This window comes from Zwartia hollandica, assembly GCF_019923725.1.
GTDB lineage: Bacteria > Pseudomonadota > Gammaproteobacteria > Burkholderiales > Burkholderiaceae_B > Zwartia > Zwartia hollandica.
In genome coordinates this window covers 625,696-854,872 of record NZ_JAHXRI010000006.1, presented here as the reverse complement: position 1 = coordinate 854,872, position 229,177 = coordinate 625,696, and the positions used below count along the sequence as shown (strand labels likewise).

227 protein-coding genes, 3 tRNA genes, 1 pseudogene and 1 riboswitch are annotated in these 229,177 nt (G+C 51.9%); of the genes and pseudogenes, 113 read left to right on the top strand and 118 right to left on the bottom strand.

The annotated features are described in order from the left end of the window. Window positions 1–20 precede the first annotated feature (20 nt). A complete protein-coding gene (hydA, locus tag KZZ10_RS07465) occupies window positions 21–1,475 on the bottom strand; it encodes a dihydropyrimidinase (RefSeq protein WP_259660855.1) in 1,455 nt (484 codons plus the stop codon). A gap of 39 nt (window positions 1,476–1,514) precedes the next feature. On the opposite strand from hydA, the gene KZZ10_RS07460 reads away from it, so the two are divergent. The 11 genes from KZZ10_RS07460 (at window position 1,515) to KZZ10_RS07410 (ending at window position 11,938) form a co-directional block, all read left to right on the top strand. Further along, window positions 1,515–3,227 carry an AMP-binding protein gene (locus tag KZZ10_RS07460; RefSeq protein ID WP_259660854.1) on the top strand — a complete coding sequence of 571 codons (1,713 nt, stop codon included), beginning with the start codon at window positions 1,515–1,517 and terminating at the stop codon, window positions 3,225–3,227. Window positions 3,228–3,349: 122 nt separating this feature from the next. Then, window positions 3,350–3,997, top strand: a complete 648-nt coding sequence (locus KZZ10_RS07455) for an isochorismatase family protein (RefSeq protein ID WP_259660853.1) — start codon at window positions 3,350–3,352, stop codon at window positions 3,995–3,997. Next, window positions 3,990–4,670: an RraA family protein gene (locus KZZ10_RS07450; protein ID WP_259660852.1), complete on the top strand. Its 681-nt coding sequence runs from the start codon at window positions 3,990–3,992 to the stop codon at window positions 4,668–4,670. Before KZZ10_RS07455 ends, KZZ10_RS07450 begins: the two co-directional genes overlap by 8 nt. Then, complete coding sequence (locus tag KZZ10_RS07445; RefSeq protein WP_259660851.1) at window positions 4,667–6,076, top strand: amidase; 1,410 nt, start codon at window positions 4,667–4,669, stop codon at window positions 6,074–6,076. Before KZZ10_RS07450 ends, KZZ10_RS07445 begins: the two co-directional genes overlap by 4 nt. Further along, complete coding sequence (locus tag KZZ10_RS07440) at window positions 6,073–6,291, top strand: hypothetical protein (RefSeq protein WP_259660850.1); 219 nt, start codon at window positions 6,073–6,075, stop codon at window positions 6,289–6,291. Before KZZ10_RS07445 ends, KZZ10_RS07440 begins: the two co-directional genes overlap by 4 nt. Before the next feature lie 16 nt (window positions 6,292–6,307). Then, window positions 6,308–7,183 (top strand): beta-keto acid cleavage family enzyme, encoded by an 876-nt coding sequence (locus KZZ10_RS07435; RefSeq protein ID WP_259660849.1) that lies wholly within the window; start codon window positions 6,308–6,310, stop codon window positions 7,181–7,183. A gap of 31 nt (window positions 7,184–7,214) precedes the next feature. Next, complete coding sequence (locus KZZ10_RS07430; protein WP_259660848.1) at window positions 7,215–8,561, top strand: amidase; 1,347 nt, start codon at window positions 7,215–7,217, stop codon at window positions 8,559–8,561. 121 nt (window positions 8,562–8,682) lie between these two features. Continuing rightward, window positions 8,683–9,768, top strand: coding sequence for a TRAP transporter substrate-binding protein (locus KZZ10_RS07425; protein ID WP_259660847.1), 1,086 nt, complete (start codon window positions 8,683–8,685; stop codon window positions 9,766–9,768). Then, window positions 9,765–10,328, top strand: a complete 564-nt coding sequence (locus KZZ10_RS07420; protein WP_259660846.1) for a TRAP transporter small permease — start codon at window positions 9,765–9,767, stop codon at window positions 10,326–10,328. The genes KZZ10_RS07425 and KZZ10_RS07420 overlap by 4 nt, the downstream gene beginning before the upstream one ends. Then, window positions 10,325–11,620 carry a TRAP transporter large permease gene (locus KZZ10_RS07415; RefSeq protein WP_259660845.1) on the top strand — a complete coding sequence of 432 codons (1,296 nt, stop codon included), beginning with the start codon at window positions 10,325–10,327 and terminating at the stop codon, window positions 11,618–11,620. Before KZZ10_RS07420 ends, KZZ10_RS07415 begins: the two co-directional genes overlap by 4 nt. 27 nt (window positions 11,621–11,647) lie before the next feature. After that, window positions 11,648–11,938, top strand: coding sequence for a DUF1330 domain-containing protein (locus tag KZZ10_RS07410; RefSeq protein ID WP_259660844.1), 291 nt, complete (start codon window positions 11,648–11,650; stop codon window positions 11,936–11,938). 8 nt (window positions 11,939–11,946) lie between these two features. On the opposite strand, the gene KZZ10_RS07405 is transcribed toward KZZ10_RS07410, so the two are convergent. Genes KZZ10_RS07405 through KZZ10_RS07385 form a run of 5 tightly spaced genes read right to left on the bottom strand, consistent with a single transcriptional unit; the run spans window position 11,947 to window position 18,076 of the window. Next, on the bottom strand, window positions 11,947–13,509 hold the full coding sequence (locus KZZ10_RS07405) for a DHA2 family efflux MFS transporter permease subunit (RefSeq protein ID WP_259660843.1): 1,563 nt from the start codon (window positions 13,507–13,509) through the stop codon (window positions 11,947–11,949). A 15-nt stretch (window positions 13,510–13,524) separates the two neighbouring features. Then, window positions 13,525–14,664: an HlyD family secretion protein gene (locus tag KZZ10_RS07400; protein WP_259660842.1), complete on the bottom strand. Its 1,140-nt coding sequence runs from the start codon at window positions 14,662–14,664 to the stop codon at window positions 13,525–13,527. 10 nt (window positions 14,665–14,674) lie between these two features. Then, on the bottom strand, window positions 14,675–16,147 hold the full coding sequence (locus KZZ10_RS07395) for an efflux transporter outer membrane subunit (protein ID WP_259660841.1): 1,473 nt from the start codon (window positions 16,145–16,147) through the stop codon (window positions 14,675–14,677). 19 nt (window positions 16,148–16,166) lie between these two features. Then, window positions 16,167–16,847 carry an alpha/beta fold hydrolase gene (locus tag KZZ10_RS07390; RefSeq protein ID WP_259660840.1) on the bottom strand — a complete coding sequence of 227 codons (681 nt, stop codon included), beginning with the start codon at window positions 16,845–16,847 and terminating at the stop codon, window positions 16,167–16,169. An 11-nt stretch (window positions 16,848–16,858) separates the two neighbouring features. Next, window positions 16,859–18,076 carry a pyridoxal phosphate-dependent decarboxylase family protein gene (locus KZZ10_RS07385; RefSeq protein ID WP_259660839.1) on the bottom strand — a complete coding sequence of 406 codons (1,218 nt, stop codon included), beginning with the start codon at window positions 18,074–18,076 and terminating at the stop codon, window positions 16,859–16,861. 218 nt (window positions 18,077–18,294) lie between these two features. Here KZZ10_RS07385 and KZZ10_RS07380 point away from each other — a divergent pair, with 218 nt between their 5' ends. The 7 genes from KZZ10_RS07380 (at window position 18,295) to KZZ10_RS07350 (ending at window position 25,471) form a co-directional block, all read left to right on the top strand. Then, the gene (locus KZZ10_RS07380; protein ID WP_259660838.1) at window positions 18,295–19,260 is read left to right on the top strand and encodes an amidohydrolase family protein; all 966 of its coding nucleotides are present in this window, start codon (window positions 18,295–18,297) and stop codon (window positions 19,258–19,260) included. 204 nt (window positions 19,261–19,464) lie between these two features. After that, window positions 19,465–19,893 (top strand): rubrerythrin family protein, encoded by a 429-nt coding sequence (locus KZZ10_RS07375; protein WP_259660837.1) that lies wholly within the window; start codon window positions 19,465–19,467, stop codon window positions 19,891–19,893. Window positions 19,894–20,001: 108 nt separating this feature from the next. Continuing rightward, window positions 20,002–21,339, top strand: a complete 1,338-nt coding sequence (locus KZZ10_RS07370; RefSeq protein ID WP_259660836.1) for a (Fe-S)-binding protein — start codon at window positions 20,002–20,004, stop codon at window positions 21,337–21,339. 29 nt (window positions 21,340–21,368) lie between these two features. Continuing rightward, complete coding sequence (locus tag KZZ10_RS07365) at window positions 21,369–21,956, top strand: DUF3501 family protein (RefSeq protein WP_259660835.1); 588 nt, start codon at window positions 21,369–21,371, stop codon at window positions 21,954–21,956. Between the two features lie 224 nt (window positions 21,957–22,180). Further along, window positions 22,181–23,134, top strand: coding sequence for a TerC family protein (locus tag KZZ10_RS07360; RefSeq protein ID WP_259660834.1), 954 nt, complete (start codon window positions 22,181–22,183; stop codon window positions 23,132–23,134). Between the two features lie 96 nt (window positions 23,135–23,230). Further along, the gene (locus KZZ10_RS07355) at window positions 23,231–24,115 is read left to right on the top strand and encodes an alpha/beta fold hydrolase (RefSeq protein ID WP_259660833.1); all 885 of its coding nucleotides are present in this window, start codon (window positions 23,231–23,233) and stop codon (window positions 24,113–24,115) included. A gap of 66 nt (window positions 24,116–24,181) precedes the next feature. Then, window positions 24,182–25,471 carry a malonyl-CoA decarboxylase gene (locus KZZ10_RS07350; RefSeq protein WP_259660832.1) on the top strand — a complete coding sequence of 430 codons (1,290 nt, stop codon included), beginning with the start codon at window positions 24,182–24,184 and terminating at the stop codon, window positions 25,469–25,471. Window positions 25,472–25,488: 17 nt separating this feature from the next. On the opposite strand, the gene KZZ10_RS07345 is transcribed toward KZZ10_RS07350, so the two are convergent. Genes KZZ10_RS07345 through KZZ10_RS07335 form a run of 3 tightly spaced genes read right to left on the bottom strand, consistent with a single transcriptional unit; the run spans window position 25,489 to window position 27,451 of the window. After that, a complete protein-coding gene (locus KZZ10_RS07345; RefSeq protein ID WP_259660831.1) occupies window positions 25,489–26,022 on the bottom strand; it encodes a chromate transporter in 534 nt (177 codons plus the stop codon). After that, window positions 26,022–26,609 carry a chromate transporter gene (locus KZZ10_RS07340; RefSeq protein ID WP_259660830.1) on the bottom strand — a complete coding sequence of 196 codons (588 nt, stop codon included), beginning with the start codon at window positions 26,607–26,609 and terminating at the stop codon, window positions 26,022–26,024. The genes KZZ10_RS07345 and KZZ10_RS07340 overlap by 1 nt, the downstream gene beginning before the upstream one ends. Then, entirely contained in the window at window positions 26,606–27,451 is an 846-nt protein-coding gene (locus tag KZZ10_RS07335) for a CYTH domain-containing protein (RefSeq protein ID WP_259660829.1), read from the bottom strand. Before KZZ10_RS07335 ends, KZZ10_RS07340 begins: the two co-directional genes overlap by 4 nt. A gap of 250 nt (window positions 27,452–27,701) precedes the next feature. Between KZZ10_RS07335 and KZZ10_RS07330 the strand changes: the two genes are divergently transcribed. From KZZ10_RS07330 to KZZ10_RS07310, 5 genes are all read left to right on the top strand, one after another. After that, the gene (locus KZZ10_RS07330) at window positions 27,702–28,259 is read left to right on the top strand and encodes an SOUL family heme-binding protein (RefSeq protein ID WP_259660828.1); all 558 of its coding nucleotides are present in this window, start codon (window positions 27,702–27,704) and stop codon (window positions 28,257–28,259) included. Between the two features lie 126 nt (window positions 28,260–28,385). Continuing rightward, window positions 28,386–30,014: an NAD-dependent malic enzyme gene (locus KZZ10_RS07325; protein ID WP_259660827.1), complete on the top strand. Its 1,629-nt coding sequence runs from the start codon at window positions 28,386–28,388 to the stop codon at window positions 30,012–30,014. Window positions 30,015–30,074: 60 nt separating this feature from the next. Further along, the gene (locus KZZ10_RS07320) at window positions 30,075–30,203 is read left to right on the top strand and encodes a hypothetical protein (RefSeq protein ID WP_259660826.1); all 129 of its coding nucleotides are present in this window, start codon (window positions 30,075–30,077) and stop codon (window positions 30,201–30,203) included. Window positions 30,204–30,634: 431 nt separating this feature from the next. Then, entirely contained in the window at window positions 30,635–30,763 is a 129-nt protein-coding gene (locus KZZ10_RS07315) for a hypothetical protein (RefSeq protein ID WP_259660825.1), read from the top strand. A 202-nt stretch (window positions 30,764–30,965) separates the two neighbouring features. Next, a complete protein-coding gene (locus tag KZZ10_RS07310; protein ID WP_259660824.1) occupies window positions 30,966–31,949 on the top strand; it encodes an ABC transporter substrate-binding protein in 984 nt (327 codons plus the stop codon). 2 nt (window positions 31,950–31,951) lie between these two features. Here KZZ10_RS07310 and cnbZ read toward each other — a convergent pair whose 3' ends face one another. Beyond that, a complete protein-coding gene (cnbZ, locus tag KZZ10_RS07305; RefSeq protein ID WP_259660823.1) occupies window positions 31,952–32,707 on the bottom strand; it encodes a 2-amino-5-chloromuconate deaminase CnbZ in 756 nt (251 codons plus the stop codon). Window positions 32,708–32,850: 143 nt separating this feature from the next. After that, window positions 32,851–33,492: an alanyl-tRNA editing protein gene (locus tag KZZ10_RS07300; RefSeq protein WP_259660822.1), complete on the bottom strand. Its 642-nt coding sequence runs from the start codon at window positions 33,490–33,492 to the stop codon at window positions 32,851–32,853. Window positions 33,493–33,660: 168 nt separating this feature from the next. Between KZZ10_RS07300 and vapB the strand changes: the two genes are divergently transcribed. Next, complete coding sequence (vapB, locus tag KZZ10_RS07295; protein ID WP_259660821.1) at window positions 33,661–33,897, top strand: type II toxin-antitoxin system VapB family antitoxin; 237 nt, start codon at window positions 33,661–33,663, stop codon at window positions 33,895–33,897. Continuing rightward, window positions 33,894–34,307, top strand: a complete 414-nt coding sequence (locus KZZ10_RS07290) for a type II toxin-antitoxin system VapC family toxin (RefSeq protein ID WP_259660820.1) — start codon at window positions 33,894–33,896, stop codon at window positions 34,305–34,307. The genes vapB and KZZ10_RS07290 overlap by 4 nt, the downstream gene beginning before the upstream one ends. 50 nt (window positions 34,308–34,357) lie before the next feature. On the opposite strand, the gene KZZ10_RS07285 is transcribed toward KZZ10_RS07290, so the two are convergent. Beyond that, on the bottom strand, window positions 34,358–34,945 hold the full coding sequence (locus KZZ10_RS07285; RefSeq protein WP_259660819.1) for a Spy/CpxP family protein refolding chaperone: 588 nt from the start codon (window positions 34,943–34,945) through the stop codon (window positions 34,358–34,360). Window positions 34,946–35,523: 578 nt separating this feature from the next. On the opposite strand from KZZ10_RS07285, the gene KZZ10_RS07280 reads away from it, so the two are divergent. Continuing rightward, window positions 35,524–35,850, top strand: coding sequence for a type II toxin-antitoxin system HicB family antitoxin (locus KZZ10_RS07280; RefSeq protein WP_259660818.1), 327 nt, complete (start codon window positions 35,524–35,526; stop codon window positions 35,848–35,850). Between the two features lie 73 nt (window positions 35,851–35,923). Here the strand turns inward: KZZ10_RS07280 and KZZ10_RS07275 are convergent. From KZZ10_RS07275 to tyrS, 6 genes are all read right to left on the bottom strand, one after another. Continuing rightward, window positions 35,924–36,014: transfer RNA gene (locus tag KZZ10_RS07275), tRNA-Ser, on the bottom strand. Window positions 36,015–36,058: 44 nt separating this feature from the next. Then, window positions 36,059–36,676, bottom strand: coding sequence for a riboflavin synthase (locus tag KZZ10_RS07270; protein WP_259660817.1), 618 nt, complete (start codon window positions 36,674–36,676; stop codon window positions 36,059–36,061). Beyond that, a complete protein-coding gene (ribD, locus tag KZZ10_RS07265) occupies window positions 36,677–37,879 on the bottom strand; it encodes a bifunctional diaminohydroxyphosphoribosylaminopyrimidine deaminase/5-amino-6-(5-phosphoribosylamino)uracil reductase RibD (RefSeq protein WP_311133545.1) in 1,203 nt (400 codons plus the stop codon). It lies immediately after the preceding gene. 5 nt (window positions 37,880–37,884) lie between these two features. Further along, entirely contained in the window at window positions 37,885–38,355 is a 471-nt protein-coding gene (gene nrdR, locus KZZ10_RS07260) for a transcriptional regulator NrdR (RefSeq protein WP_259660816.1), read from the bottom strand. A 51-nt stretch (window positions 38,356–38,406) separates the two neighbouring features. Then, window positions 38,407–39,651 (bottom strand): serine hydroxymethyltransferase, encoded by a 1,245-nt coding sequence (gene glyA, locus KZZ10_RS07255; protein ID WP_259660815.1) that lies wholly within the window; start codon window positions 39,649–39,651, stop codon window positions 38,407–38,409. A 73-nt stretch (window positions 39,652–39,724) separates the two neighbouring features. Continuing rightward, complete coding sequence (gene tyrS / locus KZZ10_RS07250) at window positions 39,725–40,960, bottom strand: tyrosine--tRNA ligase (protein ID WP_259660814.1); 1,236 nt, start codon at window positions 40,958–40,960, stop codon at window positions 39,725–39,727. A 167-nt stretch (window positions 40,961–41,127) separates the two neighbouring features. Between tyrS and KZZ10_RS07245 the strand changes: the two genes are divergently transcribed. Both KZZ10_RS07245 and KZZ10_RS07240 read left to right on the top strand, forming a co-directional pair. Then, a complete protein-coding gene (locus KZZ10_RS07245; protein ID WP_259660813.1) occupies window positions 41,128–42,519 on the top strand; it encodes a M23 family metallopeptidase in 1,392 nt (463 codons plus the stop codon). An 8-nt stretch (window positions 42,520–42,527) separates the two neighbouring features. Further along, window positions 42,528–43,652, top strand: coding sequence for an anhydro-N-acetylmuramic acid kinase (locus tag KZZ10_RS07240; RefSeq protein ID WP_259660812.1), 1,125 nt, complete (start codon window positions 42,528–42,530; stop codon window positions 43,650–43,652). Window positions 43,653–43,682: 30 nt separating this feature from the next. On the opposite strand, the gene erpA is transcribed toward KZZ10_RS07240, so the two are convergent. The 7 genes from erpA to pmbA all read right to left on the bottom strand — a co-directional run bounded on the left by erpA (window position 43,683) and on the right by pmbA (window position 49,681). Beyond that, on the bottom strand, window positions 43,683–44,051 hold the full coding sequence (gene erpA, locus KZZ10_RS07235; RefSeq protein WP_259660811.1) for an iron-sulfur cluster insertion protein ErpA: 369 nt from the start codon (window positions 44,049–44,051) through the stop codon (window positions 43,683–43,685). Between the two features lie 89 nt (window positions 44,052–44,140). Next, window positions 44,141–44,818, bottom strand: coding sequence for a DUF6776 family protein (locus KZZ10_RS07230; protein ID WP_259660810.1), 678 nt, complete (start codon window positions 44,816–44,818; stop codon window positions 44,141–44,143). Between the two features lie 51 nt (window positions 44,819–44,869). Continuing rightward, window positions 44,870–45,943, bottom strand: coding sequence for an N-acetyl-gamma-glutamyl-phosphate reductase (gene argC, locus KZZ10_RS07225; protein ID WP_259660809.1), 1,074 nt, complete (start codon window positions 45,941–45,943; stop codon window positions 44,870–44,872). A gap of 121 nt (window positions 45,944–46,064) precedes the next feature. After that, window positions 46,065–46,457 (bottom strand): 30S ribosomal protein S9, encoded by a 393-nt coding sequence (gene rpsI, locus KZZ10_RS07220; protein WP_259660808.1) that lies wholly within the window; start codon window positions 46,455–46,457, stop codon window positions 46,065–46,067. Between the two features lie 9 nt (window positions 46,458–46,466). Then, window positions 46,467–46,895: a 50S ribosomal protein L13 gene (rplM, locus tag KZZ10_RS07215; protein WP_259660807.1), complete on the bottom strand. Its 429-nt coding sequence runs from the start codon at window positions 46,893–46,895 to the stop codon at window positions 46,467–46,469. A 206-nt stretch (window positions 46,896–47,101) separates the two neighbouring features. Continuing rightward, window positions 47,102–48,202, bottom strand: coding sequence for a TRAP transporter substrate-binding protein (locus tag KZZ10_RS07210; protein ID WP_259660806.1), 1,101 nt, complete (start codon window positions 48,200–48,202; stop codon window positions 47,102–47,104). A gap of 111 nt (window positions 48,203–48,313) precedes the next feature. Then, on the bottom strand, window positions 48,314–49,681 hold the full coding sequence (gene pmbA, locus KZZ10_RS07205) for a metalloprotease PmbA (RefSeq protein WP_259660805.1): 1,368 nt from the start codon (window positions 49,679–49,681) through the stop codon (window positions 48,314–48,316). 36 nt (window positions 49,682–49,717) lie between these two features. Between pmbA and yjgA the strand changes: the two genes are divergently transcribed. The 3 genes from yjgA to gltX are packed head-to-tail and all read left to right on the top strand — an operon-like array spanning window position 49,718 to window position 52,391. Further along, window positions 49,718–50,293: a ribosome biogenesis factor YjgA gene (gene yjgA, locus KZZ10_RS07200; RefSeq protein ID WP_259660804.1), complete on the top strand. Its 576-nt coding sequence runs from the start codon at window positions 49,718–49,720 to the stop codon at window positions 50,291–50,293. Then, window positions 50,290–50,964: an alpha/beta hydrolase gene (locus KZZ10_RS07195; RefSeq protein ID WP_259660803.1), complete on the top strand. Its 675-nt coding sequence runs from the start codon at window positions 50,290–50,292 to the stop codon at window positions 50,962–50,964. The genes yjgA and KZZ10_RS07195 overlap by 4 nt, the downstream gene beginning before the upstream one ends. A 20-nt stretch (window positions 50,965–50,984) precedes the next feature. Beyond that, window positions 50,985–52,391, top strand: a complete 1,407-nt coding sequence (gltX, locus tag KZZ10_RS07190) for a glutamate--tRNA ligase (protein WP_259660802.1) — start codon at window positions 50,985–50,987, stop codon at window positions 52,389–52,391. On the opposite strand, the gene KZZ10_RS07185 is transcribed toward gltX, so the two are convergent. Then, the gene (locus KZZ10_RS07185; protein ID WP_259660801.1) at window positions 52,378–52,893 is read right to left on the bottom strand and encodes a hypothetical protein; all 516 of its coding nucleotides are present in this window, start codon (window positions 52,891–52,893) and stop codon (window positions 52,378–52,380) included. The two genes, gltX and KZZ10_RS07185, sit on opposite strands and share 14 nt — an antisense overlap. 406 nt (window positions 52,894–53,299) lie before the next feature. Between KZZ10_RS07185 and KZZ10_RS07180 the strand changes: the two genes are divergently transcribed. The 5 genes and pseudogenes from KZZ10_RS07180 to KZZ10_RS07160 all read left to right on the top strand — a co-directional run bounded on the left by KZZ10_RS07180 (window position 53,300) and on the right by KZZ10_RS07160 (window position 61,276). Next, the gene (locus KZZ10_RS07180) at window positions 53,300–56,215 is read left to right on the top strand and encodes a ribonucleoside-diphosphate reductase subunit alpha (RefSeq protein WP_259660800.1); all 2,916 of its coding nucleotides are present in this window, start codon (window positions 53,300–53,302) and stop codon (window positions 56,213–56,215) included. An 18-nt stretch (window positions 56,216–56,233) separates the two neighbouring features. Beyond that, window positions 56,234–57,418 carry a ribonucleotide-diphosphate reductase subunit beta gene (locus KZZ10_RS07175; RefSeq protein ID WP_375372543.1) on the top strand — a complete coding sequence of 395 codons (1,185 nt, stop codon included), beginning with the start codon at window positions 56,234–56,236 and terminating at the stop codon, window positions 57,416–57,418. Between the two features lie 265 nt (window positions 57,419–57,683). After that, window positions 57,684–58,120, top strand: a pseudogene (locus KZZ10_RS07170) (histone H1-like DNA-binding protein). 178 nt (window positions 58,121–58,298) lie between these two features. Continuing rightward, window positions 58,299–58,874, top strand: coding sequence for a YggT family protein (locus KZZ10_RS07165; RefSeq protein ID WP_259660799.1), 576 nt, complete (start codon window positions 58,299–58,301; stop codon window positions 58,872–58,874). Window positions 58,875–58,915: 41 nt separating this feature from the next. After that, window positions 58,916–61,276, top strand: a complete 2,361-nt coding sequence (locus tag KZZ10_RS07160) for a mechanosensitive ion channel domain-containing protein (protein WP_259660798.1) — start codon at window positions 58,916–58,918, stop codon at window positions 61,274–61,276. Window positions 61,277–61,303: 27 nt separating this feature from the next. Here KZZ10_RS07160 and KZZ10_RS07155 read toward each other — a convergent pair whose 3' ends face one another. The 8 genes from KZZ10_RS07155 to KZZ10_RS07120 all read right to left on the bottom strand — a co-directional run bounded on the left by KZZ10_RS07155 (window position 61,304) and on the right by KZZ10_RS07120 (window position 67,688). Beyond that, a complete protein-coding gene (locus tag KZZ10_RS07155; protein WP_259660797.1) occupies window positions 61,304–61,807 on the bottom strand; it encodes an outer membrane lipoprotein in 504 nt (167 codons plus the stop codon). A gap of 23 nt (window positions 61,808–61,830) precedes the next feature. After that, window positions 61,831–62,772, bottom strand: coding sequence for a carbohydrate kinase family protein (locus KZZ10_RS07150; protein WP_259660796.1), 942 nt, complete (start codon window positions 62,770–62,772; stop codon window positions 61,831–61,833). Between the two features lie 9 nt (window positions 62,773–62,781). Continuing rightward, a complete protein-coding gene (locus KZZ10_RS07145; protein WP_259660795.1) occupies window positions 62,782–63,726 on the bottom strand; it encodes a zinc-ribbon and DUF3426 domain-containing protein in 945 nt (314 codons plus the stop codon). 9 nt (window positions 63,727–63,735) lie between these two features. Further along, on the bottom strand, window positions 63,736–64,638 hold the full coding sequence (gene prmA, locus KZZ10_RS07140; RefSeq protein WP_259660794.1) for a 50S ribosomal protein L11 methyltransferase: 903 nt from the start codon (window positions 64,636–64,638) through the stop codon (window positions 63,736–63,738). A gap of 54 nt (window positions 64,639–64,692) precedes the next feature. Then, window positions 64,693–66,039: an acetyl-CoA carboxylase biotin carboxylase subunit gene (accC, locus tag KZZ10_RS07135; protein ID WP_259660793.1), complete on the bottom strand. Its 1,347-nt coding sequence runs from the start codon at window positions 66,037–66,039 to the stop codon at window positions 64,693–64,695. A 1-nt stretch (window position 66,040) separates the two neighbouring features. Further along, window positions 66,041–66,502: an acetyl-CoA carboxylase biotin carboxyl carrier protein gene (gene accB, locus KZZ10_RS07130; protein WP_259660792.1), complete on the bottom strand. Its 462-nt coding sequence runs from the start codon at window positions 66,500–66,502 to the stop codon at window positions 66,041–66,043. A 59-nt stretch (window positions 66,503–66,561) separates the two neighbouring features. Beyond that, the gene (aroQ, locus tag KZZ10_RS07125; protein ID WP_259660791.1) at window positions 66,562–67,008 is read right to left on the bottom strand and encodes a type II 3-dehydroquinate dehydratase; all 447 of its coding nucleotides are present in this window, start codon (window positions 67,006–67,008) and stop codon (window positions 66,562–66,564) included. A 101-nt stretch (window positions 67,009–67,109) separates the two neighbouring features. Next, entirely contained in the window at window positions 67,110–67,688 is a 579-nt protein-coding gene (locus KZZ10_RS07120; RefSeq protein WP_259660790.1) for a TlpA family protein disulfide reductase, read from the bottom strand. Between the two features lie 96 nt (window positions 67,689–67,784). Between KZZ10_RS07120 and mpl the strand changes: the two genes are divergently transcribed. Genes mpl through KZZ10_RS07090 form a run of 6 tightly spaced genes read left to right on the top strand, consistent with a single transcriptional unit; the run spans window position 67,785 to window position 74,844 of the window. Then, window positions 67,785–69,152, top strand: coding sequence for a UDP-N-acetylmuramate:L-alanyl-gamma-D-glutamyl-meso-diaminopimelate ligase (gene mpl, locus KZZ10_RS07115; RefSeq protein WP_259660789.1), 1,368 nt, complete (start codon window positions 67,785–67,787; stop codon window positions 69,150–69,152). 32 nt (window positions 69,153–69,184) lie between these two features. Then, window positions 69,185–71,071, top strand: a complete 1,887-nt coding sequence (locus KZZ10_RS07110; RefSeq protein WP_259660788.1) for an RNB domain-containing ribonuclease — start codon at window positions 69,185–69,187, stop codon at window positions 71,069–71,071. Further along, window positions 71,068–71,955, top strand: a complete 888-nt coding sequence (locus KZZ10_RS07105; RefSeq protein WP_259660787.1) for an energy transducer TonB — start codon at window positions 71,068–71,070, stop codon at window positions 71,953–71,955. The genes KZZ10_RS07110 and KZZ10_RS07105 overlap by 4 nt, the downstream gene beginning before the upstream one ends. Beyond that, a complete protein-coding gene (gene aroE, locus KZZ10_RS07100) occupies window positions 71,952–72,815 on the top strand; it encodes a shikimate dehydrogenase (RefSeq protein ID WP_259660786.1) in 864 nt (287 codons plus the stop codon). Before KZZ10_RS07105 ends, aroE begins: the two co-directional genes overlap by 4 nt. A gap of 17 nt (window positions 72,816–72,832) precedes the next feature. Then, complete coding sequence (gene lptG, locus KZZ10_RS07095; RefSeq protein WP_259660785.1) at window positions 72,833–74,011, top strand: LPS export ABC transporter permease LptG; 1,179 nt, start codon at window positions 72,833–72,835, stop codon at window positions 74,009–74,011. Then, a complete protein-coding gene (locus KZZ10_RS07090; protein ID WP_259660784.1) occupies window positions 74,008–74,844 on the top strand; it encodes a symmetrical bis(5'-nucleosyl)-tetraphosphatase in 837 nt (278 codons plus the stop codon). The genes lptG and KZZ10_RS07090 overlap by 4 nt, the downstream gene beginning before the upstream one ends. Here KZZ10_RS07090 and KZZ10_RS07085 read toward each other — a convergent pair. Beyond that, window positions 74,841–75,680, bottom strand: coding sequence for an alpha/beta fold hydrolase (locus KZZ10_RS07085; RefSeq protein ID WP_259660783.1), 840 nt, complete (start codon window positions 75,678–75,680; stop codon window positions 74,841–74,843). The genes KZZ10_RS07090 and KZZ10_RS07085 overlap by 4 nt on opposite strands. A gap of 128 nt (window positions 75,681–75,808) precedes the next feature. Here KZZ10_RS07085 and KZZ10_RS07080 point away from each other — a divergent pair, with 128 nt between their 5' ends. Further along, entirely contained in the window at window positions 75,809–76,843 is a 1,035-nt protein-coding gene (locus KZZ10_RS07080; RefSeq protein WP_259660782.1) for an amidohydrolase family protein, read from the top strand. A gap of 17 nt (window positions 76,844–76,860) precedes the next feature. On the opposite strand, the gene KZZ10_RS07075 is transcribed toward KZZ10_RS07080, so the two are convergent. The 7 genes from KZZ10_RS07075 to KZZ10_RS07045 are packed head-to-tail and all read right to left on the bottom strand — an operon-like array spanning window position 76,861 to window position 81,563. Then, window positions 76,861–77,625 (bottom strand): lysophospholipid acyltransferase family protein, encoded by a 765-nt coding sequence (locus KZZ10_RS07075; RefSeq protein ID WP_259660781.1) that lies wholly within the window; start codon window positions 77,623–77,625, stop codon window positions 76,861–76,863. Continuing rightward, window positions 77,622–78,920, bottom strand: coding sequence for a dihydroorotase (locus KZZ10_RS07070; RefSeq protein WP_259660780.1), 1,299 nt, complete (start codon window positions 78,918–78,920; stop codon window positions 77,622–77,624). The genes KZZ10_RS07075 and KZZ10_RS07070 overlap by 4 nt, the downstream gene beginning before the upstream one ends. Then, complete coding sequence (locus tag KZZ10_RS07065) at window positions 78,917–79,870, bottom strand: aspartate carbamoyltransferase catalytic subunit (RefSeq protein ID WP_259660779.1); 954 nt, start codon at window positions 79,868–79,870, stop codon at window positions 78,917–78,919. Before KZZ10_RS07065 ends, KZZ10_RS07070 begins: the two co-directional genes overlap by 4 nt. Next, a complete protein-coding gene (gene pyrR / locus KZZ10_RS07060; RefSeq protein ID WP_259660778.1) occupies window positions 79,870–80,412 on the bottom strand; it encodes a bifunctional pyr operon transcriptional regulator/uracil phosphoribosyltransferase PyrR in 543 nt (180 codons plus the stop codon). The genes KZZ10_RS07065 and pyrR overlap by 1 nt, the downstream gene beginning before the upstream one ends. Before the next feature lie 10 nt (window positions 80,413–80,422). After that, entirely contained in the window at window positions 80,423–80,815 is a 393-nt protein-coding gene (gene ruvX / locus KZZ10_RS07055) for a Holliday junction resolvase RuvX (RefSeq protein WP_259660777.1), read from the bottom strand. After that, entirely contained in the window at window positions 80,808–81,389 is a 582-nt protein-coding gene (locus tag KZZ10_RS07050; protein WP_259660776.1) for a YqgE/AlgH family protein, read from the bottom strand. Before KZZ10_RS07050 ends, ruvX begins: the two co-directional genes overlap by 8 nt. 9 nt (window positions 81,390–81,398) lie before the next feature. Continuing rightward, entirely contained in the window at window positions 81,399–81,563 is a 165-nt protein-coding gene (locus KZZ10_RS07045) for a rubredoxin (RefSeq protein WP_259660775.1), read from the bottom strand. Window positions 81,564–81,695: 132 nt separating this feature from the next. Between KZZ10_RS07045 and thiD the strand changes: the two genes are divergently transcribed. Genes thiD through hemL form a run of 3 tightly spaced genes read left to right on the top strand, consistent with a single transcriptional unit; the run spans window position 81,696 to window position 84,523 of the window. Continuing rightward, the gene (gene thiD / locus KZZ10_RS07040) at window positions 81,696–82,517 is read left to right on the top strand and encodes a bifunctional hydroxymethylpyrimidine kinase/phosphomethylpyrimidine kinase (RefSeq protein ID WP_259660774.1); all 822 of its coding nucleotides are present in this window, start codon (window positions 81,696–81,698) and stop codon (window positions 82,515–82,517) included. A 25-nt stretch (window positions 82,518–82,542) separates the two neighbouring features. Beyond that, entirely contained in the window at window positions 82,543–83,208 is a 666-nt protein-coding gene (gene thiE / locus KZZ10_RS07035; protein WP_259660773.1) for a thiamine phosphate synthase, read from the top strand. Between the two features lie 31 nt (window positions 83,209–83,239). Next, entirely contained in the window at window positions 83,240–84,523 is a 1,284-nt protein-coding gene (gene hemL / locus KZZ10_RS07030; RefSeq protein ID WP_259660772.1) for a glutamate-1-semialdehyde 2,1-aminomutase, read from the top strand. Here hemL and KZZ10_RS07025 read toward each other — a convergent pair. From KZZ10_RS07025 to KZZ10_RS07005, 5 genes are read right to left on the bottom strand one after another with little or no spacing between them, the layout of a single operon-like run. Next, entirely contained in the window at window positions 84,512–85,216 is a 705-nt protein-coding gene (locus KZZ10_RS07025; RefSeq protein ID WP_259660771.1) for an ABC transporter ATP-binding protein, read from the bottom strand. The genes hemL and KZZ10_RS07025 overlap by 12 nt on opposite strands. Further along, window positions 85,216–85,968 carry an ABC transporter ATP-binding protein gene (locus KZZ10_RS07020; protein WP_259660770.1) on the bottom strand — a complete coding sequence of 251 codons (753 nt, stop codon included), beginning with the start codon at window positions 85,966–85,968 and terminating at the stop codon, window positions 85,216–85,218. Before KZZ10_RS07020 ends, KZZ10_RS07025 begins: the two co-directional genes overlap by 1 nt. Then, complete coding sequence (locus KZZ10_RS07015) at window positions 85,965–86,924, bottom strand: branched-chain amino acid ABC transporter permease (RefSeq protein WP_259660769.1); 960 nt, start codon at window positions 86,922–86,924, stop codon at window positions 85,965–85,967. Before KZZ10_RS07015 ends, KZZ10_RS07020 begins: the two co-directional genes overlap by 4 nt. 2 nt (window positions 86,925–86,926) lie before the next feature. Next, on the bottom strand, window positions 86,927–87,847 hold the full coding sequence (locus KZZ10_RS07010; protein ID WP_259660768.1) for a branched-chain amino acid ABC transporter permease: 921 nt from the start codon (window positions 87,845–87,847) through the stop codon (window positions 86,927–86,929). A 27-nt stretch (window positions 87,848–87,874) separates the two neighbouring features. Continuing rightward, entirely contained in the window at window positions 87,875–89,041 is a 1,167-nt protein-coding gene (locus KZZ10_RS07005; RefSeq protein ID WP_259660767.1) for an ABC transporter substrate-binding protein, read from the bottom strand. Between the two features lie 191 nt (window positions 89,042–89,232). Here KZZ10_RS07005 and argJ point away from each other — a divergent pair, with 191 nt between their 5' ends. The 3 genes from argJ to KZZ10_RS06990 are packed head-to-tail and all read left to right on the top strand — an operon-like array spanning window position 89,233 to window position 92,308. Then, window positions 89,233–90,459, top strand: coding sequence for a bifunctional glutamate N-acetyltransferase/amino-acid acetyltransferase ArgJ (argJ, locus tag KZZ10_RS07000; protein ID WP_259660766.1), 1,227 nt, complete (start codon window positions 89,233–89,235; stop codon window positions 90,457–90,459). 6 nt (window positions 90,460–90,465) lie between these two features. After that, window positions 90,466–91,350, top strand: a complete 885-nt coding sequence (locus KZZ10_RS06995) for an ATP-binding protein (RefSeq protein WP_259660765.1) — start codon at window positions 90,466–90,468, stop codon at window positions 91,348–91,350. Continuing rightward, window positions 91,343–92,308 (top strand): Nudix family hydrolase, encoded by a 966-nt coding sequence (locus KZZ10_RS06990; RefSeq protein WP_259661021.1) that lies wholly within the window; start codon window positions 91,343–91,345, stop codon window positions 92,306–92,308. The genes KZZ10_RS06995 and KZZ10_RS06990 overlap by 8 nt, the downstream gene beginning before the upstream one ends. On the opposite strand, the gene KZZ10_RS06985 is transcribed toward KZZ10_RS06990, so the two are convergent. The 7 genes from KZZ10_RS06985 to KZZ10_RS06955 are packed head-to-tail and all read right to left on the bottom strand — an operon-like array spanning window position 92,261 to window position 103,389. Continuing rightward, the gene (locus KZZ10_RS06985; RefSeq protein ID WP_375372553.1) at window positions 92,261–93,727 is read right to left on the bottom strand and encodes an efflux transporter outer membrane subunit; all 1,467 of its coding nucleotides are present in this window, start codon (window positions 93,725–93,727) and stop codon (window positions 92,261–92,263) included. The two genes, KZZ10_RS06990 and KZZ10_RS06985, sit on opposite strands and share 48 nt — an antisense overlap. A gap of 38 nt (window positions 93,728–93,765) precedes the next feature. Next, complete coding sequence (locus KZZ10_RS06980) at window positions 93,766–96,921, bottom strand: efflux RND transporter permease subunit (RefSeq protein WP_259660763.1); 3,156 nt, start codon at window positions 96,919–96,921, stop codon at window positions 93,766–93,768. Beyond that, window positions 96,921–100,010: a multidrug efflux RND transporter permease subunit gene (locus tag KZZ10_RS06975; RefSeq protein WP_259660762.1), complete on the bottom strand. Its 3,090-nt coding sequence runs from the start codon at window positions 100,008–100,010 to the stop codon at window positions 96,921–96,923. The genes KZZ10_RS06980 and KZZ10_RS06975 overlap by 1 nt, the downstream gene beginning before the upstream one ends. Continuing rightward, the gene (locus KZZ10_RS06970; protein WP_375372552.1) at window positions 100,007–101,242 is read right to left on the bottom strand and encodes an MdtA/MuxA family multidrug efflux RND transporter periplasmic adaptor subunit; all 1,236 of its coding nucleotides are present in this window, start codon (window positions 101,240–101,242) and stop codon (window positions 100,007–100,009) included. Before KZZ10_RS06970 ends, KZZ10_RS06975 begins: the two co-directional genes overlap by 4 nt. Window positions 101,243–101,253: 11 nt before the next feature. After that, a complete protein-coding gene (gene zapD, locus KZZ10_RS06965; protein ID WP_259660760.1) occupies window positions 101,254–102,006 on the bottom strand; it encodes a cell division protein ZapD in 753 nt (250 codons plus the stop codon). A gap of 46 nt (window positions 102,007–102,052) precedes the next feature. After that, window positions 102,053–102,661 carry a dephospho-CoA kinase gene (coaE, locus tag KZZ10_RS06960; RefSeq protein ID WP_259660759.1) on the bottom strand — a complete coding sequence of 203 codons (609 nt, stop codon included), beginning with the start codon at window positions 102,659–102,661 and terminating at the stop codon, window positions 102,053–102,055. 14 nt (window positions 102,662–102,675) lie between these two features. Continuing rightward, the gene (locus KZZ10_RS06955) at window positions 102,676–103,389 is read right to left on the bottom strand and encodes a prepilin peptidase (RefSeq protein ID WP_259660758.1); all 714 of its coding nucleotides are present in this window, start codon (window positions 103,387–103,389) and stop codon (window positions 102,676–102,678) included. A gap of 93 nt (window positions 103,390–103,482) precedes the next feature. On the opposite strand from KZZ10_RS06955, the gene KZZ10_RS06950 reads away from it, so the two are divergent. Beyond that, a complete protein-coding gene (locus KZZ10_RS06950) occupies window positions 103,483–104,199 on the top strand; it encodes a hypothetical protein (protein WP_259660757.1) in 717 nt (238 codons plus the stop codon). Here KZZ10_RS06950 and KZZ10_RS06945 read toward each other — a convergent pair. From KZZ10_RS06945 to KZZ10_RS06930, 4 genes are all read right to left on the bottom strand, one after another. Continuing rightward, window positions 104,175–104,444, bottom strand: a complete 270-nt coding sequence (locus tag KZZ10_RS06945) for a response regulator transcription factor (RefSeq protein WP_259660756.1) — start codon at window positions 104,442–104,444, stop codon at window positions 104,175–104,177. The two genes, KZZ10_RS06950 and KZZ10_RS06945, sit on opposite strands and share 25 nt — an antisense overlap. Window positions 104,445–104,548: 104 nt before the next feature. Beyond that, window positions 104,549–105,391, bottom strand: a complete 843-nt coding sequence (gene panC / locus KZZ10_RS06940) for a pantoate--beta-alanine ligase (RefSeq protein WP_259660755.1) — start codon at window positions 105,389–105,391, stop codon at window positions 104,549–104,551. 30 nt (window positions 105,392–105,421) lie between these two features. Further along, window positions 105,422–106,300 carry a segregation and condensation protein A gene (locus KZZ10_RS06935; RefSeq protein ID WP_259660754.1) on the bottom strand — a complete coding sequence of 293 codons (879 nt, stop codon included), beginning with the start codon at window positions 106,298–106,300 and terminating at the stop codon, window positions 105,422–105,424. Window positions 106,301–106,305: 5 nt separating this feature from the next. Next, on the bottom strand, window positions 106,306–106,494 hold the full coding sequence (locus KZZ10_RS06930; protein ID WP_259660753.1) for a DUF3460 family protein: 189 nt from the start codon (window positions 106,492–106,494) through the stop codon (window positions 106,306–106,308). A 62-nt stretch (window positions 106,495–106,556) separates the two neighbouring features. Between KZZ10_RS06930 and KZZ10_RS06925 the strand changes: the two genes are divergently transcribed. Continuing rightward, the gene (locus tag KZZ10_RS06925) at window positions 106,557–107,990 is read left to right on the top strand and encodes a DHA2 family efflux MFS transporter permease subunit (RefSeq protein ID WP_259660752.1); all 1,434 of its coding nucleotides are present in this window, start codon (window positions 106,557–106,559) and stop codon (window positions 107,988–107,990) included. Window positions 107,991–108,027: 37 nt separating this feature from the next. Here the strand turns inward: KZZ10_RS06925 and KZZ10_RS06920 are convergent, their stop codons facing one another. The 5 genes from KZZ10_RS06920 to KZZ10_RS06900 all read right to left on the bottom strand — a co-directional run bounded on the left by KZZ10_RS06920 (window position 108,028) and on the right by KZZ10_RS06900 (window position 113,239). Continuing rightward, the gene (locus tag KZZ10_RS06920; protein WP_375372551.1) at window positions 108,028–109,005 is read right to left on the bottom strand and encodes a Bug family tripartite tricarboxylate transporter substrate binding protein; all 978 of its coding nucleotides are present in this window, start codon (window positions 109,003–109,005) and stop codon (window positions 108,028–108,030) included. A 75-nt stretch (window positions 109,006–109,080) separates the two neighbouring features. After that, window positions 109,081–109,821, bottom strand: a complete 741-nt coding sequence (locus tag KZZ10_RS06915) for an amino acid ABC transporter ATP-binding protein (RefSeq protein WP_259660750.1) — start codon at window positions 109,819–109,821, stop codon at window positions 109,081–109,083. 47 nt (window positions 109,822–109,868) lie between these two features. Beyond that, window positions 109,869–110,972: an amino acid ABC transporter permease gene (locus KZZ10_RS06910; RefSeq protein ID WP_259660749.1), complete on the bottom strand. Its 1,104-nt coding sequence runs from the start codon at window positions 110,970–110,972 to the stop codon at window positions 109,869–109,871. 1 nt (window position 110,973) lies between these two features. Then, window positions 110,974–112,161: an amino acid ABC transporter permease gene (locus KZZ10_RS06905; protein WP_259660748.1), complete on the bottom strand. Its 1,188-nt coding sequence runs from the start codon at window positions 112,159–112,161 to the stop codon at window positions 110,974–110,976. A gap of 61 nt (window positions 112,162–112,222) precedes the next feature. Next, the gene (locus KZZ10_RS06900; protein ID WP_259660747.1) at window positions 112,223–113,239 is read right to left on the bottom strand and encodes an amino acid ABC transporter substrate-binding protein; all 1,017 of its coding nucleotides are present in this window, start codon (window positions 113,237–113,239) and stop codon (window positions 112,223–112,225) included. Between the two features lie 230 nt (window positions 113,240–113,469). On the opposite strand from KZZ10_RS06900, the gene KZZ10_RS06895 reads away from it, so the two are divergent. The 3 genes from KZZ10_RS06895 to mutY are packed head-to-tail and all read left to right on the top strand — an operon-like array spanning window position 113,470 to window position 116,209. Then, window positions 113,470–114,210 carry a cell division ATP-binding protein FtsE gene (locus KZZ10_RS06895; protein WP_259660746.1) on the top strand — a complete coding sequence of 247 codons (741 nt, stop codon included), beginning with the start codon at window positions 113,470–113,472 and terminating at the stop codon, window positions 114,208–114,210. Further along, window positions 114,210–115,118, top strand: coding sequence for a cell division protein FtsX (locus KZZ10_RS06890; protein WP_259660745.1), 909 nt, complete (start codon window positions 114,210–114,212; stop codon window positions 115,116–115,118). Before KZZ10_RS06895 ends, KZZ10_RS06890 begins: the two co-directional genes overlap by 1 nt. Window positions 115,119–115,123: 5 nt before the next feature. Next, window positions 115,124–116,209 (top strand): A/G-specific adenine glycosylase, encoded by a 1,086-nt coding sequence (gene mutY / locus KZZ10_RS06885; protein ID WP_259660744.1) that lies wholly within the window; start codon window positions 115,124–115,126, stop codon window positions 116,207–116,209. On the opposite strand, the gene rodA is transcribed toward mutY, so the two are convergent. The 5 genes from rodA to KZZ10_RS06860 form a co-directional block, all read right to left on the bottom strand. After that, window positions 116,202–117,359, bottom strand: a complete 1,158-nt coding sequence (rodA, locus tag KZZ10_RS06880; protein ID WP_259660743.1) for a rod shape-determining protein RodA — start codon at window positions 117,357–117,359, stop codon at window positions 116,202–116,204. The genes mutY and rodA overlap by 8 nt on opposite strands. Beyond that, window positions 117,356–119,251, bottom strand: a complete 1,896-nt coding sequence (gene mrdA / locus KZZ10_RS06875) for a penicillin-binding protein 2 (protein ID WP_259660742.1) — start codon at window positions 119,249–119,251, stop codon at window positions 117,356–117,358. The genes rodA and mrdA overlap by 4 nt, the downstream gene beginning before the upstream one ends. A gap of 12 nt (window positions 119,252–119,263) precedes the next feature. Continuing rightward, entirely contained in the window at window positions 119,264–119,815 is a 552-nt protein-coding gene (mreD, locus tag KZZ10_RS06870) for a rod shape-determining protein MreD (RefSeq protein ID WP_259660741.1), read from the bottom strand. 13 nt (window positions 119,816–119,828) lie between these two features. Further along, window positions 119,829–120,746 carry a rod shape-determining protein MreC gene (mreC, locus tag KZZ10_RS06865; RefSeq protein WP_259660740.1) on the bottom strand — a complete coding sequence of 306 codons (918 nt, stop codon included), beginning with the start codon at window positions 120,744–120,746 and terminating at the stop codon, window positions 119,829–119,831. A gap of 82 nt (window positions 120,747–120,828) precedes the next feature. After that, the gene (locus KZZ10_RS06860) at window positions 120,829–121,872 is read right to left on the bottom strand and encodes a rod shape-determining protein (RefSeq protein WP_259660739.1); all 1,044 of its coding nucleotides are present in this window, start codon (window positions 121,870–121,872) and stop codon (window positions 120,829–120,831) included. 149 nt (window positions 121,873–122,021) lie between these two features. On the opposite strand from KZZ10_RS06860, the gene gatC reads away from it, so the two are divergent. The 3 genes from gatC to gatB are packed head-to-tail and all read left to right on the top strand — an operon-like array spanning window position 122,022 to window position 125,321. Then, window positions 122,022–122,330 (top strand): Asp-tRNA(Asn)/Glu-tRNA(Gln) amidotransferase subunit GatC, encoded by a 309-nt coding sequence (gatC, locus tag KZZ10_RS06855; protein ID WP_259661020.1) that lies wholly within the window; start codon window positions 122,022–122,024, stop codon window positions 122,328–122,330. Between the two features lies 1 nt (window position 122,331). Then, window positions 122,332–123,864 carry an Asp-tRNA(Asn)/Glu-tRNA(Gln) amidotransferase subunit GatA gene (gatA, locus tag KZZ10_RS06850; RefSeq protein WP_259660738.1) on the top strand — a complete coding sequence of 511 codons (1,533 nt, stop codon included), beginning with the start codon at window positions 122,332–122,334 and terminating at the stop codon, window positions 123,862–123,864. Then, window positions 123,864–125,321: an Asp-tRNA(Asn)/Glu-tRNA(Gln) amidotransferase subunit GatB gene (gene gatB / locus KZZ10_RS06845; RefSeq protein WP_259660737.1), complete on the top strand. Its 1,458-nt coding sequence runs from the start codon at window positions 123,864–123,866 to the stop codon at window positions 125,319–125,321. The genes gatA and gatB overlap by 1 nt, the downstream gene beginning before the upstream one ends. Before the next feature lie 5 nt (window positions 125,322–125,326). On the opposite strand, the gene pyrE is transcribed toward gatB, so the two are convergent. Continuing rightward, a complete protein-coding gene (pyrE, locus tag KZZ10_RS06840; RefSeq protein ID WP_259660736.1) occupies window positions 125,327–126,001 on the bottom strand; it encodes an orotate phosphoribosyltransferase in 675 nt (224 codons plus the stop codon). 63 nt (window positions 126,002–126,064) lie between these two features. Here pyrE and KZZ10_RS06835 point away from each other — a divergent pair, with 63 nt between their 5' ends. Further along, window positions 126,065–126,856 carry an exodeoxyribonuclease III gene (locus KZZ10_RS06835; RefSeq protein ID WP_259660735.1) on the top strand — a complete coding sequence of 264 codons (792 nt, stop codon included), beginning with the start codon at window positions 126,065–126,067 and terminating at the stop codon, window positions 126,854–126,856. A 22-nt stretch (window positions 126,857–126,878) separates the two neighbouring features. Here KZZ10_RS06835 and KZZ10_RS06830 read toward each other — a convergent pair whose 3' ends face one another. The 3 genes from KZZ10_RS06830 to metX form a co-directional block, all read right to left on the bottom strand. Beyond that, window positions 126,879–128,150, bottom strand: a complete 1,272-nt coding sequence (locus tag KZZ10_RS06830; RefSeq protein ID WP_259660734.1) for a muropeptide transporter — start codon at window positions 128,148–128,150, stop codon at window positions 126,879–126,881. Next, window positions 128,147–128,758 carry a methionine biosynthesis protein MetW gene (metW, locus tag KZZ10_RS06825; protein WP_259660733.1) on the bottom strand — a complete coding sequence of 204 codons (612 nt, stop codon included), beginning with the start codon at window positions 128,756–128,758 and terminating at the stop codon, window positions 128,147–128,149. Before metW ends, KZZ10_RS06830 begins: the two co-directional genes overlap by 4 nt. Further along, a complete protein-coding gene (gene metX, locus KZZ10_RS06820) occupies window positions 128,755–129,978 on the bottom strand; it encodes a homoserine O-succinyltransferase MetX (RefSeq protein ID WP_259660732.1) in 1,224 nt (407 codons plus the stop codon). Before metX ends, metW begins: the two co-directional genes overlap by 4 nt. Next, a riboswitch (SAM riboswitch) is annotated at window positions 129,968–130,047 on the bottom strand. It overlaps the preceding gene by 11 nt. Before the next feature lie 129 nt (window positions 130,048–130,176). On the opposite strand from metX, the gene KZZ10_RS06815 reads away from it, so the two are divergent. Next, window positions 130,177–130,458, top strand: coding sequence for a helix-turn-helix domain-containing protein (locus KZZ10_RS06815; RefSeq protein WP_259660731.1), 282 nt, complete (start codon window positions 130,177–130,179; stop codon window positions 130,456–130,458). Here the strand turns inward: KZZ10_RS06815 and KZZ10_RS06810 are convergent. Next, window positions 130,433–130,939: a hypothetical protein gene (locus tag KZZ10_RS06810; RefSeq protein ID WP_259660730.1), complete on the bottom strand. Its 507-nt coding sequence runs from the start codon at window positions 130,937–130,939 to the stop codon at window positions 130,433–130,435. The genes KZZ10_RS06815 and KZZ10_RS06810 overlap by 26 nt on opposite strands. Window positions 130,940–131,068: 129 nt before the next feature. Between KZZ10_RS06810 and gshA the strand changes: the two genes are divergently transcribed. After that, on the top strand, window positions 131,069–132,634 hold the full coding sequence (gshA, locus tag KZZ10_RS06805) for a glutamate--cysteine ligase (RefSeq protein WP_259660729.1): 1,566 nt from the start codon (window positions 131,069–131,071) through the stop codon (window positions 132,632–132,634). A 66-nt stretch (window positions 132,635–132,700) separates the two neighbouring features. On the opposite strand, the gene KZZ10_RS06800 is transcribed toward gshA, so the two are convergent. After that, a tRNA-Arg gene (locus KZZ10_RS06800) sits at window positions 132,701–132,775 on the bottom strand. Between the two features lie 111 nt (window positions 132,776–132,886). Between KZZ10_RS06800 and KZZ10_RS06795 the strand changes: the two genes are divergently transcribed. Next, window positions 132,887–133,423, top strand: a complete 537-nt coding sequence (locus tag KZZ10_RS06795) for a c-type cytochrome (RefSeq protein WP_259660728.1) — start codon at window positions 132,887–132,889, stop codon at window positions 133,421–133,423. Window positions 133,424–133,432: 9 nt separating this feature from the next. On the opposite strand, the gene KZZ10_RS06790 is transcribed toward KZZ10_RS06795, so the two are convergent. Beyond that, window positions 133,433–134,947, bottom strand: a complete 1,515-nt coding sequence (locus KZZ10_RS06790) for a 3-hydroxyacyl-CoA dehydrogenase (protein WP_259660727.1) — start codon at window positions 134,945–134,947, stop codon at window positions 133,433–133,435. An 86-nt stretch (window positions 134,948–135,033) separates the two neighbouring features. Here KZZ10_RS06790 and KZZ10_RS06785 point away from each other — a divergent pair, with 86 nt between their 5' ends. After that, the gene (locus tag KZZ10_RS06785) at window positions 135,034–136,188 is read left to right on the top strand and encodes a M20 family metallopeptidase (protein ID WP_375372542.1); all 1,155 of its coding nucleotides are present in this window, start codon (window positions 135,034–135,036) and stop codon (window positions 136,186–136,188) included. Window positions 136,189–136,218: 30 nt separating this feature from the next. Here the strand turns inward: KZZ10_RS06785 and KZZ10_RS06780 are convergent, their stop codons facing one another. The 14 genes from KZZ10_RS06780 to KZZ10_RS06715 all read right to left on the bottom strand — a co-directional run bounded on the left by KZZ10_RS06780 (window position 136,219) and on the right by KZZ10_RS06715 (window position 151,193). Next, window positions 136,219–138,273: a UvrD-helicase domain-containing protein gene (locus tag KZZ10_RS06780; RefSeq protein WP_259660726.1), complete on the bottom strand. Its 2,055-nt coding sequence runs from the start codon at window positions 138,271–138,273 to the stop codon at window positions 136,219–136,221. 9 nt (window positions 138,274–138,282) lie between these two features. Beyond that, the gene (locus tag KZZ10_RS06775; protein WP_259660725.1) at window positions 138,283–140,343 is read right to left on the bottom strand and encodes a primosomal protein N'; all 2,061 of its coding nucleotides are present in this window, start codon (window positions 140,341–140,343) and stop codon (window positions 138,283–138,285) included. A 363-nt stretch (window positions 140,344–140,706) separates the two neighbouring features. Further along, complete coding sequence (gene hemE / locus KZZ10_RS06770) at window positions 140,707–141,783, bottom strand: uroporphyrinogen decarboxylase (RefSeq protein ID WP_259660724.1); 1,077 nt, start codon at window positions 141,781–141,783, stop codon at window positions 140,707–140,709. 72 nt (window positions 141,784–141,855) lie between these two features. Next, window positions 141,856–142,716: a helix-turn-helix domain-containing protein gene (locus tag KZZ10_RS06765; protein ID WP_259660723.1), complete on the bottom strand. Its 861-nt coding sequence runs from the start codon at window positions 142,714–142,716 to the stop codon at window positions 141,856–141,858. A 164-nt stretch (window positions 142,717–142,880) separates the two neighbouring features. After that, entirely contained in the window at window positions 142,881–143,306 is a 426-nt protein-coding gene (locus KZZ10_RS06760; protein ID WP_259660722.1) for a F0F1 ATP synthase subunit epsilon, read from the bottom strand. A gap of 9 nt (window positions 143,307–143,315) precedes the next feature. After that, the gene (gene atpD / locus KZZ10_RS06755; protein WP_259660721.1) at window positions 143,316–144,716 is read right to left on the bottom strand and encodes a F0F1 ATP synthase subunit beta; all 1,401 of its coding nucleotides are present in this window, start codon (window positions 144,714–144,716) and stop codon (window positions 143,316–143,318) included. A gap of 54 nt (window positions 144,717–144,770) precedes the next feature. Then, on the bottom strand, window positions 144,771–145,679 hold the full coding sequence (gene atpG / locus KZZ10_RS06750) for a F0F1 ATP synthase subunit gamma (RefSeq protein WP_259660720.1): 909 nt from the start codon (window positions 145,677–145,679) through the stop codon (window positions 144,771–144,773). A gap of 92 nt (window positions 145,680–145,771) precedes the next feature. Beyond that, window positions 145,772–147,313: a F0F1 ATP synthase subunit alpha gene (atpA, locus tag KZZ10_RS06745; RefSeq protein WP_259660719.1), complete on the bottom strand. Its 1,542-nt coding sequence runs from the start codon at window positions 147,311–147,313 to the stop codon at window positions 145,772–145,774. Window positions 147,314–147,344: 31 nt separating this feature from the next. Next, entirely contained in the window at window positions 147,345–147,884 is a 540-nt protein-coding gene (locus tag KZZ10_RS06740) for a F0F1 ATP synthase subunit delta (protein ID WP_259660718.1), read from the bottom strand. Window positions 147,885–147,901: 17 nt separating this feature from the next. Further along, on the bottom strand, window positions 147,902–148,372 hold the full coding sequence (locus KZZ10_RS06735) for a F0F1 ATP synthase subunit B (protein WP_259660717.1): 471 nt from the start codon (window positions 148,370–148,372) through the stop codon (window positions 147,902–147,904). 127 nt (window positions 148,373–148,499) lie between these two features. Next, window positions 148,500–148,739: a F0F1 ATP synthase subunit C gene (atpE, locus tag KZZ10_RS06730; RefSeq protein WP_259660716.1), complete on the bottom strand. Its 240-nt coding sequence runs from the start codon at window positions 148,737–148,739 to the stop codon at window positions 148,500–148,502. Between the two features lie 116 nt (window positions 148,740–148,855). Then, window positions 148,856–149,734, bottom strand: coding sequence for a F0F1 ATP synthase subunit A (atpB, locus tag KZZ10_RS06725; RefSeq protein WP_259660715.1), 879 nt, complete (start codon window positions 149,732–149,734; stop codon window positions 148,856–148,858). 43 nt (window positions 149,735–149,777) lie between these two features. Next, window positions 149,778–150,209, bottom strand: coding sequence for an ATP synthase subunit I (locus tag KZZ10_RS06720; RefSeq protein ID WP_259660714.1), 432 nt, complete (start codon window positions 150,207–150,209; stop codon window positions 149,778–149,780). A 207-nt stretch (window positions 150,210–150,416) separates the two neighbouring features. Then, window positions 150,417–151,193 (bottom strand): enoyl-CoA hydratase, encoded by a 777-nt coding sequence (locus KZZ10_RS06715; protein ID WP_259660713.1) that lies wholly within the window; start codon window positions 151,191–151,193, stop codon window positions 150,417–150,419. Between the two features lie 30 nt (window positions 151,194–151,223). Here KZZ10_RS06715 and KZZ10_RS06710 point away from each other — a divergent pair, with 30 nt between their 5' ends. Genes KZZ10_RS06710 through ttcA form a run of 3 tightly spaced genes read left to right on the top strand, consistent with a single transcriptional unit; the run spans window position 151,224 to window position 155,081 of the window. Then, window positions 151,224–153,008, top strand: coding sequence for a M61 family metallopeptidase (locus KZZ10_RS06710; protein ID WP_259661018.1), 1,785 nt, complete (start codon window positions 151,224–151,226; stop codon window positions 153,006–153,008). Further along, window positions 153,005–154,105, top strand: coding sequence for a tRNA 2-selenouridine(34) synthase MnmH (mnmH, locus tag KZZ10_RS06705; RefSeq protein WP_259660712.1), 1,101 nt, complete (start codon window positions 153,005–153,007; stop codon window positions 154,103–154,105). The genes KZZ10_RS06710 and mnmH overlap by 4 nt, the downstream gene beginning before the upstream one ends. Window position 154,106: 1 nt before the next feature. Beyond that, the gene (ttcA, locus tag KZZ10_RS06700) at window positions 154,107–155,081 is read left to right on the top strand and encodes a tRNA 2-thiocytidine(32) synthetase TtcA (RefSeq protein WP_259660711.1); all 975 of its coding nucleotides are present in this window, start codon (window positions 154,107–154,109) and stop codon (window positions 155,079–155,081) included. Here ttcA and KZZ10_RS06695 read toward each other — a convergent pair. The 5 genes from KZZ10_RS06695 to hemA all read right to left on the bottom strand — a co-directional run bounded on the left by KZZ10_RS06695 (window position 155,013) and on the right by hemA (window position 159,252). Next, the gene (locus KZZ10_RS06695) at window positions 155,013–155,591 is read right to left on the bottom strand and encodes a UbiX family flavin prenyltransferase (RefSeq protein ID WP_259660710.1); all 579 of its coding nucleotides are present in this window, start codon (window positions 155,589–155,591) and stop codon (window positions 155,013–155,015) included. The two genes, ttcA and KZZ10_RS06695, sit on opposite strands and share 69 nt — an antisense overlap. After that, window positions 155,588–155,914 (bottom strand): Grx4 family monothiol glutaredoxin, encoded by a 327-nt coding sequence (grxD, locus tag KZZ10_RS06690; protein WP_259660709.1) that lies wholly within the window; start codon window positions 155,912–155,914, stop codon window positions 155,588–155,590. Before grxD ends, KZZ10_RS06695 begins: the two co-directional genes overlap by 4 nt. A gap of 79 nt (window positions 155,915–155,993) precedes the next feature. Next, window positions 155,994–156,815, bottom strand: coding sequence for a peptide chain release factor N(5)-glutamine methyltransferase (gene prmC, locus KZZ10_RS06685; RefSeq protein ID WP_259660708.1), 822 nt, complete (start codon window positions 156,813–156,815; stop codon window positions 155,994–155,996). Continuing rightward, complete coding sequence (gene prfA / locus KZZ10_RS06680; protein ID WP_259660707.1) at window positions 156,815–157,897, bottom strand: peptide chain release factor 1; 1,083 nt, start codon at window positions 157,895–157,897, stop codon at window positions 156,815–156,817. The genes prmC and prfA overlap by 1 nt, the downstream gene beginning before the upstream one ends. A gap of 80 nt (window positions 157,898–157,977) precedes the next feature. Then, complete coding sequence (gene hemA, locus KZZ10_RS06675) at window positions 157,978–159,252, bottom strand: glutamyl-tRNA reductase (protein ID WP_259660706.1); 1,275 nt, start codon at window positions 159,250–159,252, stop codon at window positions 157,978–157,980. A gap of 77 nt (window positions 159,253–159,329) precedes the next feature. Between hemA and KZZ10_RS06670 the strand changes: the two genes are divergently transcribed. From KZZ10_RS06670 to KZZ10_RS15460, 6 genes are all read left to right on the top strand, one after another. Then, on the top strand, window positions 159,330–160,313 hold the full coding sequence (locus tag KZZ10_RS06670; RefSeq protein WP_259660705.1) for a Bug family tripartite tricarboxylate transporter substrate binding protein: 984 nt from the start codon (window positions 159,330–159,332) through the stop codon (window positions 160,311–160,313). 41 nt (window positions 160,314–160,354) lie between these two features. Then, window positions 160,355–160,430: transfer RNA gene (locus tag KZZ10_RS06665), tRNA-Phe, on the top strand. A gap of 140 nt (window positions 160,431–160,570) precedes the next feature. Then, window positions 160,571–160,843: a type II toxin-antitoxin system Phd/YefM family antitoxin gene (locus tag KZZ10_RS06660; protein WP_259660704.1), complete on the top strand. Its 273-nt coding sequence runs from the start codon at window positions 160,571–160,573 to the stop codon at window positions 160,841–160,843. After that, complete coding sequence (locus KZZ10_RS06655; protein WP_259660703.1) at window positions 160,840–161,115, top strand: type II toxin-antitoxin system RelE/ParE family toxin; 276 nt, start codon at window positions 160,840–160,842, stop codon at window positions 161,113–161,115. The genes KZZ10_RS06660 and KZZ10_RS06655 overlap by 4 nt, the downstream gene beginning before the upstream one ends. A 177-nt stretch (window positions 161,116–161,292) precedes the next feature. Next, window positions 161,293–161,532 carry a hypothetical protein gene (locus KZZ10_RS06650; RefSeq protein WP_259660702.1) on the top strand — a complete coding sequence of 80 codons (240 nt, stop codon included), beginning with the start codon at window positions 161,293–161,295 and terminating at the stop codon, window positions 161,530–161,532. Next, window positions 161,529–161,846 (top strand): type II toxin-antitoxin system RelE/ParE family toxin, encoded by a 318-nt coding sequence (locus KZZ10_RS15460; protein WP_375372541.1) that lies wholly within the window; start codon window positions 161,529–161,531, stop codon window positions 161,844–161,846. The genes KZZ10_RS06650 and KZZ10_RS15460 overlap by 4 nt, the downstream gene beginning before the upstream one ends. 108 nt (window positions 161,847–161,954) lie before the next feature. Here the strand turns inward: KZZ10_RS15460 and KZZ10_RS06645 are convergent, their stop codons facing one another. Further along, the gene (locus tag KZZ10_RS06645) at window positions 161,955–162,302 is read right to left on the bottom strand and encodes a DUF3024 domain-containing protein (protein WP_259660701.1); all 348 of its coding nucleotides are present in this window, start codon (window positions 162,300–162,302) and stop codon (window positions 161,955–161,957) included. 389 nt (window positions 162,303–162,691) lie between these two features. Here KZZ10_RS06645 and KZZ10_RS06640 point away from each other — a divergent pair, with 389 nt between their 5' ends. The 4 genes from KZZ10_RS06640 to KZZ10_RS06625 all read left to right on the top strand — a co-directional run bounded on the left by KZZ10_RS06640 (window position 162,692) and on the right by KZZ10_RS06625 (window position 165,034). Continuing rightward, on the top strand, window positions 162,692–162,916 hold the full coding sequence (locus KZZ10_RS06640; protein ID WP_259660700.1) for a hypothetical protein: 225 nt from the start codon (window positions 162,692–162,694) through the stop codon (window positions 162,914–162,916). A 1-nt stretch (window position 162,917) separates the two neighbouring features. Next, window positions 162,918–163,250: a type II toxin-antitoxin system RelE/ParE family toxin gene (locus tag KZZ10_RS06635; protein ID WP_259660699.1), complete on the top strand. Its 333-nt coding sequence runs from the start codon at window positions 162,918–162,920 to the stop codon at window positions 163,248–163,250. Between the two features lie 198 nt (window positions 163,251–163,448). Then, window positions 163,449–164,195, top strand: coding sequence for a hypothetical protein (locus KZZ10_RS06630; protein WP_259660698.1), 747 nt, complete (start codon window positions 163,449–163,451; stop codon window positions 164,193–164,195). 380 nt (window positions 164,196–164,575) lie between these two features. Continuing rightward, complete coding sequence (locus tag KZZ10_RS06625) at window positions 164,576–165,034, top strand: hypothetical protein (protein WP_259660697.1); 459 nt, start codon at window positions 164,576–164,578, stop codon at window positions 165,032–165,034. 108 nt (window positions 165,035–165,142) lie between these two features. Here the strand turns inward: KZZ10_RS06625 and KZZ10_RS06620 are convergent, their stop codons facing one another. Together KZZ10_RS06620 and KZZ10_RS06615 are read right to left on the bottom strand one after the other, a co-directional pair. Then, the gene (locus tag KZZ10_RS06620; protein ID WP_259660696.1) at window positions 165,143–167,065 is read right to left on the bottom strand and encodes a TRAP transporter permease; all 1,923 of its coding nucleotides are present in this window, start codon (window positions 167,063–167,065) and stop codon (window positions 165,143–165,145) included. 70 nt (window positions 167,066–167,135) lie between these two features. Further along, window positions 167,136–168,122, bottom strand: a complete 987-nt coding sequence (locus KZZ10_RS06615; RefSeq protein WP_259660695.1) for a TAXI family TRAP transporter solute-binding subunit — start codon at window positions 168,120–168,122, stop codon at window positions 167,136–167,138. A 674-nt stretch (window positions 168,123–168,796) separates the two neighbouring features. On the opposite strand from KZZ10_RS06615, the gene KZZ10_RS06610 reads away from it, so the two are divergent. Beyond that, the gene (locus KZZ10_RS06610; protein WP_259660694.1) at window positions 168,797–172,219 is read left to right on the top strand and encodes an autotransporter domain-containing protein; all 3,423 of its coding nucleotides are present in this window, start codon (window positions 168,797–168,799) and stop codon (window positions 172,217–172,219) included. 114 nt (window positions 172,220–172,333) lie between these two features. Here the strand turns inward: KZZ10_RS06610 and KZZ10_RS06605 are convergent, their stop codons facing one another. From KZZ10_RS06605 to KZZ10_RS06595, 3 genes are all read right to left on the bottom strand, one after another. After that, a complete protein-coding gene (locus KZZ10_RS06605; protein ID WP_259660693.1) occupies window positions 172,334–173,314 on the bottom strand; it encodes an ATP-grasp domain-containing protein in 981 nt (326 codons plus the stop codon). A gap of 247 nt (window positions 173,315–173,561) precedes the next feature. Continuing rightward, window positions 173,562–174,581 carry a calcium:cation antiporter gene (locus KZZ10_RS06600; RefSeq protein ID WP_259660692.1) on the bottom strand — a complete coding sequence of 340 codons (1,020 nt, stop codon included), beginning with the start codon at window positions 174,579–174,581 and terminating at the stop codon, window positions 173,562–173,564. Window positions 174,582–174,707: 126 nt separating this feature from the next. Continuing rightward, window positions 174,708–175,199: a Dps family protein gene (locus KZZ10_RS06595; RefSeq protein ID WP_259660691.1), complete on the bottom strand. Its 492-nt coding sequence runs from the start codon at window positions 175,197–175,199 to the stop codon at window positions 174,708–174,710. 195 nt (window positions 175,200–175,394) lie between these two features. On the opposite strand from KZZ10_RS06595, the gene KZZ10_RS06590 reads away from it, so the two are divergent. After that, window positions 175,395–176,198, top strand: coding sequence for a hypothetical protein (locus KZZ10_RS06590; RefSeq protein ID WP_259660690.1), 804 nt, complete (start codon window positions 175,395–175,397; stop codon window positions 176,196–176,198). 105 nt (window positions 176,199–176,303) lie between these two features. Here the strand turns inward: KZZ10_RS06590 and KZZ10_RS06585 are convergent, their stop codons facing one another. Further along, the gene (locus KZZ10_RS06585; RefSeq protein WP_259660689.1) at window positions 176,304–177,290 is read right to left on the bottom strand and encodes a Bug family tripartite tricarboxylate transporter substrate binding protein; all 987 of its coding nucleotides are present in this window, start codon (window positions 177,288–177,290) and stop codon (window positions 176,304–176,306) included. A gap of 197 nt (window positions 177,291–177,487) precedes the next feature. Between KZZ10_RS06585 and KZZ10_RS06580 the strand changes: the two genes are divergently transcribed. The 3 genes from KZZ10_RS06580 (at window position 177,488) to KZZ10_RS06570 (ending at window position 178,908) form a co-directional block, all read left to right on the top strand. Next, on the top strand, window positions 177,488–177,724 hold the full coding sequence (locus tag KZZ10_RS06580; RefSeq protein ID WP_259660688.1) for a hypothetical protein: 237 nt from the start codon (window positions 177,488–177,490) through the stop codon (window positions 177,722–177,724). A gap of 68 nt (window positions 177,725–177,792) precedes the next feature. Next, a complete protein-coding gene (locus tag KZZ10_RS06575; protein WP_259660687.1) occupies window positions 177,793–178,245 on the top strand; it encodes an SgcJ/EcaC family oxidoreductase in 453 nt (150 codons plus the stop codon). A gap of 9 nt (window positions 178,246–178,254) precedes the next feature. Then, on the top strand, window positions 178,255–178,908 hold the full coding sequence (locus KZZ10_RS06570) for a cupin domain-containing protein (protein WP_259660686.1): 654 nt from the start codon (window positions 178,255–178,257) through the stop codon (window positions 178,906–178,908). Window positions 178,909–178,961: 53 nt separating this feature from the next. Here KZZ10_RS06570 and KZZ10_RS06565 read toward each other — a convergent pair whose 3' ends face one another. From KZZ10_RS06565 to KZZ10_RS06550, 4 genes are all read right to left on the bottom strand, one after another. Then, window positions 178,962–179,741, bottom strand: a complete 780-nt coding sequence (locus tag KZZ10_RS06565) for an SDR family NAD(P)-dependent oxidoreductase (protein ID WP_259660685.1) — start codon at window positions 179,739–179,741, stop codon at window positions 178,962–178,964. Between the two features lie 32 nt (window positions 179,742–179,773). After that, window positions 179,774–180,739 (bottom strand): Bug family tripartite tricarboxylate transporter substrate binding protein, encoded by a 966-nt coding sequence (locus tag KZZ10_RS06560; RefSeq protein ID WP_259660684.1) that lies wholly within the window; start codon window positions 180,737–180,739, stop codon window positions 179,774–179,776. A 74-nt stretch (window positions 180,740–180,813) separates the two neighbouring features. Continuing rightward, entirely contained in the window at window positions 180,814–181,737 is a 924-nt protein-coding gene (locus KZZ10_RS06555) for an NAD(P)-dependent oxidoreductase (RefSeq protein WP_259660683.1), read from the bottom strand. Between the two features lie 82 nt (window positions 181,738–181,819). Beyond that, window positions 181,820–182,497: a cysteine hydrolase family protein gene (locus KZZ10_RS06550; protein WP_259660682.1), complete on the bottom strand. Its 678-nt coding sequence runs from the start codon at window positions 182,495–182,497 to the stop codon at window positions 181,820–181,822. 96 nt (window positions 182,498–182,593) lie between these two features. On the opposite strand from KZZ10_RS06550, the gene KZZ10_RS06545 reads away from it, so the two are divergent. Together KZZ10_RS06545 and KZZ10_RS06540 are read left to right on the top strand one after the other, a co-directional pair. After that, window positions 182,594–183,700: a patatin-like phospholipase family protein gene (locus tag KZZ10_RS06545; protein ID WP_259660681.1), complete on the top strand. Its 1,107-nt coding sequence runs from the start codon at window positions 182,594–182,596 to the stop codon at window positions 183,698–183,700. 601 nt (window positions 183,701–184,301) lie between these two features. Next, window positions 184,302–185,258, top strand: a complete 957-nt coding sequence (locus KZZ10_RS06540) for a sodium-dependent bicarbonate transport family permease (RefSeq protein WP_259660680.1) — start codon at window positions 184,302–184,304, stop codon at window positions 185,256–185,258. Window positions 185,259–185,287: 29 nt separating this feature from the next. Here KZZ10_RS06540 and katG read toward each other — a convergent pair whose 3' ends face one another. Together katG and KZZ10_RS06530 are read right to left on the bottom strand one after the other, a co-directional pair. Next, window positions 185,288–187,441: a catalase/peroxidase HPI gene (gene katG / locus KZZ10_RS06535; protein ID WP_259660679.1), complete on the bottom strand. Its 2,154-nt coding sequence runs from the start codon at window positions 187,439–187,441 to the stop codon at window positions 185,288–185,290. Between the two features lie 184 nt (window positions 187,442–187,625). Next, window positions 187,626–188,117 carry a cupin domain-containing protein gene (locus KZZ10_RS06530; RefSeq protein WP_259660678.1) on the bottom strand — a complete coding sequence of 164 codons (492 nt, stop codon included), beginning with the start codon at window positions 188,115–188,117 and terminating at the stop codon, window positions 187,626–187,628. A gap of 151 nt (window positions 188,118–188,268) precedes the next feature. On the opposite strand from KZZ10_RS06530, the gene KZZ10_RS06525 reads away from it, so the two are divergent. The 3 genes from KZZ10_RS06525 to KZZ10_RS06515 all read left to right on the top strand — a co-directional run bounded on the left by KZZ10_RS06525 (window position 188,269) and on the right by KZZ10_RS06515 (window position 192,901). After that, a complete protein-coding gene (locus KZZ10_RS06525) occupies window positions 188,269–189,564 on the top strand; it encodes a lipase family protein (RefSeq protein ID WP_259660677.1) in 1,296 nt (431 codons plus the stop codon). A gap of 36 nt (window positions 189,565–189,600) precedes the next feature. Then, on the top strand, window positions 189,601–190,569 hold the full coding sequence (locus KZZ10_RS06520; protein WP_259660676.1) for an HAD family hydrolase: 969 nt from the start codon (window positions 189,601–189,603) through the stop codon (window positions 190,567–190,569). Between the two features lie 127 nt (window positions 190,570–190,696). Beyond that, entirely contained in the window at window positions 190,697–192,901 is a 2,205-nt protein-coding gene (locus tag KZZ10_RS06515) for an OsmC domain/YcaO domain-containing protein (RefSeq protein WP_259660675.1), read from the top strand. Here KZZ10_RS06515 and KZZ10_RS06510 read toward each other — a convergent pair. Then, on the bottom strand, window positions 192,894–193,589 hold the full coding sequence (locus KZZ10_RS06510) for a DJ-1/PfpI family protein (RefSeq protein WP_259660674.1): 696 nt from the start codon (window positions 193,587–193,589) through the stop codon (window positions 192,894–192,896). The two genes, KZZ10_RS06515 and KZZ10_RS06510, sit on opposite strands and share 8 nt — an antisense overlap. A 250-nt stretch (window positions 193,590–193,839) precedes the next feature. Between KZZ10_RS06510 and KZZ10_RS06505 the strand changes: the two genes are divergently transcribed. The 3 genes from KZZ10_RS06505 to KZZ10_RS06495 are packed head-to-tail and all read left to right on the top strand — an operon-like array spanning window position 193,840 to window position 197,164. Continuing rightward, window positions 193,840–195,528: an amidohydrolase gene (locus tag KZZ10_RS06505; RefSeq protein ID WP_259660673.1), complete on the top strand. Its 1,689-nt coding sequence runs from the start codon at window positions 193,840–193,842 to the stop codon at window positions 195,526–195,528. A 46-nt stretch (window positions 195,529–195,574) separates the two neighbouring features. Beyond that, complete coding sequence (locus KZZ10_RS06500; RefSeq protein WP_259660672.1) at window positions 195,575–196,633, top strand: linear amide C-N hydrolase; 1,059 nt, start codon at window positions 195,575–195,577, stop codon at window positions 196,631–196,633. A 48-nt stretch (window positions 196,634–196,681) separates the two neighbouring features. After that, a complete protein-coding gene (locus KZZ10_RS06495) occupies window positions 196,682–197,164 on the top strand; it encodes a hypothetical protein (protein WP_259660671.1) in 483 nt (160 codons plus the stop codon). A 37-nt stretch (window positions 197,165–197,201) separates the two neighbouring features. Here the strand turns inward: KZZ10_RS06495 and KZZ10_RS06490 are convergent, their stop codons facing one another. Beyond that, window positions 197,202–198,044 carry an ion transporter gene (locus KZZ10_RS06490; protein ID WP_259660670.1) on the bottom strand — a complete coding sequence of 281 codons (843 nt, stop codon included), beginning with the start codon at window positions 198,042–198,044 and terminating at the stop codon, window positions 197,202–197,204. 164 nt (window positions 198,045–198,208) lie between these two features. Between KZZ10_RS06490 and KZZ10_RS06485 the strand changes: the two genes are divergently transcribed. From KZZ10_RS06485 to KZZ10_RS06430, 12 genes are all read left to right on the top strand, one after another. Further along, on the top strand, window positions 198,209–199,450 hold the full coding sequence (locus tag KZZ10_RS06485; RefSeq protein WP_259660669.1) for an aconitase X: 1,242 nt from the start codon (window positions 198,209–198,211) through the stop codon (window positions 199,448–199,450). Window positions 199,451–199,455: 5 nt separating this feature from the next. Further along, window positions 199,456–199,875 carry an aconitase X swivel domain-containing protein gene (locus KZZ10_RS06480; RefSeq protein WP_259660668.1) on the top strand — a complete coding sequence of 140 codons (420 nt, stop codon included), beginning with the start codon at window positions 199,456–199,458 and terminating at the stop codon, window positions 199,873–199,875. Window positions 199,876–199,930: 55 nt separating this feature from the next. Beyond that, window positions 199,931–200,905 carry a Bug family tripartite tricarboxylate transporter substrate binding protein gene (locus KZZ10_RS06475; protein WP_259660667.1) on the top strand — a complete coding sequence of 325 codons (975 nt, stop codon included), beginning with the start codon at window positions 199,931–199,933 and terminating at the stop codon, window positions 200,903–200,905. A 33-nt stretch (window positions 200,906–200,938) separates the two neighbouring features. Further along, entirely contained in the window at window positions 200,939–201,619 is a 681-nt protein-coding gene (locus KZZ10_RS06470) for an RraA family protein (RefSeq protein WP_259660666.1), read from the top strand. A 2-nt stretch (window positions 201,620–201,621) separates the two neighbouring features. Beyond that, the gene (locus KZZ10_RS06465; RefSeq protein ID WP_259660665.1) at window positions 201,622–202,104 is read left to right on the top strand and encodes a GNAT family N-acetyltransferase; all 483 of its coding nucleotides are present in this window, start codon (window positions 201,622–201,624) and stop codon (window positions 202,102–202,104) included. Between the two features lie 77 nt (window positions 202,105–202,181). Beyond that, a complete protein-coding gene (locus KZZ10_RS06460; RefSeq protein ID WP_259660664.1) occupies window positions 202,182–202,715 on the top strand; it encodes a thiamine pyrophosphate-binding protein in 534 nt (177 codons plus the stop codon). 9 nt (window positions 202,716–202,724) lie between these two features. After that, the gene (locus KZZ10_RS06455; protein WP_259660663.1) at window positions 202,725–203,324 is read left to right on the top strand and encodes a thiamine pyrophosphate-dependent enzyme; all 600 of its coding nucleotides are present in this window, start codon (window positions 202,725–202,727) and stop codon (window positions 203,322–203,324) included. After that, window positions 203,278–204,285: a ketopantoate reductase family protein gene (locus KZZ10_RS06450; protein ID WP_259660662.1), complete on the top strand. Its 1,008-nt coding sequence runs from the start codon at window positions 203,278–203,280 to the stop codon at window positions 204,283–204,285. The genes KZZ10_RS06455 and KZZ10_RS06450 overlap by 47 nt, the downstream gene beginning before the upstream one ends. Beyond that, window positions 204,282–204,677 carry a VOC family protein gene (locus tag KZZ10_RS06445; RefSeq protein WP_259660661.1) on the top strand — a complete coding sequence of 132 codons (396 nt, stop codon included), beginning with the start codon at window positions 204,282–204,284 and terminating at the stop codon, window positions 204,675–204,677. Before KZZ10_RS06450 ends, KZZ10_RS06445 begins: the two co-directional genes overlap by 4 nt. Before the next feature lie 112 nt (window positions 204,678–204,789). Beyond that, window positions 204,790–205,554: a molybdate ABC transporter substrate-binding protein gene (locus KZZ10_RS06440; protein ID WP_259660660.1), complete on the top strand. Its 765-nt coding sequence runs from the start codon at window positions 204,790–204,792 to the stop codon at window positions 205,552–205,554. Window positions 205,555–205,614: 60 nt separating this feature from the next. Next, window positions 205,615–206,082: a DMT family transporter gene (locus tag KZZ10_RS06435; protein WP_259660659.1), complete on the top strand. Its 468-nt coding sequence runs from the start codon at window positions 205,615–205,617 to the stop codon at window positions 206,080–206,082. 213 nt (window positions 206,083–206,295) lie between these two features. After that, window positions 206,296–207,336, top strand: a complete 1,041-nt coding sequence (locus tag KZZ10_RS06430; protein WP_259660658.1) for a Bug family tripartite tricarboxylate transporter substrate binding protein — start codon at window positions 206,296–206,298, stop codon at window positions 207,334–207,336. A gap of 120 nt (window positions 207,337–207,456) precedes the next feature. Here KZZ10_RS06430 and KZZ10_RS06425 read toward each other — a convergent pair whose 3' ends face one another. Together KZZ10_RS06425 and KZZ10_RS06420 are read right to left on the bottom strand one after the other, a co-directional pair. Beyond that, a complete protein-coding gene (locus KZZ10_RS06425; RefSeq protein WP_259660657.1) occupies window positions 207,457–208,299 on the bottom strand; it encodes a PhzF family protein in 843 nt (280 codons plus the stop codon). Window positions 208,300–208,373: 74 nt separating this feature from the next. Then, window positions 208,374–209,450: an alpha/beta fold hydrolase gene (locus KZZ10_RS06420; RefSeq protein ID WP_311133544.1), complete on the bottom strand. Its 1,077-nt coding sequence runs from the start codon at window positions 209,448–209,450 to the stop codon at window positions 208,374–208,376. A 106-nt stretch (window positions 209,451–209,556) separates the two neighbouring features. On the opposite strand from KZZ10_RS06420, the gene KZZ10_RS06415 reads away from it, so the two are divergent. From KZZ10_RS06415 to KZZ10_RS06400, 4 genes are all read left to right on the top strand, one after another. Beyond that, a complete protein-coding gene (locus KZZ10_RS06415; RefSeq protein ID WP_259660656.1) occupies window positions 209,557–209,931 on the top strand; it encodes a RidA family protein in 375 nt (124 codons plus the stop codon). A gap of 21 nt (window positions 209,932–209,952) precedes the next feature. Further along, window positions 209,953–210,945, top strand: coding sequence for a Bug family tripartite tricarboxylate transporter substrate binding protein (locus KZZ10_RS06410; RefSeq protein WP_259660655.1), 993 nt, complete (start codon window positions 209,953–209,955; stop codon window positions 210,943–210,945). 57 nt (window positions 210,946–211,002) lie between these two features. Further along, a complete protein-coding gene (locus KZZ10_RS06405) occupies window positions 211,003–211,752 on the top strand; it encodes an alpha/beta fold hydrolase (RefSeq protein ID WP_259660654.1) in 750 nt (249 codons plus the stop codon). Between the two features lie 133 nt (window positions 211,753–211,885). Continuing rightward, complete coding sequence (locus tag KZZ10_RS06400; RefSeq protein WP_259660653.1) at window positions 211,886–212,866, top strand: Bug family tripartite tricarboxylate transporter substrate binding protein; 981 nt, start codon at window positions 211,886–211,888, stop codon at window positions 212,864–212,866. Window positions 212,867–212,987: 121 nt separating this feature from the next. Here the strand turns inward: KZZ10_RS06400 and KZZ10_RS06395 are convergent, their stop codons facing one another. Genes KZZ10_RS06395 through KZZ10_RS06385 form a run of 3 tightly spaced genes read right to left on the bottom strand, consistent with a single transcriptional unit; the run spans window position 212,988 to window position 216,824 of the window. Next, on the bottom strand, window positions 212,988–214,703 hold the full coding sequence (locus KZZ10_RS06395; RefSeq protein ID WP_259660652.1) for a cation:proton antiporter: 1,716 nt from the start codon (window positions 214,701–214,703) through the stop codon (window positions 212,988–212,990). Between the two features lie 32 nt (window positions 214,704–214,735). Continuing rightward, window positions 214,736–215,707: a Bug family tripartite tricarboxylate transporter substrate binding protein gene (locus KZZ10_RS06390; RefSeq protein WP_259660651.1), complete on the bottom strand. Its 972-nt coding sequence runs from the start codon at window positions 215,705–215,707 to the stop codon at window positions 214,736–214,738. Between the two features lie 46 nt (window positions 215,708–215,753). After that, window positions 215,754–216,824, bottom strand: coding sequence for an Ldh family oxidoreductase (locus KZZ10_RS06385; RefSeq protein WP_259660650.1), 1,071 nt, complete (start codon window positions 216,822–216,824; stop codon window positions 215,754–215,756). Between the two features lie 156 nt (window positions 216,825–216,980). Here KZZ10_RS06385 and KZZ10_RS06380 point away from each other — a divergent pair, with 156 nt between their 5' ends. From KZZ10_RS06380 to KZZ10_RS06370, 3 genes are read left to right on the top strand one after another with little or no spacing between them, the layout of a single operon-like run. Further along, on the top strand, window positions 216,981–218,519 hold the full coding sequence (locus KZZ10_RS06380; RefSeq protein WP_259660649.1) for a TonB-dependent receptor: 1,539 nt from the start codon (window positions 216,981–216,983) through the stop codon (window positions 218,517–218,519). Between the two features lie 10 nt (window positions 218,520–218,529). Further along, window positions 218,530–219,471: a metal ABC transporter substrate-binding protein gene (locus tag KZZ10_RS06375; RefSeq protein WP_259660648.1), complete on the top strand. Its 942-nt coding sequence runs from the start codon at window positions 218,530–218,532 to the stop codon at window positions 219,469–219,471. Window positions 219,472–219,477: 6 nt separating this feature from the next. Continuing rightward, window positions 219,478–220,275, top strand: coding sequence for a metal ABC transporter permease (locus KZZ10_RS06370; protein WP_259660647.1), 798 nt, complete (start codon window positions 219,478–219,480; stop codon window positions 220,273–220,275). Here KZZ10_RS06370 and KZZ10_RS06365 read toward each other — a convergent pair. Further along, on the bottom strand, window positions 220,240–221,661 hold the full coding sequence (locus tag KZZ10_RS06365) for a high affinity choline transporter 1 (protein ID WP_259660646.1): 1,422 nt from the start codon (window positions 221,659–221,661) through the stop codon (window positions 220,240–220,242). The genes KZZ10_RS06370 and KZZ10_RS06365 overlap by 36 nt on opposite strands. Window positions 221,662–221,770: 109 nt before the next feature. Between KZZ10_RS06365 and KZZ10_RS06360 the strand changes: the two genes are divergently transcribed. Then, entirely contained in the window at window positions 221,771–222,328 is a 558-nt protein-coding gene (locus KZZ10_RS06360; RefSeq protein WP_259660645.1) for a cytochrome b, read from the top strand. Between the two features lie 19 nt (window positions 222,329–222,347). Here the strand turns inward: KZZ10_RS06360 and KZZ10_RS06355 are convergent, their stop codons facing one another. Both KZZ10_RS06355 and KZZ10_RS06350 read right to left on the bottom strand, forming a co-directional pair. Then, window positions 222,348–223,268: a Bug family tripartite tricarboxylate transporter substrate binding protein gene (locus tag KZZ10_RS06355; RefSeq protein ID WP_259661016.1), complete on the bottom strand. Its 921-nt coding sequence runs from the start codon at window positions 223,266–223,268 to the stop codon at window positions 222,348–222,350. A gap of 89 nt (window positions 223,269–223,357) precedes the next feature. After that, window positions 223,358–224,377: an NADPH:quinone oxidoreductase family protein gene (locus KZZ10_RS06350; protein WP_259660644.1), complete on the bottom strand. Its 1,020-nt coding sequence runs from the start codon at window positions 224,375–224,377 to the stop codon at window positions 223,358–223,360. A gap of 448 nt (window positions 224,378–224,825) precedes the next feature. Between KZZ10_RS06350 and KZZ10_RS06345 the strand changes: the two genes are divergently transcribed. From KZZ10_RS06345 to can, 5 genes are all read left to right on the top strand, one after another. Continuing rightward, window positions 224,826–225,521, top strand: a complete 696-nt coding sequence (locus KZZ10_RS06345; RefSeq protein ID WP_259660643.1) for a TerC family protein — start codon at window positions 224,826–224,828, stop codon at window positions 225,519–225,521. A gap of 90 nt (window positions 225,522–225,611) precedes the next feature. Then, complete coding sequence (locus KZZ10_RS06340) at window positions 225,612–226,358, top strand: SDR family NAD(P)-dependent oxidoreductase (protein WP_259660642.1); 747 nt, start codon at window positions 225,612–225,614, stop codon at window positions 226,356–226,358. Window positions 226,359–226,378: 20 nt separating this feature from the next. Continuing rightward, window positions 226,379–227,152 carry an SDR family NAD(P)-dependent oxidoreductase gene (locus tag KZZ10_RS06335; RefSeq protein WP_259660641.1) on the top strand — a complete coding sequence of 258 codons (774 nt, stop codon included), beginning with the start codon at window positions 226,379–226,381 and terminating at the stop codon, window positions 227,150–227,152. Window positions 227,153–227,192: 40 nt separating this feature from the next. After that, window positions 227,193–227,678, top strand: coding sequence for a hypothetical protein (locus KZZ10_RS06330; RefSeq protein WP_259660640.1), 486 nt, complete (start codon window positions 227,193–227,195; stop codon window positions 227,676–227,678). Window positions 227,679–227,722: 44 nt separating this feature from the next. Next, window positions 227,723–228,388, top strand: a complete 666-nt coding sequence (can, locus tag KZZ10_RS06325) for a carbonate dehydratase (RefSeq protein WP_259660639.1) — start codon at window positions 227,723–227,725, stop codon at window positions 228,386–228,388. A 17-nt stretch (window positions 228,389–228,405) separates the two neighbouring features. Here can and KZZ10_RS06320 read toward each other — a convergent pair. Beyond that, a partial coding sequence (locus tag KZZ10_RS06320) for an MFS transporter (RefSeq protein ID WP_259660638.1) occupies window positions 228,406–229,177 on the bottom strand: 772 nt, incomplete at its 5' end.

Here is a 229,177-nt window from a genome sequence, read left to right as displayed (position 1 = left end):
CACTCTAAGCTTTGACGGGATCAGGTAAAAAACTTTCTTCGAACACTGTTAGGATTTCCATTTAAGCGTTGACGCACGACAGGCTCTGGCGTTCCACAGGCAAGTAGCTCTCCATCGCCAGGCTGAAGCAACAAACGATTATCTTGCACCGCTACTCGTCCTCGGCTGATCACGGTCGTTGGCCAACCCGTGACGGTTCTGCCCTCGTAAGGCGTATAGCCCGCCTTGTCATGTAGCAGCTCCGCTCGTACGACTCGCTTCACCGTGGGATCCCAAAGGGCCAGATCGGCGTCACTTCCAACCGCAATGGCACCTTTGCGCGGAAATAGTCCATATGTTCGAGCGTGATTCGTCGAGCACAAGGCAACGAAGCGCTCGATCGGCATGCGACCTGTTAACACACCCTCAGAAAATAGCAGCGCCATCCTGAGCTCAATACCTGGCAAACCATTCGCCATCTCAGTAAAAATAGTTTGCTCCCCACGCGGGATCTTGCCAGTCTCGTCAAACTTATACGGGGCGTGGTCAGACGAGTACAGCTGAAGGGTTCCGTCTAACAAACTGTCCCACACCGCTTTTTGGGAGATCGGATCACGAGGTGGTGGACTACAACAATATTTTGCGCCCTCTACTCCGGGCAGGTCGAGATCCTCAGCGGTCAGAAAAAGGTACTGCGGGCAACTTTCGGCCAAGATATTGAGACCTAGGGCTTGTGCACCATGAATGATTCTCAACGGCTCAATACCCGATACATGCACGATCAAAATAGGCACATCCATCAGCGCGGCCAAACTCACTGCGCGATTAGTAGCCTCTGCCTCGGCGATTGGATCGTGTGATACACCATGAAATTTTGGCGAAGTATGTCCAAAACTCAGTAATTTGCGGGTCAACCAACGAATCATGTCATCGTTTTCAGCATGAATCATCACCAACGCGCCCTCGGCATCCGCTAACTCAAGGATATCCAGAATTTGTTCGTCTGTGAGTTTTAAGACTTCATAAGTCATGAAGACTTTAAACGAGGTAATACCACTGCGAATGGCTGCAGGCAAATGGCTGCTAAGCGTGTCGGGGTTGGGATCCGTAACAATCAAGTGCAGTGCGTAGTCAATGACTGCGCGTTGCGCTGCCAACGCCTTGTAGTCAGCGATCACAGTCGGCAAGTGATCTTTACGGTGCTGGACAGCAAAAGGAATAATTGTTGTCGTGCCACCGAATAGCGCGGCAGTTGTTGCGCTTAGAAAATCGTCTGCCACGCGCATACCCATGGGCGAACGTTCATCCACATGGCAATGGCTATCGATACCACCTGGCAGAACCCATAAGCCTGTCGCGTCGATATCGGAGTCCGCTGCCGATAACCGATCAGCGATGATGGCGATCTTTCCATCTTTAATGCCGATGTCCGCGTAATAAGTCGTATTTGCATCTGATATACGTCCATTACGTATCGTCAAGTCAAATTCGTTCATAATCAGTCTTGGATAAAAGGGGGTTTTGTAGTCTATATTATGCCGGTACTCACTCGGCATTCCACACAGATCGAGACCATTTTGATTGACATCGACCGATACTCTACGATTGGAGATGCTTTTTTTGAAGCCGTACGAAGCTACGGATCAAGCGCGCTACTCGCGGTGCCGAAAAACCCCTCTCGTTTGTATCTTGCTGACGGACTTGAACTGACTTATGCGCAAGCTGCAGAACAGGTTCAATACGTGGCCTCCATTTATGCGCAAGCAGGTTACGGTGTTGGACACCGAATAGGCTTAAGTCTAGAAAATCAACCCGAACATATTTTGCACAAGCTTGCCCTCAATAGCTTGGGTGTTTGCTGCGTTCCATTAAATCCGGACTATCGGCCTCAAGAGCTGGCCTACGTTATTGCCCACTCACGCGTCGACGCGATCATTGTTCTTCGTGCTCATCGTGAAAATATGCTTTCAGCGATTGCTATGAATCCAGTCCAGCCGGCGATCGTATGGGTAGATGCGTTTGCACAGGATCTGTCTCCACCCAAAAATCCGAAAGAGAGGGTGCTGCCGAGTAGCGACACGCCTGCCAGCATTCTGTATACCTCTGGCACAACCGGAAGGCCTAAGGGCTGTGTGCTGTCCCATCGGTATGAGTTAGCAGCCGGTGCTTGGTACGCAAAAATTGGTGGGCTGGCTGATATCAGAGAAAACCAGGAGCGCCTATTCAACCCACTTCCGCTTTACCACGTCAACGCTTCGGTACTCTCCTTCTATTGCATGCTGTTAACCGGCAACTGCCAAATTCAAACAGATCGCTTTCAGCCAACACGTTGGTGGGAAGAAGTTGTGACAAGTCGGGCCACGATCGTTCACTATTTGGGCGTCATTGTTCCTATGCTGTTGAATCAGCCCACCTCCCCCAAAGAAAAACAGCATCACATTCGCTTTGGCTTTGGCGCTGGGGTCGAGCCTACCTTGCATCAAACCTTTGAGGATCGCTTTGGTTTTCCACTGGTTGAAATTTGGGGTATGACGGAAATGGTTCGTACACTAGCCGTTAGCTCGGCACCTCGACAAGTGGGATCACGCGCCTTCGGTAAACAAACGCTAGGGCTTGATGTACGTGTGGCAGATCGTAATGACCAAGATGTTCCGGACAATAGTCCTGGCCAAATGCTCATTCGTTATTCCGAACTTGAACCTAGAAAAGATTTTTTTAGTGGCTATCTCGATGATCCACAAACCACCGAAACGGCTTGGCATGGTGGGTGGTTTCATACAGGAGACATTGTCACGCGCGATGCCGACGGGATGCTGCACTTTGTCGATCGCGACAAGCACCTCATCCGGCGCTCTGGCGAGAATATTTCAGCAGCGGAGGTCGAAGCTACTCTGCAGACACACCCACTAGTGAAGACTGTCGCGATCCTTGCAGTGCCGGACGAGGTGAGAGAACAAGAAGTGCTCGCCTGCGTGAGTCTCAACGAATACACATCTGCAAGCGTTTCGGACTTAAGTGTCTTAGAACGCCAACAAATTGCAACGAGCCTCTTTGACCACTGTTATGCGCGACTGGCTTATTACAAAGCACCGGGTTGGCTCTTGCTCGTTGATAGCATCCCCACAACAGGTACGCAGAAAATTCAAAAACACATGATTTTTGCAAATGCGATCGACCCAAGAACTCTGAGGGAGATCTGCGACCTAAGGGCACTTAAGAAGAGAGTGCGCAACACAAGCGGAACTTAGCGGACATGAAGATGTCTGCAAGCCAACGAGCTTGGGGTATTAACCTATGTGCCCCCGTCCTCGTTAGTTTTAATCTGAGTCTTAATGTTAAAAGTTCTAACAATATTCTCAGAGGAAAAATAATGACAGATGCGAGCCGCGCGGACAATTACCGAGGGGTATTTGATACACGATTAGGATTTGGCGAGAAACCTGCCGTCATCGTGATCGACTTTGTAAAGGCTTACACCACACAGGGAGCACCCTTTTTTGGTCAAGGTGTCGTCGATGCGGTCGATCACTCGATTCCCTTGTTGGCCGCCGCTCGCCGGGCCGGCGCACCCATCATCTATACACAAGTGGTCTATCACCCCTCAGGCTTAGATGGTGGACTATTTTTTAAGAAAGTGCCTTCGCTCAAGCTGTTTATCCAAGGCGCACCGCTCGGCGCCATCGATGAGCGCATCACGCCACTGCCAGCAGACTTTATTGTCACTAAACAATATCCAAGCAGTTTTTTTGGCACATCGCTTGGTTCGACACTCAAGACCTTAGGCATTGATACAACGGTGCTTATAGGCTGCTCAACCAGCGGATGTGTACGGGCAACTGCCGTCGATGCGATACAGCACGGCTATCGTGTAATCGTGCCAAAGGAATGCTGTGGTGATCGTCATGACGCTCCTCACGACGCCGCATTGTTTGACATTAACGCAAAGTACGGTGATGTCATGCCTAAAGCCGAAGTCATCTCCTGGCTTGATCAGCTTTCAAAACGGTCAAATGGATAAGGCTGCACTCACCATCCGTCGTGATTGGGCACGTGTAGAAGTGACTGAGATACCTGCTTTGATGCAAGCATCAAGCAGTCAAGTCAGTGATGTCACCGCTGGGGCTGCCATACTCGATCTAGCTCTGCGTCGCATGGCAGGCCCAGAGCGTATGGCCGGACTCGCGCTACCCATCATGACCTCTGTCGATGACAATTTAGCGCCTTATGCGGCGCTTAGCGTCATCAAACCAGGCGATCTTGTGATCGTGACCTGTACCGGCGAGGGGAAGTGCGCCTTGCTGGGAGATCACATTATTGGTCTCTACAAAAATGCCGGAGCAGCCGGGGTCTTGGTGAATGGTTTTGTTCGAGACCTAGACGGTCTCAAGAAACTTAATTTTCCAGTTTTTGCCCTTGGCACATCTGCGCGCGCACCCAGCAAACGTGGTCCGGGTACGGTGGGCGTCTCGATTGCGATTTCAACCACGACTATTCAAGCGGGTGATTTTATTGTGGTCGATGAGGATGGTGCCGCGACGATACCGAGCACAAATATCCACAACCTAGAGCCAAAGCTCGATGCACTCTTTACACAAGATCGCTTGATACAAGATCGTGTGGCGTCAGGCGCAACCAAGCCTACAAACTTTGAAAGTCTATTGAGTCAAGCCGGCGTGCATTGGATTACATGAAAAAGAAAATATCTCCTCCCTCCAAGGAGTTATGGAAAATTACGCTAGCTGAAGCGTCCGCTCGCCTTCAAGCTGCCAGCCTTTCTCCGGTCGAATTACTTGAGGCTTATCTTGAACGCATCGCTGAGGTAGACAGCAAGATTCACTCTTACATTTATGTTGCGACCGAACCAGCACGCAAAGCGGCAAAACGTGCTGAAAGTGAACTGCGAAATGGAATTTGGAAAGGCCCTCTTCATGGGATTCCTTTTGCAGTAAAAGATAACTACGACGTCGCCGGAATGCCTGCTACCGCCGGCTCTCGCCTGCGCTTGGCGCACATACCGGAGGTTGATGCGCCGCTTGTCGCTGACCTTAAAACCGCGGGCGCCGTGTTGATAGGTAAATTATCGACGTGGGAGTTTGGAACAGGTAACGGAGGCGAATACTTCGATCTACCTTTTCCACCGGCACGCAACCCTTGGGACGTAAAGAGATTTACGGGCGGCTCGTCGACAGGTGCAGGCGCGGCAGTGGCCGCAGGCACAGCCCTTTTCGCGCTAGGCTCCGACACAACCGGCTCGGTGCGACTACCTGCAGCCGCCTGTGGTGCAGTGGGGATGATCACCACGCCCGGGCGTCTCTCGACCCAGGGGATTCTTCCGAACTGCTGGTCTCTTGACACGCCCGGACCCTTTGCCTGGACGGTTCAAGACTGCGCGATGATTCTTGACACCTTGCTCGGATCGCCGATGGCAGGCGCTTTGCCTCAACGTTCGTTATCGCGTAGCGTGGGCATGCCGATTTCGGGTTTACGGATTGCCGTTGTTGACGATCCGGGTCCTGGCTTTCCGCAAGCAGACCGACCGTTACAAGACGGGCTCCACAAAGCACTCGAGGTTCTTGAAAAGCTTGGCGCACGCCTCACGTACGTCAAACTTCCCATTCCAGCGGCAGAGTGCTTTGCGGCATCCCGAATGATCGGACCTGCAGAAAGTGCCGCCATCCACGAGAATGAACTCAAACATCATGCTGATCAGATGGGGTTTGCCTTACGAGATAAGCTATTGGCCGGCTCGCTTGTCCGAGCAGTGGACTACCTCGCAGCACAGCGTTTGAGACGAGCAATCGCTACGAGTCTCGACACGCTGCTACGCGGCTACGACGCCTTAGTAACCTTTGGCACATTACATTTACCGCCAAGACTAGGTGTCGAACCCGAGATGACAGCCTTCACTGTCGAGACGATGCTGACCCCTTTTAATCTCTCGGGACACCCAGCCTTAGTGCAATGCAATGGCTTCGCAAAAGGCTTACCTCTAAATTGGCAAATCATTGGAAACCGCGGCGACGAAGCGACGGTTCTGCAAATCGCAGGCGCCTATGAAGCTGCGACGTCATGGCGCAATAGGAGACCAACATTATGAGTAAAAAACGCCCAGCTAAAACATCTTCTACCGAACAAATAAATAATCTTCCGTCTTTTGCAACGCTACACGGGCTGTCTGAACTAAACCCTGTTTATTTAAAACGCATGGAGGAGTTGTCTGTGCCGGTGGCAACGTTTGGTCAGCAAGTTAGGCGCTTATCAAACAAAGAGGATGGCCCTGCGCCCGTCTTTGTTGTGATGACTCGCACCTAGGACGTATGAACAAAAAATGAAAAAACTCATCATTGAAGTGCGCGTCAACGAATACGCGATGCGCGACGAGAATCCAAATGTGCCCTGGACACCCGCAGAAATCGGTCGAGAAGCGCGCGCTATACAGGACGCCGGCGCATCTGTGATTCACTTTCACGCCAGAACCGCCGATGGCCTACCTGCGCACGGACTCGAAGATTACGCGGCACCCATCAGGGAAATTCGAGCACACTCAGACCTCATGATTAATCCGACACTCGGACAAATCACGAAAGGTGGAACACTTGAGCGAATTGCTCACATAGAGTCTTTTGCTAAGGATGCAGTTCTGAAGCCCGAAATTGTCGGTCTTGATCCGGGCTCCACAAACATAGATGTATTTGACTCCTCAACTAAGAGGTTCATATCGAACAATAAAGTCTACGTTAACTCCCATGAAACGCTCATCGCGTTTCTGGAGCGCTTTCGTGAAATTGGCGTGCGCCCTGCTCTCGCATGCTGGAACATCTCATTTTTACGCGGTGCAGGCGCCTTAATTGAGCTAGGACTCGTGCCCGATCCGAGCTATTTTTTACTCGTCCACGGTGGAGCAGGACAGCTCGGTGCCCACCCCAATACGCTTGAGGGCCTAAGAGCTTACACCGATCACTTGCCCCGCGGATCAGCCGTTGAATGGTCGATATGCTGTAAGGGTGGAAATCTTTTTACGATTGCCGCAGCTGCAATCGCGCAAGGAGGACATATTGCAATCGGCATCGGAGATTATGCCTATCCTGAATTAGGCTATCCAACAAACGCCGAACTAGTCAGTGAAATTGTCAAGCTGGCGAAGGTCATCGGCCGTGATGTTGCAACGCCCGAGCAAGCGCGACAAATGCTCGGCGTCCACTAATCCACAGCAGAACCACACAAAGGTAAATTCCATGCAACCACAAGTGCACAGTGCAACCGCTGCAACCAAAACCGCGCTAGAAAATATCGCGAAATACAACCCGACGATTAACGCAATGATCACCGTTCTCGCTGATCAAGCGCTCGCGCGCGCAGCGCAACTCGACGCCTTGCCTGTCCAAGCTCGAGGCCCACTACATGGCATGGTAATTAATTTAAAAGACAATATCGATCTAGCCGGATGCGTGACGACTGCCGCCTCCGTCATTCTCAAAGATAATGTCGCGCAGCACAATGCCTTTATTAGTGATCGCCTCCTTGAGGCAGGCGCTGTCATTATTGGCAAGTCCAATTTACACGAATGGGTATTTGGTCCGACGAGTCAAAGCAAACATTTTGGACCAGTCAAAAACCCATGGGATCCTTCACGCATACCAGGAGGCTCGAGTGGCGGCTCGGGAGCTTCTGTCGCAGCCGAAATGTGCACTGTTTCAATTGGCAGCGATACGGCAGGATCGATCAGAATTCCCTCTGCGTTTAACGGACTAGCCGGCTTACGACCTTCTGTGGGCAGGATATCTTGCGCAGGTAGCGTGGGCGTAAGCCCCCCTTTCGACGTTCTTGGCCCTCTAGGAAAATCCGTATCAGATGTCGCTCGTGTTTTTCAAGTGATTGCGGGCTATGACCCTGCAGATCCCATGTCCATCGACCGTCCCGTACCAGATGCGTTGAGCACGTTAAATGAGAGCGTTCGTGGCAAGCGTATTGGCTTCATGCGCCGTTGGTACTTTGATCACATATCTACAGAATTACAAGCCGCAATTGAGCATGCGCTAGGCGTTTATAAAAGCCTGGGGGTCGAGATCGTTGAAGTAGACCTAGGAGATGTTGATCGCGCGCAAGAGATGTTAGGTTTTCGGTTGATTTTGGCTGACGCTTTCGAGAAGCATCGAGAACAACTCGCTCAACGGCCGGACGATTATGGCGCGGATATCCAAATGCGACTTGCCATCGGAGGTCGGTTAAGCGGACCGGATTACGCCCAAGCAATGCGCTGGGTCGAGGCTTGGCGGCATCGCCTTTCTGGCTTATTCACCCAAGTTGACGCGATGTTGTGTCCAACCACGCCCATACTGCCGCCTTTAAGAGCAGATTTAGAGTTTGCCCAAGCGATTCGCGCGATCCCGAAATTTACCTGCGTCTATGCAGCAGCCGGCGTTCCAAGCCTTGCGCTTCCGTGCGGATTTTCAGCGGAGGGTCTGCCCCTTTCCATGGAGCTCGCGGGCCCTGCCTTTGGAGAAGCAGCCATATTGCAGTTGGGTCATGCTTTTCAGAAAGTCACCACGTACCATCAACAACGCCCGATGCTTGTTTCCTAAGCTTTTCCTTCAAGCAAAATTTAACGAGTTTTAAGCAAAGATACACCTTGACTGGCCAGTGACTTCTAAATTAGATTGAATAAGTTCCAAGATATTTCCTACAACTCTGGAGAACCAACCCATGCGACCTGCCTCCCTATTGCAATCTGTCTTGCTTGCCGCCGGTCTATCGATCGCTGCGTTCACTGTCTCGGCACAGCCAACGATGAAGCTAAAGGTGGCCTCGAACTACCCAGCCACCTCCCTCTTTAGCAAAGTACAGCAACACTATTTCGACGAGGTCACGAAGCGCACGAACGGTCGCGTCACATTTGAATACTATTATGGCGGCGTACTGCTTAAAGCGTCCGACGTATACCCAGGGCTAAGCCGTGGTGCGGTGGATATCGGCTTCACTGTGCCCGCTGCCTTTAACCCTCGCGAGTACCCCTTGGCAGGCGTTACGCTGCCCTTTGTCACAGAAAATGTGCAGGCCGCAAGCTACGCGTTTCGTGATTGGTACAACAACACACCTGAGGTTCAAAAAGAATTTCAGCGCAACAATGTTCATGTCCTCCTGACAATCCCTGCAGCAGAAAATGTATTGTGGAGCATGAAAAAAGTAACCACGGCTGCAGACCTTAAAGGCATGCGTATTCGCACCTTGCTCGGGCCTGCCGATGCACTCGTTGCTCTGGGCGCAACAGCGGTAACAGTTCCTTATACCGACGCGATCGATTTGCTGACGCGAGGTGGGGTCGATGCCATCTCCACGACACCTTTCGAGCAAGGCGTCAAGGACGGACTCCCAGAAATGGTTAACTATCTATCTCCTGCTGCTCGCATGGGAATATTTGCGACAGTTATCACCTCAATTAATCTGGACAAGTGGAAGGCGATGCCTAAAGACCTCCAGGAAATATTCACTAGCTCGGCCAATAATGCTTTGAAGTTTTATGCCACTGAGCAAGGTAAAGAGGTAGACGAGTCCGTCGACATATTGCTTAAGGCTAAAAAGGTTCAAGTTGTTCCGATGGATGCCGCCGAGGAAAAAAGATGGCGCGAGGCAACAAACGACGTCATCATTAAAAAATACAATGCTCAAGTCGCGCGCGTCGGTGCAGATGGCACAGCACTGTTAGCCTCCTACACAGCTTTGGTACGCAAATATGAAAAAGAATACCCCTACGTCACAGGTATCGACCGTTTCGTAGCGCGTAAAAAATGACTCTAAGAAACGCCTGTCAGAAGTTAATTACGACCTCTCGGTCGGTCACGCTAGCCATGGCTAGCGTGACCGGTTTGCTCACAATCGTCATGATGCTCGGGGTAGTACTTGATGCTTTCCTGCGGGGCACTGCAGGAATCGCAGTCTGGGGGGTGCTTGAGCTATGCACTCTGTTGCTGCTTGCAATGATTTATTTTGGCTTGCCGTCTACGCAAAGCGAACGAGAGAACTTTCGTGTCTCGATCGTTACAGACTTAATGCCGATGAAAGTCAATTTATTCATCAGTGGCATTTTGTTGTTGTTACAAATAGTAGTCTTGGGTTTGCTTTGCTGGTTTACATGGCGTGCTGCAATATTTTCGTTTAACCGCGACGAGGTCTCAATTGGTTTGGTTGAAATTTCGTTGTGGCCGCATCGTTTCATGATCGCCATGGGTCTTACCGTGCTGACCTTCCAAAGCGTAGTATCTGGCCTTGATCTGTTGCTAAATGGAAAACATCCTTTCGCTCCAGACCAAGCGATCGAACTTGCACAAACCGTCAGGCAGCAAACATTATGAGCCCAGCAGAACACGGATTTTGGTTAGTGAGTGGGCTATTCGTTTTGTTGGCACTAGGTTTGCCGATTGCGATGTCTTTACTTGCCTGTGGACTCATTGGCATTTTGGCGGTTCAAGGATGGGGCGCAGCGGACTATTTGCTGGGGACGCTGCCCTATTCAGTATCGGCAGAGTTTGCGTTTATTGTGATCCCACTGTTTCTGTTTATGGGACACATGGCATTTTCAGCTGGGATTTCCGAGAAGGGTTTTCGCGCAGCAACCGTTTGGCTGGGGCATATTCCAGGCGGTCTAGCGATCTCTGCAATCGTGGCGTGCGCAGCCTTTGCAACGGTCTCAGGGTCTTCCATCGCGACCGCCGCGACGATTTCAAGAGTGGCCATTCCGGAACTCTTAAAAGCCGGCTATTCAAAGTCGCTTGCGGGTGCCTGTGTGGCAACAGGTGGCACCTTGGGGGTGTTGATCCCTCCTTCCACCATTATGGTGCTTTACTCCATCGCAACCGAGACACCCATACCTGAATTGTTTATGGCAGGGATTATTCCTGGCATTTTGACGGTACTGATCTACGGTCTTGGTATTTACCTGATGGTTAAGCGTGATCCCAAAATGCGCAGCATCACAGTACACCCGCGCACTGGATTTAAAGAGCGCCTGCGCGCAACCTTCATGTCGTGGGAGATTCTTCTACTGTTCGGCATCGTGATGGGGACGCTCTACACGGGTATCGCCACTGCCACCGAGGCGGCCGGGTTTGGCGCACTCGCGGCGCTGTTAATCGCGATTTCACGCGGAACAAGTTGGAAAGAAATTAAAGAAGGGCTTCGGACCTCCGGTTCAAGTACCGCGGCAATATTCTTTCTGATCATAGGCGCGGGAGTATTTAGCGCAGCTCTGGCCACCACACAAATACCTCAGAGCCTCTCTGTTTGGGTCGCAAGCTTAAATCTAAACCCTACGGTCTTGCTCATCTGCCTGTTAATTCCTTTTCTAGTTTTGGGGTGTTTTGTTGATGCGGCGTCAATGGTGCTACTAACCATGCCGGTTATTTTCCCCATCGTCAAACAGGCGGGGATCGACCCTATTTTGTTTGGCATTCTGGTCGTGAAAATGACAGAGATCGGCAACATTACCCCGCCCGTCGGACTGAATGTCTTTGTCGTAGCGACCACCAATCCTGTTCTAACGATTCGAGAAATCTTTAAAGGCATCACGCCTTTTTTCTTTATGGAACTGTTGGTTGTTGCACTCCTTATCGCTTTCCCGAGCATTACTCTCATTGCTGTTCGATAGACTGTGTGTCATCTTTAGGAGGCCTGCGTGGCAAAAGCGTATTTGATGGGCCATATCACCATCACAAATCCTGAGGGATACAAGAAATATTCGCAGGCCGTTCCTGCAACGATTGAAATGTATGGTGGCAAGTATCTTGTACGCGGTGGTGCAAGCACTCAGCGAGAAGGTGAGGCGTTGCGTGACAGACATGTGATCGTTGAATTTCCAAGCAGGCAAGCGCTCGATACTTGGTACGACAGCGCTGAATACCAGGCAGTATTGCCTCACCGCACCAACAACTCTGTCGGTCAAATCGTTCTAGTTGACGGGCTTTGACGAAGAACCTAAGTTGCCGTGCTCTTTTGCGCCGTCGCGCCTGAATTACTACCTGTAGTCTCCGCAGACCAGGCGCGTGGTCGTGGTGCAAACCAGATGGCGATTGCGCCTAACAAGAAGGCCAAGGCGACTATCGCCATGATCGCGTTTGTCGCGATCATCAAACTTTGAGCGCTCAATAATCGATCCATCATTGAATAGATTTTATTGCTCTCCACACCGCTCTGAGACAATGCCTTGAATAGGTCACCACCGGCGTCAATCGACCCCACGAGATCAGCATAAACGGTGGCGGTATAGCTTTCCCAATTTGTGGTCATCACTGAAATCGCAAACGCCGCCAATAGCGTTCTTGAAAAATTCAGCAGTCCCGCCGCGGATGCCGTCTCATCTGTGTTCACACTGGCTAAAGCCATACCAGACACCGATATAAAAAAGAAGGGCATGCCAAGCCCCATTATCATCAGCGGAAATGCGATATCCCAGTAGGTTAATTCGGTACTGCCCAGGCACCGCAATGCCGTTACACCCGATAGCCAAAGCAACCCGCCGCTAATTAACTTTCTGCGATCTACCTTAACCGCGAGTCTTGCCACGAAGGGAGCCATACAAAGCGAAAACAGTCCGGTCCACCCTATCGTTCTGCCCGCCTGACTTGCGGTGTAATCCATATTCAATTGGAGCCACAGCGGTGTCAGCACATTGAGGGTCATGAATGATGCGTATCCAATGCTCATCACCAACACCGCAACCCAAAACGCCTTGTGTCGAAACACTTTCAGGTCGACGATTGGATGATCAATGTTCAGTTCCCAAATTAAGAAGGCTGCAAAGCCAATGAGCGATACGATTGCGAGCAAAGTAATTGTGGTCGAAGCGAACCAGTCGTTTTCCTTGCCCGTGTCTAGCATGACCTGCAAAGCAGTCACCCAGATAATCAATAGCACAAGACCGACGACATCAATGGGGAGTCGTCTAATCGGGAGTTCGTAACGTGCTAATAGCTTAATAGAGAAATAAACAACCACAACGCCGAGAGGAATATTGATAAAGAATATCCACGGCCAAGACCAGTTCTCACAAATCCAGCCACCAAGAACAGGCCCAGTGATCGGCGCAAGCAGTGTTGTCATAGACCATAACGTGATCGCCATTCCAGCTTGTTCTTTAGGAAATATGCGTAACAGCAAGGTTTGAGACAGCGGCATCAAGGGGCCACCAGCAAGACCCTGCAACACCCGAGCGGTGACCAGCATCGATAAGGAGGTCGCTAGACCACAAAAAATTGAAAACAGTACGAATAAACCCGTTGCAGAGATAAATGTGCGAACCAAACCAAACCGCGCGCTTAACCAGCCGGTCAAAGGTAAAACGATCGCTTCGGCGACGGCATACGACGTAATCACCCAAGTACCTTGTGTCGTTGTTGCACCTAGGCTGCCAGCGATATTGGGGATCGATACATTGGCGATGGTCATATCCAAGACCACCATGAAATTCGCGCCAGCGATCACCACCGCCGCAGCCCACAGGCGATACCCACTTAAAGGTGCGACGTTGCTCTGGTTCATTAGTCTACCAATCGACTATTTGTCGTTAGCATCAATATTGATACGCACCGTCATTGATAATCCCACCGTTAAGGGGTGAGCTTTCAGTTCGGTCGAATCCAGCTTTATACGCACGGGGACGCGTTGTACAACCTTAATCCAATTGCCCGTTGCATTCTGTGCAGGAATAATGGCGAAGGCAGAACCCGTGCCTGCAGCAAACCCCTCCACACGTCCTTTAAAAACAACCCGTGACCCATACAGATCTGAAGTCACCTCGACAGCCTGGCCAACTTGGATTTTGGATAGCTGTACTTCTTTGAAATTGGCGTTAACGTGCATGTCGTCTACTGGAACAATCACTAGCATCGACTGACCGCTGTGCACACGTTGGCCAACTTGGATCTGTAATTTAGACACGACTCCAGTAACTGAAGCCCGTATCTCCGTACGACGATGATTGATCTGTGTTTGCTCGAGCTTGGCGCGAGCAAGCATCACCTCCGGGTGCGTGGAGACGGTGGTTCCGGCAATCAACGTAATGTTCATATTTCTTTCCGCTTTTGCAGAGGCGAGATTTGCCTCAGACAATGTCAGATTGGCTTGCGCTAACGCAAGCTCAGCTTGTGCTGCGATCGCGGCGCTCTCGGCACGCGTCAGCTCCTCACCGGACACCGAACCAGTTTTTTCGAGCGCCTTGCGCCGAGCAAAGTCAACAGCTGTCCGCAGCTTGGCTGTCGAGGCCGAGTCCACCTGCGCCTTGGCACCCCGCATCTCTGCCTCGCGAGCAAGGACTTTGGCAGCGAGCAACTCGTCACGCACAAAATATCCTTCGACTCGACGTAGGGCGAGCTCGAGATCTGACTGGGCTTGTTTGACTGCCAGTGATGTATCCGCATCGTCAATCAGCGCAAGAATATCTCCCGCCTTAACGCGTTGCGTGTCATGTACCCTGACCTCCTTAATCGTGCCCTCGACTGCTGTCGTCACTTGAGACAGTTCAACCGCCGTGTAGGCATTATCAGTCACCACAAACTGCGAGGAGTAGAACAACCAATACACGAGCCAACTTACGCCAGCAATCAGGACTGCCGCCGCTAGGCGTAGGAACCAGACCTTACGCTTTGCTCTGTTGTTCTCGGCCTGCGGGCCCATCTCTGTCGTGGAGCTCGTCATTGTCATTCTTTTATTTGTTCGCAATTGGAGGTTGGGACTTTTGTTGATACCCTCCACCAAGCGCTCTGATTAATAGGACATCCAACAAAAGCCTTCGGGCGCGCAACTCAGTCACCGATCGTAGACTCGTAAGCATAATGTCTTCAGCAATCAGCACCTCGATATAGTTTGCGAGTCCACCACGGTAGCGACCAGCGATCATCGTGAATGCCTCGCGGGCGGCGACCAACCCAAGTTCGGCTTGCTCAAGCTGTCCCGTCAAGGCCTTGATGCTGGTGATTGCATCCGCCACCTCTTGGAGCGCGGCGGTCAAGGTGCGATTGTAAATAGCCACAGATTCATCATAGGTAGCCTGCGCCGCTCGGAGTTCGCCTTGTAGACGCCCGCCAGTAAAAATTGGGAGTGAAATCGCGGGTCCTGCAGCGCCGAATTGAGATCCACCTTGAGACAGCCGATCTAAGCCAAGAGACTGCACACCAATGAATGCGACTAAGTTGATGTTTGGATAGAAATCTGCCTGCCGTTGATCGATACGCGAAGAAAATGCTTGTGTCTGCAGACGCGCCGCAACGATATCTGGACGTCGACCCAGTAGATCCATCGTCAGATTTTCTGGCAGTCCGCTTTTCATCGAAGGCGCGGCTTTGGGTGCGCTAATCAATCGGCCGCGATCGGGTCCCGCTCCCAGCAGAGCAGCGATACGGTTACGCTGTAAATCAATTTGTTCTGCAATAAGCAATAGTTCCGTTTTAGCCTGCGCACGCTTCGAATCCGCCTCTCGCACGCTAGCCAATGTTTCAAGGCCGTGATTAAAGCGCTCTTTGAATAAGGTCGATGTCTGGGTCCGAATCTCGACGGCACGCTGGCTCGTTGTCTGTTGGGCGAATAAGCGAGCAAGCTCGGCATAGGATGCTGTCAAAGCAGTCGTCAAGACCAGCACCGCTTGGGCTTGCTCCGCTTCACTCGCCTGAAGTTCGGAGGTCGCTGCTGCCAAGGCGGAGCGGTACTTCCCCCAAAAATCTATCTCCCAATTCATACTTAGAGTAGTCTGCGCCACTTGGTTCCAGCCGCGCAACACCGTCGTATCGGGCGTGAGGTAGTTATAGCTTAAGCGTTGAACACCTGCTGCAGCGGTCGCACTGATTTGAGGTTGTAGCGGAGCACCTGCCACCTGCGTGTAGGCTTGGGCCCGATTCAACCGAGCCTGTGCGATCGCCAAGTTGGGGGAGCCTCTTAAGCCTTCTTCAATGAGTTGATCAAGCTGAGCATCCTGATAACTGTTCCACCAGTTCATCGTTGGCCATTGCACCACGGCAGCCGTGAAGGTCGAACTCGTCGCAAATTCAGAGGGTAGTTTTTCAATTAGCCGCGTCGAAGCAGGAGGAAGCGGTGCACAAGCAGTCAAAAGCAAGACTGCAATCAAACAGGCAGAAGAACACAACGATCTAACCGTGATCGGGTGACTGACCTGCTGTCGTATCATTTGTTAGGCCTAGTGTTCATCACATATTATTTTTCGTTAGCCAATTGCGTACCAGCAAAGCTAATTGGTCAGGCTCCTCCATTGGCATCATATGCCCACAGCGCTGAAGCACAATTAATGTTGCCTGCGCCGCCTCCGCCATTTCTTTAGACTCCTCTAGCGATCTTAGTCGATCCTGGTCTGCCGTGATGACCAGCACAGGACATTTGATATCGCGCATCGCCTCAAGATCCGATTTTCGATCCAAGGCAGAGAGGCGCGCAAACACCTCAGCCCCCAGTCGGGTGCCCATATCTTTCATCCGCTCGATCAAATCTTCGTCTGCGGTGCGACTCGTATGAACGGCACGCACCAACGCTGCACGACTCATCCCACGAAACATCTTGTTTGTGGTTGGGCCGGATATCGACGGCCCACTGGGTCTCGTAGAGGTGCCGACCAAAATGAGGGCTTGAACGCGTTCAGGTGCCAAATACAGCATGTGCCGTGCGATGTAGCCGCCCAACGAAAACCCCATCAAAACGAAGCGTTCCGGACAGCGCGACAAATTACTCGCCGCCAGCTCTTGCAAGGTTGCCCCTTCGCGGAAGTCGGCGTAAACAACGTTGTAGTTGGAAAAGTGCGGCACCACATCACGCCATAAATCATGGTCCGTCATGAATCCTGGTGCTAAAACAATCGTTGGCTTATTACTCGTCACATCCTGCTCCGCTATTCCTGTGCACGTTCCAAAACCTGATTCAATGTGTGCACGATACGCACGATGTCGGCGTTAGGGTTCGCCGCTGTGTGACGGATCCACTTACTGTTCTCGATCGTCACTGTTGATGCGATACCAACTGGCAAGTCATTTAGAATACGATCTAGCGAATACCGTTCGCGAGGCCTCCACAAGACGATCGCGGTGCTAGGCTGCGCAAACAATTCGATCCGAGGATCGTTCGCCAAGTGTTGCGCCAACGTATCCGCCATACCCATGCAGTGTTCAATGCGTTGGGCTACACCTTCTCTACCCCAACTCCAGAGCATCGCTAACAAAGGGATCGCACAGGCTCCGTGCGATCCGAGCAAGCCTACGTTAGGCTCACTCAGGTAACCACCACCAAAGCTAATTGACTCTGCCGCCTTGTCTGCATCTCGAAACATGATCAGCGCGGACTCCTTTGGCTGAAACAGCCACTTATGAGATGACACGGCAACTGAGTCCGCATTTTCGATGCCCGACAAACGCGACGCGTAACAGGTTAACCGCAAGGGCCCGCCCCATGCTGCATCAACATGTGTCCAGGCTGCGCGACCAATAAGATCCAGAGGATCCAGGGCGCCCACACTGGTCGTTCCAGAGGTCAATACCAATGCAGCATGCGTCAAATCTGCAGGCAAATCACCGGGAGATAATGCGCCAGCTGCATCGACACGAACCGTTCTAAAATCTAACCCAAGTATGTGTGCTGCCTTTTTGATGGACAGGTGTGCTGCCTCCGAGGCAATGACTTCTTTCACGCCGGCACATTCTCGCGCAGCCCACAGTGCGGTCAAATTGGCAGCCGAGGAACCGGGCGTCATATGCCCTCCGCGCATGCCGAAGTATGGACAGAGCCATTGAAGAACCGTTTCTTCTAGCTGCCTCGCAACGGGTGCAGTTTCAGGATGAAGCAAGTTTTGGTTGAGCGAGGCGTTCCATAAGGTCGTCGCCCAAGTGAGCCAAGGCGTCGGCGGATCTTTGTGTGCGAACGCAGTCACCTCACCAAGTCGTGCCGCGCCGCCCAGTACGTTCGGTGCGAGGCGCTCCAAGGTCTCTACGGACCCGAGGCCTCGCTCAGGCAGCTGTGGTGGAATCGCCGAACGGACACTGATCGAATAAGGCTGTCCCATGAGTTCAACCGCATGCCTTAGGGCATCAGCGTCAACTAAAAACTCTTTATCCATTTTTCCTCACATCACAACTTCACTTCGCAGCGACCGCTTGCTAGCCGATCGATCGGAAGTTGATTAACTTTATGGCAATGTGGACAAGTCATTTTCATGATGTGTGCGGTGAGATAACGATGAAACATCGTATATTTCATCATACAGCGCACAGCGCACTCATAAAAATGACATGAGCAGACGCGTTTTACCCCACCCATATTCAATGAGATTCAGAAATGACCAGGTCATTCTTTAGAGCTATCGCGATGGTATTCATTACCTGCGCCGCAGCGACCGGCTTGGCGCAAACACTTGATCCTAAGTCAGTCGAGCTGGCAAAAACTGTGCCGATCGCCGACATCCATATGCACACTTACTCACGTAACGGACCAAGTACCGCCGAGGTTGTCGAGAGAATGACTGCAAACAATATCCGCTGGGGCGGTGGGGTCGGTGACCTGCGTATAGATATCGCCGACGCCTTGCGTGGTCGACATATCCCCGCCGCGGGCCAAAGAGAGTTCGCTGAGAGTTTTATCCGTCAAGGGGCTAGCGCATTGATCGAAACTGAAAATGTCTATTTCCGTGACCTCTTTCGTGATGCACATGACATGTTCGCCAAGGGCACGATAAAGGGGTTTGGTGAGTTACACACAAATAATGAAAACAGCGGTCCGCAGCCATTTCGTCGCAAGATCAAGACCGACAACCCTGTTATACGTAAGTTTTACACAATCGCGAACGAGTTTGGCGGTTTCGTGCAACTTCACACTCAGCACAACGCAGAGTTCACGGAAGATATTTTGCGTCTGTCAGAAGACTTCCCAAACACGACAACGATACTTTCACACTGCTTACCGCACGGTCAGCCCGAGGATCTCGCGAATCTGTTCAAGCAGCGGAAAAATATCATGTGTGAAATGTCTGCAACGGGAGAGTTGCATAACCGTCTTGCCCGGGTGAACCGCCCGGGTCGCGCTTATTCTGCCAATGGGCTGCGACCAAAGTGGAAAGCCTTAATTGAAGAGTTTCCAGATCGCATCATGCTCGGATCAGACACCTGCTGCGGCTGGGATGCCCACTACGGCGAGGCAATCACCGAAATCCGCACGAATTTGCTTCCCTACTTGCGGTTCGACGTTATCGAACAAGTCGCATATAAAAATGCGCTCCGCGTGTTTAAACTTGACGCTGGAAGGTGACCCGCAACTTGCCGAAAAGACCGTTGAAGACCCTGTTATAGCAAAAACCTATCGGGAAAATTGATAAATACAATTTATCTATAACGGTGCTGTCACACTACACTGCCAGAGTCTTGTTTGATAGTCAGTTAAACACGGTGTCGATGACATCGATCTGACGATCACAACCGACCAAGAAGTTCAACTCATTGAAAGGATTGAAAAATGGCCACATTAAAAGGTAGCAAAACCGAACAGAGCCTCAAAGACGCATTTGCTGGCGAATCGCAGGCAAACCGCCGTTATTTGTACTTCGCAAACATGTGTGACATCGCTGGTGAAAACGACACAGCTGCACTGTTTCGCTCAACCGCCGAAGGCGAGACTGGCCATGCACACGGCCACATGGAGTTCCTGATCAACGGCGGCGCAGGTGAACCCGGTACCGGCATGCCCGGCCGTACACCAAGAGAAGCTCTGGAAGCAGCAATCCACGGTGAAACCCATGAGTACACCGACATGTATCCAGGCATGGCAAAGATTGCGCGTGACGAAGGCTTTGACGAAATCGCCGACTGGTTTGAAACTCTAGCTAAAGCTGAGCGTTCACACGCAAACCGTTACACAAAGGCTCTCGCAGCACTGGAAGCCTAAGCTACCTAGTATTCGGTAGTGCATCAAGATTTCCCGCGGCTTTCACGCCGCGGGATTTCCAATTTGTATAAATAAATCAAGTAGATATCATCAAAGAGGTTGATTGCCATGAGCCAGCGAGAAGGTAACCTAGAAGCTCCAACAAGACATCCGCTGGACTGGACAAACCCCGACTTCTACAACGAGGACTCGCTCAACAAAGAGCTCGAGCGCGTTTTTGACATCTGTCATGGCTGCCGCCGCTGCGTGAGCTTGTGCGGATCATTCCCGACACTATTTGATTTGGTCGATGCCACTGAAGACGGTGAAGTGCACGGTGTCGACAAGAAAGACTACGACAAAGTTGTGGAACAGTGCTACCTCTGCGACCTTTGCTACATGACAAAGTGTCCGTATACCCCACCCCATGAATGGAACTTGGACTTCCCCCACCTGATGCTGCGCGCCAAAGCGATCAAGCACAAGAAAGGGGAAACGACATTCCGCGACAACGTATTGTCTTCGACAGACAAGATCGGCATGTTCGCTGGCATTCCCGTTGTGACGCAGGCAATGAATGCGGTAAATAAGACAAAGATGATGCGCTCTGTCCTGGAATCGACATTAGGGGTCGACAAGGACGCTTGGATCCCTGAGTACGCATCAAAGACCTTCAAACAGGTCGCCAAAGAGTCCTCTAGTTGGCCTGTCAAAGATGGCGCTAAAACACCTGGAAAAGTTGCTGTTTACGCAACCTGTTTCATCAACTACAACGAACCAGGGATCGGGCAGGATTTATTAAAGCTGCTCGCGCACAACGAAATCCCGTACAAACTCGTTGAGAAAGAAGCTTGTTGCGGCATGCCGAAGCTTGAACTCGGTGATTTAGATTCTGTTGCGAAAAACAAAGATATCAATATCCCACAATTGATAGGGCTTGCTAAGGACGGCTATGCAATCGTGACGCCGATCCCCTCTTGCACGCTGATGTTCAAACAAGAATTACCGCTAATGTTCCCACATGAAGAGGATGTGCAGCTCGTTAAAGAAGCGATGTGGGATCCCTTTGAGTACTTCATCGCCCGCAAGAAAGACGGCCTGTTAAAGACAGACTTTAAGACTGAGCTGGGGAAAGTCAGCTACCACGCGCCCTGTCACCTGCGCGTTCAAAACGTCGGTAAGAAAACGGCCGAAACCTTGGAAATGATTCCCGGCACAGAAGTGCATCTTGTAGAGCGTTGCTCCGGACATGCGGGCACCTGGGGCGTGAAAAAAGAATTTCACAAGACGGCTATGAAGATTGGAAAGCCGGTATTTAAGAATATGGCAAGCACTGAGCCTGACTACATCAGTTCGGATTGCCAACTGGCCGGACATCATATTGAACAGGGTATGGAAGAAGGTGGCATGAAGAAATCACAAATGATGCACCCTATCTCTCTGCTGGCCAAAGCGTACAACCTTTAATTTAATCGACAAGAGATTCTCTAGAGATCATGATGGGAAAAATTCAACGTAACGAGCTATTGAGCCTGGAAGCGTATTACAAGGCACGACCTGATATGCGTCAACGCGCTATCGCCGAACGCAAAAAGAGAACTGTCATTCTCGGTGAACATCTCAATTTGATTTTCGAAAATAAATTTTTGATGCAATATCAAATACAAGAGATGCTGCGCGTTGAGAAAATCTTCGAAGATGAAAGCATCCAAGAAGAAATGGAAACCTACAACGCGCTCGTCCCAGACGGCAGCAACTTTAAAGTAACCATGAAGCTGGAGTACACCAATGAAGTCGATCGTAAAGTAGCGCTTGCGAAACTCATTGGCATTGAACATCGTGTGTTTATTGAAGTGGAAGGCCAGCCGCGCGTGTATGCCATTGCGAATGAAGACTTGGATCGATCAACTGCCGAGAAAACTTCCTCTGTGCATTTCTTGCGCTTCGAACTGACGGATGCGATGAAGAAAGCGTTAGAGGTCGGTGCTCAACTAAAAGTTGGTTGCGATCATAAAGAGTACCCCTCTCATGTCGAGTCACTTCCTGCCGAGACGCTCGCCTCTCTGGTAGAAGATTTGAATTAATTGAATACCCGACTACTTTGCAATGTTTTTGTTGGGACTTTTGTACCCCGTGATATTCTTGCTTACATGAAGGGGAGTAGCCCTCGCGCCAAAGACCGTCAATACGGGCAGTGATTCACAACACGGCCCCGGTCAGGCGAGCAGTCCCGCCAAGGGATTGCGGCAAGACCTTCGATACGTAGGCAGCCATCCTGGTTGCCGACAACACGTTTCGGAGAGTCGTCATGGAAACAATTGGCAGTTGGTGGATGTGGGCAGGTTTTGCTGTCTTCGTGGTCATCGCATGCGCGGTGGATTTGCTCGTCCTGCAAAAAAAGGGATCTGAACGGGTTTCGATCGGACAGGCTCTGCGCTGGTCCGCCCTTTGGGTAGCGCTCGCACTTGTCTTTAACGGTTTGCTCTGGTGGTACGTAGACGGCGAGGCTGGCAGGGAGATCGCTAATGCCAAAGCGGCAGAGTTCTTCACCGGCTATCTCATTGAAAAATCGCTGGCGGTAGACAACATCTTTGTATTTCTTATGTTGTTTACTTATTTTGCCGTCCCCGCACAGCTTCAGAAACGGGTGTTGATTCTCGGGGTGATTGGCGCGATCGTTTTACGTGCTGTCATGATACTGATTGGAGCCTGGCTCATTAAAGAGTTTCACTGGGTGCTCTATCTGTTTGGCGCATTTCTGTTGGCCACCGGTATCAAGATGCTCATCTTCGCAGACGCTAGCTCTGATCTGGAAAAGAATCCACTACTCAAGTGGATGCGCGGCCATATGAATTTGACCCCAGATTTTGATAGTGAAAAATTTTGGGTTACCCGACAAGGCGTACGGTTTTACACGCCGCTGTTCGTCGTCATGATTTTGATTGGTATTACTGATGTGGTGTTCGCAGTCGACAGCATTCCTGCCATCTTTGCAATCACTGAAGACCCGTTCATTGTTATGACCTCAAACATCTTTGCCATACTTGGTTTAAGAGCGATGTATTTCTTGTTGGCGGACCTCAAGGATCGCTTCCATTTACTGACCTATGGCCTTGGCGTGATACTCGTATTCGTCGGCGCCAAGATGCTGATCGTTGACTGGATAAAAATTCCAGTCGGTACCTCTCTGGGAGTCGTAGGTGCTATCCTCGCAGTATCGATGGTTGCGAGTTTGTTGACGACAAGGGTTGTCAAGCATTGAGCCAACTCCTGGGTAAATAGGTGGTTCATGCAGCGGGATTGTTAAACATGGCATCCCGCTGTATCGTTGCCTATCTATTGATTTGCCGAGGTTCATATGTCTGCTGCCATCGATTCATTTAACCTGCCCACCTCTGACGCAGGGGTCAGCATCGTAGGGCGCAAGCGAGGTTCAGGCCCACCACTGTTGTTATTGCACGGCAATCCACTCACCCAGATGAGCTGGGACCGCATTGCGCCCCGCTTGGCTGAGCACTTCACTGTTGTGACTACCGATCTGCGAGGTTATGGCGACAGTAGCAAGCCGGTCGGGCTTGCAGATAGCAGCAATTATTCCTTCAGGCGTATGGCCCAGGACCAAGTAGAGGTCATGGCGCAGCTAGGGTTCACAAGCTTTGCCCTGGCTGGACACGATCGTGGTGCACGTACGGCCTATCGTCTTGCGATGGATCATCCCGATAAGGTTTCGCGCGTTGCCTTTCTTGATATCCTACCAACGCACTGCGTCTTTAAGGATATCCAAGCGCAAATGGCGATGGATCTGTATCACTGGTGGTTCATGGCGCAACCAAAAGGATTTCCTGAGCGCTTACTGCGTGGCCATGAGGAGTTCTACATCCGTGATAAGTTAATGAAACAAGGTCCAGGCAAAGGTGGGTTCACGGAAGCGGAAATTCTTGAATACATCCGCGTCTGTACTCCAGAAAATATTCACGGAGTCTGCGAAGACTATCGGGCTGCCTTCAAAATTGACTTGCCCATGGATACGGCGGACTTTGAGTCGGGTCGAAAGGTACAACCGCCTGCGCTCGTGTTGTGGGGTGCAAAGAGCCACACGTCGCATCACCATGATCCGCGGATCGAGTGGCCGAAGTATTGCGCAAATGTTGTTCGAATGGTTGAGTTACCTTGCGGACACTATCCCACTGAGCAAGCTCCACAAGAGACTTATCAAGAGCTCTTTTCTTTTTTTAAGAACTGAGTCCGCAGGCTAGCAGCAACAGCGCTTGATCTGTGACGGCTGGCGCCAACGATACAAAGGCTCGTCATGACCTTATTAGAAAACATTGTTCGCTCGCGGAATCTGGCGAAAACGAATCAGGCAGTCAAGCGACTCATGTCTGGTCCGGGTGAAGCGAACAGCTCAAGTATGGCGCATGATGTCATTCGCCTCTACTCGACCCTCGACCATGAGGGACGCATAGAGCTTTACACGCTGCTAGCTGAAAAATTTAATCCAAATCCGAAAACTGTACTTGAAGCAGCTGCTGCATATGCAGACGAGACTAACGCACAAAACCTCATTAAGTTAACGCGCGCCGCCGAGTCACCACGACAAGAGTTGCTACGACGCATTAACCGGGCCTCTGAAGGCACAAAAACGATTCTTACGATGCGGCGAGAGATATTGAAGCTGCTCGACAAGCGTCGCAATTTAGCTGCTCTGGATTACGACATCCGGCACTTACTGTCCTCCTGGTTTAATCCAGGCTTTCTAAAAATGCATCGGGTTGACTGGAACTCGCCAGCCTTGGTGCTAGAAAAAATCATTCATCACGAAGCGGTCCATGCCATCGATGGCTGGGATGATTTAAGACGCAGACTTCAACCTGATCGCCGCTGCTTTGCATTTTTCCATCCGCAGCTGCAAGACGAGCCTCTGATTTTTGTCGAGGTCGCCTTGGTGGCTGAGATACCAAATGCTATCGGCCCGCTCGTCGACAAGAAGTCAACACCAAGTGAATCAACAAAGTTCAAGGCCGCCGTGTTTTACTCGATCAGCAATTGCGAACCTGGTCTGCGTGGTGTCTCGCTCGGAAACTTCCTGATCAAGCGCGTCGCCGATCAGCTGAAAGCCGAGTTTCCCAGCTTAAAAACCTTTGTCACCTTATCTCCGATTCCGGGATTCGTTGACTGGATTTCTAAACCAGTAGATCTCATCGCGCTCGCGCAAGATTCCGTAGTCGCCGACAAGTTCGACAAGGCGCTACGGCAAATTAGCCTCAAAGGTAAAACCATTGCCCAGCGTGTTGCAGAGGGTTGGGGGCCTGCTAGCGCCACCGACATCGAGAAAGATGCGCTACAAACTTTATGCGCAATCTATCTGCTTCATTTCTCTACACATCGCTCAGGTAGTCCAGTGGCGAAGTTTCACCTTGGTAATGGCGCTAGGCTTTACCGCCTTAACTGGGCCGCGGACCTGTCGAAAAAGGGTTTGAGGGAATCGGCTGGTCTCATGGTCAATTATCTGTATGACCTAGATGAGGTCGAAGCCAACCACGAGAAATTCAACTCGGGTGAAGTAGTTAGGGCTAAGTCGGTGGATAAGCTCATTTAGAGCCATCAATAGACACGCTATGCAGCCCCGGTAGCGTGCATTAAATAGGCTCCAACACTCCCTGCACCAAGAATCATATAGACCGGGTTTAAGCGACTAAACAGGATCACGACTAAAGCCAGTACGGCCAACGCCATCGAGACCGGCCCATTAATTGAGGCCTTCGCCACTGACCACACACCCGAGCACATTAACCCGATTGAAATAGGTTCCAGTGCATTTTGAACCGCTCGGCGCCAGGGACTTTCGCCTACCTTCGCCCAGAGTCGACCGACCATCAAACACAAGATACTCGAGGGTAAAAAAAACGATACGAGTACTGTTCCAGCACCCAACATACCAGCAATTTGCAATCCAAAGATCAATACCATCAACATATTGGGACCAGGTGCTAATTGCCCCAAACTGTAGACATGCACGAATGTTGTGTGATCGATATTAAAACTGGACTTCAATACCGTCTGCATTTCAGGAATAACCGCGGTACCACCCCCAACGGCCAACAGAGACAGCATTCCAAAAGTGAGACAGAGATGAATCAGCACACTCATTAAGTGCCCCTTGGTCTATAGATTGCAATTGCAATGGGCACCATAATCAGCAGCACCAAAATCAGAGACAAGTGAAGGACACTCATTAAGATAAAGGTCGCACCGATGATCAGTAAGGGTCTGATCTGCTTGAACAGATCGGCTCCAAGCTTATAGGTGATGGCCGCCAATAATCCCGTCGCACATGCAGCAATGCCCGCCAACAAGAGATTAACGATCGGATGATCTTGTCCCTCTTTGTAGGCATAGCCTGCGATCATGACAAATAGTGAGCCTGGCAGAATCAAACCAAACATTGCTATAAAAGCGCCTAAGCTTCCGCGCAACTTATCGCCAGCGAGTATCGCTAGGTTGACTGAATTCAACCCTGGCATCGTTTGACTGATGGCCAGTGCTGCCATGAATTGGTCCTGACTTAACCACTTCTTTTTTTCTGTAAGTAGGATTTTTTCGTAAGCAACAATGCCGCCACCAAAGCTGACTGCACCAATCAACAGAAACTCAACGAAGAGCGTAATCAAGCTAACTTTTTCGTCAGCTGGTGTTGTCGTATCGTTTGGGCAAGTCCTTGAAGGTTCTCCACTCATTCAGGAATTCCGTAAATTAAAGCAGTCTTGGTTGTACCTGTCGCAAGCCAATCGGAAATGGCGAGCTGGAGTTGTTCAAAAAACTTGTCCGCTCGTCTGTGCGCTTTTAAGTCGTCCCGATTCGCATCTGTGACGCGATAGGAATACGCTAGTTCGCCAATGATCGGATCGCCGACACTACGCATCCAGATCCCGATGTCGCAATGGGCCTGTACGCCGTCGCCAAAAGATAGGTTGCCAATCGGCAGACAAGCCTCCAGCACCTTATTCGTTTTGCCGCCCACGACTCGCACAGGCAGATCATCCTCTAACGCCAAGCGAGTCAGATCGGGAAAATATTTAGTAATACCGCCAATTGTTCTCTCGAACACCTTGTCGATTGGCACTGCATCCATGATCGAGTTGTTGGAGTATATTCTGCGTGATGAGCCGACGTGATCAGCTCGCAGGATTTCCTCTTTTAAGCGGAGTCTGTGCTTGTGGGTGGCGTTGGGCTTTGGGTCGAATTTTAAAGAAGACTTCAATTTCGGCGTTCTACACTTGAGCGTTACCTCGCACCAATCATCAACCCATACGTTTTGGCGAGATTCGCGCACGCGCAAAATCAAGTTGTTGCGCCTAAAGTGTTCGCCGGGTGTGTCAAAAAAATAGACGTTGCGCAGTCCCGTATTTGCGTTATCCAAGTGAAAGAAATTTACCTTGCTTTTCTGACAAAAGCTGACGATCAGACTTTGTAGTTGAACAATTTTTATCCGACGATCTAACCCCTCAGGGTTCAGTAAAAGCTTGAACTCGCGGTTGGTAATACGCGGGTCAAGGCCGCTTTTCTTTCTTTCTGCCATTTTGCGCACCACCTTTCGTTAAATTGTTATGGCATCTTAAATTTTGAGTACGATTACCCACAACTAAAGGGTTCTACGCGACATTTGACCACGGACGCTCTGAATTACTATGCATATTCCTCAAAATAAATTCGTCGGCATCTACCATCCATCTATCGAGTCGCACCTCTCAATAACTAAATCCAATGCCATGCTCAAAAACTTGTTTTTTTGTTTGCTTTTTACCCTAACAACTTATGGACCAATTGCAATGGCTACTGAAGAACCGCCTTACACAGTGACATTGACTGAGGGCAGCTTTGAGATCCGAGAGTATCCATCGCTGATTGCCGCCGAGGTCATTGTTACAGGGCCGCGCAACGAAGCAGTCAACGCAGGATTTCGTCTACTCGCCGGCTACATCTTTGGTGGTAACACCACACGACAAAGCATTGCGATGACATCGCCTGTCACACAAACACCGAAGGAAAATGAAAAAATTGCGATGACCGCTCCGGTTACGCAAAGTGGAGATGAACTTGGCTGGACTGTTCGGTTCATCATGCCCAAGGGGTACACACTGAATACCCTTCCAATCCCGAATGACCCAAAGGTCAAGCTTGTGGCTCTCGAGCCCACCCGTGTGGCTGTTGTGAAGTTTTCTGGGCTTGCGAAAGAACCAGACATTATCGAACACACACAGCAACTCAAACAGTTCATGCTTGAAAAAAAGTTAGTCGCGGCGGGTTCTGAAACACTTGCACGCTATGACCCACCTTGGACGCTGTGGTTTTTGCGTCGTAACGAACTGATGATCAAGTGTTTATGAGAATGCTTGCTCATCTTGCGTCTGACACGCCACCATTTAGGTAATAACGCTATTCAAGGCCCCACCTACATCAAACTCTGCTAGCATCCAAGAGGTTGTTAAACCTTTGCGCTCGGAGCTCCTCAGATGTCGACCCCCATTCAAAACAAAGGCTATGCCGTATTACACGACTCAAGCGTGAACCGTGGTTCGGCATTTACCGAAGCGCAAAGAAAAGCGGCGGGGCTGGAGGGACTATTACCCGCAGGCGTGGATACCTTAGAGCTCCAGATCGCTCGGGTCCACACTCAACTTAACATGCTTGACACTGACTTACAGCGCTATTTGTTTTTAATGGACTTACAAAGCCGCAATCAGACACTTTTTTATGCCGTGCTGATGTCAGATGCTGCTAAATTTATGCCACTTGTCTATACACCCACAGTCGGCGAGGCATGTCAAAAATTCGACCATATTTTCCGCTCGACACGCGGACTCTATCTGCCCATTAGCGCTAAAGGGCGTCTACAAGAGCTGATGTCAAACTGGCCACAGAATGACATTCGTTTTATCGTCGTCACAGATGGCGAACGTATTCTTGGGCTGGGTGACTTGGGTGTGGGTGGGATGGGCATCCCGATCGGCAAGCTCGCACTGTACACCGCGGTTGCGGGTGTTCCTCCCGAATTGACACTACCGATTACGCTAGACGTCGGCACCAACAATCAAACGCTACTGGATGACCCGTTATACCTAGGCCTGCGTCAGCAACGTGTGCGTGGCGACGACTACCACGCGTTTATCGCAGAGTTCGTCGATGCCGTGCAAGCGCTTTATCCGAAATGTTGTTTGCAATGGGAAGACTTCGCCAACTTCAACGCGGTGTCGATTCTCGAAACATACAAAGACAAAATCTGTACGTATAACGATGATATCCAAGGCACAGCGGGTATCGCACTCGCGGGACTGTACGCCGCGCTGCGAATCACCGGTCAAAAGCTGACTGATCAACGCTTTCTGTTTATGGGTGCCGGATCTGCAGCCACTGGTATTGCCGAGCTCATTAGTGAGGCAATGGTGATGGAAGGCCTGACAATCGAGGAAGCACGTGCTCGCAACTGGCTGTTTGATATCAATGGGCTAGTGGAATCAACCCGAACCGACTTGGCTGATTTCCAGAAGCCTTTTGCGCATCAGCATGCATCTTGCAAGTCGTTTGTCGATGCAATTAACGCCATCAAGCCAAACGGTATTGTGGGCGTCAGTACAGTTCCCAAGCTCTTTAATCAGGCTGTAATCGAGGCGATGTCCAAGATCAATGCGCAGCCGATTATCTTTCCCTACTCTAATCCGACATCGCGCTCAGAGTGTACGGCTGAGGAAGCCTACAAATGGTCAAGCGGCAAAGCGATTTTTGCCAGTGGGAGCCCGTTTGATCCGGTGACCTTGGGGACCAAGACATTTGTCCCCGGTCAAGGCAATAACGTCTATATCTTCCCGGCAATGGGCATGGCCGTGCTGGCCACCGAAGCAAAACGCGTGACACAGCAAATGTTTATCGTGGCCGCCAAAGCTGTGGCGGAGCAGGTCACACAAGAGGACTTGAATACAGGTCTCATTTATCCCCCTCAGTCACAGATTCTGAATGCGTCGCTTCATACGGCCGCTAAAGTCGCGACTTACGTATTTGATAATGGCTTAGCCCGAGTCGAACGCCCGAAGGATATCGCGGCAAACATAAAGAACCTCGCTTACAAACCTGTCTATGGTGACTGATTTGACGCTAGCGCATTTCTTCTAGAGTATGAATTTGGTCTTTATCCTTGGAGTATTTTCATGAATATCGAACTCGATGAAATCACTGCACAAGATATACCTGACGCTGCGCTAGAACAGGCCGCCGGTAGCGAACAGAGATGGAATGTATGCTGGACTGGCGCCGCACGCTCACGTTCATGTTTCTGATTATGCACATGGGTTGATCGCTATCGATGATAGCGAATGTCCGACATCTTGCTTGTCGATAGACCGCATTCGCTCCGGTGCATGTCACGAGGTGCCTGTTTCTTGTCTGTATCAGTCACTAAAAATGTCATCCTTCATCCCACACTCCAACCAGAGCGGCTCTGACCTGTCCTAGTTTCGGGCGAGACACTGGCGTAAGCGCTAGAAAATCACACATAACGCTATTAATGGGGCAATACCCAACCAAGCTAACTCAGCTTCGGTGCTCAACCACGCCTTCAACTTACAGTGGGAGGGCCGATTGCACACAAATGCACGGACATATTCATTGACGCGCGACACATTGGGGATTTAAAGTGAAGGAGGTATTTTTAAATGCCTTGGGCTTGTTAGCCACTGCTGACCGGTAATCCTCAACCTTGGAGTTTGCGATGAACATTGAACTGAATGAAGTTGTTGTACAGGATGTTTCTGACGATGCGCTGGAGCTGGCTGCCGTTGGTGGGATGGCTTATGCACAAGGTAGCTGGCTCAACCTTCAAACTTACTGTGTTTCTTAGCCATTACTGACAGCATCACAAACCGCCTGAGGTGCTGAAACCTCAGGCTTTTTTTCGTCTGCGGGCGTGCTCTTTTTGAATAAAAGCTGATCAGTGACCAGCGCAACCAGAGTGGTAATTAATACCTGTTTTCCAACTAAGATGCTGGAATCTCAGATGTGGCGTTATATGATGATAGTCACACGCTTGAGAACTTAAACATATGAATAACTCTCCTCTTTACAAAAGCCAGATAGATATCGCTGTAGGCGCCTATGATCGGACTGCGGCTCTACTAGATGGCTCGGTCCAAGTTGAAGGCTTCAACACACACTTTATTGCGGGCAATTTAGAAGAGATTTTTGCCCAAGCCTTTACGTCTGCGCCATTTCCTGTCACCGAACTCTCCTTTAGTAATTTTTTGATCTCTAGCGCGCGCGGCACTTGCCCCTACGTCGCCCTGCCCATCTTTCCCTCTAGATGTTTTCGTCATTCGGCCATCTATGTCCGATCGGACGCCGGCATCAAATCGCCCGCTGATTTGCGAGGTAAACGCATTGGTACTCGTGAGTATTCCAACACACTGTCCTTGGTTGTTCGGGGAATACTGACAGATGAATATGGCTTCTCACCGGAAGCAAATGATTGGCTGATCGGCGATGTGGATCACGTAGAGCGGAAGACGATCGACAGCATAAACTGGCCGACCAACGCTGTATCGATTAAGGCTGTTGTAGGACGTCCACTCTCCAGCCTGATGATGGCTGGCGATTTAGATGCTTTGATTTCCTATTCGCCCCCTGACCATTTCGGCAAGGATGCCTCCACTATTCGACTTTTTCCTGAGTGGCGGACAGTGGAGCAAGACTACTACCGGCGGACAAAGATATTTCCGATCATGCACATCATGGGCATTCGCCGAGATATCCTCGCAGCGCACCCGACACTTGCCAGCGCACTTGTTGATGCTTTCGAGCAAGCGAAAAAGCTGGCACAGGCACAGTTAGATGTGCATCATGTGCTTCCTGTGATGCTGCCGTGGATGACTGCAGAACTACAAGCGACTGAAGCCCTTATGGGTCAGGATTTTTGGAAATACGGTCTGGAAGCAAACCGGAACACGCTTGAAACGCAAATTAGCTGGTCGTTCGAGCAGGGACTCATCCCTCGCAAACTTGCCTTAGAAGAAATCTTTGTTGATTGTTAATACTAAACAGCGAGTACCCGTTCAACATAAACGCCGCGGCAATCCATTTCGTACTCGAGTGCGACGACCGGCGGACGATTTAAATGCCACGTCAACCCACCGCGCATCGCTCCGCGCCGGCCAATTTCCTCAGACATGAGCGCGTAGATATTGTGCACGGTGTAGAGCTGAGTGGCAGTGACGTCTGACCAGCCGAAGCCGAGCACACGCATCCGATTTTCCATTTCATCCAGCACCCAACGCGCTTTGTTTCTTAAGCCTTCAGGCGATAGATCTCCAAGACTGATAATGTGATCTTTGTAGTTGCCCTGACCCTCTGGGGCTTCGCCGCTACCGGCAATGACAAAAGACGGCGCGGCAGAGGGGTCTGGCACTGTGTAGGAGAAAGCATAAAATCCGGGCTCTTGTGGAGGATCCATTTCCGGACAAACGTTACTGCGCGCAACGGGGTTACTTTTTCCATCAAACAGTCCCCATCGCGCAAGCGTACCAACATATTCCTTGTTGAACGCCTCAAAACCAGCCTCATCGAACGGACGTGGCGAGCGTAATTCGCACGCGCAAAAGGCAGAAAGCGGTCTTCCAGCCTCTTTGAGTGTCGTTTCAATCAGGCGAAATCCCTCGGCCAAGGTAACAACATTCATCAAACGGACTCGCTCGATCCGAAACCCAGGCTCAGCAGCAACACCTGCCGAGTACTGAAAAACACCGGGTACGAAACGATAGTTACCTGGTCCGTAAACTTGAGCTTTTGTCATGATAGAGGTATCTGTAAAGGTGATGTGTCTCGGCATATTGGCAGTGCAGTCGTGACGGTAGCATAGGCCACCTTAGGCGCTCTCAGCGACTTTTACAGTTCAGTATAAGCCGACCTGAAAATGGGAGCCAAAGGAGCGATGTTTTACTTACCAAGGTAGATCTCGACCCTCTCATTGCCTCGACCTTTGTTGTTTCGCTTAAGCTTGATCGTGCCAATTTCAGCCGTTCGTTTTACGTGGGTTCCGCCACAGGGGACGCGTGAGAAACCCGCAATCTCCCAAAAACGACGCTCAGTGAGTTCGTCTTCAAAACCGGTAATGATTTCCATATTTGCCGAAATGATTGCGTTAGCCGCAGCTTCAATCGAGGGAAGTAGCGGTGTGATGCTCTCTGGCCAAGCAAAGTCAATGCGCGCTTTGTCCGGAGCAATATGAGCACCAACTTTATTGACCTCCCCTAATGTCTTATAAAAAAGCTCAAGAACTAGTTCAGCAGCAAAGTGCAGTCGCATGAGTTGGTACCTCCTGGCCCAATCAATCTGAATCAGCACTGACTGCCCTACCGACAGTCCGTGGCTTTCCGCTAAGGTATAGACGATATCTAAACCACGCTTTTGTGCGACTAGGACTGTTTGACCGTTAATCGTGCCGCTGTCACTCTCTTGTCCCCCAGAAAATGCAAAGAAGATGGTCTCGGACAAGGTAACGTCATTACCTGACACAGTCGAAACGGTAGTTGAGAGCTTGGTCTGATACGGGTCGGACCAAAAGACTTTTGGGCTCATCGGTTTGACCTGATCTGATTCTCATGTACTGGCTGGGCAGCCCTGTTACATCATAAGCCGCCTGAGATGCTGAATAAGATAATGACTGTTTTGTCCAATGTACATCTACGTATGTACATTATCTTTGTTTTGCATTAAGATGTACATGTACATCCAATGAGGTTTGCTATGGCCAACACCAAACTATTTAAGAACGGCAACTCACAAGCTGTCCGTATTCCTGCAGAACTTGCCTACAGCTCGTGGAACGTAGAGCTTGTAATCGAGCGGCAAGGCGATGAGTTGCGCATACGTCCGGCCCAACGGCGCATGGGTGATGTGCTGGGAAAATTTGCAAAATTTTCACCTGACTTTATGGCGCGGGGGCGCGGTGAGAACATCGAAGGTGAGCGTGAAGCGTTATGAGTCCAAAGTACATGCTCGACACCAACATCTGCATCTACCTTATGAAGCACCAGCCACCCGAAGTCAGGGAGCGCTTTGCCGCCTGCTTTGTCGGCGACATTGTCATTTCCGCAGTCACCCTAGCAGAGCTTGAGTTCGGCATTGCTCGCAGTAGTGCAACATCGCAAGTTGTAAACCGCTCGGCGCTCGACAGTTTGCTCGAAGACATTCTGGTGGCGCCCTTTGAAGCTCAGGCGGCCAAAGCCTACGGACCGATTCGTGCCACGTACAAAGATCGCAACCGTGATGCACTGGATAAACTCATTGCCTCACATGCCATTGCTCTTGACGCGAAACTGGTCACCAACAACGAAGCAGACTTTGTGAACTACGCTGGGCTGGTTGTAGAAAACTGGGTCAACAACCACTAAACCTATAACTTGACAAAGGGTCTTGGTCCAATTGCGGCCGCTAGATGCGGTCAGTCACATCCCATGTGGCGTTTGTACATCTCCGGGTTATGCCCGGCAGGGATGTTCTTGCACGGATCATCGGCATAACCGCGAAGGATGTTGTAGCGCTTGATTTGCTCTGGTGTGAGAAACAGCACAGTCTTGTAGTGTTGTGAAAGATGAATGAAGCGCAGTTCTGACCTTGCACTCTCTGCGTCGGCTAACAAGCGGCGCAGCGATGACTCGTCTACTTTTCCTGAGGCAAAGGCGGCTTCCAAGGCTTTTTCTGCCGCAATCAAACGCTCGCCTGTTGGTATGGCTGCTTTGCGCATTTCGTCCAACAACACCTGGGTTTTGTCGACTTGGTCAGCAGCCAAGGGGATCTTGTCCTTGAGCTCTAGCAGATGAGAAGGGCCAGGCATACCGTTGAGTTCGGCAGCAAGGGCCAGTCCCCATCCACCTCCACGCCGAAGTTCGTTGATGTCGTTGTCGGACAGCGATTTGATGGCTCGGTTTTGCATTCCTGCATAAGGTGTCTGCCCGGCTTGATTGTGTTGAGCCAAAGTCAAAAAAGGCATGCACATAAATAGAGCCAAGAGCAAAACGTTTCGCTTCAAAGTACTCTCCAGATTCAAATACAAGCCCCGCGCGGCTTTTAAGAAAGGATAAATTTGTCCCTGTTTGAGTTTATCAGCAGCACGCAAATGGGTTGGAAATTGTTCGAACGACTTGGATTCAATTCGAAATAGTTTGGGCGGGGCAGCACTGATAACATCACAAAACGGCTGAGATGCTGAAATCTCAGGTTTTTTGCTTTTGGTCTGCGCGAGGGATACGAACCATCCTGGCCGCGCCGTTTTCCCAATCTTACGCATAAGATCAAGGCAGCTCTGTAGATTGTCGAGTCATTTGTATTTGTCATTTGATATCACTATTGATACCATTTATGGATGAGTACAGTTGGAAAAATTCTCGAACAAATGCGCACTGAGCCTGCCAATGCGCGCTTTTCCGAGCTACAACGTGTGTGTGAAACCTATTTTGGAAAACCTAGGCAAAACGGCAGCAGTCACGCCATCTACAAAACGCCATGACCTGGAAATCCGAGGGTCAATATTCAGAACAACAAAGGAAAGGCAAAGGCTTATCAAGTTCGACAAGTCCTTCTTGCCATTGAGCGTTTAGGAGCTAAGCCATGAACATCAATCACTACACCTATCGAGTCACTTGGTCTGCCGAAGACAACGAGCACGTGGGTTTATGCACAGAGTTTCCCTCGCTCTCTTGGCTTGCAGCCAGCCCTGAAAAAGCACTTTCCGGCATCCGCCGAGTCGTGGGTGAAGTGGTTTCTGAAATGACTGCCTGTGGTGAACCCATCCCAGAAGCGCTTGCTGAAAAGAACTACAGTGGCCGCTTCATGGTTCGAGTGCCATCGCTCGTGCATCGTCGCCTCGCTACCGAGGCTGCCGACCTGGGGGTGAGCATCAATCGCTTAGTTTCGGCTAAATTGGCTCTCTCTTAACCGCCAACGCTCAAGGAACGCCCCAACGAACTGGAATCAGTTCCAACGACGTGGGATCAGTTTGAAATAGTTTTGGCGGACAGAGGGGGATTCGAACCCCCGATACGCTTTGAACGTATACACGCTTTCCAGGCGTGCGCCTTCAACCGCTCGGCCACCTGTCCGCTGTGTCATTTCTAAAGAAAAACAACAGCCCTCTATTCTAGCATCACCGCTCGAGCGACAGCATCCGCTGGACGTATCGGGCAATCGTGTCGACCTCAAGGTTCACTTTTTGCCCGGGAACAAGGTGTTTGAGTGTCGTCACCGAGATCGTGTGGGGGATCAGGTTGATACTGAACTGGCAGCCCTGGGCAACATCTTCTACCCGATTCACCGTCAGGCTGACACCGTTAACCGTAATTGAGCCTTTGTACGCCAGAAAAGCAGCCAAATCTTTTGAGGCCTGGACGATCAACTCCCAGGACTCGCCCACGGGCTCAAACTTCACCACCTCGCCCAAGCCGTCGACATGGCCCGAGACGATATGCCCACCAATTTGATCGCCTACCCGTAGGGACTTCTCGAGGTTGACTTCACCCTCTTTGTCCAGACCCATAGTCAAGCGCAAACTCTCGCGCGATACATCCACAGCAAACCCATCAGCATGTTTCGACACAACCGTCATGCATGCGCCCTGAATCGCGATTGAATCGCCTAACCCAACATCGTTCAAATCTAAACCACCGGCGTGAATCGTCAGATGGACGCCCGCATATGCGTGACCACCGTCCAACGGCTCAATTTTCTGAATACGACCAACGGCCGCGACAATTCCGGTAAACATTTAAAGCGCCTTATCTAAGCCAGGTTGGGTTAAATGTATTTTTTGCATCAGCTCTTGCCAATGGGATGCAATCCGTGCACGCAATCGTACATCCGCACCGAAGCGTGTCACATCCGTGAACTCAAAACGCTGCACACCCTCAAGTTTGGTCAGTGAGGGCAACTGCGCCATACTCAAGCCCTCTCCTAACAACATGGGTGCCATATAAACCAGCAACTCGTCCACACAGTCTGCCTGCAACAGAGCGCCGTTCAAACCTGAACCCGCTTCGACGTGTACTTCATTCGTATCATGTTCAGCCAACCAGCGCATCATCGCGCGCATGTCGATGCGACGACGCGCTTGCCCAGCAGGCGCTGATGAATCTTCAGGCACGTTCACCACAGTAATTCCACGGTCAGCAAAACGCGCTGCTTTCTCTGCGTTTTGATCACCGGTAAAAACAATTGCGCCTTCACCGCTTAAGACAGCGGCATCATCGTTGATCTCAAAACCTGGATCAATCACGGCACGGCGCGGTTGTCGCGCTGTCACGACGTGACGCACATTCATCTTCGGATTATCTGCTCTGACAGTACCGATACCAGTCAAGACCACACAGCTGCGTGCACGCCAATGATGTCCGTCTGCACGCGCCTCGGGGCCCGTGATCCACTGCGACACGCCGTTTGTCAAACCGGTTTTGCCATCCAAGGATGCAGCTATTTTCATCCATACATAGGGTAAAGCGCGCGTCATACGCGATACAAACCCTGGATTGATCGCCAACGCTTCGTCAGCACAGATACCTACATCCACCACAATCCCTGCCTCACGCAGACGACGCATGCCGCGACCGGCTACGCTTGGATTCGGATCAAAATGTGCGAACACGACACGCGTGGGTCGTGCCGCAATAATTGCATCTACACAAGGTGGCGTGCGACCATGATGGCTACACGGCTCGAGTGTGATATACATCGTGGCACCACTCGCATCATTGCCACGCGCAGCCATATCTTTTAATGCCATGACCTCTGCGTGATGACTACCCACGCGCTGGGTCGCCCCCGCACCAATCACTTTTGCATCACGCACCAACACACATCCAACACGCGGATTAGGCGACGGCACGTACAAAGCCCCTTCGGCTAAGGCGAGCGCCTGACGCATAAAAAATACGTCTTGATCAAGGTTGCGTGGGGAAAAAGAATTTGCGTTCACGTGCGTTAGCCCTTGCGCTGTGACGGTGGACCCTGCATCTCGCGGATCGCTTCGACAAACTCGCCGATATCTTCAAAACTTTTGTAGACCGAGGCAAAGCGCACGTAGGCCACCTTGTCGAGTTTTTTTAGTTCGGCCATCACAAGACCGCCTAAATATTCGGTCGTAATCTCTCGTTGACCGGAGGTGAGAAGGTTATCCTCAATACGCATCACGACCGCATCTACTTCTTCAGTACTGACGGGTCGCTTGCGTAAGGCAAGCGACAAGCTCGCGCGTAACTTCGTCGCGTCGTATTCGTTACGACTACCGTTGCGCTTGACGATGGTTGGCATCGTCAACTCAGCGCGTTCATAGGTCGTGAAACGACGGTCGCACGACGTGCAACGTCGGCGACGGCGAATGAAGTCGCCCTCGTCTGCTCCACGAGAGTCAACCACCTGCGTATCAGGATGCCCGCAAAAGGGACACTTCATGGATCGCCTTGATCAAGAACTGCGTGGGCGACCAACTGCGCCGCCCAACGCTTAACGATAGACTGGAAAAGATGCCGTCAAGGCATTCACACGCTCGCGCACGGAGGCAATATTTGCCTCGTCGCGTGGCTTGTCCAGGACATCTGCAATCAGATTGCCGGTGAGCTCGGCCTCTGCTTCGTTAAAACCACGTGTCGTCATCGCTGGTGTACCCAAACGCACACCGCTGGTGACGAACGGTTTTTCTGGATCATTGGGAATGCTGTTCTTGTTGACAGTGATATGCGCCTGACCAAGCACTGCCTCGGCCTCTTTACCGGTGATGCCTTTGGAGCGCAGATCTACCAGCATGACATGGCTTTCGGTGCGACCGGACACAATGCGCAAACCCCGCTTGACCAATGTCTGCGCCATGACCTGCGCATTTTTAACAACTTGAGCTGCGTAGGCCTTGAATTCTGGTGTCGCTGCTTCGCGGAAAGCAACCGCTTTCGCAGCAATGACGTGCATCAGGGGACCACCCTGAATGCCAGGGAAGATCGCCGAGTTGATTGCTTTTTCATGTTCGGCTTTCATCATGATGACGCCACCACGTGGACCACGCAACGACTTGTGGGTTGTGGAGGTGACAAAGTCGGCATGGGGCACTGGGTTTGGATACGCACCGCCCGCAACCAGACCCGAGTAATGTGCAACATCCACCAACAACAGCGCGCCATTGTCTTTCGCGATTCGGGCTAAGCGCTCAAAATCGATATGCAAAGAATAAGCTGAAGCACCTGCAACGATCATTTTTGGCTTTTGCGTTTTGGCAAGCTGCTCAACCTTATCGTAGTCAAGCACTTCGTTTGCATCCAGGCCATACTGGTGAAAGTTGTAGAGTTTGCCCGAGGCATTAACCGAGGCGCCGTGGGTCAAGTGACCACCTTCAGCAAGGCTCATCCCTAAGACAGAATCACCTGGCTTGAGGAAAGCCAGGTAAACCGCCTGGTTGGCTTGCGAGCCAGAGTTTGGTTGGACGTTAGCCGCTTCGGCGCCGAACAGCGCTTTGAGGCGATCGATTGCAAGCTGCTCCACGATGTCGACATATTCACACCCACCGTAATAACGCTTGCCTGGATACCCCTCAGCGTACTTGTTCGTCATCTGCGTACCCTGCGCCTGCATGACTGCAGGGCTGGCATAGTTCTCAGATGCGATTAGCTCAATGTGCTGTTCTTGACGCTTATCTTCTTTTTGGATGGCGGCCCAAACGTCGGGGTCTACGCGGTCAAGGGTAAGTTTGCGGTCAAACATGAAAAGTCCTGGCGAAATAATGACTAAATAGTGGATAACGCTAGTGTACTGCGCCCCGGAAGGGGCGGTCCCCTTAGGCGGGCGCAGTTACCGTAACACGGGCGAATTTACGTTTGCCCACCTGAACAACGTAGGTGCCAGCTGGCAGCTGCAGTGCCTTGTCTTCAATGCGGTCGCCATCAATCCTGACCCCGCCCTGTTCGACGTTGCGCTGCGCTTCCGCCCCTGAGGCAACCAAACCGGCTTCCCGCAGCAATTTGAGGACACCGACGGGTGCGCCGGCGATCGTGACTTCAGGAATATCGTCCGGGATCGCACCGTCTCGGAAGCGTGCGTCAAAGGCTGCCAAAGCAGCCTCGGCCGCCTGCTGCGAATGAAAACGAGCCACGATTTCCTGAGCAAGCGCCACTTTGGCATCCCGCGGGTTACGGCCGGCATCAATTTCTTGTCGCAATGCAGCAATATCTTCAAGGCTTCGGAAAGAAAGCAGTTCAAAGTACTTCCACATGAGCGTGTCCGAGATTGACATGATCTTGCCAAACATGGACTCGGGTGCCTCGCCAATACCAATATAGTTATTCTTGGACTTGGACATCTTTTCGACGCCATCGGTCCCTTCAAGTAACGGCATGGTCAGAATGCACTGAGGCTCCTGCCCGTACTCTTTTTGCAGTTCACGACCAACCAACAAGTTGAACTTTTGATCGGTCCCACCAAGCTCGAGGTCTGCCTTGAGCGCCACCGAGTCGTAGCCTTGCATCAAGGGGTACAGAAACTCGTGCACCGAGATTGGCACCCCAGTCTTGAAGCGTTTGGTGAAATCATCGCGCTCCATCATTCGCGCCACGGTGTAGCGCGACGCCAACTGGATCATGCCGCGGGCGCCAAGCGGGTCACACCATTCCGAGTTGTAACGGATCTCGGTGCGTGCGGGATCCAAGACCAAACTAGCCTGCGCGTAATAGGTCTTGGCGTTTGACTCGATTTGCTCGCGAGTGAGCGGAGGCCGAGTACTGTTGCGTCCGGACGGGTCACCTATCATGGAGGTGAAATCGCCAATCAAAAAGATCACGGTGTGGCCGAGATCTTGGAGCTGACGCATCTTATTGAGTACGACCGTGTGACCGAGGTGTATATCTGGCGCCGTTGGGTCAAGACCAAGCTTGACACGCAAGGGCACGCCGGTCGCATGGCTACGGGCAAGCTTTTGAGCAAACTCTGCTTTGACGAGAAGCTCTTCACAGCCACGCTCAACAATTCGTAAGTTAGACTCAATTGCAGGCGTAATCGGATATTTTGTAGTCGACATAACAGAAGTAAGCGTAAGAATGCACTAAAAATCGGAAAAAAACGTGTCGGGCTTGCTGAAATCGGCTAACATTCGTAACAGCCAAGCCGACATCATACGCAAACTAGCGGGTAGCCGCCATGCGTAACGGCGAAGCTCATACGTTTTTATTTCAGGATTCGTTCTACATGCATTCAGTTTCTGACACTCCCGAGCGGCGCTCAAGTCTTGTTCCAGGCGCAATTATCAGCCTGGCGCTGGTCGCCGGCTTGGCTGCAGTCGCGCTTGGCGTCGTGCATCCGCCGCAAACAGAACGAACCGATCTGATCGAGCAACCAATCCCAGAGCAGCGGTTGGTTCAGAATGTCGTGCCCTTTCCTCTACCGGCCGACCCAACGCCTGTCGAACATACAGCCACTGAAACACCCTACATTACCGAGACGCGGATTCGCGCGGGTGACACGCTGGCCTCAGTACTGAAACGAGTGGATGTGTCTAACTCCGATTTACTCAATTTTCTAGCCCGAGAACCCAAAGCACGCTCGATCTACAAGCTATTTGCGGGACGTACCGTGCAAGCGGGATCGGATCACAATGGCAACCTGCTCTGGGTCCGCTATATCTATAGTCCGAATAGTGAAGTCAACGGCCAGGGCATTGCCAAAACACTGCAAATCTCGACGACTGAGTCCGGATTCAAAGCAGAAGAGCTTGAACTACCCCTCGAGTCGCACACAGAGGTCGCTGTTGGCACCATTCGTACCTCCCTCTTTGCCGCCACTGACATTGCCGGGATCCCAGATGGAATCACGTCGCAAATGGCGGAAGTCCTAAGTAGCAAGATTGATTTCTTACGCGGCTTGCGTCCGGGTGATCAATTCCGAGTGGTCTACGAGACCCGTAGTATTGGTGGCCGTATCGCCGGCGCTGGTCGCGTACTAGCGCTCGAGTTCGTCAATGGTGGCAAGCCCTACAGCGCTGTCTGGTTTAGCCCTGATGGTGAGACCGGTAGCTACTACGACCTTGAGGGCGAGAGCCTGCGGGGTGCTTTTTTACGTAACTCACTGAAATTTTCGCGTGTGAGTTCAACATTTGGAATGCGTACCATTCGCGGTGTGCAGGCTTGGTCTGGTTTCCACCCCGGCGTAGACTACGCCGCGCCCATGGGTACGCCAATTCATGCCACAGCGGACGGCACAGTAGACTTTGTGGGCTGGAGAGACGGTTACGGCAACACAATCATTTTGCGCCACCACAGCAAAATCACCACGCTCTATGCCCATCAAAGTCGCTTCGCCGATGGCATCAAGGCGGGATCCAAAGTTTCGCAAGGTCAGTTGATCGGCTATGTGGGCTCGACTGGCTGGTCGACAGGACCACATTTGCATTATGAATTCCGCGTGGCGGACAAGCCAATTGATCCCCTGCAGGCTACCGCAAATATGCCGGTATCGAAGCCACTTGAGCCAGAACACCGCGCGCTGTTCGCCAAAGTTATCGCTCCATATCAACAGCAGCTGCAGGTACTGGCTAAGTACCAAGAAGCGATCCCCGAAAGCAGTAACGTCGCTAGTCGTTAAACGTAACGGTGACGATCAACCCGGGCTCCTGCTATATCGGTTTGATGTCAGGCACAAGCCTGGACGGCATTGATGCCGTATTGGCGCGCTTCGATTCAAACGGACATCCCACGATTCTTTCTAGAGCAAGCGTCCCTTTGACGCTGAGCTTAAAAGATGAGCTTCTTGCTTTAAATACGAGTGGTGTCGATGAACTCGCGCGCGCTGCAAAGGCGTCTAATGCGCTCGTTGAACTGTATGCACTGGCAGTTGAGCAAGCGCTCGCTCACTCGGCTGTTTCAGTAAAAGAGGTCTCTGCTATCGGGGCGCACGGTCAAACCGTCAGACATTGCCCATACGATGGTTACACCCTCCAGTTAAACGCTCCCGCAAGACTCGCCGAACTAACCGGCATAACTGTAATTGCAGATTTTCGAAGTCGCGACGTTGCGGCCGGCGGGCAAGGCGCGCCCCTTGTTCCAATGTTTCATGCGGGAGTCTTTGCAGCACCGCATACGCGTGTCGTACTTAACCTTGGGGGCATTGCAAACATTACGATCCTGCGACCAGAGGCTGAACCGCAGGGCTTTGATACGGGTCCAGCAAATGTCTTGATGGACCTGTGGTGCCAATTGCACACTGACAAGCCGTACGACGCAAACGGACAGTGGGGTGCGGGTGGAACAGTCGATCAGCGCCTACTTAAAGTCCTTATTGAAGAGGAGCCTTGGTTCGCACTGCCACCACCAAAGTCTACTGGGCGTGATCTGTTTAATCGGACTTGGTTAGAACAACGACTCACGCAAGCAGGCATTGCCATCTTCGATCCAGCGCGCAGACAAGATGTACAAGCAACGCTGCGATCCTTGACGGCAGAAACCGTTGCGCGCGCGGTCTGTGCCCACGCACCAGACGCAAAAGATTTATTGGTTTGTGGGGGCGGCGCGCACAACAAAGCATTGTTGGATGATCTGCGCAACTTACTCGGTTGCGCAGTCGAGCAGACAGATAAGGTGGGGATTGGCACACAAGATGTTGAGGCACTTGCGTTCGCTTGGCTCGCCTGGGCGCATCAACAAGGCATCGCAGTAAGTCGCCCCGCCGTAACCGGAGCTCGCGGCAAGCGCATTCTAGGCGCTTGCTGGCCAGCCTAGCCGCTCGTAAGCGGCTCAGGCTTTAAACGTTTAAACAGAGAAGGACGAGCCGCAACCACAGGTTGTGGTTGCATTCGGGTTGCGAATTACAAACTGCGAGCCTTCGATGTCTTCTTTGTAGTCGATTTCAGCACCAACCAAATACTGAAAGCTCATGGGATCCACGAGTAGCGACACACCATTTTTTTCCAATGTCGTGTCATCTTCGTTTACGTCCTCATCAAACGTAAATCCATATTGAAAGCCCGAGCAACCACCACCTTGAACAAAAACACGCAACTTAAGGTTGGCGTTACCTTCTTCAATCAACAAGTCTTTGACTTTCGCTGCCGCCGAATCCGTGAAAAGAATTGGAGTGGGTGGTGCTTGCAAATCAACGGTCTGTGTCACTGTGCTCATGGTGTAGCTCCTGCCCAAATGTTGGGCGACTGACTAATACTAAAACGATACCCGACTAGGATGGTCAACTATAACGCAAACGAAAGGTGTTACTGAAGATCAACCCTGCGCGATGCAAGGACAATATCCCCATCCAGAACCTGTACGGTCACAAACGTTACTTTCATGTCACTCGGTACCGCTAGGACACCCTGACTACGCTGGAATTGCTCAAAACTAAGCTTCAGGCTGTCCGTAAGTTCCGGAGTCACACCTGGGGTGGCTCCTGTTGAAACTGCATTGGGGTCAGGTACCGCTTGCCGAGGCAACAACGAGATCTCCGTCTCTTTATCACCTAACATACCGGCGGCAACAAACTGAAGCCGAGCATTGACACGCTCCCCAGGCTTGCCACTGCGCATCAGCAGCACGCGATAATTCAGATTTGCACCGTTGCGCTCTAGCTCAACTGCACGCAATGCAACGGATCCTTGTGGCCCGGGAGGCAGCAACTGCTCGTAAAACGCCAGGTGGTCTTTACTGCGGCCTAACTCAACTTGAAGCTGCGCAAGATTTTTTTCGAGCTGTGCGCGTGCGGATCGCTCAATCGTCAGCTCATTACGTAAGTGCTCATTGCGAATCTGCGCTTCTCGGATTTGTGTTTCGAGTTCGCCGCGAATCGTTGCTTGAGCCAGCCTCTCGGTACGTAAATGCAAAACAACGTCTTCTGCACTTGGACGTTGTGTAAAGAAAATCCCCGCAGCAGCGCCTGCTGCAATTAGCAGCAAAGCACCACCACTCCAAAAAACGAACGTTCGACCCGCGCTCTTTAGCATGCGCTAAGGAAGAATGGCGACTTGATTTAGACCCATACTTTCAGGCAAGCCGAACATCAGATTCATGTTCTGTATAGCTTGACCAGCAGCGCCTTTCACCAAGTTGTCTTGCACGACCAGAATAATCAAGCGATCACCATTTCCTGGGCGATGCAAGGCGATACGCAAGGTGTTCGAGGCTCGAACCGAGCGCGTGTCCGGCAAGCTACCAGCCGGCAAAACATCGACAAAGGCTTCGTTGGCGTAACGCTGCTCAAACATAGCTTGGAAGTCTGTATCGCGTGCCTCGGGCAAAATGCGCACGTAAATCGTGCTGAGCATTCCCCGAATCATAGGAACAAGGTGTGGCACAAACGTCAGGCCAACAGGATGCCCAGCCAACTGATCGAGTTGAGCTTTAATTTCTGGGTGATGACGATGGCCCGCGACCCCATAAGCCTTGAAGTTATCACTGGCCTCGGAGAACAAGCTACCGACTTCCGCCTTACGCCCTGCTCCGCTCACGCCAGACTTTGAGTCTGCAATGATATCGCTCGTGTCAATCAGCGGTTTGCCACCAAGCAAAGGCGCAAGCCCCAACAAAATCGTGGTTGGGTAACAACCGGGGTTTCCAACCACGCGCGCTTTAGCCAAGGCGGGGCGATTGAGTTCAACCAAACCATACACTGCCTCGTCCAATACATCGGGGCAGGTATGAGGGATTTTGTACCAGTGCTCAAAGGTCTTAATGTCTTTTAAGCGAAAGTCTGAGGCAAGATCAATGAGCCGGACACCGGCTGCTAGCAACTCTTTCGCTTGGCTCATTGCCACACCGTGCGGTGTCGCAAAAAATACAACATCGCAACCCGTTAAAGGCGCTTTTTCGGGCGTTGAAAATGCGAGCTTTACATGCCCACGCAGGTTGGGGAACATCTCGGCAACAGGCATGCCATCTTCTTTGCGTGAAGTGATAGCCGTCAATTCAACCCCTGGGTGCTGCGCAAGCATGCGCAGCAGCTCGACTCCGGTATATCCGGTGCCGCCAACGATACCAACCTTGACAGGTTTCGAGGAGGTGCTTGATGTCGTGTTTGCCATGTTTTTTACCCTAGTGTTCGCCGTCTTACCTGCAATGATACTTGTCGTAAGAAAAAAAAAACAGGCCGCTTGCGCGGCCCGTTTGCATAGGGCCCGCTGTTGCGGTCCCTGGCGGTGCTGCTTATCGCTTGCTGAACTGCTTGCGACGACGCGCCTTGTGGAAACCGACTTTCTTACGTTCGACTTCACGGGCATCACGCGTAACCAAACCGGCTTTCGACAGTGCTGGCTTAAGCGTTGCATCGTAATCAATCAGCGCACGGGTAATACCGTGACGTACCGCACCGGCTTGACCGCTTTCGCCGCCACCGTGTACGTTGATATGAAAATCAAATGAACCAGTATGGCCGGTCAGCTCAAGCGGCTGACGCACAACCATACGGCCTGTTTCGCGAGCGAAATATTCGTCAACGGGTTTGCCATTGACGACGATTTTGCCTGCACCTTTTTTCATGAAGACACGAGCCACCGAAGTCTTGCGGCGGCCGGTTCCGTAATTCCAATTACCGATCATGGCCTGTCCTTAAAATTCGAGGGTCTGTGGCTGTTGGGCAGAATGCGGGTGCTCGGCACCGGCATAGACCTTCAGCTTTTTAATCATCGCGTAACCCAAAGGACCTTTAGGCAACATGCCCTTAACGGCCTTTTGAATTGCACGACCCGGAAAACGCTCTTGCAACTTAGCAAAGTTCGTTTCGCGAATACCGCCTGGGTAAGTCGTGTGACGGAAATACTTTTTGTCTTGCGACTTATTACCGGTTACGACGATATCAGCTGCATTGATAATGACGATGTAATCGCCCGTATCAACGTGGGGCGTGAACTCTGGCTTGTGTTTACCGCGCAAACGGCGTGCGACTTCGCTGGCCACACGACCGAGGACTTTGCCCTTCGCGTCAATCACGAACCAGTCACGCTTGACTTCATGCGGCTTAGCCACAAATGTCTTCATGATTGGATCCTAAAAAATTCTCGCCGAGACCATCCCGGAAAGACCCTCAGTCAAATGATTTTTGCCAAAGCGTTATGTGCCGCCCGTGCTAAAAATCGTACAGATCGAGGAAAGCCTTTGATTCTACAATAAAAAACGGGTGCAAGCCAAATGGCTACACCCGCTTAAGCACAAGCCACCCTTAGGTGACCCGAACAAACCAAAGATTACTTCTTGGCGCGCGACAACGCGGCACCCACGTACTGATCGTAAGAAGCCTCAGCGATACGGAACCAGGGCACCAACTCATCGCGATAGCCCATGTAGTTCGCTAAGATTCGCTTGAATCGCTCGTTTTTAGCCGAGGTTTGCTCGTAAACCTTTTGCGTCGCATCCCAACATGCATCCATTACTGCACGGGGGAAGGGGCGTAACTGCGTACCTTGCGACAGCAAACGACGCAGGGCGGTCGAGTTCAAGTTGTCGTAGCGGGCGGTCATGGTGACCGTGGCCGCACGGCTGGCTGCTTCAATAATCGACTGGTAGCTCTTAGGCAGCTTTTCCCACTCGCCCTTGTTGATGTAGAGCGACGTCTGTGCACCGCCCTCCCACCAGCCTGGGTAGTAGTAGAACTTAGCGACTTTGGCAAAGCCGAGTTTTTCGTCATCGTAAGGACCGACGAACTCAACCGCATCAAGCGTACCTTTTTCGAGCGCAGGGTAAATGTCACCCGCGGGCAACTGTTGGGGCACAACACCCAGTAACGACAGGACTTCGCCCGCAAAACCGGCCGTCCGCATCTTGAGTCCCTTGAGGTCATCAACGGATTTAATTTCTTTGCGATACCAGCCGCCCATCTGGGTGCCGGTGTTTCCGAGGGGGAAGTTGATGATGTTGTAGTCACCATAGACTTCGCGCATGAGCTTCATGCCATCCGCTTCCCACATCCAAGCGTTCATCTGGCGCACGTTCAGACCAAAAGGAACTGCCGTATCAAAGCTAAGCGAAGGATCTTTACCGTGGTAATAGTAGCCACTGGAGTTACCCATCTCGACGGTATTCTTTTGTACCGCATCCAACACTTGCAGCGGCGGAACAATTTCGCCGCCAGGAAAATTACGGATATTGAACTTGCCGTTCGTGCCTTCACGCACGTAACGCGAGAACAACTCGCCTGTACCCCACAGCGTATCCAAACCGCGGGTAAAGCTCGAGGCCAACCGCCAGTTAAGCGTGGGGGTGTCTTGCGCAAAAACAGGTGCGGCCACTGCCGCGCTGCCGGCGACTGCGCCGACACTAGCTTTCTTTAAGAACGAACGACGTTGCATACGAGGTCTCCTCGGGAAGTTTATTCAGGCGTATCAAGACACCCGATTGCGGCAATATTACACCGCTCAAGGGCGCAAAATACTCCAATCCCGAGATAGCTCGGGCATTCCCTAGGTCCCGGCGATTGCCATGCGTTCGATCAATATCGAACCGGTCGTTTTGCTGCCGCGGGTAATCGTATCAGCCCCCACAGCCACGATTTGGGCAAACATCTCTTTAAGATTGCCCGCGATCGTGACTTCTTCCACCGCATGCTGAATTTTGCCGTTCTGAACCCAATAACCAAACGCACCCCGGGAATAGTCCCCAGTCACATAGTTCACGCCCTGCCCAATCAACTCGGTGACCAACAGTCCGGTACCCATTTTGCGCAACATCGCGTCCAAATTATCTTGTCTGCGGGTTTGCGTCGAGCGCATCACTAAATTATGCGAACCGCCAGCGTTACCCGTCGTCGTCATCCCCAGCTTACGAGCGGTGTAGCTAGAGAGGAAATAACCCTGCAACACACCAGCACGGACCAGTTCGCGGGCTTGTGTGCGCACGCCTTCTTCATCAAAGGGGGAACTACCCATCGCACCTTTGATGTGAGGGTCTTCGGCAATCTCAATGTGGGACGGAAATATCTCTCTACCGAGCGCATCCAGCAAAAAGCTGGTTTTCCGGTAGAGAGCGCCACCATTTACCGCTTGCGTTAACGCACCCAACAAACCCAGGGCCAGGGGCGCTTCAAACAGCACCGGGAAATGGCCGGTTGGAATCCGTCGTGCAGATAACCTGGACAAGGCCCGCTCAGCGGCGTAACGGCCCACTGCAGCAGGGTTAGCCAATTTTTTTGCCGACCGGTCGCTAGTCGACCAATAGTCGTGCTGCATGGAGCGGCCACGCCCCGCAATCGGTGCCACAGAGAGTCCATGCCTTGAAAACGCATAACCATCAAGAAAGCCGCGCGTATTCCCTAGAATAAAGTGGCCCTCGTGGGTGTCGATCGACGCTCCTTCGGTATTTGTAATGCGCTTGTCTGTGGCCAAGGCGGCGTGCTCGGCTTCCAGTGCCATCTCGGTGGCTTGCTCGACGCTGACCGCCCAAGGATGGTGTAGTTGCAGGGTGTTGCGCGCACCGACTGCCAACAAATCGGCGTCCGGTAAGCCGGCGGCTGGGTCTTCAGCGGTGTAGCGGGCGATATGCCAGGCAGCTTCTACTGTCTGACGCAACGCTGCGTCAGAAAAGTCTGAAGTTGAGGCTGAACCGCGGCGTTGTCCTGCAAATACAGTGATATCTAGGGATCGATCGCGTGTTTGTTCAACGGTTTCGACTTTACCCCGGCGTACCGAAACCGCTAAACCTTGTGCTTCGGAGGCCTCAGCCGCGGCATCGCTCGCCCCCAGGCTGCGTGCATAGTCAAGTGTACGGGTCACCAAATCTTCAAAAACCGGACGATTTTTAGCGATTGGCAAGAAAGAATGTGATGTAGCCATATTGGTCCATTAGCGTGAAGCTTTATGATAGCCCCTATGACACACGAAATACCTCAATCTCCTGACGAACTTCCGGACAACGTTTACGACGGCCCCAGCAAGTCGCAAGTCAAGCGCGACATGCTGGCGTTGCTCGACCTTGGCAAAGAGCTCGTCGACCTGTCGCCGGAGCGACTGAAACAGCTTCCTCTCTCAGAACGCCTCTACGAAGCGATTCGGCTTGCGCAACGGACAACGAGCCGCGAGGGTTTACGTCGACAAGTACATTATGTCGGCAAACTCATGCGTGATGCGCAGTCCGACGAGATCCGCACGCAGCTCGACACCTGGAAAAACGGCTCCCGTGAGCAGACGCAGACCATGCATCGCCTCGAAACGCTGCGCGATCGATTGTTAAAAGACGACGGGGCGCTTACCACTCTTCTCGAAAAATATCCTCAGGCCGACGTGCAACACTTGCGCAGCCTGATTCGTGAAGGGCGCAAAGAAGTCACCGCAAATCAGGCATTGCGTCCCGGCCAGGAGCCACAGCGCAAACATTACCGTGCGCTTTTCCAGGCGCTTAAGTCTTTACAGGACTCGGAAACACAAGATTCGGACACCACAGCATGACAACACCCACCCTACTCGACTGTGTTGAGCACGAAACCGGTCAACAACCAACCCACAGCGTGATCTGGTTACACGGACTCGGTGCAGATGGCCACGACTTTGCGCCGATCGTGCCAGAGCTACGGTTACCGGCATCCCTGGCAGTGCGCTTTGTTTTTCCGCACGCAAGTATCCAGCCCGTCACGATCAACGGCGGCATGGCGATGCGGTCCTGGTATGACATCCTCACACCCAACCTAGTCAAACGTGAGGACGAAGTTGGCATTCGCGTTTCTGAACAAGCGGTTCAAGCACTGATTGCGCGTGAAAACGCCCGCGGTGTGCCGAGCTCACGCATCGTTCTGGCTGGGTTCTCTCAAGGTTGTGCGATGACCTTACACACAGGCATTCGCTTTAGAGAAAAACTCGCAGGGCTCATGGGTTTGTCGGGTTACCTTCCTTTAATTGATATGGCTGCACAAGAACGTCACTCAGCCAACGCCACCACACCAATTTTTTTAGCGCATGGCACACACGACCCGGTGGTGACACTCGAGCGTGCCGAAGCCTCAAGAGCTAAGCTCGTTGATCTAGGTTATGTCGTGCAATGGCACACCTACCCGATGCCTCACTCTGTGTGCGCACAAGAGATCGACGATATTTCCAGTTTTTTGCAAAGCGTCTTGCTTTAAATCATTCAAAGGTTTTTCTGATGACCGCAGCTTCAACACCTGTTCGCACGCGCTTCGCGCCCTCACCTACAGGTTTTCTGCATTTGGGCGGTGCACGCACCGCACTGTTTTCTTGGGCGTTTGCGCGCCACTATGGCGGCACGTTTATTTTGCGCGTCGAGGACACTGATCTCGAGCGCTCAACACCCGAGGCCGTGCAGGCAATTCTGGATGGCATGACATGGCTTGGCCTGACTCCCGACGAAGGTCCATTCTTTCAAATGCAGCATATGGACCGCTATCGTGAAGTTGTGGCACAAATGTTGTCTGCAGGAACCGCCTATCACTGCTACAGCTCACCAGATGAAGTTGAAGCCATGCGCGAGCGTGCACGTGCAGCAGGACAAAAGCCACGTTACGACGGCACCTGGCGCCCCGAGCTCGGAAAAAAACTCCCACCGATTCCAGCAGATCGCAAACCGGTCGTACGTTTCAAAAGTCCGCAAGACGGCGCAACAGCGTGGGTGGATATGGTCAAAGGTCCGATTAGCTTTGATAACACCGAACTGGACGATCTGGTGATTGCGCGTCCAGACGGCACACCCACCTATAACTTCTGTGTGGTAGTCGATGACTGGGACATGCGTATCACCCATGTGCTGCGCGGCGATGATCACGTCAACAACACGCCACGCCAGATTACGATTTTGCGAGCACTGGGCGCCCCCATCCCTGAATACGGCCACGTGCCAATGATTCTTGGACCCGATGGTGAGAAGCTATCCAAGCGCCATGGCGCGGTGAGCGTCATGGAATACGACCGAGACGGTTACCTGCCCGAGGGAATGATTAATTACCTTGCGCGTCTGGGCTGGAGTCACGGCGATGATGAACTCTTTACCCGCGAGCAGTTAGTCGCATGGTTTGATCCGCAACATCTTTCGAAGTCCGCGGCACAATGGGATCCCAAAAAACTAAATTGGGTCAACGCCCACTACATCAAACACTACGATGATCAGATGCTCGCAAAGATTGTGGCGCCGCGCGTGACCGCGCGCGGGGGTGACCCGCAACGCACCGATCTAGTGGCCGTCGTCAAACTCCTCAAGGACAGAGCTGAAACACTTGAACAACTTGCAGAAGCAGCGATGTTGTTTTGCGGTACGTTCACACCAGCAAACGATGACTTGCGAGCACAGCATCTCACAGAGCCTGCGCGACAAGTCCTGGGTGACTTCGCCAAGCAAGCAGAAGCGCTTGCCTGGGACCGCGACAAGATTGCCGCACTGATTAAATCTCTACTTGCAGCCCATGGCTTGAAAATGCCACAGCTCGCTATACCGCTGCGTGTCGCTGTAGCGGGCACAACACAAACACCGGCAATTGATGCGGTACTAGAGATACTGGGTAAACAAACCGTGCTTGCGCGGATCGCTACTGTAGTTTGAAACTTGCGTGTACCTTTTGAGCGGTCATCGGACGGCTCCCTGCCTTGTCCTCTCTCACTACAGCGCGCTTGGCATCGTTGCGCTCAATAAGATAGGTGGAGACATAGATAGGGTCACGGTAGTCTACTAACTCGCCATTCGAACGATGCGTGCGCAAGACGAGTTTGCCCGCAGGAGCATCCCAACAGCCCGCTTCACGCAACTCTGAACGAATGTTGCGCCCCTGCTTGACGCGCGTCTGCTGCGTCATTTTTCCATCCGGACTCAAGGTCAGCAAGGTTTGTATCTCACCCACCACACCAGGCTGTTTGCGCAAAATGTACCAAGCACCAACAAGCAGATTGTCAACCGGCGGCGCGATACAGACGGGTTCGGTCAGATTTTGAGGCGCGGGAATCAATGTCGAACCCTCGGGCCTTGGGATGGCGCAACCGACTAAAGCGGCCGCCGCCACAACACACATCAAAACAGACCGAACTTTCGAAATACCCAAATCACCCATCCCGGCTCCCGCGCTTGTCGAGTTAATTCATCACACACTCGCCATATTGCAACAAAACGAGTCATTCAGCTAAGAATTTTCAATTAAAAAAATTAAACTTTGCTTTGCTTTGTTGTTGTCCTACACACCTTAAAAATAACTTATCTTCGTACCGTTTCCCGCGGGTAAGCGGGAAACCCAAGCCACACAAAGCTCAGCGCCGAAGCGCTTACTGCACAGCATGACAAAAATATTACTCTTTGCAGATCAAGGGTTAACACTAGAAAATAAATTTAACTTTTTACTATTGCTCTGATTGATTAGACCTACTAGAATTGGTAACGAAATCGAAGAAAAACACTACATGTAGTGGTAAACCCATTCTCGAACGGGGCGTGTGCCACGTTCACCTAGCAGGAGCTTTTATATGCAAACAACAACAGGCGCAGTGTTAAGACAAGAGTCTGCACCGCAATTTGCGGCCACAGCGGCCCCAACCACCGAAGCCACCTGGACTCAATATCACATCATCCGACGCAATGGCGCTGTGGTGAATTTTGAGCCGAGCAAGATCGGCATTGCCATGACAAAGGCTTTCTTAGCCGTAAATGGTGGGCAAGGCGCAGCATCGGCGCGCGTTCGCGAACTTGTTGACTCTCTGACACGTCAAGTTGTTCAAGCGTTGGTTCGGGGCCGCCCAAATGGCGGCACGTTCCATATAGAAGACATTCAAGACGCCGTCGAGTTAGCACTGATGCGCTCAGGCGAGCACGATGTTGCCCGCTCCTATGTGTTGTATCGCGAACGCCGCGCTCAAGAACGCGCCAAATCAAACAGTGAACAAGCGCCCGTTGAAGCCAGCACGTTGCATGTGACTGAGAGTGGCGTACGCAAACCGCTAGACATGGCAAAGTTGCAAGCAACAATTGAATCCGCGGGCCAAGGGCTAGGCGAATTCGTCGACACGGCAGCGATCCAGAAAGAAACGCTCAAGAACCTGTACGACGGTATACCAATCGACGAGGTCTACAAGTCTGCCATTCTGGCCGCGCGCTCTATGGTCGAAAACGATCCGGCTTATAGCAAAGTCACCGCACGTCTGTTGCTGCATACGATCCGCAAGGAAGTTCTGTCCGAAGAAGCCTCGCAAGAGGATATGAACACCCGCTATGCCACTTACTTCCCAAAGTTCATTAAGCGCGGCGTTGAAGCGGGGCTCTTGAATTCCGAACTGTCACGCTACGACCTGCCCCGACTGGCCGCTGCGCTCGATGCAAGCCGTGACTTGCAGTTTGACTACCTTGGCTTACAAACGCTGTACGACCGCTACTTCCTGCACATTCGTGGTCAACGCATAGAACTACCCCAGGTATTCTTCATGCGCGTGGCGATGGGCCTGGCAATCGGTGAAATTGACCGCGAAACCCGCGCGATCGAGTTCTATCAGATTCTGTCGTCTTTCGACTTCATGAGCTCGACACCAACACTGTTCAACGCAGGTACATTGCATTCGCAACTGTCCTCTTGCTACCTAACAACAGTGTCGGACGACTTGGACGGTATCTACGAAGCAATCAAAGAAAACGCGCTTCTCGCAAAATATGCTGGCGGCCTGGGCAACGACTGGACACCAGTTCGAGCAATGCGCAGCCATATCAAAGGCACCAACGGAGAAAGCCAGGGTGTTGTGCCTTTCCTCAAAGTGGTGAACGACACAGCCGTGGCGGTCAACCAAGGTGGCAAACGCAAGGGCGCAGTCTGCTGCTACCTCGAAACCTGGCACCTCGATGTCGAGGAATTCCTAGAACTGCGCAAAAACACGGGTGACGAGCGTCGCCGTACGCACGACATGAACACGGCTAACTGGATTCCAGACCTATTCATGAAGCGCGTCATCGAAGGTGGCGACTGGACGCTGTTCTCACCTTCCGATTGCCCAGACCTCCACGAAAAGGTCGGTGCCGAATTCGAAAAAGCCTATGTCGGCTACGAAGAGAAAGCGGCGCGTGGCGATTTGCCACTGTTTAAGAAGATGCCTGCGATCAATATGTGGCGCAAGATGCTGTCGATGCTGTTTGAAACCGGCCATCCTTGGATTACCTTCAAAGACCCCTGCAACATCCGTTCACCACAGCAACACGTTGGCGTCGTACACAGCTCAAACCTGTGCACCGAAATCACACTCAACACCAACGACTCTGAAATTGCGGTTTGCAACTTGGGCTCAGTCAACTTGTTGGCACATCTCAAGCAGAACGCCGATGGCTCACAATCTCTAGACCAAGACAAACTGCAACGCACGATCAAGATCGCGATGCGGATGCTGGACAACGTGATCGACATCAACTACTACGCTGTCGATAAAGCTCGCAATTCAAACGTGCGTCATCGTCCTGTGGGTATGGGCATCATGGGCTTCCAGGATTGCTTGCATGTCATGCGTGTACCTTACGCATCACAGGCAGCGATCGAGTTTGCTGATCGTTCAATGGAAGCGGTTTGCTATTACGCCTACAGCGCATCGAGTGATCTCGCTGCAGAGCGTGGTCGTTACGCAAGCTTCGATGGTTCGTTGTGGTCGCGTGGCATCTTGCCGCATGACTCGATTGCACTGCTGCGTGAGAATCGTGGTGGCTATGTTGAAGTCGATGAATCCATCACGATGGATTGGGATTCGTTGCGTGCACGCATCAAACAACAAGGCATGCGTAACTCAAATTGCATTGCAATTGCCCCAACTGCAACAATATCGAATATTATTGGTGTGTCTGCGTGCATCGAACCAACTTATCAAAACTTGTACGTTAAATCGAACCTCTCCGGCGAGTTCACTGTGGTCAACGAACATCTCGTTCGCGACCTCAAGAAACTAGGCATCTGGGACGAAGTCATGGTCGCTGACCTCAAGTACTTCGACGGTAGCCTGTCCCGCATCGATCGTGTTCCGGCCGAATTGCGGACGCTATACGCTACAGCTTTTGAAGTCGAACCCAATTGGATCGTCGAATGTGCTGCGCGCCGTCAGAAGTGGATCGATCAAGCACAGTCACTCAACATCTACATGGCTGGTGCTTCGGGTAAGAAACTCGATGACACTTACAAGCTCGCTTGGTTGCGTGGTTTAAAGACCACCTACTATCTGCGTACATTGGGCGCGACAAGTGCAGAAAAATCAACAGGTCGTGGTGGGGAGCTCAACGCGGTTAACGCGTCGGGCGCGGGCTCCACGAGCGGTACGTTTGCTTCAGCAGCCTCGGCTCTGCCGGAACCTGAAATTCTCGGAGCGGTTTGCACGATGAAGCCTGGTGACCCAGGTTTCGAAGAGTGCGAAGCCTGCCAATAACCGCTACCGGAAAAAATTATGCTGACCTGGAACGACGAACCCTCTCCACAAACCGCGGCGCCACTTGCCGCCGGTGGCGCACCGATGCCGGCCTCGATGCCGGCACGCCCCGCCACTGGTGTTTTTGGAGACTCTGCCTTACCTACCCCTGGTTTAACGCAAAAACCTCAAGCTGTTGATTCTGCTACCCGCGTAAATGTCGCGGACAAGCGAATCATCAACGGCCAGACAGACGTGAACCAACTGGTACCTTTCAAGTACAAGTGGGCTTGGGAAAAATATATCGCAACTTGCGCCAACCACTGGATGCCGCAAGAAATCAATATGTCTCGCGATATTGCCTTGTGGAAGAACCCCACGGGCTTAACCGAAGACGAGCGACGCATCATTAAGCGTAACCTCGGCTTTTTTGTTACGGCCGACTCACTCGCCGCAAACAATATCGTTCTGGGCACGTATCGCCACATCACAGCGCCTGAATGCCGCCAGTTTTTGTTACGCCAAGCTTTTGAAGAAGCGATCCACACCCACGCTTACCAATATATTGTTGAAAGCTTGGATTTGGACGAATCTGAGATTTTCAACGCCTATAACGAAGTTCCGTCGATTCGCGCGAAAGATCAGTTTCTGATCCCCTTTATTGACGCAATCGCCGATCCCCACTTCAAAACGGGCACGCTCGAAGCGGATCAAACACTTTTGAAGTCACTCATTGTGTTTGCTTGCCTGATGGAAGGCCTGTTCTTCTATGTTGGCTTTACGCAAATTCTGGCACTTGGTCGCCAAAACAAGATGACAGGTGCCGCCGAGCAGTACATGTACATCCTGCGCGATGAGTCCATGCACTGCAATTTCGGTATTGATCTGATCAACACGATTAAGCTCGAAAATCCACAACTTTGGACGCCCGCCTTCCGCGAAGAAATCCGCGGTCTGTTCGCCAAAGCGGTTGACTTGGAATACGCTTACGCTGAAGACACCATGCCTCGCGGCGTGCTGGGTCTGAACGCGCCAATGTTCAAGTCTTATCTGCGTTTTATTGCAAACCGCAGATGCCAACAGATTGGAATTGAGCCTCTGTTTGCCCAGGAAGAGAATCCCTTTCCTTGGATGGCAGAAATGATTGATTTAAAGAAGGAACGCAATTTCTTTGAAACACGCGTGATTGAGTATCAAACTGGCGGCGCCCTTAACTGGGAATAATTCGTCTTTTTGAGCCTTGTTACGCTTTAGTACTTGCCAGTGGGCGGCCAAAAAGCCGCCGTGCTGGTGCCATTTGAATTGCTTCGCGCCTCTTAGTGAGAGGCAGTTCAAATGGCTGTGCCGGATTCATTAGCGCAAACCGCTGTGCTACTGCAGTTTAGTAGAGGCTTGTGCCGATGAATAACTCGGGCGAAACGACGTCTCATGGTGGGGCTAGTCGAGCACGGGTTTTAATGTTTGGGACCCTGAACTAAGGAGTATTACCATGGCAACAGCCAAAAAAGCAGCAAAAAAAGCAGTAAAGAAAGCCGCAGCTAAGAAACCTGCAGCTAAGAAAGTCGCTAAGAAAGTAGTTGCTAAGAAGCCAGCAGCTAAGAAAGTAGCGAAGAAAGTTGTTAAGAAAGCAGCAGCCAAGAAGCCAGCAGCGAAAAAAGTTGCAGCTAAGAAGCCAGCCGCTAAAAAAGTAGCAAAAAAGGCAGCTGCTAAGAAGCCAGCAGCTAAGAAAGTAGCTAAGAAAGCAGCGGCCAAGAAGCCTGCTGCCAAAAAAGCTGCTAAGAAGCCTGTTGCAAAAAAAAAATAGTTAAGAAGCCTGCTGCTAAGAAGCCGGCAGCCGCTGCCCCCTCGACCGCTGCAGCTCCAGGTGCAAAAACTGCCCTGAATCCAGCAGCGTCTTGGCCCTTTCCTACGGGCGGCCGTCCCTGAGCGCTTAGCTAAGGTTTTGCAGTATCCGACCGTCCGGTTCGCCGGACGGTTTTTTTATGGCTGCTCAGCGCACGTACCTATCGCTCAGTCGTGAGACTTTGTAACTGCTATGGTCAGTGCGCCCACCTGCGTGCGACAATACCATTCACCATTTTTCACTCGAGGCAACGGCAAACGCATGATTGGCGAAATCCTTCGTTTTTTACTCGATATCATCTTTAATTTAATCGGGGCTGTTCTGTTGGCGCGCGCATGGATTCATGCGGCCAAGCTGCACCCCTTTAATCCCATGTCTAAAGCGATTCACCAAACGACCAATTGGCTGGTGGAGCCCTTACGCAAAATAGTCCCCACGCAAGGGGGCCTATTCGACTGGGCCAGCTTGCTCGGAGCTCTGCTTGCCGCTGTAGCGTACTTGCTGTTGATGTGGTTAGTTTCCACGGCAAGCATGTTGCCCGCCAAGCTTCTCCCAGGGCTCTTAGGTGCAAGTATTGTTACTCTTGGACGTTGGGCACTGAATCTAATCGTTTGGATGACCCTTATTCAAGCTGTGCTGTCTTGGGTTAATCCAATGGCCACAATCATGCCGGTACTGACGACCCTAACCGATCCTCTGCTTGCTCCGATCCGCCGCATCACACCCAAGCTTGGAGCGCTCGATCTGGCGCCGCTTGTTTTGTTGGTGCTCGCTCAAATCGCGATGATGGTGCTCGGTCGCATCAGCTTTTCGTTGTTCCCGTTATTCATTTTGTAACGTATCAAGTGTCGCTTCGCTCGACTCCTCTGTTTCCCGTGATGAAAACGCTCTTCATTTCTGTATTGCAAGGTTTCTACGCGGTCACGCTCGCCTTTACGTTGCAAGCATCGTCCTTAGCGCAGAGTGCCTCACCCACCTCCAATCTGCTCAACGCAGCATCGGGGCAAGCGACAAGCACTCGCGAAACGCCGGCGCAGCCTAGCGAACGAACCCCCGCGGACATCGACGCACAGCTGCAGGACATGCAAAAGCGGCTCGTCGTGACCCAAGCGGATATCGTCAAGGCCCAAGCGGTAATCACTGATGGCACCAACGTAGAAACCACTGCTCGCTTGGCCGCGCAAGATCGCTTGAATCACTTGCGAGGCATGCAAGAGGCCTACAGCCAAATTATTGATAACCTGAAGAACCTACGCCGCGTCACAACAAATCTTGAAACTGCACGTAAAGAAAAACAAAATTGGCACGCCCCCGCAGGGACCGCACCTTGGCCACTTGCCTCAGCAGATGAGCTGCATTTAGCCATCCTGAGGCTACAGTTTCAATTGCAGCACCTCAGACAACGCACAAATATTGTCAATGATTTGATTGCGGATCTGCGTAAGTCACGTAGTCAAATTGAAATTGAACTACGACAATCAAGCGCAGGGGCAGAGACGCAACGCACTAGCGAAGGGATACAGAGACGCCTTGATCGTACCAACTTGGATTTAGCCAATGCCGCGATCGACAAAGATACGATCACCATTGAGCAAACAACGGGTGCAATCAGTCTTGCCACGCTAAAGCTGACTAAAGATTTTTATAATGATCGTTTTGCCTTCACTGAGGAGGACTTCCAAAAAATCAAAGCGGATCTCCAAAAGCGCATTGGCAGCCTGAGAACCCAAGAGCAACAGGCCAGTCTGCGCATCAATCGGACTCTCGATCTCGCGGCAGCTGCCAAAGCAAAGTCTGATGCACTCGATCAAAACGCCACGGCGACACCTGAAGCACGAACAGCCGCCCGCAATGCACGGCTACTGGCAGACCGTCGCGCTGAGGCTGCACGCACCGAGCGTGAACGGTATCGCGCACAGATCGACCTCGATTTACTGATGATCCAAATGTGGGAGATTCGCCGCGATCTTTACGCGAATGTCGATAACAGTCAGCAGCTGGCTGTATTGAAGTCCAAACATGAAGAGTTAGTCCGACAGTTGAATTTAGGTCTGAATTACCTAAATCAGCTAATCGCCGAAAAATCCCAATCAACGCTCGCACTCAACGAGCAATTGCGACAGGCACCGACCGGCGCAGATAAGGCTTTTTTGTCGGAGATGCTCACGCCGCTCGCCGAGCAAATCGATAGTATGCGCGGCCTCTACGCTCTCTTTGAGCGCGCACGACAATACCTAGAGATCAGCGGTTCAGAGATCGCACTCGCCCAACTAAACCAGACCTTCATTCAGCGCTTTAGTGGCTTTAAGGCCGCGCTCGGCGAGTTTGCGAATGATGTTTGGCAGTTCGAGATCTTCGCGGTGGACGACAACATCGTGGTTGATGGGCGGGAAATCAAAACAAAACGTAGTGTGACTGTCGGTAAGACCGTTGGTGCGATGGCCATCCTGATTATTGGCTTTATGCTGATATCGGGGTTAATTCGCCGAACACTCGCTCTGGCAGTGGACAAAGCCAATCTAGGCGCGAGCAAATCTGTCGTATTGGGTCGTTGGCTGACCTTGGCGGCGGGCTTCTCCCTGATTATCACCGCCTTTAATATTGTTGAAATCCCCCTTAGCGCCTTCGCATTTTTTGGCGGCGCACTAGCGATTGGTGTAGGTTTTGGCACACAAAACCTTCTAAAAAATCTGATCAGTGGGGTGATGTTACTTATTGAAAAACCGATTCGTATCGGCGATTTAGTGGAAATCGATGGCATCTTAGGCACCGTTACCTCGATTGGCATTCGATTTTCAACGATCCAAGGGGCACAGGGCAATGATGCCTTAATTCCCAACAGCGTCTTGGTTGAACAAAAGCTTGTGAATTGGACCTACTCCACGCGTGATGCACGTAAGGATGTTCGCGTGACCGTCGCTTATAAGTCCAGCGTCGAGCAAGTGCAGCGCATTCTTGCACAAGTCAGTGCCGAACACCCACAGGTCAAGCAAGTTCCTGCACCCGTCATTACGCTTGAAGACTTTGGCGATAACGGTTTAGTTTTTAATTTACAGTTCTGGATTAAATTGCAAGCAGGCATTATGCCTGGGCAGATACTCAGTGACCTGCGCATCAGTATTCTTGCTGCTTTTGCAGAGGCAGGTATAGAGCTGCCGTTCCCACAACGCGCGGTTATGTTTGATCAGAGCAATCCGATCGCAGTGCAGATCCAAGCGCCGGGCACCCCAGCGCTTTAACAAAGCGCTGATCGCGCGTCCAGCTAATTATTTCTGCGCCGCAGGAACGACTCGCGTGGGGCCAGCTCCGCTAATCACTTGCACCCGTTGGTTCAGCATAATTGGTACATCCGCTTCTTGCGCGATCACACGTGTCTCGCCGTTATCGAGCTTAACGGTGATTTCTAAGCCATCTTTCTTACCGACCTGGTCTTCTAGTGCATCGCCAGCGAGTGCACCTAACACAGCCCCACCAAGAATGGCCAAACTCCTACCTGTACCGCCGCCAATCGTACTTCCCAATATGCCACCCGCCGCGCCGCCAGCGACCATACCAGCACCAGAAGTGCCTTCCTTCTGAATCGTAATCGGACGCACGTTCACCACCGTGCCGTTACGCATCACTTGGTCTCGCTGCGCTTGATTATAGGTATAAACATTTGCTGAAGCAGAAGGCTTTGCACAACCTGATATCAGCGCAACGCTAGTCAGCGCTAGGCTTACTAGTGCGAGCCGACCTAGGCTCGCATGCGTAGAAGAAAATAACTTCATTTGAGTGACTCCTTTGAGCGAACTTATGCAGGTAACCGCAAACCATACTGCGCATGAAACTGCGCATCGATTTCAGCACGGCTCGGCGCATGGTTTTGCGGCCCACGTGAGGCGATCTTGATCGAACCCATCAAGTTCCCCAGTTTAAAGGCATCTTGCCAGGACCACCCGAGTGTCAGTCCATACAAAAGTCCACCACGATGTGCATCACCACAGCCGGTTGGATCCACCACCCCACTCGGGGTAACCGGATCAATGTGGTGCTGATGACCTTCCGTATACAGCGTTGCACCATTTGCACCGCGAGTCACCACAACCGCCTTCAGCCCCTGAGCAAGTTGCTCGATTGACTTACCAGTGCGTTGCTCCACAATACTAGCCTCGTAGTCATTCACGGTCATCGCCTGTGCCAACGCCAACATCTCGAGAATGTCTTTGCCATCATAGAGAGGCATCGCCTGGCCTAAGTCAAAAATAAACGGAGTACCCTGTGCACGCAAACGTTTAGCGTGCGCCACCATTCCAGCCTTCGAATCAGGCGCTACGATCGCCCAGGTTGCGGTACGCCCAGTTAAGTCGTTTTCAGCTGAGCGCTCCATCGCACCGGGGTGAAAGGCGCTGATCTGATTATCGTCTAGGTCGGTTGTAATAAAACACTGTGCAGTCAGCGTGCCAGGTAGGCATTGCAACAAACTGATATCAATCCCGAGCTGCTCAAAGCGATGCAGATAATCGCTGGCATCTTCACCCACAGTTGCGACTGGCACCGGCTTGCCACCCAAGAGTTTCAGGTTATAGGCGATGTTGCCAGCACAGCCACCAAATTCGCGACGCATACTAGGCACAAGAAACGATACGCTTAATGCATGAATACGATCGGGCAGAATATGTTCTTTAAAACGGCCTTCAAAAACGGCAATCGTGTCAAAAGCAACGGAACCACAAATCAATACGGGCGATGTCATACTTAGGCCTCAGGGAAAATAGCGAGTAATTTGAAAACCAGTAATTTGTAAACCAGTCACCTCGATCGGTAAGCGCAAATTGAGCTCTTGGTTCGGGAGAAATGGCTTGTCTTTAAATTGAGTAGGCAAATAGTCATTGGGCGCGAGTCTTTTTCGGACTACCGGCGTATTCGACGCATCTTTAAGCTCTAGCAATAAGTGCGGCCAAGGTTGCGGCTGCAATAGTCGATTACGCATTGAAAAGGCCAGAGTCATCGAAGCGGGGCGTCCTTCAGCTTGCGGTTCACTCGGTTGCTCGAGCGACGACCCGTCTATCGTGATGCGATCTAGGTGCCTGACAAAACTGACCTCACATCTCAAGGACTCGCACATTGTGTTCAGCACAGGTCTCAACCAGGGAATACTTGTCGCCACGTCATTACGGTAGACATAGGCTAACTGAATCAATAAAAAAACAAACGCAAAAAAACTCGCAAAACCCCAAATGACGGTTTTTAAGCCCGCGTTCGCTTCATCTTCAGCTAAAAACTCAGGGGGAGTTCGCCCAGCAACCACACCCTCAGTGCGCAAGCGCGCCTCACCTTGCACACTGATCGTGGGTTCGGGCCGATAATCCTGAGTGAAATCGATGCGCTCTATCGTCTCGGGCTCTTGTGGGGTTTGAGCAGGGGTTGTGACCAGTCGGTCACGATGACGCAGCACGGCAGGCTGCCCCATCCGCTGCAAGTCGGGCGTAGGCTCCGTGCGCAGAGCGGCCGCCGCGCGTGTTGACTCCACTCCCTTCGTTGCACCAGCCAAGCTTGTCAAAGTAGGTAAATTACTGACGAGCGCAGCCCCACCGTCGAAAATATGTTTGCATTGGCCGCAACGCACTAAACCCTCGTGGGCACGCAACTGTTCCAGCGACACAACAAAGTCACTTTGACATTTTGGACAACGCGTGACAAGACTCATTGTTTTACCCTAGGGCTTCGTGCCCGCCAAACACACCCAGCCATCGCGCGCTTGCCAAACTGTCAGCGGCAACCACGGTGCGTAAGCCTGTGCAACTTCTTGCGCTTGTCGTTCAAGCACACCAGACAATACTAAACTACCACCCGAGCACACACGCCCGCTAAGCATCGGTGCGAGCACTTTGAGCGGATTGGACAAAATATTTGCAACCACTACATCAAATTGCCCCTCGGCTAAGCCGTCTGGCAACATTGCCTGAATCGTAACGCGATTAGCGAGCGCATTGTCATGTGTGGCTTGTACAGCCTGGTCATCAATGTCCACCCCTGTTACAGGTCCAGAGCCCAACATCGCCGCTGCAATCGCCAAAATTCCCGAACCACAACCATAATCTAAGACCGTCGCCGTCCGTGGCAGTTCCTTCGCCAACCACTCCAGACATAAATGTGTCGTGGGATGGCTTCCCGTCCCGAACGCTAATCCCGGATCGAGTTGAATCGCGATACAACCAGCCTCAGTCTTTGCAGGCATTTGATCCGCATGCCAACTTGGTACGATCAAAATGTGCGCACCAACCTGAATGGGACCGAACTGCGACTGCGTTAGTCTGACCCAGTCCGCATCAGGCACATCACGCAAGTGCCAAGGCAACTCAGTCGTAGAGTCTAAATCTTGCCGCGCCATGAGTAACAATTGGGCAGGATCCGTTCCGTCAGCCAGCAACACAATCAAGCGATTGCGTACCCAAGCTTGAGTATTCGGTTCGCTACCCGGCTCACCGAAAAGCGGTTGCTCATCCTCAGTATCAAGATCAGCATCTTCAACAGAAACCGATAATGCGCCAGCTTCAAGAAGTGCATCGGACAGCGGCTCAGCCAGAGGTCCGGGACACAACAATACCAATTCACGCATGACAGTTTCCGTAAGCCGGGCTAAGCAGCGCGGCCAAACCGCTCGCCAGAACGCTCAAGCGCGTTCTGCAAGCTTATGTTCGAGATAATGAATACTCGTGCCGCCCTCAACAAAACGACTATCCACCATCAACTCACGATGCAGGGGAATATTTGTTTTGATGCCCTCAACTACCATTTCAGAAAGCGCTATCGACATGCGCGCGACAGCCTGCTCACGCGTATCGCCGTAAGTGATGACCTTGGCAATCATCGAGTCGTAGTTTGGCGGGACGAAATAGCCGTTAAAGGCGTGCGAGTCGATACGCACACCGGGCCCACCAGGCGTGTGCCAGTTCGTGATGCGCCCGGGACTCGGCATAAAGGTAAAGGGGTCCTCTGCATTAATACGGCACTCGATAGCATGGCCTTTGAAGACGATATCTTTTTGACGTAAGCTAAATTTTTCTCCAGCCGCCACGCGAATTTGCTGCTGAACGAGGTCAATACCCGTGATCAATTCCGTAACGGGGTGCTCCACCTGAATACGCGTGTTCATTTCGATGAAGTAAAACTCGCCGTTTTCATACAAAAACTCAAAGGTACCCGCGCCACGATACTCAATCTTGCGGCATGCCTCTGCACAACGTTCCCCGATTCGCTCAATCAACTTTCGATCAACGCCAGTCGCAGGCGCTTCTTCAATCACTTTTTGATGACGACGCTGCATGGAGCAGTCGCGCTCGCCGAGCCACACCGCACTGCGTCCGCCATCTGCAAGCACTTGAATTTCAATATGACGAGGATTTTGCAGGAATTTTTCTAAGTAGACCTCGGGATTATTAAACGCAGCGCCGGCCTCAGACTTGGTCATCACGACAGAACTTAACAGAGCCGCTTCCGTGTGCACCACACGCATGCCGCGTCCACCACCACCACCAGCGGCCTTGATAATGACGGGATAACCCACCTCACGCGCGATGCGCAGAACTTCTTGCTCATCATCGGGTAGCGCTCCGGCAGACCCAGGCACTACCGGCACGCCTGCTTCGATCATGGCGTTCTTCGCACTCACCTTATCGCCCATCAAACGAATCGACTCGGGACGCGGACCAATAAATACAAAACCACTTTTCTCGACGCGGTCCGCAAAGTCCGCGTTCTCAGACAGAAAGCCATAGCCTGGGTGGATCGCCTCAGCGTCCGTCACTTCAGCGGCGGCGATGATGGCGGGCATATTCAGATAGCTATCGCGCGAAGCGGGTGGTCCGATACATACGGACTCGTCCGCCAGACGCACATACTTGGCATCACGATCCGCCTCGGAATGTACGACAACCGTCTTGATACCCATCTCGCGGCAGGCACGCTGAATGCGCAGTGCGATTTCGCCACGGTTCGCGATCAGAATTTTTTCAAACATATTAGGCAATCACAAACAGAGGTTGGCCGTATTCAACGGGCTCACCGTTTTGCACGAGAATCTCTTTAATGACCCCAGATTTATCTGCTTCGATCTCGTTGAGCAACTTCATCGCTTCAATGATGCAAAGAGGCTCACCTTCTTTTACTGTTTGACCCACTTCCACAAACACGGGTGCGCTGGGGTTAGACGCGCGATAAAACGTACCAACCATCGGTGCCTTGACCGTGTGCCCCAGAGGCACGGGTGCGGCAGGTGGTGCAGCAGGCATCGCCGCAGCAGCCTCAGCACTGCCGGCAGCGGGCGCTGGCGCATAGGCTGGAGCCGGCGCGTAAGCAACAGGCTGCACTGCTTGAGAAAACTTCACAATCCGCACCTTACCCTCGCCCTCTGTGATTTCAAGCTCGGCAATGCCTGACTCCGCAACGAGATCGATTAAGGTTTTGAGTTTTCGCAGATCCATAGTGATTCCGTATAGTGCTGTTAAATAAAATGGTAGGGTCGATCTGGTGTGTTGGCCCGTCAAGCTGCCGTCTGGTGAAGGACGGCAAAACGCAGTGCCGCCTCATAGCCTTCCGGACCAAGACCGGCTACGACGCCAACGGCAAGATCCGACAAATATGAGTGATGCCTGAACTCTTCACGTTTGTAAACATTTGAAAGGTGCACTTCCACAAAGGAAATCTTTATTGCAGCTAGCGCATCGCGGATGGCAACGCTTGTGTGCGTATAAGCGCCCGCATTGATCACAATGAAATCGGTGCCGTCCGTGCGGGCTGCTTGAATACGGTCGACTAGCTCGCCCTCGTGATTGCTTTGATAGGTAGACAGCTCAACACCGCTCTCTTTAGCCAAGGCTGCAAGCCTTGCATCAATCTGGGCGAGTGTGGTGTGCCCATACACGCTAGGCTCGCGCAACCCAAGCAGGTTGAGGTTAGGGCCGTTCAAAACGAGGATATTTTTTGCCATAAGAGGTCGTCCAAGCCAAGAATGCTTTGTTTGCCACAAAACGTAACAAAAAAACAGTCAAGACGTACGGATTTATAGGCTAAATCCGGCGATTTGTCTATCTACGTCTTCGATTTCACTATTAGTTTGCTAATTCGGTGCCGCAAATCTTCGGGCTCAACCTGGCCTAAAATTGTATCGAAAATGGTGCCATCTTCGTTTAAAAGAACTGTAAACGGCAGGCCACCTGCAGCATTTCCAAGTGCTCTCACCATTGAAATTCCGGAATGACCGGCAACAACTAGTTTGTAAGATACAGGTATTTTAGATATAAATTGCTTAATATTAGCTTCAGTATCAATGCCGATACCTACAAAACCAAGTTCTGGTGAGTTTTTTGCGATTTCGTCTAGATAAGGCATCTCTTGAACGCAAGGTGCGCACCAGGTTGCCCAGAAATTCACGACCGTCGGGCGTCCCAGGTAATCGCGTAAGGCAACCGCACGACCGTCTAAGTCTGGCAGACTTGCCTCATAAAAGGCTGCGGGATCTGGCTTAGCGGGAGCCTCCCCTGACGACCGTACACCGATTGCACGGTTGGCGGCAGGCGCTCTACTCGACGAGGATCTCCAGGCAAACAGCGCTGTGCCGAACATCGCAAGCAGCCCTGCCGCACCGAACAGAATTGTTCTTCGTTTCATAAGCGACATCATAGCTTCAGATTGCCACTAGCCCCTAGTACAAACCGCTCGAAACGCAATGCGCTCTCCCTCTACAATGCGCACAGGAGATTCGTCATGCATCTGCACATTTTGGGAATTTGCGGCACATTTATGGGCAGCTTAGCGCTGATCGCCCGAGCCGCTGGCCATCGCGTCACGGGGTGTGATGCAGGTGTCTACCCCCCAATGAGCACTCAACTCGAAGAGCAAGGCATTGCGCTCATCGAAGGCTTCGAGGCCGACCAACTCGCACTCAAGCCAGACCTCTTCGTAATCGGCAACGTCGTCACGCGGGGAAACCCCTTGATGGAGGCCATTCTAGATGCCGGCCTGCCCTACACCTCCGGTCCCCAGTGGCTTGGCGAACACATCTTGCAGGGTCAGCATGTACTGGCAGTCGCGGGGACCCATGGCAAGACAACGACAAGCTCCATGCTGGCGTGGATCCTGCACTCTGCCGGCAAACAACCTAACTTTCTGATTGGAGGGGTTGCTCCTGGGCTCGAAGTGTCGGGCAGATACGACCCGGCTCAACATCTTTTTGTCATTGAGGCCGATGAGTACGACACCGCTTTTTTCGATAAGCGTTCAAAGTTTGTGCACTACCGGCCTAAGACGGCCATTTTGAATAATCTTGAGTACGATCACGCTGATATCTTTCCAGATCTTGCTGCCATCGAAACACAGTTTCATCATCTTGTGCGCACCATTGCGCGCTCGGGACAAGTCATCGCATCAACCGGCGAGCAAGCACTTGACCGCGTCTTGGCGCGAGGCTGTTGGGCCAAACTTGTCCGCACAGGCGAGAACTCGGGCTGGCATACAAAAGAGTTGAGCCCAGTGTCCTTTGAAGTCCGATGTGACAAGACTTCGCATGGGGTTGTGCAATGGTCCCTCACGGGCGCGCACAACCGCAACAACGCTCTCGTAGCGATCGCCGCGGCCTCACACGTCGGCGTAGATCCTCGCACAAGTATTGCAGCACTGTCAGCCTTTGCGGGCGTCAAGCGCCGTATGGAGGTGCGGGGGATCGTCGGCGACATCACGGTCTACGACGATTTCGCGCATCATCCAACGGCGATCCGCACAACACTAGACGGGTTGCGTGCACAAGTTGGCCCGCAGCGAATTCTGGCAGTTCTAGAACCACGCTCGAACACAATGAAACTTGGCACAATGGCGGCACGGTTACCGCAAGCACTCGAGCCGGCGGACTTAGTTTTTTGTTTTGGTCAACGCGAGGGGAAACAGTCCTTGGGTTGGGACCCAACCGACGTGCTTGCTTCACTCGGCGCGCGCATGCAAGCGCATCACGAAACCGATTCGCTCGTGCAGGCCATCGTCGATGCAGCACAGCCCAATGACCACATTCTTGTTATGAGTAACGGCAGCTTCGCGGGAGTGCACTCCCGCTTACTCGAAGCACTGTCCCGCAAGCACTAAGCTGGGCAACAAACTGAATCACCGGATATCGTATGTACGTTTTGTTTGAAGAAGAAGGCGCATTTAAGACTGGGCATATCATGTCCGAGTCAGATGCTGCCCTGCAAGTTGAATCCGAGTCTGGCAAACGCAGCAAAATCAAACGCGCTAATTGTTTGTTTACTTTTGCAAGCCCTGCGCCAGAGGTTTTGATGCCAGAAGCGCAAAAGCTATCGGAAGAGATCGAGCTACAGTTCTTATGGGAGTGTGCCCCGCAAGACGAATTCGATGTTGAAACGCTTGGCACAGACTACTTCGGCCACCCCGTCAACACACTTGAAAAAACAACGCTATTGCTGCGCCTACACAGCGCTCCAATTTATTTTCATCGCCGAGGCAGAGGTCGCTACCGTCCTGCGCCTCCAGAAATCCTTACCGCCGCGCTCGCTGCACAAGAAAAAAAACTACGGCAAGCTTCTGAAATGGCCGCCTGGGCCGATGAAATCATTGCAGGTCGCTTGCCGCAGGCGATTGCCGACTCGGCAATGATGCTGGTGACAAGGCCCGACAAAAATTCGCAGGCGTGGAAAGCGCTGGAGGCCGCAGCCACAAGCTTGCAAAAGCCACCCGAGCGTGTACTCCTAGAGCTCGGGGCTTGGCCGCATGCGCTAGCTCTACACAAGGGGCGCTTTATCGCGACCCATTTCCCGCGTGGCAAAGCGTTTCCCGACGAGACCTTACCGCCCGTTGAACGTGAACTCCCGCTTGCCGATGTCGTGGCGTACTCAGTTGATGACGTCACCACAACCGAAATCGACGACGCCTTGTCCGTTACGGTTCTACCTGATGGCAATCTAAAAGTTGGGATTCATATCGCAGCACCCGGGCTGTCGGTCACTCGAGATAGCGTCTTCGATAAATTGGCACGCGCACGGATGTCGACGGTCTACATGCCAGGCGACAAGATTCCAATGCAACCCGATTCAGTTATTACGGCCTATTCACTCGATGCAGGGCGTCCCACACCAGCGGTATCACTTTATGTAATTGCCAACCCACAGACTGGTGAAATTCTCTCGCATGAAAGCAAGGTCGAACGTGTTGCTGTCCGCGAAAATCTTCGCCATAACGCGCTTGACCAAGAAATTACAGAAGAAGCGCTGGCTGACCCATCGCTCACCCTACCGTACAACGATTGGGTGCGTCCGCTTTGGACGCTGGCACTCTCGCTAAGCAAACAACGTGATGTTGTGCGTGGAAAAACCGAGAGCAACAACAGGGTGGAATATAGCTTTTATGTAGACGGTGACCCAGACAATCCTGAGACTCCCGTCCGTATTGTGCCCCGCATGCGCAACGCACCACTCGACCGACTTGTTGCGGAGTACATGATTTTGGCTAATAGCACTTGGGGCGGGCTATTGGCAGCCAACGGCTTGCCGGGTATCTATCGGTCGCAACAAGGCGGCCGTGTACGCATGAGCACACACGCTCTGCCGCATGAAGCAATTGGCGTGGCGCAGTATGCGTGGTGCACCTCCCCGCTGCGACGCTATGTAGATTTGGTCAACCAGTGGCAAATTATTGCTGCGATCGAGCACGGCGTTTCAGCACCCTTGGTGGCGCCATTTAAACCTAAGGATGCCGATCTCTTTGCCATCATCGGCGGATTTGAATCGCAGTACACCGCGTGGCATGACTTCCAGAGTAATCTGGAACGCTTTTGGTGTCTTCGCTGGTTAAAACAGCAACAAATGACGGAGTGCACGGCGACCGTACTTAAAGAGGATCTCGTTCGCTTAGACCATGCCCCTTTGGTCTTTCGCTTAAGCGGGCTACCGCAGAGCGAACGAGGTGATATTGTCACCTTACAAATCCTATCAACGGATGAGTTGACCCTCGAGGTTGACTGCCGCTACCTCTCCACGCAAACATCATGACGATCCAGACAGCGTCCCTGGCCCTCAACGAAGCAGCCGACTGGTCCGTCGGTCAACGTCGTTTTTTGTATTGGGCAGTGTCTCTGTCAATTCTTTCCCACCTAACAGCGCTAGCGTGGAACTTCTCAACCGAGCCGGCCGCTGCGCCACTCCCTTCAGAAATTGAAGTCATTATGGTCAACGCACAAACTGATAGCGCACCTGCGCTCGCGCGTTTGTTTGCGCAATCGAATTTAGATGGCGGCGGCGATGCGCCCAAAGGCTATAGCGCTAGCCAACTCGCGCATGGTGGAACCTCACCCGACGATCTGATGCTCGAAGCGCTAGTTAAGAAAAGACTACAACTTGAAACGCAACAACAAGAACTCCTTACTCTCTTAAAGGCCCAACAAACGGCACAAGAAGGCCGCCCAAACGAGCATTTTCTGAAAGACACCGATCTGAATGGTACCGACGAGGACGACCAAGAAGCGATTATGCGTAATAGCCGTATCGCGGTGCTCACCCAACAGATTGAACAATACAGCGAACGACCGCGTAAACACTTTGATGCCCCCTCAACACACCAAACCAGGTACGCGCCTTATATTGATCAATGGCGGCGTCGAGTAGAACAAATCGGAACTCAGCATTACCCGAAAGGGGTTGGCGACAAAGTCTATGGCAGCGTGCAAGCGACCATTACGATTCGCGCAGATGGCTCAGTTGTAGACATTCAGATTAATCGTCCGTCCGACAAAGCCTTACTCAATCAAGCTGTGCGTCGCATAGCCCAATTGGCCGCACCCTTCGCAGCCTTCCCTCAAGAGATGGCCGGTCAACTCGATGAGCTTGTCTTAACCCGCACTTGGCACTTTGTAAACGGAGCGGTCACCACGAAATGACACTCACTCAGACCCCCACGCTATGCGCCGTCGTTGGCAACCCCATCGAACATAGTCGCTCGCCGACAATTCACCAGCAATTCGCTGAACAAACTGGGGTCAAGCTGCGCTACGACCGAATTCTTTCACCCTTAGACGGCTTCGCACGTACAGTAGACGACTTCTTTAGCGCTGGGGGCCGGGGGCTGAACGTCACCGTACCCTTTAAGCTTGAAGCCTGGGAGCTCGCGCGAACACACTTGAGTCAACGTGCAACGTTAGCGCGAGCAGTCAATACACTTTGGATGGAGCAAGGCGTATTACATGGCTGCAATACTGATGGAGTCGGACTGGTTCAGGACTTACAACGACTTGCTGCACTAAATACGGACACACGCGTTTTGTTAATCGGCGCGGGCGGTGCTGCACGCGGAGTGCTTGGCCCGTTGTTGGATGCAGGGTGCGCCAAACTTCACGTGATTAATCGATCTCCTGCACGCGCGCATGAACTCATCGCACAGCATCAAAAAGCAACCTCGGTTGCCCCTGACAAACTCACCGCAGGTGGATTAACGGAAGTCGGTATTCCCGGAAGCTGGGATCTGGTGATCAACTCGAGCTCGAGCAGTCTTAGTGGTGAAGCGCCAGCCGTGGCGTTTGGCCTCTACGCAAAGCATGCCTGGGCCTACGACATGATGTACGCCGCCCAGGCGACACCCTTCATGCTTCAGGCACAACGCGATGGCGCGGCACAGACGAGCGATGGGTTGGGTATGTTGGTCGGGCAAGCAGCCGAAAGCTTTTACATCTGGCATGGCGTACGACCAGATATTGCACCCGTACTGGCTAGCTTACGCACTGCCCTGCACAGTACCCACTAGGCATTACACTAGGACTTATGCAAACTGCACGCCGCTACCTCGCTCGCGAAATTTATCGGTCTACCTCGGTGGTACTGATTGCGTTGCTGGGCCTGTTCACCTTCTTTACGCTTGTGGACGAGCTAGATACTGTGAACGCTCGCTTTCCACTGTCGGCCTTGTTCTATCTGCAAGGGTTGTCGTTGCCCACTCGTCTGTACGACTTACTGCCGATCGGACTACTCATTGGTGCCATTCTTGCGCTCTCCGGGTTAGCACAACGCAACGAACTAGTCATTCTGCGCGTCTCAGGCGTCAGCGGGCTCGGACTATTGCGCATGCTTTGGACAGTGTCAATTCCAATCATCCTTGGCGCCCTCATCCTATCTGAGTTTTTAACGCCACTGGCCGAAATTAAAAGTAGCGAGGTCAACCTGCTGATGCGTGGCCGTGTCGAAGGGGGGCGTTTAGCAAGCGGGTACTGGTTTAAAGAACCGACCCCGAATGGTGGTACGCGCCTGATTAACGTAGGGAAGCTACTTGCCTCCGGAAACGTGGAGAATCTCTCTATTTATGAGTTCCCGGACGGGCTCACCCTCTCGGTCATGACACAAGCGAAATCAGGAAAGTTTGTCAAAGGTAAACTCGAAATGCAGGAGGTGGTCGAAACCCACCTAGATGCAAATATCAAGAACGTACTTGCCGATGCTAAGGTCACCGGGACGCCAGCAGCGACCGTAAAACACTTGCCACTGCAAACAGTGGACACTTCCTTAAGCAGCGAACGGCTCGTCGCTCGCATCCTTACTCCAGAAAGAATGTCCCTTGTCGCTCTACATGACTATATCGACTACCTGAATCGCAATCAATTGCAAGCGGACCGACAGATCGTCGCGGTCTGGAGAAAAATGGCGTATCCCTTTACGCTATTGGTGATGCTCACTATCGCCGCACCGATCAGTTTTATGCAAACCCGTCGTGGAGGTGTCGGTGCGAAAGTGTTTTTGGGTATTTTGCTTGGCACTGGTTTTTTTATGATTAATCAACTGGCGCTAAACGTTAGTCTATTGTTTAACTGGCCACCCGTGGTGACCGCGCTGCTACCAAACATCGGGGCAATGACTCTTGCGTTGACTGCCGTGTTCTTGATGGAAAACAGAAATGCCATCGCACAGCGTAATGGTGGATTTTTCTTCTCGAAGAAATCGCCGATATGAGCGTAGGTAGCATCTGGATGATCGGCGATGTGCAAGGCTGTTGCGACAGCCTGAATCATTTGCTTGAGCAGCCAAAAATCGCTGATGACCCCAACGCACGATTCTGGTTTGCGGGCGACTTAGTGAACCGTGGTCCACGCTCACTCGCGACGCTCAGACGCATTATGGCCATGGGCGACCGCGCCTTATCCGTACTGGGCAATCATGACCTACATTTACTCGCCATGGCTGCAGGGGCTAGACGGCCAAGCAAGCGCGACACGTTAACTGAGGTGCTCGAGGCCCACGATGCGCCCGAGATCCTGAACTGGCTAAGGCAGTGCCCTCTCGCACACTTTGAATACGGTCACCTCCTCGTTCATGCGGGTGTACTTCCGCAATGGTCTGCAGAAAAAACCCTGGCACTAGCCGATGAGGTACATGCTCAATTACGCAGCAACGATTGGAAACAATCCCTGCTAACCATGTACGGTAACGAGCCGGACAATTGGGACGATACGTTTCGAGGTCCAGAGAGGATGCGTGCGATCATCAATGCGTTGACCAGGATTCGTCTGTGCAACAAAGAAGGCCGCATGATGCTATCGGTCAAGACCGGGCCAGAAGTGATACAGCCAGGGCTGACGCCTTGGTTCAACATGCCCAAACGCGCAACACACGACGTTACGGTCGTCTTCGGGCACTGGTCTACCCTAGGTCTAACCCTCAAGCCAGACCTGATTTCGCTAGACACCGGATGTGTCTGGGGCGGCCAACTTACCGCTGTTAGACTACAAGACCAATTCGTCGTGCAGGTCGCCTGCGATCAGAGCGTCGATCCGCTCGCTGATTAAACTGCAAACCAGTCGACTAAGATTGGATCAACACGCTCAGCATCCTCGAAATTTACCCAATGACCGACATCTGGCAGAATCACGCCACGACGATTTGGTTGCCCTTCAATCATGTGCATCATCAAATAATCAGGTGTGCAGGTGATGTCATGCTCGCCCCAAACGATTAAGGTCGGGCCAGGGTAAACATCAAGAGCTGGACCAAGCAGCCCTCGGCCCGAAATTCCCCGACTGCGGAACCGAGTGTTAATGCAGGAATAGGTGTGGATGCCAATCGCAAACGGATCGATCTGTTCGTCGGCATAGATCATGTGCGCCCATAAGTTGAAGCGCATGGCCTGAAGCAACTCTTCATCCGTCAAGGCGCGCTTCCAGTTAACGAGTTTGCCGCGCTCACGTCTTGGTCCACCATGCCCACCGGGACCGAGTAATGCTAGACGCTTAACCGCCAAACCCTGGGCTGCGACGTTGGCAGACACTAGGCCACCAAAAGAAAAGCCGGCAAGATTAAAGGGCGTCGTGGGGCCTAAAAGCGATCGTATCGACGCAGCAGTAACTTGAACCATACTCTCAAAGTCGTCAAAATCAGGTGCGCTCGAATCCCCGTACCCGGCTAAGTCGGCGATATAAAGCGTATATTTTTTTGACAATGCGTCGATGTTACGTGCCCAATGCAACCAACTACCGTGCCCACCATGGATAAGCAACAAAGGCTCTCCTTGGCCGAACTGTCGCCACATCACTTGCTGGCCATCGACATCAATGAGATGGCGTTGGCATTTTTTTTCGTATTCAGCCATCCAATCGAGGGTGAGCTGATTGACTGGATTTGTCATCGAAAGAAATCCTCAAACTTTGCAATGCTATTGTCAGTTTGCAAATAGTATCGCAAGGACAACTGCTCAACACCTTTGAAATTGTGTAAATTGTTGGGTATCTCACTTCGTTTTAACAAAGGTCAGTCATGATTATCGATTGTCACGGTCACTTCACCACCGCCCCCGCCCAAGTGGCCAAGTTCCGCGCCGACCAAATTGCGGAATTCCAGCGCGCGGGTAAAGCGACCACTATGGCGCTCCCGGCAGTATCGGACGAGGAGATTCGTGCGGGCATCGATAAGAACCAGTTACGCATCATGCAAGAGCGCGGCATCGATATGACCATCTTCTCGCCTAAAGCGGTGGCTATGGACCACCACATGGGCAACGAAGACACCAACGTAGTTTGGGCGCGTTTTAATAACGAGCTCATCCACCGGGTGTGTAAGCTCTATCCCGACCATTTTGTTGGTGTGTGCCAATTGCCACAGGCTAGCGGCGTTGCGCCCGGTGCCCGCGCCATCGCAGAGCTTGAGCGCTGTGTCAATGAGTTTGGCTTTATTGGTGCCAACCTCAACCCCGATCCCACCGGCGGGCGCTGGACTGATCCACCACTATGGGATAAGAAATGGTGGTATCCGCTATACGAGAAAATGGTCGAGCTCGATGTGCCTGCGATGATTCACGTCAGCGGCTCCTGCAATCCGCACTTCAACGCGGTGGCAACACACTACATCAATGGCGACACGACTGCTTTTGTTCAGTTCATGACCTCCGATATTTTTAAAGATTTTCCGACACTGAAATTCATCATTCCGCATGGCGGTGGCGCAGCACCCTACCATTGGGGACGTTACCGTGGCATGGCCCAAGACATGGGCTTGCCTCCGCTGGAAGAAAAAGTATTGAACAACGTATTTTTTGACACCTGCGTCTATCATCAGCCAGGCATCGATCTATTGCTGCGTGTCTTACCCACAAAAAACATTTTGTTTGCATCAGAGACGGTTGGGGCCGTACAAGGCATCGATCCTTTAACCAATTGCTACTACGACGACACGAAGCGCTACATTGATGCGTCTCCGTCAGCCGATGTCCAGCAGAAGCAACAAATGTTTGCGCGTAACGCGCTAGGTGTCTATCCTCGACTAAGGGCACACCCGCGTTGCCAGGGCTGTTAACTCAGCGTTAATGCGGACTAGCTCGGTCCTATCTTGTCGCGAGGCACCAACTCCTGCTGTATCACCTGACGCGCTAAATGACCCAACTTGGAGCGAGGCGGAGCCTCGCTCCCGTCTGGACTCCAGATCGGAGCCAAGAACACGGCTTTGACGGCGACGCCAGTACCTCCGAGTACTCGCCATAAATTTCGTACAAGCGTTTCCTCACCTACAAATGCGGCAAAGTCACTGCGTCTGCCGTGATGGTAAAAAACAAGTGCAACAGGCTGTATAGAGACTTCACCCTTACGTGCTGGCTCAAAGAGATTGGCATAAAACGGGAGTAAATCGTAGCCGGGCGAGGTCGTCCCTTCAGGAAATAAACCTACCGCCTGCTCACGCGCAAAACGCTCTTGCATAGCGTGACCGACCTTATGCACCGCATGGCGCGAGGCTCTTTCGATAAAGATTGTGTCGGCGCCAGCGACCAACCAGCCAAGTAACGGCCAGCGACGAATTTCACTCTTGGCAACAAATACTGTGGGGCGTGCGGCATTTAGTAGAAAAATATCTAACCAGGACACGTGATTCGAGACAAACAGGACGGGGCCGCTCGCTAAGGGGGAGCCACTGCGCGTCGTCAAAATGCCGCACAACACGAGCAACACGCGGGACCAATGCGTCTTGGTCCAGCCGCGTCCTGCCTGACCAATGAACGGGTGCAACAGAATGATTGCGCACAGTCCAAGCACAACCCAAATAGTGAGCGCACTCAGTCTGCAAATAAAGCGAAACAAACTCAACCAGCGAACTCCCAGGCGATCTGCCCGCGCACGATGGTTGTTTGCACGCGACCCGGCAAGTCGATACCTAAGAAAGGCGTGTGCTTGCTTTGACTTAACAAGGACTGTCGACTCACTTGCCAATACGCGCTCGGGTCTACGATGCACAGATCGGCTGGTGCACCGATGCCAAGCTGGCCCGCCGAAGCGACGGCCGAGGAGGAGGCTGCCAACACGCGGCCCGGCCCACTCGTGACGCGCGCTAACGCATCAACAAGTGGCACCTTCGCGTCTTGCGCCCACTTCAGTGTCAAGGACAAAAGAAGTTCAAGGCCTGTCGAACCAGGTTCGGCTTCAGCAAACGGCAGCATCTTTCCCTCATCATCAACCGGCGTGTGATCAGAACACACCACGTCGATCGTCCCATCGGCGAGTCCTGCGCGAATCGCATCCCGATCACGCTGTCCGCGCAGCGGTGGATCAAGTCGGAAGTTGCTGTCGTAATACCCAATATCGACATCCGTTAAATGCACATGATTAGCCGACACATCACACGTAACAGCTAATCCCTCGTGTTTAGCGGCGCGCACAAGTTCAATCCCTGCGGCAGAAGACAAACGACAAAGGTGCAGCCGAACGCCCGTGGTGCGCTGAAGATCAAACAAGGTGTTGAGAGCAATCGTTTCTGCTTGCTGCGGAATACCTGGCAATCCAAGACGTGAAGCATAGGCGCCGCTGGCAGCCACGCCACCCTTGGCTAGCCAAGGGTCTTGCGCACGCAACCACAACATAAAGTCAAATGTGCGCGCATACTGCATTGCGCGCAGTAATACTGTTGTATCGAGTACAGGCGTATCCGCTTGAGAAAACGCTATACATCCCGCATCGGTAAGTTCGGCCATCTCTGTCAGGGTTTCGCCCTTCAACCCTACAGTCATCGCGCCTAGTGGATACAAATTCACCTGTGCTAATTGTCTCGCACGATGTTTGAGCATTTCTACCAAGCCTGGCTCGTCGAGCGTTGGATCTGTATCGGGCGGCAAGACCAGGCTCGTAATGCCTCCGGCCAGTGCAGCGCGCATTTCACTTTCAAGCGTGCCGCGGTACTCAAACCCTGGCTCGCGTAAACGTGCGGCCAAATCGACAAGCCCAGGGACAACTAACTTGCCTGAAGCATCGATCACGCGCTCTGCTTTGAAGCCGGCGGGCGCCTGACCAAAAGCCAGAACATGTCCGTCCGCAACAAATAGATCCGTTTGTTGATCACGTTTGTTTGCCGGATCAATCACACGACCATTTTTAATCTGAAGCTTCATGCTGATGCTCCTGCAACGATACTCATGACAGCCATGCGCACTGCAATCCCGAACGTCACTTGATTCAAGATGACCGAATGCGGGCCATCGGCAACGGCCGAATCAATTTCCACTCCGCGATTCATGGGCCCCGGATGCATCACGATGCAGTCTGACTTCGCTAGAGCGAGTTTTTCTTCGGTCAAGCCATAATGTTTGAAGTATTCGTGCGAAGAGGGCAGTAAGGCGCCCCCCATTCGTTCGTTTTGCAGTCGTAGCATGATGATGACATCTGCGCCTTTTATGCCTTCCTTCATATCGGTGAAGACGCGCACGCCCATTTGGTCGAGGCCCGAGGGTAGCAACGTTAACGGTCCGACCGCACGCACCTCTGCCACACCCAATGTCGTCAAGGCGTGGATATTCGAGCGCGCCACGCGCGAGTGCAAAATATCGCCTACCACTGCCACCGTTAAATTGGCAAAGTCCTTTTTGAAATGTCTGATCGTATACATATCAAGCAGACCTTGCGTCGGATGAGCATGCCGCCCATCGCCCGCATTCACTACATGCACATGGGGTGCAACATGCTGCGCGATTAAGTAGGGGGCTCCACTTGCCTCGTGTCGCACCACAAACAGATCGGCCTGCATGGCCGACAAGTTTGCAATCGTATCGAGCAGAGTTTCGCCTTTTGCGGCGGATGAGACATTAATATTTAAATTGAAGACATCCGCCGACAATCTCTTTGCTGCGATTTCAAACGTGGTCCGCGTACGCGTGGAGTTTTCAAAAAACAGATTAAAAACACTCTTGCCACGCAAAAGAGGTACTTTTTTCACATCCCGATCAGCGAGCGGCACAAACGTCTGCGCGGTGTCAAGGATATGGGTCAAGATATCACGCGGCAGACCTTCGGTTGTAATCAGATGCGTCAGCTCACCATGTCGATTGAGTTGAGGATTACGCATCAATGCTCCTTAGATTCAATAGTAAGAACAAACGCACCTGTCTCTTTTTGAGACAAGACAAAACTCGCTGCAGGCGCCGGATCCACATAGCCGCCTACTGCGACGGCCGCAATCGGCAACTCTCTTCCACCACGATCGACCAGGACGGCTAAACGTATCGAAGCCGGTCGGCCATAGTCAAACAGTTCGTTCATTGCCGCACGAATCGTCCTGCCGGTGTAGAGCACATCGTCGACAAGAATCAAGTGCTTATCAGCAACCGGAAACGATATCTCTGACGGCATCACTTGCGCATGCAAACCAATTTTGTCGAAATCATCGCGATAAAAACTGATATCCAGCGTACCCATTGGCTGCGTGAGTCCGAGGTCTTTATGCAGTCGTTGCGCGAGCCAAGCACCGCCAGAATGAATCCCGACTAAATGGACCAGACCAGTGGGTAGCGATTGAATGATATGGCGCACCGCGGACAAGAGATTGCCGTAAAGCGTTTCAGCGTCAGGCAAGGTAGCGGGCGTGTAGGCGGGGGTTGTGGGGGCCATTCGTCGAGCCTCAAGTCAGCGCATCAAAGTAGCGTTGGAGAATAATAGCCGCTGCGACGGCATCATCAGGGGCATTGCCGGTAATTTTCTGCGCTTCCATACTCGAACCTCGCTCGTCAATCAACGCAACGGGTAAGCGGAAGCGACCTTCTAATTGATGTGCAAAACGTCGGCAGCGTGCAGTCGCCTCTTGATCTGAACCGTCCGTGTTGAGGGCAAGCCCGACCACCAGGCGCTCTGGCTGCCAGAGCTTAAGCAAGACTTCGATACGGGCAAAGCGCGCGTCACGCGTGGCTGTCTCGATAATTTCGAGAGGCCTAGCCTGTCTAAGTAAAGAATTTCCGAGCGCAACGCCTAATTTTTTGACGCCGTAATCAAAGGCGAGAAGCGTTTCCTCAGGCATGCCCCGCCACACCAGACAACATGACAGGATCAATCCCAAGTAGTTTAAGTGCGGCCGAGTAGCGGTCCTCTGGAGGTGTCGCAAAAATCACATCCGGGTTGGCCGGAACAGTCAACCAAGCGTTTTGTGCGATTTCGTTTTCAAGCTGCCCGGCGCCCCACCCTGAGTAGCCTAGGGTTACCAGCATTTTGTCGGGGCCATTGCCTTCTGCAACAGCCTGCAACACATCGCGAGAGGTGGTCAGGGCGAGCTGCCCAAGCTGAATACTAGAGCTGAAGCTACCAGCTGGCGAATGCAAAACAAAACCGCGGTCCGTGTGGACGGGTCCACCGAAATACACCGATGCGTTTAGAGGCAACGCGATTTCAAGTTTTAGATCTATTTTTTCTAGCAAGCCCGCCACGCTAAGGTCAGTCGGTCGGTTGATCACCAAGCCGAGCGCGCCTTTGGGTCCGTGCTCACAGAGATAAATCACCGTGCCAGCAAACTCGCCGTCGACCATGCCAGGCATGGCCATCAGAAACTGATTCGACAGGTCAATCGGCTCGGCGGCCGGCGTGGTTTGCTGCGTCATAGGCCCGGCTTAGATCTCCATCAATTCAAAGTCTTCTTTGCGCGCACCGCACTCTGGGCATACCCAGTTCGGTGGCACGTCTTCCCAACGGGTGCCTGGGGCAATACCCTCTTCGGGCACGCCAGTCTCTTCGTCGTAAATCCAACCACAAATCAAACACATCCAAGTACGCATTTTTTTCTCTTCGTTTCAGGACTTACCGCTCCACCGGGAATTTTAGGCGGATAAAACGGCTCATCTCTTACAATGGGGTCAATCTTACCGAAACCAACAAGGCTTTGCCTGCCGATCGCTTGCCTTTTTGACATGAATCAACCTGTTTCAACACCGATTACGCTGATTTTTGGCCCTTTTGACCCAACCGGGTCAGACGGACTGCCTGCGGACGCGGTAACGTGTGCCACGCTTGGCGGGCATGCGATCTCAACGCTCACCGCGGTGACTATTCAAGACACAGCCGAGAGCGAGTCGGTATTTCCCTGTCCGGCCGAACAAATCGATGATCAAGCCCGTTGCCTGCTGGAAGACGTGCCGGTTGGGGCAATCAAAGTGGGAGCCTTGAACTCTGCCGAAGCAGTCAGCGCGGTCGCGCAAATCGCGGCAGATTACAGCCAGGTTCCTTTGGTTCTGCACTTAGGTGCGCCAGAAATCACTACGGAACAACCTGAGGAAGAAGAGGAAGAGGAGGTCGAAGATCTCGTCGGATCTGTCCTCGAGCTGCTCGTCCCGCAAGCACATGTTGTGGTCGTCGAAGCGCGTCGACTGACACAATGGATCACTGAAGATGTGCTTGAAGCTTCTGGATTGACCGCCGGACCACAAGCGCTGCAGGCGATTGGTGCCGACTGGGTGTTGGTCACAGGAAGCCCGCAGCGCCCCGGCCACTTGGTGAACATCCTGCTTGGACCAGATAATGAAGCGTTCACCTGGCCCTGGGTTGCACCACCAGAACGGTTACGTGACTCTGGTGGATTGGTCGCTGCCGCACTCGCCGCCCTACTGGCCCAAGGCCTAAGCGTTGAAGAGGCCGCAAGACAGGCCTGTGCTCATGCTGAACAAGCGCTCGCCCAGTCTTTTCAACCAGGAATGGGGCGACGCATCGCGCGCCGCCATCCTAAGACCCCCTGACCGAAACCCTCTGAGCTTCGTCCCTATGAACAATAACCTCAGGTTTCCGCGCGGCCTTTACGGTGTGACACCAGAATGGACGGATGCAGACAAGCTCGACCAAGCGGTGCGCGCCGCCGCCCGCGGGGGCATGACTGGGCTGCAATTGCGCCACAAAACAGCGACACCAGCCTGGCGCAAAGCGCTTGCGCGACGACTCCGGGACACGTGCCAAGAGTACGGTGTCGTGTTTATGATCAACGACGACTGGCGTCTTGCCCTGGAAGTCGGCGCGGACGGTGTACACGTCGGACGAGAAGACGATGCACCAGAGTTGGTTCGGCGTGAAATCGGTCCCAAGTTATTACTTGGGGTCTCTTGTTACGCGGATATCTCTCTTGCCACGAAGCACTTAGCGCATGAGGTTGACTACATTGCCTTCGGCGCCATGTTCTCGTCACAAACCAAACCGCTCGCCCCACCCGCACCGTTGTCGGTACTGACCGACGGCCAAGCACTATGCCAGGCAATGCCACATCCCCGCCCCACTGTGGTCGCGATCGGCGGCATCGGTGTCTCGCAGGCCGGCTCGGTGATCCAAGCAGGCGCTGACACAATCGCCGTGGTGGGCGGACTCTTTGCCTCACCCAACATCGAAGAAACTGCGCGCACCTTCAGCGCGAAGTTTCCAGACGCTCACTCAAAAACCTGATACTTTCTCCCGATCAACCGGAGTACTTCCTATGCCTACTAATGCCGAACTCTTTGCACGCGCCAGTCGCAGTATTCCTGGAGGCGTCAATTCACCTGTCCGAGCTTTCCGCTCCGTCGGTGGCACACCTCGTTTTGTCGCCCGCGCACAAGGACCCTATTTTTGGGATGCAGAGGACAAACGCTATATCGACTACATCGGCTCTTGGGGGCCCGCAATTCTGGGGCACGCGCATCCAGAGGTGGTGCGCGCCGTGCAAGAGGCGGCCGTCCATGGCCTGTCGTATGGTGCACCCACCGAGGCAGAGATTGAAATTGCCGAAATGCTGATCGCACGCATGCCCTCGATAGAGCAGGTGCGTCTGGTTAGTTCTGGCACCGAAGCCACCATGACAGCCATTCGTCTAGCCCGAGGCGCAACGGGGCGCAACAAAATCATCAAATTCGAAGGCTGTTATCACGGCCATGCAGACAGTCTGCTTGTGAAAGCAGGTTCAGGCCTGTTGACCTTTGGCAATCCAACTTCAGCTGGCGTGCCACCCGAATTCGTGGCACACACCATTGTGCTGGACTACAACGACATCGCTGGCGTCAAAACAGCCTTCGCACAACACGGTAAAGACATCGCTTGCATCATCGTGGAACCGATCGCAGGAAACATGAATATGATCAAGCCTATCGCAGGCTTTCTGGAAACACTGCGCAGCGAATGTACAGCACATGGTGCGCTCTTGATATTCGACGAAGTGATGACCGGCTTTCGTGTCGGGCCACAAGGGGTGCAAGGCCTGACCGGTATCAAACCTGACATCACCACGCTCGCAAAAGTGATTGGCGGCGGGATGCCCATCGGTGCCTTCGGCGCAAGCGCCAAAATCATGAGCAATATCGCGCCACTGGGCGGTGTCTACCAGGCGGGCACCCTCTCGGGCAACCCAGTCGCCGTAGCAGCAGGGATCACGACGTTAAAGCTTTTAGCCAAGCCCGGCTTTTATGAAGACCTCAGCAAGCGTACCCGCACCCTGTGCGATGGCCTGGTGGAGCGCGCACGCGCGCACAAGATTCCATTCAGCGCAGACTGTGTTGGGGGGATGTTTGGCGTGTACTTCTCAGACAAAGTTCCCACCACCCTGGCCGAAGTTTCTGCAAGCAACATCGAAATGTTTAAGGTGTTTTTCCATGGCATGCTTGACGAAGGTGTGTACTTCGCACCTTCGGCCTACGAAGCAGGGTTTGTTTCGAGTACCCACGATGACAGCGTCATCGCAGCAACCATTACGGCAGCCGACAAAGTGTTTGCGAAACTAAACGCCTAAGTAGCGCGTCCAAAGACTGCGATCAGCGTCTAGTTCGGCGGAGCTACCCTGCCATACGACGCGACCGCGCTCGAGAATAATATGTCGATCGGCAAGCTTGATCAGCCGTTCGACATATTTATCGATGACTAAAATGGTTTGACCAGCCTCGCGTAGCCGCGCAAGGCACTGCCAAATCTCTTCCCGAACGATCGGTGCTAGCCCCTCAGTGGCCTCATCAAGAATCAGCAGCTTGGGGTTGGTGACTAGCGCACGACCAATTGCCAACATTTGTTGTTCGCCACCCGATAGTTGGTTACCCATGTTGCCCTGTCGCTCGCGCAGACGTGGAAACATGTCAAAGACCCGTTCAAGATCCCACCGCTGACTTGCATTGCCGTTACGCTGTGCGGCAAATGCCGTCAGGTGCTCCCGCACGGAAAGATTAGGAAAGCACTGGCGACCCTCAGGTATGATGGCCAAACCAAGACGTGCGATGCGGTCAGGAGCCCATCCCGACACGTCTTGACCCTCAAAACTTAGTCGCCCCGTTTGCAGAGGCAGTTGACCAAAGACCGTGCGCACAAGCGTGGACTTACCCATCCCGTTGCGTCCCAATAACGCAACTACCTCACCGACACCGATCTCAAGAGAGACATCGAATAACACTTGGCTCAGACCGTAACCACTTTGAATATTTTGCACGCGCAACATCAAGCCGTCTCCTCGCCGAGGTAGGCTTGCCGCACAGCTGCGTTCGCACGTATCTCAGCTGGGGTACCGGTGGCGATCACGCTGCCATAAACCAACACAGAGATGCGATCTGCGAGCCGAAATACCGCCTGCATATCGTGCTCAACGAGAAGCATCGATACTCGACCACGCAAAGAGCCGATCAACTCCGTCAAGCGAAGGGTCTCATCAGGACCCATCCCTGCCATGGGCTCGTCGAGCAACAATACACTGGGCTGCGCCGCAAGCGCTAACGCAAATTCCAATTTGCGCTGCTCACCATGCGGCAAGGCGCCTGCCGGTTGCCGCCACAGAAGCTGGTCGATTGCACACTGCGCGGCCAAGGTAGCCGCAGCTTCATGCAGCGCACGATCCGATTCACGCGGTCGCCAAAACTCAAAACTGCTACCAGCGTGTGCCTGTACAGCGAGCATTAAATTATCAAAGACGGAAAGCTGCTTAAAAATATTTGTGATTTGATACGAGCGCGATAAGCCCGCTGCGACCCGGGCATGCGGTGACAAGCGGGTCACGTCGCGATCGCCCAACTGCAAATTGCCGGCATCAGCGGCTATCGTGCCAGAGAGCAAATGAATCAATGTGGACTTTCCAGCGCCATTAGGGCCAATGAGCGCGTGTATTTCACCGGGCAAGACCGTTAGCGAAACTTGGTCACAGGCAACGAGTGCGCCGTATCGCTTTGTCAGTTGATGGGCATGCAATGCAACTGTCATGCTGCGCGCCCCGACTTTGAAAATCGCCTAGCAAAGGTACTCCATGCGCCTGAAAGCCCACGCGGTGCAAACAACACAATCGCCAGCAACAGAAACCCGAGCGGCATATGCCAGTAGTCAGTGTAAAGACGCAGGACCTCTTCAAGCCAAAGCATCACTGCGGCGCCCACGACTCCGCCATAACGCAGACCGATTCCACCCACGATCACCATAATGATCAGGCTCGCCGAGGACGTCCAGTGCATCAAACTGGGTGATACAAACAAGTTGTGATTAGCCAGCAAGGCGCCAGCGAGACCCGCAACGGCGCCAGCGAGCACAAACGCGAGCAACTTAATCTTGAATACGGGATACCCCAGGGCTTCCATCCGGGGCTCGTTTTCTCGAATCCCTTGTAACGCTTGGCCGAAGCGGGCCTGAACAACCCGATTCATCAGCCAAAGACATCCCACAACAATCACAAGCACGACATAGTAGGAAGTCAGATCATTAGCAAGATTCAGCCCTGGCAACTGCAGGGGCGCCGGCAAATTAATGCCATCTTCACCACCGTATTGGCGTAACGAAATGAACAAGTAAAACACCATTTGCGCAAACGCCAGTGTGATCATGATGAAGTAGACTCCTCGCGTACGAAGCGAAACTACCCCCACAATCAAAGCCAGCCCGGCAGAGACCAACATCGCGATTGGCCAACCTAGCCAAGCCTGCTGCAAACCCTGCGTCGATAAAATGGCAGCGACATAAGCGCCCGCACCGAAGAAGGCAGCATGGCCAAGCGCCACCATTCCGCCGTACCCAAGAATAAAGTTCAGGCTACTTGCCGCGAGCGCAAAAATTAGAACGCGTCGAACAAAGGACACGTAAAAATCAAGGTTGAGCGCTGGCGCAACCAACGGGAAGGCAATCAACAAAACCAGACACAGCCAAGGAAGGCGTGAAGAGAGAGATTGCATGATTAGCCGCGCGCCGGAAATAAACCAGCGGGTCTAAACACTAACACCACCGCCATCAAGATATAGATTGAAATAGCGGCAAGTGTCGGTCCCACACTCGAGGCAACCGCCGGCGAAAAAAATGCCTTCAACAACGTCGGCAAAAAGGCACGACCCGCCGTGTCGACGAATCCTACTAATAACGCGCCGACAAATGCGCCACGTATAGAGCCGATGCCTCCGATCACAATACATACCAGCACTAAGATCAGAATTTGCTCGCCCATGCCGGCTTGAATCGCAGTCACTGGGCCAAGCATTGCGCCCGCCAAGGCGGCTAACATCGCACCCAATACGAACACACCTAAAAATAGCAGGGGCACTCGCACCCCCATCAAAGTAGCCATTTGTCGATTCGAGGCTCCGGCCCGCACCAGTACGCCAGCACGCGTGCGCGTGACAAACAAATACAGACCGAGCGCAGCCGCAAGCCCAACCGCAATAATCAGAAGCCGATACGCGGGATACAACATATTGGGCAAGATATGCACGGGGCCGGAAAGTGCTGCTGGCATACTCATCATGACAGGAGCAGGCCCCCAAATCATCTTCACGACATCGTTGGCGATCAGAATAATGGCGAAGGTACCAAGCACTTGTGCTAAGTGGTCGCGCACGACCAAGCGTCGTATCAGTACAAGCTCAATAATCAAGCCCACCAGCCCAGTCACCACCGCAGCAACAACGACGGCGAGCAGAAAGGATTGGGTGGCCTGCATGGTCTGGGCCGCAACATAGGCACCCGCCATGTACAACGAGCCATGCGCCACATTCAGGATATCTAGAATCCCGAACACCAGCGTCAGGCCCGCCGCAATCAGAAACAACATTAGTCCGAACTGTAAGCCGTTGAGCAATTGCTCGGCGATTAGCGTTGCACTCATATCAAACGAACAGTCGGGTTAGGTTTCTTATTTCTTGCACTCGCCAACATAAACATCTTGGTAGGAGTCAAATACTTTACCCACCAATTTGTTGGTAATACTGCCGTCTGCTGCCTTTTCGATCACGCGAACGTAATAAGGCTGAATCGGGAAGTTATTCACACCGTATTTGAATGGACCGCGCACCGATTGGAAGTCCGCTTTTTTGAGCGCAGCGATGACTGCACCACGGTCCGCAACTTTACCGCCTACGGCTTTGACAGCAGCATCCATCGCCATAATGGTGTCATACGCTTGTGCAGCGTAAACGGTCGGCTGGCGATTGTTGTATTCCTTGCGGAAAGCGGCAACAAAGGCTTTGTTTTGAGCATTATCTAAGTCGTGGGCCCATTGTGCAGTATTAAACATACCAATCATCGGCTCACCCACTGCACGAATCACGTCCTCATCTGCCGAAAATCCAGGCCCCACCAGCTTGACGCTCTTGTTCAAACCCGCCGAAACAAACTGCTTAATAAAATTGATGCCCATCCCGCCTGGCAAGAAGATATAGATCGCATCAGGTTTGGCGTCACGAATCTGGGCAAGCTCGGCAGCGTAGTCGATTTGTCCAAGCTTGGTGTAAACCTCTTGGCTCACAGCGGTCTTGTACCCACGCTTAAAGCCAGTTAACGCATCTTTGCCAGCTGGATAGTCTGGCGCGATGATGACCATCTTTTTAAAGCCACGGTCTGCCGCAACCTTGCCGGCAGCTTCGTGAAAAGCGTCGTTCTGATAGGACACGCCGAACCAGTAGTCATTACATTGTGCGCCGGCAAACTGGCTTGGGCCAGGATTGTTAGATAGGTAGGGAATTTTGGCCGCAAAGAGCGCTGGTCCCACGGCGAGTGCGACGTTAGAGCCAATCGGACCCGTGAAAAAATCAATTTTGTCCCGTTGTATATAACGGCTAACCAACTGACGGGCTTGGTCAGGGTTACCGCCCATGTCTGCCTGCAAAAACTCAGCAGGTTGTCCACCGAGTTTTCCACCCAGCTGCTTGATCGCCAAATTGAAGCCGTCACGGGCCTCGGCACCTAGTGCCGCAAAAGGGCCTGACAGGTCATTTGCGATCCCCACTTTGATAGGGGTCTGTGCCATGACTAGGCAAGGTAACAATGCGGCGGCCGCAAACAGTTTTTGAATCAGGCGCATCTCTGGATCTCCTAGATGTTTAAGGCCCGGCAATTAGGCTTGGTACGGGCGAAATTTGTCACCGCAAATAGTAGCAGGTGAGCCACCTTTTGCCATCCCACGCGAAGAATCCCCTGCTGCGCGCCTAGTGGTATACCCGAGCCCAAAACAGGTGATAATTGCGTTTTGTTCACTCCACCCTGTGACTCACCATGGCCGTAAACCTACATATCCCAAAAGATGACGCCGTCTATCCCGTTCCGGGCGTCGAAATCGGTGTAACCGAAGCTGGAATCCGTAAAGCAGACCGACGAGACTTAACAGTCTTTAAGTTAAGCCCCGGGTCAACCGTTGCTGGGGTGTTCACTCGCAATCGATTCTGCGCGGCACCCGTACTGGTTTGCCAAGAGCACCTGAGCGCAGGCGCTGCAATTCAAGCTCTGGTAATCAACACGGGCAACGCCAACGCAGGCACGGGCGAACCTGGCCTAAAGGCCGCCAATGAAACCTGTGAGGCGCTGGCTAAGCTCATGGCCTTACAAAGCAATCAAATCCTGCCGTTCTCAACCGGGGTCATTCTTGAACCCCTCCCCGTTGACCGAATTAAAGCGGGCTTGCCTGCTGCGTTAAAGAACCTGAGTGCAAACAACTGGGTCTCCGCTGCACACGGCATCATGACCACCGACACCCTCCCAAAGATTCACTCACAGCGAATTTCCATGGGTGGCAAGACAATCACGCTTACCGGGATTAGCAAAGGCGCTGGCATGATTCGCCCGAATATGGCTACCATGCTGAGCTACTTGGCTACCGATGCTGGCATTGCGCAACCCTTGCTGAATCAGTTAGCACGTGAAATCGCTGATGTCTCATTTAATCGCATCACGATTGACGGCGACACCTCAACGAATGACTCCTTCATCGTGATCGCGACAGGCAAAAGCGGCCTGATGGTCGACAGCACTGCGCACCCCCAATATGCAGAGCTCAAAGCTGCACTCGCTGCAGCCGCCACCGATCTCGCACAAAAAATTGTGCGAGATGGCGAGGGTGCAACAAAATTCATGACAATCCGGGTAGAAGAAGCCAAGTCATCGGCCGAGGCGCTACAAGTCGCCTACGCCGTCGCGCATTCACCCTTGGTCAAGACAGCGTTTTTTGCGAGCGACCCAAACCTCGGTCGTATCTTGGCAGCAATTGGCTACGCCGGAATCAATGACCTGGATGTCGGTGGCGTCAAGCTATGGCTCGGCGATGTCTTGGTCGCTACACAAGGCGGTCGCAATCCGTCTTACCAGGAAACCGATGGTCAACGGGTGATGAAAGAAGCCGAAATTTTGGTGCGTATCGCGCTGGGTCGCGGCAACACGACCGAAACCGTATACACCTGCGACTTTTCCCATGAATACGTCAGCATCAACGCCGATTACCGTTCCTGATTCAAGATGAAACCTAACACCGAAAACAACTTACCCATGGTCGATCTTATGGCGCGGGCCACCCGCGTCTTGGCGCAACTCGAGGCGTGGCTGCCTCCAGCACCACCCCCTATCAATTGGGAGGCGCACGCCTATCGGTGGCGCAAACGTGGCGCCTCGCATGGATGGCTTGATGCAATCGCCAATGTGTCATTGATTAATCCCGAAGATCTGCAACACATCGAACGCCAGAAAGATATCATTGATCGCAATACGCGCCATTTTGTCGAGGGTAAGCCCGCCAATAATGTGCTGATGACCGGCGCACGTGGCACAGGAAAAAGCTCGCTTGTGAAAGCCATGTTGGCAAGTTACGGTGGTCGTGGTCTGCGACTGATTGAAGTCGACAAGGCAGATCTCGGCGACCTCGCTGACATTGTTGACTTAGTCGCCTCGCGTCCTGAAAAGTTTATTGTCTTTTGCGATGATCTTTCTTTCGAAGAAGGCGAGTCCGGTTACAAGGCGCTAAAGTCTGTACTGGACGGGTCTGCCGCATCGAGCGGTAACAACGTGCTGATTTATGCAACCTCAAACCGCCGACATCTCATGCCCGAATACATGAGCGAGAATCTTGCTGCGCGCCACCAGGCCGACGGTGAGGTGCATCCTGGTGAAACAGTCGAAGAAAAAATATCGCTCTCGGAGCGCTTTGGGCTTTGGCTGTCTTTCTACCCCTTCAAGCAAGACGATTATCTGGACATCGTTGCGCACTGGCTTGAAACACTCGGCTGTTCCAAGCAGAGCATCGCCGAAGCGCGCACCGAAGCCTTGCAATGGGCGCTTGAGCGTGGCTCACGTTCGGGTCGTGTTGCTTGGCATTTCTCTCGGGACTGGGCTGCTCGGCATGCCTGAAAAAATTATCGATGTCGCAGTGGGAGTGTTGCTGCGACCCGATGGCACAGTTTTGTTGGGTAATCGCCCTGCAGACAAACCTTGGCCAGGCTGGTGGGAACTGCCCGGTGGCAAGCTAGAGCCGGGCGAGTCCGTGATGCAGGCGCTCGCACGAGAACTGCTCGAGGAACTCGGCATCCAGATCCACACCGCCACGCCCTGGGTCACTTATGTGCACGCCTACCCAACCACGACTGTGCGACTGGCCTTCTGTCGCGTCACCGGCTGGGATGGGGAGCCACAAGGTCTGGAAGGACAGCTTCTGCGTTGGGTGCCACTTACACAGGCGTTGGATGTCCCAAAGTTATTACCTGCAACCTATCCGCCGCTGCGCTGGATGAACTTGCCGGAGGTCTATGCAATTTCAAGTGCGGGGTCGCCTCAGGGCCTGGCTGCGTTCCAACAGCGTTTAGCCCAAGGCCTCAAAGAGGGCGTCAAACTCTTGCAATGGCGCGAGCCTGGGTGGCCGGACGGCCCGGCAAGCACGAGCTTGAAAACTGCTTTTGATGCAGTTCTCGCGCAGTGTCACGCAGCCGGAGCGCGTGTTGTCGTCAATAGTGTTCACCCTTCAGCCTGGTGTGCTCAAGGTGACGGCATGCACTTGCGCGCAGCCGATGCCAAAGGTTTTAGCGTTCGTCCAGAACTACCTGCAGGGCATCTCGTGGGTGTTTCGACACACGATTTATCTGAACTACAACATGCCCGCAAACTCGAAGCCGACTTCGCGGTCCTGGGACCCGTTCTGCCAACAGCCTCACATCCGGACCACCCCGGGATCGGTTGGGAAGAGTTTGCACGTCTCAATCAACAGGCGGGGCTGCCCGTCTATGCGCTCGGCGGGCAATCTGCCGAAACGCTTGCGCAGGCGAAATCAGTTGGTGGGCACGGCTTTGCTGGGCTGCGTCGTTGGATTACCTGAGTCATCCAAGCGCTTAAGATCCTCTGCCGACCAACCTCCCCCTAACGATGCAACCAAGCGCACGCTCGCTGCGAATCGATTACCAACCAAGGTAATGTAAGTACGTTCGTTATTTAGCGCAGTCGTCTCCAATACAGCCACACTTAAATAATCAATCAACCCTTGGTCATACTGGTTGCGGGCTAAACGCAGCGACTGTTGCGCTGACTGTACAGCCAAACGCTGCACCGCCTCCTCCTGCTCGAACACGCGCATTTGCACCATCGCGTTCTCGACTTCCTGCAACGCAGTTAATACTGTTTGCCGATAGATCGCCACCTGCGCATCAAACTGGGCACGCGTCTGATTGATCTGAGCCTGACGCGCTCCACCATCGAAAATCAATGCGGCAAGCTGTGGGCCAAGCGCCCAAAACTGAGCGGGCGCAGTAAACCACTGCGTGAAATCGTTACTACGGTAGCCCGCGTTGGCGTTCAGTGTGAGGTTCGGAAACCAGGCGGCCGTCGCGACGCCGATCTGTGCGTTTGCCGCAGCAGTGCGTCGCTCGGCTGCGGCAACATCGGGACGTCGCTCAAGTAACTCGGACGGCAAACCCACTGGCACCATAGGTGGAACCAATGGGACTTTCTCTGCCTTAATCGCGAATGTTGAGGGTGCACGGCCTAGTAAGACCGCCACCGCGTTTTCAAAAATCGCTCGTTGCTGCTCAAGATCGATGAGTTGCGCCCGAGTACTTTCTAATTGTGTGCGTGCAACAGACACATCCCCTTGCCCGGAAATTCCTGCGTTATACCGATTCTGGGTAAGCTTCAACGCCCGTTGATAGGCATCCACTGTTGCTGTCAACAAGCGGCGCTGCTCATCAAGGACACGCACTTGTAGATAGGCGAGCGCCAACGCGGTCTGTGCCGTCAAGCGTGCGCCCGAAACGTCCGCTGCCAATGCAAGCTCTGTCGCATCAGTTGCTTCGATATTTCGGCGCACACTACCCCAAATATCGATCTGCCAGGTAGCCTGCGCACTCAAACCGTAAGAGTTGTTTGTCGCACTCGCACTTAAACCCGAGGTAGAGCCTGCAGCGCCCGCACGCGTGGCGCTCCCCGTTGCGGTGACCGAAGGCAGCAATGGCGCGCGCGCACCCTGAGTCACTGCAACAGCCTGCCGAAAACGTGCTTCGGCCAGCGCAATATTTTGGTTCGACACATTCAGCTCTTGCATTAGCTGTGTCAGGGTTGAATCACGATACATCAACCACCACGGCTCGCGCGGTGCATTTGCTAACGCCGGCTGTGCCAACTTCCAGCCGGGCGATTCCTTGAACTGCACCCCCACATCAATCGTAGGTCGCACATAGTCTGGTCCCACCATGCACGCGGTCAACCCAATAAGCGGTAGCAACGTCACTCCGACACGCAGCATGCGCTGTGCATTGTTCGTTAACGTGGAAAAAATATTCATCATGCGTGAGGCAACCCAGAGGATGCAGAGGTAACCGGTTTAGCCGAAGTAGAGGAGCCCGACTGCTTGCTCCAAGGCCGGCTGAGCATCCACAACCGGAAGCGATCCAAATAAAGATAAACCACAGGAGTAGTGTAAAGCGTGAGCAATTGGCTGACGAGCAAACCACCAAGAATGGTGATTCCCAGAGGCTTGCGCAACTCCACGCCTGCGCCCGATGCGAAGACCAAAGGCATCGCACCGAAAATAGCTGCCGCGGTGGTCATTAGAATAGGACGGAAACGCGTCAAACAGGCCTGATGGATCGCATCGCGCGGCGAAAGCCCGAGCCTGCGCTGGGCATCCAAGGCAAAATCCACCATCATGATGGCGTTTTTCTTCACAATACCTATCAATAGAAACACGCCAATCAGCGCGATCAGGGTGAACTCGGTCTTAAGCAATAACAAGGCGAGTAAGGCACCTACACCCGCCGAGGGCAGTGTCGACAAAATCGTCAGCGGATGAATCGTACTCTCATACAGCATCCCCAAAACAATATACATGGTGACCAACGCCGCCAAAATCAACCACGGCTGATTCGACAGCGCGCTTTGCAAGGCTTTGGCAGTACCCTGAAAGCCCGCCTGTATCCGCTCACTTGGCAAGTTAATTTCAGACACAGCTTGCTCAATGGCTTTACTCGCCTGGCCAAGTGAAACATCTGGGGCCAAATCAAACGAGATCGTATCTGCGGCCAACAACCCTTGATGTCGGACACTCAACGGTGAATTGCTGACCTCGAACTTTGCAAACGCAGAAAACGGTACGCGCTGACCCGTCTGGCTCAGCACATACACATCATTCAAAGAGTCCGGATCTTGCGCAAAGCGTGGAGCGACTCCCATGACGACTCGATATTGATTGCGAGCGCCATACATCACCGAGATCTGTCTCTGACTAAACGAGTTATTCAGAACGGCCGAGATGCTGGCCATCGAAATCCCCAAGCGTTGCGCTGCATCACGGTCTACAAGAATAGAGACCTGCCTTCCTCGATCCTCAACGTCAGTATCCACATCCACGAGTTCTGGCAATTTCGCCAGCGCCTCTTGCACCTTGGGCAACCACTCTTTTAAATCACCAAGCTCGCTCGCCATTAAGGTGTACTGATACTGAGAGCTACTTTGCCGACCGCCGATCCGAATGTCTTGCTGCGGCACTAAAAATAGACGTGCTCCTGGATTACCACTGAGCTGTGGCCGCAAACGATTGATCACCTCACGTACCGAGACCTTGCGCTCGGCAAAGGGTTTTAGTTGTACGGCTAAAAAGCTGAAGTTGCTACCACCACGCCCGTTGGCATAAGCCGTCACGGTGCTAATCGCGGGATCCCGCATTAAGATTTGTCGAAATCGATCAAGCTTAGGCTTCATTGACTCAAAAGATGTACCCTCATCTGCCGAAAAAAATCCCAGCATCATGCCCGTGTCTTGTTGCGGAAAAAAACCTTTTGGTACGGCTCCGTAAAGATAAAAATTCAATCCAATTGTCGCGGCCAACAACAACATCATGATCCGACCATGACGCAGTGCCCAGTCGAGCGTCAACGAGTAACCTCTGACGGTGGCATTCAGCGCAGCGTCAAGCATACGTCCAATAAAACCAGGTGTTCGAGACGCAACCTCATCCTTTTCTTGTCGCCGTAGCATGCGTGCTGCCATCATGGGCGTTAGGGTCAGTGAGACCAGCATCGAAATAACGATCGCCGCTGACAAGGTCACCGCGAATTCACGGAACAAACGTCCAGGGAGGCCCCCCATTAACAGAATCGGTATAAAAACAGCGATCAAGGAAATGCTCATCGATAGAACGGTAAACCCAACCTCCCGCGTGCCACGCAGCGCGGCGCGTTTTACAGATTCGCCACGTTCAATGTGCCGCATGATGTTCTCAAGCACAACGATCGCATCGTCAACAACAAACCCCGTCGCCACAATCAAGGCCATCAAGGACATCGTATTCAACGAATAGCCCGCCAAATACATCACCCCGAAGGTCCCGATCAGCGATACAGGGACTGCCACAGTTGGGATCAAGGCTGCGCGCCAGTTCCGTAAAAACAGCAACACAACTAGCATCACAAGACCAATAGCAATGACGAGCGTGTGCTCTGCCTCGCGCACGGAGGCCCGGATGGACGGCGTACGATCCTGCGCGACATCAAGCGTCACATCCGCGGGCAACATAGCCCGCAAGACAGGTAAATCAGCACGGATCTGATCAACCGTCTCAATGATGTTTGCCTTCGCCTCGCTGCGCACAAGCACCAAGATTGCCTGTTGCGCATTGAAATAGCCAAGATTAAAGGTGTCTTCAACAGAGTCCTCGACCTGCGCAACATCAGACAAGCGTACCGCTGCTCCATTTCGCCAAGCGACGATCAGAGGGCGATAGTCGGATGCCTTCCAGAGTTGATCGTTGGCAACTATTTGCCAACGAAGCGTGTCGTTCTCTAGAAATCCCTTTGGTCGCGTGGAGTTTGCTGCCGCGATGGCCATGCGGACGGCCTCCAACGACACACCATACTGCGTCAGCTTTTCAGGATCAAGATCGACTCTGACTGCAGGTAATGAGCTGCCACCAATTTGAACCTCACCTACTCCCTGGACTTGGGATAACTTTTGCTGAACAGTCGTCGAAGCAATGTCATACAACTGGCCTTGGGACAAAGTCGCAGACGTCAGCGCAAGCGTCATGATCGGCGCAGCAGACGGATTCGCTTTTTTATAAGAAGGGTTGTTACGCAGCCCACTTGGCATCATGGCGCGTGCTGCGTTTATCGCTCCCTGTACGTCGGTCGCAGCGCGGCTGATGTCGCGACTTAAGTCGAACTGCAAGGTGATACGCGTCTGGCCCGTTGTGCTGCGCGAAGTCATTTCGGTTAGGCCCGCAATCGTCCCCAAGGAGCGCTCAAGCGGAGTCGCCACGGTTGCCGCCATCACCTCAGGACTTGCCCCAGGCATGTCAGCGCGCACCGAGATCGAAGGCAACTCAATTTGTGGCAGGGGCGCGATGGGTAGCAGACTATGTGCCAGCAAGCCGGCTAGTACCACCCCAAGCCAGATCAACGTTGTGGCCACGGGGCGCACAATAAATGGCCCGGACAGACTCATTACTGGGCCCCTCCTTGAACAACGGGCATATTACGGCCGTGCAGACGATCAAAGAAAAGATAGATCACGGGCGTTGTAAAGAGTGTCAAAACCTGGCTCACGATGAGCCCCCCCACCATCACCAAACCTAGGGGCTGACGCAATTCAGACCCCGTGCCTGTCGACAGCATCAAAGGAACCGCACCAAACAAGGCGGCAAGCGTTGTCATCAAAATAGGACGAAACCGCAGGATCGCTGCCTGCTCGATGGCCTCGCGCGCTGACAGTTTGAGTTTGCGCTCAGCCTCGAGTGCGAAATCAATCATCATGATGGCGTTCTTCTTGACGATACCAATCAGCAGGATGATGCCAATAATGCCGATCATATCGAGATCGCGACCTGACAACTGCAAAGCAAGTAAGGCGCCAATCGCCGCAGAAGGCAGAGTAGAAAGAATCGTGACGGGATGAATGAAACTTTCGTACAGTACGCCAAGTACGATATACATCGTGATGACTGCAGCCAGAATCAATAACAAGGTGCTGGAGAGTGACGCCTCATAGGCGCGTGCGGCGCCCTGAAAGCGGGTCTGAACACTCAAGGGCAAACCAATTTCTTTCGTTGCTTGGGTGACAGAATCTACCGCGCTCGACAATGAGGCCCCTGGCTTCAAATTGAACGATACGGTGACGGAGGGGAATTGGTCTAAGCGATTAATCACAAGAGGCGAGCGTCCCTCAGTGACCTTCACCACGCTCGTCAAAGCAATCGGCTTACCTGTCGTACTTTTGACATAGACCGTCGAGAGAGATCCCGGATCGCGGCGAAACTGCTCGGGTACTTCAATCACGACACGATACTGATTCGATTGCGTAAATACCGTCGAGATCTGTCGTTGGCCAAAAGCGTCGTATAGAGCATCATCAATCGCAGCAGCAGACACTCCTAGTCTTGCAGCAGCATCGCGATCAATATCAATAAAGGTGTTGAGGCCATCCTCTTGCATGTCATCAATGACATCTGCAAGCTGTGGCTTGGCGCGCAGGGCATCCACAAGTTTTGGTACCCATATCGCAAGCAATTCAGAGTCTGCGCTTTCTAGGGTTAGCTGATACTGCGTGCGGCTCACGCGGTCCTCGACTGTGAGGTCTTGTACCGGCTGCAAATAGAACTGCAAACCAGCCACGAACTCGAGCTCCGTCTGCAGCCGACCCATCACCTCAGAAATAGCTGAACGTCGCTGACCGTGTGGCTTCAAGGCAACTTGTATTCGCCCGGTATTGACGGTTTCATTGACCCCGTCAATACCGATAAAGGAGGACACGCCACTCACATCGGGATCTTGTAGGATTGTCTTTACTGCAGACTGCTGTCGCTCAGCCATGGCAGCAAACGCTAAATTCTGCGGCGCTTGGGTCACGATCTGTATCAATCCCGTATCCTGCAGTGGGAAAAAACCTTTGGGAATCGCTATATAAAACAATGCGGTCAGTACGAAGGTGCCGAGTGCGACGACCAACGTTAATCCTTGCCGCGCCAACACCCAGCGCAACGCCACACCGTAGGTCACGATCAGTTCATCGATTTTTTTCTGAACAAATTGAGCAAGCCAGCCTCCACGATCATGATCCCCGGCGCGCAACAGACGCGCGCACATCATCGGTGTCAACGTTAGCGATATAAGCAAAGAAAGCAATATTGCAACAGCGAGGGTGACAGCAAACTCTCGAAACAAACGCCCCACCACCTCGGTCATGAAAAGCAAGGGGATCAATACCGCAATTAACGATAACGTGAGCGACACCAAGGTAAAGCCAATTTGTGACGCACCCTTGAGTGCTGCCTGCATCGGCGTATCACCGCGTTCCAAGTAGCGTGCGATATTTTCTATCATGACAATCGCATCATCCACTACAAAGCCCGTCGCGATCGTCAAGGCCATCAAGGTCAGATTGTTAATACTGAAACCAGCCAAGTACATGATCCCAAAAGTTCCCACAAGGGACAGGGGCACAACAACGCTTGGAATCAAGGTGGCTGTTAATGTGCGCAGGAACACAAAAGTCACCAACACTACCAAACCAATGGCAATAAACATTTCGACCTGCACGTCTCGTACCGACGCGCGAATCGTTTGGGTGCGGTCCGACATCACGGTCACGTCGAGGTTGGCAGGCAACGCGGTCCGCAACTGCGGTAGCAAGGACTGAATGCGATTGACCACATCGATGACATTGGCACCCGGCTGTCGCTGCACGTTAAGAAGAATCGCAGGTTGTGTATCTGCCCAGGCTGCGAGTCGTGAATCCTCGGCCTCCATCAAAACGGACGCAACATCTGACACACGCAACGGTGCATCGTTGCGGTAAGTCACCACTAAATCCATGTAGTCGCTAGGGTTCTTTAATTGGTCATTGGCGTTTATCGTGGTCGAGCGAGCCGGGCCATCCAAGGTCCCTTTGGGTTGGTTAACGTTCGCCCCCACCACTGCGGTACGCACGTCTGCCAACGTCAACCCATATGCTGCAAGTGACTGTGGATTTGCCTGGATGCGCATCGCCGGTCGCTGCCCTCCCGCCACACTCACCAACCCAACACCAGCAACTTGCGATATTTTCTGCGCCATCCGTGTATCAACTAAATCACGAATTTGCGGCAATGGCACAGTGGGCGAAGTAATCGCCAACGTAATCACTGGCGCATCTGCTGGATTAACTTTGTTATAGATAGGCGGTACAGGCAGGTCTCGAGGCAACAAGTTACTTGCTGCATTAATGGCTGCCTGCACTTGCTGCTCGGCCACATCCAAGCGCAGTGAGAGCGCGAATTGCAAGGTAATGATCGATGCCCCGGCCGAACTACTGGAAGTCATCTGGCGTAGTCCGGGCATTTGCCCGAATTGACGCTCGAGCGGGGAAGTCACTAAGGCCGCCATCACCTCTGGGCTTGCACCAGGGTAAAACGTGGTCGCCTGGATAGTTGGATAATCCACCTCAGGTAAGGACGATACTGGGAGCCATCGATACGCGATCAAGCCCGAGAGCAATAAGGCGATCATCGCCAATGTTGTGGCGACTGGTCGCAGAATAAAGGGGCGCGAGAGATTCACGGCCGCGCGGACCCCGATGCGCCGGCAGGGCGTCGAGCCGCATTATTGGGTTCACCAGAAGCGCTCGGCGCTCCGATAACGCGAACTTTGGCACCGGCGCGCAACCTATCGGTGCCCTCAAGGACCACACGGTCGCCCACCTTGATGCCGTCCAGGATGACGACTCGTTCACCGCTACGATCGCCTATTTTGATGGGCTTAACCGCTGCCGTGTCATCAGCCTCAACAACATATACAAAGGCGCCACGATTTCCTTGCTGTACGGCAGCCGCTGGGATCGTGAGGGCGTTTTGTAATGTGCGTACCTTCATTCGAATATTAACGAACTGGTTCGGAAACAACGCGTCAGTCTGATTAGCAAATTCAGCCTTAAGCTTGACCGTCCCCGTTGCGATATCAATTTGATTGTCAATCGATGAGAGTTTGCCCTCTGCCAAACGATTCATATCTGCACGATCATAGGCATCGACGGCGAGTATTTGTCCGCCAAGCATGGGTTCGCGCACGGCAGGTAAATCATTTTCTGGCAGTGTAAACATCACGGCGATCGGCTGTGTTTGCGTAATCACAACAACACCAGCCGGATCGTTCGCGTTCACAAGATTGCCTGCATCCACACGACGCAGCCCAAGTCGGCCTGCGATAGGAGCGGTGATGGTGGTGTAGCTTAGTTGCAAGCGTGCATTATCGACGGTGGCCTGATCACTTTTAATCAGACCTTCAAATTTACGTACGAGGGCAGCTTGTGTGTCGAGCAGCTGGGGAGCAATTGAATCCTGCTTGCGTAAGGTCTGATAGCGCTGCAAATCGCGTTTTGCATTCTCATACTGCGCTTGATTTTGTTGCTGGGCACCCAGTGCCTGATCGAGTGCAACCTCAAACGGTCGAGGATCAATGCGGGCCAATATATCGCCCGCTTTTACGCTCTCACCCTCTTTAAAAAGAACCTCGACTAATTCACCTTGCACACGACTACGCACAGTGACTGTGTTGAAAGCGGTCACCGTTCCAAGACCACGCAAATAAATATCAAGATTTTCAGAGACGGCCGCCTGCACCCTGACAGGCACCATCGGAGTCATGCCTCCCTGTGGCTTCTTGGGTGCTACTTGCTGGCCGCCATCGCTTAACCACCAATACGTACCGCCAGTAAGTGCTGCCAAGATTACAACGATCCAAACCCAAGGCAGCCGACGGGCGGACCTGGAAGGCACATGCTCAGACATAGGGATTCCAACTGGCCCTAAAGGGCACAAAGAGTCATTTTGAAGTTGACGTCATGCGTGACCGCATGGGGTCGGTGCTCGCCATCCTGCGCAGAGTAACGAATCCAGACCATGTACTTGTTGGCGCTGATTTCAGGAAACACGCCAAGGGATTCTTCAACCCATACCCGCAAAAGCTGGTAGGTTTTACCTGCTAGCATTTGTTGAAAGGCTCCTTTAGGCGCTACTGCGTCTGTTGCCTGACCAGTTTCACGCAATAGTCGCATGACCATTGAAATGCCGGCATGCAAGGGCATGAGCGTTGACATCCATCGCTCTAGGTCACTGCAACGCTCAGCCTCTGTGCGGTACTGCCAGGCATGAAAAGACGGCATATCCACTTGCGTTCCACCACCAGGCACAGCGAGTCTGCCACGCAAACTGCTTAACCACTCGTTCGCGCGAAGTTCTTGTCCGGTTTTGCCCACTGCATTCAAATTGGCTGCGACTTTCTCGAGCTCAATAAGCATAGTCGCTAAGGTTTTTTCATCGACGCTCGGATGATCTTTAAGCGAGGCAAGAACATTGCGCTGGCGCTCCAAATCCTGCAAGACACTGGATTTCACATCCGTGCGCTCAGTCGCATCAAGCAGATCAAATAGGGCCGCCAAGGCAACCTGATGGTGTCGTGCATCGCCTGGCTTGGCGAAAAATATCATCCGGTCAAGCAAGGACTCCAGACGCATCAGCGCACGGATTCGCTCGTTAAAAGGATATTCAAAAAGAATCACAGATATTTGTCGCAAAAGGCGGATGATGCACCAAAAATGCGCGCATTTATCCAGATATTGATAGGTTACACCACCCCTCGTGTAGGACCAACACTTGTTTGTCGAGTTCCGCCAAGCTAGTGTTTGCCGAATTGACAATTATGTCATCCGCAGCGGCCAATCTTTCTGCTCTAGTCGCCTGCGCAGCCATGATGCGACGTATCGTGTCCGCAGGGATGCCAGAGCGCGCGTGAACACGCTCAATTTGAGTTTCCTCTTCACAATCCACGACGCAAAGCCGATCTATCCGATCTCGCCAACGACCGGACTCTACCAATAAGGGGACAACAAAAACAGCGTAAAGCCCAGTCGCCGCCTTTGCCTGGACAAAGACTTCCTGAGCAATCAAAGGGTGGAGAATCCCTTCTAGCGTAGAACGCATTACAGGGGCCGAAAATACCAACTCACGCATACGGGCACGATCAAGCGCACCGTCTGGTTTGATCAGCTCGGACCCAAAAGCCTCTCGTATGGGTGCAATCGCAAGGCCCTCGGGCGCTGTCAACGTATGTGCGATCAGATCCGTATCGATCACGCTGGCACCCCACCCCGCCAATAAGTTGGCTACGTAAGTCTTACCGGAGCCAATCCCTCCGGTCAGACCAAGCTTAAACATGCCGCCATTCCTTGTTACTCCGTTAATGTGAGACCAAACAACATCATCAGAATACCGCCAAGCGCCAACCCGGGGCCAAACGGTCTGGGCTCTCGAAAGTCCTGCCGCCCAAGTAAGTGATCAAACATTGCAGCGGCACAAAGCCAAACTGATGCCACGAACCAAACGCCCGGTAGAGACCACGGCCCAATCCACGCAGCAATCGCGGCTGACAGTTTAAAGTCCCCAGAGCCCATGGCCTCACGGCCTGTGAAAAATCGAAATATCGCTATCAGCAACCACAGCACAATATAGCCCGCGACCGCCCCCGATACCGAGTGCTCGAGCGATACCCACCCCCCATTCAAGCTAAAGAGCAACCCCAACCAGAGCATCCCCAACGTTAAACGGTCAGGGAGCATCCCAGTTTGGGCATCGATACGAGCCTGCATCACCAGCAATCCACAAAAGACTGAGCGCGACCACAGTAGCTCGGGACCACTAGGATTTGCCCAAGGCACCGAGGCTGTGATTACTGCCCCACACAGGGCGCAAGATGCCAGCAGACTGGCGTCCAACCACCGGGTGTGTGCATCATGCGTAACAGGTAGTGTGTCCGAGGCCTCCATCAACCCCCAGGAGAACCAGTAGTGCCTAAATACATGGCGCACCGTCCCGACCAGCAGGATCCCCACAAACAAGCCTGCGACCCCACCTGCGGCAAACAAGCCCCAAATATCCTCAACCATAGGAAATCCCTACAGATTCATCTGCAGGGATTCGGGCAAATGCGTAGAATGCAGGCATCAATTCAGTTATGCACTCGACTCAGGAAGTAAATTATGTTCGGACAAGACAAGCTCAACCAGATCCACGTTAGCCAACTACGCAGCGCGGCCATTTTGGTCAGCACATTGCTTCTGTCGGCTTGTGCACAAATGCAGCAACCGGGTTACTACAACCTGCCAGCAGCCAGTTCCGCAACCGATGCGCTAGCGCAAGCTGAAGGTGCGTACGCGACGCAGGCAGTGCGTGCACCGAGTCAAATCCAGTTCGGCTTGAATCAATCTGCCCCCGCTCAACAACAGGCTGGCGCAAATCAAACGACCACCGCCCCTGCTCCTGTCGCTGCTGCCAACGCTTCCACCGCCGCACCGACAGACACCTTGCGTTCAGAGCTCATCCCAGAACCACAAACGTTTGCAGGCACGCTGCCCTGTTTCCATCCAGAAATGAAGTGTGTCGCGCAACGTGTAACGATTTCGATGTCTCCGAATGGTCGTTGGCGTGCCCGCGCAGCCTACCTAGGGCAAGACAACAAGACCTCTCAGCTTGCGGACCAAGGGTGCTGGCGCGCAACAGCACAAGCGGTCCCTCGGATTGTTTTGCTAAACAGCCAGGGTAACGCGCGTGCAGAGCTGGCCATGACAAGTACAAATGTACTGCGCCTGATTTCAATCAATGGCGACTCACCTAATCTGACTTATACCCTCACCCGTCAACCAGACCTTGATCCCATCAAGGAGCTCAATAATCAATCATCACCCAACTGCCCTTGAGACGTTGGTACATCGCAACTGAGCTCGGGCTGTGTGCAAACATGCCGCGCCAGTTGCACTGCATTACGCACCCCCATCTTGTAAAAAATACGCGCTCGATGTGCCTCGACAGTACGCATAGAAATACCGAGCTCGATGGCGATAAGCTTATTTGATTTTCCTTCGGCAACTGGGTGAATAACATCGCGCTCACGCGCTGTCAGCGCTTTCCAACCCAGCGCATTCGTTTCCTCAACATGCTTCATGCTGCACCTCCGTGTCATGACGAAGAGCAGTCTGGCATAGCGACACCGGCAGGGATAGCTGTCAAATCTGACAGGCGGAATAACCCTAAGTAGGGATTGACAATCTAGAGCTCTAGATTGTCAATGAGGCGCGTCGCGCCAAGCTTAGCCGCCGCGAGCACTACGAGGGGCTCACCCGCAAGCATTTCCGCATGGGAGGGCTTGTGCAAATCACGACGTCGACGAATGGCAATGTAATCGACTAGCCAGCCGCGAGCCTGCAAATAATTGGTCGCCTCGCGCTCAAGTAAGGCGGCATCAGCTTCACCCGCACGTACCTTGTCCTTCATGATACGCAACTGCGCAAATAACTGGGGTGCCTCAGTGCGTTCGGTGGGTTGTAGATAAACATTACGGGAAGACAGCGCGAGTCCATCCTCTGCACGAACGGTTTCATGCGCAAGAATTTCAACAGGCAACTGAAACTGGCGACACATATTTCGTATCACCATCAACTGTTGATAGTCTTTTTTTCCAAAAACGGCCACACGAGGCTGTACACAAGAAAACAACTTGAGAACGACCGTACTCACACCACCAAAAAAGCCAGGGCGACATTCACCTTCTAAAATATCGCCTAGCTCTTGAGGAGGCTGTACGCGATAGTTCTGCGGCTCCGGGTACAACTCACTTTCGTTCGGCGCAAACAAGACATAAACATTTCTGTCACGCTCAAGCTTCGCGATATCGTCACGCAAGGTGCGAGGGTATCTGTCAAAGTCTTCATTGGGACCAAACTGAAGTCGGTTCACAAAGATGCTCGCCACAACGGGGTCGCCATGCTGACGCGCGAGTTTCATTAGCGCGAGATGGCCTTCATGAAGATTGCCCATCGTCGGGACAAACGACACCCTTAACTGCCCTCTAAGCTGATCGCGCAGTTCTTCGATCGTATGTACAACTTTCACTGGGTTCTCCGAACACGCGAGGCTGTTAGCCTAGGCGGCAGCACTGGTGTAGGCCAAGCGCACATAGATAGGGGCATAAGGCTCGGCTTGTGTAATTTCGAGTAGCGACTCACGAGAAAGCTCGAGCAAAGCGAGGAAATGCACAACGACAACCGCCACTGCAGCACCTTCGGTAATCCGCTCCATAAACAGCTGACCAAACTCGATAAACCGCACATCAGATAAGCGACGCAGAATATGGGTCATGTGATCACGCACGGATAGTTGCTCGCGCGTAATGTGGTGATGGGCATTGAGCTTCGCGCGCTTTAGGATGTCAATCCAAGCCTGGCGCAAATCCTCGACGCTGACGTCCGGCAAAGCGCGCTCGATGCGCAAGTCAGCAAAAGCTTGCGCGCGCTGGAAGTCTCGTCCAAGCTGGGGAAGGGCGTCAAGCTGCTGGGCAGCAAGCTTCATCTTCTCGTACTCAAGCAAGCGACGAACTAGTTCCGCACGAGGATCTTCTGGCTCCTCGCCCGACTCCGTCTTCTTGACCGGCAGCAACATTCTTGCTTTGATTTCGATCAGCATCGCCGCCATCAGCAAATATTCTGCTGCTAGCTCAAGGTTATGCATCCGAATTTGATCGACATACGACAGATATTGTCGCGTCACTTCAGCCATCGGAATATCGAGTACGTTGAAGTTTTGCTTACGAATCAGATAGAGCAACAAATCCAACGGGCCTTGAAACGTCTCAAGAAAAACCTCGAGGGCGTCTGGCGGAATGTATAAATCTGTGGGCAGAGAAAAAAGTGGTTCGCCGTATAGTCGGGCAAGCGCGACCGTATCCACCACATCGGGGGTTGTGTCCACAGAGGGCTCCACGAGCGCGTCTAGACTTTCACCTGAAACGTGAGCCGAATTCATTGGGCCTAGTTGTTCTGATAAACGTAGGGTTTTTGACGTACACGGGCCTGTTTGAAGCCCTCAGCAAGCTCTGGGTCCTGAGCCTTATCCCACAAACGCGCCCGACCGTCTCGCTGGCGTTGTTCAACGTCAGGGTGGTTGGATTTGTAGGACTGGAGGAACTGCGTAATTTCAGAGGTGTATTGCTCGGCCATGAGAATTCAGCGAAAGGTTAGACTGTCGTCTAGTGTACTGTAGACGCGATCAAATCATCCCCATGCAGCAAGCCAAGTTACCTAATCTCGACGAACCTGAAGCAGTTCCCGAGAAATCCCGACGGATTTTGCCATTTATCGTCGGATGCGCCCTGCTCATGCAAATGCTCGATGCAACGGTCGTCACGACTGCTTTGCCTTCCATGGCCCGCGAGCTAGGCTCTAACCCAATCGAAATGAACTTGGCGATCACGTCGTATCTCATTTCAACTGCGGTTTTTGTGCCAATTAGTGGCTGGGCCGCGGATCGCTATGGCGCTCGAAAAGTCTTTATTGCAGCCATTGTGCTGTTTTCTCTTAGTTCGCTGACCTGCGCCCTATCGCAGACGCTCTCCCAATTGGTTATCTCCCGCATTGTGCAGGGCTTGGGTGGAGCCATGATGGTTCCCGTGGGGCGCATTATCCTGTTGCGCAGCATTCCAAAACACGAACTCATTAAAGCGATGGCGCTTTTATCAATGCCCGCTCTGATTGGCCCAATGGCTGGCCCACCCCTGGGTGGTTTACTCGTCACGTACGCATCCTGGCACTGGATTTTTCTCATCAATATCCCTATCGGAAGCTTAGGGATCTGGATGGTTTTGAAACATGTTCGGGAGCTGCCTTCGGACGGCTTGAGTCATCCCCTCGACTTTTGGGGCTTCATCCTGAGCGGCCTCTGTATGGCGTGCCTCGTGAGCGGCTTCGAAACACTTGGCAATTCCGGGTCATCGCCGAGTCTGAGCATCATCCTGATGGCGCTGGGCTTGATAGCTGGCTGGGGTTACACGATGCATGCACGTAAGCACCCCGAACCCATCCTGAATCTCTCGCTTCTAAAAATTCAAACATTCAGAATCGCCATGCTAGCGGGCAATCTTTGCCGTTTTAGTATCGGCGCAACGCCCTACCTCCTAGCCCTTTTGCTACAGGTAGGCTTCGGCATGAGTGCGTTGGCCGCAGGGTTGATCACCTTCGCTGGTGCGATTGGTTCACTGGCCATGAAAATGGCGGCGCCGCGCATACTTAATCGCTGGGGTTACCGAAAGGTCCTGACCATCAACGCGATCTTCACTGGACTCAGCCTGATGATCTGCGCGACCTTCACACAAGAGACACCTGGCTTAGTCATGATGGCCATCCTATTGCTCGGTGGGTTTTTCAGATCGCTGCAATTCACCGCCGTCAACACGCTAGCTTATGCGGATATTCGCCAGGCGGACATGAGTCGCGCGAGCAGTTTCGCCGCGATGGGTCAGCAACTAGGGATCAGTTTCGGAGTCGGCGTTGCAGCCGAAACACTTAGCATCAGCATGGCAATACGCGGCTCGCAGACCCTCATCCCCCAAGATGTATTGGTCGGCTTTCTGGTCATTGGCGCGCTCTGTTCACTCGCCGCGCTTTCTTTTTGGCGTCTGTCTTCGACAGCGGGAGCTTCACTACGTAACAGAGCGTGATCCCTGCTGTTTGGGGACTTTAAGACCACATAAAATACTAATTCACCTGTGCGCCAGAGAGCTTTACAAGATCTTTATATTTATCGAGTTCTTGCTTGACCATCTCCGCGAACTGCGCCGAACTCAATGGCTTGGCGTTGGAGCCCATCTCGACCAAGCGCTTAGCAACGTCCGGATCCGCTAAGGCTTGAGCGTATGCTGTATGTAATTTCTCAAGCACCGCAGCAGGCGTACCGGCGGTTGTAAACACCCCGAACCATGTACCAATATCAAAGGGCTTGATACCCGACTGCTCAACAGTTGGTACATTAGGAAGCATCTGCGCACGAGCACTCGTGGTCACCGCAAGCGCTACAACTTTATTCTCCTTAATGAGTGGCGCTGCCGAGGCTAGGTTGTCGAACATGAAGTCGGACTGCCCAGACAATAGTGCAAGCTTCGCAGGGGCAGCCCCTTGATAAGGAATGTGAACCATCTTAATTTGCGCGCGAGCGCCAAGCAACTCACCCGCTAAGTGACCAGCACTGCCCGCGCCACCAGAACCATAGTTCAACTTCCCTGGATTCGCTTGAGCATAAGCGACCAAATCAGCCAAAGTGCGTATCTTGTTTTTATCAGCAAAGTCCTGATTCACCACGAGCACATTCGGCACAGAGGCAACCAGCGCAACCGGTGCGAAGTCTTTGACGGCATCGTAGGGGATTTTTGAAAACAACCAAGGATTGATCGCATGCGTCGCCACTGCACCCATCACGAGCGAGTAGCCATCGGGCTGTGCCTTCGCAATGAGATCTACACCGATATTGCCGCCCGCGCCAGGCTTGTTCTCCACGACAACGGGTTGGCCCAGTGAAACTTTGACTTTTTCTGCTAATAGCCGAGCAATCGTATCTAAGGGTCCGCCTGGCGGATAAGGCACAACGAAGCGAATGGGTTTGCTTGGCCACTGTGCCTGAGCATGCACGGCGGTCGTCAGGCCAGCACTCGAGAGTCCTGCACAAGCCAGGCTCAACATAACAACATGTCTACGCATCAGACGGAAGGATCGATTCATATATAGCCTCTACAGGGATGCGCGCCGAAGTGCGAATTAATGCAAGATTTGACTCAGAAACAGCTTGGTCCGGTCGTTTTGTGGATTGTCGAAAAAAGCGTCCGGCGTATTTTGTTCAATGATTTCGCCTTGGTCCATAAAGATCACCCGGTCGGCAACTTTACGGGCAAACCCCATTTCATGGGTCACAACCAACATCGTCATGCCAGTGTCTTCAGCTAAGCCGACCATCACATCCAGCACCTCTTTAACCATTTCCGGATCAAGCGCGGAAGTTGGCTCATCAAACAGCATGACCTTTGGGTCCATGCACAGCGAACGCGCAATCGCAACACGCTGTTGCTGCCCACCAGATAGTTGCCCTGGAAACTTGGCTGCCTGCTCGGCGATGCGGACACGCTCAAGATACTCCATCGCTCTGGCTTCAGCCTCAGCCTTTGGCGTCTTAAGCACCCAAATCGGGCCAAGCGTCAGGTTCTCTAACACTGTCAAATGGGGAAACAAATTGAAATGTTGAAACACCATCCCCACGTCACGACGAATGGCTTCGACATCACGAATGTCGTTGGTGATTTCAGTGCCTTCAACAATAATTTGGCCTTTTTGGTGCTCTTCGAGGCGGTTGATGCAACGAATCAATGTCGACTTGCCAGATCCGGACGGCCCACAAATAACGATTCGCTCCCCGCGCGCGACGTCGAGGCTGATATTACGCAACACGTGGAACTTACCAAACCACTTGTTGACTTCTTTCATGCTAATGATGGCGTCAGCCATACACGATCTCCAGAATAAATAAGCGCCCGGTCTTTACAAACACACCGTTAACGTTGATGTTCCGTCGCCAATCTTTTCTCTAAAGACTGGCTGTACTTGGACATCGAATAACAAAACAGGAAGTAAATTGCCGAGATAAAAATATAGACCTCAACGCTAAAACCCCGCCAGGCCTGATCCACCAACGCCGCTTTCGCAGCCTGTGTCAGATCGAAAATGCCGATAATCACAACCAATGACGTGTCTTTAAACAATGCAATGAAAAGTCCAACGAGCGGAGGAATCACGATTTTCAATGCTTGCGGCAATACGATTAAACGCATTTGCTGCCAATAGGTTAGACCCAACGAATCCGCACCTTCGAACTGGCCCTTTGGAATCGCCTGCAAACCACCGCGAACGGTTTCGGCCATGTAGGCGGCCGCAAATAAGATGATGGCAACTTGGGCGCGCAGCAACTTGTCAATCGTGATGCCTTCAGGCAGAAACAAGGGGAGCATGACTGCCGACATAAACAGCAAACTGATCAACGGAACGCCACGAATCAATTCAATATAGACCACACAAAGCGTCTTGATGGCCGGCATTTTTGATCGACGCCCTAATGCGAGCAATACACCAAGCGGAAACGCCAAGGCGATGCCAAAGGTCGACAAAATCAAGGTGAGCGGCAAACCACCCCAGCGGCTATTCTCAACATAGGTTAGGCCAAATACTCCACCCCACATCAAGACTGCAACGCTTGAAAGTGCCGCGATCCAAAGAAAGAGCAGAGAAATATTCCAGAAACGGCGCACACCACTAAGAATAATGACCCCAAGGAGAATAAGCGTCGCCAACAATGGGCGCCACTGCTCTTCGTAGGGATAGACGCCAAACAGAATAAGACGGTGCTTTTCAACGATCATCGACCAGCACGCACCGGTTACCTCTCGACACTCTTGAGACGTCTTAGCGGTAACAGTTGAGCTGATCAAAAACCAGTCCACCATTGCAGGTACCGTTGCGAACAGCAACCAGACGGACAAGATCGTTAACAGCGTATTGAATGGCGAAGAAAATAGTTGCGTCCGCAACCAATTCCACACCGACAGTCGTATGGGAGGAGCTAACTCGGTACTTGGAGTTGAAACATGAGCTTGGCTTGTCATCTTATCTTTCCACCAATGCTATACGTTTGTTGTACCAGTTCATAAATACCGAAATCGACAGGCTGACTGTTAGGTACGCCGCCATGATCATCAAGATACCCTCGATCGCCTGACCGGTCTGATTCAAGGTCGTGTTAATGATCGAGACAATATCGGGGTAGCCGATCGCCACAGCCAAAGAACTGTTCTTTGTGATGTTGAGGTATTGGCTCGTCATCGGAGGAATAATCACGCGCAGCGCTTGGGGTAAAACCACCAGACGCAACACTAGCGTGCTCTTTAGGCCCAACGCACCAGCAGCTTCCCACTGACCGCGTCCGACAGACTGAATGCCGGAACGTACTACCTCGGCAATAAACCCAGAGGTGTAAATCACCAGGCCGAATAGCAGCGCGGCGAACTCGGGCGTGAGCGTCATACCACCGACAAAGTTAAAACCTTTGAGCTCTGGCACTTCCAACGAAAGTGTTGTGCCACTAAACCACCACAAAGCGGGAGGACAAACTACGAGCAAACCAATGACCCAACGCAACATGGGGAAAATCTGACCCGTACGTGCTTGTCGCTGGCGCGCCCAACGGCTCAAACCGAAAATCGCAGCGATTGCAAGCAGGACACCCGCCAGCAACCATGTCAATCCGTCTCCATTGAGTGTCGGCATCTGAATACCGCGATTCGACACAAAAACGCCAGGTAACGGATGGTGCGCTTTACGCGGCCCGGGCATCATCTCGGAAATGATTGCGTACCAAAAAAATAGTTGCAGCAACAAAGGAATGTTGCGCATGACTTCAACATATACGCTGGAAATTTTTCGGATCAACCAGTTCTTGGATAAACGAGCGATACCAATGACTGTGCCAAGCAGTGTGGCAAGAATGATGCCGATCAATGCAACGCGTAACGTGTTGAGTAGTCCCACGCTAATCGCGCGAGCATAGGTATCCGCAGGCGTGTAGCTGATGGGTGTTTCGCCAATCGCGAACCCTGCCTCGCGGCTTAGAAAGCCAAAACCGGTCGTAATATTACGAACCGATAAATTGTGCATCGTATTGTGCACAAGATACCAAACAACGCCGCCGACAATTCCGACAGCAAGAATTTGATAAATGACCGAACGCACGCCCGGGTCATTCCATGACAAACGCCGACGCGGCGGTTGTACTGGAGGAGTATCTTTATGATTCATTATGAGTTGGGGCGATGCACGGACAGTTGTCCGCGCAATCGCCCCTGAGAGTCAACAGTAATTAACGAATTGGCCAGGCGTACAGGATGCCGCCCTTCGTCCACTGCTGGTTCAAACCACGCTCGAGTTTCAAAGGCGTGTTCTTACCGATGTTGCGCTCAAAGCTTTCGCCGTAGTTACCGACTGCTTTGATGATGTTGAAGGCCCATTTTTCGTCCACGCCCAAGTTCTTACCCATTCCTGGAGTTACGCCCAGAATGCGCTGAATGTTAGGGTTGGTGCTCTTGAGCATTTCGTCAACGTTCTTCTGTGTGATGCCATACTCTTCGGCTTCCACCATTGCATTAAAGCTCCAACGCACAACGTTGAGCCACTGTTCGTCGCCCTGGCGGACCAACGGACCTAGGGGCTCTTTCGAAAAATCTTCAGGCAAGATGACGTAGTTGTCAGGCTTGTCGAGTGACGAACGCGAAGATGCTAAACCCGACTTGTCAGTCGTGTACGCATCGCAACGACCTGAAACGAAGGCACGAACGACTTCATCAAGCTTTTCGATCACAACGGGCTTGAATGTGAGCTTGTTTGCACGGAACCAGTCAGCCAAGTTCAGTTCAGTTGTGGTGCCAGGCTGCACGCAAATCGTCGCGCCATTGAGCTCTTTGGCGCTCTTGATGCCGCTGTCCTTGCGAACCATGATGCCCTGGCTGTCGTAGAAGTTAACGGCCACACCGATCAAACCAAGCGATGTGTCGCGCGTCATTGTCTGGGTCGTATTACGCACCAGCACGTCGATTTCGCCAGACTGCAACGCGGTGAAGCGCTGCTGTGCCGTCAACGGTGTAACTTTGAATTTGGTTGAATCACCAAACATCGTGGCGGCGAAAGCACGGCACAAATCGATATCCAGACCCGACCAGACGCCTTTGCTATCTGGCGCAGAGAAACCCGCTAGGCCAGTGTTCGTACCGCACTGAACAAACCCTTTCTTCTTGACAGCGTCAAATGTTGGACCAGCTTGAACGGCTGTATTCGCAGCAACTAGGGCAGCGCCCACGAGTGCAAGTTTTAAAAATTTCATAAGTCGATCTCCAGATCACGACGGGGGACGACAAACCAAGGGAATGTCGCGTTAATAATTTGTGCAAGGCACCAATGGTAGCCTTACCCTTGCCCTGAATGTATGGGGGAAATCCCTTGCAGTCAATCTCCCAAAGTGGTGCAGCCCCCCCCCAATTTGGTGCTAACTGCTCTTTGCCTTTATATGTGGATTACCGGGCGTTATGATGGGGGCTTCTATTTGGTTCAACCATGATTGAATTTCAACACGTTTTCAAATCCTACGGCCAAGGTCGCAGCATTCTGGCTGACATTAGCTTCAAAGTGTCCGCTGGCGAATTCGTTTATGTCGCGGGTCCCTCCGGCGCGGGTAAGTCTACGTTACTCAAGTTAATTGGTGGCTTGGAGCCTGCTTCCCGAGGCTCCATTCAGGTTAACGGCCAGCGCTTAGAGAACTTGTCGCCGAGGGCTCGACCCTACCTCAGGCGTGCGGTCGGTGTCATCCTACAAGACACGCACCTGCTCTACGACCGTAGCGTGATGGACAACGTGTTACTTCCCTTAGCGGTCACAGGCTTGGCGTCTGGTGTTTCGCGAGCAAGAGCCCGTGCGGCCTTAGAAAAAGTTGGCTTATCGGCCAAAGAAAATGCGCCCCCTATCGAACTCTCGGGTGGAGAGCAGCAAAGGCTGGCCATCGCGCGCGCGATCGTGAACCGTCCCGCGATTCTTATTGCTGACGAGCCAACCGCGAGCCTAGACCGCGAAACAGCGCGTCGCATCATGGCTGTTTTTAAAGACTTTAACCGGGTAGGCGTCACAACGGTGATTGCGTCTCACGACGATGAGCTGATGGCTGAATACGCCACGAGAGCGTTCAAAATCGATCCAGGCCGATTCGCCGACTCTGCTGAAAGGCGAGCGCCCACACACAACAATATCGTTACAAATCAAATACTTGCAAGGAACGAACCCTCTCTTGGAGGGAGCTCCTGATGAAAAGTCTACTGCGACAGCACCGCTATGCCTTGGCAGTAACGCTACGTCGGTTGATTTCACAGCCGATCTCTTCACTCACCAATCTCTTCGTGATCGCACTCGCGTTATCGCTCCCATTGCTTGGTGCATCCCTTTTGATTTCCGTAGAGCCAGTCGCGCGGCAGGTATCGGTCACACCGGAACTCACAATTTTTCTAAAAATAGATGCGCCGAGCACCGCTGCAGAACAACTAGCCAAACGTATTCGCTCAGAGCATGACCATCAAGTCTCCGGGGTGCGCGTCATTCCAAAGGACCGTGCGCTAAAGGACCTGCGTGAGAATCCTGCCTGGGAGCAGGCACTAAAAGTCCTTCCTAGTAACCCACTACCTGATGCGGTTGTTGTCGGGTTCACCTCGGGTGAGGATCTCGCTTCACGTGCCAACGAACTAGCCCGCGTTTGGCGAACCTGGCCAAATGTGGATTTAGTGCAACTCGACAGCGCATGGGTGCAGCGCTTAGAGGCCTTATTGCGCTTTGGCAAAGTGGGTCTGATCCTTTTAGCGCTCAGTGTCATGCTCGTGGTGCTTGCGACGGTATTTAACACGGTGCGCATGCAGGCACTATCGCAACGCGAGGAAATCGGAGTTGCCCGGTTAGTAGGCGCCACCGAAGGATTTGTCCGTCGACCTTTTTTGTATCTCGGCGCCCTGACCTGCACGCTCGCCGCCTTGATTGGGATCGGAATTGCACGCTTCGCGCTCGTACCACTCAATGACGCACTCGCTTCCTTAGCGCGCAGCTATGATGCGGAGTTCGCCCTGACCTTGCCGTCCATTCCGATACTCATACTCGCCGTTCTGTCGGTTGCCTGCCTCGGTGCCTTATCGGCGCGCTGGTCTGTCGAACGCAACACGCGGTTTTAACTACGATGCGCATTGCGCCGCGACTGATTGCTTGGCAGCGTGTGCACGGCCGCCACGGCTTACCGTGGCAACTGACACGCGATCCCTACCGGGTCTGGCTATCAGAGATCATGTTGCAGCAAACGCAAGTCGCGGCCGTGATTGATTACTACGCGCGCTTTTTGAAAAAGTTTCCAACCGTTAAGAAACTTGCCCAGGCCACCTCAGCTGAGGTGATGGCTCAATGGGCTGGACTGGGATACTACGCGCGTGCGCGTAATTTGCATGCCTGTGCCCAGCAAGTGGTGAATACTTGGGGGGGCAGCTTTCCAACAACCGCTCAAGAGTTGGTGACCCTGCCAGGGATCGGCCCCTCCACCGCAGCCGCAATCGCCGCCTTTTGCTTTGCTGAGCGTGCAGCGATTTTGGACGGTAATGTAAAACGCGTATTTTCGCGACACGCTGGCATCGAAGGTGATCCAAGCCTTCGCGTCGTCGAACAGCAACTATGGGCGATCGCAAGAAAACAATTACCAACAGCTCGAATTTGTGAAGACGATCCAGACGCAATGGCCAGTTACACACAGGGCTTAATGGATCTCGGGGCAACTCTTTGCACGCGCAGTCGGCCGCGTTGCTCGGAGTGTCCAATTCGTGCTAACTGTATTGCACACAAGGAGGGGCGCACAGATGAATTGCCCTCCGCACGCGCACGCAAAGCCCTTCCAGAGCGCACCGTCGCGATGTTAATCGCCCATCGGCCAGGTCAACTCCTTCTCGAGCAACGACCACAAACTGGCATTTGGGGGGGGCTGTGGAGTCTGCCCGAATTTGAACCCGACTCTTCAAGCGCTGACTTATGCAGTTCACTTGGCCTGAACGCGCAAGAGATTCAACCGCTCACAGACTTTTTACATGTATTTACGCATTACCGCCTAACGATCAGGCCAGTACTCGTCCGAGTCTCGAAGGAAAAAACATCGCTAAAAGAGTCTCTCGACAATCGACCTGCGCTGCAATGGATTTCATTAGCTTCGCTCGATAGCAAAGGACTGCCCGCTCCAATTCGCAAGCTCTTGCTTGGACTGAAGAGTGACGAAGTCCTTAGTTAAAACTACGTTGCTCCTCGTCTTGCGGTGGACGATACTTACTTATACTCATCAGAATGCCACAAGCGATACCGATCGTAAGTAACGCCGTTCCGCCGTAGCTCAAAAATGGAAGCGGCACGCCGACCACAGGCAAGATGCCCGTGACCATCCCAATATTTACAAATACATAAACAAACAGCACCATCGTCAGCGCCCCTGCCAACAAACGGCTGGCATGTGTTGGCGCTCCTACGGCTATCGCTAAACCTCGGGCGATTAGCACGAGATACAACACCAAAAGAGTCACTCCACCGTAGAGCCCAAACTCTTCGGCGAACACAGCAAAAATAAAATCGGTGGTTCGCTCTGGAATGAAATCAAGCTGGCTCTGCGTGCCGGCCATATAGCCTTTGCCATACACTCCGCCCGATCCAACAGCGATCGTAGACTGAATAATATGGAAGCCCTTGCCCAGCGGGTCAGTCGTAGGGTCGAGTAATGTGCAGACACGATGCTTCTGATAGTCGTGGAACCCAACCCAAGTGGTCTCAGGCTGACATAAGTCTTTTTGATAAGCAAGGACCCCAGCAATACCAATCACCCCCACGATCAACAAAGGAACCAGTAACTTGAAAGATAGCCCTGCAAAATACATGACACAAAAGCCCGCACCAAACACCAACAAGGCTGTTCCAAGGTCGGGTTGCTTCACAATCAAAAGAAACGGAACCGCCAGTAAAGCGCCCGCAACAAAAAAGTCCAGAACTCTCATGGAACCTTCCCGATGCTGGAAATACCACGCCAACATGAGCGGGGCAGCGATTTTCATCATCTCGGAAGGTTGTATACGCGTAAATCCAATGTTCAGCCAACGCGTAGCACCTTTACTAGTATCTCCAAAAAACATGACGCCCAATAACAGCAGAATCCCAAGTACATAAAAGGGAACTGCTAAGCGAATGATGATGTGCGGCGGCGTCATTGCAACCACCCACATCGCCGTGAGCGCCACTGCAAAATTGCGTACTTGGTCAGCGAAACGCCAGTCAGTTCCACCGACGGCAGAGTGCATGACCACTAGCCCTGCACTCGCCAGCAAAAGCAATACAACCATCAACGGCCAATCAATGGCTGTCACTGCACGCACAAAGAATCTGAATAACATTTTCATTGCGCGCCTCTTTGAGGCTGCACGACCGCAGCTGCTGGCGCCGGTTTTTGATCGCGTAACAACCAAGCGTCAAAGACCTTGCGTGCAATTGGAGCGGCGACACTGCCACCCCACCCAGCATTCTCAACCAAAACTGCTACTGCAATTTTTGGCTGTTTAGCTGGAGCATAGGCCATAAACAAGGCGTGATCGCGGAGCCGCTCATCGATTGCGGAACTTTGATACTTTGCGCCACGAAGGCTATATACCTGGGCCGTGCCAGTCTTGCCGGCTGTTTGGTAGGGTGCGCCGGCAAAAGCCTGGCTTGCGGTACCGGAAAGCGTCACATCCATTAACGCGCGTCTAATTACATCCAGGTTTTCACGCTTCAATTCAATCGAATGCGTCGACTGCGGCTCAATCGCGGTTTGCTCCCCAGACAGCGAGTCTCGAATTGAACGTAATAAGTGTGGCCTCATGGAAGCACCGTCATTAGCCAGCACCGCCGTAGCTTGCGCGAGTTGCATTAGCGTAAAGGAGTTATACCCCTGCCCGACCGCGACAGAAACTGTCTCGCCGGCATACCACCGCTGTTGTTCGCGTGTCTTATAGGCCGTCCGCTTCCATTCCGTCGAGGGTAATACCCCACGGCGCTCGCCATCGATATCCACACCAGTTATTTGACCAAAGCCAAACGGCTTCATGAAATCATGCAGTGCATTCACACCAATCTCAGGGCCCAACGAATAAAAATAGGTGTCCGACGACACGACTAGAGCATGATGCATATCAATTGAACCAAACGCTGTCGAGCCTGCGTTTCTAAATCGCTGTCCTGCGAATTCAAAAAACCCTGGATCATCGATTCGCTCGTTCGCGCGCCTTTTCTTTAGCTCAAGCGCAGCGAGGGCGACAAACGGCTTGTAGGTCGAGCCAATCGGATATGTGCCGTAGACCGGTCGATTAATTAATGGGTGATCAGGAGACTCATTAAGGCGTCGCCAACTCTCGACATCAATGCCATCCACAAATAGATTTGGATCAAAAGAGGGTTGCGACACAAACGCCAGGATTTCTCCGGTTGCCGGCTCAATCGCAACTAGGGCGCCACGCAAGTTCTTGAAGGCCTCCTCCGCGATACGCTGCAGCCCCATGTCAAGAGACAGCGTTAAATTGGCACCCGGTACCGGATCTAACTTCCGCAGGACACGCACTGGCTTTCCACGTGCGGTGATCTCTAACTCTTCGAGGCCAGTCTTGCCATGCAAGAGCGTTTGATAGGTTTTTTCGATACCTTTTTTACCAATGATGTCAGTACCGCGGTAGTTTCCAAGCTCGTTTCTTTCTTCAAGCGCATTCAAATCGGACTCTGAAATACGCCCAACATAGCCAACGACATGCGCAGCGGCTTGCCCTTGTGGGTATTCACGTACCCACCGTGCTCTAAGTTCGACACCAGGAAAGCGCATAGAGTGTGCAGAAAACCACGCAGCCTCGGTCTCGTTCAAACTGTTGCGTAGTACAACACTCGCATAACGACCGCTTTCAGCGACACGCCGCTTAAAACGCCGTTGATCTGCTGGGCCAACATAAACAATCGGTGTCAAATTACTGAGCAGTGCATCGATATTTCCAGCCTTGGCGGGCACGACCTCAAGCGTAAAGCTCAGTACGTTGCGCGCGAGTACTTCTCCATTACGATCAAAGATGTCCCCTCGCCGCGGCGCAATGGGAACAACTGCCATACGGTTGTTCTCGGCTCGTGCCGAAAGGCTGTCATGACGATCTACCTGCAACACCCAAAATCGCATCACCAGCACGGCAAAGCACGCGACAGCGAACAGTCCGGCCGCAACAGCTCGAAACAAAAACTTGTTTTTTTGAAGTTGATCCGTTTTCTTAAAATCAAACATACGCGGTGGGCTTTAGCTGATACCTGTACCGGCATCGTCCATACGATGCTGTGGCAACAGTAATAACCATCCAACCAGCGGCCAACAGGCAACCGTGAGCAGTATGCCCGGCAACCACGTCCAGCCTGGCCACGCGCTCATCAGAAAAGCGCCAACCAACACCGTCACAAACTTAGCTCCAACAAACAAAGGGATCAAATGCATCGCCTGTCTAAGCAAGTCAAAGCGCGCTAAGCGCCGATGCAGAAGCTGTGTCCCGTAAACCACTAACGCGTATAACAATGCTTGTAAGCCCAACGGACCTGCATCGTGAACGTCTAACGTCAACCCGAAACAAAACGCGGCGACCATTCCCATGCGACGCGGTTGATGAAAAGACCAAAAGGCAATCACAACGAGCAAGATATCCGGTGTGACAGGCCAATTTCGCCATGGGAGCAACGACAACAGCCAAATACAGATTGTGGTTAGCCAGATGTAGTGCCAACCCATTGCTGCCTCAAGCGAATGCGGTTGCAAATTTCGCGCTTGCAATAAAGATGTACCTAGCGAGTACTTTGTCATCGAGGTAACCTCCCTATTTTCCAGTCGCTGGTGCACGAACGGGTTCTGTCACGGACGCTGCTGTGCTTGGGGTCAGAAACGCTTGTTCACCATCTAGTGAAACCTGCAGAACAAGAAAGTGTCGATTCCGCTCAGGGTGCGATAGAGGCTTGGCTTCTGCTCGGGCAAAGCCTGACGCTGGGCTGCGCTCGACGCGATCAATACGGCCCACAAACAGTCCGGGTGGGAAGACACCACCAACACCGCTAGTCACAAGCGTGTCACCGTCCTTAAGGTCTGCGTCCGATGAAAAATAACGCACTTCAACTTTGCCCGGCGATCCAGAACCGAAAGCAATGAGGCGCAACCCATTTCGCAAGACCTGCACAGGGATCGACACCGCCTCATCGGTAAGCATGGCAGCCTCTGAGGTCATCGCGGTCACACGTGTAATCTGACCCACCACCCCGCTCTCATCGATAACAGGCATCCCAGGCGCAATGCCGGCACGCGTGCCTTTATTGAACACAATGCGCCGAACAAAGGGGCTCGATGGCTCATAGAGCACCTCTACCACTACCGCTGGCCGCTCAGCCGCCTTTTCAACCACGCCTAATAGGCGGCGAAGCTGTTCATTTTCAGCATTCAATAACGCCGCCCGCGTCGTGACTTGTGCCATCTCGATGCGTTGACGCTGCAACGCTTCGCCCTCAGTCTTAATCAAGGAGGCCGCATTCAGCCACCCGTCAAACGCCTTCAAGGCATCTTTGGGCAGCATTACGAGTCGCTGAAAGGGGTAGACCGCTGTCGCAATCGTCTGCCGAATCGGATTTGAGGACTTCCAGAGCGCGTCAGTAAACAACAACGCCACTGCGACGAGTAGGAGAAATGTCAGCGTAACTTCGGCGGCGGTGCCTTGCCGAAAAAGCCGTAGGGTGACGTGTCGTTGCATGAAAACTCAATACAAAGTGACCCGGTCCCAAAATATTCAAGCCCAGAGATCCTAGGCTTGAAGCGCAGAAGGTTCAGGGCAACTAGTCGTTAATAAAGATCGCGCCTAGTTTTTCCAGATGCTCAAGGGCGTCCCCGCAACCACGCACCACGCATGTCAGTGGGTCATCCGCGACAATCACTGGCAGACCGGTTTCCTCTTGCAACAACCGATCGAGATCGCGTAGCAAGGCGCCACCGCCTGTTAGGGAAATACCCTTATCGGTAATGTCTGCACCAAGCTCAGGCGGGGTTTGCTCAAGCGCGATTTTGACGGCAGAGACAATTTGATTTAGTGGATCAGTAAGCGACTCAAGAATCTCGTTTGAGGAAACAGTAAAGCTGCGAGGCACTCCCTCAGCCAGGTTACGTCCCTTCACTTCAATTTCACGCACTTCGGAACCAGGAAAGGCCGAGCCGATTTCTTTCTTGATCAGTTCAGCGGTTGGTTCGCCGATCAACATGCCGTAGTTGCGACGGATGTAATTGACGATTGCTTCGTCAAACTTATCACCACCTACGCGCACGGAACCTTTGTACACCATGCCGCCCAACGAAATGACGGCAACCTCGGTCGTACCGCCGCCGATGTCGACGACCATGGATCCACTCGCATCCGAGACGTTCAAACCAGCACCAATTGCAGCAGCCATTGGCTCTTCGATCAAATAAACCTGGCTTGCGCCCGCACCCAAAGCGGACTCACGAATAGCACGGCGTTCAACCTGCGTGGAACCACAAGGCACGCAAACGATAATGCGCGGGCTCGGCGCGAACATATTGCGCGGGTGCACCATCCGAATGAACTGCTTAAGCATCTGCTCGGTGACCGTGAAATCGGCAATCACACCGTCTTTCATGGGGCGAATGGCTTCAATATTGCCTGGGACGCGTCCAAGCATCTGCTTTGCCTCGCGACCAACCGCCTGTATGATTTTTTTGCCTCCGGGGCCACCGTCGTGGCGAATGGCCACTACAGAAGGCTCATCGAGCACAATGCCCTTGCCCCGAACATAAATAAGCGTGTTGGCTGTCCCGAGGTCGATCGCCATATCGCTGGAAAAATAACTACGAAGGAATCCGAACATGAGTGTCTAGCCAAAAAATATTGACGCGCGCAACGCGCAGCGATTGACCTTCTATCATAACTTATAATTCTTCAAGTAACGGCAAAATATGCCTCTCGTATAGCACTAAACCAAGGGGTAACCCCCCTGAAATGGATCAACCCCCGCCCATGGCTCTCACTGACCAAGAAGTCGTCCGTATCGCCCGCCTGGCAAGGCTGCACCTAACTGAAGCACAGCAAGCGCAGGCTAAAACGGACCTAAACAAGATTCTAGGCATCATTCAAACCTTACAGGCAGTGGATACGACTGGCGTAGAGCCTTTGGCGCACCCCTTATCGGCGGTCACAGAGGTATCTTTGCGCCTACGCGAAGATCAGGTGACCGAGATATCCTCCGTTGAACGCCGGGAAGCACTCATGGTGAACGCCCCCGGCTCCGCGCAGGGCTTGTTTCTGGTTCCAAAGGTGCTTGAATAAGATGTCTAACACCCTGCTCCAGTTCAACTCCCTCGCCCAGTTGAGCCAAGCGCTGTCTGCCCGCAAACTTAGTGCCACCGAGCTTGCCCAGGACTGCCTTAAACAGATTCAAGATCAACATGCACTGAACGCTTTTGTGCACGTCGATGCCGAGCTAACCTTAGCGCAAGCTCGCTTGGCCGATGCCGCCATCGCCGCAGGTACGGCGGGACCACTCACGGGAATCCCGATCGCACACAAAGACTTATTTGTCACCGAAGGTTGGCGCAGCACCGCGGGCAGCAATATGCTTAAGAACTATGTCAGCCCTTTTGATGCCACGGTCGTGCGCAAGCTGCGCGAAGCCGGGTGCGTCAGCCTTGGCAAACTCAATTGCGATGAATTCGCGATGGGCTCAGGTAATGAACACTCCGCCTTTGGACCTGCCCGGAACCCCTGGGATCCGAGCGCAGTCCCCGGCGGGTCTTCCGGTGCATCGGCGGCGGCCGTCGCAGCAAAACTAGTAATGGCGACCACGGGTACAGACACGGGTGGCTCAGTCCGACAACCTGCGGCCCTTTGCGGTGTCAGCGGTATTAAGCCGACCTACGGCGCGGTGTCGCGCTACGGAATGATTGCTTACGGCTCGAGCCTAGATCAGGCAGGTCCGCTCGCAGCGAATGCAGCCGATCTGGTCGAACTACTCGACACGATGAGTGGATTCGACCACCGCGACGCAACAAGCGCCGAACAATGTCAGGGCGTTGCAAATGCGCCCGGACGGATCCGCAGTGAATATCAATCAGCCAACGCACAATACGCAGCACAGGGCGCACAGCCACTGAAGGGTCTTCGTATTGGCGTTCCACGCGAATATTTTGGCGACGGCCTTAACAACGAAGTCGCGCAAGCGGTAGAAGCGGCCATCGCGCAATTTGAAGCGCTCGGTGCCAAACGCGTCGACATCTCATTGCCACGCACGCAGCTTTCGATCCCCGCCTACTATGTCATTGCGCCTGCTGAGGCCTCAAGCAATCTATCGCGCTACGACGGTGTGCGCTACGGGCATCGCAGCGAAAGCTACACCGACCTCGCTGATATGACAGCGCGTTCGCGTGCAGAAGGCTTCGGTCCGGAAGTACAGCGCCGCATTCTGATCGGCACTTACGTACTGTCGCATGGCTACTACGACGCTTACTACTTACAAGCGCAGCGCCTTCGCCGCATGATTGCCGATGATTTTCAAGCTGCGCTGACCACACAGTGTGACGTCATCATGGGGCCAGTGACCCCTACGGTCGCTGCACCAATTGGGCACAGTCAGGACGACCCCACCGCTGACTGGCTAGCAGATGTCTACACGCTTGGCTTAAATTTGGCGGGTCTGCCTGGCATGTCGATTCCATGCGGCTTTGGTCGTGGTGTCTCAGGGAGTCAACTCCCTGTGGGTCTGCAAATCATTGGTAACTATTTTGATGAGGGGCGCCTGCTTGCCATCGCCCACCAATACCAACAGACAACCGACTGGCATCAACGCATTGCGGGGCAAGCATAATGGCATGGGAAATCGTCATCGGACTCGAAACGCACACGCAGCTTTCGACTCAGACCAAAATTTTTTCAGGCAGCAGCACTCACTACGGTGCGCTACCCAATACCCAAGCGAACGAAGTAGATCTCGCCCTGCCGGGCTCACTGCCAGTCATGAACCGCGCCGCAGTCGATCGCGCTATACGTTTTGGCTTGGCCGTTGGAGCAACGGTCGCTCCGCGCTCAATCTTTGCGCGCAAAAATTACTTCTACCCTGATTCACCGAAAAACTATCAGATTAGCCAGTTTGAAATTCCCGTTGTACTCGGGGGATCATTAAGCTTTTTTGTTGGCGATACAGAAAAGACAGTCAACCTGACGCGCGCGCACCTAGAAGAAGATGCTGGCAAATCATTACACGACAACTTCGTCGGGCCACATGGCGAGTCCTCAAGCGGCATCGATCTCAACCGTGCTGGTACACCATTACTAGAAATCGTCTCTGAGCCAGAAATGCGTTCGGCCGCAGAGGCCGTTGCTTATGCCAAAGCCTTGCATAGCCTGGTCGTTTGGCTAGGCATCTGCGATGGCAACATGCAAGAGGGATCCTTTCGTGTTGACGCCAACGTATCAGTACGCCCAGAAGGCCAAAAAGAATTTGGCACGCGTTGTGAAATTAAAAACGTCAACTCGTTTCGTTTTCTAGAGCGCGCGATTCAGTATGAGGTTCGCCGCCAAATCGAGTTGATCGAGGACGGTGGCAAAGTAGTCCAAGAGACCCGCCTCTATGACTCGGACCGCGACGAAACACGTAGCATGCGCAGTAAAGAGGACGCGCACGATTACCGCTACTTTCCGGACCCAGACCTCCCTCCCCTTGTTATCGCAGCAAGCTGGATTGAAGAAGTGCGTCAATCGATGCCCGAGCTTCCGAGCGCTTTGCGCGAACGTTTCGTCAGCGAGTATGGTCTGGCTGCCGTCGATGCGGCACAACTCTCAAGCAGTCGTGAGCTTGCAGGATATTTCGAAGAAGTTGCACACGCCCTTCCTGCGGGACAAGCAAAACTCGCCGCTAACTGGCTGATGGGCGAGGTGTCAGCCACACTGAACCGCGAAGAAAAAACGATTACGCAATGTCCAGTCAGCGCCAAGGCACTTGCCGCGCTACTCACACGCATTATTGACGGCACGATTTCAAACAAGATCGCACGCGATGTGTTTGCTGCGATGTGGCTTGGTGAGCATGGCGGTCAAGCCGATGCCATCATTCAAGCAAAAGGCCTGACACAGATCAATGACACCGGTGCGATCTCGGCGATGATTGACACCGTGCTAGCAGAGCAAGCGACAATCGTTGCCGAATATCGCGCCGGCAAACAAAAAGCCTTTAACTCGCTCGTCGGACAAATCATGAAGGCAGCTAAAGGAAAAGCTAACCCTCAGCAAGTCAACGATTTGCTCAAAGCGAAACTTGATGCCTAGTTTGCTTAGGTAATGCCGTAACGCATCCGGTATGCCAGGACGGCATCTTGATGCTGTGCAAACTCTTGATTGTTTTTTAACAACTCCAGAATGTCGGTCAGCGAGGCAATGCTGACAACGGGCAAACCATAGCGCTGTTGCACTTCCTGCACAGCCGAATGGGGTGATAACGCCCCGTCGGGTCCAGCTCGCTCCATACGATCCATCGCGATCAGCACCGCGCAGGGTGTAGCGCCTGCCGCTTCGATGATTTCTACCGACTCTTTGACAGAAGTGCCGGCTGTAATGACATCATCAATGATCACAACACGCCCTTTAAGAGGGGCTCCCACCAGCACGCCACCCTCGCCGTGATCCTTTGCTTCCTTACGGTTGTAGGCGAACGGAATATCTTTACCGGCCATCGCAGGATGCGTAGCAAGCGCAACCGAGGTGGCTGTTGCCAAAGGGATACCTTTGTACGCCGGTCCAAACAACATATCGAAGGGCAACTTCGCATCAACCAGTGCTTGGGCATAAAATTGCGCAAGGCGCCCAACAGACGCCCCCGAATTGAACAAACCCGCATTGAAGAAGTAGGGGCTCGTGCGACCCGACTTGGTCACAAAGCTACCAAACCGTAAAACGCCCTCATTAAGAGCAAACTGCACGAAAGCACGACGATCTGTACTGCTGGACATGGCATGACCCCGCATGGATGAACTTATTGATCCATCATTATCTCACCGACTAGGAGCTTTTCTTTGCTGCGCATCACTTCACTTAACTTGAACGGCATCCGCTCGGCGTACAACAAGGGGCTCGCGAACTGGCTCAAACAGCATCAAGCCGACATCGTCTGCCTCCAGGAGCTTAAGGCACATCTCGAAGATATTCACGAAGATCTCAAGCATCCCCATGACTACACGGGACACTTCTATGCTGCAGAGAAAAAAGGCTATAGCGGCGTTGGGATTTACCTCAAACAGGAACCCAAAACAGTCGTGACTGGCATGGGTTGCCCAGAGTTCGATAGCGAGGGCCGTGTTATCCGCGTCGACTGGCCAAAGCTATCGGTGATCAGCGCCTATCTTCCTTCCGGCTCTAGTGGACCAGAGCGCCAAGAGGCAAAGTTCCGCTTTCTCGACAAGTTTGGCCCATGGATGCAGGCGCTGATGGATGATCACAAAAAAAATAAACGCGAATATGTCATCTGTGCGGACTGGAACATTGCCCACAAAGAAATCGACCTGAAGAACTGGAAATCCAATCAGAAAAACTCAGGTTTCACCCCAGAAGAGCGCGCCTGGGTTACTCATGTGCTGCAAGAGATCGGCTTTGTCGATGTCTTTAGGCAGCTCGACGAGCGCGCGGAGCAATACACCTGGTGGAGCAATCGCGGCCAAGCCTGGGCCAAGAACGTTGGCTGGCGTTTGGACTACCAACTGGCGACACCTGGACTCGCTGCAACAGCTCGCAGCACTAGTATTTACAAAGATGAGCGCTTCTCGGATCACGCACCCCTTACGATCGATTACGACTTCAAGTTGGCGTAATCTCGCTTGAACCTGTGGCGCCCTATGCGTCGGTGCGGCCGTCGATTCGCTCAATATCGGCGCGGCGCCAACGTAGCAGCACCAAGCCGGGTAAAGCGATCGCGACGGTCAACAGAAAAAATGTTGGCCAACCCGCATACTCAACCATCGGTGGTGTGAACGGACCCGCTAGATAGGTCCGCCCGACTGCTGACAGTGCCGAAAGCAGCGCAAACTGGGTCGCTGAAAATTCACGATTACAGAGGCCCATCAGCAACGCGACAAAAGCCGCGGTGCCCATGCCGCCGCACAAGTTCTCAAGGCCTACGCCCGCCGCCATCAGCCACACGTTATGCGGCCCTACCGAGATCAGCCAAAAGCCAAGGTTGGATACGGCCTGTAACAATCCAAAGAACAACAGCGAGCGATACAAGCCAAGTTTTGCCATCAAGGCTCCACCAGCTAACGCTCCGATGATCGTTGCCGCAAGACCTAGGAGCTTATTAACAGTCCCGACTTCCGTTGCTGTATAGCCCGCCGCACGAATCAAAAACGTTGTCGATAACGCACCAGCAAACGCATCTCCCAGCTTGTAGAGGACGATAAGCAAGAGCACGGTTAATGCTTCAGGTCGAGAGAAGAACTCCTTGAAGGGCTCAACAACTGCGCGGGCCAACGAGCGCGGGGTCTCGGCGGGGACTGCAGGTTCTGGCGCCCAAAATGTCGCTAAGGCGACGATCAGCATGAGCACGCCCATCAACATGTAGGTTTGCCCCCAGCCCAGCCATTGATCCGCGAGTATCAGAGCCAACCCGCCTGACACCAGCATCGCCAACCGATAACCTAGTACCGATAGAGCAGCCCCTGCGCCGCGCTCTTCCTTTTGCAAAACATCACTGCGGTATGCATCGAATGCAATATCTTGAGTCGCGGAACAAAAGGCGACTGCTACAGCTAGCAAAGCAAGTGGCAACAAACTCTGACCGGGAGACATCAACCCCATCGCCATCATGCCTAACGCGAGCAAGATCTGCATAATAAGCATCCAGCCACGTCGCCTTCCTAAAAAAGGCGGTGCATAACGATCGATGACCGGCGCCCACAAAAACTTAAGCGTGTAAGCGGTTCCGACCAGCGTCAGAAAGCCAATTTCTTGTAACGAAACCTGCTCAACTGTCGCCCACGCTTGCAACGTGCCTCCGGTCAAAGCCAGTGGCAGACCGCTCGCAAAACCTAGCGCCAAGAGCGGGGCGACACGCCGACGCGTATACAACTGCGAAGCGGGAATGGTGGGCTCGCGAAGGGGATCACTCATGAGCGGGCAGCCGTAAAACGATAGGCTGCAAGCGTGCTGCGCCATCCAGCGAAAGCCTTCACCTCGTGCTCATCGTTAAATGTTGCGCGCTCAAGAATTGTGAAATCTAGCGTCGCAGCAAGCCGTTCAAAATCTTTAAGCGTACAAAGGTGAATATTGGGTGTGTCGTACCAGTCGTAGGGCATTTGGCCTGTCACCGGCATACGACCTCGCAAAATCGACCAGCCATGTGGCCAATAGCCAAAGTTGGGAAAAGAAACGATTGCCTCGCGCGCTACACGCGCCATTTCACGAAGAATATGCTCTGTACGGTGCATCGACTGCAAGGTCTGCGACAACACCACCGTATCGAATTGCTGATCGTCAAACATCGCCAGACCATCTTCGAGGTTTTGCTGAATCACGTGAACACCACGTTGCACACATGACAACACGCGCGCATCGCTGATCTCAACGCCTACTCCGCGAATACTTTTAGTTTGCTTGAGATGTCCAAGCAAAGCACCATCGCCACAACCAAGATCCAACACGCTACTGTTCGGCCGTATCCATTGGGCGATACGCACCAAGTCGGGTCGTAGGCTCATCTGAGAAAGCTGTGGACTCATTGCTGCACCTCGCGTTCAGTTGGCACCAACCCTGTTGCAATGCGCGAGAAGTAAGCACGCATCACGCCATGGTAGCGCGCATCATCTAACAAGAAGGCATCATGGCCATGCGGCGCATCGATTTCGGCGTAGGTCGCTGGCTGTCCATTTTGTAAAAGCGCGCGCACAATTTCACGTGAACGCGCTGGTGCGAACCGCCAGTCAGTTGTAAAGGACACGAGTAAAAAATCTGCGGTGGCCGGTTTAAGAGCACGCGCGAGGTCACCCCCTGTCTCGCGTGCGGGATCGAAGTAGTCGAGCGCACGTGTAATCAGCAGATAAGTATTGGCATCAAAGTACTTGGAAAACTTCTCACCTTGATAGCGCAAATAAGACTCGACCTCAAACTCCACGCCATAGCCATAGTGATAGGCGCCCCCGGCGGCAGGCGCACGCTGCGTGCGACCAAATTTTTCTGCCATGTCATCATCGGAGAGATAAGTAATATGCCCAACCATACGCGCGACAGACAATCCATTACGCGGGACAACCCCATGCGCGTAGTAGTCACCACCATGAAACTCTGGATCCGTAATGATGGCGCGACGGGCGACTTCATTAAAGGCAATGTTTTGTGCAGAGAGCCGCGGTGTGCTCGCCACCACAACACAATGCGCTACACGCTCAGGCAAGGTCATCGCCCAACTCAGGGCCTGCATGCCGCCCAAGGAACCGCCCATCACTGCAGCAAAACGTTTAACGCCTAAGCGGTCAGCAACACGAGCCTGTGCTTGCACCCAGTCTTCCACCGTCAGCACTGGAAATGCAGCACCCCAAGGTTTGCCGGTATCTGGTCGAAGCGCCGCCGGACCCGTTGAGCCAAAACAAGAGCCTGGATTATTGATGCCAATGACAAAAAATATATTGGTATCGACCGGCTTACCGGGCCCCACCATGTTGTCCCACCAACCAATATCGTCAGGATTATCCGCTGCAACCCCTGCCACATGATGTGAGGCATTCAACGCATGACAAATGAGTACGGCATTACTTGCGTCTGCATTGAGTGCGCCATAGGTCTCGATCGCCAAATCATAGGCTGCAAGCGTTTGGCCACTCACCAAGGGGAGCGGCTCATCAAAATGCATGTACTGGGTGTGGACCACGCCAACAGAGCCATGCGCGTTTGCGCTGGCGTTGAGTGCGTGTGGTGCGTCCTGCGTGCTGGACGTAGTCGTCATACGGACCTTCTTTAGCGGGATTTATGAGGCGCCCGCAAGCGGATCAAGCAAATCGGCGCCAACTGAGTACAAAGTTTAACATTGCCAGACACTTACTTACAAAAGAAGTAGCAATCACAGGGGTTTTGCGAATTTCCAAATGCAGGGAGGCAGGGCAAACTACGCGATTATGCCGATTGCGTGGGGAGACCTCGATTGATGACCAAGCCAAGGCTCACCGGGCGAGAAGTGCAATGCCTCGAGTGGGTATCCAAAGGCAAAACCAGTTGGGAAACTGGCCTCATCCTCGGCCTTACCGAGCGTACGGTGAATTTTCACCTGCGTAACGCTTGCGCCAAGCTCAAGGTCTATGGTCGCCAAGCGGGTGTTGCGCAAGCGTTACGACTTGGTCTGCTCAACGGTATCCCGAATGACCCAGAGCACACTAGGCTTACGTCGCAAGCGAACACGCCCCCTAACGAAGCACCAACGATTGCATGAAATCTGAGGCATTCTCTAAGGAAAGCGATTGAGTCGGCCCGGAAACCACGACCTGAATTAGCATTCCTCTGTGTACTAACACGCGTCCCATTAAGCGAGACGGCTTGCCGTTTACTTGACTCTCAAGAGTAAAAATCCCACCCGATGCGGCCTGAGCGGGAGCCGCTTGTCCTGCGCGCCTAGCCAACGCCTGCACGAACGCATCAACAAGCGCCTGCGCCTTGATTGCGCTCACGTTGTCATCCAGCTTGGCATAGCCAACAGAAAACACCGACTCCCTAACGGCTGCCGACGTCAACGAAAATGTCAAACTAACACCCTCCACCTCTATCTGGCGCTGCTCAGTTTTAGCGCGGGCAGGAAACATCACGACCGCGCGCTCTTCAGCCACCGACGACTCGCGCCAGTTGTACTCTGGCGAACACCCCGACAACCACCCCAACGTTACCCACAACACGCAAAGGGATATAAATTTACGCATATCTTCGGTTAAACCATAAAAGTATCTTGGATATCTATAGATTGTCCTAGATTAAGCTCGAAACCGCACGAGGATGCTCGTAGCTTAAAATGGGAGGTCTCACAAAAGTTTAAAGGCCTTCTCGTGTCTATGTTGTCTACCCGCCTCGCACGACTGCTCGAACGTCCAGCTATTTTGCGCCAGTCCTTACGCGGAATCGAAAAAGAAGGCCTGCGTGTGGACCAAGCCGGAGCTCTTTCCACCACGGCGCATCCTATTTCGCTCGGCTCGGCGCTGACGCATCCTCGCATTACGACGGACTACTCGGAAGCGCTTCTCGAGCTCATCACAGGTACGCACACAACGGTCGATGCGCTGATGGCAGAAATTAATCAGATTCATCGTGTTGTGGCCACAACGATGCCCAACGAACTGATGTGGAATCATTCCATGCCAGCCCAGCTACCCGCCGACGCCGACATCCCCATCGCTTGGTACGGCACGTCTAATACCGGCATGATTAAGCACGTGTACCGACGCGGCCTCGCCGAACGTTACGGCAAGACGATGCAATGCATCGCGGGCTTGCACTACAACTTTTCCTTTGACGAAGCGATTTGGGACCTGCTTGATCTCAAGCAAGAGACTCCCCAAGATCGCCGCTCCGCTGGCTACATTTCATTAATTCGCAACTTCACGCGTTATAACTGGTTGCTGATGTATTTGTTTGGCGCCTCGCCAGCAGTCTCAACAGATTTTCTACGCGGCAATGTGGGCAACCTCGAGTCACTCACCCCGGATACGATGTATTTGCCATACGCAACCAGCTTGCGCATGAGTGACCTCGGTTACCAAAATAAAGCACAATCAGGGCTCAAGCTCTGCTACAACGATCTCAATATGTTTCTCGAGCGCTTGTACGACGCCGTCACTACGCCGTGGCCCGCCTACCAAGCCATCGGCACACATCGCAAGGGTGATTGGATCCAACTCAACACAAACGTCTTACAAATTGAGAACGAGTTTTACTCAAGCATTCGTCCCAAGCGCACCACCGGACCTTGCGAACGTCCTATCACTGCGCTCGCGGAGCGTGGCGTGCAATACATTGAGGTGCGGTGCCTAGACATCGATCCCAGCGAGCCCGTTGGAATCTCGGCACAAACAGCTCGCTTTGTCGATGCGTTCTTATTGTTTTGTGCGCTGGAAGACAGTCCAGAGTTTACCGATAGCGGTTGGTGTCCCGAAAGCGCCGAAAACTTTGCGAAGGTAGTCAAACAAGGGCGCCAGCCAGGCCTCTCGCTCCAGCAAAATGGTCGCGAGATCCCGCTAGCCGACTGGGCTGACAACCTCCTTGATCAGATCGCACTTTGCGCACAAACTTTTGGGCAAACCCTGGGCGACAGTACCTATGTACCTGCGGTTGAGGCACAACGTTCCAAAGTTCGCGATACCCAACAAACTCCTTCTGCGCAGTTTCTGGAGCAGCTCAAACGCGCAGGGGGATCTTTCCACGCGCAGGCCTTGAGCCTCAGCAAGACCCATGCCCAAAGTCTGCGTAAAACAGGCTTAACCACTGCTGAGTTAGCCGCGGCGCAAACGCAAGCCACGCAGTCCTTGATGGACCAAGAAGCAATCGAAGCGTCGGACAACGAGAGTTTTGACGAATATGTAGCGCGGTTTCACTCTGCATTGAAAGCGCCTAGCCCACACTAAGAGGTCGCAGAGAAACAAAGGAACGCTTGGTGTCGAGGCACAGCATTCGGCTTTTAAACAGCGAGGTGGCGCGCCCGACAGGAATCGAACCTGTATCGAGAGCTTCGGAAACTCTTATTCTATCCATTGAACTACGGGCGCCAAGTTGTGAATTATAGCGGCAGCCGTTTGCGCACTTGGATTTCTCACGGACCTCTTCCGATCCCGCTATAATTCTCGGGTTTGTAAGTCAACTACTTGCAGGATTTGGTCATGAGCAATACGCAGCCACACGAAGAAGAACACCACTCACCCATCAAGACACCCAAGCAACTGATCGTTACGGTCGTGCTGTCGTTTATCTTGCCGGTCATCATCATTATCCTGCTGGCTAACTTAGTCACAGCCGGCGTTACAGTCGGCGCTGGCTCTGACACCCTCGGTCCAGAAGCTACAGCCAAACGCATTGCTCCGATTGCTCGCCTTGACCTCGTCGACGCAAGTGGTCCAAAAGTCTATAAAACTGGCGAGCAGGTCTACAAAGCGGTCTGTGCTGGTTGTCATACCGCTGGGGTTGCAGGTGCATTGAAGTTCGGCGACGCAGGAGCTTGGTCAACTGCGATCGGCACTGGTTTAGCGTCTATGGTGGCGAACGTAGTTAAGGGCAAAGGTTCTATGCCGGCCAAGGGTGGCAACCCTGCGTTGGACGACTACGAGATTGCCCGCGCAGTCGTCTACATGGCGAATAGCGCTGGCGGCAAATTCGAAGAGCCTGCCGCTCCTGCACCGCAAGCACCCGCTGCAAAATAAGCAGTAACTTCAGGCGGTCGTGAGCGACCGTCCCAGTTGCACACGCCGTTGCAGCCACAAACTTGGGCGATACCTAGGGTCACCTGTGACCCTCTGCATATTGCGCAAAATTTCAAGAATATTCTCAGCGCCTAAGGCATCACCAATCGTCAAAGGTCCTTGAGGATAACCAAGCCCCAAGTTAACGGCACGATCGATATCCCCAGGCGTCGCAATGCTCTGTTGCGCAATGTCGCAGGCAATGTTGACGATCATCGCCACAACGCGCTGCGCAACAAACCCTGCAGAGTCCTGCACAACGCTTACGCGAATGTTGTCACTACCCAGTAGGGCGTGTGCCAAGTCACGCCACTGCGGCTGCGTGGCAGGCGACACCATCAACGTACGGCGTTTGCTAAGTTCAAAATCATGCAACGTATCCAAACCAACCGTACGCGATGCATCGAGCCCTTGCTCCGCAACACATGTAGAAACATCCAAGCCAAAAGGGGTCGCGATAAGCAAATCTTCCGGGCCAGGCTTCGTGCCGGTTTGTATCATAGCCCCTAGTCGCTTGAGCAACTGAGTCGCTCGTGCGTGACCTAAGGCATGCGCTGGGCTTACCCAAACTTTACAAGGATGCGACAAGGCTGGCGCCGCAGGCTCATGCGCTACTTGTTTTTGTCCGTCTGCATACGCGTAAAACCCGCCTTGTGTCTTACGTCCATATAAACCTCCAGCCACGCGTACCGTACCAATTGGCGACGGCCGAAAGCGTGGCTCATCATAGAATTGCTGGTAGATGGACTCCATGACAGCGTGGGACACATCAAGTCCGGTCAAATCCATCAACTCAAAGGGCCCCATCTTGAAGCCGGCCTGCTCGCGCATGATTGCGTCAACCGTTTGAAAGCCAGTGACACTCTCCTGAACGATACGCAACCCCTCAGTATTCATCCCGCGACCAGCATGGTTCACAATGAAACCCGGCATATCTTTCGCACGCACTGGCGTGTGCCCCATGCGCACCGTTAAGGCCATCAGGGCATCGCCGACAGCTGGATCACTGCGCAACCCATCAATCACTTCCACCACCTTCATTAAAGGTACTGGATTGAAAAAGTGATACCCCGCAACACGCTCTGGCCGAGCGCACACCGCAGCAATCGAGGTAATAGATAGCGACGACGTGTTGGAGACAAGATAACAGTCCGACGAAACCACTTTTTCCAGCTCAGCGAAGAATTTCTGTTTGACATCGAGTCGTTCAATAATCGCCTCGATCACCAAATCACAATCGGCAAGCGCTGCGAGCTCTTGCGCCGGATGGATATTTGCGAGGGCGGCGTCCGCCTGATCTTGCGTCAACTTGGCCTTTGCGACCAACGTAGCCCACGTCGTCGCTAACGCGTCGCGTGCGGCTGCCGTTGCCTGGATATTTGTATCAAATAGTCGCACCCGCAGGCCTGCCTGTGCAGCGATCTGCGCAATACCGCGCCCCATTGCACCCGCACCCGCCACGCCCACCGTTTTAATCGTCTTCATTCTGTTGTTTCCTGTTGCAAGAGGCAAAGCCTTAATCTTAAGCTGTTGCATAATAGTCATATTCATCATACCCGCAAGGACTGACCATGAGCACCACCACCTTGGACAAACCCTCTACAGACGCGCTGGCTCAAAGCCTGGCCCTCGAGCTGCGCACATGGATTGAATGTGAGTCACCCTCTAACAATCCCGCTGCCGTCCACCGTATGGCTCAAATTGTTGCAACCAAAGCCCGTGCAGCAGGTTTGACGGTTACGCTCAGCGAAATTGGCGAAACAAAATTACCAATGATTGTGGCCAGTAATCGCGCACCAGGCGATACGCGACGAGGCCTGCTTCTTCTTGCTCATATCGATTCGGTACATCCGATCGGTACACTCAAGACGAATCCATGCCGGATCGAGGATGACAAGCTTTACGGCCCCGGGGCCTTCGACATGAAGGGCGGTGCATTCTTAGCGCTCACCGCGCTCGGTGAATTCTCCACCCCTAACTCCACCAAGCTTCCCGTCGATTTCTTACTCGTCCCTGATGAAGAGGTCGGCAGCCACGCTTCACGCGCCTATATTGAGGACTTCGCCAAGCAAGCGCGCTACGCCCTGGTGCCTGAGCCTGCACGCCCAAATGGTGGACGTTGTGTCACAGGTCGTAAGGGCACCGGCATGCTCAAACTCATCTGCACGGGTAGGCCTTCGCATGCCGGCATGGCACACGAAAAAGGGCGTAGCGCCATTCGCGAAATGGCCCATCAGATTCTTGCCCTAGAGGCCATGACGGACTACGCCCGCGGGATCACAGTAAGCGTGGGCACGATTAGCGGCGGTACCGTCACAAATACTGTTCCATCGCATTGCGAAGTCATGGTCGACTTTCGCATCCCCGACGAAGCCGCGGGCGAAGAAATCGTAGCGCGCATTCAGGCCCTCAAGCCACACGATCCAGATGTCACCCTCACGATCGATGTCGAGCTCAATCGTCCTCCGATGGTGAAGTCACCTGAAGCGGACAAGTTGTTACAGCAACTTAAACAGTACGCGACGCCTTGTGGTTTTGAGCTTGATGAGGCACCTGTTTCAGGTGGTGGCAGCGACGCCAACTTTACCTCCGCTGTCGGCTGCCCCTCGATTGACGGCTTAGGCGCCGAGGGCGATGGTGCGCATACGTTACGTGAGCATGTATTCGTTTCAGCCTTGCCACGTCGTCTAGCGTTTTGGCGCAACACCCTGGCAAATATTGAGTGAGAGACTTACGCAAGACATAGAGTTTTATGCCTAGCTAGTCTTATTCAACATCGCGCGCAGCATATCCAAGCGATTTTTTGGACTTAAGGTGTCGGGCTGCAGCTGCAGCTCGGCTGCCGACAAACCCATCTCTTCGATAAACCTGGAAGGCTCGCGCACAAGATCTTCCCGAGCACGTCGACGCTTTTGGCACCAACTCAAGTGCAAGCTGCGTTGTGCACGTGTAATACCCACATACATCAAGCGACGCTCTTCCTGAATACGTGAAGCCAGTGCATCAGCGACTTTTGTTGGATCGACATCCTCATCATCCCGACCTAAATGGGGCAAGAGGCCTTCTTCGACCCCGAGTAAATAAACATGGGGATACTCTAAGCCTTTGGACGCGTGAAGCGTTGAGAGCTTCACTGCGTCGGGCTCTTGCTCATCTCCACGCTCAAGCATCGTCACTAACGCAACATGTTGGACAAGATCTAACAAGCCCATCGCGTCAGCCTCTGCTTTGCGTTTGAGCCAACCGACTAACTCAAGTACGTTTTGCCAACGAGACTGAGCGGCTTTTTCGTCGAGCGTATCGTATAAATAGCGCTCGTATTGAATCGCGCTAAGCAGATCATCCAGGATGCTCCCCGCCGGTTCCGCAGCGGAGACTGGCTGCCCTGCTTCTCCTCGACCTGCTCGAAAACGTATGCGATTGATAAAATCCCCAAAGGTACGCAACGGCTCAAGCTGACGCGTGGCAAGACTTCCCTCAACACCCTGTTCAAAGAGCGCCTCAAATAGCGAAATCTGACGCTCGCCGGCATATTGCCCTAAGGTCTGCAGTGTTGCCTGTCCGATTCCTCGCTTGGGTGTCGTTGCCGCGCGGATGAAGGCGGGATCGTCGTCCTCGTTCGCGACCAATCGCAGATAGGCCAACACATCGCGTACTTCTGCTTTATCAAAAAAGCTTTGACCACCAGAAATTGTGTAAGGGATATGTAGATTGCGCATCGCCTGTTCAACGATGCGGGCCTGATGATTCCCCCGATACAACACAGCAAAGTCTTTCCAGGAGGCGCGCTTTTCAAAGCGGGCGGCCGATATCTTCATGGCAACGTTTTCGGCCTCTGCTTCATCGTTAGCCATCGCCGATACACTGATAGCGTCTCCCATTCCGTGCTCAGACCACAATTTTTTTTCGAAAAGTTTTGGGTTCTTTGAGATCACGTGATTGGCTGCTGCCAGGATGCACTGACTTGAGCGATAGTTTTGCTCAAGCTTAATCAACCGAATTTGTGGGTAATCCGTTGTCAACTTTGCCAAGTTTTCAATCGTGGCACCTCTCCAGGCATAAATCGCCTGATCGTCGTCACCCACCGCAGTAAACATCGCCCGCACACCTGTCAACCACTGCACGAGTCGATATTGGCAAACGTTAGTGTCTTGATACTCGTCCACTAATAAATAGCGTACGCGTTGCTGCCAGCGTTCGCGCACCTCTTGGTGCTGCTCGAAAATCCTAGCAGGTAAGGCAATCAAATCATCAAAATCTACTGCCTGATAGGCAACGAGTGTGGCGTTGTAGCTGCGATATACCTTGGCCGCCTCGACTTCGCTTGCGGTGGAAGCCACGTTCGCAGCGCCGTCGGGATCGATCAGACCGTTTTTCCAGAGCGAGATCGTTTGCTGGACCGAACGCAACCGTCCGCGATCCGTTGTTGCCAACAAATCCTGAATGATCGCCATCGCATCATCCGAATCAAAAATCGAAAACTGTGGTTTCAGTCCGGCGAAACGCGCTTCTTCCCGCAAAATTCGTACGCCCAACGAATGAAACGTGCTGATCGTCAGGCCTTTTGCTAAAGATGGGTCAACCAACAGCTTGACTCGATCTTCCATTTCACGAGCAGCCTTGTTGGTAAAGGTCAGCGCGACAACATTACGCCCTGCATAGCCACATTCACGTAACAAATAGGCGATTTTTTGCGTGATCACGCGCGTCTTGCCCGAACCAGCGCCCGCAAGAACTAAGCAGGGTCCGTCGAGATACAAGACCCCCTCGCGTTGCGATGGATTCAGACCAGTAGTTTCGAATTTAGACATCAAGATTCATTAAATTTCTAGCGGATCAACTTCAAGTTGCCAATTCAAACGTCGCGCGCTAGGGTCTTGATTCAATTCAGCGATCCAATGACGAAGCAACTGCTGCATCGCTGGGCGATGTGTGCTCTCTACAAGCAATTGTGCGCGACACATATTGTCGACGCGCACGATCCGCAACGGTACAGGATCATACAGGGTGATCACCTCTGCGCTTCCCAACTGTGTCGCCAGGGTCGTTGCGATATCTCGCGCTGTGGTGAGAAAATCTAGGGTGGTTTGAAGTTCGCGCGCCTCGGCACTCAACAGCGCCTGATGAGAGAACGGCGGCAATGCGGCGGCCTCGCGCTCTCGGATCGTGTGTTGTGCAAAACCCGTGTAGTCATGCTTCAAGAGCGCTTGGTAGACTGCTTGCTCAGGGTAGCCGGTTTGCACAATGACCTCTCCGTGACCAGAGTGCCGACCAGCGCGCCCTGAAACCTGCATCAACTGAGCAAAGAGTCGTTCAGGTGCACGGAAATCTTGCGAGAACAACATCGCATCCGCATTCAACACTCCCACCAAGCCTAGGTTGGCGAAGTCGTGACCTTTGGCTACCATTTGTGTACCCACCAAAATATCAACCTCACCAGCGTGCACACTCGCAAATAACGCCTGCGCACTTCCTTTTTTTCGCGTGCTGTCAGCATCGATACGCAGCACCCGCGCCTCTGGGAATAACTCTGCAAGATGTTCTTCAATCCGCTGCGTACCGCGCCCCATTGGCTGCATGTCTTGATCACCACACTCGGGGCAAGCCTTTGGCACACGCTGTTGAAAGCCACAGTGGTGACAATGGAGTTGATGGCGCCCTTGATGGGCACGATGCAATACCGTGAACGTGGTGCAACGTGAGCACTGACTCACCCATCCGCAAGAGTTGCAATGCAACGCAGGTGCATAACCACGCCGATTTAAAAAAATCAGAACCTGTTCCTTATTTGCCAACCGCTCACGCATTGCTGTGATTAAGTGAGGGGACAGCCCGTGCTCCATTTGGAGGCGACGTGTATCCACCAAGCGCACCGTTGGCAGCGTTACCTCGCGCGCTCGATCCGGTAGATCTAGCCGCTGGTAATGCTTCTTTTGCGTGTTTACCCAGCTTTCAAGCGACGGCGTGGCCGAACCCAGTACGATCGGTATGTTTAGGTCGTGGGCACGCCACACCGCCAAGTCACGGGCAGAGTAGCGCAAACCATCTTGCTGCTTATAGGATGCATCATGCTCTTCGTCCACAACGAGTAAACCCAAGTCGTCGATCGGTGCAAAGATCGACAAACGTGTACCTAAAATAATCCTTGCCTGTCCGCGCTGTACGCTTAACCAGGCGCGCAGGCGCTCACCATCAGACAAGGCACTGTGCAAGACCGCAACACCCTCTGGACCCGCGACAGGCTCGAGTCGTGCACGTAAAGACTGTTCAAACTGGGGGGTTAGATTTATTTCTGGAACCAACATGAGTACGCGCCGCCCGCGAGCGAGCGCTTGCGCTGCGGCATGCAAATACACCTCTGTCTTACCACTGCCTGTCACACCAAACAATAAAAATGCCTTGAAACCTTCAGAAGCTCCGATGGCGTCAACTGCCGCCTGTTGTCCCGTACTAAGGGTTGGGACAACGCTCTGCATAGCCTCGCTTTGCGCTGCCTTACGTCGCTTATCCAAGCGAGCAACCGGCCCGCCTGCGGCACGCTTACCTTGATAAGCCGCCAAGCTTCGAAGCGGCGAAGGCAAAGCTGGCAAGATAACTTCGCCGAGGGGGCGTTGATAGTACTCAGCCGCGAAGCGTGCGAACTTAATCCAGCTTTGACTCAATGGAGCAATATCTTGCAAAACCAGCTCAACATCCTTAACGAGGGCCGGATCGTAGCTAGGCTCACTAGGGAGGTCCACAACAACTCCAATCATCTTGCGATGCCCAAAAGGGACAATCACGCGATCACCCACAGCAACGGCTGTTGTGGCACGATAGTCGAACGGCCCCCCTAAAGGCAGGTCAAGTACGACGCTCACCCAGTTTGTTACAGGCCTCATCTTTCCTTATGTTTCATGACACAAAACTGACATCAACTTAATGTGGTTTCTGTAATATTGAGCTAAAACGCTGAACAGAAATGAGTTCAACTCAAAACGACAGAGGCATGTGGATAACTTTGGGGAAAACATACGTTAGTGAAGCAACAAAACCTCGCACTCTACGTGTAATTATTTGTCAACCAAGCGATTAAAATTGATTTAAACAATATAAATCAGTGACTTACATAATCATCGGAGAATTAGGTTTGTAATGTGCGGGGTTTCCCGGCTTGCCCAATATTTGTGCACAACTACCTTTATTCGATCTAGCTTTTCAAGCAATTTGCCTCGATAAGCCGCATAAATACTCGGCTTTTTGGCTTATACCGCATGAAATCTAGGGCTATACAAACGAACCTCTTCAACTAGCGCTTGAACAGCTTCGGGTGGCGTGAATTGTGAGATCCCGTGTCCCAAATTAAAGACATGTCCGCCTTGCTTCACGGGTCCGAAAGCATCGAGGACTCGGCGCACTTCGGCACGAATTGCCTGCTCACCACCAAAGAGGGCAATGGGATCAAGGTTTCCTTGAAAGGCAACGGAGTCAGTCACCCGGCGACGTGCCGCTGCAAGGTCAACAGTCCAATCCAAGCCTACTGCGTCTGCACCGCACGCTGCGATTGACTCGAGCCACTGACCGCCACCTTTCGTGAACACAATGACAGGCACCCGGCGCCCTTCGCGCTCGCGCTTCAGGGCGGCAACGACCCGTTGCGTGTACTGCAAGGAAAACTGCTGGAACAGGCCATCAGCCAGCACACCACCCCAACTGTCAAAAATCATGACTGCTTGAGCGCCGGCTTCAATTTGCGCATTCAAATACTGCGCGGTCGTTTGGGCGTTGATATCTAGAATTCTGTGCAGCAAGTCGGGGCGCGCATAGAGCATGCCTTTAATCAGTCGATAGTCATCACTACCTTTACCCTCAACCATGTAACACGCAACCGTAAAGGGACTGCCGGCAAACCCGATCAGCGGCACTCGGCCATTCAATTGCTTGCGAATAAGTCCAACGGCATCAAATACATAGCGCAATTTTTCTAAGTCTGGCACAGCAAGCTTGGCTACATCTGCTTCAGTGCGCACGGGATGCGCAAAACGCGGTCCCTCGCCCTGAGCAAACGAGAGACCTAAACCCATTGCATCAGGTACGGTCAAAATATCAGAGAACAATATGGCCGCATCTAAGGGATACCGCTCCAGTGGCTGCAGCGTAACTTCGGCCGCATATTCTGGATTCTGTGCAAGCCCCATAAAGGATCCTGCACGAGATCGTGTTGCGTTGTACTCAGGAAGGTAACGACCAGCTTGGCGCATTAACCAGGTTGGCGTGTAAGGCACGGGTTCGCGCAAGAGGCTACGTAAAAACACATCGTTTTTTAAGGGTGCGACGGACACAGATTTCCTTTGGTTTTAAGTATTGAACTGCGGCGGTGCACAACCACGCCCTGAAGTGCTTTCATTTTACTCTCACAGGTCTTCGACTCGATACTGTTCCGCGTCAATTTCATACTTACGCATCAGGGCCCAAAATGCGCGCCGGTGCTTGTTTGATGCACGAGCTGCCATCGCGATGTTGCCCTGAGCTCTCTCCAGTGCTCGCTCAAGATAATCTTTTTCAAACCGCTCGATTAAGGCTGCTTTGGCATCGCGAAACGAGCGTGTCGCGGCAAGCAAAGAAGGTGTATTCAAATTTTGTCCAGACTCCGTAGCATGTCTCTGCACTGCAGTGCGAATCGGCCTGCCCCCCAAATTGCGTCGAGGCATAAATTTTGGTGGCTCGGGCATGCTTGTGGGACGCACCGAGGCGTGCTCTATTGCAGGTAGTATTCCAATCGCCTGTAACCATGCGGCCTGACCAGGATGATCAGATTCACGCAAAGAGCCCATGCGAGGCACGCGCGCTACAGTCGCCAGTAGCCGCGCACGAAACTCGTCGGGACATAGCGGTAGCCTCACAAAATCTGCAAGACCTAATTCAAGCAAGTCTTGCATCGCTGCCGATTTCAGATCACGAAAAATTCCAACGATCGGTAAAAACGGACCGCGAGGAATGGCAGCTAATGCCTGACGGGTCCACCCCAGACTGTCAATCGACACCGGCAACAGGCATACATCAAACCTTCTTAAGCTGACGCTCGCCTGTGCAATCGCATGCACAGGCAGGTGAATCAACTGATCTTCGGCAACCTCAAGATCCTGACCCGCTTCCCAGTCTAGGTGGTGCAACCTTACCCTTGCAAGCCCCGCTTGAGCAACCTCAAGCGTCTGCGGCATCCAAGTCGCATGCGCCTCCAACACCAGCACCGCACAATCAATTTGTTGCCGCATCTCTCTACGCTCCGAGCAAAAGCGTAAGGCTAGAGCGTTGACTGCATTCCGAACATTCGGAATTCACGCATGCGGGATTGCCACAGGGCGTCACTCAATCAAACATAAATAAAAAGCGCGCCAAATTCTGGCGCGCTCTTTACACGAACAACACAGAGATAAGACTAGTGCTTGTTCGTGATTTCCCGAATGCGACGCGCAGCAGACGCCTGAGCAACCAACATATCCAACTCGGCTTGCATCGCATCGATATCAGCCTTGTCTTTGGCGTTCGCAAGAGCCTCTTGAGCAGCTTGACGTGCCGCTTCAGCTTTCTCGGCGTCGAGTTCACCGCCGCGGATTGCTGTGTCAGACAATACAGTGATGTGTCGAGGTTGAACCTCTAACAAACCGCCCGCCACAAAAATGCTCTCTTCCGTACCATCTTCTAAAACGATACGAACCAGACCAGGACGAATCCGCGAGATAAGCGGGGTGTGTCCGGGCATGATACCCAGCTCACCCGACTCACCTGGGAGCACCACAAACTTTGCCACGCCTGAATAAAGCGATCTTTCGGCGCTAACAACGTCTACTTGGACCGTAGCCATAACAAATCCTTATTGGAGCTTCTTGGCTTTCTCGAACGCTTCATCGATGCCGCCGACCATATAAAACGCCTGCTCGGGCAATGCATCACACTCGCCGCTCACAATCATCTTAAAGCCGCGCAGTGTCTCAGACAGCGGAACATACTTGCCTGGCGAACCAGTAAACACTTCAGCAACGTGGAAAGGCTGTGACAGAAAGCGCTGAATCTTACGTGCGCGAGCCACTGCCAGCTTGTCTTCTGGCGACAATTCATCCATACCCAGAATCGCGATAATGTCGCGCAATTCTTTGTAGCGCTGAAGCGTTTGCTGCACACCACGTGCAACGTTGTAATGCTCTTCACCCACAACGTTTGGATCAAGCTGACGGCTGGTTGAGTCAAGTGGATCCACAGCTGGGTAAATACCCAGCGAGGCGATATCACGCGACAACACAACAGTCGAATCCAAGTGCTGGAACGTAGTTGCAGGCGATGGATCGGTCAAGTCATCGGCAGGCACGTACACGGCCTGAATCGAAGTGATCGAGCCAGTCTTTGTCGAAGTAATACGCTCTTGCAGAACGCCCATTTCTTCAGCCAGTGTTGGCTGATAACCCACAGCAGATGGCATACGACCCAGAAGCGCGGACACTTCTGTTCCGGCCAGCGTGTAGCGATAAATATTGTCAACGAAGAACAGAATGTCACGCCCTTCATCACGGAATTTTTCAGCCATGGTCAGGCCTGTCAGCGCAACGCGCAAACGGTTGCCAGGAGGCTCGTTCATCTGACCGAACACCATCGCAACTTTGTCCAACACCTTGGACTCTTCCATCTCGTGATAAAAGTCGTTACCTTCGCGCGTACGCTCACCCACACCAGCAAACACTGACAAACCGCTGTGTTGCTTGGCGATGTTGTTGATCAGTTCCATCATGTTCACGGTCTTGCCCACACCGGCACCACCGAACAGACCGACCTTACCGCCCTTAGCAAAAGGACACACCAAGTCAATCACCTTGATGCCAGTCTCGAGCAGTTCAACTGAAGGCGACAATTCGTCAAACTTTGGTGCAGGTTGATGGATTTCGCGCAGCTCTGTGCTTTGAATAGGACCCGCGTCATCGATCGGGCGACCGAGCACGTCCATGATACGGCCGAGTGTACCCGTGCCAACAGGAACTGAAATCGCCGCGCCCGTTTTGGACACTGCCATTCCACGACGCAAACCATCGCTTGAGCCCAGCGCAATGGTGCGGACAACGCCGTCACCCAATTGCTGCTGCACCTCGAAGGTCAAGCCTTTTTCAGCAAATGCTGATGAGTCATCCGCTAAGCGGAGCGCCTCATAGATATGGGGCATATTATCGCGGGGGAACTGAATATCCACCACGGCGCCGATGCACTGAACGATGGTTCCGTTGCTCATGTCTGATCCTTACTTGATAACTGTCTAATGGGAAACCGTTGGGCTGTCTAGAAATTAGACCGCCGCGGCGCCCCCTACGATTTCCGAAATTTCTTTGGTAATGGCAGCCTGACGCGTCTTGTTATAGACGAGTTGCAGGTCACCAATCACCTTCTTCGCATTGTCCGAGGCTGCCTTCATCGCAACCATGCGGGCCGACTGCTCAGAGGCCATATTTTCTGCGACACACTGATACACCAAACCTTCGACATAACGCTGCAACAACTCGTCGATAACAGTTTGAGCATCAGGCTCGTAGAGGTAATCCCAACCATGCTCTGCCGTAACGCTTTCTTTCTCTTCGTTATCGGCAGAAGATGCTTGATACGGGTCGACAAGTTTGCCGGGCAAAGGCAACAGTCGTGTAAACGTTGCTTCTTGCTTCATCGTATTGATGAACCGGTTAGTCGCGATATAGACCGCGTCCACGCGTCCAGCCAAATAGTCGTCTAGCTGCACTTTAATGGCGCCCACCAAACGATCGAGCTCAGGCTTATCACCAAGACCGATCTCTTGAGAAACAACATTTGCATCGATACGCGTCAATACACCCAAGCCTTTATTGCCCAGTGCAGTGAACTGCGTCTTGATATTTTTGTCGTTGAACTCACGCATGCGATTGAGCACCAAACGCATAATGTTTGTATTGAGGCCGCCGCAAAGTCCTTTATCGGTTGAAACCACAACAATCCCCACCGCCTTGAGCCCAGTGCGCTCAATCAGAAAAGGATGCGTGTATTCAGGATTGGCTTCCATCATGTGGCTAGCCATCTCGTAGACTTTGGTGGCATACGGACGACCAGCACGCATCCTTTCCTGCGCTTTGCGCATTTTGGAGGCGGCTACCATTTCCATAGCCTTTGTGATCTTGCGCGTGTTTTGCACGCTCTTGATCTTGGTTCGAATTTCCTTAATTCCTGCCATTTCGCTTCCTGTGTCAGACCTGTTTACAGGTTTCAGACCATCTGCTGTGTCGCAGATCAGGCTTGCACCCAATCCGCGCTATAGCGGGTTGCTTAGAACGTACCGTGCTTCTTGAACTCCACCAATGCTTTGACTAATTCTGCTTCGTCATCTTTGGAGAGTTCTTTGCTGCTTTCGATGCGTTCGATCATGCCTGCATGCTTGGACTTGAGATAGTCTTTGATGCCCTTCTCAAATGGCAGCACGCTCGAGACTTCAACGTCATCCAGGTAACCGTTGTTCACGGCAAACAGGATCACGCCCAATTCCCAAACTTGCAACGGTTGGTACTGCGGTTGCTTAAGCAGCTCAACCACACGCTTGCCGCGCTCAAGCTGACGACGCGTTGCATCGTCTAGGTCGGAAGCAAACTGTGCGAAGGCAGCAAGTTCGCGATACTGCGCCAAGTCGGTACGAATACCACCGGACAATTTCTTGATGATCTTGGTCTGTGCCGCACCACCGACTCGTGACACCGAGATACCTGCGTTAATAGCAGGACGCACACCGGCGTTGAACAAGTCTGTCTCAAGAAAGATCTGACCGTCGGTAATCGAAATCACGTTCGTTGGCACGAAGGCCGATACGTCACCCGCCTGTGTTTCAATGATCGGCAATGCTGTCAAGGAGCCTGTCTTGCCCTTCACTGCGCCGTTTGTGAATTTCTCAACGTAGGCTTCGTTCACGCGAGCAGCACGCTCGAGCAGACGTGAGTGGAGATAGAACACATCACCAGGATATGCTTCGCGACCTGGTGGGCGTCGCAAGAGCAATGAAACCTGACGGTAAGCAATAGCTTGCTTGGTCAAGTCGTCGTATACGATCAGAGCGTCTTCGCCGCGGTCGCGGAAGTACTCACCCATCGTGCAGCCAGCGTAAGCTGACAAGTACTGCATCGCAGCCGAGTCAGAGGCAGCGGCAGCAACGATGATGGTGTATTCCATTGCGCCAAACTCTTCGAGTTTGCGCAACACGTTGTTGATTGTCGAAGCTTTTTGGCCAATCGCGACATAGACGCACTTAACGCCCTTGCCCTTTTGGTTGATGATGGCGTCTACCGCAACAGCCGTTTTACCTGTCTGGCGGTCACCAATGATCAGTTCGCGCTGACCACGACCAACTGGAACCATCGAGTCAATCGACTTCAAACCAGTTTGCAGCGGTTGTGACACGGACTGGCGGGCAATAACGCCAGGCGCTACTTTTTCGATAATGTCAGTTTGCTTGGCATTGACTGGGCCTTTTCCATCAATAGGCACACCCAACGCGTTCACAACGCGACCGAGCAGCTCGGGACCAACGGGCACTTCTAGAATACGACCTGTTGCTTTAACAGCGTCGCCTTCAGAAACGCCCGTGTAGTCACCCAAAATAACGGCGCCAACGGAGTCGCGCTCGAGGTTCAGTGCCAGACCGAACACATTATTGGGAAACTCAAGCATTTCACCTTGCATCACGTCAGACAGACCGTGAATACGGGTAATGCCGTCGGTCACGGAAACAACCGTGCCCTGCGTACGAATATCGGACGATGTACCCAGACCCGCGATGCGGTTCTTAAGTAGTTCGCTAATCTCTGACGGATTGAGTTGCATGTTCAGACTCCTGGAATCTTGTAGATTGGCGCTATGCCACCAACTTGTCGCGCATGCGGACCAACTGGGCTTGCACGGATGTATCGAGCACGTGATCACCCACCTGAACGCGCACACCGCCGATCAGGGAAGCATCAGTTTTCACGTGGGGCTTTAATTTGAGTCCGAACTTGGGTTCGAGCAGCTTTACCAGCTCGGCAACTTGCTGTTCAGACATCGGGAATGCACTGGTAATGTCGGCTTGCGCAACACCTTCAGCCTCATCTTTCAACGCATGGAACTGCTCAGCGACAAAAGGCAACAAGCTTAGACGATCATTCGCAACCAATAAGGTCACAAAACTTTGCATTGCAGCAGAGGCCTCGGGCTTTACGAGCCCAAGAAAAATACTGGCGCGCTGCGCATCTTCAAGCCGAGGGTCTGCCATCGCAACACGCACATCTTCGATCGCTACGATATCGGCCAGCTGTTGAACCTGCTCAGCCCAAGCCGGTAGACCTGCCTTATCCTGCTTCGCGACAGCGAATAACGCTTCCGCGTAAGGCCGGGCAACGGTTGAAAGTTCTGCCATGATGTCGACCTCGGGGATTAGAGCTGTGCCTTAAGTTGCGTGAGCAACTCGGCGTGGGCGCGAGCATCTACTTCGCGCTTGAGGATCTGCTCAGCACCTTTAACGGCCAGATTTGCCACATCGTCACGCAGCGCATCACGCGCACGTTGAACTTCTTGTGCAGCATCTTGTTTCGCTTGAGCAACAATGCGTGCGCGCTCGCTTTCGCCTTCGGCACGAGCTTGCTCAACAATTTGAGCAGCATGTTTTTCAGCGTCCGTCATACGGGCATGCAGGTCGGCTTTCGCAGATGCCTCGATCGAGCCGATACGAGCCTGTGCTTGTGCGAGGTCTGTCTTGCCTTTTTCGGCAGCAGCCAAGCCTTCAGCGATTTTTTGGCGTCGCTCGTCGATTGCCTTTGTCAGCGGAGGCCAGATGAACTTCATCGTGACCCAAGCTAGAACAAAGAACACGATCATCTGGAAAAAGATCGTCGCGTTCAGATTCACGGTCGTTTCCCTATTACATCTTAAGCTTTGTAGGCATTAGCCCCACGAAGCTGGATCCATAAGCCGTCAGCGGAACAGCCGCTGCGGCATCTTTGCTCGCCCCCGAAGGCGCGAGCCCCCGAGCAATTTACTGGAAGGGATTGGCAAATGCGAACAACATCGCAATACCGACACCGATCAGGAATGCCGCGTCGATCAGACCTGCCAACAAGAACATCTTGGTTTGCAGGGCATTCATCAGCTCAGGCTGGCGAGCCGAAGCTTCGAGGTACTTGCCGCCCATCATGCCAATACCGATGCAAGCGCCAAGCGCACCCAAACCGATAATGAAAGCGCAAGCGAGAGCAACGAAAGCGACGTTAGTCATGACAACTCCTTGATTAGTATCTAAGTATCAAAAATTTAAAAAAACAAAAATTTAACCACAAACTGCTACATAAACCTGCCTGCAACCGAAGCGAACAAAGCCTCGGGTGCGAAACATTAGTGCCCTTCGTGAGCCTGACCGATATACACAAGGGTCAGCATCATGAAAATAAATGCTTGAAGCAACACGATCAAAATATGAAAGATCGCCCAAACTGAACCAGCCAAGATATGGCCAACTCCTAAACCGATACTCATGGCATTAAAGCCTGTCCATGCACCACCCAGCAGCGCGATCAGCATGAACACGAGTTCACCGGCAAACATGTTGCCGAACAATCGCATACCGAGCGAAACTGACTTGGCCGCGTATTCAACCAGGTTCAATAAAAAGTTAGCCGGTGCAAGCAACACGGCAGCGAAGCCATGAGCGTGAAATGGTGCAGTGAAAAGCTCTTTGACGAAGCCGCCAGGATGCTTAATCTTGATTCCGTAGTACAGCATCAAGAGCAGGACACCCATCGACATGCCCATCGGGACATTTAAGTCGGCGGTCGGCAATATACGGTGGTAATGCAAGGGACCGCCCACATCACCCAGACCAATTGCGTGAAAAATGACGTGAGCCAAATCGACTGGAATCAAGTCCAACGCGTTCATCAGCACAATCCACAGAAAAACGGTCATCGCAAGCGGTGCCACAAACTTCCGTGTTTCTTCACTTGGAACGATGCTACGGGCCTGCTGGTCTACCATGTCAACCAACATCTCAACGAAAGCCTGCAACCGACCAGGAACGCCGGCGGTGGCGCGTCGCGCGGCTAACCACATAAACAAAATCGCGATGAATCCGGTAACCAATGCCCAAAAAATGGAGTCATAGTTGATTACGTCGAAATTCGCGATCAGATCCTGTTTTTTGCCGATATTATTGTTGTGCACCAAGTGGTGCTGAATATATGCGGCTTGAGGAGATGCGTCGGCGGCAGCGGCCATGATAAATCTCTAAAAAATTCAGTAAAAGATTCGACAGATCAAACTAGATTCGGGCACGCCCGAACATCAACATTAAGACGTAGCCTTTGAGCACTGCGATCAGCCCGACCAATACCGCCAGCCACTGAACGCGATCACCACCCACTTGGGCCACAACCCACAACAAACCAACCGCCGCGCCTACCTTCAACATTTCGCCAATCAGGAAAAGAACTGGGCCTGAGCCCCCTGGACGAAACGTTGCGACGTATAAACGCAACGCAAAAATAGCGTTGGGTACAAAATACGTACCCGCACCTGCCAAAGCCGACAACCCCGCATCTACGCCTGCGATCAACCATGCCAGACTGGCCACGACTAAACCCAGTAAAGCCTGTGCCTTAACGATTTGCACGAGCTCCAAGCGCGAGCGTTGGTTAATCCGCTCTAAATCTGCCGCGGTTATTTCAAGCTTTTCTGACTCGAGGGCACCCATATTTGATTCCCCCAGAACGTATGCGCTTAACTAACCAGGCGACAACGCTTTAAACCCAAATCAACCTGAATTTCAGCTGAAAGTGCTTTCGCCGGCAAACTCAATAAGTATAGCGTTTTTTTATCCCTTCATGCAAACCCTATTGGGGGAGACCCGTAAGGAAAGTACGCTATCCAACCAAACCGCGCTTGGAGTGAAAGTGAACGCTTACATATGCTTAAAAGTAGGTTTACGCTTCTCTACAAAAGCAGCCATGCCCTCTTTTTGGTCTGCCATCGCGAAGCAAGAATGGAATAGACGGCGTTCAAACAAAACCCCCTCACTTAATGAGGACTCGTAGGCGCGGTTAACGGACTCTTTAGCCATCATCACTGCAGGTAACGACATGCCAGCAATCACGGTAGCCGTCTCAATCGCGTCTTCTAGTAAACGATCTGCAGCAACGATTCTTGATACGAGCCCCGCGCGCTCGGCCTCAACCGCATCCATCATGCGACCTGTCAAGACCATTTCCATCGCCTTAGACTTACCCACGGCGCGAGGTAAGCGTTGGGTACCTCCAGAGCCGGGGATCACGCCGATTTTGATTTCTGGCTGACCAAATTTGGCCGTGTCTGCAGCCAAGATAAAGTCACACATCATCGCGAGCTCGCAGCCACCGCCCAGAGCATAACCAGCAACTGCAGCGATCACGGGCTTACGAATACGACGAATCGTTTCCCAATTGCGTGTGATGTATTCAGTCTTGTAGACGTCCATGTAAGACCAGTCCTTCATGGCACCAATATCCGCTCCGGCTGCAAACGCTTTTTCGCTACCGGTAATGACGATGCACCCGATATCATCATTTGCATCAAAGGCTAGCAGTCCGGCACCCAGTTGATCCATCAACTGATCGTTTAAAGCGTTCAAGGCTTTGGGGCGATTGAGCGTCAAGAGCCCGACCCGACCACGCGTTTCGCTCAGTACAAAAATTTCGCTCATGTGTGTCTCCGTGGAAATGTGAAATAAGATATCGATATGAACCGCAAACCTCTACTTTACAGCTTAGAACCCTTCGATCCAGCCGGTCACCGCGTGCGCACGACCCTAACGATCTCCGAGCCAAATCCTACCGGACAGGTCATTTCCATGCCTGCCTGGATTCCCGGGAGCTACTTAATACGCGATTTTGCTCGGCAAGTAGAGTCAATCACCGCGCGTTGCGGTCGTCAAAACTTAGCGATCAAGAAGGTCGATAACCATACTTGGCGCATCGCCCCTTGCCGTGGCACACTCACCATCGATGCAGAAATATACGCTTGGGACTTATCTGTTCGTGGCGCACATCTTGACGAAAGTCATGGTTTTTTCAATGGCACGAGCGTATTTTTGAAGGCGCATGGTCAGGAAACCCATCCCTGTCAGTTGACGCTCTCCCCACCCCCCGGCCGTCTAGGATGGTCCGTCTACACAAGCATGCCGCTGAGTGTGCGCGAGCGTCATACACAAGGATCGAAAGGTTTTTCTGTCTATTCCGTGCCAGATTACGACGCCCTCATTGATCACCCCATTGAAATGGGCCGTCCACAAGTCGCTCGCTTTAACGCCTGCGGTGCACAACATGAACTGGTATTCACTGGAGTCATTCCAGGCCTAGATTTGCCGCGCATCGTACGGGACGTCAAACGTATTTGTGAAGCGCAGATACGGTTTTTTGAACCAACTTCTCAGCAGGCTCCCTTCTTGGACTGCGCTTCGAAATATGTTTTCATGACCATGGTCACCGGAGACAGCTACGGCGGTCTTGAGCACCGCGCATCCACGGCACTGATGGCTGCGCGCAAAGACTTACCGATCACTGGGCAGGAAAAAACATCAGACGGGTATCAAACCTTCCTAGGATTGGTCAGTCACGAATACTTTCACACTTGGAACGTCAAACGCATCAAACCGGCCGCGTTTGCCCCCTATGACTTAGGGAAAGAAAATTACACAGAGCTACTCTGGATTTTTGAGGGCTTCACGTCGTACTACGACGACCTATTTCTATTGCGTAGTGGAGTGATCGATCAACCCACCTACCTAAAAACTCTGGGCAAACAAATCGCATCAGTCTGGGCGACCCCAGGACGCGCGAAACAATCTGTCGCGGAGAGCTCTTTTGACGCATGGACGCGCTATTACAAACAAGACGAGAATTCACCAAACGCCTTAGTCAGTTATTACACAAAAGGGTCATTGGTTGCACTCGCGTTGGATTTAACTATCCGCCATGCAACTCAAGGGCAACACGGCCTCGATGACGTTATGCGCCTGATGTGGAATCGCTTTGGACGAGACTTCTATACAGGTGGGGCCAAAGGGTTACGAGAAAACGAATTTCCTGCCCTCGTTCGGGAGGCGACTGGTGTCGATGTACGCGGCGAAGTTCAAGCCTGGGCTTATGGCCGTAACGACATTCCGCTTGCAAAGCTCTTCGAGCAGCATGGCATCACGCTGCAATGGCGCGCCACATCCAAAACACCGAGTGTTGGTCTGCGCGTTCGAAAACAAGGCGAACATCTGGTGATCGCAACTGTGTTTGAACACGGCTCCGCGCATCAAGCCGGATTGTCAGCCAACGATATACTCGTTGCGATTAACGGTCTCAAAGTCGATTCGGTTAGCAATACAGTCGACACACTTCTCGCACACTATCAGCCAGGTGATCGCGTCAAAATACATGTGTTTAGACGCGATGAGTTACGTCAGTTCGAATTGACACTTGCTACTCCAGCTCAGACTGAATGCAAACTCACCCTTGCGACAAAAGCATGACTAGCCGCACAGACTCAGACAACTATGCAGAGATTCTGAATAGTGGCGTGCCGCTACTCGATGTGCGTGCGCCTGTGGAGTTTTCACAGGGGGCGTTTCCTGGTGCAATCAATCTACCGTTGATGGAGGATGAGGAACGTCACCGGGTTGGCACACGTTACAAACAAGCAGGGCAAGACTCAGCGATCAAACTTGGTCATGAACTCGTCAGTGGGAGCACCAAAGACGAGCGTGTTGCTAGATGGGTACAGTTTGCAAGCGCAAATCCAGACGGATATCTTTACTGTTTTCGTGGTGGCTTACGTTCGCGCATTTCGCAGCAGTGGCTGGCCGATGCAGGTATTCAGTACCCTCGTGTCGTCGGTGGCTACAAGGCGATGCGCAGTTTTCTGCTCGAGCAACTAACACAAGGGATCGCGCAGTCCCATTTCATACTAATCGCCGGCTTTACAGGCTGTGGCAAGACAGAAGTCGTCAAAAATCTTAAAGCGACTATTGATCTCGAAAAGCTTGCTCACCATCGCGGCTCAAGCTTTGGCAAACATGCCAGTGAGCAGCCAACCCAAATTGACTTTGACAACAGTCTCGCGATTGCTTTCATGCGCCTGCGTACACAACAGATCACGCGCATTGCGCTTGAGGACGAGTCAAGACTGATTGGGCGCTGTGCGTTACCTATCCCACTGCGCGAAGCGATGCTCGCGAGCCCGGTTGTGTGGGTAGAAGAATCCCATGCATCCCGCGTTGAACGCATCTTGCACGATTACATAGAGGATCTTGGTGCGCAATTTAAAAATAAGTTGGGTCCTGAAGCAGGTTTTGAGGCATTCAGCCAACGCTTACTCGAGAGCCTGCAAAATGTTTATAAACGACTCGGCGGCGAGCGGCACGCGCGGCTACAGTCCCTGATGCAAGATGCGCTTCGCATACAAGCCCACTCAGGCGTCGTTGATGCACACCGCGAATGGATACGGCCACTGCTAACAGAATATTACGATCCAATGTACGAGCATCAACGTGCAGGCAAAGCATCGCGGATTGTTTTTTCTGGCGATCGCTTGGCCGTTACACACTATCTGACTCAAGCAGGATACTGACGTGCAGTCTGTTGACTTCAACCCCACGCAAACAACGAGGTTTTCCGAGGAGCGCCAACGCCTCGAGCAAAACAAACTGTCCAAGCGCTTAATGCGTGAGGCAGGACGAGCAATTGCGGACTACAACATGATTGAAGCGGGCGATCGCGTAATGGTCTGCTTATCCGGCGGTAAAGATTCGTATGGCATGCTCGACATCCTGATGACGTTGCGCCAACGCGCCCCCATTGATTTCGAAATCGTTGCGGTCAACCTTGACCAAAAGCAGCCCGGCTTTCCCGCAGATATTCTTCCCGAATATTTGACGAAACTAGACATCCCGTTCCACATCGAGACGCGAGACACGTATTCCATCGTCAAACGTCTCATCCCCGAGGGCAAAACGACCTGCTCGCTCTGCTCGCGCTTGCGCCGCGGTATTCTGTATCGTGTCGCAAGCGAATTGGGTGCGACCAAAATTGCTCTTGGTCATCATCGAGACGATATCCTCGCAACATTCTTTTTAAATATGTTTTATGGGGCAAAACTCAAAGCAATGCCGCCTAAGCTTGTTTCGGATGATGGACGGCATACCGTGATTCGTCCGCTCGCCTACATCAGAGAAGCGGATCTCATCGCCTACGCGCAGCTCAAGCAATTCCCAATTATTCCTTGCAATCTTTGTGGCTCTCAAGAGAATCTGAAACGCAAAGAGATTGGAGAAATGCTTGCGCAATGGGACAGGAAAGATCCCGGTCGTGCCTGGAATACTTTCAAGGCTCTGGCAAATATCGCACCATCGCATTTGATGGATACGACACTCTTTGATTTTGTAGGACTTAAACCAGATGGTATCGCCAATCCGCAAGGAGACACGGCGTTTGATACTTCGGAAACGACAGCCGATCGTACGCAAGACGCGTGCGAATCAAGCTCCGTCGGTACCGGCCCAGCGTGGACCATTCACGTCGATACCCACCATCTCAAGAATACGTGACACGGTGTGATCCACCATCTCCTCGATAGACTTAGGCCGATGATAGAAGGCAGGCAGTGGAGGAAAAACAATGCCTCCCATCTCGGTGATTGATGTCATGTTGCGTAGATGCGCTAGATTAAAGGGCGTTTCACGTACAACCATCACCAATTTCCGGCGCTCTTTTAGTGTGACATCTGCCGCACGAGTGATCAGGTTGTCCGACAACCCAATCGCGACGGCAGCAAGCGTTCTCATTGAGCAAGGCACAACAACCATTCCTGCCGTTTCAAAGGCTCCACTCGCAATGGTCGCGCCGACATCGCGGATACTATGTACCTTGTCAGCCAGCGCATAGACCTCGTGACGACCAATATCAAGCTCATGCTTAATATTCAGCACCCCCGAGGCTGACACAATCAAATGCGTCTCAACGTCTGGAGCGTTCGCACGCAAGGTTTGCATCATGCGAATCGCGTAGAGCGACCCAGTCGCTCCCGTGACACCGATGACTAAACGCCGTTTACTCACTCGGTCGCGCCTGCTTCTACCAGTGCGGTTTTCAGTTCGCCGCTAGCATTCATTTCGCCCATAATGTCCGAGCCACCGATGAATTCGCCACCGACATACAACTGAGGAATGGTGGGCCATTGCGAAAATGTTTTGATTGCGCTGCGCACTTCTTCGTCTTCGAGCACGTTGACCGTGACGAGCTTGGTGACCCCATTGCTTTTTAAGATTTCAATTGCGCGGCCAGAAAACCCGCACTGAGGAAACTGGGCAGTTCCTTTCATGAACAGCACCACTGGATTATTGGTTACGGTTTCACGGATAAATGTTTGAACGTCGCTCATGATGACCCTACAAAGAAAATAGTTTGATTAGAAAATAGCAGTAAAGATATTTGAAGAACTAAATAGAACAATAAAACAATTATAAGTTCCGCAACGCCCCGCCGGTGACTCTAGGCAAACCGGCTAAATCTGGGAGTGTTTGTACGTTCTCAAAACCATTGCTTTCAAGAATTTGGGTCACAGCGGGCCCCTGCGCAAAGCCGTGTTCTAGCCAAATCACACCCGTTCGCGCTAGTCTAAGCATTGCTCCTGCGGCAATGATTCGAAAAGCACTCAGCCCGTCTCCGTGCTCGGTGAGCGCATCCTTTGGCTCAAACCGTAAGTCGCCTTGAGCTAAATGCACATCATCTGCAGCAATATAAGGGGGGTTTGAGACGATCACGTCAAATTGCCCTTCCAACGGTAGGGCTTCATACCAATTGCCTTGCCAAAACTGTACCTTTGCACCAAACGCGTGGGCATTGCGTTGTGCCACTGTTATGGCGGCGACGCTTTGATCCGAAGCCACGACCTCTGCATCTGGTCTCTCTAGCGCGATACTGACAGCTATCGCCCCGCTACCTGTTCCGAGGTCTAAGATTCGCGGCCGCTTGAGTCCAAGACAGGATCTCAGCACAAGCTCCACCAACAGCTCGGTCTCAGGTCTCGGAATCAATACCTCAGGGGACACTTCAAACCGGTGCCCCATGAACTCACGTACGCCAACCAGATAGGCCATCGGCGTGCCCTGACGCCGCTGCGCAGCAAGAGTTAAGAATGATGCAGCCTGCTCAGCCGAGACTGGATCCGTGTCATGTGCGAGAAGCCATTCCCGCGACTCCTGCAATACATGCTCAAGTAGCATGCGCGCCTCGAGCCGAGGAAGTCCACACATTTGCGCGAGCGACTGCGCCGTCTGCATTATGCGTCGTCACCTAGCGCTGCAAGCATTTCTGCTTGATGCTCAGCAATCAGGGCGCCGGTCACATCGCTAAGATCACCTTCCATGATCGTACCTAACTTATAGAGCGTGAGATTGATTCGGTGATCTGTCAAGCGACCCTGCGGAAAATTGTAGGTGCGTATGCGCTCAGACCGATCGCCTGTCCCCACAAGGCTCTTGCGCGTTGCAGCTTCCTTGTCGTGTCGCTCTCGCTGCACTTTATCCTTTAGGCGAGCGGCAAGCACTTGCATCGCCTTGTCTTTGTTTCGATGCTGTGAACGATCGTCTTGGCACTCCACGACTAAACCAGTCGGCAAGTGCGTAATGCGCACAGCAGAATCCGTTTTGTTGATGTGTTGGCCCCCTGCGCCACTTGCGCGGAACGTATCAATCCGCAGCTCGCTCGGATTAATCACGATTTCTGTTGCAGCATCGGCTTCGGGCATGACGGCTACCGTACATGCAGAGGTATGAATCCGGCCCTGTGCCTCGGTTGCGGGCACCCTCTGCACGCGGTGCGCGCCCGATTCAAACTTTAAACGGCCGTAAGCGCCCTCACCGTCCAGACGGACAATGACTTCTTTATAGCCACCAAGTTCAGAGGGGCTTTCAGACATCAGTTCCACTTTCCAACCTTGCTGCTCGGCATAGCGGGTGTACATACGCAGCAGATCGCCAGAAAAAAGTGCGCTCTCATCTCCGCCAGTACCCGCTCGAATTTCTAAAAACACACTGCGTCCATCATCGGGGTCGCGCGGCAAAAGCTGTAACTGCAACTCGGCGCCCAGCTTTTCAATGCGGGCTTTGCAATCCTCAATCTCATCTAACGCCATCGCCTTCATCTCGGGATCTTCGAGCATTTCGCGCGCGCCCGCTAGATCCGACTCCGCCGACTCAAACGCCTCAAACGCTTTCACGACGGGCTCAAGCTCGGAACGCTCACGCGACAACTTCCGAAACTGATTCATATCGTTTGCCGCGTCGGGCTCTGCCAATAGAGCATCGAGCTCGACCAATCTTCGGGACAAATGCTCTAGGCGAGAGCGCATTGAAGGTTTCATAAATGTCGTTTAACTATTTTATTAAGGGGGTGCACAGACAAGTGCAAGTCGGGCGCAAGAGCGCAATTGATGCAGCGTCGCTAACGCCGATCAGTACCCGAAGGAAACAAACGTGGCAGCCAATGCAACAGCTCTTGGCGCTCGGTTACGTCACTCTGATTGAGCGCGGTCATGGTCCCATGCAGATATTTTTGCGTTAGACCATGCGCTAGCTGTTCAAGAACGGCTTCGGGAGACTCACCCTTGGCCAGCAGTCGTTTAGCGCGTTCAAGCTCGAGGGCTTGAATCGATTGCGCCGTCGACTGTAAATCGCGAATGACAGGGACATTCGCACGCACCTGCATCCAGTGCATGAAGTTTCTTACACGGGCGTCGATGATCGCTTCTGCCTGAACGACCGCTGCACGTCGCGCATCGGTACCACTTTGCACTACTGCGCCTAAATCATCTACAGAGTAGAGATAGATATCATCAAGTTGCGCGACTTCTGGCTCAATATCCCGTGGCACAGCCAAGTCCACCATCACCATCGGCTTGCGTTTACGCTGACGCGTTGCACGCTCAACCATTCCTAAACCAAGCAACGGCAAAGTACTAGCCGTACAGGACACCACAACATCAAACTGGGCCAGCCGATCTGGCAAATCCGCTAAACGCATCGTGCTAGCAGAAAAACGATTCGCTAGATTTTCAGCACGTTCTAGAGTTCTATTGGCAACAACAATTGACGCTGGTTGCCGCGCCGCGAAATGCGTTGCGCAAAGCTCAATCATTTCGCCAGCACCAATGAACAACACTTTGCACTGCGCTAAATCGCCAAACACTCGCTCGGCTAAACGCACAGCGGCGGCTGCCATCGACACCGACTGTGCGCCAATGGCTGTGGTTGAGCGCACCTCTTTCGCTACCGAGAAGGTGCGCTGAAACAATTGATGCAATAAGGTCCCAAGCGCACCAGCCTCTTCGGCGGCGCGCACGGCGTCTTTCATTTGACCTAATATTTGGGGTTCGCCCAAAACCATTGAATCCAGTCCACTCGCCACCCTAAACGCATGACGCACCGCTTCGTCGCGGCCATGCAAATACACGTGCGGCGCTAGTGCACCGGCTTCAATCTTATTGAATTCAGCCAGCCAGCTTGGCAGCTGATCCGCGACATGAGGCTCCGCCGCGCAGTACAGCTCCGTGCGGTTACAGGTCGACAGAATTGCCGCTTCTTTGACTGCACCACCAAACGCTTGCCGCAACGCATTGAGTGCTGGCTGCACAAGATCTTCGGGCAGGGAAACACGCTCGCGCACCGAGACCGGAGCCGAGACATGGTTTAAACCCAACGCGAGGACGCTAACCGACATGAATGCAGTGGCTGAGAATTAATTAGGGGCAAGACTTACATGGATATGTCATTATAGGGCGCAGAGGAGGAGTACCCATGCGTTTAAACCTAAAAGTCCTTACAGGCACCCTACTATTTTTGACCCAAGTCCTTGGGTTTGGCTCCAGTTATGCCCAAGACACCTACCCAAACAAGCCAATTCGCATCGTGGTGGCCTACGCCGCGGCTGGCTCGACCGATATTGTCGCGCGTCTTTTTGGGCAGGAGCTGAGCACGAAGCTTGGACAACCTGTCGTGATCGATAACAAGGCGGGTGCAGGCACCCTAATTGGCACCGAGTTTGTCATTCGCGCGGCACCTGACGGTTACACACTGTTTATGGGCACCCCAGCGACCGTCATTACGCCTTTACTGCACAAAACACCGACCTACGATGCGGTCAAAGACTTACAACCAATTAGCCTAGCCACGACGCAATCAATGGGTGTATTGGTTTCAAACAAACTCGGTGTCGCCTCGATTCCAGAGCTCGTGAAGTACGCCCAAGCGAATCCGGGTAAGGTGAATTTTGCTTCGTCCGGCAACGGCTCGGCTCAGCACCTCGCCGCCGAAGCACTAAACGACTCCGCAAAAATCAACATGTTGCACATTCCCTACAAGGGAGCAGGGACCGCCATCAATGATCTGGTGTCAGGTCGTATCGATGTCATGATCACCTCACTTGTGGGCAATATGATGGACTACGTAGCAGAGGGGCGTATCAAGCTCATCGCAACGACTGGCCCCGAGCGCAGCAGCTTCCTGACCAACACCCCAACCGTGGCAGAAGGTGGTGTACCTAATTTCGGGATTCGGACGTGGACCGCTCTCTTTGCCCCGGCTAACACGCCGCCTGCCATCGTCGCCAAGCTAAATGAGGCAATGGAAGCAATCAGGAAAGATGGCGTTATCCAAAAGAAGATTGAAGCCCAGGCTATGGACGTCACAATTGGATCCCCTGCGGACGTCAGCAAGATGCTTGCCGAAGAGCGCGACTTCTATGGCGCGATTCTGAAACGGACCAATGCAAAGTTAGACTGAGCGGGCGTCGGTAAATTGGTGTATCATTTCGCCCTTCAGATGGCCCGGTAGCTCAGTCGGTAGAGCAGAGGATTGAAAATCCTTGTGTCGGTGGTTCGATTCCGCCCCGGGCCACCACTGAAATTATAGAAACCCCTGCGTTCACGCTGGGGTTTTTGCTTTTGTGGGGTTGTAACTGGATGTTTCTAATGACGATTGATAGTGCTTTTAACCACACGATTGACTATACTGTTAGCAATGCTAAACAGGAATTCATCATGAGCACAATCTCAGCCAATGACCTCAAAACTAAAGGTGTGAAAGCAATCGAGGAAGCACTCGCTACGCAACCTGAAGTTGCTGTTTCCGTTCGCGGTCAAGTTAAGTACATCGTGATGAGCGAAGAGCAATACCAATATCTTCGAGAATGCGAACTTGAAGCCGCACTTGCTGAGTCTAAAGCCGATCTCGACGCTGGTCGCTATGTAAAAGAAACAGTTGCCCAACACATTCGTCGTATCAACAAACTGAACGCAAAGTTGGCCGCATGACCTGGCAGTTAATTTATACAGAGCAGTACAACCGCAAAGCCGCAAAATTCATAAAGCAACACCCAGAGGCACTAGTTCAGTACACCAAGACCCTTGAACTGTTAACAGTAAACCCACACCACCCATCGCTGAGGCTGCACGCTCTTAAGGGAAAACTAAATGGTCTGCACAGCGTCTCTATTAATCTGAAGTACAGAATTACTCTTGAACTCATCATTACGGAGAGTGAGATTATTCCAATCAATGTTGGGGATCACGACGAGGTTTACTAATTTGGTAGGTAGGATATGAAATTCTCAGACCCCGGTCGATTCCGCCCCGGGCCACCACTGAAACTATAGAAACCCCTTTGTTCGCGCTGGGATTTTTGCTTTTGAGGGCTTGTAACTGGATGTATCGGGCAGTATCCAGTGATTGCCAAACTCAATTTCAACGCCTAGCATTGGGGTATGCCAAAAATGACATTAGATTTAACAGATGCTCAGCTATCTGCTCTTTCAGAAAGTGCGAGCTATGCAGGTTTGGAATCTGCTCACGACTTCATGATGCGTTTTGTAACGCGCGAAGAAGAGCTCGCTGTTTTGCGTCAAAAAGTACTGGATGGAATGAATTCGCCTGTAGTTGCTGAAATGAATGAAGAGTACTTCGAGTCATTACGCAACAAACTCAAACAGGGCATCCGTTCTTGACCCTTCGAGCATTTAGAGTACACGCACTGGCGAACCAAGACATTCATAGCGTGATTAACCATTACATCGATTTGCAAGCTGCCAAAGCCGGCACCGAGTTCCTCGTTGCCCTTGAAAAGGCTTACAAATTCATTAGTAGATTTCCAGATGCAGGATCTAAGCGACTAGGCACCTCAATGAAATTACCTGAATTGCGAACTTGGTCGTTAACAAAGTTTCCATATTCACTCATTTACATATCTGACGCTCAAGGGGTCGACATCTTTCGGCTGCTGCATCACAAGCGGGACATGCCAAATTACTTAAACATATAGAAAGTCAGGATCGAACATCCTCCGACCCCGGTCGATTCCGCCCCGGGCCACCATCTGAAACTGAAAAAACCCCTGCGTTCGCGCTGGGGTTTTTGCTTTTCAGTACCATCAGCCAAAGAAGCAACCGTGCCGATCAGCCTCAACAATCTTTAAGACGGATTCGAGGTCTCTCGCGACGGGATCGGGCTCATAGGACTGCCACTTACCGCTGGCACGCACCCAATAAATCTGCCAAAAACTACTAGTTTTAATGTACCTGAATTTGGCAAACGGTCTTCTCGTAATCTCACCAGGTTTCCCACGCCATAAAGGCCGAACCTCAAGAATTGTTACTGCTTGGCCATCGATCTCGTAGTCGTGGTCGATCTTGCTCTTTAACTCCGGCGGCACTCTTTGGACACACCAGTCGCCGACTAGATGATCAATCCTGCCTATTTCTTCAATGCTAAACGCCATGGTCTGTATGTGGTTATTACGAATGTATGGAGCATATTCTTAATCTTACCTGAGCATGACGAAATTAAAGTGTTGACTGTCCAGCAACTAGACGGTTGCGGCACTAGGATTAAACATCCTCAGACTCTGGCCGATTCCGCCTCGGGCCACCATCTACAACTGAAAGAACCCCTGCGTTCGCGCTGGGGTTTTTGCTTTTGTGGGCTTGCTTTTACTCAGTGTTATACCGAGCACATGGTTTACAGGTTGGCAACGTCCTTTTGACCAGACGAAACCTCGAGCGTCTAGTTACGGCAGCGTTGATTTAAAAAGCAAGATGGTTACAGTTTGAAACAGACAGTCGGCTAAAAATCATTCAGAATTGAAGGTCGATTCAGGAGTCAGAAGCCATGTCACTACATCTACCAAACACCCGAAATACCTTATCTGAGCCCAAGCCTTTCAGCCGTGATGGTGGCAATGAAGATGATTACGAATCAAATAGCATTCAAGCTCAACAAGACCGAGCGTGGCTGCGTGAACAATTGCTAGCCGGCCTAAATTCACCGCTCTGCGATCCAATTACACCCGCTTTCTTTGAACGGCTGCGGGCTCGTGCCAGAGGAGAGTTTTGAAATGGGCGCAAGATCTATCGTGCCGCACCGTCATGCAATTGATGACGCACTCGATGCCGTGGATTACTACCGAGAGAACGCGGGAACCCCCATTGCGGAGAGTTTTTCCTTAGCCGTCGATGAAGCGTTAGAGCAGGTGGGCCAACATCCGAACATTGGATCGCCGCGTACAGCAATTGAGTTGGAAATCGAAGGCATCAAATCTTGGTCTTTGAAACGATTCCCACACCAGATCTACTATAAGGTGTTCATGGATCACATAGAGCTTTGCCGAGTCCTCCACCCCAAGCGAGACATCACCCAAGCAATGCTATCTCGACAAAGGTTTCAATAAGGATCGACATCCTCAACCCCGGTCGATTCCGCCCCGGGCCATCATCTGAAATTGAAAAATCCCTGCATCCGCGCGCTGGGGTTTTTGTGTTTTGGAAGTACAACCGGAAATTAAAAAACCTTTTATCCGGACAGTACTGATAAGATCTCCTCATGATTATTCAAAAAAAAACTGCGATAAATTGTGACCTACAGATCAATGACTGAAGCCGACTGGCTAATTGCTCTCGCCCTTGCTATTTCTCTGGCAGCTGTGCATTTCTCGGCCTTTCGAGTCTCAACATTGCCCTCAAAGACTCAAGATGTTCTGGCATCGGTTGGTGGTGGCGCAGCCATCGCCTACATATTCATGCACCTGATGCCCGAATTAGCCGTGGGTGGCCGCGCACTGAGCGAACTGGATATCATCAAATTTACGCCGACACCGATTACCGAAACCGGGCTTTTTTTGACAGCAATGATCGGCATGGTGATCTTCTTCATCCTAGACGTAAGAACCGAGGAAGGACGCTTATCCACGAAGATAGGCTTTCGCGTGCACATGGCGTCATTTGCCTCGGGTAGTGTGATCTACGGCTACACGCTTCCCTCGCTGGTCACTACCGGCTGGAGCTACGCCATTTTATTTACTGCAGTGCTTGCCGGTCACCTGCTGCTTGCCGATAGAGCGCTAGCCCGGGCTCACCCCGCGCAGTTCGCGCATGAGACGCGGTGGATTGGCATAGCTTCAGTCGGCGCTGGATTCGGCGCAGCCTACTTACTGCCACCGGCGAATGACTTCATCCTGGCCATCGTTACGGCGTTCCTTGGCGGTTCTCTGCTGATGACCACTTTTCGCGAGGAACTCCCTGCCGCCTCTCGCACACGCATCCCGTGGTTTCTGTTAGGACTGGTAGTCATGTCTGGGCTGTTGATTATCTCGCTTGCAGTCGGCAAACACCGCTAACAACAAGGTGACTTAGACTGTCTTTGCCCTACCGTCAGCTGACCGTAAAAGGAACTTATTTAATTGTCGAAAGGAAATCACCATTCTGACTCACAAACTGACATGAGGACTCTCTGGCAAGTCTTACACAATTAAACCCATATTTTCGATTTCAATGTCGTATGACTTATCACGCACTTTCTCATTAAGTGGATCCTGTTCCCCTTCAATCATTGCAGGATGACTCAAAAGTTTCTCTACATAGGCCTGAGAACGATCGGATGAGTGCATCTCTGCGCATGCACTTCAAGCCCAAGCCCGATTGATTTTTTTAGATGGCCACACCCCTGCGATCGCGTTGGGTTTTTTGCTTTTTTGGGTCATATTGTTAGAATTATTTTATGAATATTGAACTAAGAGCGCTTGTAGACAAAGTAGGATTAACGACTCCAGAAATGGAGAGGATACGTTTTGCGTTTTGTTTTGCCTGTGCTGCCCGCATCAATCATCTTTTAGAGCTTGATGAGGCACTTTCTGGATATCAAGACTTCAAGTCATACCTTGATGGCAAGCTCACCCAAGTCGAATTTGAAGATCTTCAAAAGTCCATATTTAATGTTGCCAATAAGCACCAAGGCTCTAAATCACTTGATGGCACCAAACACTCTGCCGTTTCGGCGACATATGCGTTAGCGAATGCCATTAATGGAAACGCTGTGGCAGCCGCTGAATATGCCGCTTACTCTAAAATTTATGGCTATGGAGGATATGCGGTAAGTGACTTGGAAAACTATCAAGAGGAATACACCGAACAGGTCAAGATCCTGAAAAGGTTATTAGAAGGAAAAGATGGGCGATAGGATCGAGCGTCCAGTCACGGGACATTGCTGGCCATGTACATCCCAAAAGCACGGTAGGTCGTATTGGTAGGGCGTTAAATTTGAAAGTGATCGTGCATCAAAAAGCATTTAGATAGGTGAAACACGTTGCGCTTGACGTGATGTTCGACGCTTCCAATATAGATAAATGAGCATAAGTGCAAAGGGCAGGAGTCTGTAGTGTCCGATCGGTGCGAAAAGTAGAAGGGCGACGCCCAGGAAAACAAGTTTTTCTAATCGACCCACGTGACCAAACAGATACCCCTCGAACATCGCTGTTAAGCATAGACAGCCGAGAAGAGCGTACAGGGTGACAGAAATAATTTCTATCGGTGAGCCAATCATCAGCAATGCAGGCTGCACAATAAAAACAAAGGGAATGACGAAGGCAACAATTGCGATTCGGCAGGCTAGAAAACCGATTCGCATCGGATTGGCTTGTGCGATGGATGCAGCGGCGAAGGCCGCGACTGCGACAGGCGGGGTAATCGCCGATACCGCAGCGAAGTAGACTATGAGCAAATGTGCCGGTAACGTCTGGATGTCGAGCGCAATAAGTGCTGGCGCTGCAAGCACAGCCGCCAATGCATAAACGGCAGGAACGGGCATTCCCATACCTAAAATAATAATGACACCCACGGCAGTAGAGATCGTCAGCAGAAAATTTCCTTGGGCCATTGCAAACAAGGCAGAGCTGATCTTGCCAGTTAGGTCTGTCATCGATAACGTACCGATCACAAGTCCCGCCGCAGCGCATGCCACGCCGACAGTAAGTACCCGAGAGATCCCATCACTTAAGCTTTTGATCAGTCTAGGGAAAATATCAGACCGAGGTCTGGTTTTTAACAGCATCACCGGAACAATAGCGGCGCAGGCAAGAGCGCCGGCGTAAGAGGGACGATTTAATGCCAAGACCGCCCAAGCAATGGTAACAAGCGGTATCAGATATACCCAGTCGCGCTTCAAGACGGTCCCAGCCGAGGGAATTACTCCTTGGTTCATGACAGCAATATTTGTTTTGCTCGCGTACAGGGATACGCTGGTGTATATGCAAAAGTAATATAGCAAGGCGGGAATTGCCGCAGCTGCAGCAATTGTTCCGTAGGGGATGCCGGTGAAGTCACTCATTAAAAATGCGGCAGATCCCATGACAGGAGGAAGGATTGAACCGCCAGTCGATGCGGCGGCCTCAATCGCTGCGGCCCTGGTTTTGGTAAAGCCAGTTTTCACCATCAACGGAATAGTGAAAGAGCCTGTTGTGACAACATCTGCCGTCGGTGAGCCTGATACCGACCCGTACAGTCCAGAGGACACGACAGCAACCTTTGCACTGCCACCGACCTGCTTGCCGACCAGCGCGTTGGAGATATCGTAGAAGAAGTCCGCTCCACCAAAACGATCAAAGATTGCGCCAAAGAGGACGAAGATGAAAACCAAAAAGGCAGCCACTTCGAGCGCGGGGCCAAAAAGACCATTGGTGGTAAAAACAAGGTGGTCAAGCATCTCCTCTAAGCCCATGCCGCGATGAGAGAAGCCACCACCAATGTCTCCGCCAATCAAGGCATAGATCAGAAAAATACCAACGAGCGCAACTAGCACAATGCCGATTGTGCGACGTGTCGCTTCAAGGACCAGAACAATCAGCATCAACGAAAAAACCATATCCCAGCCCGTCAGTGCGTCAAGTACTGGCAGTCGGTTGCTATGTGCTTCGCCCATTACGACGAAGTACAGACAGGCCAAGGTTGAGCATAATGCCAGTCCGTACGAAATAAACGACGAAGTTTGTGGGCGGCGAGCGTTCCCTGTCGTGTTTAAAAATACAAGCGTTAGGGTACCGCCAAGGAAAATATGTAAGGCGATCGTTTGATCAACATAAACGCCAGCGGCAATTGCGAAAAAACCAACCGCGAGCGCAATCGATATCAGGGTGTTCAGCGCAGATCCCAGTGGGTCTAGTTGCCGAGCACGACCAACGCTACACAGCTCGATAAATGTCGAAAATACGCTCATGTTTGCCTCACGCGAGTACTAGATTGTTTCGACGCTGGGCAATCCGAATCACGAATTGCCCGATGCGACATCACTTAATTAGACCGGCTTTTTTATAGGCTGCCGCTGCGCCGGGATGCAGCGCGAGAGGTGCCGTTTGCGCCAGACTTTCAGGAGTCAAACGAGCAAGTGTGGCATGTGCTTTTTGAAGGAAAGCAAAATTTTTGAGCATCGCTTCAACGATTGCTTGTGCTTCGCTATCCTTCATTTTTGCGGAGGCAACAACAACTACGCTACCTCTAACAGTTTGAATTGCTACCGGCTCAAAGGAGTAGGTGTTGCCAGGCACATCAATTGTCGCAGTTCCGAGCTTTGTATTGAGAGTTTTAATTGCGGCAGGGCTCAAGCCAAGCATTTTGAGTGGAGTGTCACGTGCAGCACTCACTACCTGACTGGAGGGAAATGCAAGCATGTTGATGATTAAATCGATTTGACCGTTCTTGACCTGGTCGAGTCCCGTGTTGTAAGCAACATAGTTGACACGTCCGCCCCAACTTTCGATATCTTTGACTGAGAAGCCATAGGCTTCAAAAATTTGTTCCCCGGTAATCGCCATCAGTGTGCCTTTCGAGTTCAAGGCTACACGCACTGGCATTTTCTTGTCGCGGATTTGCTCAATACTCGTTATCCCTGACGCGGTTCTCGCAAAAATCTGAACAGCCGCTTGAGGGTCAATCATTGCGATCGCGCGCAAATCGCTAAGAGGCTGTTTAAAGGGATCGAGTCCTTCTAAGGCGCGCTTCGCGAACTGAGCGTGTGCAATCCCTAGTTGAACCTTACCTTGCGATACGAGGACAACGTTTCCAGATTCTCGGCCAGGTTCATAAGTAAACGAGGTGCCTGGGTACTCCTTTCGAAGGGTTTCCCCGATGACGGTGCCAATTGCACTCCACGCCCCTCCAACCGATCCGCCGGCGAGCGTTACTTTTTCTGGAGCGATGGGATTGGCATATGAAAATTGGCTAGTAAGCAATACAACACTAGAGAACAGTCCTGCGATGAGACGAGTCGTGATCATGGCGTTAGCTCCTTTTTTATGTAGTGTTCACTACATCTGCAGGATCATGCTAGTGGAGTTTTTTCCTCCTTGCAAGATTTTTTTGGTTGCAGTGAATCGCTACTAGTTTTATAGACACGTCTTAGCCTCACATTTCAGGCGTATCGTCGAAAAATACAATCCAACGTATTCAGAACCTTGTTCCTTTGGTCATGATTAGGGCTAATTTACCAAGCTCAACAAGACCGAGCTTGGCTCCGGGAGCAATTGCTAGCCGGCCTAAATTCACCGTTCTGCGATCCAATTACACCCGCTTTCTTTGAGCGGCTGCGGGCTCGCGCCAGAGGAGAGTTTTTGCTTTTGGGGGCTTATCTTCATACCGAGCACATGGCTTGCAGGTTGGCGACGTCCTTTTGAACGGACGAAACCTCGAGCGTTCAGTTACGGCAGCGTTGATTCACGAGACAGGATGGTTACAAGTTGAAACAGACTTTCAGCTAAAACTCCTTCAGAACTGACCGTCCGCTAAGGAGTTCAAAGACACGTCACGAACTGTGAACCCGTGTGTTAATGTATTACGAATTTTTTAGCTGTAGATCCTGATTAAAGTCAAGATGCGAGTCATTAAGCAGGTGGATTCCCGTAAGCATACGCGATGTTTATTTCGTAACTCTAATAGAGAGTGACTAGTCACCATGCCCCCCTCACCCGTCAAATATTTTCTCGTCAACTTGCTGGCGTTTGGTGGATTAACAGCGGTGCCAGCCTTCGCCGCAAACATTACCGTGACTGGAACTGTAGATACAACCCAAAATAATGAGGGCTCTGGCAACGTGACGGTCACGGCGTCCGGTATTATCAACACCAACGGACCGCAAAGGTTAGGTATCGAGGCTTCAGGCGACAACCTGACAATCACCAACGCAGGTGCGATCAGCACTGCAGGCTCATTCAGTTGGGGCATTAACACCTTTTCGGGAAGCCCCACAACAATCATCAACACGGGCTCGATCAGCACTACGGGCCAATTCAGCTACGGCATCTATGCCACAGGCGCGAACACCACAATTACTAACTCGGGCTCGATTAGCACCGCACAGTATGACGGCGAAGGCATCTATGCCACAGGCGCCAACGCCACGATCACCAACTCAGGCTCAATCCGCACCACGGGGCCGAGCAGCGTTGGCATCTATGCCACTGGCGCCAACGCCTCGATCACCAACTCAGGCTCTATCAGCACCACGGGCCAATACGGCTTCGGCATCGATGCTAGAGGTACCGCTACCACGATCACAAACAATGGCTCGATCAGCACCACGGGTGGGTTCAGCAACGGCATAGATCTCAGAGGTAACGGCATCACGATCACCAACAATGGCTCGATCAGCACCACGGGGTCGAACAACTCCGGTATCTATGCCACAGGCGCCAACGCTACGATCACCAACTCAGGCTCGATCACCGTGGGTATGTCCAACCACGGTATCGCCGCGGCGTCCGGAGCGATTAATACACTCAACAACGCCCAAGGGGGTGATGGCACATCCCCGTCTACTAGGGCGCTGACTTACACATCCAATTTACCCGCCAACTACAACATCATTATTAACAGCGCGAATCATTATGGGCAGTTGGCGGTCACTAACGGTATCGGCACCACTACTTTTGGTATTTCCTCGCTTTCGACAACGAGTCGTTCGATCATCAATACAACATTTGCTTCTGTTTTAACTGGTATCTCAGCGACTCAGTTAGGTCTACCTGGTCTGACTAGCTTCAGCGGTGTGACGAGTATTTATTCGTATCTCTTGACTCTGACCGACCCTGCCTTGAATATCTGGGGGCTGACGATCACAGCTTGCCAAGTTTGCAAACTCAATATTGTCAGCGGTGAGACCGTCACGTTAAGTCAGCTTTCTGGCGAACCCACTTTGATTATGGCCGGTGGTACCCTCGCGTTAAGCAATGGGGACCAATCAAGCCAGAACTTTTCTGTAGACTCTACAAGCATAATCACTGCCCCGACAACAGGATCAGCCATATTATCGGGTGTGTTTTCTGGATCTGGTGGACTAATATTTAATGGTGTTGGAACTACGATTTTGACGGGTGCTAACACCTACTCAGGTGGGACCACAGTTTCGTCAGGCGTACTACAGGGCAACACCACGAGCCTCCAAGGCGCCATTCTCAACAACAGCCAAGTGGTATTTGATCAAGCGACACAAGGTACATACTCCGGCGTCATGTCGGGCACCGGCAGCCTCGTCAAACAAAACACTGGCACGCTAATTCTGACGGGTGCCAATACCTACACAGGCGGGACGACCGTCTCGTCGGGCACCTTGTCTGTTTCAGGCGCCTCTCCTACAGGCTTTGGTAATGTTTTGGTGTCTTCAGGCGCAACACTGATGGGCACGGGCACGATAAATGGCCAGCTCACCGTGGCGGGTAATCTCAAGCCTGGCAACTCGCCGGGCTATCTCGCAGCGACCAACACCGTTACCATGAATGCTGGCTCAATTTACATGCAAGATATCGCAGGTCGTGCGCAAGCCACCAGTGCGACTCCTGTTGGTGCAACGGGCTACTACTCTGCATTGAACATCACCGGTGGACAGTTCATCATCAACTCGGGTTCGACTTTAACCCCTCGTTTATCTAATCTTTTCAATGCATCAGAGTCGGGTTATGGCAGCACACCATACACACCAGTGCTGGGCGATCGTTTCCGTATGGTGAGAGCGGACGGTGGTATCTCGGGTAAATTCTCAGCCATCACGCAACCCGCAGAGCTTGCAGCAGGCACGCAGTTCTTACCGTTCTACAACATGGCGGGCAGCAACAGCGTTGATCTGGCCGTAATCCCCACGTCCTATAAAACGACGATTTCTTCGTTGTCGGGTAACAAAAATGCTCAATCAGTTGGTGGTGCCTTGGATACGATGATCTTAGCAGTGCAGGCTGGCACGTCAACGACTGCGCAAGATCAATTATTGTATGCAACATACAACCAGAGCTTAACAAGTTTGGCATCATTTACGCAAAGCCTAGCGGGTGAAGTCTACGCAGCCACGGTTGCTGTGATTGCACAAAGCACACAGCGTGCTCAAAAAGCAGTGATGGCGAGATTGGGCGACACCATGGGCATTAGTCTTCCTAACTCGATGACCAATCCCGCAGGCAACACCGCACTTATGGCTCACTCGCAAACAGCGATCTCGGGTGGAGCACCTAGCGCAGCGGTTGGATCTAACTCTAGTGTTAATCCAAATGCAGATGCAAAGTCATTCTCGAATGGTAATGTCTGGGGTGATCTGGCGTATCAGAAGGGTAATCGTTCAAGCGATGGCCACTCGGGTGGCTGGAGCAGTAATCTGTATCAATTAGTGTTTGGTTCAGACTTCCAGACCTCAAATGACATGAGGATCGGTGGCGGTTTGGCTCTGTCTAATACCAATTTGAACCCAACATACGGCTCTGGCACCATCCAACAAGGGGCGATTTTTGCCTACGGCAAGATGTCTGTTCAGGACTACACCGTCGATGCCATGGCAAGTATTGGTCTGAACTCAAGCGATTTGTCACGTGGTGATGTCTCTGGCTTGAGCAATGGGTTCAAGAGCAAGTCGGTCTCTGGCAATGATGCCATGCTCAGTCTTGGTGTGAGTCGTCCAATCGATATGGATCAGTTCAGGATCACACCTTTTGCCCGTGTTACCTGGCAGATGGTTACGCAATCTAGTATCAATGAGGGTGATGTGGCCTCGGCGTTGAGTGTTAAGGGCTACACCGGAAACGGCGTGCGCGGGGTGATCGGCTTGGCTGCGGGCTCCAAGGACAACAATCCCATGACGGCCAAGCACACTTATCGTGCTTACGTAGGCGTGGGTGCAGACTCCTCGGGACTGTTGAATCCCACACTCAATGCATCGCTCGCAGGCATTAACACCAACATCACCACACCGAAAGCAGGCACCGCGTTTGTACAAGCAGGATTATACGGCACAGCCAAGATGTCTGAGAACACCTTTGCCTATGCAGGCATCTCCGGTGAGGCGCGCAGCGGCCAGGCAATGGGTACAGTCAATGTGGGACTGAAGGTGCAGTTTTAATAATCAGTCGCTTTAGCCATTATCTCAGGAGCAACAAAGTAGCCTTCGGGCTGCCTTGTGATGGGTGGTTCGATTCCGCCCCGAGCCACCATCTGAACCTAAAAACCCCTGCGGTTAGGCAATAGCTGCAGACGTGTGAACACTTTCCCGGCGGGCATTCAGCTCATACAACTGCTGCCCAAGATATCGGGCAATCGCACGCATACCGTAAAGCCCAGCTGCCGCTTCGGCGTCGCTGTTGTAGTTGGTATTCGTATTGACATCGTAGGTGTAGACCTCACCTCTCTCGTCAACAATAAACTCAATACCGGCAATCCCTATTCCGTTTTCGGCGATGAAGCGCTGATAACGCTTGATGATGGGGTGAGCAAAACCCTCGATGATCTGAAAGCGTGGCGCAGGCGTTTCGGGAGCAGTTTCACCCACCGGACAAAAAACATCACCAATCTGGCAGACGTCCGCCGGACAGAGCTCAAATCCTAGCGAAGTATCAACGCGCACGGCATAAAGAAAATTGCCGCCTACAAATTCGACACGCGTAATGTATGGCAGCGGCGCGCGAATGTATTCCTGGATCAACGTGATGCCGTCGATGGAGGGCTCGAACTGTGCGCTGCCCACATAGTCTTGCAGGGCATCGATATGATGGAAAAGTTTTACGCCTAGCCCTTTGCCTGCGCGATTATGTTTGGTGATGAACGAACCCGTCATCTGGCGGGCGGCTTCGATGATGTGCTGCTTGCCGACTGCAGCGATGGTGAGAGGGGTCTTGATCCCGTAATTCTGCAAAGAAACATACTGTGCGACCTTGCTAATTTCAAGCTGCAGCGCGCGGCTGCTGTTCACAACACGCCGACCGTGAGCCTCAAGCCAAGACAACACTGCTGCCGTGTATTCCGGCGCGAAGCGGTGATCGCGAGTGTGCGATGAAGCACTCATACGATTGTAAAAAACTCCCTCGGGCGGAGGCACGGACAAATCCAGTTTGCCCTCGTCCAGAAACCACTCCTCGTAAGGTAATTCCAGCTCGCGAAAAGCTACTTGTAACGGCTCCACCCACGCGGAGTTCTCATGGATCACATAAATTTTCGACATGTCTCATCTTTACGATGCCGGTTACACAAACGCTATCCGGAACGGCATATCCGGACAATCCGACAGCATAATAAAAACTCTTCAAAATCAAAACGACATTCTTATAATTTCTTTATAACCAATTAGTCTCAACGTTTCTTATGAGGGGGTTCTGTAAATTTAGTCGGCCCTCTTGAATTTGAGCGGTGCTGCCTGCTACTGATCTCATCCCAAAATTCTGAATACTCAATCATTTGCTGAGCAGTTTTTAAGGGACCAGACTCAAAAAGAGATACGCTGCAAATACTACTAAATGCACTGCGCCTTGAAGTATCGTTGCACGACCGACCGCGATCGTTAAGATGCTTAGTAAAAACGTCAGTCCTAAAAAAGTCATACCTAATGCATCGACACCCAAGCTTATGGGCAAATCAAACAAGATCGAAACGAAAGCAACGGCTGGAATAGTGAGTCCAATACTTGCTAAAGCCGAACCAAGGGATAAATTCAAGCTGGTCTGCAGCCGATTATCGATTGCAGCACGCGTCGCCGCGACACCCTCGGGCAACAAGACGAGTAAGGCGATGGCAATTCCCACGACCGCGCGTGGCGCACCCATTTTGTCGATTGCTAGTTCAATAGACGGGCTCAGAGCCTTGGCTAGGAGAATCACTGAAATTAACGAAATCAGCAATAGAATGCCGCTGACAAGTGTTTTTGCATTCGAAGGAGGGGAAGTATGGCTGATGGGATGCGCAGACTCAGCTTCCCGTTGTTGCAAAAAATAGTCACGATGCCGTATTGTTTGAACGAAAACATAGGTAACGTACAGTACTAAAGACAGAACGCCAGCAAATATCAATTGACTATCTGAAAAGGTAGGACCTAGCGTTGTAGTCGTAAAATTAGGCATTACCAGGGTCAGAACTGCCAGTGCAATCAAGACGGTCAAGCTCGAGTTACTGCCCTCAATGCGAAACGACAAAACGCGGTGCCGTAAGCCACCTAAAAATATCGATATACCAATAATGCCATTCATGACAATCATGACAGTGGCAAAAACAGCATCGCGAGCGATTACGGCGCCTTCCTCATCTGCCGACAACATAATTGAAACAATTAAAGCGACCTCAATGATTGTGACGCATAACGCTAAAACAAGAGTACCAAATGGTTCGCCTGTTTTATGCGCGATCACTTCCGCCTGATGGACAGCAAGGATCACTGCAGTGATCAATAGAACTGCCATTAAGATGATTTGCCACAGCGCTTCTGGATATGGGAGCATTGCTCATTATCGCCTATCGTTGAAACTGATTGTTAATTTAAACAAAGACGTCAAAACCCTGGCCCGCTAATGTCCAGCGGCGATTCCGTTACCGTATAAAGAATAGCGCGTGGCACATACAAAGATCTACTCTTCTAATAGACTTCTTAGCATCCAAGCAGTTTTTTCATGGATATCTTGTCGCTGAGTCAGCAGATCTGCTGTAGGTTGATCGTTTGCTTTTTCAACGACGGGGAACAGTTTACGAGCAGTTCTCGCAGTAGCCTCCTGAGCCTTGACAAGATACTTGACCATATCCATTGCCTTGGGCACTCCGTCAATTTCTTTGATAGAGGTTAGTTTTGATAGCTCCTTATAAGTACCCGGTGCCGGCTCTCCAAGCGCCCTGATTCGTTCCGCTATTAAATCAAGTGCTGCCCACTGCTCTGTATATTGAGCCATGAACATGGTGTGAAGGGTGTTAAACATCGGACCCTTCACATTCCAATGGAAGTTATGCGTCATCAAATATAAGGAATAGCTATCAGCCAAAAGCTCTGATAGTCCCTTAGCAATCGCTTTGCGGTCTTTTTCGCTAATGCCAATATCTATCACGGTTTTTTTTGCTTTGCTGTTCATAATTTTCCCTTGAGTGGACGCAATGATTCATACAATGGTGATATTGACTCTAATAGTGCCATGAGTAGCCTCTAAATAGGGATAAACCTGACGAGCCGCATCAACTATGTCTTTAACAAATGCCGAAAGAAGTCAATAATTCCAAGGATTATTAATTTGCTATGATCAATCTCATTCAATCACTGCCTAATCGATATGATCGCATCAACAGACATAAACTTACAACTCGTTAAGTTTTTGCCCGCCTTATTTGCTATTTCGATCACTTTCTTTTTGGGGTCTGGATGGCTTTTAGGACGGTATCGTGCAAAAAAATTTGGCGGTACTGAGGTGGTTATTGAAGATGCCCTGTTCACAGCCATCTTTGGCTTGTCTGCCTTGGTTTTGGGCCTTACTTTTTCGAACGCATCCAATCACTACGAGACTCGTAGCGAAGGTGTTCGTGCCCAAGCAAATGCTATCAAAGAAGTCTACGAATCTACTCATTATTTACAACCGACAGATCAGGCAGCGATACAAGAATCCTTGAGCAGACTTTTGACTCTTCGCATACAGACTTATTCAGATCTCAAAAACATGAATGACATTGCGATTGCGACTGACCGTTTGGCTAAGCTAGTAAGGCAGATAAACGTGGATGTTGCAAAAGCAGTTGCAGTTGCGCCCTCGGAAAACAAAGCTTTGTTGTTTGAAACCATTACTCTCCAAACGCGAAATTTGGTCTCCACCTTTCACTCGGCCGACATAAAAACAAAATCGCATCCGCCAATTTTAATGATGCGGTTTATATATACCTTGTTGTGCGTTGCCTCACTATTAATTGGTTACACCGTGGCGATGAGGGGTGAAACCGACTGGTTCTTGGCGATGGTGTATTTACTGCTGATGGGGTTTGGAATTTACGTCATCCTAGCCCTCGAGTACCCCAATTTATTAATGCCCTTTGATGAGTTCAATGAGGATTTGTTACGACTGAGGAATTCCCTGGGGCCCGTATAAATAATTAAACCTTGGTCGATTTTGCCTCGATCCAGCATCTGAAACTGAAAAAACCCCGCGTTTGCGCAGGGTTTTTTACTTTTAAACGAACGAAATATCGAGCGTCTAGTCGAGTTTGATGCCTAATCTTTTTGTAATGCTGCCGTATTTTCCAACCTCATTTTTAATCAAGCTGGCAAATTGCTCGGGCGTGTTACTGGTTGCATCAGCGCCGTTTTTATCCATTGCGGCTTTGAAATCAGCAGTTGCCGCAATAGCTACAAGCTCTTTATTCAATTTATCGATGATTGGCTTTGGTGTACCTGCTGGGGCCAATACGCCTAACCATAAAGCCGCTTCAAAACCGGGATAACCTAGTTCTGCAACGGTAGGCGTTTCTGGAAGTGCGGATGATCGCGTGGAACTACCCACCGCAAGTGCACGCAGTTTATTGGTTTTAGCGTGCTGCAATAGAGCGGGCATAGACCCAAAGAGCACCTCCACCTGATTGGAGAGAATGGCTAAGTCAGCAGCAGCATTACCTTTGTATGGGATGTGCGTCATTTTCATGCCAGTCACATCGTTTAGCATTTCCGTGGCAAGCTGGGTCGTGGAGCCATTGCCTGCCGAGGCATAATTCAGTTTGCCAGGTTGACTTTTAACTAATGCGACGAGTTCGGCCAAGGATTTTGCAGGCACTTGCGGGTTTACGACCAGCAAGTATGGCGTCACCGCCACAAGGGAGATTGGGGAAAAGCTCTTGATTGGGTCATAGCCGAGCTTGGAGTATGCGCCAGGCGCTACTGCCATCGTACTGGTTGTACCCAGCGTGAGTGTGTAGCCGTCAGGAGCTGCTTTAGCGGCAGCATCAGTACCAATCGTGCCACCTGCACCACCTCTATTTTCCACGACAATACTCTGACCTAAACGTTCACTCAGTTTTTGCGCAACGATCCGCCCAACAATATCGGTTGATCCTCCTGCAGGGAAACCAATAATTAGGCGTATGGGTTTATTGGGATACTCAGATTGCGCATGCGAAACAAGAGAGGTGCCTAGTAAGAGAGCCGCCATTAGAACGCGCGGTACATGTTGGGTTAGTTTTCGCTTCATTTTAAAGGTCTCCTAAGTTCTTATTTTGGGGAAGTCTTGTGAACAAAGTAGCATAAACGTTTGTAAACTACCATTTGATTTGATAATTTTTTATATTAAAAGTCTCATTGTTTTTCAAACAAAAACCCCATTTATGCAGATCATGCTTAAGGTATCCAGTTATTGTAAAACTCAACTTCAACGCCTAGCATTGGGGTATGCAAAAAAAATACCTAGTTGCACACAGCGTCGAAAATCAAGAACAAAACCGCTGTGTCGATATCATTCAAGATCTGAATGGGATGTTTCGGTTTCAAGAATGGCGCCGCGAACCTGAAGACATGAGCGGCTGGATTCTGATGTTAGATAGCGCGCCCAAGTCCTTTAATTCTAAGACTGAAGCTATCACAACGGCAAAACGGGTCATCTCTTGGTTTGATGCACTGAATAGCTAGATATCGCCCTTTCTTAGACTAACTAAATGAAACCAACCTCAACCCTCTGCCATTAACCGGAAAATCAAATGAATAGGTCCGTTGCCGCTAAAGGAACAACTCCCCTTGCAACATTACCACTTGATTCCACAGCCATTTCCGGTATAAAAGCAGAGGCACTTCAGGTTTTGGCTAAATGGATTCAAGCTTTTAATGCCTCAGACATTGAGGGAATAGTTAGTCTTTATGCCACTGATGCATTGTTCATTGGAACTGGCAGCAAAGAAGTTGGAACGAACCCTGAATACTTTCGAAAGTATTTCCAAAGTCTCAAAAGAGATATGCCAAGAGGCGCCCAGTTAAAGAGCTATTCCACCATGGAGCTCTCGAGTACAGTAGTGCTAATTAGCGGAATGGACACAGTAAGCGGTACGAAAGATGGAGCGACCTTTTACCGCCAAGGTAGGACATCATTCGTGTTGGCCAAGCGTGACGAAAAATGGCAGATCGTTCAATTTCATCGATCTGCGGTGCCTGATTAAGAGCAATGGATGAATATCAACACTGACTACAGTAAGAGAGTCGTAATCAATCATCACGACCTACCTTGGATTCCTAGTCCGGAGTCAGGTATTGAGCGACGAATGCTCGAGCGTGTGGGTGATGAGGTAGCGAAAGCGACTTCAATCGTTCGATACCAACCTGGATCTAAGTTCCAAAGTCATACCCATGAATATGGTGAAGAGATATTCGTTTTAGACGGAGTATTTAGCGATGAAGCAGGCGACTATCCTGCTGGCACTTACATCATGAACCCGCCGGGCTCCTCGCATGCACCGCGTAGCGAAACAGGCTGTACCCTTTTTGTGAAGCTACGACACCTTGGTGCAGATCAAGTTCAGAGAGAGGTACTAAACACTGCAACAGCGAATTGGTACCAAGGCATGGTGCCAGGCCTAACTGTGATGCCCCTCATGCAGCAGGGTACTGGATCGACTTTAGTTCGATGGGCACCTCAAACATATTTCAATCCACATAAACATTATGGTGGCGAAGAGATATTTGTCGTTGACGGCGTGTTTGAAGACGAGCACGGGCGCTACCCTGCGGGATCATGGATCAGAAGTCCTCACATGAGCATGCACCAGCCATTCAGCAAAGAGGGCTGTACCATCTTCGTTAAGACTGGACATCTACTCGTCTGATTGGGAGCGCTGGCAACGGCGAGACGAATTTGTATTGTCACAACATCTCAAGGCTAAAGGGCTAACCAACCATTTTCCATAGGCAGTATGGCACCATTCATCTGCCCACCGGTAGCTGTGCACAAAAATAGGGCGAGCTCTGCGAGGTGTTTGGCTGGAATTAACTTTCCACCAGGTTGCTTGCCGTGCAAAAACTCTGCTGTCGCAAGATCCCAATCGATATTTTTTTCGTGCATCAAGGCACGGATTCTGCTTTCTATATTTGGAGTGAGCACAGACCCAGGACACAGGGCATTACAGGTAATGTTTTGACCCACAACCTCTGCGGCAATCGCACGCGTCAGACCGATTAGCGCGCTTTTTGTCGTGACATAGTCAATGCGATTGGGGGTACCTCGCTGACCATAGACTGAAGTCATGTTGATCACACGTCCCCAGCCCGACTTTCGCATGCCAGGCAAAAAAGCTTTCACGAAATGAAATGGTGCACTGAGATTGACCGCAAGAGCCTGATTCCAACGGTCAGTGGGAAACGTCTCAATCGCTGAAAAGTGTCGAGTCACTGCATTATTGACCAAGATGTCAATACAGCCGAACTGCTCAAGAGCTATCGCAGCAATCTGCTCAATTTCTTTGGGATCTTGTAAATCCTTTTGAAGATACAGCGCAGTCACACCGAACGATCGCATCGTAGCAAGGTGCTCAGCAACGACACTCGGGTCCTCAAGTCCATGCAGCACAATATGACAGCCCGCTGACGCGAGCTCCTGTGCAATGGCCAAACCAATACCACCACTCGAACCCGTGATGAGTGCCGCTTTACCTTTGAGCATGCTCTAGTCCTAAGAAACAAAACAACCAATACTCACTGTGCAGTCATGCCCGATTTTTTAACAAGATCCTTGGACGCTGTCAGATCACGCTGTATTTGGTCCGCAAACTCCTTTGACGTACTTGGCGAAGCGTTGAGTCCCAACCCATCCAAACGCGCCTTGACTGCGGGATCATTTAAAGCTGTGACGAGATCCTTGTTGAGTTCCTCAACAACCTTTGCAGGTGTGCCAGCTGGCACAGCATAGCCATACCACTCAGGCATTTTCCCTAGATCAGGAAACCCCGCCTGCGAGGCGGTCGGCGTGTCCGGCAGTACCGACACGCCATCAGGTCCGAACATCACTAGGCCCACGAGCTTACCCGCACGCACATGTGGTGCGACTGACGTCGGATTTGCGACAAACAGACCAATGTGCCCGGCCAACACATCCACGATACCAGGGCCAGCGCCCTTATAGGCAACATGCATCATGTCGACGCCCGTCACCGCTTTAAACATCTCGCCGGTCAACTGAGGACCAGAAGCACTGGAGCCATAGGACAACTTGCCAGGTTGCGTTTTTGCTAATGCGATAAATTCCTTTAGATTTTTAACATTCAAGTTAGGATTCGCCACCAATACAAACGGTTGCTGTGTACCACGCGTAATCGGGATGAAGTCCTTGATTGGATCAAACCCCGTATCTTTATAAATATGTGGATTCACAGTAAACGCACCTTGATGTGCAAGTACGATCGTATAGCCATCAGGTGGGGCTTTGGCCGCATATGCAGTTCCAATGTTCCCTTGAGCACCTGCACGATTTTCAACAATGACTTGTTGTTTCCAGAGTTGCGTTAACTTTTCGGCAAGAATCCGTGACACGGCATCGGTCCCACCACCAGGTGGAAACGGAACAACAATCTTGACAGGCTTCGTAGGATTAAAAGCGGAGTCTGCCCAAGCAGGCACAGAAACACCCAAGCACATCACAAGTAAAGCTAATATTTTTTTCATTATTGTCTCCTTAGGGAATCGTTTTTTTACTTTATAGAGTAATTACAGGAAATACGCGACAACCAATTGCTAAATCAAGAATTCGATTTTGGGATTTGCCAGCCCGCCAACTGCTCACTTAGACGCGCCACCTCAGTATGATCAACATTCGGGCCTAATACTCCCTTGGCACCAGACCATAAGTCTAAGCATAAATTACCAAAAGGTGCGGGTACGCCAAGATTTCGTGCAAGACCCATTGCAATAGCGATGTCCTTGACCATCATATGCAAGGGAAAACCAGAATCAAACTTACGGGAGAGCACATATTGTTTAAATTTTTTCTGAGTGCTGTTATTCATCCCAGTCGAACTATTCAACACATCAACCATCACGGTCGGATCTAATCCAAATTTTGAACCAATGATTAGCGCTTCGATTCCGATCAGATAACCCGCGCATGAAACTAGATTGTTGAGCGCCTTCATCGCATGCCCCGATCCTAGCGGACCGGTTCGTGTGACTATCCCCATCAGTGACAGCAGCGGCTCCGCCCGCTCAACGGAAGCAGCTTCCCCACCCGTCATAATAGTAAGTGTGCCATTCTGCGCCCGAGGAACGGCACCAGAAACCGGAGCATCAATGAATAGAATATTCAAAGCCTCCAATCTTTGACCCATCGACAAGGTCATGTTCGGCTGCCCAGAAGTCATGTCGATAATCATCGCATTCTTTTTTAAACGACTGACTAAGCCATTTTGTCCGAACAGCACTTCCTCAACTACGCCGCTATTAGGCAAGATCATCACAACATAGTCCGCGTCTGAGCCGAGTTGCTCTAAAGACAGCTCGGTCTGTTTGCCATGTTGAGCGCTAAATGCCTCGACGCGTTGTGGGTTGCTGTCAAATACGCGTACAACATGCCCTCCCTCATGCAACCGCTGGGCCATAGGCCCTCCCATCGCACCAACGCCGATGAAGTGAACGACGGACGAGATTTTCTTATCGTGTGCCTGCATAGTCCCCTCTCCTTCACCCTAACAAGCAAACGCCAACAGTGCGAACTAACGCTCTAATGAACAAACCATCAGATATTGATATTTAACAAATAAAGCCTATGGTTTCATCCGTGCTAGCTACCTGGCAATAAATCCAGTTGATTGACTTCAGTTCATTGTCATGAATCTCATCCGTCGCGGCAGCGCAAGCGTCGTGGCAAACTGTAACGTCAAAACTTTCGTCAGCCAGACTTCGTACCGTGCTTGATACGCATTGGTCAGTAAATATCCCCACGCAAATGACATGTTCAATCCCTAAGTTACGTAGGATGAGACGAAGATTTGTCCCGGTGAGCGCGCTATCGGTCGTCTTTAGTACGACAATTTCCTCAGGTTTCGGTCTCAATACATCAATGATCTGACTTGCCCACTCGTCTTTAGGCAACAAAAGATTGTTGAATCCCGGCTTACGTTGTGAAAGCGAGCGATCGCGTCCATCTGGCGTTTGACAGGCGATGCGAGCGAACATGACATTCATCGCTCGCGCCCGCGCGGTTTCAATCAAGCGCTTGATATTGGGAACGACCTGAGTGTGCATGCGCGCCATAAACGGCTCCCAGCGTCCGCGCTCAAGCGGATCCGAGGACTCAGTTAGATAAGCGTTTTGAACATCTATGATGAGCAAAGCAGTGCTTTTGGGATCTAGCGTCAGATCTTGTGGAATGGGCGCGTGCTCGTAATAAAACGAACGGTAAGCGGTTTTCCAGCTTTCTTGGGCCATGGCTGACTCTCCGGCACGCGACATATATTGCGGTAAAGTATAGACAAATCAAACGCGTCGAAGCAATCATTCTTCGACAATATAAACGGAGTACACATGGCCGAATCCTCTCGCCGTAGTTTTTTGAAAACCTCTGCTGTAGGGGTCGCAACGATTGCGGGCACGTCTGGTGTGGCCATTACCGCTGTCCAAGCCCAAACAAGCAACTCCCAGACAACGATGACGCTGAAGGCAAATGAGATTTCCAAAAAGTTGTTTGTAGACGATGGATTGGCGATAGAGATTGCTGAGAAGCCTACTATTTCAAAACTAGCGACGGGCTTAGATCGCACGATGGTGTTAGGCGGTGGGGGGGAATATTACATAGCTTGGTACTGTGGTTTCTTTCACGGCCTTTACGAAGCCGGTTTGGATATGGCCAAAATCCCTGAGATGGTTGTTGGCACTTCTGCCGGATCTTATATGGGTTCGTCGCTACTTTCGGGCGAGTTCGCTCGTCTGCGGACCGAGTTTGAATTTTTTGGTAAGTTTCCCGAAATCTTCGCCAGAATTGCACCCGTCACCAAACCAAATATCAGTCAACAAAGAGCTGATCAAGTCAATATGAGTGCGACCGATGGCAGCATTGAGACGCGCAAGATAATTGGACACGCGGCGTTAGCCGCCAACAACAAGTTAAACAGCGATCATATTGAAAAGGTTGCTGCATTGTTAACAGGTGACAGTAAGACCGACTGGCCCACAAGTCGAATGTATACAACCGGCATTGACTGCTATACAGGCGAGCGACTTGTGGTCGGGCAACAAACGGCTAGAAAAAATAATATCCCCTTGGCACATGGTGCGGCGGCAAGTAGTTCGTTGCCCGGTGTTGCTGGACCAACCTTGCTGGGTCAGCGTTATGTCATGGATGGCGGCATTTGCTCAAATCCTGCACACGTAGATTTAGTCGCCGGCTCTAAAAGAGCACTCGTCATTACTTTGACAGATGGTGTCACCGGAGCAATACTCACCACGATCCCTCATCCGGTCGCTCAGAATATTAAGGACATTGAAGCGACCGGGACAAAGGTAAACTGGATCGTTGCTGGCACGCCTGCCGGACTAGACCTCCTAGATCCAAAGCAGATCGCGGGTGCACTACGCACTGGCTACGAGCGAGCAAAGACTGAAGCTACCAAAATTAAAGAGTTTTGGGCTTAGGAACACAGTTCTTTGGCGAGGCTATCCAGTAAATACTCAAGACGGAATCGTTTGAAATAGAAAAATTCAGAATACCAAATATTTAAACAATTAATTCTCCGTTTAGTTCTCTGATACGCTCATCTAAATAGTAGCCACCATACTCTGTGTAATGTAGGAACGTTCTTTTGCAACTAGAACATTCACGAACATCCGAGCGATTGTAGGGATGGTGTTCGATTGCAATGGGGGCTAGTTCGGACCACAGATGAGTGCCCGCCGGGTGATACTCATCCCAACATTCCGCTGCCTCGTCGCTCTTAAGTGTTCCCACAATCTGTAGCTTGCTAAGGTCGTAATAGCCTGGCACCGACACCCAACCCGGGCATGACAGTGTTGAGCATTCAGCGCATGCTGTGGCAGCCTTCGAAGCCTTTGCAATTTCTCGCAGCTGATCTTTATTTAATTTTGTTATCACTTAGGCAAACTCGTACATTCGCGAAGCTCGATTCAACTTCCGCATATCTTAAGCTTAAACTTCGGTGCCTGTTGAAGGTATTTTGTCCTCATGTTATGTGGGGCGAATGCAAGAATTTCCGAAATAAATAGCTATGCTGTTTTCATGAGTAATTTCCTAGATCCTGCTATTCTTTTTTTTGTGTTTGGTGCTTTTGCTGGCGCCGTCAAATCCAATCTAGAAATCCCTCAACCAATCGCTAGATTTTTGTCCCTTTACCTACTGATGGCGCTAGGTTTGAAGGGCGGCTTTGCCTTAAACAATTCGGGTTTTACCCTTGAGATTGGGCTAGCGCTTGGCCTCGCAGTATTTCTGGCAATCATCATCCCTCTATTAGGTTATGTGGTTCTCAGGACTAAATTGAATAACTATGAGTCAGCTGCCGTTGCTGCCACCTACGGTTCGGTTAGCGCAGTCACGTTCATTACAGCGACTCAAGCACTTGACCACTATGGCATTGCGTTCGGTGGGCATATGGCTGCCGCAATGGCATTGATGGAGTCACCTGCAATCATCCTTGCCATTTTGCTAGCAAACAAAGCCAGAGCTTCAAGTACACAGACAAAGCCTGCTGGTGGTATGTCTAAGGTCCTTCATGAATCCTTTACCGATGGCGCACAGCTTCTCTTACTGGGGTCAATGATCGTTGGCTTAGTCAGCGGTGAGGATGGCGAACAGTTGATGGCGCCATTTTCAATTGATCTATTCAAAGGAATGCTCGCCTTTTTTCTACTTGATATGGGCTTGATGGCGGCCAAGAACTTTGGCGGATTAAAGGGCAAGCCATCCATTACATGGTGTTATGCAATTGGAGCTCCTTTAGTTCACGCCGCAATTGCCTTAGGCTTATGCAAGTTGGTGGGATTACCGTTGGGCGACACTGTTCTATTAATGGTGTTGGCTGCAAGCGCCTCTTACATTGCCGTGCCAGCGGTGTTAAGACACGCGCTGCCAGAGGTCAATCCCGCCCTATACATGGGGATGTCCTTAGGAATTACCTTTCCTCTGAACATCATCTTCGGAATCCCTCTGTACACCTATATCGCCAAGCTCACTTATTAGCTAGGCGTGTCGCTTTTTAAAATCTAGAGTCACTCAAAAACATCGGCGTGCATGACTTTTCCCCAGGCAGAAACAAAGTCCTTCACAAACTTCTCTTTGTTATCGTCTTGTGCATAAACTTCGCAGTAAGCCCGCAGAACTGAATTTGAACCAAAGACTAGATCAACGCGAGTCGCTGTCCACCTTACCTTACCAGTATTGCGCTCAATGATGTCGTAGTCATTGCGACCAGTAGGCTTCCATGAGTAATTCATGTCAGTAAGATTCACAAAAAAATCGTTAGTTAATACGCCTTCTCTCTCGGTAAACACTCCATGTTTAGCTTGACCGTAATTTGTACCCAGCACACGCATGCCGCCCACCAGAACAGTCATTTCCTGAGCGGTAAGACCCATTAATTGCGTGCGATCTAAGAGCAACTCTTCTGCGGTGACAGAATAGTGATCCTTTAACCAGTTGCGATAACCATCTGCGACGGGCTCCAGCACAGCAAATGACTCAACGTCAGTCATCTCTTGGGTGGCATCACCACGACCGGGTTTAAATGGAACCTTGACATCGTGTCCCCCAGCTTTGGCTGCCTGCTCAACGCCTAAATTTCCCGCGAGAACAATCACATCCGCTAAGGCTACACCAGACTCTTTGGCAATTTTTTCATACACGGACAAGACTCTAGCCAGACGCTCGGGTTCATTGCCAACCCAATCTTTCTGGGGGACCAAGCGAATACGCGCCCCATTCGCGCCGCCGCGCATATCTGATCCACGGTAGGTGCGCGCACTATCCCAAGCCGTTGTCACCATATCGCTAATCGACAAACCGCTCGATTTAACTTTGCTTCTAACCGCTTCGATGTCATAGTTTTTTGAGCCAGTAGGCACTGAGTCCTGCCAAATCAAATCTTCTTTGGGTGTATCAGGACCAAAGTATCTTGTTTTAGGACCCATATCGCGATGAGTTAACTTGAACCAAGCTCTAGCAAAGGTCTCAGAGAAATAGCCTTGATCTTTGGCAAACCTTTCAGAAATTTTGCGGTACTCAGGATCCATTTTGAGCGCCATGTCAGCATCCGTCATCATCGGCATGAGACGGATTTTTGGATCTTCAACATCAACGGGCTTGTCTGCTTCCTCGATATTGACTGGCTCATATTGCCAAGCGCCTGCAGGGCTTTTAACGAGTCGCCAGTCGTAATCAAGTAACAAGCGGAAGTAACCATCATCCCATTGGGTAGGGTTGGTTGTCCACGCGCCCTCAATGCCGCTGGTCACCGTATCTCTTCCAATGCTACGCGCCTTGTGGTTGATCCAGCCCAGACCTTGCTCCTCAATTGACGCACCTTCTGGCGCTGGTCCCAAATTTTCCGCATCACCATTCCCATGGGCTTTACCTACTGTATGTCCACCCGCGGTGAGAGCTACGGTTTCCTCATCATTCATCGCCATACGAGCAAAAGTGACTCGCATATCTTGGGCAGTCTTTAAAGGGTCAGGATTGCCATCAACACCTTCTGGGTTTACGTAAATTAACCCCATCATGACTGCCGCTAACGGATTACTTAAGTCGCGCTCACCCGAGTAGCGTGAACCTTTGCCACCACTTTTTTGAAGCCACTCTTGTTCAGACCCCCAGTAGATGTCTTTTTCTGGATGCCAAATGTCTTCGCGGCCAAAAGAGAAGCCAAAAGTTTTTAGACCCATTGACTCATAAGCGATCGTACCCGCCAAGATCATCAAGTCTGCCCAACTAATTTTGTTGCCATACTTCTTTTTAATTGGCCACAAAAGTCGGCGTGCTTTATCTAGGTTCGTGTTGTCGGGCCAAGAGTTGAGCGGCGCAAACCGCTGATTACCCGTACCAGCGCCACCTCGGCCATCGGCGATCCTGTAGCTGCCCGCAGAATGCCATGCCATCCGAATCATCAAGCCGCCATAGTGACCCCAGTCTGCTGGCCACCAACTCTGACTGGTCGTCATTAGCTGTTTCATGTCCTGCTTGAGAGCCGCCACATCAAGTCGTTTTAATTCATCTCGATAATTGAAAGACTGCCCCATGGGGTTAGTCTTAACATCTTGTTGATGGAGAATGTCCAGGTTCAAGGACTTAGGCCACCAAGTCATTGGGGTATTGGCTGATTCTGTGTTTGCTCCGTGAGCAATGGGACACGTTCCTTTTGACATCATGTAGATCTCCTGTGATGTAAATCACTTGTAATGGATTAACCTGACCTACTCAGATTAACGGATCAAACGCGAGAGTCCGTTACGGTGAACTGATCCTGCTCTGAATGCATCCGATCAAAAGTAAATAATCGCTAACTACGTTCGAGTCTAGCACCTCTCATGAAGGCAATATGAAGAAATAAGGCTATGGCCGTGTGAGCGCTTGAATCATTTGAATATTTTGGGCCGCATGACCAAACTCTCTTTCTAGCGCCTCACGTCGTCCAAGTTCAAAATCAAGAAACTCGAAACCGGGAGCCACGGCACAGCTCACCAAACTGAAAGCGTCTTCGCTCAAAGGCTTTGCAGCAAACCATGTGTGCGCAGGAATAGTGCCTTGTAGCGTTTTTGATCCAAGTCCAAGCTGAATCGTTTGCAGTGCTTTATTTCCGTCAAAAAAATAAATGAGCACATCGCAACCAAGGTGAAAGTACCAAGTTTCATCAGACTTAATTCGATGCCAAGCAGAAAAATCTTTGCCGGATAGCAGGTAATAAATACTCGTGTACGCACTTTTATTGCCCGAATCGTTCAACTTCTCAACAATTGTGTCCGAACGATACATTTCTTTATAGAAGCCACCTTCAGGATGAGGTGCAAGACTGAGGGCCTCGATAATCGTCTGAAAGTCTTGCATGAGGGATCTGTACCTTTTGAAATTTGAGAAAGCTTGACTTGGACTAGCTTGATTTTATTCTTTGAACGCATAAAAGAGACGGGATCTTGTAACGCTATTCTAAGTTTACATTTGTTAAAATTTGAGGAATTGACAACAAAAGGAGCCACGCATGAAAGCAGTCTTACAACGGCTAGTCCTCGCCGCCATTTCTTTTTCTGTGTCTAGCGTGTTTGCGGCCCCTCCTGTCGCGCCCTTTTATGAATCAGTCATGCAAATGCAACCGACCGGTAAGTTAGGTCAAGTCATTAAGAAAGAGCAGATTAAAACTTCACTTAAAGGCGCACAGGCCTGGAAAATTGCGTACATTTCATCCGATGTCGGTGAGCGCAAGACGATTGCCACAGCGTTGATTATTGCTCCTGTTGGCCCGGCGCCCCAAGAAGGCAGACCGATTTTGGCATGGGCGCACGGCACCACCGGGTCCGCTCAGAACTGTGGTCCATCCCAGGTTATCGACCCCACCCGAGCGCTCAATCAGTATTTTCTAATGGATGGGAACTCTTGGACCGACTTTGGAATTCCGAATGGGCAACAATTTATTAACGAAGGTTATGTCGTTGTTGCTACAGACTACCAAGGTCTAGGTGGTGGTGGCAAGCACCAATATGCTGTTGCGGGCACAAACGGCAGAGATGTCATTAACTCTGCGCGAGCAGCTAGCTCCATGACAGAAGTCGGCGCAGGCAAAAAAACAGTGATGTATGGTTGGTCACAAGGTGGTGGTGCAACGATTGCAGCTGCGAGCCTGCCTGACTACCTCTCCCAACAAGGCACTGCCGCAGATAACCTTCAGTATCTTGGCTTTGTTGCGTTAGCGCCAGAAGATTTGGCAGCTGTGCTTCCTAAAGTTCCGCTCGATGAAGCGGGCGCGACTAAAGTCATGAAGGGGTTTACGGAGGCGAACGTTTCAAACGTATTCTTATTTACCCACTTTATGATGGGGCTCTGGGGTACTCAGGCTGCCTATCCCGACCTTAAGCTAACCGATTTACTGACTGAAGAAGGTGCAAAGGTTGCGGATCAACTATCAAGTAACAAATGTGTGCATGTGATGGCTGACTCTTTTAACTACGCCTACGGAGATAAATATAAATCCCTAGTAAATCCCCAGGCCAGCAACTCTTTGGCATGGATTAAGGCGTTTGTTGATGGTAGTGTCAAACCCGTAAAGCCCGTCGCTCCAGTCGTGATTTACTGGGGCACAAAAGATGTCACAGTGCCACCTGTGATGCATGAGCTTTATCAAAAGCAGATGTGTGCGATGGGCGCAAATATCGGAAGAGTTCAGCTGCCAGGCGAACAAACGCACTTCGCAACACCTGGAGTTTCTGCACCCATGTACCTTGAGTGGGTAAAAGATCGTATTAACGGCAAACCGTTAGAAAACGCTTGTCCTAAAGGATAAGATTAGGCTCAAGGGTCCTTTTATAAGTCGTCACACATGAAGCGGTTCTTTTTAGTTTGCTCATTTTTTTGTACTCAAGTGGTGTTTGCCAGTGGGGATCTACCCTCTTGGCAAGACACCAAGACGAAGGCAGCGCTGATCACTTTTGTTGAGAAAACAACTAAACAGGGTTCTGCAGATTACATTCCGCCTGAAGAGCGAATTGCTGTCTTTGATAATGATGGGACCTTATGGAGCGAACAGCCGTCGTATGTGCAGTTAACCTTTGCAATTGATCGCGTTAAGGTTCTTGCGCCACAACATCCTGACTGGCTCAACAAACAGCCTTTCAAAGCCGTTTTAGAAGGCGACCGAAAGGCTTTGTCTGAGGCGGGTGACAAGGGCCTGATCGAAATCATTGCCGCCACGCACGCAGGCATGAGTCCTGAGGAATTCCATCAGATCGTGCTTGATTGGATGAAAACTGCAAGGCATCCAAAAACAGGCCGACCCTACCCGGAGATGGTATACCAGCCGATGCTTGAGGTCTTGAGCTATTTACGCAAGCACGGATATAAGACTTTCATTGTTTCAGGAGGGGGTGTTGAGTTCATGCGGCCGTGGACAGAAGCAGTCTATGGCATTCCTCCAGAGCAAGTGATCGGCTCGTCCGTCAAAACACAACTTATAGTCAAAGACGATAAAGTTAACTTGCAAAGGCTAGCTGAGGTCAACTTCATTAATGACAAAGAAGGTAAGCCACTTGCGATCAACCAACATATTGGCCGTCGTCCTGTGATCGCATTTGGAAACTCAGATGGTGACCTCCAGATGTTGCAATGGACTAGCGCAAGTCGTAAACCGAGCCTTGGTGTGATTATTCATCATACAGATGCCGAACGCGAGGTTGCCTATGATCGCCAGTCTCATATCGGCAAGCTGGATCAAGCATTGAATCTATCAAAAAAACAGGGGTGGCTAGTCGTAGATATGAAAACGGACTGGAAGACCGTATTCCCGAAGTAAATATATTGCCGCCTAGACCTCATTAATCTAGATTAGCTTTAGTGCTTAACTCGGGTTAACTATCTCAACGGCTACCGACTCTGGTAGTCGAACCTTGTATTTCAGCAGTATTTTTGGAAAAGCTCCTATGGAAATCAAGGTTAACTTTCTCGACAAGCTACGTCTTGAAGCCAAGTTCGATGACTTCACTGTGATCGCCGATCAACCCATTCGATATAAGGGTGATGGCTCAGCTCCAGGTCCGTTCGATTATTTTCTGGCTTCCTCCGCCTTGTGTGCAGCGTATTTTGTAAAGCTGTATTGCGACACGCGCAAGATCTCCACTGAAAACATCCGCCTGTCGCAGAACAATATTGTCGACCCAGAGAATCGGTATCAACAGATTTTCAAAATTCAAGTTGAGTTGCCAGAAGACATCTCTGCCCATGATCGCCAAGGCATTTTGCGTTCAATCGAGCGCTGCACAGTAAAGAAAGTGGTGCAGGCTGGCCCAGAATTTGTGATTGAAGAAGTCAAGAACCTGGACGCAGATGCACAGGCATTGCTGACCTTAGATTCCGAGTCTGGCGCAAACACCTACATTGAAGGCAAGGATCTACCGCTGGAGCAAACCATCGCCAAGATGTCTGCTTTGTTAGCAAATCTTGGGATCAAGATCGAAATAGCTTCGTGGCGTAATCTCATTCCCAATGTATGGTCCCTACATATACGTGATGCACACTCGCCAATGTGTTTTACCAATGGGAAAGGAGCAACCAAAGAAAGCGCTTTGGCCTCAGCGTTAGGCGAGTATATCGAGCGCCTGAGTAATAACCATTTTTACGCGGGTGCATTTTGGGGGGACGATATTGCCAATCAATCCTTCGTTCATTACCCCAATGAGCGCTGGTTCAAATCAGGAAAAGCCGATGCGCTGCCAAAAGAGATTCTGGATGACTATTGCCTAGAAATTTTCAATCCCGACGGGGAGCTGCGTAGCTCCCACTTGGTGGATACAAATTCTGGTAATGCACAGCGCGGTATCTGCTCTCTCCCTTATGTGCGACAGTCCGACGGCAAGACGATTTACTTTCCTTCCAACTTAATTGAAAACCTGTACGTCAGTAATGGGATGAGTGCTGGCAACACGTTGGCTGAAGCGCAAGTGCAATGTCTGTCAGAGATTTTTGAGCGCGCGGTAAAGCGAGAAATTTTAGAAGATGAAATCGCTTTGCCTGATGTGCCGTTGGAGGTGCTTGCAAAGTATCCCAATATTCTTGCAGGTATTCGTGAGTTAGAGAGCCAGGGCTTCCCGATTTTGGTAAAGGATGCTTCGCTAGGTGGGATGTATCCCGTGATGTGCGTAACCTTGATGAATCCAAGAACGGGCAGTGTCTTTGCCTCCTTCGGTGCGCACCCAAGCTTTGGAGTCGCATTAGAAAGAAGCCTGACAGAGCTTCTGCAAGGACGCAGCCTAGAGGGCTTGAACGATTTACCGCCACCCACGTTTTCAAGTGCGGCAGTGACAGAGCCCAATAACTTTGTTGAACACTTTATTGATTCTAGCGGCATTGTATCCTGGCGTTTTTTTAGCTCGAAATCCGCTTACGCGTTTGTGGAGTGGGATTTCACTGATCAGGACAAACGCTCTAATACCGAGGAAGCTGCAACGTTACTCGCCATACTCCAATCAATGGGGAAAGAGACGTATATGGCGGTATATGACCAGTTAGGTGCGATTGCGTGTCGTATCCTGGTGCCAGGCTATTCTGAGATTTATCCAGTCGAGGATCTGATTTGGGATAACACTAACAAGGCTTTGTTATTCCGTACTGATATTTTGAATCTAAACACCCTAACTGACGCCAAGCTCAGTGCACTACTTGACCGTTTAGAGAATAACGAGCTCGACGAGTATGGCGACATCGCTACCTTAATCGGCATTGAATTCGACGAGAATACACCCTGGGGTCAGCTCACCGTTCTAGAGTTAAAGCTGTTAATTCAACTTGCTTTAAAACGGTTTGAAGAAGCGCATGCTTTAGTGGGTGCATTTCTACAATACAACGACAATACAATCGAGCGCAGATTGTTTTATCAGGCCGTCAATGCGGTGTTAGAGGTCCTGCTTGATAGCGAACTTGAGCTTGATGACTACATCGTTAACTTCCGGCGAATGTTCGGAGATCAAAGGATGGATGCCGTGTTGGGATCAGTAGATGGAAGTGTAAACTTCTACGGCCTCACTCCGACCAGCTCAAAGCTTGAAGGGCTCGACAGGCATCACCGCTTAATCGATAGCTACAGGAAACTGCATACGGCCCGCGCTAAAGCCGCACCGACAACTATTTAGTACTTGATTGTTCAAGCGTTCGCGCGGCGATAACAATATTTTGTTCAATCCGCTTAATGCGTTCGCTTTGCAAAAGAAGTACCTTCTCGACAATCTCAGATCCAGCTTTAGTGGGCGTGCCACAATTAAAGGGAGGCTGCGGATCATACTCAAGCGAAAGTTGAATTCTTTTCGCGACCCCTTCTCCCGCGATTTCGGCTGCGAGTGTCAATGCAAAATCAATCCCGGCCGTCACGCCCCCGCCGGAGAAATGATTGCGGTCTCTGACAACGCGCGCATCAACAGCTTGCGCACCAAATCTTTCAAGATAGCTACTCCACATCCAATGGCAGGCACTCTTGTAGCCTACAAGCAAGCCTGCGGCCCCAAGGATGAGAGACCCATTGCAAACTGACGTAATATATTTTGCGTGTTTACTTTGGTGACGCAGGAAATTCAGCGTTTCTTGATCCACCATTTGCTCGTTGATACCAGAGCCCCCTGGTACGCAGATCACGTCAAGCTGCGGGCAGTCAGCAAACGTTGTTGTGGGGTTTATCGTAAAGCCAACATCCGTCAATATCGGCTCGATTGATTTCCATATCAAGTGGACCTTGGCTCCCGGGATTCGGCTGAGTACTTGGGCAGGACCCGTCAAGTCGAGCTGTGTGAGATTCGGGAATAGTAAAAATCCAATATTGATCGACATATGCTTTTAATGATCCTTTCTTTATAGAAATGGCAATATTTTTCCAGTTGCTTGGCCGAAGTTTAATCTTGGATACCCTTCCTTGATGTACGACTATTATAGAAATAATGTATCCGATACCAGGAAAGACATAAATAACGGCAGCAAAGCTTATATGATCGGCTTGAGACGAAAATAAAGTTGGGTTGGGGTCGGGTGGTCGCTATACACGGTCGTTTCCCCATTAATTGGCTAGCTTATTGAGAAAGTTATGAATATCAAACAAAAGATTGTTGGTCTCTTGGTAGCTTGCTGTTCTGTTGTCGCCGTTGCAAACACCTCAACTGTTTATTTCAATGGCGACATTCTTACGATGCAAGGCAATAGCCCACAATATGTCGAGGCGCTTGTGGTGGAGAACGACAAGATTCTGTTTGTAGGCAACAAGAGCCAAGCACTCGCGCAGGCTGGGTCTAGCCCCACGTTGCATGACCTTAAGGGCGCCACCATCATGCCTGGCTTCATTGATAGCTGGGGGCACTTCACGCTGGTCGCACAAAACACCCTTGGTGTAAACCTAGGATACTTCGCGAAGAATCCACCAAGTACAAGAGCCCAAGCGATTGATAAACTGCTGAAAGAGGGCAAGCCGTTCAACGGCTGGATTCTTAGCGCAGGCTACTCTGCCGCCATGCTGTCAGATGGCGGATTGTCACTTGCAGACCTGGACAAGGCGTTCCCAGACCAACCACTCTTACTACAAAATATTTCGACCCTTGCCGGACAATTGAATACCGCGGGGCTGAAGAAACTCGGCATCACTAAAGATACCAAAGCAGTTGGGGGCTTTATCTCTGTCGATCCGAAGACGGGGGAACTTACGGGTGAGTTGATTGGTGCGCCATATATGGATGCAGTGGCACGATCTGCAGGTAAGTATTCCCAGGCCGTAACCTTCGACATTTTCCGTAAAGCTGAGCAAATCTATCTTTCTAATGGTTTCACAACCGCCCAGAGCTACGAAGCAACGATCGATGAAATGAATATGATGCGGGCAGCTGTTGCGCAAAAAGTAGTTTCGATTGACTTGATTGCGTTACCGACGTTTGACGTCGTTGACGCATTACTCAAAACGAATCCTAACTTTAAGTTTGGGGCGTATGACAGTGGTGATCGTGGGTTTAAAGTCGCAGGCATGATGGTCCCAACTGACGGTGCACCCCAACTAGGTTTCGCCTATCTCACGAAGCCATACATAAACTTAAACGGTTTTGGTAAAGATTGGCGAGGCTTCGCTGCCATATCGCAAAGCATGTTAGATCACTACGCCAAACTCGCGTACGAGAAGAACATTCAGTACTTTGGTTACAGCAATGGCGATGCGGGCATCGACATGACTTTGTCAGCAATCACTAAAGCCATAAAAGAGACAGGCGTAACCGAAAATCGAAGAACGGTGATTTCACACTCATTCTTTGCGAGAGATGATCAACTAAAGCAATACAAAGATAAAAATATTATGGCCATTTCTTTGGCTAACCACGTGTGGCTGTATGGAGATGTGTATCTGCAGATACTTGGTGAAGAAAGAGCCAATAACTTCAGTCCTTTAAAGTCTGCCGATAAGCTAGGTGTCAGAATTGGCATTCATAACGACACCCCATCGTCAGGTCCGAATCCTATGTTCACCGTCTGGAGTGCAGTAAACCGTAAAACGTTTAGTGGCAAGACTCTGGGCGCAGATCAACGGATAGACGTGTACAAGGCATTACAAGGCTTCACAACAAGCGCTGCCTATCAGTACAAAGAAGAATTGACCAAAGGCGTTCTCGCCAAAGGCCTGCTTGCAGATCTGGTGATATTGGATCGCAATCCGTTGAAAGCCATTCCAGACGACATCAAAAATATTGAAGTCTTGCAAACGATCAAGCACGGCAAACGGCTGTACAGTAAGGAGTAATTGCTCATTTTGTCATTACTAATCATTAATACCCAGGAGTCAGTCCATGAGATTTAAAATCTGGTTCGTCCTACTCACGTTCTTCGGTAGCACTCTGGCCCAAGCTTGTACGTCTATCGTCTTGAACGGCACAGACAATGGCCGTGTGTATGGCAGAACGATGGAATTCGGTATCCCGTTGAAGTCGGCGATTATGATCACACCCCGAGGCTATGCATTTCAGGGCGTCGGCATTGATAGCGCTTCCGGAACTGGCAAAAACTGGGTATCGAAATACTCCGTCATCGGCGCTAACGTTTTAGGCCTGCCCGTCTACGTTGACGGCATGAACGAAGCGGGACTCGCGGGTGGTTTACTCAATGCACCCAACACGGCACAGTATCAGACCCCAACGCAAGCAGAATCCGCCAATAGCATCGCTTCGCAACAGTTACTGATCTATGTCTTAACGAATTTCGCGAGCGTTGCCGAAGTCAAAGATGCGCTTCCAAAAATGTTTGTGAATAGTTCGCCACTAAAAGAATGGGGCGGTGTTGCGAAATCACGCATGACGTTGCACGACAGCTCGGGCGGCAGCTTGGTCGTTGAATATCTGGACGGCAAACTTGTCATGACTGACAACATCATCGGAACAATGACAAACGACCCAGCGTTCGCCTGGCATCTACAAAATATCGGCAATTACGCGAACTTAAGCGGCACCGACAAAAAGCCGATGGAGTACAACAAGCAGAAGTTTTTGGCAGCGAGCTCAGGCAACGGTCTGCATGGCCTTCCAGGTAGCTTTTTAAGCCCAGACCGATTTGTGCGCGCATCCACCTTCGTCATGAACACCCCTGCAGCAGCAACAGACCTGCAAGAGCGTCGCGCTTGGCACATCATGAATAACTTTGATATTCCTTACGGCGCAATTCATCTGGATAGCTCAAGCGGCTACGGTGGAGGTGCGAATTCCTATGAATTTACAGAATGGACTGTCGTCGCCAATCTAAAGACCAAAACCTACAATATCCGTTCGTTTGAAAATCCAGGCGTGTTGAGCATCGGATTCACGGAGGCAGACATGAATAGCAAGGCCCTGCGAATGATTCCACTCTTAAAGTAGTCACCCTTAAAAAATAGTTGTGTAGACAAATCATTCCGCAACCAACATATGCTTACCAATTCCTCCGCCGATGTCTTTAATGCTGATGCCTTGCTTTATGGGGGCGTCATGCTTTTTTTGATTCTTGTTGTGCATGCTACCTACATGTTTTTAGTCACGCGGCAGTATGAGGTGATTACGGATGCCTTGATTGAGTCTAAGCGTTACGTTTGGGTTCAGCTAGTCTTTTATGTGATGGCATTTTTGTTGGCACTATCCCACTTACTTGAAATATACATTTGGGGGAGTGCCCTTAGTATTTTTGGTCTTATTAAAGATGAGCACCAAGCAATGGTGTTCGCTGGCAGCGCTTATACGACGGTGGGGTTTGGTACGAACCCTTTGCCTCCAAGCTGGGATCTAATAATGGTTATGATCGCACTAAGCGGCATGATCTCCTTCGGCTGGTCGATATCTGTTTTGCTGAATATGACGCAGATCATACACACGGCACGCCAAAAGCGTAAAGAGAGTAGTCAATTAAAAGAATAAGTGCGCGGCTTGAGGAGTCTACCCAATCGAACAGCACTTATTTTGCAAGAGACGATGCGTCCACTTGGTGGCCGCATGTCCCACAAAATCTATCGTAGGACTTTAGGTTTGCACGCGAGCACTGTGGGCACGTCTTATTGTCACTTGCTCTCTTGGTGCGCGCTGACATTTCGGCGGTAACGATACCGGTTGGGACAGCCAGCGTTCCCCATCCAATCAACATCATCACAGATGACAGAAATCTTCCTAAATCGGTCTTCGGCGCAATGTCACCGAAACCAACGGTAGTCATCGTCGTAATTGCCCAATAGATTCCAGTCGGAATACTGGTGTAACCATGTTCGGGGCCTTCAATGACATACATCAAGGTACCCATGACCAACACAACCATCAAGACCACAGAAAGAAACACAAGGATCTTTCTTTTGCTGGCAATAAAGGCTTGCGATAAGTGTGCGTACTCAGACGAATAGGCCGTTAGCTTAAATACCCGAAAAATGCGGATCAGGCGCAGCACTCTGACATCGATCAATGAGTGCAGCTCTGGGAAAATTAGCGCGAAGTAGGTCGGGACGATTGCAAGAAGGTCGATGATTCCAAAAAAGCTCAGTACGTACTTTCGTCTGTCTGGAGCACAATAAACTCGGGTTAAGTATTCCAACGTAAACGCAATCGTAAAGAGCCACTCTAACGCAGACAATATGCCCGCATATTTAATAGCAAACCTGTCGACACTCGCCAAAACCACAACGGCGATAGACAAAACAATGGCAACAAGTAAAGCCTTATCGAACCGCCGTCCAGCCAACGTGTCTGACTCAAAGACAATTTTAGACAATCGATTTCTTACGGTTTCTTTTTTGCGAACAGTGATTGTCATGAGGACTTATTCAACAGTTAGTCATAGCCAATAATAACCGTAAGAGAAACATAGCTCGCTGTCCATACTTAGTCGGTAACGTGGTTTTTCAGTTAAATTCGATAACCAGATAACCAGTCAATCAAGTACTGGTAAATCGTCACTAAAACAGAAGGGGGATAAGCGTGCTACTGACCGACGAAGAAACAAAGATGCTGAACGGCGACAATGGGCCGGCAGTTCGAAAGGCGATGGAAATCCTTGTGGCGCTGGGCGAGAGTTTTGGGGCAGAACGCTTAGTCCCAGTCAATAATGTGCATATGGCCGGATCCTCGGTGCTTGTCGCTGAAGAGGCTGGCACTCGCTTTGTTGAGGACATCCGTAACCAAGGCGGTAAGTTTGTCACTAGAGTCACCACCAATCCGACTGCTGTCGATCCAAGTCAATGGAAGGAAATCGGTATTCCTGAGTCTGACACCGCGCTGCAGGTGCGATTGACAGGCGCTTATGCTGGCATGGGGGCCAACACCTGTAACACTTGCATTCCTTATCTTGTAGGTAATATGCCTCGCTTTGGTGAACATATGGCTTGGGGTGAGTCCTCAGCAGTCGTATTCGCTAACTCAGTCTGTGGCGCGAGGACTAACCGGGAAGGCGGCCCGAGCGCGCTAGCTACAGCGCTTACAGGACGCACGCCTGAATATGGGTTTCATCTCACGGAAAATCGCTATGGTAATTTCTTGATCAAGGTCGAGACACCGATGCGGGATATGACGGACTACGGCACGCTGGGATATTTCGCTGGAAAAATTGCTGGCCAAGACACACCCGTTTTTGTTGGGCTACCCAACAATCCAACCCTTGAAGATCTCAAAGCACTGAGCGCCGCTCTTGCCGCGTCAGGCGCAGTCAGTATGTTTCATGCTGTCGGTGTTACACCTGAAGCCCCAACCGTTGAAGCGGCCTTCGGTGATCGCACACCAGCCAAGACCCTTGTTTATGGCGTCGAAGAGCGAACCCAATGTGAAAATGCGCTCAACAAGGAGCCGTCGGACCATGTCGATTGGATTCTTGTCGGATGCCCCAATGCCTCAGTGCAAGAAATGCGGGAGGTCGCAGAAGCGTTAGAGGGTAAAAAAGTGCATAAAGATGTATCGCTCTGGGTCACAACCGCTGGCGCGATGTACGCGATGGCTGACCAAATGGGGTACGTGGACACAATCAAGAAAGCGGGTGGTGTGGTCGTCCGGGAAACCTGCCCTTTCCTAGCGCGTAGCCGTGTGATTGCGCCGAATAAAGGTTATAAAACCTTAACAACAAACTCAGCCAAAATGGCCTTTTATGCGCCAGGGCAGTTCGGTCTGCCCGCCCATTACGGCAATCTATCGCGCGTCATGCAGGCCGCGATCGACGGCGTCTGGAGATAACTGCAATGCGCTCACCTAAATTAGTACTCCAAGGTCGCAAGATTGTGAAAGGCAAAGCAAGCGGCGAAGCCGTGGTCACAAGCGAGGCCATCAGCTTTAACGGCGGCGTAGACAACATGACAGGCATTGTCACCGAGCCAGGGCACGAGCTCGAAGGTGTCAATATCTCAGGGAAAGTTCTCGTTTTTTTAACTGGCAAAGGCTCCACAGGCGGATCCTACAAGATTTACGATATGGTCTCGCGAGGCACAGCGCCCGTCGCTTTTATACAAGTTAATCCAGAGCCCATTACGACTATTGGCGCCATCATCGGCAACATACCTGTCGTCGCTGGTTTAAATGAAAATCCAACAAGCGTCATCGCGACAGGCGACTTTGTTGAACTAGACGCAGATGCAGGAAAAGTAGAAGTCACTAAAAAGTGATCGCTTGATCGTCATAATAAATTTAATCATCGACATATAGATAACGGAGATAAACATGATTTACTCAAAGATCATTAAAGCAGTCCTCACGCTTTCAGGCATGTTGCTGGGAATGTGCGGGATCGCTCAGGCACAGACCTGGCCAGCACGCCCTATTACGATGGTGGTTCCTTTTGCAGCAGGCGGCAGCACAGACATTACGGCGCGCATGCTTGCAGAAAAACTTGCCGGAATTTTGGGACAGAACGTTGTCGTAGAAAATAAAACTGGCGCGGGCGGCAACATCGGAGCAGCTGCAGTGGCACGCTCTACGCCAGACGGCTACACGATTCTGCTTCATACCAGCACCCTGACAGCGAACGTTTCGCTCTATAAAAATATGGGCTTGAATGTCCAGAAAGACCTGATCCCTGTCTCGCAAGTAGCGCTCATTCCAAACGTACTAATGGTGAACAATGACTTTCAGGCAAAAACACTGAAGGACTTTGTAGATGTCGTAAAACAAAAGAAGGTGGCGATTAACTACGGTTCTTCAGGCAGTGGGGCTTCAAACCACCTTGCTGGCGTGTTGTTTAACAACATGGTTGGGGGTGATATGGTTCACGTGCCTTACAAAGGCGGCTCTCTGGCCAATAACGATTTGTTAGCGGGTCAGATACAAGCGGTTTTCTCGCCTCTCGTTGAGGTACTCGGCTTTGTCGACAGCGGCAAACTTCGGCCCTTGGCTGTGACGACGAAATCTCGTATCGCAAAATTACCAGATGTGCCTGCCGTCGCTGAGGTGCTGCCTGGCTTTGAAATTGTCCTGTGGAACGGAATTTTTGTCCCCACGGGAACGCCCAAAGATATCGTTCAAAAGCTGGGTAATGCAGTGCAAACAGTTTTACAAGACCCTGCTGTTCTCAAAAAGCTTGCAGAGCAAGGTTCGACACCCCTCAAGAGCAACCCAGATGATTTCAAAAAAGTAATCGATGCAGAAATCGTTAAATGGGGTGATTTGATTAAGATGGCCGGCGCGCGTGTTGACTAATGTATTGCGCCGCCACGAAAAGGAAATACAGTAATGAATGCTAAAGATTTTGATACGCAGTTCCGCGCTCGGCTGGATGCCGTCGCGACATCGAATTTGAGTGATGCACTCGATCGGGTTGGAATTCCACGATGTGCCATACACGGCATCACTCCACAATGGGGTCGCACAAAGATCGTGGGTCGCGCGGTAACCATTCGCTTAATTGCAGCTGGTGCAGTCCCATCGGGTGCACACTTAGGCGTAGATGCCATCTTCAACAGCGAAGCGGGCGACATCATCGTCATCGACAACCGAGGAGACTTACACCACAACTGCTGGGGTGAAATACTGGCGATGGGAGCAAAGCAGAAAGGTGTATCCGGTGTCGTCGTGGACGGTGCGGTACGGGATGTGGATGCCTGTGAAACATTCGATTTTCCTGTTCATGCACGTGGCACTGTGCCGAGCACCGCACGCGGCCGTATCGTGCAAGAAGCCTGGAATATTCCTGTGCGTTTAGGGGATGCCCCTGTTCGCCCGGGCGATGTCATCGTGGCCGATGTAAATGGCGTTGTGGTGATTCCGATTGAGCGCCTTGCTGAGGTCATTACTGCCGCAGAAGAGATCATGGCAAAAGAATTAGCCATGATCGATGCACTTCGTGCTGGGGAATCCATCCTTGAGGTTGATCGGCGTTTTAACTACGAACAGATGTTGCGCAAATCGAACTAGCAATGGCTGTACAGCTGTCCGCCATTACCGACTGCTCCGGCCTTTCATCCTCATGGATCGAGTTTGCTGAATTATTGCAAGAGTACGCCCAGCAAGACTTAGCGCAGCCGCAACTCAGCACCATCTGGCAAGATCTAAAGGACTTACCGAAACGGTATGGCCCTCCTATCGGCGGCGTAGTCCTGTTGCATGTCGATGGTGCTCTTGCAGGCTGCATGGCCTTCACGGCGACCAAAGTCGACGGTTGCTGTGAACTCAAACGACTCTTTGTGCGCAAGGCCTTCAGGGGCCTCGGCTACTCCCCCATTCTCTTGCGTGAAGCAATGCTCAAGGCCAAGGAGGCTGGCTATGTTCGCGGCGCATTAAGTACCTGGCCTGACAACCCCAAGGCACTCGAGCTATACCGATTCCTAGGCTTTGTGCCGGTGGCTGCGTTTAAAGAGGACCGCGGGCAAGACTTACTGTTTTTAGGACAAGACCTTTAGCATCACAGGCAATACCTGAGTCCAAATGAAGCTATTATTTAACTAACTATTCAATTTTTAAACAAAGAATCAATCAAATGAGCGAAGAACAACCGCATTCACCCTGGCAAGAAGACATTTTTAACGTACTCAAACAAGGCAACATCCGTCAAGTCGCCTACGTCCCGGACGCAGGCCACGCGCACGTGATTCGTCGCGTACACGCAGAGCCCAGCATGCGTGGCATTGTCCTCACGACAGAAGAGGAAGGCGTAGCAGTCGCCTCTGGCGCCTGGCTCGGAGGAGAACGTGCCGCCTTGCTGATGCAGAGCAGTGGCGTAGGCAACTGCATCAATATGATGTCGCTCCTCCAAAGCTGTCGTTTTCCCTTTTTGAGCTTGGTCACGATGCGCGGTGAGTACGCAGAGTTCAATCCTTGGCAAGTTCCAATGAGCAAAGCAACACAGGGCTCGATGGAACTTATGGGCATCACGGTTTTACGCGCAGAACGCGCTGACGAAGTCGAAGACATCGTGAGCGCTGCACTTGATGCGGCCTTTGAGGGCGGCGAGCAAGTTGCTGTGCTGCTATCGCAAAGCCTAATCGGCCGCAAAAAATGGATTCGCAACTGAGGAATGAATATGAATGTACGAAATACAGCAGCAGCAACAATCGACCGACGTGTTTTTGTTAAAGACCTGCTCGCAAAATGTCCTGACGCCTTGGTTGTAACAGGACTTGGATCACCAACCTATGACGTGTTCGCTGCGGGTGATCGCGATAAAAACTTTTATCTATGGGGTGCCATGGGTGGAGCCGCGCTCGTCGGTTTGGGCCTCGCACTTGCACAGCCCGATAAGTCCGTTGTCGTGGTAACAGGCGATGGCGAACAGCTCATGGGAATTGGCGGGATCGCAACCATTAATGCACAAAAACCAAAGAACTTAACGATCGTCGTACTGGACAATGGTCATTTTGGCGAAACAGGCATGCAATATAGTCACACCAGCCACGGCACAAGTCTGGCCGCAGTGGCGCGTGCATGCGGCATCGAAAATGCGTATGAAGTGCACGATGCATCCGAGATCGCAAAAGTTGTGGATGGAGTACACAAACGCAACGGCGTCAACTTCGCACAAATTTTCATCAAGGCGGATGACTTGCCACGCGCGCTTCCCTCGCGCGATGGCGTATATGTCAAAAATCGATTCCGCGAGGCGCTTGGGTTCGCGCCTCTTTAATTCTAACGGTATGGTCAACATACTTCGCGATAACCCAACTATTGCAGTTTTAGGCGCTGGCGCCGTTGGTTGCTATTTTGGGGGAATGCTCGCTCGTGCCGGCAATGCGGTCACACTCATTGCGCGAGCAAACCACGTCGCAGCGATTAATAAAAATGGTCTGTATCTGGACTGCCTAAGTTTCAAAGAACATGTGCGCTTGAACGCAACAACCGATGTCTCAGAGATCAGTGGCGCTGACCTGATTTTATGTTGCGTGAAGTCCAGCGATACTGAAGATGCAATCAGACTCATCGCGCCTCACATTAAAAAAGATGCCGTTATTCTGAGTCTGCAAAATGGCGTCGACAACTACGAACGCATTCGGGCGACCATTTCAAATCCGACTTTTCCCTCTGTCGTCTATGTCGCCACGCGCATGGCGGGTGATGGTCATGTCGAACATGTTGGTCGCGGAGAACTAGCCATCGGTGCGGCCGGTGCCCCAAGTGACTGGGCGGATACCCTCAACACGATTGCAGCACTATTTAGTGCGTCAAGCGTTCCCTGCGCAGTCTCGCCCGATGTCAAACGCGCTTTGTGGACCAAGTTTTTGGTGAACTGCGCCTACAACGGAATATCAGCCATCGGTGCGATCGACTACGGACAGATGGTCGAGACAGCAGAAGTTAAAAAACTAATCGATGCCTTAACAGCGGAGTTTTTGCTGATAGCTAAAAAGGAAGGCGTTGATATTTCGGCTGAAGAAGCCATGGAAGTTAACGCACAAATCCCCATCACAATGCCGCGTCAAAAATCTTCGACCGCACAGGACTTAATGCGCAGCAAACAGAGTGAAATTGATTATCTGAACGGACTCATTGTCCGTAAGGGAATCGAGCACAATATTCCAACCCCAGCGAATCAAGCGATACATGCTTTAGTCAAAATGCTTGAGCGCAAAAATTTTTTGACATCATGATTGATCATCTAGACCATCTCGTTTTAACCACAGGCCATGAATCCGCCTGCATAGACTTCTATACACGGGTTCTCGGAATGCGACTTGAGTCCTTTATCGGCGGGACCCCGCCGGTCGAACGCAAAGCCTTCAAGTTTGGGAATCAAAAAATCAACCTACACATCAAAGGTAAAGAGTTCGAGCCCAAGGCAGATCTGCCGACACCAGGGTCACTCGATCTTTGTTTTATTGCAGACCGCCCGCTCAAAGAGGTGATTGAGCATTTACAGACGGTTAACTGGCCGATTATCGAAGGACCAGGCATGCGCACCGGTGCAACCTCAAAGATCAACTCTATTTACGTACGCGATCCGGATCAAAACCTGATTGAAATCAGCGAAATTTGGCGCTAGGTCTGTCGCACATCGCGTGATACATTTCGCGTTAGTACGTAAAAATTTTATTAAGTTGTTCCTCATAACGAAAGACATCTGTCGCCACGGTTTTATAAAGGAATGCTCTAGCATGAGAAACCTCAGACTCTTTGTTTCGGCGGTCGCTTTCTTTTTGTGCTGTATCAAGCCCACCATTGCCGCTGAGTACCGCCTGTATGCTGCTGCTGGCATCAAGATACCTTTAATTGCTCTGAGTCAAACGTATCAAAGAGAGTCTGGTCACTCAATTGTGAATGACTTTGATACTGCCGGTGCCGCAGAAAAAAAGTTTCTTGCTGATCCTAATGCAAGCTTCCTAATTACGACTAAACCTCGCATCGACAAAGCAATCGCTTCGAGTCTACTCACCAATGGTCAAGCAATTCATCTGGTGGATACTGCAGCAGGCATCGCCTCCTCTCAAGCCGTCAAGCCGGTCGTACGCAATGGTGCCGATCTGAAGGCGGCTCTCCTGAGTGCAAAAAAAATTGCTTTTTCTGACCCCGCTCGAGGTGCGACTGTTGGCCTTCACTTTGTCAAGGTGATCCGGGAGTTAGGAATTGAACAAGAGGTCATGGCAAAGGCTATGGTTGCTCGCGATGGCATCGAAACCATGCGACTGATTCAAAGCAAAACCGTGGATATCGGGATCACCCAAATGAGTGAAGTGGTCCAGGCGGATCGAACAACTCTGGTTGGTCCTTTTCCCAAAGAGTTTGAACTAGTTAGTCAATATGTTCTTTGGTATAAGACAACCGGTGACGCTGGGGTCGACGGGTTCGTGAAACTTCTCACTTCCTCGCGCGCTGCCGGTATCTTTGCGCAAGAAGGTCTTCTACCTGTTACTTCGCGATAGTAAGACTGGCGATCACCGAGCTCTTACACACTAGCAGAACCGCACCAAAGGCCCGACCCTATGACTCCCGTACGCTTATTAATCTGGGCCGCACTTGCAGGCGCCTTTATCCCAGTGATGGCAATCCTGAATGGACGACTTGGCAAGTCAATGGGAGAGGCGCTACACGCCTCTGTCATCCTGTTTGGAGTTGGTTTTTTATTCTGCTTGACTGTTGCGCTCGTCCTAACCAAATCTCTACCGCAAGCGACAGACCTGGCAAATGCTAAACCGATCGAGTATCTCGGCGGGTTCATTGTTGGTTTTTATGTCATTAGCGCGACCTTGCTAGCACCGCGGATTGGCCTAGCGAATTTTATTGTTTGTGCTGTGTCAGCCCAGATTATCATTTCAGTCGTGATTGATCATTTTGGTTTACTTGGTGCTATGGTGCGACCAGTGAGCATGACCCGACTGGTCGGTATCGGCCTGTTGATTGCTGGAATCATCGTTACACAAATATCCGACAGTACATCAAACTCACGTTAGCTCAGGCCAGTCGACTATTTACCCAGAGTTATATAGACAGACAGCATTTAGGGTGAACCCTAATGCAGGAGCAAAATATTTGATGGCGTCCCCCGATTTTTATCTGTTCTCGAATATCATGGCGTATCGATTGTGGCGCTTACAGTCCACTCAAGTTGATTTTGATCGGCGTTGCATCATTGATTTCAGTATCTAAAGAAAATCGGAGACTCCATGACTAACAAAAAATTACCGGCTAACGACTCAACCAACGCGGTAGATGCCTCGCCAAATACCACCCGCCGCTCGATCTTAGGTGCGACTGGTTTCGCCTTGGCTGGCGGACTGTCATTACCTTCAGTCGGCTTTGCTCAGGCCAAGTACCCGAATAAGCCAATCAAGCTTGTCATTCCATGGCCCCCAGGACAAGCGACAGACCTCGTAGGTCGTGCACTGGCCCAAGGCCTATCCCAAGTGCTTGGTCAAAACGTCGTGCCGGATAACAAAGCTGGCGCAGGCGGCGTGATTGGTACGGACTACGTTGCGAAAGCTGCTCCGGATGGCTACACACTCTTAGCTGGTTCGGCCGGTCCGATTTCAATTAGCCCACTACTTCAGCAAGTGCCCTACGACCCAGTCAAAGACTTAACGCCTATTGGGATGTGTGGACTTTCGTCCTACATCCTAGTGACTGAGCCGAACTTCCCCGCGAACACGGCCGCTGAATTCATCAAACTTCTGAAGGCAAATCCAGACAAGTACTCATTCTCGTCATCAGGCACGGGCGCGACTGCTCATTTAGTTGCAGAGGCGTTCAATGCTGCTGTTGGCATTAAAGCGATTCATGTTCCTTACAAGGGCTCGTCGCCTGCGCTGACTGATGTCATAGCTGGTCGCGTCTCATACTGCATTGAGACTGCTGCTGCAACCATGCCTTTTGTCCGCAATGGTCGCTTAAAGGCGCTTGGTGTGTCTCTCGAAAAAGGAACTCCAGTAGCTCCTGGTATTCCACCACTCGCGACAGTCGCTAATATTCCGGGCTTCAACTTGGGCGCATGGATTGGCTTAGTCGCCCCCGGTAAATTGCCACCAGAGCTTGTTGAAACATTAAGCAAAGCGGTACGACAGGTGATGCAAGATCCAAATATGGTTGAAGTATTTAGCCGTATTTCGGTTGATATTGATTTCCGCTCACAAGCTGAGACGATTAAATACTTAGCGTCTATCCGCACTCAGTTTACTGAGGTAATCAAGAAGAACAATATTAAGATTTAAATTAATGCGCTACCTCAATGGCTCGACAACTTATTTGTCGAGCCATTTTTGTTATTGCTTAGGCTTGGGGTTAAGTCCTCCGCTTGCATTTCACGAAACCTCGGTATAGATCATTACAAATTAAAGAGTCAGTTGGCCATCGATCAGGATATGGACCTGTCCACCTATCCACGCAGTACCGCTGGCATCGGGGCGGACCGTCACACGACCAACACGCCCAATCGATGTGCCTTGCGCAGCAAGATACGGCGATGTCAAACGCCCTTGCGACTGCATCCACTTTGCGATCGCCGCGTTGAGTGATCCTGTGATGGGATCCTCGCTCATCCCACTCGAAGGCGCCAACATGCGCACCTCGTAATCACACTCACTCCCGGGTGGATGTGGCGCGATAAATCCTATCCCCAAAAATTCTGGCCACCTCACTTTTGACGCATCAAGTGCCAGCACTTGCTCAGCTGTTGTGAGCTCAAAGAATTGCCAGGTAGGGCCATTACATAGTTCGGCAGTATGTCGAATGGCAGAGGCTGGAATCGTTAAAGCTGCCATGATTGCCTTGCGCTTGTCTGCTGACATTTCCTTAATCGTTGTGGGTGGTGCAGCAAACGCGAGGATACCTGGATGCGAGACGTCGACATCAACAATGCCCACGCCACACTCTTGACGCACAAGACCTGCTGTCTTCGGCACACCACCACTGTGCAACCATGTTGCACAGGAACCAAGTGTTGGGTGGCCTGCAAATAACATTTCACGCGCAGGCGAAAAAATTCTAACTCGGTAGTCTGCTGTTGGGTCGGAGGGAGGCAGCAAAAATGTGGTCTCTGCAAGATTGGTCCAGGCTGCAAATTTTTGCATCTGCTTATCGCTCAGTCCATCAGCATCAACAACGACCGCCAGACCATTTCCCTGGGTAGGAACAGGACTAAACACATCACACTGTACAAATCTACGCACCTTCATTGCCATTCTCCTCTAATGTCACGGCGCTGCTTTTGCTACTTTCCATGAGCCCAATTCTTGCCATGTAGTGTCGACTACTTCGTCGGTGCATCCTTAAGTAACGCTGCGACCTGAGCCTTCCACCACTTTGCCTGTGCAGTTGTCCCATGCCCCGAGGTTTGGGGGCTTGCGGGGATGAGATAAAGTTTCGCATCCGGAATGCGGGCTAGGATTCTATCCATGAGCCCGAGCGATGGCGGGTTACGTTCATCATCTTCCGAGTTAATCGCTAGTACGCGTGCCTTAATTTTCTCGACATGCGGTGCTGGATCATAATCGCGAGACGATTCCCACTGATACAGATTGTCGTTCGCATCTGCTTTGAAGTCAGCAGTCAGCCGCTTATCTAGTACTTCGTCGGCCCGCTCACTAGTGGGGGCCAAGCGATATAAACCTTGGTCACCACCGCTCGTGCCCACATTAAAGAATACCGTTGCGAACTGCAGGCTCTTAGGCTGTATGGTGTAGTTGCCATCCATCCATTCCGGATCACGACGGATCATGTCGATAATCAGTCTACGCATCATCCAGTTACGACCAGACATTGCAGACGGTGTTGCCGCCATGGGCACTAATGTATCCATAAAATCTGGATACTTGATTCCCCAAAGCCAGGCGTGCATACCGCCCATGGAGTTTCCGATGAGCAGATGTAAATGCTTTACGCCAAGCCCCTCCGTAACTAGTCGATACTGCGCAGACACCATGTCGTCATAGTTGTACTTAGGAAATTTGGCGCGCAACCCGTCTGAAGGCTTACTCGACCTTCCCATGCCAATCGCATCAGGCAGAATGATGAAGTACTTGTTTGCATCTAGTGGCTGTCCGGGACCAAACAATTCACCGGAAAAATCCTTGTTCGTGATCATGCCAGTGCCAGTGCCCGCCGTACCATGCAGAACCAGCACCGGCATCCCTGTCGGTCTGCCAAGCGTGGTGTAGCCGAGTTTGAGCTCCGGGAATACTTCACCCGTGTGAAACTGAAAATTCTTAGCGATCCATACGCCCTGCTGTTGCTCTGGATACGCGTGGCCGCTTAGCGTGTCGGCTCCAAGCGCAAACGTCGGCATACAAAACAAACTGCGAAACATACGACTGTTGGAAATAGTCATTCCGTTTCCTATCAAGCTCTTGGTTTGGACAAAAAACTCTGCTACAAGTGAGCCATGCTATTGATTCAGATTATGCGATAAATCTCACACGGAACAACCGCTTTCTATGAAACTCATTCAATCTCCAAAAGTCCCGGCTCCTGCGGGTCACTACAGCCAGGCGGTAGAGGCCGCAGGACTCGTATTCGTCTCAGGCGTCCTGCCGGGCAAACCTCCTGAAGGCGAGACAGACTCCTTTGAGCGGCAAGTCCGCGCAAGCTTTGCGCAGTGCAGCAATATTCTGAATGCGGCTGGGTGTACGTTGAGTGATGTGGTTCAGTGCACCACCTATTTGGTGGGTGTAGAACGCTGGCCAGAGTTCAATGCAATCTATGCTGAGATCATGGGAGACCATAAGCCCGCTCGTGCAGTTGTTCCCGTGCCAGAATTGCACTATGGCTTCCTAATTGAGATTCAGTTGGTCGCCGAAAAGAAAAACTAAACATCAAAGAAGAGGACAACCATGAAGACATTTTCTAATCACTTACTGACGATGTTTGCAACAGGAGTCGTCACGGCAGTCATCGCCTCATTTAACCTTGCGCACGCGTCCGATGCCTTCCCGAACAAACCCATTAAATTCATTGTTCCTTACGCTGCAGGCGGTGCCACGGATACAACTGCGCGACTTGTCTCTAAAGAGCTGACCGCAATTCTCGGGCAACCAGTGATTGTTGAGAACAAAGCAGGTGCAGGCGGCAATATCGGAACAGACTATGTTGCAAAGTCCACACCGGATGGCTATACGATGCTGCTGGCGTACACCGGCCCTATGGCTATTAATCCATCGCTGTACGACTCCCTTCCCTTTAAGCCACAACAAGATTTCGCACCAGTCACCTTGCTTGCACAAGCACCTCAGATCTTAGGCGTGCACCCTTCCATACCGGTCACGACCGTCGATGAGTTGGTGGCCTACGCCAAGGCTAATCCAACGGTCCTATTTTTTGGTTCCTCGGGGAATGGTGGAGCAGACCATCTTGCGGGAGAGCTTTTTAAAATGCGCACAGGTGCACAACTCACCCACGTTCCTTACAAAGGTGGGGCTCCAGCGTTGGCAGATTTGGTGGCTGGACGCACGCAACTGCAATTCATGACGATTCCAGCAAGCATTGGGCATATACAGTCCGGTCGCATTCGGCCGCTCGCGATTTTGGCTAAGCAACGCTACCCGCTCTTTCCTAATGTACCAACCATCAGCGAGGCTGGCGTCAAAAATTATGACATTAACAACTGGTACGGCGTGGTAGTCGCAGCAGGCACACCCGAGGCCATTGTCAACAAATTAAATACCGCGCTGATCAAAGCCCTACGCTCAGATGAAGTTCAAGCACGCTTTAGCGGACTGGGCTTGGTGCCAGTCTCGAATAGCCCAAAAGAGTTTCAGACTTTCATTGCGGCCGAGTCCACGCGATGGTCTGAAATCATTCGTGTATCGGGTGCCTCGCTAAAATAAGACAACACGACATCGCACCATACAAAAAATATTCGCCATCATCGGAGTCAACTTATCATGCCGTTCTACACCAAAGGTAACGTCCGCATTCACTATGAAGAGCGCGGCTCGGGATTTCCCCTTCTGATTCTCCCCGGTGGCGGATTAAACTCAACCATCAAGTTCTTCACAACAACCTCGCCTTTCGATGCGATGGAAGAGTTTAAAAACGAGTATCGCTGTATTACGCTGGACTGCCGCAACGCCAACACAGGACAATCCACGGGCCCACTAGAAATTGACCGGCCGTGGGACGCTTACACCGACGATCACTTAGGTCTAATGGACCACCTCGGAATTGATAAATTTTTAGTGATGGGTTTTTGTATTGGCGCGCCCTTCATCTGGAACATGCTCAAGCGAGCACCAAACCGTATCGTCGCTGCGGTGCACGCGCAGCCCAGCGGATTCCGTGCGTCGATTCCTGACTGGTTCCACAGCAACAACATGGCGAATTGGGGGCCCAAGCTTGTGGCGGGACGTCCTGAGCTCAACATGGAGATGGTTGATGCGTTTTTAACAAAGATGTATCGCGCGAATCCAGATTTTGTTTTCACTGTGTCGCGAGATTTTGTTAAGAATTGCAAAACCCCGATACTCGTGATGCCAGACGATTCAGATCCTCACCCCTATTCAGTCGCAATGGAAGTTGCGGACCTGGCCCCTAATTCAGAGGTCAGCATCTACCCTTGGAAGGACCCCAAGGATCACGTACCGATCGCAGTCGAACACGCGCGCACTTTTCTTCGCAAGCACACTCCAAAATGAGACAGCCTCTGCTGGGGCGTCACGGGCAGGTAGGATTTCACTAACTTGACAGATCTTTGACTGTCACCTACCGTATGAAACGCTTGTTTAGCGGCTAAGGTCGCTTGACTAAAAAATAAATCTGGAGAACATAATGAAAGTCTTGAATCGCTTAGTTAAGTCGGCGCTTGTAGCCGCAATGTCCTTGGCGGTTCTTCCGCTAGCGGCGACCGCTCAAAGTTTTCCCGACAAACCCATCAAAATTCTTTGCCCCTTTCCTCCTGGTGGTGGCACAGACTTCGTCTCAAGGATTGTTGGCGCAAAGCTCGCAGAACTAACAGGCTGGCAAGTTATTGTGGAAAACAAACCTGGCGCAGGCGGTAATCTTGCGATTGAATTTGCATCAAAGGCGCCAGCTGACGGATACACACTTGTCATGGGTCAAACAGACAATATGATGCTTGGTCCGTGGCTGTATAACAACCTCACCTACGACAGCGTCAAGAGTTTTTCACCTGTGATTCAAGTCTCAGTTACGCCTGCAGGCATTGGCACCTCGCCAAAGTCAGATCTCAAGACACCGCAAGATCTCGTAAAAAAGGGAAAGTCGGCTGAAGGTTTGCGCTGGGGTACTGCAGGGCTGGGTACACTTGGTCACGTGGTTGGCGAAGATTTCAAGAAACGCGCGAATATCAATCTGCTACAAGTTCCCTACAAGGGCGCTGGCCCAGCCATCACCGATGTCATGGGTGGTCAAGTCGATGTTTACATAGGTACTCTTGCTTCGTTGGCACCGCATGCTAAGAGCGGCAAGCTCCTCGCCGTAGCAGTCACCAGCGGTGAGAGATCGCCGGAATTCCCAAACGTCCCAACGCTGAATGAAACCGTAGCAAAGGGTATGGACTTCAATATCTGGACTGGTTTGTTTGCCCCTGCAGGCACACCACCTGCAGTCGTTGCAACCCTCAACAAAGAACTTAATCGCGTAATGGCCGACCCTGATGTCATCGCGCGATTCAAATCTGCGGGTGTAGCTAGTGCTGGCGGAACCGTGCAAAACTTCGACGCCTTCGTCAAAAAAGACTACGCTAACTGGGGTCGCATCATTAAAGAGTCCGGCATCAAGCTTAACTAACCCACATACTTAAGCAGCCTTGATACCCCCGATCCTTGATGGCTGGCGCTAAACGCGCTGTTTCAGAATAGATGCGGGTATCAGGCTGTGATGGTATCGATGCGACGAATCAAAGTTATTGCTATTGGTGCGTTTTCGGTGCGAAACGATCAAATATATGACGCACCATCCCCTTGGCCAATTCCTCTTCTCCAAAAAATATCTTCCCAAAACCGTCTGCTGCCAATAACTCGGACTCATCTTCACTATGCGTGCGCACGATGATTTCAATGTCCGGATTCAATAGCCTCGCGGTCTCAACCATTTGTCTTACATGAACGGTATCTGGAGTTGCGATAACAAGCATGGCAGCCTTCGCAATATGCGCTTGAATCAACACCGCAGGATCGCCCAGATTTCCCGATACAGCAGCAGAGCCCTCCTCACGTAAGGCTTCAACCCGCTCTCGACTTTGCTCAATAATCACGTAGGGAATGCCACGCTCAGTGAGCGCCTGGCCTATCCTCTTTCCCACTCGCCCATACCCTACAAGCACCAGCTGCCCTTCTAAATATCTGCGATCCGTGCTCATGGGTAGCGCCGCGGTAGGATCCTGTCTTTGATCCAACTTTCTAGCCAAGGCTGACCGACTAAGCACCCAGCGACGCAGTGGTTCGACCGCTTTAAACAATAGCGTGTTGAACGTGATCGATAACAACACACCGGCGAGCACGAGATTCATCACCTCTGAGTCAATCACACCCAAACTTAAAGCAAGACCTGCAAGAATGATTGAGAACTCACCGATTTGCCCTAGGCTCGCTCCAATCGATAATGCCGTGCTTAGGGGATATCGATTCGCAATGACAATCGCGGTCGCACTCGCGAAGTTAACAAACATGACTACCATCACAACGACGAGTATCCGCCCTGGCTGGCTCAGAAATACCACCGGATCAACCATCATGCCAATCGATACAAAAAACAAGACCGAAAAGGCGTCGCGTAAGGGCAGAGTTTCCTCGGCCGCTCGATGACTAAACTCCGACTCCCGCATAACGATACCCGCTACGAAGGCGCCCAAGGCAAACGAGACATTAAAGAATGAAGCGGCTCCCAGAGCAATGCCAATTGCAGTCGTCACAACTGCTAGCGTAAACAATTCTCGAGAGCCTGTTTTCGCAACCTGCCACAGTAACCACGGTAAAACACGCTTGCCCACGATCAACATCAGCGCGACAAACGCGCCCACGAGCAGTAGCGTGTTGCCGGCGGTTAACCAAAGGGAGCTATGGCCAACGTTTGCAGCATCAGTGGTCGTTTTTGCGCTCCCGATGATCGCCGCGAAAGGAGGCAGTAATACCAGCGCCAACACGGTGACTAAATCCTGAACAACCACCCAGCCAACCGCAATACGACCACCCATCGTATCCAGCTCCCCACGAACTTCAAGCGACTTCAGCAATACCACCGTACTGGCGCATGCCAAACAAAGGCCAAAAATCAGGCCGGGAGCAAACCCCCACCCCCATAGCCAGGCGATTCCGGCACCAACCCATGTTGTCAGCGTCATTTGTATCAACGCACCAGGGGCAGCGACTCGCTTAACCGAGAATAATTCACTCGGTGAGAAATGTAAGCCAACACCAAACATCAGCAGCATGATGCCAATCTCTGACAACTGCGCAGCGATTTCAGTGTCGGCGCTGAATCCAGGAGTCGCTGGGCCGATCACAATGCCCGCCACCAAATACCCAACCAGCGCAGGAACTTTAAGTTTCTCTGCGATGAACCCAAGGCACAAGGCTGCGATAAACGCAGCAGCGATGGTTGTGATGACGGTGATGTTATGGTCCAACAGTTTCTCGCGCTGCAACTAATGGTCTATGACTAATCTGCTTTAATACCGTTATCGCGGATAAGTTTTCCGTAGAGTTCGTACTGCTTTTTAGTTGCTGCCCCAAACTCTTGCGCACCTGTGCCACGGATGGTGACACCTAAATCGACAATCTTTTTTCGTGTCTCGGGATCAGACAAGGCCTTTTGAATTTCAACATTTAGTTTTGCAACAATGTCGTTTGGTGTACCGGCCGGTGCGACGATTGCAAACCAAGAGTTAAACAGAAAGTCTTTTGTACCTGCCTGCGACACCGTCGGAGTATCCGGGTATTGAGGCAAGCGCTCAGGCGTCGAGACGGCAAGCAGCTTTAACTTACCTCCAGCGATCAGACCCGTGACCGTACCTAAACCTTGATAAGAGACATCTACTTGGCCAGCCGCCGCAGCCACTGCCGCCGGGGTTGCTCCTTTATAAGGGACGTGCGTCATCGTGACGCCGGCGCGTTGCGTCAGCAAGGCCATCGCAATATGCTGTGGACTACCATTGCCTCCGGAGCCATAGTTCATTTTCCCGGGGTTCGCCTTGGCAGCAGCAAGCAATTCAGCAAGCGTTTTGTACGGTGAATTCGGAGGGACAACGATGCCCCATTCAATCGTTCCCACAAGCGAAACCGGATCAAAATCTTTCAATGCATTCCATGGCATATTGGGATAGATGTGCGGGATCATTGTCAATACACTGTCATTGACTCCACCGAGGGTGTAGCCATCTGGTGCCGACTTAGCGAGTCGATCTGCGCCAATCAAGCCGGATGATCCCGCAATATTTTCGATCACGATCGCTTGTCCCATATTCTGTCCCATCTTCGCGGTCAGAATGCGTGCAGCATTATCGACTGCACTTCCTGCCGCTAACGGAACAATCATACGGATCGCTTTGTTTGGATAGTCTTGCGCGTAAGTTAGGGCGGACGCAGCAGAGAGTGCTGATGCGATCAATAGCGTCTTAAACATCTTTTTCATGTTGGCTTCCTCAAGTAATGCGTTAACGATACAACTAGGAAATTCTTTATGCTAATTTCATCGGCTCGATACCAAGGTCTTTCGCAAGTGCTTCAAGTTCTGTAACGAGTGCATTTGCGACAGGAATACCGTGCTCGCCATACGCTTGACGACGCGCGTGGCTCTGCTCTCCCGGCAACCAAACTCGATCGACACCAGGTAGACGCTCACTTGCCCTGATATCTTGCACGAGAGTATCCACTGCAGACTTGAATACACTGACTTCGCCAAAGGCCTCTAGATTGATCACCAGTATCGCCTGGCCAGTATTCGTGGGCGTCACGCTATCTTTATTAAAGTCGACAACATCTTTACCCATCGCCGCACCTTGTAGGGTCCCGGCTAATAGTCCCACAATCAAGGCTAAGCCGTAGCCTTTGTAGCCGCCGATCGGTAACAAGAATCCTTCTTCTGAACGCTTCGGGTCGAGCAGGGGCTTGCCTTGCCGATCAATCATCCAGCCCTCAGGCATCATCTCACCACGCTTTGCTTTTGCTTTGACCTTTCCGTAGGCAGCAACCGTTGTCGCCATGTCCAACACAATCTCTGGTTCGACACCTGCGGGAATGGCAGCGGCAATGGGATTGGTAGATAGCAGCATGTCCATGCCGCCCCAGGCCGGCAAATGGTTGGCATTACCCACCGCAAAATACAGGCCGATCATATTGTGTGCTACGGGCATACGGGCGTATAGCGATGCAGGGCCAGCGTGATTACTATGACGCGTGCCGACCCAGGCCACGCCCGCTTCACGGGCTTTTACAATTGCCAAATCAACCGCCCGTGACACCACTAGGTGTCCCATCGCGTTATCTCCATCCACAGTCGCCATTGCTGCGCGCTCTTGGACAACTCGAATATTCGGACGTGTATTGATCCCACCAGCGCGGATCCGCTTAACGTACTGGGGCAATCGAATAACGCCATGGCCATCCGAACCTTGCAAGTCGGCTTGCGCCATTAACTGTGCGACAACCTCCGCATCAGACGGGGGTAAGTCGACGCGGACTAAAGCGCGACTAATAAACGCTCGCAATGCGTCGAATTGAACAATAGGGGTGGGGCTAGGGTCTGTCATGGTGGTAGGCTCAATTTAGGATCCTCCACGATACCCCACTCCAAATTCGATCCAAAGATGTTCTTGGGCCATAGACAAATCATTAGTGATAATGTATTATCACTATCAATAAGGACAGCACTCGGCTCTTTGCCGCGAGATCAAGGACATTTAACAATGCAAAAACTAACAGCCCTGAACCGTACTTTGGTCGCACTTGGCCTGATTGCAGCCCTCACTCTGCCTAGCGCAAGCTTTAGCCAATCAGCCTCTGCTGCAGATATAGCGAAGCTCCAAGAAAGCTTACAGGCTATGCGGGATGCATACGAGCAGCGCATCAACGCGCTCGAGCAAAAAATCACAACGCTGCAACAACAGAATGCAAAAGCTGCCACACCGAGGGCGGCTGTAACCCCGGCTAATAGCGCCAAGCCCAGCACAGCGACCCTGCCAACGGCGGTTATTACCCAAGCGCCCCAAACACCTGCTGCGGCGTCAACAGCGTCTACAGCAATCCCAGCTGTCGCCCCCGCACCCACGATGGCGCGCGGGGTAGTCTTGCCGAAAGTCGGCGCGTTTACGCCAGAAATCTCTCTGATTTTGGATGGCAAGTACTCCGCACAAAGTCAGAATCCGGAGTCCTTGCGGCGCGGCTTTATTCCCTCCGGTGGGGAAAGCGTGCCCCGAGGATTCTCGCTTGGGGAATCCGAGTTCGCTTTTGCAGGCACCGTGGACAATCTGTTTCGCGCCGAAGCACGCTTAGTCTTGGGCCAAGATGGAACAGACTTCAGTGTTGCACTCGAGGAAGCATTTTTTGAAACGATCAATCTTCCCGCTGGCTTAAAAGTAAAAGCAGGAAAGTTCTTTTCAAACGTTGGCTACCTCAACAATAAACATCCGCACGAATGGGACTTCGTAGACCTGCCTCTTGCCTACAAAGCATTCTTTGGCGGCCAGCTCAACAACACTGGGGGTCAACTATCCTGGGTCGCACCGCTCGACAACATGTATCTGCGTTTCGGCGCCGAGATCGGCCAAGGCATGCACTACCCTAACAGCAACAACTTCAACGAGAACAAACCCAGACTTGGCACAATCTTCGCTAAGCTTGGAGGAGATGTCGGTACGACCGCCTCTTGGCAAGGTGGACTGTCCTATGTTGGCGCCTCAACGGGGGGACGCCCCAGTATCTCCTCACTCAACGACACCGACACCTTTGACTTCTCGGGCAATACCAATATTCTGATTGCAGATTTTGTCTATAAATGGATCCCCAAAGCAGGCCAGAGCTTCAAGCTACAAGGTGAAGCCTTTTGGAATACGCAAAAGGGCACAGCAACCATCAATACAGCCGTGCCTTATGGCGCTTGCGAGTCAGGCTCTTGTACCGGGAACCCGTACAACAATACGCAAAGCGGCTTTTATGTTCAGGGCATTTATCAATTTATGCCTAACTGGCGCGTGGGTTACCGCTTTGATCAGTTGTATGGCGGCAACTCAAACTACGGTTTTGGCTCAGGCACCTTTGCTGGCAGTGCGCTGGAATCGTGGAACCCTACTCGTAACACCGTCATGCTTGATTGGGCGAACTCTGAAAACTCGATGTTCAGACTGCAGCTCGCGACAGATACCTCGTACGGTCCTGGAAAAACGAATAATCAAGTCTTTCTGCAATACATCATGAGCCTTGGTGCACACGGTGCTCATAAATTCTAGGGCGGCGGCGATGCATACGTCTCTCTTTACTCACTTAATCGCCCTTTCACGCAAGGCTCGGTGGTGCTCCGCCGGTCTAGTGTTTCTGTTGAGTCTGAGCGCCGCCGCACAGGCTCAACTCAAGATATTCGCCACCGTTCCTGAATGGGGGGCACTCGCACAGGAATTGGGTGGGGATAAAGTTTCTGTCTTTACTGCGACCAATGCATTACAAGATCCACACCTCATTCAGGCTCGACCTGGATTGCTCGCGCGCGCGCGCACCACAAATTTATTGATTGCAACAGGGGTAGAGCTAGAGGCGGGATGGCTACCCGTCCTGCAGCGCGACGCAGGCAACCCGAGCATTATGCCCGGACGAGTCGGTATGTTCGAAGCGGCACAATATGTGCAGGTTCTTGACATACCTCTCTCGGTAGACCGTAGTCAAGGCCATGTTCATGCAGCGGGCAATCCACACATCCAACTCGATGCGCGTAACTTCATCCCCATTGCACGAGCGCTCACAGAACGTTTGATACTTTTGGATCCCGCAAACAGCATGCATTACCAAGCGAAATTAAGCGCCTTCTTAACAGATTGGTCAGCCCACATTGCACGCTGGGAAAAGCAAGCGCATGTGTTACGTGACATGAAAGTATGGGTGCAGCATGACGGGTTCACTTACTTAAACCATTGGCTTGGCCTAAAGCAGATCGGGATACTTGAAGCGAATCCAGGCGCTAACCCTTCCCTCACACACCTAACAGCTATCCTAGAAAAGCAAGCGACCTTAAAGGGGCGCCTCGTGATGAGCTCCTCCTACTTAAACAGTAAGCCCGCATTATGGTTTAGTGAAAACGCAAAGATACCTGCTGTGATTCTGCCATTCACCGTCGGTGGTAACCCCGAAGCTAAAACGCTAGAGACTTTATTCGAGGACACCATTCGGCGTCTCGTGCAAGCTCCCTAAGATTGCATGGCTGAGCTCACACTACCTGGTGACGTACCGCTGAGTCTGTTGTGGCCCGCGCTCTGGGCGAGCGTCTTAGTGATCGCCACCCATATTCCACTTGGCGCGCAAGTCCTCGCCCGCGGAATCATCTTTATCGATCTCGCGATTGCACAAGTGGCGGGTCTTGGTGCCTATCTGGTTCTGGTGATTGCAGGCGAGCAGGTGCCCGCATACTGGATACAAATAGGAGCCATATCACTCTCCCTGTGCGCGGCATGGGGGCTTGTGGCCTTAGAGCGTCTGAGTGGTCAATTGCAAGAGCCCATCATTGGCGTAGTGTTTATATTGGCGGCGACAGCGATCCTGCTGTTAGCCCATGGCGACCCCCACGGAGGACAACATCTTTCCGATTTGCTTGCGGGCCAAATCTTATGGGTTTCCTCTGAGCTACTCTCCTATGCCAGTGTCGGCACAGTGGTTATCCTTCTTGGTCTGTACACACTAAGAGCACGTCGTTGGGCTTTCTATAGCCTCTTTGCGATCGCCATCACGATCTCGGTACAACTCGTTGGGGTCTATCTCGTGTTCGCAACGCTCATCATTCCTGCGCTTGCGTGCACAACATTGCACGGACGACACAGATGGTTGATTACATACCTCGTGGCTCTCTCTGGCTATATCGCTGGCATATTCTTCTCAGCGTGGCTAGATCTGCCCACAGGTCCTCTGATCGTATGGGCGCTTGCCGGAGCGGGAATCCTCGCACGACTTTGCTTAGGCAAACAACTAGTGCGAGTCGCTCGGTCGATGTCGGTTAGGTGACAAATAAGACCCGAGCAGCATTCCACAGAGACTTGCAACTGCGCCAACAACTTGCGGCTGTACGGGCTCATCGATACCGGTCACTTCGAGAATAATCCACGTGGAGAGTCCGAACAAAATAGCCAAGGCTGCACCCAAGTTACTGGCTCGCTTCCAAAATAGTCCCGCCGTCAACGGCACAAACGCGCCGGCCAACGTGATTCGGTATGCATTTTCAACCATGGTGTGAATCGATGCCTCAGTTGCAATCGCATACAAAGTGACCAAGGCACTAAATACCAAGACAGTAACGCGGGTCGCTAACAGCAAGGTGCGATCGGACATGTGGGGCACGAACCCTTTCAGAATATTTTCTGTAAAGGTAATAGATGGCGCAAGAAGTGTTCCAGATGCTGTGCTCATGATCACAGAAATCAAGGCGCCAAAAAATATCACCTGCATATAGAACGGCATATGTTCCATGATGAGCGTAGGTAAGATGAGCTGCGCATCTGTGTGTAACAAGTTAGCTACCATCTCCGGGTCGATGATGTTTGCTGTGTACGCCAAAAACAAGGGGACGGCTGCAAAAAAGAAATAGGTTATGCCGCCTATGGTGGTCGCCCAAATCGCGATCGCCTCAGTTTTTGCAGAGTTGACGCGCTGAAAGACATCTTGCTGAGGAATCGAACCGAGCGCCATCGTACAGAGCGTCGCAATCCAAGCGATCATGTCTAGCCACTGTAGCTTAGGTAAAAACTCAAACTTACCCTCAGCCGCCGCCTTAGCGATCACATTCGAGACACCACCCGCCTGATCCGCTGCGTAATTGGTCACCAGCAGTAAACCAATGATGATCACGATCATTTGCACAAAGGTGGTCAACGCGACCGACCACAAGCCACCAAAGATCGTATACAACACAACGACACCCGCTCCGATCAACATACCCTGCGTCATCGTAATCGCATCACCCGAAAGCACATTGAATACAAGCCCAAGCGCGGTGATTTGTGCGGATACCCATCCAAGGTAGGACACCACGATACAGATTGACAGGAGCAGCTCTGTCTGACGGTTGTACCGAATACGAAAGAAGTCACCCAAAGTCAGAAGATTCATGCGGTAGAGGGGGCGCGCAAAAATCAACCCAAACAACACGAGGCAAATAGAAGCGCCAAGCGGGTCAGAGATGAGTCCACTAAATCCTTCCTTTAGAAAGGTCGCAGAAATACCCAGCACTGTTTCGGCACCAAACCATGTCGCAAACACCATCGCGAGCACGATCACAAAAGGCAAGTTACGCCCAGCAGTGACATAGTCTTTTGCGTTGTGGACCTTCGAGGCGCCATACAAACCAATAGCGATCGAAACGGCAAGATAAGCAATCACGAGCCAAAGCAACATGGGGAGTCACCCTTTTATTTTCAGAGTTTCACGAACTTTAACTGCAAAAGATTATAGACAGCGTAGCTACAATTTAGGTAGAGTTGGTTTTTCTGAAGAAGGTGCTCACATGCAAACCACCTCAAAATATCCCTTAAGCTTGCGCCTTGTGCATTGGATGACGGCCATACTACTGTTGACTTTGGTGGTGCTCGGATTCTGGATGACCAGTCGCTCGTCAGCGAATATCTGGGATGCGCTCACGAACACCCTCTATGCCTGGCATAAAGCCCTAGGATTTGCTGCCCTAATAATTGTTGGTGTGCGCTTAGCCATTCGGGCTCGAACACAACCGATTTCGGATAACGCCTCACTTCCTCCAACACAGCGCACGCTAATAAGGCTTGTTCACTTCAGTCTTTACCTATTATTAATCGCCGTACCCTTGCTTGGCTGGGCAGGGGTCACTGCCTTCCCCGCGCTGATCACCCTAGGTGGGTACAACTTACCGGCAATGCCGGGTATCCCGATCGACCAAGCCCTGGCAAAACAATTGCTGGGGCTACATGGCACGCTTGTGATGGTGTTGATTGTTTTGGCGATCGGTCACATTCTGGCCGCACTTAAACATTTGCTGATCAACAAAGACGGGATATTCAACAGGATCTGGTTCGGAAACTCTCCGTAACCAGATCTGCAGGGGACGATTAGTCGAGTTTTGCTCCCGACTTCTTGACGATGTCATTCCATTTTTTCGCCTCACTTTCAACATAAGCGGCAAACTGAGCTGGGGTTGAGCCGACCGGCTCGGCACCCATTGCTTCATATTTTGCGATGACTTCGGGATTTTTCAGTGCCTGGGCGGCTGAGGTAGCTAATTTCTCGATGATGTCAGCCGGCGTGCCTTTAGGTGCCCAATACGCATACCAAGTGCTGATATCAAAGCCAGGGAAGCCCGACTCTGCGATTGTTGGCAAGTCTGGGCGGGCCTTCGCGCGAGCTGTCGTTGTCACAGCAATTGCGCGCAATTTCCCCGAGTTGATCATGGGTGTAGCCGAAGGCATGGAATCAAACATCAGTTGCAGCTGTCCGCCCGCCAGGTCTGTCAGTGCTGGAGCGCTGCCTTTGTATGGAATGTGTTGCATCTGAATGCCGGCCGCGATCTTAAATGACTCACCCGCCAAGTGTTGTGCTGAAGCGCTCCCTGCAGATCCAAAATTCACCTTGCCGGGATTCGCCTTCGCATACTCCACTAAATCCTTTACACTTTTGATCGGAGAATTTGCAGGCACCACTAACACCAACGGCACTTGCGCAAGCTGAGTGATTGGGGTGAAGTCCTTGATTGCATCGAAGCGCATGTCAGGATAGACACTCGGATTAATCACGTGAATTGAAGCATTGGCTAAGAGTGTGTACCCATCCGGCGTTGACTTTGTCACCATTTCGGATCCAATCATGCCACTGGCACCAGGGCGATTGTCAATGACGACACTTTGACCAATCGTCTTTGACATCTCGGCGGCGACGACACGAGCGGTAATGTCCGTTGGTCCGCCCGGAGGGTAGGGCACCACCATTCGAATCGCTTGATTGGGATACGTATTTGTTGTTTGCGCCGCACTCATGGCGGATACGCATAACGCTCCGATTACGAGCCCACTAAACAAGGCTACGCGGGGCAAACTACGTGAGCGTGCAACAGCTAATTGATGTTTCATTTATTTATGTCTCCAAGAATTTCTAGTGCGAGCTTGCCTGTTACCTGGCGATGATGCAAATCGGTCAGGGCATCTGTCAGCCCGGTTAACGGATACGTTTTGGTCACGCCTGGTTGAATCTTGCCGGCCAGCGCCCAGCGCTGAAGCGTATTCATCATCTTTCGCATCGCGGGTAAGTGCAGTTGGGTTTCGTCCTCGTGCGTCCAGCCCGTGTACAAGCCAAAAAAGAAACCCAACACCGACAAGTTCTTAACCAATGCAATATTCATCGGGATGACGGGAACTTGCCCGCTCGCGAATCCGATGGTCAATATCCTCGCACCCTGCGCCGTCGCTCTGACCGCGCGCTCCATCACGGCTCCACCAATCGGATCAAAAATTACATCCACACCGCGGCCCCCCGTCAGCGCCTTCACTTGGCTCGCCAGCGCATCACCTGGCTCAACAGCATGGTCAGCACCTCGAGCGAGCGCAAGCTCACGCTTGACCGGCGTGCTTGCACAAGCGATCACTTTGACTCCGAGTGCCGCCGCGATTTCGACGCACGCCAAGCCAGTCCCAGAGCCTGCCCCAAGCACCAGCAAGGACTCACCTGGTTCGATTTTGGCGCGCCACAGTAAGGCGGTGTAAGCCGTTCCATAGGAGTTGGGCAGAGGTAAGGCCTGCAACCAGCCCATTCCGTTGAGAATTGGGTAAACCGTATGGGCGGAAACGTTGATGCGCTCTGCAAAACAGCCCCATCGCGAAAGACCCATGACGCGATCACCCGGCTGCACATGCTTGACTTGCGGACCGCACGCAACAACCGTACCGACAGCCTCAGTTCCCGGGATAAAGGGCAGAGGCGGCGTCGTCTGATACTTGCCTTCAATCAACAAGCCAGAGGAATGGCTCACGCTTGCATATGCAACATCAATTGTGACTTCGTGCTCTCTTGGGGAGGCGGGCTCGGGCCAATCCTTTACGTGCGCCACCTCTGCCGGACGACCAAACTGCTCACATACCAATGCTCGCACAACGCCTCCTATTCCATATTTTTACTCAGAGAAATGTAGTCTAAATCACTCTTGATCACATCAATGCCGCTTTTACCGTTTCAAATGCATTCGCTGTCAGTATTAACCACTATATGAAGCGCTTAATGTAATGTTTTGTAATTTTGTTGTTTACCCAATGAAAGAATATTGTTACATTGGACGCTCGATAGGGAGTAGCTCAAGATATACAAGCCAGTGTCACAGACGCAGGTTTCTATATCTTCAATCAGTCGTCAGTACGACGTTACAACGTCCGGCTGATTGGGCAACGCCACAGGCTTCTGTGCTGAGCAAGACTGTCGATCCGATGCCCAAGCTCCTGCGCGTATGGCGCGGTTCGCTCAGAGATCACCCAATCCCTGAAAACCGGTTATCAGCTCGCTTTTGAGAATGGGTTTTGTATTGACTTTTTTTGAGGTTTTAACAGATGGAACTCTTTTCAACAGCTTGGTTTTCGGCCCTATTAGCGATCATCCTTATTGACCTGGTACTGGCAGGCGATAACGCTATCGTGATCGCGTTAGCGGCACGCAAACTTCCACCTGAATTGCAGCGAAAGGCGATTATTTGGGGTACGGTAGGCGCGATCGTGGTGCGCTCAGCGATGACGCTCGTCGTTGTCTGGCTCCTGAAGATTCCTGGCCTGATGCTTGTTGGTGGCCTTGGTCTACTGTGGATTGCGTACAAACTCTTGGCCGATACAGACGATGGCTCTGAGCACGATGTTCAGGTCAACTCATTCTGGGGTGCGATGAAAACCATCATCGTCGCCGATGCGTTGATGGGAATCGACAACGTATTGGGCGTCGCGGGCGCCGCGCAAGGGTCGTTCGACTTGGTCGTCATTGGCTTGTTGATTAGCGTGCCGATCGTCGTTTTCGGCAGTGCGATTGTATTGAAACTGGTCGAGCGCTTCCCCATCGTTATCAAGTTAGGCGCAGCGGTTCTGGCTTACACCGCAGCCATGATGATCATCAACGAACAGTTGATTAAGTCGTTCTTTTACAGCGGCGATGCGACTGGCACCGCCTTGCGTTGGGGCGTGGTCGTCTTGGCGATTGTGGGTGTCCTGGGTGCAGGAAAACTTAAAAGCATGAGCGGGAAACCCACTCAACACGGTTAAGTCTGGCTTAAACCCCCCTACAGAGACCCCCGAGTCGGTATGATTTCGGGGGTTTTTCTATTTTGAAGCGCAATGCGCGGGGAATGAAGCATGCAAATTGATCTAACGGGCAAACGTGCGCTTGTGGCCGGTGGCAGCAGAGGCATTGGCCTTGCCATTGCGCACTGTCTCGCCTCGGCCGGTGCTGACGTATCAATCTGTGCGCGCACCAAGGGTCCTCTAGACCAAGCTGCCAAAGAACTCAAGCAGCACGGCCGCAACGTCCTCGCAACAACTTGCGATCTCGCGGATGCTGCCGCCATCAAAAGCTGGGTTGAACAAACAGCCCAGCAGTTAGGTGGCATCGATATCTTGATCAACAATGCCTCGGGCTTTGGTCGCACCGATGACGAAGCGGGCTGGGCCGCAAGTGTACAGATCGACTTAATGGCACTCGTGCGCGCCTGTCATGCTGCGATTCCTTTTCTAGAAAAAGCTGGCGGCAGCATCATTCATATCTCTTCGATTTCCGGACTCGGCGCCAGCGTACGTACGCCGCCTTATGGCGCAATCAAAGCGGCGGTCATGGAATACACGCAAACGCAAGCACTGACCTACGCATCGAAGAAAATTCGCGTTAACTGTATTGCACCCGGCTCAATATTTTTTGAAGGCGGCACTTGGGATAAAGCCAAGCGCGAAAACACCAAACTGTACGACCGGATACTGGCGGGCATTCCCTCCGGGCGCTTCGGTACGCCTGAGGAAATAGGACGCGTAGCAGCATTCTTGTCGAGCGACCTTGCTTCCTGGGTGACAGGTCAAACAATTGCAGTAGATGGCGGCCAGAGCCTCTAAAAACATCCCCGAGAACATTCATGACACAACGCTTAGCAGATCGCATCGCCTTTGTTAACGGCGGTGCCAGAGGCATTGGGCGCGCAAGCGCCTTACGACTGGCCAGCGAGGGCGCGCGCGTCTGGATTACTAGCCGTGACAATGCAGCGATGGACGAAGCGCTGGCAGAGGCCCGTGCGCAAGGACTTTCACTCAATGTCTTGGAGATGGACTCGTCTCAAAGCAAAGCTATTCGCCAAGCCATCTCGCACGTTCATCACACCGAAGGGCGGCTTGATATTCTCGTCAATAACGCTGGGGGCTCGCTTCAAACGCCAGGAGTGTTTGAGCAGCAGTCCGATGAAGACTGGGCCCGCGTGCTGGATTTGAACATTATGGGCACCGTATGGGCGTGCCGCTACACCCTACCCCTGATGAAAGCTCAAGGCGCTGGCCGAGTCGTTAATGTCGGCTCCAAAGCGGGACAATTTGGCAGTCGAGTTACCGGAGCCAATTATGCTGCGGCAAAAGGGGCAGTCAGTGCGCTGACACGCCAACTCGCCATGGAGTATGGCCCAGCCGGGATTACCGTAAATTGTGTGTGTCCTGGCTTGGTGATGACCGCCAGAACCAAAGCGCGCTGGGAGGCTCGCAAGACCCCGGAAGAACGTGCGCAGCTCTTACAGAGCATTCCGCTGCGACGTCACGCTGATCCCAAAGATATCGCTGCGGCGATTGCTTTCCTGGCTTCAGATGACTCTGCCTTCGTTACAGGGATTACACTGGACGTTAATGGTGGTGAGGTCATGGCCTAGGCGCACACTCCGCCTAATATTGCTCGTCTTAGAGGGTTTTATGTTTCTTTCGCTCCGTCTGTTTTTAACAATCACCGCACTTGGGGCACTAGCGGCCTGTGGCACCGATAAGCCCGCAGCTAAACCTACCCCCAAGCCTGCCCGCACCGCCGAGACGATATTTGCAAGCAGCACTGTCGTTTCTGTCAAAAATGCGATTATGGGTGCGTGCTCAACCAAACAGCTACATATTCAACCAGCTGGCGACCAGGTTATTTGCGTTCGTTACAAAACAAACGTGCTCCGAGAACAAATCATTGAGTCTGCGGTGAACAGCGAGTTCGCCAGACACCCTCGAGACCTCGTGCGTTTTACACTCACGTCAAGCGGAAAGGATGTCTTGGTGTTAGGAAACGCGCTGGTCCAATTCCAGTCGCCACTCGGTGTGATGCCAGATAGTGGCTACAGCACAGAAGAGTTGAACTTACTGGACGACAATTCTTTTGCGATGGTGCAAGAAATTCTAAAACTCGCCGGTGCAAAGTAGTCCGCCAACGCGCGTGCTAAAAAAATAAATACTATCTTCTACTTATGATCGAATCAACTAACCCTCACAAACTGATCAACCTCTTTGAACAGAACAAAGAGTGGGTAGCCTCGATTAAGAAGGACGACCCAGAGTTCTTTAACCGGTTAGCCAATCAACAATCGCCCGAGTACCTATGGATTGGCTGCTCGGACTCACGTGTGCCTGCCAACCAAATTACAGGCCTCGCTCCGGGCGAAGTCTTTGTGCATCGAAATATTGCCAATGTTGTCGTACACACAGACCTCAACGCTCTTTCAGTGATTCAGTTTGCGATCGATCAAATTAAAGTGAAACACATCATCGTTGTAGGCCACTACGGCTGTGCTGGTGTACGTGCTGCGCTCGAGAACGTGCGCGTAGGCCTCGCGGACAATTGGATTCGTCACATTAAAGATGTACATGATAAGCATGGCACCTACATGGGCAAGCTGTTACAGCGCACAGATCGAATGGATCGACTTTGCGAACTAAATGTGATCGAGCAGGTTGTGAATGTTTGTCAGACGACCAGTGTTCAAGACGCTTGGGCACGTGGCCAGCCAATCACTGTGCATGGCTGGGTGTACGGTCTAAACAATGGCCTCGTGCAAGATCTTGGGATCAGTATTGCTTCGGCCGATGAACTAGAGCACCGCTACCGCTCTGTTGTTGAAAAGCGTTTCTCCTGACTAAGAGCTTAGCTCTTTTAAGCGCTCACTCTGGAAGGCGCAGAGATCGCAGCGTTCATGCGACGCACTCGTAGGAACAACCAAGTGGCGATCGATAGATTCAACGCGTTCCATAAAATTCCGTTTACGACCGCGGCTTGATACGAGCCTGTCACGTCAAAGATTTTTCCGGACATCCAGCCCCCTAAGGCCATCCCAAGCATCGTCGCCATAATCACTGCGCCGACACGTCGCCCTGTTTGAGCTGCTGGAAAGTACTCGCGAATAATGATGGCATAAGAGGGCACAATCCCACCTTGAAACAACCCAAACATTGCGGAAATCAGATACAGCGAAACGAGGCCGTTGAACGGCAGAAACATCAACAATGCAATGCCTTGCAACGCCGAGCCTAGCAGTAGCGTTTTAATGCCACCGATCCGATCACAAATCACACCGGAGATCAAACGACTAACGACTCCACACGCGAGCATGAGTGACAGCATCTCCGCCCCCCGCGCTGGTCCAAAGCCCAAGTCTACGCAATAGGCTACGATATGTACTTGCGGCATCGACATCGCCACACAGCAAGCAAGGCCCGCTACGATCAAAAGTGACTGGGCTCGACCCGCTGTCAGGCCAAACGGCATTTCAGAAGCAGTGGATGGACGCCCATTTGCTGGCGCGGTAATCTGGTTGAGTGGTGGACGACGTCGCAGGAATAGTGCAAATAACGCCATACCAATGCTACAAACAATACCCATCACAATATAAGTTTCGCGCCACCCTGCTGTCGTGACACCCCAATGG

Bases quoted from the DNA above. Each gene is read 5' to 3' on its own strand.
- KZZ10_RS07015 (WP_259660769.1), bottom strand. From the start codon at position 86,924: ATGCAATCTCTCTCTTCACGCCTTCCTTGGCTGTGTCTGGTTTTGTTG.
- KZZ10_RS07335 (WP_259660829.1), bottom strand. From the start codon at position 27,451: ATGGCAGAAAGAAAGAAAAGCGGCCTTGACCCGCGTATTACCAACCGC.
- KZZ10_RS06550 (WP_259660682.1), bottom strand. From the start codon at position 182,497: ATGGCCCAAGAAAGCTGGAAAACCGCTTACCGTTCGTTTTATTACGAG.
- KZZ10_RS06410 (WP_259660655.1), top strand. From the start codon at position 209,953: ATGAAGACATTTTCTAATCACTTACTGACGATGTTTGCAACAGGAGTC.
- erpA (WP_259660811.1), bottom strand. From the start codon at position 44,051: ATGAGCACAGTGACACAGACCGTTGATTTGCAAGCACCACCCACTCCA.
- KZZ10_RS07455 (WP_259660853.1), top strand. From the start codon at position 3,350: ATGACAGATGCGAGCCGCGCGGACAATTACCGAGGGGTATTTGATACA.
- KZZ10_RS07080 (WP_259660782.1), top strand. From the start codon at position 75,809: ATGATTATCGATTGTCACGGTCACTTCACCACCGCCCCCGCCCAAGTG.
- KZZ10_RS06785 (WP_375372542.1), top strand. From the start codon at position 135,034: ATGAGCACCACCACCTTGGACAAACCCTCTACAGACGCGCTGGCTCAA.
- KZZ10_RS06860 (WP_259660739.1), bottom strand. From the start codon at position 121,872: ATGTTCGGATTCCTTCGTAGTTATTTTTCCAGCGATATGGCGATCGAC.
- hemL (WP_259660772.1), top strand. From the start codon at position 83,240: ATGCCTACTAATGCCGAACTCTTTGCACGCGCCAGTCGCAGTATTCCT.
- rpsI (WP_259660808.1), bottom strand. From the start codon at position 46,457: ATGATCGGTAATTGGAATTACGGAACCGGCCGCCGCAAGACTTCGGTG.
- KZZ10_RS07110 (WP_259660788.1), top strand. From the start codon at position 69,185: ATGTACGTTTTGTTTGAAGAAGAAGGCGCATTTAAGACTGGGCATATC.
- KZZ10_RS06995 (WP_259660765.1), top strand. From the start codon at position 90,466: ATGAAACCTAACACCGAAAACAACTTACCCATGGTCGATCTTATGGCG.
- rodA (WP_259660743.1), bottom strand. From the start codon at position 117,359: ATGAAAATGTTATTCAGATTCTTTGTGCGTGCAGTGACAGCCATTGAT.
- aroE (WP_259660786.1), top strand. From the start codon at position 71,952: ATGACACTCACTCAGACCCCCACGCTATGCGCCGTCGTTGGCAACCCC.
- KZZ10_RS06345 (WP_259660643.1), top strand. From the start codon at position 224,826: ATGGAACTCTTTTCAACAGCTTGGTTTTCGGCCCTATTAGCGATCATC.
- KZZ10_RS06915 (WP_259660750.1), bottom strand. From the start codon at position 109,821: ATGGCTGACGCCATCATTAGCATGAAAGAAGTCAACAAGTGGTTTGGT.
- KZZ10_RS06510 (WP_259660674.1), bottom strand. From the start codon at position 193,589: ATGTCGATCAATATTGGATTTTTACTATTCCCGAATCTCACACAGCTC.
- nrdR (WP_259660816.1), bottom strand. From the start codon at position 38,355: ATGAAGTGTCCCTTTTGCGGGCATCCTGATACGCAGGTGGTTGACTCT.
- KZZ10_RS06645 (WP_259660701.1), bottom strand. From the start codon at position 162,302: ATGGCGTTTAGCATTGAAGAAATAGGCAGGATTGATCATCTAGTCGGC.
- aroQ (WP_259660791.1), bottom strand. From the start codon at position 67,008: ATGGCAAAAAATATCCTCGTTTTGAACGGCCCTAACCTCAACCTGCTT.
- KZZ10_RS06590 (WP_259660690.1), top strand. From the start codon at position 175,395: ATGATCGCATCAACAGACATAAACTTACAACTCGTTAAGTTTTTGCCC.
- accB (WP_259660792.1), bottom strand. From the start codon at position 66,502: ATGGATCTGCGAAAACTCAAAACCTTAATCGATCTCGTTGCGGAGTCA.
- KZZ10_RS06905 (WP_259660748.1), bottom strand. From the start codon at position 112,161: ATGAATCATAAAGATACTCCTCCAGTACAACCGCCGCGTCGGCGTTTG.
- KZZ10_RS07185 (WP_259660801.1), bottom strand. From the start codon at position 52,893: ATGGGTGATTTGGGTATTTCGAAAGTTCGGTCTGTTTTGATGTGTGTT.
- KZZ10_RS07180 (WP_259660800.1), top strand. From the start codon at position 53,300: ATGCAAACAACAACAGGCGCAGTGTTAAGACAAGAGTCTGCACCGCAA.
- katG (WP_259660679.1), bottom strand. From the start codon at position 187,441: ATGATGTCAAAAGGAACGTGTCCCATTGCTCACGGAGCAAACACAGAA.
- KZZ10_RS06715 (WP_259660713.1), bottom strand. From the start codon at position 151,193: ATGAGCGAAATTTTTGTACTGAGCGAAACGCGTGGTCGGGTCGGGCTC.
- KZZ10_RS06760 (WP_259660722.1), bottom strand. From the start codon at position 143,306: ATGGCTACGGTCCAAGTAGACGTTGTTAGCGCCGAAAGATCGCTTTAT.
- atpG (WP_259660720.1), bottom strand. From the start codon at position 145,679: ATGGCAGGAATTAAGGAAATTCGAACCAAGATCAAGAGCGTGCAAAAC.
- KZZ10_RS06495 (WP_259660671.1), top strand. From the start codon at position 196,682: ATGCTTACCAATTCCTCCGCCGATGTCTTTAATGCTGATGCCTTGCTT.
- KZZ10_RS07385 (WP_259660839.1), bottom strand. From the start codon at position 18,076: ATGGATAAAGAGTTTTTAGTTGACGCTGATGCCCTAAGGCATGCGGTT.
- KZZ10_RS07405 (WP_259660843.1), bottom strand. From the start codon at position 13,509: ATGAACCAGAGCAACGTCGCACCTTTAAGTGGGTATCGCCTGTGGGCT.
- KZZ10_RS07440 (WP_259660850.1), top strand. From the start codon at position 6,073: ATGAGTAAAAAACGCCCAGCTAAAACATCTTCTACCGAACAAATAAAT.
- KZZ10_RS06375 (WP_259660648.1), top strand. From the start codon at position 218,530: ATGCATACGTCTCTCTTTACTCACTTAATCGCCCTTTCACGCAAGGCT.
- KZZ10_RS06450 (WP_259660662.1), top strand. From the start codon at position 203,278: ATGTCAAAAATCGATTCCGCGAGGCGCTTGGGTTCGCGCCTCTTTAAT.
- KZZ10_RS06515 (WP_259660675.1), top strand. From the start codon at position 190,697: ATGGAAATCAAGGTTAACTTTCTCGACAAGCTACGTCTTGAAGCCAAG.
- KZZ10_RS07365 (WP_259660835.1), top strand. From the start codon at position 21,369: ATGATGGGAAAAATTCAACGTAACGAGCTATTGAGCCTGGAAGCGTAT.
- KZZ10_RS06740 (WP_259660718.1), bottom strand. From the start codon at position 147,884: ATGGCAGAACTTTCAACCGTTGCCCGGCCTTACGCGGAAGCGTTATTC.
- KZZ10_RS06365 (WP_259660646.1), bottom strand. From the start codon at position 221,661: ATGTTGCTTTGGCTCGTGATTGCTTATCTTGCCGTTTCGATCGCTATT.
- KZZ10_RS07320 (WP_259660826.1), top strand. From the start codon at position 30,075: ATGAATATCGAACTCGATGAAATCACTGCACAAGATATACCTGACGCT.
- KZZ10_RS06335 (WP_259660641.1), top strand. From the start codon at position 226,379: ATGACACAACGCTTAGCAGATCGCATCGCCTTTGTTAACGGCGGTGCC.
- KZZ10_RS06600 (WP_259660692.1), bottom strand. From the start codon at position 174,581: ATGCTCCCATATCCAGAAGCGCTGTGGCAAATCATCTTAATGGCAGTT.
- KZZ10_RS06790 (WP_259660727.1), bottom strand. From the start codon at position 134,947: ATGAAGACGATTAAAACGGTGGGCGTGGCGGGTGCGGGTGCAATGGGG.
- KZZ10_RS06530 (WP_259660678.1), bottom strand. From the start codon at position 188,117: ATGCAAGACTTTCAGACGATTATCGAGGCCCTCAGTCTTGCACCTCAT.
- ruvX (WP_259660777.1), bottom strand. From the start codon at position 80,815: ATGCCTGAGGAAACGCTTCTCGCCTTTGATTACGGCGTCAAAAAATTA.
- mreD (WP_259660741.1), bottom strand. From the start codon at position 119,815: ATGACAAAGTACTCGCTAGGTACATCTTTATTGCAAGCGCGAAATTTG.
- KZZ10_RS06585 (WP_259660689.1), bottom strand. From the start codon at position 177,290: ATGAAGCGAAAACTAACCCAACATGTACCGCGCGTTCTAATGGCGGCT.
- KZZ10_RS06480 (WP_259660668.1), top strand. From the start codon at position 199,456: ATGCGCTCACCTAAATTAGTACTCCAAGGTCGCAAGATTGTGAAAGGC.
- KZZ10_RS07415 (WP_259660845.1), top strand. From the start codon at position 10,325: ATGAGCCCAGCAGAACACGGATTTTGGTTAGTGAGTGGGCTATTCGTT.
- metX (WP_259660732.1), bottom strand. From the start codon at position 129,978: ATGACGACTACGTCCAGCACGCAGGACGCACCACACGCACTCAACGCC.
- KZZ10_RS06385 (WP_259660650.1), bottom strand. From the start codon at position 216,824: ATGACAGACCCTAGCCCCACCCCTATTGTTCAATTCGACGCATTGCGA.
- thiD (WP_259660774.1), top strand. From the start codon at position 81,696: ATGAATCAACCTGTTTCAACACCGATTACGCTGATTTTTGGCCCTTTT.
- KZZ10_RS07120 (WP_259660790.1), bottom strand. From the start codon at position 67,688: ATGAAACGAAGAACAATTCTGTTCGGTGCGGCAGGGCTGCTTGCGATG.
- KZZ10_RS06555 (WP_259660683.1), bottom strand. From the start codon at position 181,737: ATGCAGGCACACGATAAGAAAATCTCGTCCGTCGTTCACTTCATCGGC.
- KZZ10_RS06340 (WP_259660642.1), top strand. From the start codon at position 225,612: ATGCAAATTGATCTAACGGGCAAACGTGCGCTTGTGGCCGGTGGCAGC.
- KZZ10_RS06330 (WP_259660640.1), top strand. From the start codon at position 227,193: ATGTTTCTTTCGCTCCGTCTGTTTTTAACAATCACCGCACTTGGGGCA.
- KZZ10_RS07025 (WP_259660771.1), bottom strand. From the start codon at position 85,216: ATGTTGCGCGTGCAAAATATTCAAAGTGGTTACGGTCTGAGCCAAGTG.
- KZZ10_RS07145 (WP_259660795.1), bottom strand. From the start codon at position 63,726: ATGAGTCTTGTCACGCGTTGTCCAAAATGTCAAAGTGACTTTGTTGTG.
- coaE (WP_259660759.1), bottom strand. From the start codon at position 102,661: ATGTTTAAGCTTGGTCTGACCGGAGGGATTGGCTCCGGTAAGACTTAC.
- argC (WP_259660809.1), bottom strand. From the start codon at position 45,943: ATGGCAAACACGACATCAAGCACCTCCTCGAAACCTGTCAAGGTTGGT.
- mnmH (WP_259660712.1), top strand. From the start codon at position 153,005: ATGACTAGCCGCACAGACTCAGACAACTATGCAGAGATTCTGAATAGT.
- KZZ10_RS07165 (WP_259660799.1), top strand. From the start codon at position 58,299: ATGATTGGCGAAATCCTTCGTTTTTTACTCGATATCATCTTTAATTTA.
- tyrS (WP_259660814.1), bottom strand. From the start codon at position 40,960: ATGTCGACTACAAAATATCCGATTACGCCTGCAATTGAGTCTAACTTA.
- KZZ10_RS07380 (WP_259660838.1), top strand. From the start codon at position 18,295: ATGACCAGGTCATTCTTTAGAGCTATCGCGATGGTATTCATTACCTGC.
- KZZ10_RS06360 (WP_259660645.1), top strand. From the start codon at position 221,771: ATGCAAACCACCTCAAAATATCCCTTAAGCTTGCGCCTTGTGCATTGG.
- KZZ10_RS07420 (WP_259660846.1), top strand. From the start codon at position 9,765: ATGACTCTAAGAAACGCCTGTCAGAAGTTAATTACGACCTCTCGGTCG.
- KZZ10_RS06415 (WP_259660656.1), top strand. From the start codon at position 209,557: ATGAAACTCATTCAATCTCCAAAAGTCCCGGCTCCTGCGGGTCACTAC.
- KZZ10_RS06560 (WP_259660684.1), bottom strand. From the start codon at position 180,739: ATGAAAAAAATATTAGCTTTACTTGTGATGTGCTTGGGTGTTTCTGTG.
- KZZ10_RS06460 (WP_259660664.1), top strand. From the start codon at position 202,182: ATGAGCGAAGAACAACCGCATTCACCCTGGCAAGAAGACATTTTTAAC.
- KZZ10_RS06925 (WP_259660752.1), top strand. From the start codon at position 106,557: ATGCAGCAAGCCAAGTTACCTAATCTCGACGAACCTGAAGCAGTTCCC.
- KZZ10_RS07340 (WP_259660830.1), bottom strand. From the start codon at position 26,609: ATGAGTGGAGAACCTTCAAGGACTTGCCCAAACGATACGACAACACCA.
- KZZ10_RS06570 (WP_259660686.1), top strand. From the start codon at position 178,255: ATGAATATCAACACTGACTACAGTAAGAGAGTCGTAATCAATCATCAC.
- KZZ10_RS06670 (WP_259660705.1), top strand. From the start codon at position 159,330: ATGCGTTTAAACCTAAAAGTCCTTACAGGCACCCTACTATTTTTGACC.
- KZZ10_RS06465 (WP_259660665.1), top strand. From the start codon at position 201,622: ATGGCTGTACAGCTGTCCGCCATTACCGACTGCTCCGGCCTTTCATCC.
- KZZ10_RS07050 (WP_259660776.1), bottom strand. From the start codon at position 81,389: ATGACGCAGCAAACCACGCCGGCCGCCGAGCCGATTGACCTGTCGAAT.
- KZZ10_RS06470 (WP_259660666.1), top strand. From the start codon at position 200,939: ATGAATGCTAAAGATTTTGATACGCAGTTCCGCGCTCGGCTGGATGCC.
- KZZ10_RS07355 (WP_259660833.1), top strand. From the start codon at position 23,231: ATGTCTGCTGCCATCGATTCATTTAACCTGCCCACCTCTGACGCAGGG.
- KZZ10_RS07270 (WP_259660817.1), bottom strand. From the start codon at position 36,676: ATGTTTACCGGAATTGTCGCGGCCGTTGGTCGTATTCAGAAAATTGAG.
- KZZ10_RS06640 (WP_259660700.1), top strand. From the start codon at position 162,692: ATGTCACTACATCTACCAAACACCCGAAATACCTTATCTGAGCCCAAG.
- KZZ10_RS06830 (WP_259660734.1), bottom strand. From the start codon at position 128,150: ATGAGTGATCCCCTTCGCGAGCCCACCATTCCCGCTTCGCAGTTGTAT.
- KZZ10_RS06920 (WP_375372551.1), bottom strand. From the start codon at position 109,005: ATGTTGAGCCTGGCTTGTGCAGGACTCTCGAGTGCTGGCCTGACGACC.
- KZZ10_RS06610 (WP_259660694.1), top strand. From the start codon at position 168,797: ATGCCCCCCTCACCCGTCAAATATTTTCTCGTCAACTTGCTGGCGTTT.
- KZZ10_RS07150 (WP_259660796.1), bottom strand. From the start codon at position 62,772: ATGACATCGCCCGTATTGATTTGTGGTTCCGTTGCTTTTGACACGATT.
- KZZ10_RS06475 (WP_259660667.1), top strand. From the start codon at position 199,931: ATGATTTACTCAAAGATCATTAAAGCAGTCCTCACGCTTTCAGGCATG.
- KZZ10_RS06425 (WP_259660657.1), bottom strand. From the start codon at position 208,299: ATGAAGGTGCGTAGATTTGTACAGTGTGATGTGTTTAGTCCTGTTCCT.
- KZZ10_RS06435 (WP_259660659.1), top strand. From the start codon at position 205,615: ATGACTCCCGTACGCTTATTAATCTGGGCCGCACTTGCAGGCGCCTTT.
- KZZ10_RS06815 (WP_259660731.1), top strand. From the start codon at position 130,177: ATGACCAAGCCAAGGCTCACCGGGCGAGAAGTGCAATGCCTCGAGTGG.
- pyrE (WP_259660736.1), bottom strand. From the start codon at position 126,001: ATGTCCAGCAGTACAGATCGTCGTGCTTTCGTGCAGTTTGCTCTTAAT.
- hemA (WP_259660706.1), bottom strand. From the start codon at position 159,252: ATGTCGGTTAGCGTCCTCGCGTTGGGTTTAAACCATGTCTCGGCTCCG.
- KZZ10_RS06625 (WP_259660697.1), top strand. From the start codon at position 164,576: ATGAATATTGAACTAAGAGCGCTTGTAGACAAAGTAGGATTAACGACT.
- KZZ10_RS07375 (WP_259660837.1), top strand. From the start codon at position 19,465: ATGGCCACATTAAAAGGTAGCAAAACCGAACAGAGCCTCAAAGACGCA.
- KZZ10_RS07085 (WP_259660783.1), bottom strand. From the start codon at position 75,680: ATGACAAATCCAGTCAATCAGCTCACCCTCGATTGGATGGCTGAATAC.
- KZZ10_RS07325 (WP_259660827.1), top strand. From the start codon at position 28,386: ATGTCGACCCCCATTCAAAACAAAGGCTATGCCGTATTACACGACTCA.
- KZZ10_RS06950 (WP_259660757.1), top strand. From the start codon at position 103,483: ATGTTCGGACAAGACAAGCTCAACCAGATCCACGTTAGCCAACTACGC.
- KZZ10_RS06895 (WP_259660746.1), top strand. From the start codon at position 113,470: ATGATTGAATTTCAACACGTTTTCAAATCCTACGGCCAAGGTCGCAGC.
- KZZ10_RS06390 (WP_259660651.1), bottom strand. From the start codon at position 215,707: ATGAAAAAGATGTTTAAGACGCTATTGATCGCATCAGCACTCTCTGCT.
- KZZ10_RS06890 (WP_259660745.1), top strand. From the start codon at position 114,210: ATGAAAAGTCTACTGCGACAGCACCGCTATGCCTTGGCAGTAACGCTA.
- KZZ10_RS07090 (WP_259660784.1), top strand. From the start codon at position 74,008: ATGAGCGTAGGTAGCATCTGGATGATCGGCGATGTGCAAGGCTGTTGC.
- KZZ10_RS06380 (WP_259660649.1), top strand. From the start codon at position 216,981: ATGCAAAAACTAACAGCCCTGAACCGTACTTTGGTCGCACTTGGCCTG.
- KZZ10_RS07175 (WP_375372543.1), top strand. From the start codon at position 56,234: ATGCTGACCTGGAACGACGAACCCTCTCCACAAACCGCGGCGCCACTT.
- prfA (WP_259660707.1), bottom strand. From the start codon at position 157,897: ATGAAACCTTCAATGCGCTCTCGCCTAGAGCATTTGTCCCGAAGATTG.
- pyrR (WP_259660778.1), bottom strand. From the start codon at position 80,412: ATGGCCCCCACAACCCCCGCCTACACGCCCGCTACCTTGCCTGACGCT.
- KZZ10_RS06355 (WP_259661016.1), bottom strand. From the start codon at position 223,268: ATGAGTGCGGCGCAAACAACAAATACGTATCCCAATCAAGCGATTCGA.
- KZZ10_RS07300 (WP_259660822.1), bottom strand. From the start codon at position 33,492: ATGAGCCCAAAAGTCTTTTGGTCCGACCCGTATCAGACCAAGCTCTCA.
- KZZ10_RS06945 (WP_259660756.1), bottom strand. From the start codon at position 104,444: ATGAAGCATGTTGAGGAAACGAATGCGCTGGGTTGGAAAGCGCTGACA.
- KZZ10_RS06620 (WP_259660696.1), bottom strand. From the start codon at position 167,065: ATGAGCGTATTTTCGACATTTATCGAGCTGTGTAGCGTTGGTCGTGCT.
- KZZ10_RS07160 (WP_259660798.1), top strand. From the start codon at position 58,916: ATGAAAACGCTCTTCATTTCTGTATTGCAAGGTTTCTACGCGGTCACG.
- KZZ10_RS06955 (WP_259660758.1), bottom strand. From the start codon at position 103,389: ATGGTTGAGGATATTTGGGGCTTGTTTGCCGCAGGTGGGGTCGCAGGC.
- mrdA (WP_259660742.1), bottom strand. From the start codon at position 119,251: ATGTTTGATTTTAAGAAAACGGATCAACTTCAAAAAAACAAGTTTTTG.
- mreC (WP_259660740.1), bottom strand. From the start codon at position 120,746: ATGCAACGACACGTCACCCTACGGCTTTTTCGGCAAGGCACCGCCGCC.
- KZZ10_RS07330 (WP_259660828.1), top strand. From the start codon at position 27,702: ATGGCTACTGAAGAACCGCCTTACACAGTGACATTGACTGAGGGCAGC.
- lptG (WP_259660785.1), top strand. From the start codon at position 72,833: ATGCAAACTGCACGCCGCTACCTCGCTCGCGAAATTTATCGGTCTACC.
- KZZ10_RS07430 (WP_259660848.1), top strand. From the start codon at position 7,215: ATGCAACCACAAGTGCACAGTGCAACCGCTGCAACCAAAACCGCGCTA.
- KZZ10_RS06455 (WP_259660663.1), top strand. From the start codon at position 202,725: ATGAATGTACGAAATACAGCAGCAGCAACAATCGACCGACGTGTTTTT.
- KZZ10_RS06630 (WP_259660698.1), top strand. From the start codon at position 163,449: ATGACTGAAGCCGACTGGCTAATTGCTCTCGCCCTTGCTATTTCTCTG.
- KZZ10_RS07350 (WP_259660832.1), top strand. From the start codon at position 24,182: ATGACCTTATTAGAAAACATTGTTCGCTCGCGGAATCTGGCGAAAACG.
- vapB (WP_259660821.1), top strand. From the start codon at position 33,661: ATGGCCAACACCAAACTATTTAAGAACGGCAACTCACAAGCTGTCCGT.
- KZZ10_RS06430 (WP_259660658.1), top strand. From the start codon at position 206,296: ATGACTAACAAAAAATTACCGGCTAACGACTCAACCAACGCGGTAGAT.
- KZZ10_RS06935 (WP_259660754.1), bottom strand. From the start codon at position 106,300: ATGAATTCGGCTCACGTTTCAGGTGAAAGTCTAGACGCGCTCGTGGAG.
- KZZ10_RS07400 (WP_259660842.1), bottom strand. From the start codon at position 14,664: ATGACGAGCTCCACGACAGAGATGGGCCCGCAGGCCGAGAACAACAGA.
- KZZ10_RS06525 (WP_259660677.1), top strand. From the start codon at position 188,269: ATGAAAGCAGTCTTACAACGGCTAGTCCTCGCCGCCATTTCTTTTTCT.
- mutY (WP_259660744.1), top strand. From the start codon at position 115,124: ATGCGCATTGCGCCGCGACTGATTGCTTGGCAGCGTGTGCACGGCCGC.
- KZZ10_RS07005 (WP_259660767.1), bottom strand. From the start codon at position 89,041: ATGCGCCTGATTCAAAAACTGTTTGCGGCCGCCGCATTGTTACCTTGC.
- KZZ10_RS06520 (WP_259660676.1), top strand. From the start codon at position 189,601: ATGAAGCGGTTCTTTTTAGTTTGCTCATTTTTTTGTACTCAAGTGGTG.
- KZZ10_RS06985 (WP_375372553.1), bottom strand. From the start codon at position 93,727: ATGCTGCGTGTCGGAGTGACGTTGCTACCGCTTATTGGGTTGACCGCG.
- KZZ10_RS06775 (WP_259660725.1), bottom strand. From the start codon at position 140,343: ATGAGGCCTGTAACAAACTGGGTGAGCGTCGTACTTGACCTGCCTTTA.
- KZZ10_RS06980 (WP_259660763.1), bottom strand. From the start codon at position 96,921: ATGAGTCTGTCCGGGCCATTTATTGTGCGCCCCGTGGCCACAACGTTG.
- KZZ10_RS07310 (WP_259660824.1), top strand. From the start codon at position 30,966: ATGAATAACTCTCCTCTTTACAAAAGCCAGATAGATATCGCTGTAGGC.
- KZZ10_RS06370 (WP_259660647.1), top strand. From the start codon at position 219,478: ATGGCTGAGCTCACACTACCTGGTGACGTACCGCTGAGTCTGTTGTGG.
- gshA (WP_259660729.1), top strand. From the start codon at position 131,069: ATGTTGTCTACCCGCCTCGCACGACTGCTCGAACGTCCAGCTATTTTG.
- atpD (WP_259660721.1), bottom strand. From the start codon at position 144,716: ATGAGCAACGGAACCATCGTTCAGTGCATCGGCGCCGTGGTGGATATT.
- KZZ10_RS06615 (WP_259660695.1), bottom strand. From the start codon at position 168,122: ATGATCACGACTCGTCTCATCGCAGGACTGTTCTCTAGTGTTGTATTG.
- KZZ10_RS06605 (WP_259660693.1), bottom strand. From the start codon at position 173,314: ATGTCGAAAATTTATGTGATCCATGAGAACTCCGCGTGGGTGGAGCCG.
- KZZ10_RS07045 (WP_259660775.1), bottom strand. From the start codon at position 81,563: ATGCGTACTTGGATGTGTTTGATTTGTGGTTGGATTTACGACGAAGAG.
- pmbA (WP_259660805.1), bottom strand. From the start codon at position 49,681: ATGGCTACATCACATTCTTTCTTGCCAATCGCTAAAAATCGTCCGGTT.
- prmC (WP_259660708.1), bottom strand. From the start codon at position 156,815: ATGCAGACGGCGCAGTCGCTCGCGCAAATGTGTGGACTTCCTCGGCTC.
- atpA (WP_259660719.1), bottom strand. From the start codon at position 147,313: ATGCAACTCAATCCGTCAGAGATTAGCGAACTACTTAAGAACCGCATC.
- KZZ10_RS07445 (WP_259660851.1), top strand. From the start codon at position 4,667: ATGAAAAAGAAAATATCTCCTCCCTCCAAGGAGTTATGGAAAATTACG.
- KZZ10_RS07195 (WP_259660803.1), top strand. From the start codon at position 50,290: ATGACAACACCCACCCTACTCGACTGTGTTGAGCACGAAACCGGTCAA.
- can (WP_259660639.1), top strand. From the start codon at position 227,723: ATGATCGAATCAACTAACCCTCACAAACTGATCAACCTCTTTGAACAG.
- gatC (WP_259661020.1), top strand. From the start codon at position 122,022: ATGGCTCTCACTGACCAAGAAGTCGTCCGTATCGCCCGCCTGGCAAGG.
- KZZ10_RS07370 (WP_259660836.1), top strand. From the start codon at position 20,002: ATGAGCCAGCGAGAAGGTAACCTAGAAGCTCCAACAAGACATCCGCTG.
- KZZ10_RS06655 (WP_259660703.1), top strand. From the start codon at position 160,840: ATGACCTGGCAGTTAATTTATACAGAGCAGTACAACCGCAAAGCCGCA.
- KZZ10_RS06445 (WP_259660661.1), top strand. From the start codon at position 204,282: ATGATTGATCATCTAGACCATCTCGTTTTAACCACAGGCCATGAATCC.
- KZZ10_RS06580 (WP_259660688.1), top strand. From the start codon at position 177,488: ATGCAAAAAAAATACCTAGTTGCACACAGCGTCGAAAATCAAGAACAA.
- KZZ10_RS07070 (WP_259660780.1), bottom strand. From the start codon at position 78,920: ATGAAGCTTCAGATTAAAAATGGTCGTGTGATTGATCCGGCAAACAAA.
- KZZ10_RS06930 (WP_259660753.1), bottom strand. From the start codon at position 106,494: ATGGCCGAGCAATACACCTCTGAAATTACGCAGTTCCTCCAGTCCTAC.
- metW (WP_259660733.1), bottom strand. From the start codon at position 128,758: ATGAGTCCACAGCTTTCTCAGATGAGCCTACGACCCGACTTGGTGCGT.
- KZZ10_RS07425 (WP_259660847.1), top strand. From the start codon at position 8,683: ATGCGACCTGCCTCCCTATTGCAATCTGTCTTGCTTGCCGCCGGTCTA.
- KZZ10_RS07315 (WP_259660825.1), top strand. From the start codon at position 30,635: ATGAACATTGAACTGAATGAAGTTGTTGTACAGGATGTTTCTGACGAT.
- KZZ10_RS06575 (WP_259660687.1), top strand. From the start codon at position 177,793: ATGAATAGGTCCGTTGCCGCTAAAGGAACAACTCCCCTTGCAACATTA.
- hydA (WP_259660855.1), bottom strand. From the start codon at position 1,475: ATGAACGAATTTGACTTGACGATACGTAATGGACGTATATCAGATGCA.
- KZZ10_RS07460 (WP_259660854.1), top strand. From the start codon at position 1,515: ATGCCGGTACTCACTCGGCATTCCACACAGATCGAGACCATTTTGATT.
- KZZ10_RS07010 (WP_259660768.1), bottom strand. From the start codon at position 87,847: ATGAGTGCAACGCTAATCGCCGAGCAATTGCTCAACGGCTTACAGTTC.
- KZZ10_RS07360 (WP_259660834.1), top strand. From the start codon at position 22,181: ATGGAAACAATTGGCAGTTGGTGGATGTGGGCAGGTTTTGCTGTCTTC.
- rplM (WP_259660807.1), bottom strand. From the start codon at position 46,895: ATGAAGACATTTGTGGCTAAGCCGCATGAAGTCAAGCGTGACTGGTTC.
- KZZ10_RS06595 (WP_259660691.1), bottom strand. From the start codon at position 175,199: ATGAACAGCAAAGCAAAAAAAACCGTGATAGATATTGGCATTAGCGAA.
- atpB (WP_259660715.1), bottom strand. From the start codon at position 149,734: ATGGCCGCTGCCGCCGACGCATCTCCTCAAGCCGCATATATTCAGCAC.
- accC (WP_259660793.1), bottom strand. From the start codon at position 66,039: ATGTTTGAAAAAATTCTGATCGCGAACCGTGGCGAAATCGCACTGCGC.
- KZZ10_RS07155 (WP_259660797.1), bottom strand. From the start codon at position 61,807: ATGAAGTTATTTTCTTCTACGCATGCGAGCCTAGGTCGGCTCGCACTA.
- KZZ10_RS07105 (WP_259660787.1), top strand. From the start codon at position 71,068: ATGACGATCCAGACAGCGTCCCTGGCCCTCAACGAAGCAGCCGACTGG.
- grxD (WP_259660709.1), bottom strand. From the start codon at position 155,914: ATGAGCGACGTTCAAACATTTATCCGTGAAACCGTAACCAATAATCCA.
- KZZ10_RS07395 (WP_259660841.1), bottom strand. From the start codon at position 16,147: ATGATACGACAGCAGGTCAGTCACCCGATCACGGTTAGATCGTTGTGT.
- KZZ10_RS06900 (WP_259660747.1), bottom strand. From the start codon at position 113,239: ATGAAATTTTTAAAACTTGCACTCGTGGGCGCTGCCCTAGTTGCTGCG.
- prmA (WP_259660794.1), bottom strand. From the start codon at position 64,638: ATGCGTGAATTGGTATTGTTGTGTCCCGGACCTCTGGCTGAGCCGCTG.
- argJ (WP_259660766.1), top strand. From the start codon at position 89,233: ATGGCCGTAAACCTACATATCCCAAAAGATGACGCCGTCTATCCCGTT.
- KZZ10_RS06720 (WP_259660714.1), bottom strand. From the start codon at position 150,209: ATGGGTGCCCTCGAGTCAGAAAAGCTTGAAATAACCGCGGCAGATTTA.
- gatB (WP_259660737.1), top strand. From the start codon at position 123,864: ATGGCATGGGAAATCGTCATCGGACTCGAAACGCACACGCAGCTTTCG.
- glyA (WP_259660815.1), bottom strand. From the start codon at position 39,651: ATGTTTGACCGCAAACTTACCCTTGACCGCGTAGACCCCGACGTTTGG.
- mpl (WP_259660789.1), top strand. From the start codon at position 67,785: ATGCATCTGCACATTTTGGGAATTTGCGGCACATTTATGGGCAGCTTA.
- KZZ10_RS06565 (WP_259660685.1), bottom strand. From the start codon at position 179,741: ATGCTCAAAGGTAAAGCGGCACTCATCACGGGTTCGAGTGGTGGTATT.
- yjgA (WP_259660804.1), top strand. From the start codon at position 49,718: ATGACACACGAAATACCTCAATCTCCTGACGAACTTCCGGACAACGTT.
- KZZ10_RS06545 (WP_259660681.1), top strand. From the start codon at position 182,594: ATGGCCGAATCCTCTCGCCGTAGTTTTTTGAAAACCTCTGCTGTAGGG.
- KZZ10_RS06500 (WP_259660672.1), top strand. From the start codon at position 195,575: ATGAGATTTAAAATCTGGTTCGTCCTACTCACGTTCTTCGGTAGCACT.
- KZZ10_RS06490 (WP_259660670.1), bottom strand. From the start codon at position 198,044: ATGACAATCACTGTTCGCAAAAAAGAAACCGTAAGAAATCGATTGTCT.
- KZZ10_RS06400 (WP_259660653.1), top strand. From the start codon at position 211,886: ATGAAAGTCTTGAATCGCTTAGTTAAGTCGGCGCTTGTAGCCGCAATG.
- KZZ10_RS07345 (WP_259660831.1), bottom strand. From the start codon at position 26,022: ATGAGTGTGCTGATTCATCTCTGTCTCACTTTTGGAATGCTGTCTCTG.
- KZZ10_RS06765 (WP_259660723.1), bottom strand. From the start codon at position 142,716: ATGCGGCAACAAATTGATTGTGCGGTGCTGGTGTTGGAGGCGCATGCG.
- KZZ10_RS06540 (WP_259660680.1), top strand. From the start codon at position 184,302: ATGAGTAATTTCCTAGATCCTGCTATTCTTTTTTTTGTGTTTGGTGCT.
- atpE (WP_259660716.1), bottom strand. From the start codon at position 148,739: ATGACTAACGTCGCTTTCGTTGCTCTCGCTTGCGCTTTCATTATCGGT.
- KZZ10_RS07065 (WP_259660779.1), bottom strand. From the start codon at position 79,870: ATGCGTAATCCTCAACTCAATCGACATGGTGAGCTGACGCATCTGATT.
- KZZ10_RS06795 (WP_259660728.1), top strand. From the start codon at position 132,887: ATGAGCAATACGCAGCCACACGAAGAAGAACACCACTCACCCATCAAG.
- gatA (WP_259660738.1), top strand. From the start codon at position 122,332: ATGTCTAACACCCTGCTCCAGTTCAACTCCCTCGCCCAGTTGAGCCAA.
- KZZ10_RS07435 (WP_259660849.1), top strand. From the start codon at position 6,308: ATGAAAAAACTCATCATTGAAGTGCGCGTCAACGAATACGCGATGCGC.
- KZZ10_RS06420 (WP_311133544.1), bottom strand. From the start codon at position 209,450: ATGACTATTTCCAACAGTCGTATGTTTCGCAGTTTGTTTTGTATGCCG.
- KZZ10_RS06990 (WP_259661021.1), top strand. From the start codon at position 91,343: ATGCCTGAAAAAATTATCGATGTCGCAGTGGGAGTGTTGCTGCGACCC.
- KZZ10_RS07450 (WP_259660852.1), top strand. From the start codon at position 3,990: ATGGATAAGGCTGCACTCACCATCCGTCGTGATTGGGCACGTGTAGAA.
- KZZ10_RS06505 (WP_259660673.1), top strand. From the start codon at position 193,840: ATGAATATCAAACAAAAGATTGTTGGTCTCTTGGTAGCTTGCTGTTCT.
- KZZ10_RS06440 (WP_259660660.1), top strand. From the start codon at position 204,790: ATGAGAAACCTCAGACTCTTTGTTTCGGCGGTCGCTTTCTTTTTGTGC.
- KZZ10_RS06910 (WP_259660749.1), bottom strand. From the start codon at position 110,972: ATGACAAGCCAAGCTCATGTTTCAACTCCAAGTACCGAGTTAGCTCCT.
- KZZ10_RS07280 (WP_259660818.1), top strand. From the start codon at position 35,524: ATGAACATCAATCACTACACCTATCGAGTCACTTGGTCTGCCGAAGAC.
- KZZ10_RS06650 (WP_259660702.1), top strand. From the start codon at position 161,293: ATGCCAAAAATGACATTAGATTTAACAGATGCTCAGCTATCTGCTCTT.
- KZZ10_RS07020 (WP_259660770.1), bottom strand. From the start codon at position 85,968: ATGACAGTTGCATTGCATGCCCATCAACTGACAAAGCGATACGGCGCA.
- KZZ10_RS07290 (WP_259660820.1), top strand. From the start codon at position 33,894: ATGAGTCCAAAGTACATGCTCGACACCAACATCTGCATCTACCTTATG.
- KZZ10_RS06810 (WP_259660730.1), bottom strand. From the start codon at position 130,939: ATGCGTAAATTTATATCCCTTTGCGTGTTGTGGGTAACGTTGGGGTGG.
- gltX (WP_259660802.1), top strand. From the start codon at position 50,985: ATGACCGCAGCTTCAACACCTGTTCGCACGCGCTTCGCGCCCTCACCT.
- KZZ10_RS07245 (WP_259660813.1), top strand. From the start codon at position 41,128: ATGCATTCAGTTTCTGACACTCCCGAGCGGCGCTCAAGTCTTGTTCCA.
- thiE (WP_259660773.1), top strand. From the start codon at position 82,543: ATGAACAATAACCTCAGGTTTCCGCGCGGCCTTTACGGTGTGACACCA.
- KZZ10_RS06635 (WP_259660699.1), top strand. From the start codon at position 162,918: ATGGGCGCAAGATCTATCGTGCCGCACCGTCATGCAATTGATGACGCA.
- KZZ10_RS06660 (WP_259660704.1), top strand. From the start codon at position 160,571: ATGAGCACAATCTCAGCCAATGACCTCAAAACTAAAGGTGTGAAAGCA.
- KZZ10_RS06405 (WP_259660654.1), top strand. From the start codon at position 211,003: ATGCCGTTCTACACCAAAGGTAACGTCCGCATTCACTATGAAGAGCGC.
- KZZ10_RS07210 (WP_259660806.1), bottom strand. From the start codon at position 48,202: ATGCAACGTCGTTCGTTCTTAAAGAAAGCTAGTGTCGGCGCAGTCGCC.
- KZZ10_RS06780 (WP_259660726.1), bottom strand. From the start codon at position 138,273: ATGTCTAAATTCGAAACTACTGGTCTGAATCCATCGCAACGCGAGGGG.
- cnbZ (WP_259660823.1), bottom strand. From the start codon at position 32,707: ATGACAAAAGCTCAAGTTTACGGACCAGGTAACTATCGTTTCGTACCC.